The sequence below is a fragment of the Mesonia ostreae genome (genome assembly GCF_031845265.1).
In the GTDB taxonomy this organism is placed as follows: domain Bacteria; phylum Bacteroidota; class Bacteroidia; order Flavobacteriales; family Flavobacteriaceae; genus Mesonia; species Mesonia ostreae.
Genome location: NZ_JAVRBG010000003.1, coordinates 1 through 230,686, shown reverse-complemented (window position 1 = coordinate 230,686; position 230,686 = coordinate 1). Strand labels below are relative to the sequence as shown.

202 protein-coding genes, 1 tRNA gene and 1 pseudogene (1 of these 204 cut by a window edge) are annotated in these 230,686 nt (G+C 35.0%); 99 read left to right on the top strand and 105 right to left on the bottom strand.

Translation table 11 applies throughout. From position 1 onward, the window contains the following. Positions 1–976, top strand: partial view of a fasciclin domain-containing protein gene (locus tag RLT85_RS04580; RefSeq protein ID WP_311400853.1) — the 3' portion only. 416 nt of this gene lie to the left of the window's left edge; only the last 976 of its 1,392 coding nucleotides appear in the window; its start codon lies beyond the left edge, outside the window; its stop codon occupies positions 974–976. Positions 977–1,418: 442 nt separating this feature from the next. On the opposite strand, the gene yidC is transcribed toward RLT85_RS04580, so the two are convergent. From yidC to RLT85_RS04565, 3 genes are all read right to left on the bottom strand, one after another. Further along, positions 1,419–3,263: a membrane protein insertase YidC gene (gene yidC, locus RLT85_RS04575; protein ID WP_311400852.1), complete on the bottom strand. Its 1,845-nt coding sequence runs from the start codon at positions 3,261–3,263 to the stop codon at positions 1,419–1,421. A 153-nt stretch (positions 3,264–3,416) separates the two neighbouring features. Then, the gene (gene pyrG, locus RLT85_RS04570; RefSeq protein ID WP_311400851.1) at positions 3,417–5,036 is read right to left on the bottom strand and encodes a CTP synthase; all 1,620 of its coding nucleotides are present in this window, start codon (positions 5,034–5,036) and stop codon (positions 3,417–3,419) included. Between the two features lie 106 nt (positions 5,037–5,142). Continuing rightward, positions 5,143–5,382, bottom strand: coding sequence for a DUF3820 family protein (locus RLT85_RS04565; protein WP_311400850.1), 240 nt, complete (start codon positions 5,380–5,382; stop codon positions 5,143–5,145). 215 nt (positions 5,383–5,597) lie between these two features. Here RLT85_RS04565 and RLT85_RS04560 point away from each other — a divergent pair, with 215 nt between their 5' ends. Together RLT85_RS04560 and sucC are read left to right on the top strand one after the other, a co-directional pair. Next, the gene (locus tag RLT85_RS04560; RefSeq protein WP_311400849.1) at positions 5,598–7,247 is read left to right on the top strand and encodes a phytoene desaturase family protein; all 1,650 of its coding nucleotides are present in this window, start codon (positions 5,598–5,600) and stop codon (positions 7,245–7,247) included. A 115-nt stretch (positions 7,248–7,362) separates the two neighbouring features. Next, positions 7,363–8,556: an ADP-forming succinate--CoA ligase subunit beta gene (sucC, locus tag RLT85_RS04555; protein WP_311400848.1), complete on the top strand. Its 1,194-nt coding sequence runs from the start codon at positions 7,363–7,365 to the stop codon at positions 8,554–8,556. Positions 8,557–8,661: 105 nt separating this feature from the next. On the opposite strand, the gene RLT85_RS04550 is transcribed toward sucC, so the two are convergent. The 9 genes from RLT85_RS04550 to RLT85_RS04510 all read right to left on the bottom strand — a co-directional run bounded on the left by RLT85_RS04550 (position 8,662) and on the right by RLT85_RS04510 (position 22,715). Then, positions 8,662–8,934: a DUF1456 family protein gene (locus RLT85_RS04550; protein WP_311400847.1), complete on the bottom strand. Its 273-nt coding sequence runs from the start codon at positions 8,932–8,934 to the stop codon at positions 8,662–8,664. A gap of 34 nt (positions 8,935–8,968) precedes the next feature. Then, positions 8,969–10,264: a DUF2254 domain-containing protein gene (locus tag RLT85_RS04545; RefSeq protein WP_311400846.1), complete on the bottom strand. Its 1,296-nt coding sequence runs from the start codon at positions 10,262–10,264 to the stop codon at positions 8,969–8,971. A gap of 202 nt (positions 10,265–10,466) precedes the next feature. After that, positions 10,467–10,790, bottom strand: a complete 324-nt coding sequence (locus RLT85_RS04540; protein WP_311400845.1) for a DMT family transporter — start codon at positions 10,788–10,790, stop codon at positions 10,467–10,469. A gap of 2 nt (positions 10,791–10,792) precedes the next feature. Beyond that, entirely contained in the window at positions 10,793–12,802 is a 2,010-nt protein-coding gene (gene uvrB, locus RLT85_RS04535; protein ID WP_311400844.1) for an excinuclease ABC subunit UvrB, read from the bottom strand. Between the two features lie 184 nt (positions 12,803–12,986). After that, positions 12,987–15,314 (bottom strand): choice-of-anchor L domain-containing protein, encoded by a 2,328-nt coding sequence (locus tag RLT85_RS04530; protein ID WP_311400843.1) that lies wholly within the window; start codon positions 15,312–15,314, stop codon positions 12,987–12,989. A 97-nt stretch (positions 15,315–15,411) separates the two neighbouring features. Continuing rightward, a complete protein-coding gene (locus RLT85_RS04525) occupies positions 15,412–17,793 on the bottom strand; it encodes an FIDD domain-containing protein (RefSeq protein ID WP_311400842.1) in 2,382 nt (793 codons plus the stop codon). Between the two features lie 100 nt (positions 17,794–17,893). Further along, positions 17,894–20,767: a T9SS type B sorting domain-containing protein gene (locus tag RLT85_RS04520; RefSeq protein ID WP_311400841.1), complete on the bottom strand. Its 2,874-nt coding sequence runs from the start codon at positions 20,765–20,767 to the stop codon at positions 17,894–17,896. A 202-nt stretch (positions 20,768–20,969) separates the two neighbouring features. Beyond that, positions 20,970–21,806 (bottom strand): ABC transporter permease, encoded by an 837-nt coding sequence (locus RLT85_RS04515; protein ID WP_311400840.1) that lies wholly within the window; start codon positions 21,804–21,806, stop codon positions 20,970–20,972. Beyond that, entirely contained in the window at positions 21,807–22,715 is a 909-nt protein-coding gene (locus RLT85_RS04510; protein ID WP_311400839.1) for an ABC transporter ATP-binding protein, read from the bottom strand. A 94-nt stretch (positions 22,716–22,809) separates the two neighbouring features. Between RLT85_RS04510 and RLT85_RS04505 the strand changes: the two genes are divergently transcribed. Continuing rightward, positions 22,810–23,877 (top strand): hypothetical protein, encoded by a 1,068-nt coding sequence (locus tag RLT85_RS04505; protein ID WP_311400838.1) that lies wholly within the window; start codon positions 22,810–22,812, stop codon positions 23,875–23,877. A gap of 263 nt (positions 23,878–24,140) precedes the next feature. Here the strand turns inward: RLT85_RS04505 and RLT85_RS04500 are convergent, their stop codons facing one another. From RLT85_RS04500 to RLT85_RS04480, 5 genes are all read right to left on the bottom strand, one after another. Beyond that, on the bottom strand, positions 24,141–25,199 hold the full coding sequence (locus RLT85_RS04500; RefSeq protein WP_311400837.1) for a nucleoid-associated protein: 1,059 nt from the start codon (positions 25,197–25,199) through the stop codon (positions 24,141–24,143). 158 nt (positions 25,200–25,357) lie between these two features. Further along, on the bottom strand, positions 25,358–25,879 hold the full coding sequence (locus RLT85_RS04495) for an IS1096 element passenger TnpR family protein (protein ID WP_311400932.1): 522 nt from the start codon (positions 25,877–25,879) through the stop codon (positions 25,358–25,360). A gap of 42 nt (positions 25,880–25,921) precedes the next feature. Beyond that, the gene (locus RLT85_RS04490; protein WP_311400836.1) at positions 25,922–26,944 is read right to left on the bottom strand and encodes a COX15/CtaA family protein; all 1,023 of its coding nucleotides are present in this window, start codon (positions 26,942–26,944) and stop codon (positions 25,922–25,924) included. Positions 26,945–27,047: 103 nt separating this feature from the next. Beyond that, the gene (locus RLT85_RS04485) at positions 27,048–28,475 is read right to left on the bottom strand and encodes a CCA tRNA nucleotidyltransferase (protein WP_311400835.1); all 1,428 of its coding nucleotides are present in this window, start codon (positions 28,473–28,475) and stop codon (positions 27,048–27,050) included. A gap of 1 nt (position 28,476) precedes the next feature. Beyond that, positions 28,477–29,037, bottom strand: a complete 561-nt coding sequence (locus RLT85_RS04480; RefSeq protein WP_311400834.1) for an L-threonylcarbamoyladenylate synthase — start codon at positions 29,035–29,037, stop codon at positions 28,477–28,479. Positions 29,038–29,140: 103 nt separating this feature from the next. On the opposite strand from RLT85_RS04480, the gene RLT85_RS04475 reads away from it, so the two are divergent. After that, positions 29,141–29,953: a glycosyltransferase family 2 protein gene (locus RLT85_RS04475; protein ID WP_311400833.1), complete on the top strand. Its 813-nt coding sequence runs from the start codon at positions 29,141–29,143 to the stop codon at positions 29,951–29,953. Here the strand turns inward: RLT85_RS04475 and RLT85_RS04470 are convergent. Next, entirely contained in the window at positions 29,942–31,075 is a 1,134-nt protein-coding gene (locus RLT85_RS04470) for a CDP-glycerol glycerophosphotransferase family protein (RefSeq protein WP_311400832.1), read from the bottom strand. The two genes, RLT85_RS04475 and RLT85_RS04470, sit on opposite strands and share 12 nt — an antisense overlap. A gap of 90 nt (positions 31,076–31,165) precedes the next feature. Between RLT85_RS04470 and RLT85_RS04465 the strand changes: the two genes are divergently transcribed. Continuing rightward, the gene (locus tag RLT85_RS04465; protein ID WP_311400831.1) at positions 31,166–31,924 is read left to right on the top strand and encodes a lipopolysaccharide kinase InaA family protein; all 759 of its coding nucleotides are present in this window, start codon (positions 31,166–31,168) and stop codon (positions 31,922–31,924) included. A 218-nt stretch (positions 31,925–32,142) separates the two neighbouring features. Here RLT85_RS04465 and RLT85_RS04460 read toward each other — a convergent pair whose 3' ends face one another. The 3 genes from RLT85_RS04460 to RLT85_RS04450 are packed head-to-tail and all read right to left on the bottom strand — an operon-like array spanning position 32,143 to position 35,862. Further along, positions 32,143–33,990, bottom strand: coding sequence for a glycosyltransferase (locus RLT85_RS04460; protein ID WP_311400830.1), 1,848 nt, complete (start codon positions 33,988–33,990; stop codon positions 32,143–32,145). Next, positions 33,987–35,045 (bottom strand): glycosyltransferase family 9 protein, encoded by a 1,059-nt coding sequence (locus tag RLT85_RS04455; RefSeq protein WP_311400829.1) that lies wholly within the window; start codon positions 35,043–35,045, stop codon positions 33,987–33,989. Before RLT85_RS04455 ends, RLT85_RS04460 begins: the two co-directional genes overlap by 4 nt. 1 nt (position 35,046) lies before the next feature. Beyond that, entirely contained in the window at positions 35,047–35,862 is an 816-nt protein-coding gene (locus tag RLT85_RS04450; protein ID WP_311400828.1) for a 2,3,4,5-tetrahydropyridine-2,6-dicarboxylate N-succinyltransferase, read from the bottom strand. A gap of 87 nt (positions 35,863–35,949) precedes the next feature. Here RLT85_RS04450 and ruvX point away from each other — a divergent pair, with 87 nt between their 5' ends. The 7 genes from ruvX (at position 35,950) to RLT85_RS04415 (ending at position 43,645) form a co-directional block, all read left to right on the top strand. Continuing rightward, entirely contained in the window at positions 35,950–36,360 is a 411-nt protein-coding gene (gene ruvX, locus RLT85_RS04445) for a Holliday junction resolvase RuvX (protein WP_308863536.1), read from the top strand. A gap of 421 nt (positions 36,361–36,781) precedes the next feature. Next, the gene (gene def / locus RLT85_RS04440; protein WP_311400827.1) at positions 36,782–37,372 is read left to right on the top strand and encodes a peptide deformylase; all 591 of its coding nucleotides are present in this window, start codon (positions 36,782–36,784) and stop codon (positions 37,370–37,372) included. 59 nt (positions 37,373–37,431) lie between these two features. Then, the gene (locus tag RLT85_RS04435) at positions 37,432–37,881 is read left to right on the top strand and encodes a DUF5606 family protein (protein ID WP_311400826.1); all 450 of its coding nucleotides are present in this window, start codon (positions 37,432–37,434) and stop codon (positions 37,879–37,881) included. A 238-nt stretch (positions 37,882–38,119) separates the two neighbouring features. After that, positions 38,120–38,893, top strand: coding sequence for a nucleoside triphosphate pyrophosphohydrolase (gene mazG / locus RLT85_RS04430; RefSeq protein ID WP_311400825.1), 774 nt, complete (start codon positions 38,120–38,122; stop codon positions 38,891–38,893). Positions 38,894–38,900: 7 nt separating this feature from the next. Then, a complete protein-coding gene (locus RLT85_RS04425) occupies positions 38,901–39,356 on the top strand; it encodes an SRPBCC domain-containing protein (RefSeq protein ID WP_311400824.1) in 456 nt (151 codons plus the stop codon). Positions 39,357–39,446: 90 nt separating this feature from the next. Beyond that, positions 39,447–41,384 (top strand): M1 family metallopeptidase, encoded by a 1,938-nt coding sequence (locus RLT85_RS04420; RefSeq protein WP_311400823.1) that lies wholly within the window; start codon positions 39,447–39,449, stop codon positions 41,382–41,384. A gap of 764 nt (positions 41,385–42,148) precedes the next feature. Next, on the top strand, positions 42,149–43,645 hold the full coding sequence (locus RLT85_RS04415) for an acyl-CoA dehydrogenase family protein (protein WP_311400822.1): 1,497 nt from the start codon (positions 42,149–42,151) through the stop codon (positions 43,643–43,645). A 284-nt stretch (positions 43,646–43,929) separates the two neighbouring features. Here the strand turns inward: RLT85_RS04415 and RLT85_RS04410 are convergent, their stop codons facing one another. Then, positions 43,930–45,138 carry a M24 family metallopeptidase gene (locus RLT85_RS04410; RefSeq protein ID WP_311400821.1) on the bottom strand — a complete coding sequence of 403 codons (1,209 nt, stop codon included), beginning with the start codon at positions 45,136–45,138 and terminating at the stop codon, positions 43,930–43,932. Positions 45,139–45,584: 446 nt separating this feature from the next. Between RLT85_RS04410 and RLT85_RS04405 the strand changes: the two genes are divergently transcribed. Continuing rightward, positions 45,585–47,078: an SGBP N-terminal domain-containing protein gene (locus RLT85_RS04405; RefSeq protein WP_311400820.1), complete on the top strand. Its 1,494-nt coding sequence runs from the start codon at positions 45,585–45,587 to the stop codon at positions 47,076–47,078. A gap of 203 nt (positions 47,079–47,281) precedes the next feature. On the opposite strand, the gene RLT85_RS04400 is transcribed toward RLT85_RS04405, so the two are convergent. The 14 genes from RLT85_RS04400 to RLT85_RS04335 form a co-directional block, all read right to left on the bottom strand. Continuing rightward, a complete protein-coding gene (locus RLT85_RS04400) occupies positions 47,282–48,157 on the bottom strand; it encodes a DUF808 domain-containing protein (protein WP_311400819.1) in 876 nt (291 codons plus the stop codon). Between the two features lie 45 nt (positions 48,158–48,202). Further along, entirely contained in the window at positions 48,203–50,218 is a 2,016-nt protein-coding gene (locus RLT85_RS04395; RefSeq protein ID WP_311400818.1) for a DUF349 domain-containing protein, read from the bottom strand. Positions 50,219–50,311: 93 nt separating this feature from the next. Beyond that, entirely contained in the window at positions 50,312–51,040 is a 729-nt protein-coding gene (locus RLT85_RS04390; protein WP_311400817.1) for a shikimate dehydrogenase family protein, read from the bottom strand. Then, on the bottom strand, positions 51,037–52,059 hold the full coding sequence (locus RLT85_RS04385) for a DUF368 domain-containing protein (RefSeq protein ID WP_311400816.1): 1,023 nt from the start codon (positions 52,057–52,059) through the stop codon (positions 51,037–51,039). The genes RLT85_RS04390 and RLT85_RS04385 overlap by 4 nt, the downstream gene beginning before the upstream one ends. Next, the gene (locus RLT85_RS04380; RefSeq protein ID WP_311400815.1) at positions 52,059–53,069 is read right to left on the bottom strand and encodes a DUF368 domain-containing protein; all 1,011 of its coding nucleotides are present in this window, start codon (positions 53,067–53,069) and stop codon (positions 52,059–52,061) included. The genes RLT85_RS04385 and RLT85_RS04380 overlap by 1 nt, the downstream gene beginning before the upstream one ends. A 74-nt stretch (positions 53,070–53,143) precedes the next feature. Beyond that, positions 53,144–54,535: a tetratricopeptide repeat protein gene (locus RLT85_RS04375; protein ID WP_311400814.1), complete on the bottom strand. Its 1,392-nt coding sequence runs from the start codon at positions 54,533–54,535 to the stop codon at positions 53,144–53,146. 71 nt (positions 54,536–54,606) lie between these two features. After that, positions 54,607–55,815, bottom strand: a complete 1,209-nt coding sequence (locus RLT85_RS04370; protein ID WP_311400813.1) for an aspartate aminotransferase family protein — start codon at positions 55,813–55,815, stop codon at positions 54,607–54,609. Next, positions 55,812–57,542, bottom strand: a complete 1,731-nt coding sequence (locus tag RLT85_RS04365) for an OstA-like protein (RefSeq protein WP_311400812.1) — start codon at positions 57,540–57,542, stop codon at positions 55,812–55,814. The genes RLT85_RS04370 and RLT85_RS04365 overlap by 4 nt, the downstream gene beginning before the upstream one ends. A gap of 116 nt (positions 57,543–57,658) precedes the next feature. Beyond that, positions 57,659–58,933 (bottom strand): adenylosuccinate synthase, encoded by a 1,275-nt coding sequence (locus RLT85_RS04360; RefSeq protein ID WP_311400811.1) that lies wholly within the window; start codon positions 58,931–58,933, stop codon positions 57,659–57,661. A 7-nt stretch (positions 58,934–58,940) separates the two neighbouring features. Then, the gene (locus tag RLT85_RS04355; protein WP_311400810.1) at positions 58,941–59,396 is read right to left on the bottom strand and encodes a Fur family transcriptional regulator; all 456 of its coding nucleotides are present in this window, start codon (positions 59,394–59,396) and stop codon (positions 58,941–58,943) included. Positions 59,397–59,418: 22 nt separating this feature from the next. Further along, the gene (locus tag RLT85_RS04350) at positions 59,419–61,626 is read right to left on the bottom strand and encodes a RelA/SpoT family protein (protein ID WP_311400931.1); all 2,208 of its coding nucleotides are present in this window, start codon (positions 61,624–61,626) and stop codon (positions 59,419–59,421) included. Positions 61,627–61,645: 19 nt separating this feature from the next. Beyond that, complete coding sequence (locus RLT85_RS04345; RefSeq protein ID WP_311400809.1) at positions 61,646–62,884, bottom strand: M48 family metallopeptidase; 1,239 nt, start codon at positions 62,882–62,884, stop codon at positions 61,646–61,648. A 200-nt stretch (positions 62,885–63,084) separates the two neighbouring features. After that, positions 63,085–63,879 (bottom strand): TrmH family RNA methyltransferase, encoded by a 795-nt coding sequence (locus tag RLT85_RS04340; protein ID WP_311400808.1) that lies wholly within the window; start codon positions 63,877–63,879, stop codon positions 63,085–63,087. A 135-nt stretch (positions 63,880–64,014) separates the two neighbouring features. Then, a complete protein-coding gene (locus RLT85_RS04335; protein WP_311400807.1) occupies positions 64,015–65,079 on the bottom strand; it encodes a DUF3810 domain-containing protein in 1,065 nt (354 codons plus the stop codon). 88 nt (positions 65,080–65,167) lie between these two features. Between RLT85_RS04335 and RLT85_RS04330 the strand changes: the two genes are divergently transcribed. Next, positions 65,168–66,625 carry an aminoacyl-histidine dipeptidase gene (locus RLT85_RS04330; protein WP_311400806.1) on the top strand — a complete coding sequence of 486 codons (1,458 nt, stop codon included), beginning with the start codon at positions 65,168–65,170 and terminating at the stop codon, positions 66,623–66,625. Between the two features lie 340 nt (positions 66,626–66,965). Here the strand turns inward: RLT85_RS04330 and RLT85_RS04325 are convergent. Together RLT85_RS04325 and xerD are read right to left on the bottom strand one after the other, a co-directional pair. Beyond that, positions 66,966–67,877 (bottom strand): annotated as a pseudogene (locus RLT85_RS04325) (aldo/keto reductase). A 386-nt stretch (positions 67,878–68,263) separates the two neighbouring features. Beyond that, entirely contained in the window at positions 68,264–69,166 is a 903-nt protein-coding gene (xerD, locus tag RLT85_RS04320; RefSeq protein WP_311400805.1) for a site-specific tyrosine recombinase XerD, read from the bottom strand. 114 nt (positions 69,167–69,280) lie between these two features. Between xerD and RLT85_RS04315 the strand changes: the two genes are divergently transcribed. Then, positions 69,281–69,907 (top strand): porin family protein, encoded by a 627-nt coding sequence (locus tag RLT85_RS04315; RefSeq protein ID WP_311400804.1) that lies wholly within the window; start codon positions 69,281–69,283, stop codon positions 69,905–69,907. Between the two features lie 68 nt (positions 69,908–69,975). Here RLT85_RS04315 and RLT85_RS04310 read toward each other — a convergent pair whose 3' ends face one another. After that, on the bottom strand, positions 69,976–70,569 hold the full coding sequence (locus RLT85_RS04310) for an outer membrane beta-barrel protein (RefSeq protein ID WP_311400803.1): 594 nt from the start codon (positions 70,567–70,569) through the stop codon (positions 69,976–69,978). Between the two features lie 365 nt (positions 70,570–70,934). Between RLT85_RS04310 and RLT85_RS04305 the strand changes: the two genes are divergently transcribed. From RLT85_RS04305 to RLT85_RS04275, 7 genes are all read left to right on the top strand, one after another. Continuing rightward, positions 70,935–71,549 carry a porin family protein gene (locus RLT85_RS04305; RefSeq protein WP_311400802.1) on the top strand — a complete coding sequence of 205 codons (615 nt, stop codon included), beginning with the start codon at positions 70,935–70,937 and terminating at the stop codon, positions 71,547–71,549. Positions 71,550–71,662: 113 nt separating this feature from the next. Then, positions 71,663–72,145: an outer membrane beta-barrel protein gene (locus RLT85_RS04300; RefSeq protein WP_311400801.1), complete on the top strand. Its 483-nt coding sequence runs from the start codon at positions 71,663–71,665 to the stop codon at positions 72,143–72,145. Positions 72,146–72,171: 26 nt separating this feature from the next. Then, positions 72,172–72,597 (top strand): type II 3-dehydroquinate dehydratase, encoded by a 426-nt coding sequence (aroQ, locus tag RLT85_RS04295; protein WP_311400800.1) that lies wholly within the window; start codon positions 72,172–72,174, stop codon positions 72,595–72,597. After that, the gene (locus tag RLT85_RS04290; protein WP_311400799.1) at positions 72,584–73,336 is read left to right on the top strand and encodes a Dph6-related ATP pyrophosphatase; all 753 of its coding nucleotides are present in this window, start codon (positions 72,584–72,586) and stop codon (positions 73,334–73,336) included. Before aroQ ends, RLT85_RS04290 begins: the two co-directional genes overlap by 14 nt. 113 nt (positions 73,337–73,449) lie before the next feature. After that, complete coding sequence (locus RLT85_RS04285; RefSeq protein WP_311400798.1) at positions 73,450–74,001, top strand: hypothetical protein; 552 nt, start codon at positions 73,450–73,452, stop codon at positions 73,999–74,001. A 416-nt stretch (positions 74,002–74,417) separates the two neighbouring features. Next, entirely contained in the window at positions 74,418–75,587 is a 1,170-nt protein-coding gene (locus RLT85_RS04280; RefSeq protein WP_311400797.1) for a carboxypeptidase-like regulatory domain-containing protein, read from the top strand. 230 nt (positions 75,588–75,817) lie between these two features. Further along, complete coding sequence (locus RLT85_RS04275; protein ID WP_311400796.1) at positions 75,818–75,994, top strand: hypothetical protein; 177 nt, start codon at positions 75,818–75,820, stop codon at positions 75,992–75,994. Positions 75,995–76,222: 228 nt separating this feature from the next. Here the strand turns inward: RLT85_RS04275 and lpdA (RLT85_RS04270) are convergent, their stop codons facing one another. From lpdA (RLT85_RS04270) to msrB (RLT85_RS04255), 4 genes are all read right to left on the bottom strand, one after another. Next, on the bottom strand, positions 76,223–77,614 hold the full coding sequence (lpdA, locus tag RLT85_RS04270; protein ID WP_311400795.1) for a dihydrolipoyl dehydrogenase: 1,392 nt from the start codon (positions 77,612–77,614) through the stop codon (positions 76,223–76,225). A 120-nt stretch (positions 77,615–77,734) separates the two neighbouring features. After that, positions 77,735–78,274 carry a collagen-like protein gene (locus RLT85_RS04265; RefSeq protein ID WP_311400793.1) on the bottom strand — a complete coding sequence of 180 codons (540 nt, stop codon included), beginning with the start codon at positions 78,272–78,274 and terminating at the stop codon, positions 77,735–77,737. A gap of 3 nt (positions 78,275–78,277) precedes the next feature. Beyond that, positions 78,278–78,679, bottom strand: a complete 402-nt coding sequence (msrB, locus tag RLT85_RS04260) for a peptide-methionine (R)-S-oxide reductase MsrB (protein ID WP_311400792.1) — start codon at positions 78,677–78,679, stop codon at positions 78,278–78,280. A 6-nt stretch (positions 78,680–78,685) separates the two neighbouring features. Next, positions 78,686–79,168: a peptide-methionine (R)-S-oxide reductase MsrB gene (gene msrB, locus RLT85_RS04255; protein WP_311400791.1), complete on the bottom strand. Its 483-nt coding sequence runs from the start codon at positions 79,166–79,168 to the stop codon at positions 78,686–78,688. Between the two features lie 130 nt (positions 79,169–79,298). On the opposite strand from msrB (RLT85_RS04255), the gene RLT85_RS04250 reads away from it, so the two are divergent. Then, a complete protein-coding gene (locus RLT85_RS04250) occupies positions 79,299–80,126 on the top strand; it encodes a M48 family metallopeptidase (RefSeq protein WP_311400790.1) in 828 nt (275 codons plus the stop codon). 45 nt (positions 80,127–80,171) lie between these two features. On the opposite strand, the gene RLT85_RS04245 is transcribed toward RLT85_RS04250, so the two are convergent. The 11 genes from RLT85_RS04245 to nhaC all read right to left on the bottom strand — a co-directional run bounded on the left by RLT85_RS04245 (position 80,172) and on the right by nhaC (position 92,401). Beyond that, the gene (locus tag RLT85_RS04245; RefSeq protein WP_311400789.1) at positions 80,172–80,399 is read right to left on the bottom strand and encodes a putative signal transducing protein; all 228 of its coding nucleotides are present in this window, start codon (positions 80,397–80,399) and stop codon (positions 80,172–80,174) included. Between the two features lie 215 nt (positions 80,400–80,614). Beyond that, positions 80,615–83,041: a phenylalanine--tRNA ligase subunit beta gene (gene pheT, locus RLT85_RS04240; protein WP_311400788.1), complete on the bottom strand. Its 2,427-nt coding sequence runs from the start codon at positions 83,039–83,041 to the stop codon at positions 80,615–80,617. A gap of 375 nt (positions 83,042–83,416) precedes the next feature. Continuing rightward, entirely contained in the window at positions 83,417–83,608 is a 192-nt protein-coding gene (locus RLT85_RS04235) for a hypothetical protein (RefSeq protein WP_311400787.1), read from the bottom strand. 5 nt (positions 83,609–83,613) lie between these two features. Beyond that, the gene (locus RLT85_RS04230) at positions 83,614–87,213 is read right to left on the bottom strand and encodes a T9SS type A sorting domain-containing protein (RefSeq protein ID WP_311400786.1); all 3,600 of its coding nucleotides are present in this window, start codon (positions 87,211–87,213) and stop codon (positions 83,614–83,616) included. A 379-nt stretch (positions 87,214–87,592) separates the two neighbouring features. Next, positions 87,593–88,324 carry an iron-sulfur cluster repair di-iron protein gene (gene ric, locus RLT85_RS04225; protein WP_311400785.1) on the bottom strand — a complete coding sequence of 244 codons (732 nt, stop codon included), beginning with the start codon at positions 88,322–88,324 and terminating at the stop codon, positions 87,593–87,595. An 11-nt stretch (positions 88,325–88,335) separates the two neighbouring features. Further along, a complete protein-coding gene (locus tag RLT85_RS04220; RefSeq protein ID WP_311400784.1) occupies positions 88,336–88,725 on the bottom strand; it encodes a group III truncated hemoglobin in 390 nt (129 codons plus the stop codon). Between the two features lie 75 nt (positions 88,726–88,800). After that, positions 88,801–89,088 (bottom strand): hypothetical protein, encoded by a 288-nt coding sequence (locus tag RLT85_RS04215; RefSeq protein WP_311400783.1) that lies wholly within the window; start codon positions 89,086–89,088, stop codon positions 88,801–88,803. An 82-nt stretch (positions 89,089–89,170) separates the two neighbouring features. Then, the gene (locus RLT85_RS04210; protein ID WP_311400782.1) at positions 89,171–89,767 is read right to left on the bottom strand and encodes a Crp/Fnr family transcriptional regulator; all 597 of its coding nucleotides are present in this window, start codon (positions 89,765–89,767) and stop codon (positions 89,171–89,173) included. Positions 89,768–90,063: 296 nt separating this feature from the next. Beyond that, positions 90,064–90,139: transfer RNA gene (locus RLT85_RS04205), tRNA-His, on the bottom strand. A 58-nt stretch (positions 90,140–90,197) separates the two neighbouring features. Then, entirely contained in the window at positions 90,198–90,914 is a 717-nt protein-coding gene (bshB1, locus tag RLT85_RS04200; protein WP_311400781.1) for a bacillithiol biosynthesis deacetylase BshB1, read from the bottom strand. Continuing rightward, positions 90,911–92,401, bottom strand: coding sequence for a Na+/H+ antiporter NhaC (gene nhaC, locus RLT85_RS04195; protein WP_311400780.1), 1,491 nt, complete (start codon positions 92,399–92,401; stop codon positions 90,911–90,913). The genes bshB1 and nhaC overlap by 4 nt, the downstream gene beginning before the upstream one ends. Before the next feature lie 315 nt (positions 92,402–92,716). Here nhaC and RLT85_RS04190 point away from each other — a divergent pair, with 315 nt between their 5' ends. Then, positions 92,717–94,009 carry a phage tail-like protein gene (locus tag RLT85_RS04190; RefSeq protein WP_311400779.1) on the top strand — a complete coding sequence of 431 codons (1,293 nt, stop codon included), beginning with the start codon at positions 92,717–92,719 and terminating at the stop codon, positions 94,007–94,009. Between the two features lie 59 nt (positions 94,010–94,068). On the opposite strand, the gene RLT85_RS04185 is transcribed toward RLT85_RS04190, so the two are convergent. Beyond that, positions 94,069–95,268, bottom strand: coding sequence for an aminotransferase class I/II-fold pyridoxal phosphate-dependent enzyme (locus tag RLT85_RS04185; protein ID WP_311400778.1), 1,200 nt, complete (start codon positions 95,266–95,268; stop codon positions 94,069–94,071). A 161-nt stretch (positions 95,269–95,429) separates the two neighbouring features. On the opposite strand from RLT85_RS04185, the gene RLT85_RS04180 reads away from it, so the two are divergent. Beyond that, positions 95,430–95,891, top strand: coding sequence for an Lrp/AsnC family transcriptional regulator (locus tag RLT85_RS04180; protein WP_375712332.1), 462 nt, complete (start codon positions 95,430–95,432; stop codon positions 95,889–95,891). A 99-nt stretch (positions 95,892–95,990) separates the two neighbouring features. Beyond that, positions 95,991–97,397 (top strand): dihydrolipoyl dehydrogenase, encoded by a 1,407-nt coding sequence (lpdA, locus tag RLT85_RS04175; protein ID WP_311400777.1) that lies wholly within the window; start codon positions 95,991–95,993, stop codon positions 97,395–97,397. Positions 97,398–97,767: 370 nt separating this feature from the next. On the opposite strand, the gene RLT85_RS04170 is transcribed toward lpdA (RLT85_RS04175), so the two are convergent. Together RLT85_RS04170 and RLT85_RS04165 are read right to left on the bottom strand one after the other, a co-directional pair. Then, positions 97,768–98,706, bottom strand: a complete 939-nt coding sequence (locus tag RLT85_RS04170) for a YeiH family protein (RefSeq protein WP_311400776.1) — start codon at positions 98,704–98,706, stop codon at positions 97,768–97,770. A gap of 69 nt (positions 98,707–98,775) precedes the next feature. Beyond that, positions 98,776–99,666, bottom strand: a complete 891-nt coding sequence (locus RLT85_RS04165) for a LysR substrate-binding domain-containing protein (RefSeq protein WP_311400775.1) — start codon at positions 99,664–99,666, stop codon at positions 98,776–98,778. Between the two features lie 96 nt (positions 99,667–99,762). Here RLT85_RS04165 and RLT85_RS04160 point away from each other — a divergent pair, with 96 nt between their 5' ends. From RLT85_RS04160 to RLT85_RS04090, 15 genes are all read left to right on the top strand, one after another. Beyond that, a complete protein-coding gene (locus tag RLT85_RS04160) occupies positions 99,763–100,305 on the top strand; it encodes an NADPH-dependent FMN reductase (protein ID WP_311400774.1) in 543 nt (180 codons plus the stop codon). After that, positions 100,306–101,592 (top strand): anthranilate synthase component I family protein, encoded by a 1,287-nt coding sequence (locus RLT85_RS04155; protein ID WP_311400772.1) that lies wholly within the window; start codon positions 100,306–100,308, stop codon positions 101,590–101,592. It begins immediately after the preceding gene. Between the two features lie 65 nt (positions 101,593–101,657). Beyond that, positions 101,658–102,968, top strand: coding sequence for a tRNA lysidine(34) synthetase TilS (gene tilS, locus RLT85_RS04150; protein WP_311400771.1), 1,311 nt, complete (start codon positions 101,658–101,660; stop codon positions 102,966–102,968). Continuing rightward, positions 102,965–105,010 carry a protein-disulfide reductase DsbD family protein gene (locus tag RLT85_RS04145; RefSeq protein ID WP_311400770.1) on the top strand — a complete coding sequence of 682 codons (2,046 nt, stop codon included), beginning with the start codon at positions 102,965–102,967 and terminating at the stop codon, positions 105,008–105,010. Before tilS ends, RLT85_RS04145 begins: the two co-directional genes overlap by 4 nt. Before the next feature lie 277 nt (positions 105,011–105,287). Next, a complete protein-coding gene (locus tag RLT85_RS04140) occupies positions 105,288–107,144 on the top strand; it encodes a CocE/NonD family hydrolase (protein WP_311400769.1) in 1,857 nt (618 codons plus the stop codon). Between the two features lie 3 nt (positions 107,145–107,147). After that, on the top strand, positions 107,148–108,956 hold the full coding sequence (locus RLT85_RS04135; RefSeq protein ID WP_311400768.1) for a DUF885 domain-containing protein: 1,809 nt from the start codon (positions 107,148–107,150) through the stop codon (positions 108,954–108,956). 144 nt (positions 108,957–109,100) lie between these two features. After that, positions 109,101–110,087, top strand: a complete 987-nt coding sequence (gene pfkA, locus RLT85_RS04130; protein WP_311400767.1) for a 6-phosphofructokinase — start codon at positions 109,101–109,103, stop codon at positions 110,085–110,087. A 22-nt stretch (positions 110,088–110,109) separates the two neighbouring features. Continuing rightward, positions 110,110–111,114: a type I glyceraldehyde-3-phosphate dehydrogenase gene (gene gap, locus RLT85_RS04125; protein ID WP_311400766.1), complete on the top strand. Its 1,005-nt coding sequence runs from the start codon at positions 110,110–110,112 to the stop codon at positions 111,112–111,114. A gap of 3 nt (positions 111,115–111,117) precedes the next feature. Further along, positions 111,118–111,987: an N-acetylglucosamine kinase gene (locus tag RLT85_RS04120; protein ID WP_311400765.1), complete on the top strand. Its 870-nt coding sequence runs from the start codon at positions 111,118–111,120 to the stop codon at positions 111,985–111,987. Next, entirely contained in the window at positions 111,968–113,578 is a 1,611-nt protein-coding gene (pgi, locus tag RLT85_RS04115) for a glucose-6-phosphate isomerase (protein WP_311400764.1), read from the top strand. Before RLT85_RS04120 ends, pgi begins: the two co-directional genes overlap by 20 nt. 79 nt (positions 113,579–113,657) lie before the next feature. Next, positions 113,658–115,196, top strand: coding sequence for a YifB family Mg chelatase-like AAA ATPase (locus tag RLT85_RS04110; protein ID WP_311400763.1), 1,539 nt, complete (start codon positions 113,658–113,660; stop codon positions 115,194–115,196). A gap of 4 nt (positions 115,197–115,200) precedes the next feature. Continuing rightward, entirely contained in the window at positions 115,201–116,358 is a 1,158-nt protein-coding gene (locus RLT85_RS04105) for a DUF2891 domain-containing protein (RefSeq protein WP_311400762.1), read from the top strand. Positions 116,359–116,365: 7 nt separating this feature from the next. Beyond that, the gene (pxpA, locus tag RLT85_RS04100) at positions 116,366–117,073 is read left to right on the top strand and encodes a 5-oxoprolinase subunit PxpA (protein ID WP_311400760.1); all 708 of its coding nucleotides are present in this window, start codon (positions 116,366–116,368) and stop codon (positions 117,071–117,073) included. 19 nt (positions 117,074–117,092) lie between these two features. Further along, positions 117,093–117,821: a 5-oxoprolinase subunit PxpB gene (pxpB, locus tag RLT85_RS04095; RefSeq protein WP_311400759.1), complete on the top strand. Its 729-nt coding sequence runs from the start codon at positions 117,093–117,095 to the stop codon at positions 117,819–117,821. Next, on the top strand, positions 117,818–118,669 hold the full coding sequence (locus RLT85_RS04090) for a 5-oxoprolinase subunit C family protein (protein WP_311400758.1): 852 nt from the start codon (positions 117,818–117,820) through the stop codon (positions 118,667–118,669). The genes pxpB and RLT85_RS04090 overlap by 4 nt, the downstream gene beginning before the upstream one ends. A 106-nt stretch (positions 118,670–118,775) precedes the next feature. Here the strand turns inward: RLT85_RS04090 and RLT85_RS04085 are convergent, their stop codons facing one another. The 6 genes from RLT85_RS04085 to panB all read right to left on the bottom strand — a co-directional run bounded on the left by RLT85_RS04085 (position 118,776) and on the right by panB (position 123,395). Then, a complete protein-coding gene (locus tag RLT85_RS04085; RefSeq protein ID WP_311400757.1) occupies positions 118,776–120,155 on the bottom strand; it encodes an aldehyde dehydrogenase in 1,380 nt (459 codons plus the stop codon). A 163-nt stretch (positions 120,156–120,318) separates the two neighbouring features. Then, positions 120,319–121,023: an RluA family pseudouridine synthase gene (locus RLT85_RS04080; RefSeq protein WP_311400755.1), complete on the bottom strand. Its 705-nt coding sequence runs from the start codon at positions 121,021–121,023 to the stop codon at positions 120,319–120,321. Between the two features lie 26 nt (positions 121,024–121,049). Further along, positions 121,050–121,460, bottom strand: coding sequence for a hypothetical protein (locus RLT85_RS04075; protein WP_311400754.1), 411 nt, complete (start codon positions 121,458–121,460; stop codon positions 121,050–121,052). A gap of 83 nt (positions 121,461–121,543) precedes the next feature. Beyond that, positions 121,544–122,119, bottom strand: a complete 576-nt coding sequence (locus RLT85_RS04070; protein ID WP_311400753.1) for a MauE/DoxX family redox-associated membrane protein — start codon at positions 122,117–122,119, stop codon at positions 121,544–121,546. A 107-nt stretch (positions 122,120–122,226) separates the two neighbouring features. After that, entirely contained in the window at positions 122,227–122,577 is a 351-nt protein-coding gene (locus RLT85_RS04065; RefSeq protein WP_311400752.1) for an SdpI family protein, read from the bottom strand. Further along, positions 122,577–123,395: a 3-methyl-2-oxobutanoate hydroxymethyltransferase gene (panB, locus tag RLT85_RS04060; protein ID WP_311400751.1), complete on the bottom strand. Its 819-nt coding sequence runs from the start codon at positions 123,393–123,395 to the stop codon at positions 122,577–122,579. The genes RLT85_RS04065 and panB overlap by 1 nt, the downstream gene beginning before the upstream one ends. Before the next feature lie 237 nt (positions 123,396–123,632). On the opposite strand from panB, the gene RLT85_RS04055 reads away from it, so the two are divergent. The 3 genes from RLT85_RS04055 (at position 123,633) to RLT85_RS04045 (ending at position 127,545) form a co-directional block, all read left to right on the top strand. Then, positions 123,633–124,805: a GlmU family protein gene (locus RLT85_RS04055; protein ID WP_311400750.1), complete on the top strand. Its 1,173-nt coding sequence runs from the start codon at positions 123,633–123,635 to the stop codon at positions 124,803–124,805. Between the two features lie 188 nt (positions 124,806–124,993). Further along, positions 124,994–126,667: a BCCT family transporter gene (locus tag RLT85_RS04050; RefSeq protein WP_311400749.1), complete on the top strand. Its 1,674-nt coding sequence runs from the start codon at positions 124,994–124,996 to the stop codon at positions 126,665–126,667. Continuing rightward, positions 126,664–127,545 (top strand): universal stress protein, encoded by an 882-nt coding sequence (locus RLT85_RS04045; protein WP_311400748.1) that lies wholly within the window; start codon positions 126,664–126,666, stop codon positions 127,543–127,545. The genes RLT85_RS04050 and RLT85_RS04045 overlap by 4 nt, the downstream gene beginning before the upstream one ends. A gap of 285 nt (positions 127,546–127,830) precedes the next feature. Here the strand turns inward: RLT85_RS04045 and purB are convergent, their stop codons facing one another. Further along, positions 127,831–129,168, bottom strand: coding sequence for an adenylosuccinate lyase (gene purB / locus RLT85_RS04040; protein ID WP_311400747.1), 1,338 nt, complete (start codon positions 129,166–129,168; stop codon positions 127,831–127,833). A 121-nt stretch (positions 129,169–129,289) separates the two neighbouring features. Here purB and RLT85_RS04035 point away from each other — a divergent pair, with 121 nt between their 5' ends. Further along, the gene (locus RLT85_RS04035) at positions 129,290–130,234 is read left to right on the top strand and encodes a DMT family transporter (protein ID WP_311400746.1); all 945 of its coding nucleotides are present in this window, start codon (positions 129,290–129,292) and stop codon (positions 130,232–130,234) included. Positions 130,235–130,820: 586 nt separating this feature from the next. Here RLT85_RS04035 and RLT85_RS04030 read toward each other — a convergent pair. The 5 genes from RLT85_RS04030 to RLT85_RS04010 all read right to left on the bottom strand — a co-directional run bounded on the left by RLT85_RS04030 (position 130,821) and on the right by RLT85_RS04010 (position 134,844). Further along, positions 130,821–131,339 (bottom strand): hypothetical protein, encoded by a 519-nt coding sequence (locus RLT85_RS04030; protein ID WP_311400745.1) that lies wholly within the window; start codon positions 131,337–131,339, stop codon positions 130,821–130,823. 436 nt (positions 131,340–131,775) lie between these two features. Further along, positions 131,776–132,219 (bottom strand): hypothetical protein, encoded by a 444-nt coding sequence (locus RLT85_RS04025; RefSeq protein WP_311400744.1) that lies wholly within the window; start codon positions 132,217–132,219, stop codon positions 131,776–131,778. 199 nt (positions 132,220–132,418) lie between these two features. After that, positions 132,419–132,961: a GNAT family N-acetyltransferase gene (locus tag RLT85_RS04020; RefSeq protein WP_311400743.1), complete on the bottom strand. Its 543-nt coding sequence runs from the start codon at positions 132,959–132,961 to the stop codon at positions 132,419–132,421. 156 nt (positions 132,962–133,117) lie between these two features. Next, the gene (locus tag RLT85_RS04015) at positions 133,118–133,762 is read right to left on the bottom strand and encodes a porin family protein (protein WP_311400742.1); all 645 of its coding nucleotides are present in this window, start codon (positions 133,760–133,762) and stop codon (positions 133,118–133,120) included. A 386-nt stretch (positions 133,763–134,148) separates the two neighbouring features. Then, a complete protein-coding gene (locus RLT85_RS04010) occupies positions 134,149–134,844 on the bottom strand; it encodes an SIR2 family NAD-dependent protein deacylase (RefSeq protein ID WP_311400741.1) in 696 nt (231 codons plus the stop codon). Between the two features lie 87 nt (positions 134,845–134,931). On the opposite strand from RLT85_RS04010, the gene RLT85_RS04005 reads away from it, so the two are divergent. Then, positions 134,932–135,600: a TrmH family RNA methyltransferase gene (locus RLT85_RS04005; protein WP_311400740.1), complete on the top strand. Its 669-nt coding sequence runs from the start codon at positions 134,932–134,934 to the stop codon at positions 135,598–135,600. Positions 135,601–135,859: 259 nt separating this feature from the next. On the opposite strand, the gene RLT85_RS04000 is transcribed toward RLT85_RS04005, so the two are convergent. The 5 genes from RLT85_RS04000 to RLT85_RS03980 form a co-directional block, all read right to left on the bottom strand. After that, positions 135,860–136,633, bottom strand: coding sequence for a carboxypeptidase-like regulatory domain-containing protein (locus RLT85_RS04000; RefSeq protein WP_311400739.1), 774 nt, complete (start codon positions 136,631–136,633; stop codon positions 135,860–135,862). A gap of 30 nt (positions 136,634–136,663) precedes the next feature. Beyond that, positions 136,664–138,469: a DEAD/DEAH box helicase gene (locus RLT85_RS03995; protein ID WP_311400738.1), complete on the bottom strand. Its 1,806-nt coding sequence runs from the start codon at positions 138,467–138,469 to the stop codon at positions 136,664–136,666. A gap of 75 nt (positions 138,470–138,544) precedes the next feature. Then, positions 138,545–139,117: a non-canonical purine NTP diphosphatase gene (locus tag RLT85_RS03990; RefSeq protein ID WP_311400737.1), complete on the bottom strand. Its 573-nt coding sequence runs from the start codon at positions 139,115–139,117 to the stop codon at positions 138,545–138,547. A 101-nt stretch (positions 139,118–139,218) separates the two neighbouring features. Beyond that, positions 139,219–139,692, bottom strand: a complete 474-nt coding sequence (rlmH, locus tag RLT85_RS03985; RefSeq protein ID WP_311400736.1) for a 23S rRNA (pseudouridine(1915)-N(3))-methyltransferase RlmH — start codon at positions 139,690–139,692, stop codon at positions 139,219–139,221. A 32-nt stretch (positions 139,693–139,724) separates the two neighbouring features. After that, positions 139,725–140,615: a hypothetical protein gene (locus RLT85_RS03980; protein ID WP_311400735.1), complete on the bottom strand. Its 891-nt coding sequence runs from the start codon at positions 140,613–140,615 to the stop codon at positions 139,725–139,727. A gap of 46 nt (positions 140,616–140,661) precedes the next feature. Here RLT85_RS03980 and nadC point away from each other — a divergent pair, with 46 nt between their 5' ends. The 5 genes from nadC to priA all read left to right on the top strand — a co-directional run bounded on the left by nadC (position 140,662) and on the right by priA (position 146,276). After that, positions 140,662–141,522 carry a carboxylating nicotinate-nucleotide diphosphorylase gene (gene nadC / locus RLT85_RS03975; RefSeq protein WP_311400734.1) on the top strand — a complete coding sequence of 287 codons (861 nt, stop codon included), beginning with the start codon at positions 140,662–140,664 and terminating at the stop codon, positions 141,520–141,522. Then, positions 141,523–142,452 (top strand): YihY/virulence factor BrkB family protein, encoded by a 930-nt coding sequence (locus tag RLT85_RS03970; protein WP_311400733.1) that lies wholly within the window; start codon positions 141,523–141,525, stop codon positions 142,450–142,452. 23 nt (positions 142,453–142,475) lie between these two features. Next, positions 142,476–143,039, top strand: a complete 564-nt coding sequence (locus tag RLT85_RS03965; protein ID WP_311400732.1) for a chalcone isomerase family protein — start codon at positions 142,476–142,478, stop codon at positions 143,037–143,039. Between the two features lie 38 nt (positions 143,040–143,077). Further along, positions 143,078–143,509 carry a DUF2147 domain-containing protein gene (locus tag RLT85_RS03960; protein ID WP_311400731.1) on the top strand — a complete coding sequence of 144 codons (432 nt, stop codon included), beginning with the start codon at positions 143,078–143,080 and terminating at the stop codon, positions 143,507–143,509. Positions 143,510–143,825: 316 nt separating this feature from the next. Continuing rightward, a complete protein-coding gene (priA, locus tag RLT85_RS03955; RefSeq protein ID WP_311400730.1) occupies positions 143,826–146,276 on the top strand; it encodes a replication restart helicase PriA in 2,451 nt (816 codons plus the stop codon). Here priA and RLT85_RS03950 read toward each other — a convergent pair. Further along, the gene (locus RLT85_RS03950; RefSeq protein WP_311400729.1) at positions 146,273–146,995 is read right to left on the bottom strand and encodes a LytR/AlgR family response regulator transcription factor; all 723 of its coding nucleotides are present in this window, start codon (positions 146,993–146,995) and stop codon (positions 146,273–146,275) included. The two genes, priA and RLT85_RS03950, sit on opposite strands and share 4 nt — an antisense overlap. A gap of 601 nt (positions 146,996–147,596) precedes the next feature. Between RLT85_RS03950 and rpsF the strand changes: the two genes are divergently transcribed. Genes rpsF through rplI form a run of 3 tightly spaced genes read left to right on the top strand, consistent with a single transcriptional unit; the run spans position 147,597 to position 148,697 of the window. Beyond that, entirely contained in the window at positions 147,597–147,935 is a 339-nt protein-coding gene (gene rpsF / locus RLT85_RS03945) for a 30S ribosomal protein S6 (RefSeq protein ID WP_311400728.1), read from the top strand. A gap of 3 nt (positions 147,936–147,938) precedes the next feature. Next, on the top strand, positions 147,939–148,235 hold the full coding sequence (gene rpsR, locus RLT85_RS03940) for a 30S ribosomal protein S18 (protein ID WP_308864187.1): 297 nt from the start codon (positions 147,939–147,941) through the stop codon (positions 148,233–148,235). A gap of 12 nt (positions 148,236–148,247) precedes the next feature. Continuing rightward, positions 148,248–148,697: a 50S ribosomal protein L9 gene (gene rplI / locus RLT85_RS03935; RefSeq protein WP_311400727.1), complete on the top strand. Its 450-nt coding sequence runs from the start codon at positions 148,248–148,250 to the stop codon at positions 148,695–148,697. 77 nt (positions 148,698–148,774) lie between these two features. Here rplI and RLT85_RS03930 read toward each other — a convergent pair whose 3' ends face one another. Then, positions 148,775–149,197, bottom strand: coding sequence for a PepSY-like domain-containing protein (locus tag RLT85_RS03930; RefSeq protein WP_311400726.1), 423 nt, complete (start codon positions 149,195–149,197; stop codon positions 148,775–148,777). A 324-nt stretch (positions 149,198–149,521) separates the two neighbouring features. On the opposite strand from RLT85_RS03930, the gene RLT85_RS03925 reads away from it, so the two are divergent. The 4 genes from RLT85_RS03925 to RLT85_RS03910 all read left to right on the top strand — a co-directional run bounded on the left by RLT85_RS03925 (position 149,522) and on the right by RLT85_RS03910 (position 153,731). Further along, complete coding sequence (locus RLT85_RS03925) at positions 149,522–150,007, top strand: acyl-CoA carboxylase biotin carboxyl carrier protein subunit (RefSeq protein WP_311400725.1); 486 nt, start codon at positions 149,522–149,524, stop codon at positions 150,005–150,007. 79 nt (positions 150,008–150,086) lie between these two features. Then, positions 150,087–151,529, top strand: a complete 1,443-nt coding sequence (accC, locus tag RLT85_RS03920) for an acetyl-CoA carboxylase biotin carboxylase subunit (protein WP_311400724.1) — start codon at positions 150,087–150,089, stop codon at positions 151,527–151,529. Positions 151,530–151,553: 24 nt separating this feature from the next. Continuing rightward, entirely contained in the window at positions 151,554–153,095 is a 1,542-nt protein-coding gene (locus RLT85_RS03915) for an acyl-CoA carboxylase subunit beta (RefSeq protein ID WP_311400723.1), read from the top strand. A gap of 195 nt (positions 153,096–153,290) precedes the next feature. Then, on the top strand, positions 153,291–153,731 hold the full coding sequence (locus RLT85_RS03910) for a DUF4168 domain-containing protein (protein ID WP_311400722.1): 441 nt from the start codon (positions 153,291–153,293) through the stop codon (positions 153,729–153,731). Positions 153,732–153,804: 73 nt separating this feature from the next. On the opposite strand, the gene RLT85_RS03905 is transcribed toward RLT85_RS03910, so the two are convergent. Beyond that, on the bottom strand, positions 153,805–154,314 hold the full coding sequence (locus tag RLT85_RS03905; RefSeq protein ID WP_311400929.1) for an N-acetylmuramoyl-L-alanine amidase family protein: 510 nt from the start codon (positions 154,312–154,314) through the stop codon (positions 153,805–153,807). A gap of 217 nt (positions 154,315–154,531) precedes the next feature. Next, positions 154,532–156,637: an ATP-dependent DNA helicase RecG gene (gene recG, locus RLT85_RS03900; protein ID WP_311400721.1), complete on the bottom strand. Its 2,106-nt coding sequence runs from the start codon at positions 156,635–156,637 to the stop codon at positions 154,532–154,534. A gap of 138 nt (positions 156,638–156,775) precedes the next feature. Between recG and RLT85_RS03895 the strand changes: the two genes are divergently transcribed. Both RLT85_RS03895 and RLT85_RS03890 read left to right on the top strand, forming a co-directional pair. Further along, positions 156,776–158,854 carry a M1 family metallopeptidase gene (locus RLT85_RS03895; RefSeq protein ID WP_311400720.1) on the top strand — a complete coding sequence of 693 codons (2,079 nt, stop codon included), beginning with the start codon at positions 156,776–156,778 and terminating at the stop codon, positions 158,852–158,854. Further along, on the top strand, positions 158,851–159,756 hold the full coding sequence (locus RLT85_RS03890) for a patatin-like phospholipase family protein (RefSeq protein WP_311400719.1): 906 nt from the start codon (positions 158,851–158,853) through the stop codon (positions 159,754–159,756). Before RLT85_RS03895 ends, RLT85_RS03890 begins: the two co-directional genes overlap by 4 nt. 7 nt (positions 159,757–159,763) lie before the next feature. On the opposite strand, the gene RLT85_RS03885 is transcribed toward RLT85_RS03890, so the two are convergent. Both RLT85_RS03885 and RLT85_RS03880 read right to left on the bottom strand, forming a co-directional pair. Then, positions 159,764–160,285: a DUF7935 family protein gene (locus RLT85_RS03885; protein WP_311400718.1), complete on the bottom strand. Its 522-nt coding sequence runs from the start codon at positions 160,283–160,285 to the stop codon at positions 159,764–159,766. Positions 160,286–160,300: 15 nt separating this feature from the next. Next, complete coding sequence (locus tag RLT85_RS03880) at positions 160,301–161,905, bottom strand: FMN-binding glutamate synthase family protein (RefSeq protein ID WP_311400928.1); 1,605 nt, start codon at positions 161,903–161,905, stop codon at positions 160,301–160,303. Positions 161,906–162,312: 407 nt separating this feature from the next. Between RLT85_RS03880 and RLT85_RS03875 the strand changes: the two genes are divergently transcribed. The 3 genes from RLT85_RS03875 to RLT85_RS03865 all read left to right on the top strand — a co-directional run bounded on the left by RLT85_RS03875 (position 162,313) and on the right by RLT85_RS03865 (position 165,593). Further along, positions 162,313–164,637, top strand: a complete 2,325-nt coding sequence (locus tag RLT85_RS03875) for an ATP-dependent helicase (protein WP_311400717.1) — start codon at positions 162,313–162,315, stop codon at positions 164,635–164,637. Positions 164,638–164,650: 13 nt separating this feature from the next. Continuing rightward, positions 164,651–164,860: a hypervirulence associated TUDOR domain-containing protein gene (locus RLT85_RS03870; protein WP_311400716.1), complete on the top strand. Its 210-nt coding sequence runs from the start codon at positions 164,651–164,653 to the stop codon at positions 164,858–164,860. A 115-nt stretch (positions 164,861–164,975) separates the two neighbouring features. Beyond that, positions 164,976–165,593 (top strand): L-threonylcarbamoyladenylate synthase, encoded by a 618-nt coding sequence (locus RLT85_RS03865; protein ID WP_311400715.1) that lies wholly within the window; start codon positions 164,976–164,978, stop codon positions 165,591–165,593. 202 nt (positions 165,594–165,795) lie between these two features. Here the strand turns inward: RLT85_RS03865 and uraH are convergent, their stop codons facing one another. The 3 genes from uraH to RLT85_RS03850 all read right to left on the bottom strand — a co-directional run bounded on the left by uraH (position 165,796) and on the right by RLT85_RS03850 (position 169,322). Further along, positions 165,796–166,203, bottom strand: a complete 408-nt coding sequence (gene uraH, locus RLT85_RS03860) for a hydroxyisourate hydrolase (protein ID WP_311400714.1) — start codon at positions 166,201–166,203, stop codon at positions 165,796–165,798. Positions 166,204–166,356: 153 nt separating this feature from the next. Next, a complete protein-coding gene (acs, locus tag RLT85_RS03855; protein ID WP_311400713.1) occupies positions 166,357–168,294 on the bottom strand; it encodes an acetate--CoA ligase in 1,938 nt (645 codons plus the stop codon). A 119-nt stretch (positions 168,295–168,413) separates the two neighbouring features. Next, on the bottom strand, positions 168,414–169,322 hold the full coding sequence (locus RLT85_RS03850) for a tryptophan 2,3-dioxygenase family protein (RefSeq protein ID WP_311400712.1): 909 nt from the start codon (positions 169,320–169,322) through the stop codon (positions 168,414–168,416). 162 nt (positions 169,323–169,484) lie between these two features. Between RLT85_RS03850 and trxB the strand changes: the two genes are divergently transcribed. Further along, positions 169,485–170,459 carry a thioredoxin-disulfide reductase gene (gene trxB / locus RLT85_RS03845; protein WP_311400711.1) on the top strand — a complete coding sequence of 325 codons (975 nt, stop codon included), beginning with the start codon at positions 169,485–169,487 and terminating at the stop codon, positions 170,457–170,459. A gap of 126 nt (positions 170,460–170,585) precedes the next feature. Further along, positions 170,586–172,478 (top strand): phosphoglycerate dehydrogenase, encoded by a 1,893-nt coding sequence (gene serA / locus RLT85_RS03840; protein WP_311400710.1) that lies wholly within the window; start codon positions 170,586–170,588, stop codon positions 172,476–172,478. A gap of 292 nt (positions 172,479–172,770) precedes the next feature. Here the strand turns inward: serA and RLT85_RS03835 are convergent, their stop codons facing one another. Together RLT85_RS03835 and RLT85_RS03830 are read right to left on the bottom strand one after the other, a co-directional pair. Next, positions 172,771–173,436 (bottom strand): ZIP family metal transporter, encoded by a 666-nt coding sequence (locus tag RLT85_RS03835; RefSeq protein WP_311400709.1) that lies wholly within the window; start codon positions 173,434–173,436, stop codon positions 172,771–172,773. Then, positions 173,433–174,170, bottom strand: a complete 738-nt coding sequence (locus RLT85_RS03830; RefSeq protein WP_311400708.1) for a class I SAM-dependent methyltransferase — start codon at positions 174,168–174,170, stop codon at positions 173,433–173,435. Before RLT85_RS03830 ends, RLT85_RS03835 begins: the two co-directional genes overlap by 4 nt. 43 nt (positions 174,171–174,213) lie before the next feature. Between RLT85_RS03830 and RLT85_RS03825 the strand changes: the two genes are divergently transcribed. After that, positions 174,214–175,374 (top strand): THUMP domain-containing class I SAM-dependent RNA methyltransferase, encoded by a 1,161-nt coding sequence (locus RLT85_RS03825; protein ID WP_311400927.1) that lies wholly within the window; start codon positions 174,214–174,216, stop codon positions 175,372–175,374. A 121-nt stretch (positions 175,375–175,495) separates the two neighbouring features. Here the strand turns inward: RLT85_RS03825 and RLT85_RS03820 are convergent, their stop codons facing one another. From RLT85_RS03820 to rlmD, 3 genes are read right to left on the bottom strand one after another with little or no spacing between them, the layout of a single operon-like run. Further along, entirely contained in the window at positions 175,496–176,224 is a 729-nt protein-coding gene (locus RLT85_RS03820; RefSeq protein ID WP_311400707.1) for a DUF6048 family protein, read from the bottom strand. Then, on the bottom strand, positions 176,190–176,717 hold the full coding sequence (locus RLT85_RS03815) for a DUF6452 family protein (protein ID WP_311400706.1): 528 nt from the start codon (positions 176,715–176,717) through the stop codon (positions 176,190–176,192). The genes RLT85_RS03820 and RLT85_RS03815 overlap by 35 nt, the downstream gene beginning before the upstream one ends. Continuing rightward, positions 176,714–178,129, bottom strand: a complete 1,416-nt coding sequence (gene rlmD / locus RLT85_RS03810; protein WP_311400705.1) for a 23S rRNA (uracil(1939)-C(5))-methyltransferase RlmD — start codon at positions 178,127–178,129, stop codon at positions 176,714–176,716. The genes RLT85_RS03815 and rlmD overlap by 4 nt, the downstream gene beginning before the upstream one ends. 140 nt (positions 178,130–178,269) lie before the next feature. Here rlmD and rocD point away from each other — a divergent pair, with 140 nt between their 5' ends. Next, positions 178,270–179,520, top strand: coding sequence for an ornithine--oxo-acid transaminase (gene rocD / locus RLT85_RS03805; RefSeq protein ID WP_311400704.1), 1,251 nt, complete (start codon positions 178,270–178,272; stop codon positions 179,518–179,520). Positions 179,521–179,602: 82 nt separating this feature from the next. Here the strand turns inward: rocD and RLT85_RS03800 are convergent, their stop codons facing one another. The 3 genes from RLT85_RS03800 to RLT85_RS03790 are packed head-to-tail and all read right to left on the bottom strand — an operon-like array spanning position 179,603 to position 182,166. Beyond that, complete coding sequence (locus RLT85_RS03800; RefSeq protein WP_311400703.1) at positions 179,603–179,938, bottom strand: CCC motif membrane protein; 336 nt, start codon at positions 179,936–179,938, stop codon at positions 179,603–179,605. 38 nt (positions 179,939–179,976) lie between these two features. Then, complete coding sequence (locus RLT85_RS03795) at positions 179,977–180,252, bottom strand: DUF2752 domain-containing protein (RefSeq protein WP_311400702.1); 276 nt, start codon at positions 180,250–180,252, stop codon at positions 179,977–179,979. Between the two features lie 9 nt (positions 180,253–180,261). Beyond that, the gene (locus RLT85_RS03790) at positions 180,262–182,166 is read right to left on the bottom strand and encodes a T9SS type A sorting domain-containing protein (protein ID WP_311400701.1); all 1,905 of its coding nucleotides are present in this window, start codon (positions 182,164–182,166) and stop codon (positions 180,262–180,264) included. 103 nt (positions 182,167–182,269) lie between these two features. Between RLT85_RS03790 and RLT85_RS03785 the strand changes: the two genes are divergently transcribed. Then, positions 182,270–182,464, top strand: a complete 195-nt coding sequence (locus RLT85_RS03785; RefSeq protein ID WP_311400700.1) for a hypothetical protein — start codon at positions 182,270–182,272, stop codon at positions 182,462–182,464. Beyond that, positions 182,457–182,987, top strand: coding sequence for a Smr/MutS family protein (locus RLT85_RS03780; protein ID WP_311400699.1), 531 nt, complete (start codon positions 182,457–182,459; stop codon positions 182,985–182,987). The genes RLT85_RS03785 and RLT85_RS03780 overlap by 8 nt, the downstream gene beginning before the upstream one ends. A 3-nt stretch (positions 182,988–182,990) precedes the next feature. On the opposite strand, the gene RLT85_RS03775 is transcribed toward RLT85_RS03780, so the two are convergent. Further along, on the bottom strand, positions 182,991–183,962 hold the full coding sequence (locus tag RLT85_RS03775) for a hypothetical protein (RefSeq protein WP_311400698.1): 972 nt from the start codon (positions 183,960–183,962) through the stop codon (positions 182,991–182,993). Between the two features lie 107 nt (positions 183,963–184,069). On the opposite strand from RLT85_RS03775, the gene RLT85_RS03770 reads away from it, so the two are divergent. The 5 genes from RLT85_RS03770 to cls all read left to right on the top strand — a co-directional run bounded on the left by RLT85_RS03770 (position 184,070) and on the right by cls (position 190,168). Next, positions 184,070–185,218 carry a cysteine desulfurase family protein gene (locus RLT85_RS03770; protein ID WP_311400697.1) on the top strand — a complete coding sequence of 383 codons (1,149 nt, stop codon included), beginning with the start codon at positions 184,070–184,072 and terminating at the stop codon, positions 185,216–185,218. A gap of 489 nt (positions 185,219–185,707) precedes the next feature. Beyond that, the gene (locus tag RLT85_RS03765; protein WP_311400696.1) at positions 185,708–187,093 is read left to right on the top strand and encodes a trimethylamine monooxygenase; all 1,386 of its coding nucleotides are present in this window, start codon (positions 185,708–185,710) and stop codon (positions 187,091–187,093) included. A gap of 159 nt (positions 187,094–187,252) precedes the next feature. After that, positions 187,253–187,672: a DUF2141 domain-containing protein gene (locus tag RLT85_RS03760; protein ID WP_311400695.1), complete on the top strand. Its 420-nt coding sequence runs from the start codon at positions 187,253–187,255 to the stop codon at positions 187,670–187,672. 131 nt (positions 187,673–187,803) lie between these two features. Continuing rightward, positions 187,804–188,673, top strand: coding sequence for a DMT family transporter (locus RLT85_RS03755; protein ID WP_311400694.1), 870 nt, complete (start codon positions 187,804–187,806; stop codon positions 188,671–188,673). A 40-nt stretch (positions 188,674–188,713) separates the two neighbouring features. Further along, on the top strand, positions 188,714–190,168 hold the full coding sequence (cls, locus tag RLT85_RS03750) for a cardiolipin synthase (RefSeq protein WP_311400693.1): 1,455 nt from the start codon (positions 188,714–188,716) through the stop codon (positions 190,166–190,168). A 517-nt stretch (positions 190,169–190,685) separates the two neighbouring features. On the opposite strand, the gene RLT85_RS03740 is transcribed toward cls, so the two are convergent. The 10 genes from RLT85_RS03740 to RLT85_RS03695 all read right to left on the bottom strand — a co-directional run bounded on the left by RLT85_RS03740 (position 190,686) and on the right by RLT85_RS03695 (position 200,814). Then, the gene (locus tag RLT85_RS03740) at positions 190,686–191,030 is read right to left on the bottom strand and encodes a DUF3024 domain-containing protein (protein ID WP_311400691.1); all 345 of its coding nucleotides are present in this window, start codon (positions 191,028–191,030) and stop codon (positions 190,686–190,688) included. 244 nt (positions 191,031–191,274) lie between these two features. After that, positions 191,275–194,049 (bottom strand): aconitate hydratase AcnA, encoded by a 2,775-nt coding sequence (gene acnA, locus RLT85_RS03735; RefSeq protein ID WP_311400690.1) that lies wholly within the window; start codon positions 194,047–194,049, stop codon positions 191,275–191,277. Between the two features lie 39 nt (positions 194,050–194,088). Next, positions 194,089–194,580, bottom strand: coding sequence for an amidohydrolase family protein (locus RLT85_RS03730; RefSeq protein ID WP_311400689.1), 492 nt, complete (start codon positions 194,578–194,580; stop codon positions 194,089–194,091). Positions 194,581–194,628: 48 nt separating this feature from the next. Further along, entirely contained in the window at positions 194,629–195,315 is a 687-nt protein-coding gene (locus RLT85_RS03725; protein WP_311400687.1) for an amidohydrolase family protein, read from the bottom strand. Between the two features lie 2 nt (positions 195,316–195,317). After that, on the bottom strand, positions 195,318–196,346 hold the full coding sequence (locus RLT85_RS03720; protein ID WP_311400686.1) for an AI-2E family transporter: 1,029 nt from the start codon (positions 196,344–196,346) through the stop codon (positions 195,318–195,320). 9 nt (positions 196,347–196,355) lie between these two features. Beyond that, complete coding sequence (locus RLT85_RS03715; RefSeq protein ID WP_311400685.1) at positions 196,356–196,859, bottom strand: VOC family protein; 504 nt, start codon at positions 196,857–196,859, stop codon at positions 196,356–196,358. A gap of 9 nt (positions 196,860–196,868) precedes the next feature. Further along, entirely contained in the window at positions 196,869–197,594 is a 726-nt protein-coding gene (locus RLT85_RS03710; RefSeq protein WP_311400684.1) for a DUF981 family protein, read from the bottom strand. A 266-nt stretch (positions 197,595–197,860) separates the two neighbouring features. Continuing rightward, entirely contained in the window at positions 197,861–198,616 is a 756-nt protein-coding gene (locus RLT85_RS03705; protein WP_311400683.1) for a T9SS type A sorting domain-containing protein, read from the bottom strand. 395 nt (positions 198,617–199,011) lie between these two features. Next, positions 199,012–200,187, bottom strand: coding sequence for a CynX/NimT family MFS transporter (locus tag RLT85_RS03700; RefSeq protein WP_311400682.1), 1,176 nt, complete (start codon positions 200,185–200,187; stop codon positions 199,012–199,014). A gap of 114 nt (positions 200,188–200,301) precedes the next feature. Then, positions 200,302–200,814 carry an NAD(P)H-dependent oxidoreductase gene (locus tag RLT85_RS03695; RefSeq protein WP_311400681.1) on the bottom strand — a complete coding sequence of 171 codons (513 nt, stop codon included), beginning with the start codon at positions 200,812–200,814 and terminating at the stop codon, positions 200,302–200,304. A 132-nt stretch (positions 200,815–200,946) separates the two neighbouring features. Between RLT85_RS03695 and RLT85_RS03690 the strand changes: the two genes are divergently transcribed. After that, positions 200,947–201,798, top strand: a complete 852-nt coding sequence (locus tag RLT85_RS03690) for a ChaN family lipoprotein (RefSeq protein ID WP_311400680.1) — start codon at positions 200,947–200,949, stop codon at positions 201,796–201,798. A gap of 306 nt (positions 201,799–202,104) precedes the next feature. Here RLT85_RS03690 and RLT85_RS03685 read toward each other — a convergent pair whose 3' ends face one another. Next, on the bottom strand, positions 202,105–202,608 hold the full coding sequence (locus RLT85_RS03685; protein WP_311400679.1) for a GNAT family N-acetyltransferase: 504 nt from the start codon (positions 202,606–202,608) through the stop codon (positions 202,105–202,107). Between the two features lie 29 nt (positions 202,609–202,637). After that, entirely contained in the window at positions 202,638–203,633 is a 996-nt protein-coding gene (gene lpxD / locus RLT85_RS03680; protein WP_311400677.1) for a UDP-3-O-(3-hydroxymyristoyl)glucosamine N-acyltransferase, read from the bottom strand. Between the two features lie 794 nt (positions 203,634–204,427). On the opposite strand from lpxD, the gene RLT85_RS03675 reads away from it, so the two are divergent. Then, complete coding sequence (locus tag RLT85_RS03675; RefSeq protein WP_311400676.1) at positions 204,428–204,664, top strand: hypothetical protein; 237 nt, start codon at positions 204,428–204,430, stop codon at positions 204,662–204,664. A gap of 601 nt (positions 204,665–205,265) precedes the next feature. Here the strand turns inward: RLT85_RS03675 and RLT85_RS03670 are convergent. Next, positions 205,266–206,243: an IS110 family RNA-guided transposase gene (locus RLT85_RS03670; protein ID WP_168817893.1), complete on the bottom strand. Its 978-nt coding sequence runs from the start codon at positions 206,241–206,243 to the stop codon at positions 205,266–205,268. 298 nt (positions 206,244–206,541) lie between these two features. On the opposite strand from RLT85_RS03670, the gene RLT85_RS03665 reads away from it, so the two are divergent. The 22 genes from RLT85_RS03665 to RLT85_RS03560 all read left to right on the top strand — a co-directional run bounded on the left by RLT85_RS03665 (position 206,542) and on the right by RLT85_RS03560 (position 230,348). Continuing rightward, positions 206,542–206,949: a hypothetical protein gene (locus tag RLT85_RS03665; RefSeq protein ID WP_147865768.1), complete on the top strand. Its 408-nt coding sequence runs from the start codon at positions 206,542–206,544 to the stop codon at positions 206,947–206,949. Between the two features lie 96 nt (positions 206,950–207,045). After that, entirely contained in the window at positions 207,046–207,882 is an 837-nt protein-coding gene (locus tag RLT85_RS03660; protein WP_147865767.1) for a DUF932 domain-containing protein, read from the top strand. 959 nt (positions 207,883–208,841) lie between these two features. Then, the gene (locus RLT85_RS03655) at positions 208,842–209,177 is read left to right on the top strand and encodes a single-stranded DNA-binding protein (protein WP_008992779.1); all 336 of its coding nucleotides are present in this window, start codon (positions 208,842–208,844) and stop codon (positions 209,175–209,177) included. 81 nt (positions 209,178–209,258) lie between these two features. Further along, entirely contained in the window at positions 209,259–209,639 is a 381-nt protein-coding gene (locus tag RLT85_RS03650) for a DUF6876 family protein (RefSeq protein WP_025743391.1), read from the top strand. An 11-nt stretch (positions 209,640–209,650) separates the two neighbouring features. Next, a complete protein-coding gene (locus RLT85_RS03645) occupies positions 209,651–209,848 on the top strand; it encodes a hypothetical protein (RefSeq protein WP_008992777.1) in 198 nt (65 codons plus the stop codon). Between the two features lie 531 nt (positions 209,849–210,379). Then, on the top strand, positions 210,380–210,928 hold the full coding sequence (locus RLT85_RS03640; RefSeq protein ID WP_027126753.1) for a BfmA/BtgA family mobilization protein: 549 nt from the start codon (positions 210,380–210,382) through the stop codon (positions 210,926–210,928). Further along, the gene (gene mobB, locus RLT85_RS03635) at positions 210,928–211,956 is read left to right on the top strand and encodes a MobB family relaxase (RefSeq protein ID WP_008992775.1); all 1,029 of its coding nucleotides are present in this window, start codon (positions 210,928–210,930) and stop codon (positions 211,954–211,956) included. The genes RLT85_RS03640 and mobB overlap by 1 nt, the downstream gene beginning before the upstream one ends. Beyond that, positions 211,953–213,398 carry a type IV secretory system conjugative DNA transfer family protein gene (locus tag RLT85_RS03630; RefSeq protein WP_028281656.1) on the top strand — a complete coding sequence of 482 codons (1,446 nt, stop codon included), beginning with the start codon at positions 211,953–211,955 and terminating at the stop codon, positions 213,396–213,398. The genes mobB and RLT85_RS03630 overlap by 4 nt, the downstream gene beginning before the upstream one ends. 74 nt (positions 213,399–213,472) lie before the next feature. Then, positions 213,473–213,868 carry a hypothetical protein gene (locus tag RLT85_RS03625; protein WP_244745226.1) on the top strand — a complete coding sequence of 132 codons (396 nt, stop codon included), beginning with the start codon at positions 213,473–213,475 and terminating at the stop codon, positions 213,866–213,868. A 119-nt stretch (positions 213,869–213,987) separates the two neighbouring features. Continuing rightward, positions 213,988–218,403, top strand: coding sequence for a CusA/CzcA family heavy metal efflux RND transporter (locus tag RLT85_RS03620; RefSeq protein ID WP_147865766.1), 4,416 nt, complete (start codon positions 213,988–213,990; stop codon positions 218,401–218,403). 16 nt (positions 218,404–218,419) lie between these two features. Next, positions 218,420–219,676, top strand: a complete 1,257-nt coding sequence (locus tag RLT85_RS03615) for an efflux RND transporter periplasmic adaptor subunit (RefSeq protein ID WP_026775393.1) — start codon at positions 218,420–218,422, stop codon at positions 219,674–219,676. 196 nt (positions 219,677–219,872) lie between these two features. Next, on the top strand, positions 219,873–220,211 hold the full coding sequence (locus tag RLT85_RS03610) for a P-II family nitrogen regulator (RefSeq protein WP_026775392.1): 339 nt from the start codon (positions 219,873–219,875) through the stop codon (positions 220,209–220,211). A 16-nt stretch (positions 220,212–220,227) separates the two neighbouring features. Next, positions 220,228–220,644 carry a Fur family transcriptional regulator gene (locus RLT85_RS03605; RefSeq protein WP_026775391.1) on the top strand — a complete coding sequence of 139 codons (417 nt, stop codon included), beginning with the start codon at positions 220,228–220,230 and terminating at the stop codon, positions 220,642–220,644. Between the two features lie 50 nt (positions 220,645–220,694). Beyond that, positions 220,695–221,042, top strand: a complete 348-nt coding sequence (locus RLT85_RS03600; RefSeq protein ID WP_028281653.1) for a SpoIIAA family protein — start codon at positions 220,695–220,697, stop codon at positions 221,040–221,042. A 9-nt stretch (positions 221,043–221,051) separates the two neighbouring features. Beyond that, the gene (locus RLT85_RS03595; protein ID WP_044403645.1) at positions 221,052–223,559 is read left to right on the top strand and encodes a heavy metal translocating P-type ATPase; all 2,508 of its coding nucleotides are present in this window, start codon (positions 221,052–221,054) and stop codon (positions 223,557–223,559) included. 36 nt (positions 223,560–223,595) lie between these two features. Further along, the gene (locus RLT85_RS03590; protein WP_026753622.1) at positions 223,596–224,030 is read left to right on the top strand and encodes a Fur family transcriptional regulator; all 435 of its coding nucleotides are present in this window, start codon (positions 223,596–223,598) and stop codon (positions 224,028–224,030) included. Between the two features lie 80 nt (positions 224,031–224,110). After that, positions 224,111–225,427: an APC family permease gene (locus tag RLT85_RS03585; protein ID WP_027126743.1), complete on the top strand. Its 1,317-nt coding sequence runs from the start codon at positions 224,111–224,113 to the stop codon at positions 225,425–225,427. A 9-nt stretch (positions 225,428–225,436) separates the two neighbouring features. Continuing rightward, complete coding sequence (locus tag RLT85_RS03580) at positions 225,437–225,613, top strand: hypothetical protein (RefSeq protein WP_164674149.1); 177 nt, start codon at positions 225,437–225,439, stop codon at positions 225,611–225,613. A 23-nt stretch (positions 225,614–225,636) separates the two neighbouring features. Continuing rightward, positions 225,637–225,996 carry a SpoIIAA family protein gene (locus RLT85_RS03575; RefSeq protein ID WP_027126742.1) on the top strand — a complete coding sequence of 120 codons (360 nt, stop codon included), beginning with the start codon at positions 225,637–225,639 and terminating at the stop codon, positions 225,994–225,996. Between the two features lie 450 nt (positions 225,997–226,446). Then, entirely contained in the window at positions 226,447–226,998 is a 552-nt protein-coding gene (locus RLT85_RS03570; protein ID WP_311400675.1) for a hypothetical protein, read from the top strand. Positions 226,999–227,031: 33 nt separating this feature from the next. Beyond that, on the top strand, positions 227,032–228,990 hold the full coding sequence (locus RLT85_RS03565; protein WP_076547101.1) for a heavy metal translocating P-type ATPase: 1,959 nt from the start codon (positions 227,032–227,034) through the stop codon (positions 228,988–228,990). A 506-nt stretch (positions 228,991–229,496) separates the two neighbouring features. Next, a complete protein-coding gene (locus RLT85_RS03560; protein WP_027126739.1) occupies positions 229,497–230,348 on the top strand; it encodes an RteC domain-containing protein in 852 nt (283 codons plus the stop codon). Positions 230,349–230,686 lie beyond the last annotated feature (338 nt).

Below are 230,686 nucleotides of genomic sequence, written 5' to 3'. Positions count from 1 at the left end.
TTATAACTTAGATTTGTTTGTAGACACAGAGCAAGATTTAATTTTTAATGCGCAAACTCAAATTAGTTTTCCCGATATTGAAGTAGATAATGGCGTTTTACATGGAATTGATCGCGTATTGAATCCGCCTAGCGTATCTGATTTTATGCAAATCGATAATCGATTACAAGCTTATTATGACGAACTAACAACGGAAAACTTACTTACTGAAATTGATTCCGAAGAGAATAAAACCATCTTTGCTCCTCTAGGCGTAGAATTTGAATCTTTTTTAAACAACCAAAGTTTAACTCCTTCGGAAAAAGAAAATTTTTTAAAGAATCACCTTATGGATGGTTTTTTGACAACCGATTTTCTTAAAACCGGTTATTTAAAAAACAAGGCGACCGCCTTTAATAATGAAGCGATAGATACTTATTTTAATCTTAATCTTGGTTTGTTGCTTAATGGAAGTAGTAGTATTGTACAGCAAGATGTTATCGCTACCAATGGCGTTATTCATATTTTAGACGGCGTGTTGGAAGTGCCTACTTTAGCTACCTTCATTAATGCAGATGCCGATTTAGTCAAATTTCAAATCGCTTTGACTAGAGATGATCAATTACCAGAAGATTATATAAACAGATTGATGAGTACAAATGGAGGAGAAGATCCATTTACGGTCTTTGGACCTATAAATACTGCTTTCGATTCGGCTTTATTGGAGCTTTTTCCAGAACAAAATGCAACTTTAGAAGATATTGATACTGCTACTTTAACTTCTATATTAAACAACCATATTGAAACGAATAATGCGTTTACCTTAGACAATCTACCTTCTAATGTAAACACTTTGGAAGGTCAGTTGCAAGTAACTAAAACCGATAGTACATTTACTTTAACCGATGCACAACTGCGTACTTCGAATTCTGTAAGAGTCGATATCCAAGCAAAAAACGGACTTCTGCATAAGATAGATACGTTGTTGTTGCCATAGTAAAGAAATATTTAGTTTAGATGTGTTGCTATGTTATAAAGAACCAAGAGACAAGAACCAAAACTTAGATGTAACTAATCGATAATCAGTAACAGTATAAATTAAAGCATTCCCTCGCTTAGAATAAAAATTATTTTTAACAAAATAAGGTATTCATTCCTAATTTTTCTAAATCATATCCTCAAAAGATTTATCAACTTTATATTGATTCAGGCGGATTAAAAGGATTGCACTAGAACAACTACAAGTGATGGTTGTATGTCTTGTCAACAAATGTATTTTATTCAGATGTTATATTGCATTACGAATGGAGTTATAAAGTTTTGCTAGAGAAATATAAGCCTACTAATGGGTACACAAGCATTGGATTATATTAGAAAATATAAACGTAAAAAGCTCTTGGAATCCCAAGAGCTTTTTTTATATCTATAAGTAGTGGAAATTACTTCTTAGCTTTCTTTTGCTCTTCAGCTTGTTCCATCATTTCTTGCATTTTTCTAGAAAACTTGCTTTGCTTTTTAGGCTTCTTCTTGTTCTCTTGAATTTTTGCATGAATCTTATCCTCATCAATAATGAAGTTTTTAATGACCAGCATAATTCCTATTGTAATTAAGTTAGATGTTAAATAATACAACGATAATCCACTTGCGTAGTTATTGAAGAAAACCAACATAAATAACGGAGATAAGTACATGATAAATTTCATGTTTGGCATACCTGGTTGTGTCTGTTGCATACTCTGGCCTGTTGTCATCATCATATAAATGAAAATAGCTATAGAAGCAAGAATAGGGAATAAACTTACGTGATCTCCATAAAATGGAATAGTAAAAGGTAGTTCTGCAACTACATCATAACTCGATAAATCATCTGCCCATAAGAAGCTTTTTTGCCTGATGTCAAAAGCACTAGGAAAGAAATTGAATAACGCATAAAACACGGGAATTTGCATTAAATTAGGTAGACAACCACTCATGGGGCTAGCTCCAGCTTTGCTATACAGCTTCATCGTTTCTTGCTGCTTTTTCATCGCATTGTCCTTATACTTTTCATTAATCTCATTAATTTCAGGTCTTAAAACCTTCATTTTTGCTTGAGAAACGTACTGCTTGTATTGTACAGGAGAAAGCAGTAATTTAACTGAAATAGTTAAGAAAATAATAGCAATCCCAGCTGGTAAAAATCCACTAAGGAGATTAAAAAATGGAATGATTAAAAACTGATTAATCCATCCAAAAATTCCCCATCCTAAAGGAACTACTTCCTCTATATTACGATCGTAAGCTTTAAGTATTTTATAATCGGTAGGTCCATAGTACCAATCCATAGTTTCATTAAATTCACCACCTTTTAATTGTAAAGGCACAGAAGCTGAAAACTCTTTAGTGAAAACAGTATCTACTTCTTCATCTTGAACTAAATTTTTAGAAACAAATTTAGCTCTTTCAAAAGGTGCATCAGTTAATAAAATAGAGTTGAAGAAGTGCTGTTTAAAAGCTATCCAAGAGATTTCTTCATCTTCAGCGTCATCATTATCTCCTTGTCCAGTGTAATCATCTTTATCACCTTCATATTCCCAAAGAATTTCTGTGTACCTATTCTCGTAAGAAATACTTTTTGCGTGTCTATAAGCTTTTAGCTTCCAGTCTAAATGAATATCACCTTTTTGAATTACGTTAGACAATCCGTTAGAGCGAATGGCAAAGTCAAACATATAGTCATTAGGCTTTAACTCGTAATAGTATTCTAAGTAATCATTCTCAGATACTTTTAACTTCATGGATAAAGACGAACCATCGTTAGAAAGACTAGGTTCAAAATACATGTCTTCTGTAGCGATAGAGCGGTTATCCTGTGTAGTAAAGTTTAAGTTCAACGAACCATTACCGTCTTTTATAATATAAATAGGTAATGAATCGTAGGTTTTAAACTGTTTAAGTTTTGCTTCAACAATTTGCCCCCCTTTGTTGCTAATTTTTAATTCTAACACCTCATTTTCTAGGGTAGTTATATTTTCTGTAGCAGAAGGTAGGGTAGAAGAGTAACCAAAAGCTCCTAATTTTTCTCTTGCTTGAGCAATTCCTATAGAATCGCTTGCAGAAGTTGGCGTATTAGAAGTAATTTGATTTTGTGGAGTGACAGTCTCTACACTCTCTTGTTTTTCTGGTGTTCCTACCTCTTTTACTTCTGTGGTTTCATCTTGATTGTAATAAAGCATCCAAAGTAAAACGGCTCCAATTAAGAAAAACCCAATAAGGGAATTAAGGTCAAATTTTTTATTATCCATAAAATTGTTTCAATGATCAAGTTAACCTATAACCTGAATATCTTTTTAAATCAGCGTGCAAAAATCTTAAATTTCCTTGAGAACACCCATTTATTTTCTTTATTTTTTTATTTCAAAAAAAGAACCATTTGATTTTTCTAAGTCAATATGGCATTATTTTCTTTTTTGAGAAAATACTTTGGCAGCTCTAATAAAGTCAATAAATAAAGGATGGGGTGTGGCAACCGTACTTTTATATTCGGGATGATATTGTACGCCAATAAACCAAGGGTGGTCTTTTAACTCTACCACTTCTACCAATTTGGTTTGTGGATTAACACCAGAACTAATTAAACCAGCAGCTTCCAATTGTTCTTGATAGGCATAATTGTATTCGTAACGGTGACGGTGACGTTCGCTAATTTGAGTTTTTCCGTAGACTTTCTCAATTAATGAGCCTTCTTTTAACTCACAATCCCAAGCTCCTAAACGCATAGTACCACCCATTTGCGTAATGTTTTTCTGGTTTTCCATAATATCGATGACGGGATCTATGGTGCTTTCATCCATTTCTGTACTGTTAGCATCTTTTAGATTCAAGACATTCCTGGCATATTCAATCACGGCCATTTGCATTCCTAAACAAATTCCGAAGAAAGGAAGCTTGTTTTCTCTAGCATAACGTACCGCTTCAATTTTTCCTTCAATACCTCTTTCTCCAAAACCTGGGGCTACCAAAATTCCGTCAAGGCTATTAATTACTGAATTTTGATGATCTACATCTAAAAATTCAGAGTGTATACTTTTAATAGTTACTTTGACTTCATTTTCGGCTCCTGCGTGAATAAAAGATTCTAGAATAGATTTGTAGGAATCTTGTAACTCTACATATTTGCCAATAAGACCAATAGTAACTTCTGCCGTAGGATTTTTATGACGCTGCAGAAACTGATTCCACTGCGTTAAATCTGGCGGAGTGTCGTCTGGTAAATTTAATTTCTTTAAAGTGATGGTATCTAAACCTTCTTCTAGCATTAAATTAGGCACATCGTAAATGGTAGAGGCGTCAATAGATTGAATCACTGCTTCTTGCTTCACGTTGCAAAATTGTGCTAATTTTCTTCTTATCTCATCACTCAGCTCGTGCTCTGTTCTACACACTAAAATATCCGCATTTATACCGCTTTCCATCAAGGTTTTAACGCTGTGCTGAGTAGGTTTTGTCTTTAATTCCTTGGCCGCAGATAAATACGGAATTAAGGTAAGGTGAATCACTAAGGAGTTGTGTTCTCCCAAATCCCATTTTAATTGACGTACCGCTTCTATATAAGGAAGAGATTCTATATCTCCCACGGTACCACCAATTTCTGTAAGTACAATATCGTAATCTCCACTTTTTCCTAAAATCTGGATGCGTTCTTTAATCTCATTGGTAATATGCGGAACTACTTGTACGGTTTTACCTAAAAACTCGCCACGACGTTCTTTTTCGATTACGCTTTGGTAAATTTTACCCGTAGTCACATTATTGGCTTGGGAGGTATTTACATTAAGAAAACGTTCGTAATGCCCCAAATCTAAATCGGTTTCGGCTCCATCTTCAGTTACAAAACACTCTCCATGTTCATAAGGATTTAGCGTTCCTGGATCTACATTAATATAGGGATCTAGTTTTTGAATGGTAGTCCTATAACCACGGGCTTGTAAAAGTTTTGCAAGTGAAGCTGCGATAATTCCTTTCCCGAGAGACGAAGAAACACCACCAGTAACAAAAATGTACTTAGTTTGTGCCATTTTTAGAATCTTTAAATATTGTCTATACGGGGCGCAAAAGTACAAATTTTATCTCACATTTAAAGGCGAAATAAAGAAATTGCCAAACAATTTAAAAGTTGAATTTTTAGAGTGGTTTAGGATATTTTCTACGGATATCTTTTAGCATTCCTTCCAGACCATTTATTTTAAATTCATGTACGGCTTTTAGCTGTTTGCCTAAAGCATTTTCTGGGAATCCCTTTTGTGAAAACCACGTGTAGTAGGGTTCGGGGATATCAGATAAATACCAATTTTTGTATTTGCCAAAATACATTTTGGCGTAGGCTAATTTTACTAAGTCTTTAGGTTCTAATCCTGGAATCATGGCTACAAATGTAATGAAATATTGGAATATCTATTTAAAAGAAATTATTAGCAATTATCTTTTAGCGTCTAACTTTTAGCTTTTAGCAATTAGCTTCTAATATCTATTGTCTAGCATCTAGTATCCATTGTCTAATATCTAGTATCTAACCTCTAACCTCTCAGTCAGACACAACAAAAAGAAAATAATCTTGTATCTTTCAAAAAAAATAACGCGTGTACGATGTAATTGTTATTGGTTCTGGAGCTGGAGGTTTAACCAGTGCAATTTGCTTGGCAGAACGAGGAAAAAAAGTATTGGTTCTAGAAAAACATGAGGTTCCTGGAGGTTGGTGTCACAGTTTTTATTTAAACGGGCAACGCCACAGTCCGGGTGTTCATTATATAGGTCTTTTGGGAGAAGGCGAATCTACAAGCGATTTGTATAAGAGCTTAGGCATTGCCAATGATCTCACCTTTTTTAGAATGCATAAGGATGCTTACGAACGCTGCCATTTAGGCGAGCATAAATTCGATTATCCCAATAGTTACGATAAATTAATAGCAAAACTTATTCTTCGTTTTCCGGAAGAGGAGAAAGGAATCCATAAAGTGATGGAGCTTATAGAAAAGGTAAACGCTCAAATTATGCTTATTCCTCAATTAAAAGGTTTTTGGAACCACGTTCTAATTCCGTTTAGAACTAAAGAAATGGGAAAGTATGGTTTGTTTAGTCTAGAAAAAGTGCTTAAAAAATTTATTAAAGCCCCCGTTTTACGAAATATTCTTTCTGTACAATGTGGCGATCACGCGCTTGCTCCAAGTAAAATTCCTTTTCCGTTTCATTGTGCTTTAATGGGACATTATAAAAATGGCGGTTATTATCCTATGGGTGGAGGCGGAGCTTTAGTGAAAGCAAAAACCAACCGATTAAAAGCTTTGGGCGGAGAAATTAGAACTAAAAGCGGCGTAGAAAAAATCCTTTTTGAAGAGAAAAAAGCCATTGGAGTAAAGTTAGAAAATGGAGAGCAACTTTTCGCCAATACAATTATAAGTAATGCAGATCCGGATACCACCTATCACAAACTGGTTGGAGAAGAAAAATTAAGTCAAAAATTACAAAAAAAACTTTCTAAAACCACGTATTCCCTCACTTCTCTTATTTTATTCTTAACCGTAGACCTAGACATTACTCAATACGATATGCATAGTGGTAATATTTGGCGCTTTACTGAAGTAGATATTAATGACGCTTTACGCGGAATAACAGAAACGCCCTTATTAGAACACGAAGAACTTCCTGGAATGTTTATTAGTAGCAGTAGTCTAAAAGATCCTACCAGTTTTGATGGGAAAAATTACAATTTTGAAGTAATTACTTTAATAAATTATGAACAGTTTAAGCCTTATGAGCAGTTAGATGTAGAAAGAAATGAAGCTTACCAAGACTTTAAAAAAAGCTTATGTGAATTGTTTATGGTTTCTTTAGAAAAAGAATTTCCATCAATTAAAAATCATGTGGTTCAGATGGATTTGGGAACTCCGTTAACCAATGAATATTATGTAAATACCACTCGCGGGAATATTTATGGAACAGAGAAAAATTTAAAGCAAATAGGTCCGTTTTCGTTTAAAACAAAAACTCCATTTGAAAATCTATATCTTACTGGGGCGAGTGTTTTGTCTCACGGAGTGGCGGGAGCAGCACATTCTGGAGTGCAAACGGCTGCTAAAATATTAGGAGAACGTCCAGAAGAATTGCTTCAGGTGAAACCAGAACAGAAATTAAGAATTTTAGAAGCCGAAGATGATACGGATTGGCCAGAAGATATTCAGAAAAAAATAGCTTTAAAACAGAAGAAATTCCGCGAAAGCGAAACGATTTAAGATCATTTATTTAAATTTATACACATTTAATACTTCTTTACGGAAATATTATTGGTACTCATTATTACATTTGTTACTTTTGCGAATCAAATTGAACTTCTAGAAAAACCTGATTATGAATTTACACGAATATCAAGGAAAAGAAATATTAAATAGTTTTGGCGTAAGAATTCAGCGAGGAATCGTTGCAAGCACGCCAGAAGAAGCAGTTGAAGCTGCAAAAAAATTAACCGAAGAAACGGGAACGGGATGGCATGTGGTTAAAGCACAGGTGCACGCAGGTGGCCGTGGTAAAGGTGGTGGTGTAAAACTTGCCAAAAACCTACAAGAAGTAGAGAAAATTGCAGGAGAAATTCTTGGAATGCACTTGGTAACTCCACAAACTTCGGCTGAAGGAAAATTAGTAAATCAAGTTTTAATTACAGAAGATGTATATTATCCTGGAGACAGTGAGCCAGAAGAATATTATATGTCTGTCTTATTAAATAGAGCCAACGGTAGAAATATGATTATGTATTCTACGGAAGGTGGAATGGATATTGAAACCGTTGCAGATGAAACTCCACATTTAATCTTTACAGAAGAAATTGATCCTGCTACGGGTATTTTACCTTTTCAGGCTAGAAAAATCGCTTTTAACTTAGGATTGTCTGGAGCGGCTTTTAAGGAAATGACCAAATTTGTTACAGCACTTTACACAGCTTACGATAAATCTGACTCTTCTTTATTTGAAATTAACCCTGTGTTAAAAACAAGTGATGATAAGATTATGGCGGTTGATGCTAAAGTATCTTTAGATGACAATGCTTTATTCCGTCACAAAGATTACGAAGCGATGCGCGATGACCGTGAAGAAAACCCAACGGAAGTGGAAGCAAGAAAAGCAGGCTTAAGCTATGTAGATCTTGACGGAAACGTGGGTTGTATGGTAAACGGTGCAGGACTAGCTATGGCTACAATGGATCTTATTAAGTTTGCAGGAGGTGAGCCAGCCAACTTCTTAGATGTTGGAGGAACAGCAGATGCTAAACGTGTAGAAGAAGCTTTTCGTTTGATCTTAAAAGACGATAAAGTAGAAGCGATTTTAATCAATATTTTTGGAGGTATTGTTCGTTGTGACCGTGTGGCACAAGGAGTTGTAGATGCTTACAAAAATATGGGAGACGCTATTAATGTGCCTATCATCGTGCGCTTACAAGGAACAAATGCAGACATCGCAAAAGAATTAATCGATAACAGTGGCCTTAATGTAGAGAGTGCTGTAGAGTTTAAAGAAGCTGCAGATAAAGTACAAAAAGTATTGGCATAATTGCTACTGACTTATAGATAACAAAAAACCCGCTTTGATAGCGGGTTTTTTTATGGGTTAATCTAAACTATATTTTCTAAAGTAATGAAGTTGGCAGAATAGAATTTATTTATTTGTTGAGTTTTTATCTTTGGAAGTCTTGTCTTGTTTTGGCGGCATGGGACCGCGCATATGAATAATAAGACCGTTAAGGAAATTTCTTAAGAACTGATCTCCGCATTCTACATATTTAGGATGATCTTCTTTTCTAAAGATAGCATTGAGTTCACTTTTAGTAACTTTAAAGTCTACCAGATCAAAGATTTTAATAATATCATCATCCCGAAATTTATGTGCTACGCGTAATTTTTTAAAAGTATCATTGTTGGTTAATCCCATAATTTCATTTTTATATAATTACAAAAGTAAGTGTTTAATCGCGTTTATTAGGTAAACTTTTATAAAGTTGTTCTATACGACGTCTATCTTCCTCATTGCCAATATTTGCCTTTGCATCATCGTACAAGTGTTTTGCTTCATCGATTAAGCTATTATGATAGTTGTCATTACTTGTTCGTTGTAATAATAAGTATTTTATCATTAGAAATAATTTCTGCACACAGGTCATGTCATGTTTACAGTAGGTGCGATAACTTACCATAACTTGATATAAAAGTTCACTAAAATTTACGGTATTTACAAAAATTAAAGATTTATCGTCATTAGTAATTATGGTATCGTCATGCTTTTGAAGTCTAATTGCAAACAATTCTGTCAAATAGTCAATGGTATTAATTGCCGTACCTGGGTCATTAATTCCTGGTGACATTGCTTTTATACCTATTTCTGAGATTTGTTTAAAAGCTAGCGCATAATTATCATCTACAATCTCCCCCTCTGCAAAATTGAAATTGGAAAGAATTTCTTCCACCAAATCATCCTCGATTTCTTTACTGATTTTTACTATCGGAATCTCTTTTAGAACAAAACCTCCGGGAATAGGTAAGATTTTTATCTGTATGTCATGTTCCTCGCAAATATTAATCAAATTTGCAGCAGCAAAAGTTTGAAGATATCCTGTTTCTTTACTTCCGTATTCTTTCCAATCGCTAGTGTCGGGAAAACTTGGAGCTTTTTCTCTTTCTTTATCAACTAACATAACCAATCTATTTCTTGCTTTGGTGTAAATACTTTTTAAAATACTATTGACTTGGATAGATTGTGATATGGAGTGAATAAAGTATAGGAAAGCAAAGAAGCAGAGAACAGTTAGAATAATTCCTATGAGTACAGAAAAACCCGGAAGCTGATATTTGTCGTTTTCTAAGGGATCAATTCCTACTAATGTAAACGTATTATATAGAATTGTGGCCAAATACATTCCCAGTACATATTGATGATTTCTCTTCGAGATTAATCCAGGGAGTACTCTAGGAGAAAAGTTACTGGAAGCTTGATTCAACAGTACCATTACCATCGAAAAGCTAAACACCATGATAGAAATAATTCCTCCTGTCAAAAAACTAAGTAGAGTTTTAGCGGTATCTGCATTATTGATTACCAACTCTGGCACATGTTCTATCACAAAGGCAGAAATCCCTTCATCCTCTAGAAAAAGCATAAGCATGGCAAAATTAAAGCCAATAAAACTTAGCAAAGCGGGATAAAATGCGATATTATCTTCTATGGTATGAAAGAAGCTTTTAATCTTAATAAAGAATGATTTCATAAATGGTATTTAATTTTTAAAGTAACAGGCTTTTTCAGTATAATTCCCTAGTAAAGCTAAACATATATATTGGTTTTAATCAGAAATTATGGTAATAGCGCAAGTTTCAAAAATAAATACCAAAGAAAAGAAATATATTTTTTATAGATTACGAAGTTATTAACTCTATCCCTCAATTTTTAAAAGCAGGAGAAAAATTTAACTAAGAAACTACTTTTAAACCTATTATACTTATGATTAAGGTCGTGATGAAAAATACTCTCCAAAATGTAGCCGGTTCCTGAAAGTAAAAAATTCCCAGCAATACGGTGCCTACAGCGCCTATACCTGTCCAAACTGCGTACGCAGTTCCTATGGGAAGATGTTGTGTGCTTTTTACCAATAAGACCATGCTTAGCGTAAGACAAATTATAAAGGAGCCGTACCACATCAAGGAAGTGTTTCCCGTGAGCTCTTTTGCTTTTCCCAAAGAGAAGGCGAAACCTACTTCAAATAATCCTGCAATAATCAATAAAATCCAGTTCACGACTAATCTTGTTTTTCTTTCTTTAACTTTTCTTGTAACATCTTAATCTCATCTCTAAGTTGCGCTGCAGTCATAAAATCTAATTCTTTTGCTGCTTTTTCCATTTCTTTACGCACTTTACGAATACGATCCTCTAATTGATTTTCTGTAAAATAAGTTACTTCCTCTTCGGCGGCTTTTAAACTAGATGCTTTTTCAAACTTATAGGGTTCTACCTTTTTACCACTCAGCGCGCTATCTAAAGATTTGTTAAGTGCAGTTGGGGTAATGTTGTTTTTCGTATTGTAATCAATCTGTTTTGTTCTTCTATATTCGGTTTCATCTATGGTTTTTTGCATACTGTTGGTAATTTTATCAGCATACATTATTGCTCTTCCTTCCAAATGCCTTGCAGCTCTACCAATAGTTTGCGTTAAAGAACGTCCGCTTCTTAAAAAGCCTTCTTTATCGGCATCTAGAATAGCAACCAAGGATACTTCTGGCAAATCTAAGCCTTCCCGCAATAAGTTAACACCAACCAATACATCAAAAATACCTTTTCGTAAATCGTGCATAATCTCTACTCTTTCTAAAGTGTCGATATCGCTATGTATGTAGCGGCAACGAATGTCAATTCTACTTAAATATTTTGTAAGTTCTTCTGCCATTCTCTTGGTTAAAGTAGTGACAAGGATACGTTGATCTTTTTCTACACGTATTTGAATTTCTTCAATTAAATCATCAATTTGATTAAGGCTAGGGCGCACTTCAATAATAGGATCTAACAATCCAGTGGGTCTAATTATCTGTTCTACATAAACGCCATCGGTTTTTTGAAGTTCATAATCTGCAGGCGTGGCACTTACATAGATCACTTGGTTTTGTAGCGCTTCAAACTCTTCAGATTTTAATGGGCGGTTGTCCATCGCAGCGGGTAATCTAAAGCCATACTCCACTAAATTCTCTTTCCGACTACGATCTCCACCGTACATAGCTCCTACCTGCGGAATAGTCACGTGACTTTCATCGACAACCATTAAAAAATCGTCTGGAAAATAATCTAATAAACAGAATGGGCGTGTTCCTGGTAATCTTCCATCCAAATATCTCGAATAGTTTTCAATCCCCGAGCAATATCCCAACTCCCGAATCATTTCTAAGTCAAAGTTAGTGCGTTCTTCCAAACGTTTTGCTTCCAAAGGTTTTCCCACTTCCTGAAAAAAGTTGACCTGCTTTCCTAAATCCAAACTAATTTGGTCAATGGCACCATTCAAGACATCTGGTGAAGTCACAAACATATTCGCAGGATAAATGTTTAAACGATCGTATTTTTCAAGAATTTCATTGGTTTTTACATCAAAGGCTTCAATTTCTTCGATTTCATCACCAAAAAAATGAATTCTAAAAGCATCATCAGCGTAACTAGGAAAAATATCTATGGTATCACCTTTAATTCTAAAATTACCGTGTTGAAACTCCGCTTCGGTTCTCGCATATAAGCTTTGTACCAAACGATGCAATAACTTGGTTCTTGAAATTTCTTGGTCTTTTTGAATAGAAATCACATTCTTTTTAAATTCAACTGGATTTCCAATACCATATAAACAACTTACCGAAGCCACAACAATAACATCTCGTCTTCCAGAGAGTAGAGAAGAAGTGGTGCTTAAACGCAGCTTTTCAATCTCCTCGTTGATGGATAAATCTTTTTCTATATAGGTTCCAGAAGAAGGTATAAAAGCTTCCGGTTGATAATAATCATAATAGGAAACAAAATATTCCACTGCATTATCAGGAAAGAAAGCTTTAAACTCAGAATATAATTGAGCTGCTAAGGTCTTGTTATGTGCCAAAACTAGGGTGGGACGTTCTACTTTCTCGATAACATTGGCCACGGTAAAAGTTTTTCCAGAACCGGTAACGCCAAGTAAAGTTTGGTAGCGTTCGTTGCTATTGATTCCCTCTGCCAATTTTTTTATTGCTTGAGGTTGATCTCCCGTAGGTTTATAATCAGATTTTAAATTGAATTTCATGTCGCAAATTTAATCCCTCATAGAGGGTTTACTTTTCCAAGATTCGTCAGTGCCTTTCGGCCAGATTTACCTCGAATTTTTTTTTATATTTTCGATTTATATCCTACAGATTTATTCTGAAGATATCGATTTCCGCTTGACGGAACTATTTAGTTAACTTATAAAAGATAAATTTACTTAAAACCTATCGCTTTAAAGTGAAATGTGATTTAAAATTAGAGCCATCTAAAAGTTCTATTCTAAACCAATATTCGTTTGAGGGCAGGTTTTTCCCATTATTGGAACCATCCCAAGAATCGTAAGGAGAAAGAACCTGAAGCATTTTGCCAAAACGATCAAAAATCACGATTCTTTTGATGTGTCGGTTATTTCTATCGGTTCCTAACAATCTCCACCTATCGTTTGCTCCATCTTGATTGGGCGTAAAAAATTTCATATAACCAATTACATATATCTCCTTAAAACTAATTCCGCAGCCATTTTCATCTTTTACATAAATGGTATGTTTTCCAGAATTTACTTCAAAAATGGGATTGCTAGTATACGGCCCAACACTACTATTCACGGCATAGGTGTAATCTCCAATTCCCGCAGCAATAATTTCTAATTGATACTCTCCAAAATCTCCAAGGAGATTATGAGAGATAATCGCCTTTTCTGATGCGGTTACGCTAATACTATTTGTTACAGAACATGAATACGTAAATCCGTTTATTTGAGTTTCTTGAGTGATGCTCACCTCGTAAGTTCCGTCTTCCGAAACTGTAATTTCTGGCGTGGTTGCTCCGTTGTCCCATAAAAAGCTATAATTACTAAGATTTCCAATAACTCCAGAATTTATTTCTACGGAATTGTTTTCACCACAAAATGAAAAAGAAATATTTTCTTCCAATGGCGGAGCGGGAACCTGATCTAAAATAACCTCCACAATTCCTTCGCAGCCTAACGGAGTTTCTGCTCTGGCATAAATAGATTTTGGAAGTTCGGTTTTTAAAATTTCTATACTCGTATCTATAGGATTTTCTTGGGTAATGGCATCATCCGCAGTAGCGAAAAAATCAGCATAAATCGTATTTATTTCAACTTCATTTTCTAATAAAGGAATGGCATTGTTTAAATTGAAAATAATCGATTCTCCCACCGCACATTCCACAAAACGAACCGCATTGTAATTTTCAGAAGGCGTAGACAAAGTGATTTCTATAATTTTAAAACAGCCACGTTGCGTTTCTATCCTAGCATAAATAATTTGATTAGGGCTCGTATTTTCAAAAGCGGAAGGATTGGGAATAGGATCGGTTTCATTTTCGGCGGCATCTTGTGAGAAATAATAACCTGCAAGAGCATACAACGGATTGTTGTTGGTAAAGGTGTTATTATTGCTACTCAAATTAAAAATAGTGAGTCCATCACTATCGTCATCACACTCACTAATGGTTCTATTTCCCATATTAGAGAAATCGGCAAAAGCGACTATAATTTCATCTTCTGCAGTACAGCCATTTCCATAATCCAAAATTACTTTATAAGTCCCAGCCGCATCTACCGTATAACTGGTCACATTTTGACCTTGGGTAAGAATGGTTTCGTTTCCATTAGTGTCTACTTCTAGCCAAGTATAATCTTGAGGTGTATTTCCGTTATCGGAAAGCTGTAGCGTGTAGGTTTCGCCTTCACAAAGTGCATTTTCTCCTGTAATGTCATTGCCCAAGTCTGCGCCAATATTAAAACTTCCGCCTTCTAAAAATACGGCAGAATCGTAGCGGTAATTTTGCTCGTCAGCAATAATAAGTTTGATATGATAGGTAGTATTTTGCACTACGGAAGCTGTGGCAGTTAGAGCTTTGGTTTGGCCGTTAAAATTAATAGGAACAGTAGTGTCGTTAAAAGATTCAAAATATTCTTCATTTTCAGCATCACAAGAACCCGGAATTTCAGGGTGAACCGTAGTAACTTGTACGGGAATATTTGTGCCAGGAACCACGGCAATATTCGTATAAGTACCACCTTGAGGCTTAATTAAAAATGCAAAAACATCTGAATAAATACATGTGTTAGCATCTCCTTCTTGATATTCTTCGGAAGCAAAAATGTATCTGAATTGCACCAAATTCGCATTGGGAGTAAAATCAAATTCTAAAACCGTTGCATTGGTGGTATTGGATACGCCCAAAATATCTTCTAAATCTTGATCACCTCCCCATCCCGGCGCATCATCATCACTTAAACTAGTATTTGGGCCTGGGACGTTAGAAATTTTACCCGTACTCATGACAATTCCGTTATCGAAAGGGAAATTGCTATTGTTGTTTTCAAAATAGCCAAAACTACTATCGTTACTACCAAAATTACCAGAAACGGTATTGGTTACAGTGACATTCTCAATACAACCGCTATTAATAAGAATGTCTTCTACAAGTTCTTGCGGTGAAAAATCGTAATTTACCGTAATATACTGCCCATGAGCACTAATGCAAATGAGACCTATAACAAAGAAAAAGAAATGCTTCAATATTCCATATTTGGGAATGCAAAAATACGCACTAAAGTTGATTTACTGTAGGTTATAAAAGTTTTTTAATATATAACTAATGTTTTTTAACAGCTGTTTATCGGTTTAAATACACCCAGCCTTTATAAGGTCCAAACTCAGGATCTTTCAAGTCTAAAATATAAAAGTAAGTGCCTGTTGGAAGGTCTTTTCCTACATTATTTAAACCTTTATTGCTGGTGCCGTCCCAAGCTTCAACCATATTATTTCCTTTATAAATTAAGTTCCCATACCGATTGAAGATTTGAAGTTGAAACTTTTCAAAAATATCGTACAGTCCGGTTATAAAAAACGTATCATTAATACCGTCACCGTTGGGAGAGAAGCCTTCAGGGATAAAAGGTTCGCAATGCTGAGTAGAAATATCGAAAAAGTAAATATGAGAGCAAATATCTGGTAGATTACTATCTACTCTAACAAATATTCTTTGCGGATTTTCAGTATTTTGATATGAAAACGGAGCGTTAATAGGATTTTCAAAGCTGTTAGCATCGGCTAAGGAGAGAAAATAGCCTGTAATTTCTTGATCTGAGCTTAAACTGATTTGTTGTGTGACTTCGCTCAAATCAAAATCATTCGCATCAAAACCCGTATCACATTTTAAGTCTCCTTTTATTTCTGTAACGGGTATTTCCTTAACGGAAAGTTGAAAGGAAACAATATCCTTACAAGATTCGTAATTAGAATTATAGATCACCGCATATATCGTTTGCGGATTGTTGGTGTTCTGGTAATTATTAGAGTTAGAAATAGGATTGCTGTCAGTTTCCGCATCGGCTTGCGTTAAGTAATAATCAATACTTACATTTTGTTGATTGTTACCAATTAAGCTTGTATTTTCGGTTAAGTCAAAAAAGGAAATACCATCCATTTCTCCTTCATCGCAACTAAAAAGATCATCTGGAAATCCTGCAATTGGAGTTTGGTAAATCCTCAAAAAGAAAGAAGCTATGGCAAAACAATCAGGATCGGTGGAAGATTGAATTTTAATAAAAATTTCCTGTGGATTATCTGTGTTTTCAAAGTTGTCTGGATTGGTTATAGGATCGATATCATCTTCGGCGTTGGCAAAACTAGTGTAATAGGTTGCTGTAGCATTCTGTTGATTCCCAATAGCTAAATTGGTATTTTCTGAAAAATCAAAAATTTCTACGCCGTCGTTACTCGCATCATCGCAAACCTCTAGATCTAGTGGCGGAGAAGCGATAAAAACATTTCCTAAATTGATAGCTAGAGAAGTGGTATTATTACTTGGATCTATTTCTGAAATAATTGTATTTTCTTGAGTATCTAAGTTTACTTTGACTTCAAGAGTAAAACTATTAGAAATAGAGCTGGGAATGTTTAAATTAAGTTGAAAACTTTCCGAAGCACCTACGGCCAAATCATTGGGTGTAAAAACTTCTTCGAGAAGTTGATCATCAGCAAAAAAAGTAACCAAGGTTCCACTGGGCAAAATATCGGTACCACTAAAATTGTCTATGGTGTACTCTACACTAATTTCTCTTGAATTACACGCGGTAACTATAGCATCAATAGTAACCGCAGGATCTGGCAACGTGCTATTAAAAACGGTCACTACGCTGTTCACCATCACATAATCTGCAAAGGAAGTGAGTTCTATTGTAGCCGATGTATCGCCAATATTTATAAAATTTTCTACTTCATACACATCCAGATCCATATTATACAAATCTGTTGCTCCTGTAAAACTATTGGTGCCGTTAAATGCATTATGAGGAGGATTAAGAGCATTGCTTAGCACATTTCCATTAAGTTTTAGTTGTTCTCCTTCGGCAAGTGAAGCGTCGCCTTCCCAAGCTAGAAATCCTATTTTTGCACCTTGGGTATCGATGACATTTAAATTATCCAATTGAAATTCTAAAATATTGTTTTGAAAAGTTCCTACCAGCTCAAAACCGTCATAGAGATTTACTTGATTGGAAGGAAGCGTTAGATCTTCATAAACAATGAGGATGCTCCAGCCGCCATAATTAACACCACCATTGCAATGAAGCGGATTGATAAAGCTGAGCAAATCTAAATCGGATATAGTGTATGCTCCATTTCCTTCACTTTGCACAAGTGAAGTAATATCTGCAAAAGCAGCAAAAAAATCTAAATTATTCACCAATAAGCTAAACTCTCTTTGCGAGCTCACAGGTTGGTTGTTGACTAAAATTTCGAAATCTCCTGTCCCAGAACCCGCCCAATATAAATATGCAGCCTCTACCTGTTGACCTGGATCTAGAGAGAGAATGGCAGATGAGGAGGTCAATATATCACAATTTTCTGCATTCTCATTTTCTTCTAGATTGAGGGTATTTCCTATAGCGGTATAATCGAAATTACCATTAAATTGAGTGTAGAGTTCCATCTCTTGACTCCAAATAGAACTTGTAAAAGTGAGTAAAAATAGCAGAGGTAATAGTTTTCTCATAAGGAAGAAATTTCATCTTTCTAAAGGTAAGCATATTTTTTTATACCAATTTTAATGCATAATTTCCTAGTACAATACTATATGTTTAGCTTTGTAGTAACTACCTAATAAGGGACAACGAGCCTGTTAAAACTCTGCCATCTTCTAGAACCACCTTATACCAATAATCGTTAGAGGGCATTTCTTTGCCATTATAGCGCCCATCCCAACCTCTGGAAGCTCCATTGAGACTAACGAGTAGCTTTCCAAAACGATCAAAAACATAGATTTTCGCAGTGGTTAAATTGCGTTCGTATTTCCCTAAAACTTTCCAGCGATCATTAAAACCATCTTCGTTTGGAGTAAAAAATTTCATCACACCTTGCACACCAATCGTTTTTTTACTAATTCCGCAGCCGTTAAGATCTTTGACAAACACATCATACACACCCGGACTTAAATTTTCAAAATAGGGCTCCGATTGATATAGCCCAACACTGCTATTTAAAGCATATTGATACTCTCCAACAGCGTCTTCATTTATACTAATTTGAATACTATTGTTTTCTGAAAAGTCATTTACTTCCAACTCAAAGCTTGCTTTATTGGAGGGAACAATGGTCATACTTATGGTTTGGCTGCATCCAAATTGATTGGTGACCGTAAGCGTATGCGTCGTTATTTCATTGGTTTCGATACTTTCGGTAGTTTCTCCGGAAGGATTCCAGAGATAGGTGTAATTTTGAGTTACTTCGGAAGGAATACCACTGTCCAAGGTGATTTTTCTAGGTAAATCTTCTAAACAATAGATGATTTCGGGAAGATCTTCGCCTAAAGGAATATAATCGAAGATTTCTAAGTGAATTTCTACAATATCATGGCAACCCATAGAAGTTTCTAGTCGTAAATAAATCGTTTGATAGAAAGGAATCGTATTTTCAAAAGTGTCCTGATTTCCTATAGGATTCTGTTTTAAAATGGCATCTTCTTGAGAGCTGTAAAAAATTCCGTTAAGGTTGGAATTACTATCTATCACATTCTCTTTAATTTCTAAAAGATCAAATGTTTCTATCCCTGTATCACTGGTTGCACATACACTTTTGGTAATTTCTATATCTTGGATTACAACGACATCTAAGCTTATTAGTGCTTTATTAGAACAACCGGTTTCGTTATCTAAGACTTTTACATACAAAGTCTGCGGTAGGCTTGCACTTTGGTAATTGGTAAGATCATTGATATTGTTGACCCCATTTTCGACATCCTCTAAAGTCTCATAAAAACTAGCTTCTAAGGTAGCGGAGGTTTCAAGGTTTGGGTTGATATCCGTATAAAGATCTTCTAAGTTAAATGATGACGAGGTGGTAGAATTTGTGGAGCAATTAAAATAGTTTACCTCATTAGCAACAGGCTTGTCATTATACGTCACATTTGCAATTCCTTTAAAAGGACATTCACCATTATTTGGCTCTATTTCTAATTTATATGTATGAGAATAAGGCAATGTTGTATTAGTATCAAAATTAACATCCAAACTATTGCTGGTTTCGCCTACAAGAATTTCTCCGTTTTTATACCAAGTATAGGTAGAGCCAGGTAAATCATCATAAAATAAGGTATAATCTTCTTGCGGACAAAGTTTTAACTCGGTCACAATTTCATCGTCATCGCCATTAATGATATTGATGGTGTTTAAGAAAAAAGATTGAATAAAAGGTGGAAGACCAAAGGTAGCCGAGTTTCCGTTGAGGTTAATAGCTCCGTTTGATGTAGATTCAGAATAATTTACATTAGCAGCATCAGCTTCAGGATTATTGATAACCGCCAAAATACTACTTCCTAAATTGGTTTTGTAAATTTTTCCGTTGGGAGCCAATTGTAAAGCGGTTGCGGCAATTCCGCTAGCTCCTAAAATAGGTTGAATGCTGTTAGGAATATTTGCACTCTCCAAATCCCATTGGTATAAAGTTAAGTTCTCCAACTTTGTAGTGGTAGCATAAGCTTTTTGAGTATTTATAGAAAACTCAACGCCGTAAGCATTTACATTTTCTATTAAAGGAATGTTATTAGAAATATCTCCTGTATTTGGATTAAAATCTGTTAAATAAACTCCGCCATCCTCTACATCTCCATTACCTACTTGATTGTAGGTTCTTGTATTGTGAGCAATGAGTATTTTTTCGCCATTAGGAGAAGCTTTCATATATCCCAAAGCACTTCTTCTATAGGAAGAAAGAGGTAGGGTAGGACCTACTTGAGAAATAACAGGATTTGTATTTACGCCTGTCGCATCAATTTTAAACGCGTAAAATGAATCGATAAAATGAGTAATTACCCAAATCGAGTTGCAATCACTTCCTTTTACGGCTGTAATCTTTTCTGAACATTTATATTTAATTTCTTCGGAATTGTTAGGATTATAGGTTATTAGAGGCATATTTTTTTCCGTGGAAACAATATCTCCTAAACCTCCATTAAGTGTCATATCGACGAGTGAATAGTTGAGACCATTATTGTAACCATCATCGTCTTGCGGAATGGAACCATTGATATCTGTATATAAGGAAATAGGATTTCCATTGGCATCTGCTGGACCTTGATCTGGGTAAGCATTGGCATTTTCGTGATGAGGTTCGTCTACCGTAAAGACATAATATAAATCATCATTTGTAGGGTGGGGAACGATAAGTCCGCTAGAGGTACTCGAAGGATCTCCTAATAAACCAGTGCCTCCAAAATAGTCGGCATTGTCCATAATTTGATGGTTCCTATTCCAAACCGTTCGGCCATCGGTATAAAGAAGAAGTTGTGCGTTTTCATCAGAAATAGAGGAACAACCTTCATTGGTACTTAATTCCCCATCATTTACCGTAGAAGGCGGACTCGTATTGAAATTTACTCCTGATTTGTTTCCAAAATACCAATTGTTTGCTTCTCCTTGAGCATAAATCCCAGTAGATAAAAGTGTAAAAAAGAAGCATAACAGTTTATTCATGGGATGAATTTCTTCAAAAATAGCGATTTTATGAGTAGACTTTAGTTAAATAATAAAAAAACACCTTGAATACTAAATTTCTAAAGAGCTTATTATTCAAGTTGTTTTTGTTCATATTTCTGATTTTAATTCCTTGTTATCCGTTAGGAACCGAGACATTTTTTAATCTCAAATCTCAAATCTCAAATCTCACCTCTAATAACTATAAATCTCTCTTTTTAAGAATCGCAAGTGATCCCCAAACAAATATTGCCGTCCATGCCAAAACGATTAGAATTTGATACCAATGAACTGCGTGATCAAACCCGATATCGGTTTGAAGTTGCGTCGCTGCGGATTTGATGACGTTTAATCTAGTAAGCGGTTGCTTTACTAAGTTAGACATTGATTCTAATGGGAGAAATTGTGTGATGTATTCCGTTTTTGCGGCGTCGTTAATGATAAGAAACCTTAAAACTCCAACAACTACACTTTCTACAATCCACCAAACGAATAAGAATCCGAGGGCGAAAGCAGAACGTTTTACCAACACACCTAAAAACATACAAAACGTGAAGAAGCCTAATAGCTTGACGAAATAAGCCAGCAAGTATTCTAAATCTGAAAATATAATTCCTATTTCGGTATAATCCGAAAAGATTAAACCTAAAATTAATGAAACAATAAAGATAAATACGGTAGAGATAAAAGCAAAACTCACTACGGTATAGAACTTAGAGAGAATAAATTCTTTTTTGCTCAGGCCGTCAATCAAGTTTTGTTTCAGCGTTCTATTGCTGTATTCGTTAGAAATAAGAGAGACAATTACAATTGCCAAAAATATCTTGAGTAAGGCTGCACAATAGGTGTTAAAGTGCCAAATGTATGGGAAATTAAAAATCCCTTGGTCGGCGATATGAATTTCTGCTCCAAATAAATTAAACCGAATAGAGGCTATTAATGCTATGAATGTAAACAAACCAAAGTATATAATAGATAATACTTTAGCCGATTTGCTGTATCTTAATTTTTCAAATTCTATAGTAAGTAATCGTAACATTTAGGCGCTTTTTTGGTTGGTTAATTTTAAAAATTGTTGCTCTAAGCTTTCTTTCCTCTTTACCAAATGAGTAAGGATGATGTCTTTTTGAATGAGCATTCTGTTCAATTCTTCTGTTGCAGCAGGTTTAGATAAAATTGCGGTGAGGTATTCTTCTTCGGGATTTTTCTTTACGGAATCAAATAAGCCACTTTCTATTAAAGCGTTTTGCAATTTATCCATATCACTGCTTTTAAGCTCAAAATAACCGTGATTTGCATTTAATTGATCTACAGGACCCGAATATAATTTCACTCCTTTTCTAATGATGATCACATAATTACATACTTTCTCTACTTCGTCTAATAAGTGAGAAGCCAAGAGAATAGTCGTTCCTGTGGAAGCAATCTTTTTAATGATTTGTCTTATTTGATGAATCCCTTGAGGATCTAATCCATTGGTAGGTTCATCCAAAATAAGTATTTCTGGGTCGTTGAGTAGGGCAGAGGCAATAGCTAAACGCTGCTTCATTCCCAAAGAAAAACTTTGAAACTTGCTATCTCTACGATCTAATAAGCCAACCACTTCAAGTTTTTCGTCAATCTTAACTTTAGGTACATTTTTAATTTTACATACCAAATTTAAGTTTTGGGCAGCTGTCATATACGGGTAAAAGTTTGGACTTTCTATAATTGCACCTACTTTTTTTAGGGCCTCGTGAGTGGAATCACTTCCGTCAAACCAATGAAAATCTCCGCTGGTTTTGTTAACTACGTTTAGGACCATTCCTAAGGTTGTCGATTTTCCACTTCCGTTAGGGCCTAAGATTCCGTAGACGTTTCCTTTCTCAATGGTAAAGGATAAGTCCTTAACCGCAGTGATAGGACCAAATTTTTTCGTAATGTTGTTAAGCGTAAGAATTGTTTTCAAAATAAGTTCAATTTACAAGTAGGACGGCTAAGTTAACGTTTTGTTACAGTGAAATTACGCTAGAGAATATTATTTTTGAAAAAACCGAAAGTTAATGGATGAGAAGTTGATGTCAAAAAAAAAGCCGAGTTTCCCTATCAACGAGAAGCTTAGCAAGTATTTGATTAAACATAATCGCAATACGAAGATTCCTGTTTTCTATGAAGATTTGTTAAGGTTTTCGGGCTCTATTGTGGTGTATGATCAACACGATGAGGACACACTTTGGGTGCGTTGTTATTATCCAGATCACGAACGTACGGAAATAGACAACAGTCTAAAACGCGTTTATACCATTTTACATTCAGATGGTAGCGATGATTCTTTTGAGTTTTTAAATGTAGATGCGATTGATTATTGTACGTTCGGAAACTCGAAACCCTTTCGAATTAAAGTTCGAAACATCCTCAATGATAGTTTTACCTACTTCTACGTAAAAAAAGCAGATGCTTCTAGAATTTATGGTTTGGAGTTTGAGCATATTCTTTCTCCGCATCGTATCAACTTCCTTATTTACAAAGACACCCTTATTGAAGAACACATTGCTGGGATTCCTGGAGATGTCTTTATTGAAGAAAAATTGCAAGAATGCGATGAACGCGAAAAAACTCAGATTGCCAAACAGTTTGTAAAATTTAATGAGCGTTGTACGTTGCGTCTATTGGGAGATATGCGTTCGTACAATTATGTGGTCATTCCAACACACGATTTTGACCATGTAGCCTATCAAATACGTGCTATAGATTTTGATCAGCAGTGTTATGAAGGGAAATTAAAAGTGTACCGACCTCAATTCTTTAAAGAGAATTACGATATGGTGATGTTGGTAGCCAATAAACTGGAGCAGAGTTCTATCGAACAATACCGAAGAGAAGAACGCTCTCAAGTTGCAAAGAGACTCATTACCTCTCAAAAAAGATATAAGGAGTTGATTCGTTGTATGATACAAGATTCTATTTCTACCGAAAAAAATGTGAAAAGACTTAAAAATGATCTGGTAGAATTTTCTAAAGACGTTAAATTTAGACGCGCAAAAACTATGGGACATATCTTAAAAACCGCCCTAGATTTTGTAAAACGAAATTACGTAGATACCAATACCAAAGAGGGAATGGAATATTAAGTACCTAACCTGAGTTCGATCTAATTCTAGAAAAGTTCAAAATACTGTTAGTTCGAGTGATTTTTCGTAGAAAAATTATATCGAGAACAAGTATTTGAACGAAAATCGTTATTCTCGATACAAAATTTTTTCAAAATTTCACTCGAACTGACACGATTTTCTTAGGTCAAATTCAGTTACCTAGCTTTTCTTTGAAGAAATAAAACACAAAAAAAGGCAGAAATTATAATCAATTTCTGCCTTTTTATTTGTGTTAAATTCGATTAACTTTTCTCTTCTTTATTAAAATAAATCAAGTAGTAATACATTTGTTTTTCTTCGTCCCAACCTTTTTCTAGAAACTTCTCGGCACTTTCAGGATTAATAAAATCCATCTTAATTTGTACATTGGTATCCAGATTAATCACACTTTTAATCTTTTTTCTAGCCGATGTTACCGCAGTATTAGAAACAGGAAATTCTGTTAAGTCTTCAATTTTATATTTAGGCGCTTTTTCGGTTTTATAATTTTGAAATTCAGGAATCAACTCAGGATTTTCCATCACTTCATTTAAGAAATTCGATTCTTGAAAATTATCATTTTTCGCAAAATGATTCACTGCCCGATTCATAAACATGACCTCTTGCTGCTTGTCTTCAGCAGGTAAAACTACATCTTTAGCAAAATCCTGACAGAATTTTAAATATTTTTTGGTATAAAAATTCTCATCAGCAAAAACATCTACGCCCAAAAACTGCTCTAACCAATATTTGGTATCGTAGCGATTAGAATCTACAGAAAGTACTCTAAAGCCTTCCTCTTTACCTTTGTTAAAAATGAGTGCACCTTTATCCAACTTGTTCAGATTAACTCCTTGTTGAAGAATAGCTTCCAGATTTTCTGATTTTTCTTCAAACTGAAGAAAGTCATGCTTCACCTCCGACTTAAAGATTCCAATCGCATCCACCTTTTCGTTATCCAATAGCATATTTTCAAAATACACCACGTATAATTCCCCATTTTTAATATGCGGATGTTTTCCTTCATTAAAAAGAAGTTGCGCTATTTTTTTCGAGTTTTCGTGAATCGTTCTAGGATCATCAAATACTTCCGCAGTAGCGTTGTATAAATCGTGAAACTCCAAATCTGTTTCGTGTACAAACTGGTAGTAATTCTCCTCTTTTTCCCTAAAAGACTTTAAAAAATACTCCTTTAGCAAAGCATTAAGCTCGTCATTTAAAACGATGGGCGATTGCGAAAGAAAAATGCCTTCATTTCTCGCTTTGTTGCCTACACGGTGAATAGAAAGTGACTCAATTTGGGCGTTATATACGTTAATCATAGTATTTTTTAGATTGAAATATTAATAATTAGGGCATTTCCCTGCGGGTCGGGCTATACGCTATATCTTTTTTATTTGCCAATACTTCTCGACTCCGCTCGAAGTGACAAATAAAAAAGGATGCCGCTGCTATCCCTAATGCAAAAAGAAGGCGAAGCTTAATTCCAGTTTTCGTCAAAATCGAAATCATCCAAACTCTCAAATTCTCCTCCTTGGCTGTAAAGATCTTCATCTTCCTCGGCATAAGGATCATCTTCAGCTTCAAAATTTTTGTCTGGCGGACTATCTGGTAACTGTCCTTGTACAAACATCAAATTAGGATAATCTCTACCATCTTCAGGCGCAGTGATATCAGCTAACTCAACGTAGAAAGTCCACATACTAAAAAAGTCATACACGTAGATAAGTTGCGTTTGTTTTTTAGAGACAATGGTATCTAGAGCGGTTTCGTTCATCATACGAACAGAGTTGTTGCCTTCGCTCATATCAAATAAAACGATCTCTTCTCCTTGATTCCAATCCTCATCACTTACGTAAAACGAAGCCATCTCTGTACCATCAAAGCCAAAAGCTTGGGTAATAGAATTGTGTAAATCTTCTAAAGTATCGTTTTCTTCAATCTCAATATCTCTAAAAACATCATCTAGGGTGTCTAATACGATTCGAAATTTATATATCATCATCTTTCAAAAATTAGGATTGCAAAGTTAGTCTTTTTAAACTTATTTACTAAATCTGTGAAGCGCAAATGTCATTCCTGAAATAAGAAAAAATGCACCTATTTGATGTGCTACGCCTAACCATAAAGGAACCTGATTGATGATGGTAAATACTCCCAAAGCAAATTGTATAAACACCAAAATTAGCAATAAATTAATGCTATATTTTTGAGGTCTAGTTAAACTGTATTTTTTAGCAACAAACCAGATAATCCCTATAGCGATTACTACCAAATACGCAAGTGTACGGTGAATAAATTGTATTCCGCTAGGATTTTCAATTAGGTTTTTATAGAAGGGTTCAAGCAAATACACCGTATGATGCATAAACTTCCCTTCATTCATCATAGGCCAATGGTTATGAAGCATTCCCGCTTTGAGACCGGCTACAAAACCGCCATAAATAATCTGAACCAATAAAATAAGTATTCCTGTTATGATCCAATTTTTCACTGGTTTCACCGCAGGTTTCCTTTGTGAATATATTAAATCTAAGGCAACCCAAAGCGTAGCTGCAAACGTAATAAAGGCGGTCGTTAAATGCGCAGCCAATCTAAAATGACTTACATCTGGCATTTTTACCAAGCCACTTTTTACCATATACCAACCTAAAAAACCTTGGAAAGCACCTAAGGACAATAAAACTATAGATTTTTGTATGGTGGGTTTACTCAGTTGTTTGGTGAATAAAAAGAACAGAAAAGGAATTATAAATACGATTCCTATAAACCTACCGATAACGCGGTGAAACCATTCCCAGAAATAAATAGATTTAAAATCGGAAAGCTCAAAATGAGTATTGTAGGAGTTGTATTCGGGAAACTGCTTGTATAAATCAAAAGCCTCTTGCCATTCGGCGTCATTTAAGGGAGGGATAGTTCCCATAATGAGTTTGTAATTGGACATGGACAAACCAGAATCTGTTAATCGTGTAATCCCACCCACGAGTACCATAATAAACAACAAAACGCAACCGGTGAGTAACCAATAAATCACATTTTTATTATCTTTTGTTCTCTTTTTCATAACCTAGAATTAAAACCAATTATATATTATTAGGAAGTTACTCGTATACCAATTTTAATAGGTTATGCCGCATTAAGATATCATTAATGCAGACATAATCGGTCTAACTTGGTATTAAGCCCAAGGCTTCTCCTTTTTTAACCATAAACGCTTTGGCCGCTTCATATTCATTAGGAATTTCTCCTTCTAAAATCGCTTCTTTAATCGCATTTTTAATCACTCCAATTTCTCTAGAAGGCTTGATAGCAAAGGTTTTCATAATCTCTTCCCCAGAAACGGGAGGTTGAAAATTGCGAATGTGATCTCTTTCTTCTACTTCTTTCAGCTTTTGCCGAACTACCTGAAAATTACGGTGATACTTTTTATACCGCTTGGGATTCTTGGTGGTAATATCTGCTTCACAAAGTGTCATGAGATCTTCAATAGCATCTCCTGCGTCAAAAATTAACCTTCGTACGGCCGAGTCGGTGACGTGATCTTCTGCAATTACAATCGGGCGGGAGCTCATTAGTACCATTTTTTGAACAAATTTCATTTTTTCATTCAAAGGCATTTTGAGTCGTTTAAAAAGCGTAAATACCATTTTGGCACCTACAAATTCGTGCCCGTGAAACGTCCAACCAATTTTTTTATGAAATTTTTTCGTGGGTGCTTTTCCTACATCGTGTAAAAGTGCTGCCCATTGCAACCAGAGATTATCGGTATTTTCGGCAATATTATCAACTACTTCTAAGGTATGCCAAAAGTTATCTTTGTGCCGCTGACCTTCTTTTTCGTCGATACCTTGTAAGGCGGAAAGTTCGGGTAAAATAAGTGGCAAAAGCTGGGTTTTTCTTAATAACGCAAACCCTATAGATGGCTTTGGAGCGCTTAAAATTTTATTTAATTCGTCTACAATACGCTCTTTAGAAATAATCTTGATGCGTTGGTGATTTTCTGTAATGGCTTCTAACGAAGCGTCTTCGATTCTAAAACCTAATTGTGTTGCAAATCTAATGGCCCGCATCATGCGCAAAGGATCGTCAGAATAGGTGATTCCTGGCTCCAAAGGTGTTTGAATCAGTTGATTTTCTAAATCTCCCAAACCATTAAAAGGATCTAGCAACTTTCCGAAGTTATTTTTGTTGAGTTGAAGCGCTAGTGCATTGATGGTGAAATCTCTTCGGTTTTGATCATCTTCCAATGAACCCGATTCTACTTCAGGATTTCTACTGTTTTCAGAGTAAGATTCTTTACGAGCGCCTACAAATTCTATTTCCAAATCAAATGCACGAAGCATCGCCGTACCATAGGTTTTGAAAACTTGCACTTTAGGTTGATGTGGCAAAAGTCGCGCAACTTCTTCCGCTAAGGAAATTCCGCTCCCAACGGCTACAATATCAATATCTTTTGCATCGCCTCTTTGTAAAAAGAAATCGCGAACAAATCCGCCAATAGCGTATGTTTCTAAGGAAAGATTATCTGCAGCCTGACTGATGTATTCAAAAATTTTATGAGATAAGGCTTCTGTATACGTTTTGTCTTGGGGCATTTTATTTTCTAATAATTTGCACTTTTCCGTCTAAAGTTAACTTAATAATAGTGGAGGGTTTAGCGCTTTTTTTTGCTGGCTGCAAATTTACAACATAGTCTACTCCTTTTAAAATTTCGGGAGAGATTTTGTCGAAAGATTTTGGAGTACCTTGCCCGCTAATATTGGCTGATGTTGAAACGATAGGACGTTTAAATTTTCTAATTAATTTATTGCAAAACGGATCTCCACAAACCCTAATCGCCAATGAATTATCTTCTGCAATTAAATTTTCAGCTACTCTAATAGGGTCATCAAATATGATGGTTGTAGGTTTTGCCGCAAATTTTAAGATATCATAAGCGACTTCTGGTATTTCTTCTACATATTGATTAAGCATCTTATAATCTGAAACTAAACAGATAAGAGATTTACTTTCTGCTCTTTTCTTTAGTGCAAAAATTTTCTCTACTGCCTCTGCATTGGTGGCATCACAGCCAATTCCCCAAACCGTATCGGTTGGGTAAAGTATAAGTCCGCCTCGTTTTAAAACTGTTAGGCATTCGTGAATTTCGTCTATCATTTTATTTCATTATAAGTATATACACGTGGAAGTGCTAATCAATTTTATTATAGACTACAAATGTAAGTTTTTAAAGAGAGCTTTCGAAAAAAGAATAATATATTTGAAACTTATTCAATCCATTTATATTTTGAAGACCACTTTAATTATTACAACTTACAATTGGCCAAAAGCATTAGAGTTAGTGCTTAAAAGTGCAGAACATCAAACCCATATGCCAGATGAAATTATTGTTGCAGATGATGGTTCTGGTCTAGAAACAAGAAAAGTTGTAGAGAACTTCATAGATAAGCTGCCACTTACGCATTTGTGGCATGAAGATGAGGGTTTTAGGCGAACAGTAATTTTGAATAAGGCTTTGGCAAAAGCTGATGGAGATTATATTATTCAGTTAGATGGCGACTGTATTATGCATCCTCAATTTATTGAAGATCATTATAAAAATATGCAAAGAAATACATTTTTGTATGGTAGTAGAGTAAATATAAAAAAAGAATTTGTAGAGAACCTTTATAAAACCAAAAATATCGTTTTTCCATATGGTGATGCGAGAGTAAAAAATAAAACTCGAAATTTTCATCATTCTGGGCTTCAAAAATTATACTCTCCATCCTCAAAACTTTCAGAAAAATTAAGAGGCTGTAATTTATCTTATTTTAAAAAAGATATTATAGCCATAAATGGATATAATGAAAATATGACGGGTTGGGGCAGAGAAGATTCTGAAATGGCCATACGTTTATTAAATAAAGGTATTAAAGGTAAGCGGTTAAGATATGGAGGGATAATATATCATATTTGGCACTTAGTTGTAGAAAAATCACGACTGAATATTAATGATAGCATTCAACAAAAAGCACTTGACGAAAAGCTTACTTGGTGTGATGAAGGACTAAAAAAATATTTAACTGTTTAAGAAAACGTCTATTTCTTCCGCAGCTAATTGCGAAGCTGTTTTACTTTTTTCTTTGTGAAAATTTTCTTGGTTAATTTTTACTTGAAGATCTTTATAATTTTCAAAATCTTGTAGACTATTTTTTAAACGATTATCTAGCTCTTCTATTTCATTGATTACTGCCCCCATTTGCCAAAACCTAAACTCTAATTTATTATGATACGATTCTTGATTGGAATTAAGGAAAATACAAGGTCTAGGATTAATAATAAATTCATAAACTTGGCTAGAGACATCACCTAGGTAAATATCTGCTTGTAGGGTATATGTCATATCAACACTATTATCGCTGCCTAAATCTATGTGGATATTTTCCGCATTTGTATAAATCTCGGGAAAATTACTTTTATCTTCGAATCCAGTTTTGTTGAAAAGATTAATATGCGGAGCAAAAATGAGATTGTATGAGTTTTGTGCTAAAAAATAATCTAAAATATGTATTCCCCAAGAATACCAAGATGATAATGGTTTAGAAAAATGCGGATTGTAAACTACTGTTATTTTGTCATTATTAAAAAGATGCTTTTTTTTGGGTAATTGAGTAACAGCATCTATTTTAGGGTAACCTGGTGTAATTGGATGTGGCCCTAGAAGGTTCTTTTTCTTATATTCCTCATATTGAAATTTGCCAAAAATTAATTGGAGATCAAAATCTAATAACTCTTTATTGTAGCTATAACTTCTACCAGGAGCTCCGTGAGGAAATTTTAAGAATTTTGTAGTGCTCTCATATAAAGCTCTATATTTTAAAAATTTATGATGAGTATAATCTGTAAATATTAATGCATCGTAATTTGTGAGTATTTTTTTTGCGTTTTTTTTTACCCAAAATCCTTTTCTAGGAATGTCTCTATTTTTGAGCGTGTCTGTAAAAGCTCTAAAAAAATGAGTTTTTAGTTCTAAAACCCTAACCTTATCTGCTTGAATATTTAATAATGATTGCTTTAAAAAAGTATGCTCGCCAGGGTATGTAAGAATATCAACAAAATTGGTTTTTGAAAGTTCTTTAGCCACAGTTATAAAATGAAAAACGTGATGAATTTCATCTAAAAACATAATCCCAATGCGATTTTTTTTCCTCATTTAAAATATAGGTTTTGTATTAGAATACAAGGTTAATAATTTTAAATTTTAAATACTATTACCTTTTCATTATTATTGTAATTTTACAAAATGAATTATACTTTTTCAAACACCTGGAATGCTTATACCAAAGAAGTTATTGGGTTTATTAAAAACTTTAAAGATGAAGGAAAACTTTTTGGTGATGGTGACAGAAATGTCATTAAGTTATTTGAAATAAATAATGCTGTAGTAAACATAAAATCGTTTAAAATACCCAACCTGATAAATCAAATTGCGTACCGATTCTTTCGAAAAAGTAAAGCACAACGCTCTTTTGAATATGCCCAAAAATTGAAATCACTAGGAATAGGAACTCCGTTACCCGTGGCTTATTTTGAAAATAAGAGTAGTTTTCTTTTTAAAGATAGTTTTTATGTAAGTGAACATTTACAAGCAGATTTAACCTATAGAGAACTGACAAAAAATTTGGAGTATCCCAATCATACTCAAATTCTAAAAGCTTTTACGCGCTTTACTTTCAACTTACATGAAAATCATATTGAGTTTTTAGATCATTCTCCAGGGAATACGCTTATTCAATTGAATGATGGAGATTATAAATTCTTTTTGGTAGACTTGAATAGAATGAATTTTAAAGCCTTGAGTTTAGACGAACGTATCAAGAATTTTGCTCGGCTTACCACAAACAAAAGTATGGTGAAGGTAATGAGTGATGAATACGCAAAACTCTACGGAGCAAATCCAGAAGAGGTGTTTAAAAAAATGTGGAATTATACGGAAGCTTTTCAGGAGAAATTTTACCGAAAAAAAAGAAATAAGAAGCGTTTAAAGTTTTGGAAAAAGTAAAGTTTTGAGGAAAAGTATTTTTCATCTCAATATTTTTTTCTGATTTTTTACAATCAATTAACTCTAAATCAATTTTAGTTCCATCAATATTTGTATCGTTTAGTACTGTAAATCCTAGATTAATTAGTAAAAATTGAGGATATTTCAGGTCTTTAAGTTTTAATTGACATAGAAAAAGTCTAAACTCTTACAGCTTAGCGGTCTATGTTCTAGATAGATTATTTCCTCCCTCTTCTCAAAAGCCAAACCTTAGAATAACGCATTACTACCGTATAACTTTTAATATAGGCAATCGTAAAACCAACCACACCGTCTCTAAAGCCAGCTTGTAAGATATAATGTTTAAAAAAGCTCCAACAGGGTTTAATCACAAAATGGTAGGCAGTTAATTCTCCTGTTTTCTTATGGTAATCTCTAGCCTGCCACCACGCATAGCGATTCATTTTTTCTAGATACTTATCTAAGGTAATATAGGTATTGTGGTAAAATTTATTTTTTAGATAGCGTATTTTCCCATCTGCAATAATCTCTGCGTGCACTTTTTTATTTTCATAAACGCAATAATCCCTTTTAAACAAACGAATCACTTTATCATTCTTCCAGCCACTATGTTTTACGTGCTGTCCCATAAAATGATTTTTACGACCAATCCAGTATCCCACGGTATTGTCTTTTGGTGGGTTCGCAAGAATTGCCCTAATTTCTTCTCTTAACGGAACGGTTACGCGTTCATCTGCATCTACCAATAAAACCCATTCGTGTTTTGCTTGCGGAATCGCCCAATTTTTTTGAGAAGCAGAATACTCATATTGTCTTCTAACTACTTTATCTGCTAATTGGAGCGCTTTTTCATACGTACCATCTGTACTATAGCTATCTACCACCAAAATTTCATCAGCAAAATCTACAGATTTGATCACATTCTCAATATTGTGAACCTCATTCCCTGTAGGAATAATAGCCGTTATTTTCTCCAAATCTAAAATCTCTTTTTTGTAAACAGGAGGTCTGTTAAACGTTTGAAACGTAAAATAATGTAACTGTTGTCTTATTTTTAATTTACGTATCAGGTTAATAGGTTTTGGTTTTAACTCTGTCTTATCTTTATTTAAAAAGCAAATTGATGCATCAATAACTCGAGCGCTAGATAGACCATCATGATAGGGATGCAATCTTTGGGTAAAGGTTGCGAGCTTTTTCAATACTTTTTCAGGATATTCTAAAGCATATTGAAAAGAGGCTTCTATTTTGTTAGCATTATGCACATGAATAAGGTAGTCGTGCTCAAAAGTATGATCAAAACAAACGATAGGTTTGTGTTGCAAAGAAAACTCTTGAATCGCAGAGGTCGTGTCTGCAAAAAGAATAGCCGATTTTTTAAATAGCGGAATTAGATTTGTAGTGTCATAGTAAGTAAAAAACTCGCCTTCTAATTGTTTCCACTTCTTAATAATTTCCGCAGGCAATTTAGGATGTAAAACCATCAAAAAATTATAGTTTCCTGTAGTAGATAATCGTTTAATTTCTTGGAAGACTTCTTCGTTATAAGCTAAACTTAATCGCTCTGTAAAGGTAGAGGCAATCAGAATATTAGGAATAGCCGCAATCTCTTTAGTTTCTATGGGAAATAGTGGGTCAACTTTACTCCAACCCGTTTCAACCACTTCAAAATAGCCATATTTTTTCGCTAATTTTTTAAAATTCTCTGTAGTGCTTGGTCCTTGCGTACAATACAAATCAAAAAATCCTCTAATTCTAAATTCACTAAATAAATGCCGTTTAGAAGGTCTTTTCTGAGCTAAAAAGCCATGGAAAATTTGAACTTTTACACCGGTGATAAAATCTGGAACCATATTCGTTGCCGCCAATACAATATGGGGTTCATAAGCAATAACATCTTCAATATCGGTATAAACATTGTCTTTACCTTTTAAAGCTTTTTTACCATCCTTTTCATCGGCGAACCACCAAACCTCTTCTCCTCTTTTTAAAATCTCTTGCTCCAAGGGATTTCCCGTCGGCAAAGCATAGCTGTAAGAGATGTAAATTAAAAATTTATACTTCATAAAGACAGGTTGGCAATAAAATCTTGCAGCGGTTGAACAATATAAGAAGGAGTAAATTTAAGATAATATTTGGAAGGTTCCTTTTTTGCGGCTACAAAATCTTCTTCTTGGTAGAGGATAAATTCTTGAAGATGTACCGCCTTATGATTTTTGTTCTCCTTTTCTCCAAACCAGTTCTGCATCTTCAAACTAGGCGAAAAAATGGTAAATGTAGGAATTTGTAAAGCTTTTGCCATATTTATTGCGCCCCCTTCATTTCCTAACATCGCATCACAATGGGAGGTAATGGCCAAGAATTCGCGTAAACTTTTTCCAAAAACCGAAAAGAAAATGCATTCTTGAGTTATAGGCAAACAATGTTCGTAAACTTCTCGTGCTTCTTTCTCTTGTTTAGGAATGTAATTAAATAGGAGCTGAGCCTCCTTGTTTTCTGTCACCAAACTATCTAAAAAGCTTGCCATATAATCTAGAGGATATGTTTTTGCTTCACTACTTCCCAAAACGCTTATCATAAACAAGGGTTTCTTAAGACTTATATGAGAACGGGTTAAATACGCTTCCGCGGAAGAAATTTCAGATTGAGTTAAATATATTTTCGGATTGATTTCTTGAAACGGAATCTCTAAAAACTCCACTAATTTTAATCTATTTTCAATGGCGAGACTGCAATTGTGAACTGGTTTTTTTAGTCGTTCTAAAGTATGTGTGTATAAAAAAGCCGTGTGTTTTTTATGGTAAGAAATCCGTTTAGGTGCTTTAGAAAAATAGCTGATTAAATTACTGCTAATTTTTCCGTAGACATCAATCACTATATCATATTTTGCTTTACGGATTTTTTTTAGGAAACGATAAAAAACGCGTTTACGCTGTTCCATTTCCGAAGTAAATAACACCAATTCATCTATAAAAGGATTGTTTTCTACCACTGGAACCGTGTGGCTGTTTACCAAATAATGCAATTCAGCAGAAGGGTGTTTTTGTTTTATGGCTTCGCATAAAATAGAAGACGTAAGTACGTCGCCTATCATTTTCTGCTGAATTACAAGTACTTTCATATTAAACCGCTACATCGTAAGTTCTTAAAGCATCGTTTAAAGAAGTCTTTTTATTGGTACTTTCTTTACGTTTTCCAATAATCAAAGCACAAGGTACATTAAACTCTCCTGCAGGAAATTTTTTGGTATAACTACCAGGAATCACCACAGAGCGTGCAGGTATAACACCTTTCATTTCTTTAGGCTCATCCCCCGTCACATCAATAATTTTTGTAGAACCTGTTAAGACTACATTAGCTCCTAAAACCGCTTCTTTTTCTACGCGAATCCCTTCAACCACAATGCATCTTGATCCTAAAAAAGCATTGTCTTCTATAATTACGGGCGCGGCTTGTAAAGGCTCTAAAACACCACCAATACCAACGCCACCAGAAATATGTACGTTTTTACCAATTTGCGCACAGCTTCCTACCGTGGCCCAAGTATCTACCATCGTACCTTCATCTACATAAGCGCCAATATTTACATAACTAGGCATCAAAATAACTCCGCTAGAAATATAAGCTCCGTGTCTCGCCACAGCACTTGGCACTACGCGAATTCCTTTTTCTTTATATCCAGTTTTTAAAGGCATTTTATCGTGGTATTCAAAAATTCCTGCCTCTAAGGTTTCCATTTTTTGAATAGGGAAGTACAAGACCACCGCTTTTTTCACCCATTCGTTCACTTGCCATCCGTCTGAAGTAGGCTGAGCGCAACGCAATTCTCCTGCATCAATCTTATGAATAACTTCTCTAATGCTTTTTTGTGTGGTTTCTTCTTTTAAAAGGTCTCGGTTTTCCCAAGCTTCTAATATATGTTGTTGTAATTTTTCCATAGGTTCAAATTTGGCGCTAAGATAAGGCTTACTTATAAATATCACAGCAATACGCTTAGAAGTCTTACCTTTGCAAGAAAACAATTCATGGCAAGGATTTTAGCATTAGATTTTGGAACAAAACGTACAGGCATAGCGGTAACCGATGAGTTACAAATCATTGCCTCTGGCTTAACTACGGTGGCGACCAAAGATTTAATGGCTTTTTTAAAAACCTATTTTGAAAAAGAAAAAGTAGAATTAATGGTGGTGGGTGAACCCACGCAAAAAGACGGATCGGCTTCCCAGAGTGAAGTGTATATTCAATCTTTTTTGGAAGAGTTTGCGAAACAATTTCCGCAGATGCCAGTTAAGAGAGAAGATGAGCGTTTTACTTCAAAAATGGCTTTTCAAACGATGATAGACAGCGGACTCAAAAAAAAGCAGCGAAGAAATAAAGCTTTGGTAGATGAAATAAGCGCTACGATTATTCTTCAAAATTACCTTTACAATGCTTAATATTGTTCATTTCAAATTTGTTTAACTTAGTAACACACTTTAATGAACACTCCCTTTTTACTTTTAGTTTTTCACTAAACAACTCACCAACACATCAAATCATTGAGCTTGTTTCTTCAGTCCTAACACCTAACACCTAACACCTAACACCTAACATCTCATATCTAAAACCTAATCTAGGCTTCGATATAATTTTTTTCAAAAATCACTCAGCCACCAAGAAGCATTTTCAAATTAGTACATTAATATTTTTCCCTTTTCACTTTTAGTTTTTCACTAAACAACTCATCAACTCATCAACTCATCAACTCATCAACTCACCAACTCATCAACTCACCAACTCATCAACCTAAAAAGAGTTTCCTTTTATTTTAAAGTATCAAATCCTTACCTTTGCAAAAGAATTTAAGAATAGAGTCATATGATTTTACCAATAGTAGCTTACGGGGATCCCGTTTTAAAGAAAAAAGCGAAAGATATACCTAAAGATTACCCCAAATTAAAAGAGCTGATTGCAAATATGTGGGAGACGATGTACGGAGCTTACGGAGTAGGTTTGGCAGCACCACAAGTGGGACTTCCTATACGCTTGTTTCTTATAGATCCTTCTCCTTTTGCAGAAGATGAAGAATTATCTGATGATGATAAAAAGCAATTGAAAGGTTTAAAGAAAGTATTTATAAATCCGCAGATTATAGATGAAATGGGGGATGAGTGGGCGTTTAATGAAGGTTGCTTAAGTATTCCTGAAGTAAGAGAAGATGTATTTAGGCAACCCAATATTACGATTGAGTACTACGATGAGAACTTTAAAAAGCACACGCAGGAGTATACAGGATTGGCGGCAAGAGTGATTCAGCATGAATACGACCATATTGAAGGAATCTTGTTTACAGACAAGCTTTCTAGCTTAAAAAAACGACTGATAAAAGGAAAATTAGAGAATATTTCTAAGGGGAAAATCAATATAGAGTATAGAATGCGTTTTCCTAAATTAAAAAAAGGACGCTAAAACTTTTGTGATTACCCAGAGAGATTAGATATTTGCCACCCAAAAATAAATAGAAGAAGATGAGTTTAGATAAAGTATTAGCAATTTCAGGAAAACCAGGATTATATGAATTGAAGGCACAAACCAGAGGAGGTTTTATTGCAGAGTCTCTAGCAGATCGTAAAAAATTGTCAGTATCTGTAAGACACAATGTGAGTATGTTGAGTGAAATTGCGATGTATACCTATACAGAAGAAGTTCCTTTAAAAGAGGTTTTTCGAAAGATAGCAGAGAAGGAAGACGGGAAAGAGGCGATTAGCCACAAAGAGTCTAAAGCAAAACTAGAAGAATATTTTAAAGAAATTTTACCAGAATATGATGAAGATCGCGTTTATGTGAGCGATATTAAAAAAGTATTTCAGTGGTATAATATTCTAGTTGGAGCAGAAATGAATGACTTCTCTGTTTCAGAAGAAGAAGAAAGCAAACAAGAAGAAGTTAAAGAAGAAGCTTCTACAGAGGAAGAATAAACTTGTTTTTAGGACAAAATCACAAAGCCTTGTTGAGAAACAAGGCTTTTTTTGTGTGAATAAATTCATAACAAGTCTTATACACGATTTTATTTCCGCGAAAGCGTAATTATTATAAGCGATACTACATTGCATTTTCCAATTGGTATTTGCGGGTAAAACTGGGTCTATTCTCTCTATTGGTAAAACTTAGGATTTATATAAAAATCACTACATTTAACGTTTAAAAAACCAATTTATGAGTACGAGAGAAGAACAACTTAAAGCTTTTGATAGATTGCTCACCATAATGGATGAGTTGCGAGAACAATGTCCTTGGGATCGCAAGCAAACCTTAGAAAGTCTTCGTCACCTTACCATAGAAGAAACTTATGAGTTGGGTGATGCTATCTTAGATCAAGATTTGGAAGAGGTGAAAAAAGAATTGGGTGATGTGTTGTTACATATTATATTTTATGCTAAAATAGGAAGTGAAAAAAAGGCTTTCGATATTGGAGATGTTACCAATGGTATTTGTGATAAACTTATTAATAGGCATCCTCACATTTATGGCGATGTAGAGGTAGCCGATGAAGAGGAAGTAAAACGAAATTGGGAAAAAATAAAATTAAAAGAAGGTAAAAAAAGTGTTTTGGAAGGTGTGCCTCGTTCTTTGCCGGCTTTGGTAAAAGCAAGTAGAATACAAGATAAAGTTGCGGGAGCAGGTTTTGATTGGGAAGAACCGCAACAGGTTTTTGAGAAAGTAAAGGAAGAGTTGGATGAGCTGCAACAAGAAGTAGACAGCGAGAATCGCGACCTTATGGAAGCCGAATTTGGTGATGTGTTGTTTTCTATGATTAATTATGCTCGGTTCTTAAAGGTTGATCCAGAAAACGCTTTAGAGCGAACAAATAAAAAGTTTATAAAAAGATTTCAATACCTAGAAAGCAAAGCTAAGGAAAGCGGAAAAGAGCTCAACGATATGAGTTTAACTGAAATGGATGTCTTTTGGGAGGAAGCTAAAACTTTATAAAAAAATTATGGAACAAAAAGTAATTCAGAATACGGTACAAATTAAAGCCAGTCCATCTCAAATTTGGGACGTATTAACTTTGCCAGAGCATTCTCAAAAATATATGTATGGTTGTAAAGCAACTTCTACATGGGAGGAAGGCGCACTTTTAAAGTGGGAAATGATGCACGAAGGAAAACTCATAACGCCGGTAGAAGGGTTTATTCTTAGCATAGAAAAACCTTGGATGCTCACTTACACGGTAATCGATCCTCAAGCAGATTATGAGCATGTGATAGAAAATCATTTGAATGTCACCTATTATATTCAGGCTCTCAACGAGGAAGAATGTGAGTTGCGTATAAGTCAGTATGGATTTGAAACCGTTGCTAATGGAGAGCAACGCTATCAAGAGATTTATCAGTATGGTAAAGGTTGGGAATCTATCATTCAACAGATAAAACAAATCGCTGAAACCCACTAAATAAAACTTTTTTACGTATTTTATCGTAAGTTATAGCGAGCTTAAAGACTTATACCTTAACTCATTCGCTTTATAATAAAACATGAATTTATGAAATATATCTATCTATTAATACTATGCTTTATTTCTCAAATAGGTTTTTCCCAACAATGGAAAGCCGATGATCTCGCCATTTGTAAGGCAGAACGCCTTTCTGCAGAGAAAGCAATGCAATTTGTGCCCAATAGTAACACAGGAAATTATGATGTGAATTCCCAAAGTTTAGATTTAACCTTAGATCCTTCTATAGCGTATATTGAAGGTGTGGTAACCACTACTTTTGCAGCCACAGAAAACTTAACTACTATTGTCTTTGATTTAGCTTCAAATATGCAAGTAAATGGTGTAACCAATGATACTAGCCAATCTTTGACTCATACGCGTAGCGGAGATGAGTTAATAATCAATTTAAACACTTCTTTAACCGCAGGACAGAGTTTTACAGTTCACGTGGATTATGAGGGGAATCCTATAAGTTCTGGTTTTGGTTCTTTTGAGCAAACCACGCATAATGGACGCGGAATTATTTGGACACTTTCAGAACCCTATGGCGCAAAAGCGTGGTGGCCTTGCAAGCAAGATTTGAATGATAAAGTGGAAGAACTGGATGTGTATTTAACCGTTCCGCAGTATAATTCTTTTAATGAAGAAAATATAGCCGTAGCAAACGGACTTCAACTTAGTAGTAATTCTATTGGGAGTTCAAAAAGAGTTCATTTTAAACATAATTACCCGATTCCAGCTTATTTAGTTGCGATTGCAGTAAGCAATTATGAAGTGATTAATAGCAATTATTCGTATAATGGAATGAATTTTCCATTGGTAAATTATATATATCCAGAAGATGCAGCGAGCGTAACTCCGTCTTTACAAGTAACAGAGCCTATAATGGACTTATTTAGTACGCTTTTTGGCAATTATCCCTATGAAAATGAAAAATATGGACACGCCCAGTTTGGTTGGGGCGGGGGAATGGAGCATTCTACCGTTTCTTTTATGGGAAATTTTAATAGAGGACTTATCGCTCATGAGCTTGGACACCAGTGGTTTGGCAATAAAGTAACCTGCGGAAGCTGGAGAGATGTTTGGTTAAACGAAGGTTTTGCCACCTATTTAAGTGGTTTGGTGGTAGAAGATTTTGATGGCGAAGAGGCTTTTAATTATTGGAAAGGATATAAAGTGATGCAAATCACTTCAGAACCAGATGGCGCGGTATATATGTCTGCCAATGATACCTTAAATGTAAATCGTATTTTTAGCAGTAGATTAAGTTATGGTAAAGGTGCGATGGTGCTTCATATGTTGCGTAATAAAATGGGTGATAATGATTTCTACCAAGGATTACAAAATTATTTGGATGATCCCGATTTGACGTATGGCTATGCTTACACCAACGATTTAAAAGGTATTTTAGAACAACAAAGCGGCTTATCGCTTACTGAGTTTTTTGACGATTGGATTTATAATGAAGGTTACCCAAGTTTTACGGCCAACGTAGTTCAACCTACTTCCAATTCGGTTACGCTAACTTTAAGTCAGTCGCAAAGTCATCCTTCTGTAGATTTCTTTGAAACCTTTCTGCCGGTGCGACTTTTGGGAGCAAATGGGGAGGTTTTAGACACTTCGGTGGAGCATACTAGTAACAATCAAAATTTTAATATTCCTGTGAATTTTACGGTGGTAGAGGTGAAGCTTAATCCAGATTTTGATGTGATTGCTAAAAATAACTCGGTAAACTTATCTACTTCTAGCGCAAACGCAGAATTATTTACGGTGTACCCGAATCCTGCGAATCAAATAATTTACTTTTCTGAAATGCAAAATCCCATTAAAAGTGTAGCAATTTTTGACCTTAACGGAAGAAAAATTCTTACCGAAGAAGGCAATGCAACAGAAGTTAATGTAAGCACGTTATCAAAAGGCATTTATGTATTAAAAGTCAACTTTATAGGAAAAAAAAGTCTGATTAGAAAACTGATTAAGGAGTAAATTTGAACTTCATTTAGAACAAAAAATGAGGTTGTCTAGAAAGTCGATTACTGTCAACCTGAACCTGTCCGAATTGAATTCATTCAAGCGGGCTTGATTTAGGTTCTTATACTGGTTTGGCAATCAATATGATGAGATTCTGAAATAAATTCAGAATGACAGTTTTCAAAACATTTTAGACAGCCTCATTTTTTAAATTTTATAGGACTTGACATAATTTTTAAGTGATTTTATTCCGTAGAAATAAAGATGAAGAAAAATAGGACTAAATAATAAATGTGGGTTTCCATAAATTCTTGTACACAAAAATTTATGCAATGCTAAATGCATACGAATCCAGAAATCAATCTAACCTAAACCGAATATTGGTTTTGCAATTGAGTTAATTAAAAAGTTTAATCTGATTTTTTCTATTTAAAATAAATTGACTTCTAAAAGAAAAAGGAGTTATAATGAAAAAGAAATTATTATTTCGAAGCAAAAAGTAAAACCCATATTTTTGTAAGTAATCTCGCAACTATTTATACAAAAACTAAGTTAATGTTCTCTACAGTACAGTCAAACACATAATAGTTAAAATTAAAATGTTGCTTTTACTCATTCTAAATAATATTTTTAATATTTTTGTTAAATAGAGATCAAGCTTTATATTTTAACAAGGAAACCTTTAGAAAAGGGTGTCCATTGGTTAATAAATTTTTACAATTTTTTCATTTTGGTCTAAAGATATAATCTATACTAAAAAACTTATAATTATAATTTTCATGAATACAAAAACTAAATTTTCTGAATTCATCAAAGATTTTGAATCTAGTCTCCACCATCTATTTCATGAGAAGAGAGACATAGATCAATTAAGTCTAGAACGTGGCTTACCTTCAGAGGTTTTGAGTGAAATTATGTCAAAACAACCCTTATCAGTAGCTATTCCTTCAGAATATGGTGGTCGCGGAGGGCACGTAACAGAATGTTTGCAGGTGCTTTCAGCAGCTTCTTACGAGTCGCTTTCTCTTTCGCTTACCTTCGGAATTAATATCGCCTTGTTTTTAGAACCTATAGCAAAATATGCTAAAGATTCTATAAAGCCAGAAATTTTCAATCGTTTTCTTAAAGAACAAAATATGGGCGGTCTTATGATTACCGAGCCTAATTTTGGTAGTGACGCTTTGAATATGAAAACCTTCAGTAAAGAATTTGATGAGACTTACCATATTAAGGGAAACAAGCATTGGCAGGGACTTACTGGGATGGCAGATTATTGGCTAATTGCGACCAGAAAAAAGATGGAAAATGGAGACCTTTCTAGAGATATCGACTTTTTCATTTCAGACAATTCAAAGTCAAAACAGCATATTCACGTAGAAGAAATATATGACAATGCGGGACTTTATATGATTCCTTATGGTTTAAATAATTTGGATATTAAAGTTCCAAAAACCCAAAAATTGGTTCCCGAATCTACAGGAATCAAAATGATGTTAGATATTTTACATAGAAGTAGATTGCAGTTTCCAGGAATGGGAGCTGGTTTTATTAAGAGAATGCTAGATGAAGCTACCCAGCATTGTAAAAAACGAATGGTTGGGGCGAGCAATTTATTGGCAATGGATCAAATTCAATTTCAATTGGCAAAAATTCAATCGGCTTTTACTATAAGTTCTGCAATGTGCTTAAGAAGTACTGCTATAAGTGGTATAGAACATAATTTGGCTACCAATGGATTGGAAGCAAATAGTATGAAAACTGTAGTTACAGATTTAATGCACGAATCGGCGCAAATCTTAACGCAGCTTTCTGGAGCCAATGGATATAGAATAAGCCATATTGGTGGAAGAGGAATTATGGACAGTAGGCCTTTTCAAATTTTTGAAGGATCTAATGAAATGCTATATTCTCAAATTTCTGAAATGATTACTCGGGCTATGAGAAAGAAAAAGAACTCAAATTTATGGGAATATCTTAAAACTTTAGATCTTACGGCGCAAGCCTGTGAATATTTTAAGAAAGACCTCAATTTTGATATTAGTGGAAACCTCTCACAAAGAAAATTGGTGGAGTTGGGTAGAATTATCGCTAGAGTAGTAAGCATCGCATACGTATTAGAGCTTCAAGAGAAAGGATTTAGGAAAGATTTAATTGAGAATTGTATCAAAATGGTACAGCAGGAAATATCTGGTCTATTAAGCTACTTTCAGTTTGATAATTCTGTAAATGTGATTGAAGACTATTCTTTAGATAGCGCTTGGTCTAAATTTGCGTAAAGTCTATTTTTAGTAGGTATGGACAGCGTATTTAGCGGTTAAGCGAAATCAAATATTTCCGTTTAAAAACGAAGTAATTTTCTAACAATTTATCCATAAATAAGAAGCCTTCTCCGTTGGAGAGGGCTTTTTTAATTTTTTTTTGGCGTGGTTTATCGAGAACTCATGATCGAGACACGAAAATCGTTTTTTAACCATGTCTTCTCGATGCAACTTGCTAAGAAAAGCTACGCCAACTAAGATGGTTTGTTTTCTAAAGCAGCCCACTCGAAGTGACAATAATGTTAAACCGCAAAAGGATTTTCAATGCTATGCGAAGGTTTTGTAAACCACTCTGGGCCTTCTTCTGTCATATAAACATGGTCTTCTAAACGAATCCCGAATTCGTTGGGAACCACAATCATAGGTTCAATACTAAACGTCATTCCTGCTTGTATTTTAATATCATTTCCTCTAAGAATGAAGGGATGCTCATGAATTTCTAAACCTATTCCGTGTCCCGTTCTATGTGGTAATCCCGGTAGGTCGTAGTTGGGACCAAGTCCGTCTTTTTCTAATTGTGCACGAACTTGATCGTCTATATATCCACAAGACTTGCCGATTTGTGCTGCATCAAAAGCAGCTAGTTGAGCGGCTTTTTCATTTTTCCAAATTTCTTTTTCTTTTTCGGTAGCATCGCCGTAACTATAGGTTCTTGTAATGTCTGAGATATATCCATTATACTGCGTACCCGTATCTACTAAAACAATGTCGTTTTCTTCTAAGGCTTTTGGTGATTTTACGCCGTGCGGAAAGCTAGAATCTTTTCCAAATAAAACGATGCAAAAATAGTTTCCGCTGGCAATACCTAGATTTTGATGTGCTTTGTGAATAAAATCCTCCACTTCTGAAGTAGTAATGCCTGGTTTTAAAATTCTGGCAGTGGCTTGGTGTACTTGCAAAGTTAGATCCATGGGGTATTGAAGGTGTGCAATTTCAGCTTTGCTTTTCACCATTCTTAGGTCTCTAATCAACTCTTCTGCGCTACTAATCTTCAGTTTTTCATGTTCTTGAAAATGAGAAACCATGGTAAACGGAGTAGCATCATCAATCGCTAAGCGTGTACCTTCTTCAACCGCTTCAGCAATTTTTTGTATTGGAGACTCGTGTTCTAACCACGAAATGATTTCTCCCTCAATTCCGATGAAATCGTTAAACGTGCCTATTTCAAAATCTGGAACTATATAATGAAGACTTCCATCGGCAAAAAGAAGTGCGCCTACCAAACGCTCTGAAGCATTCCATTGCGTATTGGTAAAATAATAAAGGTTAGTTCCTGCATTGATGTAAAGCGCATCCAAGCCTTTTGATTTCATAGCCTTGCAAGCCTTATCAATTCTATCTTGAAATTCCTCATTTTTTATAGGCGTGGGCTTTTTGGTTGGTGCGTTTAATTTAGAGAGTTCTTCTTCTGGCGTACTACCGCCAATACCATATTTTCTGTTGCTATTCATTCTTTATATATTTTAAAATTGATGTTGATATTTCAGCAGTGATGAAAACTTATTTTTGACTTACTTCTAGGCAATCTGATTACCTATAAAAAAGGGCTAATGCAGATATTTTGAAATTAATGAATTCTAACTGGTAATTTCCTAAAATTTATATAAAACATCGTGGGTGAAAAGCCAATATCCAGCAAGAGATCATAAGAAAATCAGTTCATAAAGAGCGAGCTTTATACGGCGGATACACGTGTAAGAACTGCGGCGTCGAAATGGATAAGTTCGGAGCCGAATTAGAAAAGTGATGCAAAAAAAAAGTAGGGTAAAGCTTCCAAAACAACAGATAAAACTACTTTTGATCTTTTCATAAAAATATTTGACTAATTTTATGTTCTACAATCAAAGTGATTGTAAGAAATGAAGCTTACCATCATCTAATTTTAAGAATCCACTTGATGAAAATAAAAATCAAATTATCTGTATTATTACTTTTTAGTCTAATTTTAACTAATTGTGCAAAAGATGATGAGCAAAAATTAAGTTCGGAAAATCAAATACTTTCTTTTAAAATTATAGAAAATGAGAATGAATACAGTGGAGTAATTAATCAATCAAATAAAACCATTAATATTATGGTAAGTGATTTAGATTTATCCAATCCAATTACCCCTAAAATCGAAATATCAGAAAACGCAAGTATATCTCCTTCAGACAGAATATCTCAGAATTTTAGTGATAGTGTAGAATATACTGTAACAGCAGAAAATGGAAACGAAGTCATTTACTCTGTAAGGGTAGGTAGTTCAGATAATGAAATAACCTCATTTAGTATTACTCCAATCGATACAACTTATTCTGGAGTAATAAATCATGTAGATAAAACTATTCTTATTGAAGCCCAAGGTTTAGAATTAAACAATACTTTAATTCCAAACATTGAATACTCTCCTAATGCAAGTATCTCTCCCAGTTCTTCACAAGAACAAGACTTCAGTGAAAATATTGAATACACAGTTACGGCTCATAATGGAGAACAAGCAACCTATAATGTTATAACCAATAATACACCTTTATCAAATGAAAAAAAAATATTAAGCTTTCAACTTATTATTGACGACGAAATTTTTGAAGGCGTCATCAATCATGCTACTCGCACCATTGAAGTGGAAACCAACAAAAATCCTAACAATATATCGCCAATTATTACGATATCAAACGGGGCGCTCATCAGTCCTGATATTACCGAACCTCAAAATTTTGAAGATATTGTAGAATATACAATAACGGCAGAAAATCAAACCTCTAATGTATATAGAATTAAAACCAAAGTGTTTTCATTTTTTACTATGAATGTAGCTAATAGTACTAATGATATTGCTACAAAATATTACAGTAATGCGATTCCAATTGTAAAGGCCTCTTTTGTTGATTTAACTATTCCAGATTCAAAACTTATTTTAGAAAATGACCAAAATAGTTACGAGCTTACTTTTTCAGATTATTATTCCAGTACCTATAATGATATTCTATTGACCAGTTTTAAAATTGAATTCCCACAAAACATCGTCACAGCAAGTAACTATAAGTTAAAATATAAAGTAGGGGATATAGTTAAATGTGTTTCAAATTTTGAAATTGATGTCTTAGCGGAAAATGTTCCAGAAATAACTTCAATTAATCAAACTAGCTTTTCTTTTATGGACACCCTTATTTTAGTTGGTAATGATTTAGTACCGGGACTTAGGGTTTTAGCTCATAATGGCACAATCTATCAATATAATCAATCTTACGTTAGTGTAAATCCAGATGCTACACAATTAACATTTCCAATTCATATAAATAGTTATATGTTTCCTTCAGTAGTAGGACAGTCTTCTCCACATCCGACACCAATAATTATCTATTACAATCAAAGGTATGGGGAAGGAGTCGTAGTAGACTTCAATTAGAGTTATTGTAATTAATTAATATATCTAAACGATACTGGCAAAAACGCAGAAGTATTAAGACAGATTTCTCAGTCCGATATTGATTAAGATATCTCGAAATTTTTTTTTCTAATTCTTAGCTCTTAGGGCTTGACGCTAGATTTTTGATTAAATAATAAGATTGATGAACAATGGTCGGATAGAATTAATAATGCTAGAAACACTTAAAAAGCTTTCTTAATCTTCAAGAATAACTCCACCAACAGCAAACAGGCAAAACCCGCTACAAGTCCAATAAAGAATTCAAATAAGATAGAAGGTATAGCTTCTGGTAAGAGGTGATGTATAAACTCTATATTGTGAACAAAAATTCCGCCTGCCACTAAAAGTAGAGCAATGGTTCCTATAACGCTTAAACTTTTAATCACTTTGGGTAGTGCCGCTACTAAAAATTCTCCCAATTTATTGGTAAAACTCTTTTCTGAGGTGCTTTTTTCTATTAAATGATGACCTGCTTCATCCATTCTTACAATTAGAGCTACAATGCCATAAACTCCTACAGTTGCAATAAGCGCAATGATGCTTACCACAATTATTTGGGTAGCAATGGGTTCTTTTACTACGGTACCCAATGCGATAATAACAATCTCTACGGAAAGAATAAAATCAGTAACAATAGCAGATTTTACGCGTTCTTTTTCTAAAGCCAGAATTTCTTCTTTTGTACTTACTTCTTTAAGCTCTTCTTTTTTTGATTCTTGTTGATGAGGATTAAAATAGTGATAAATCTTTTCGGCACCCTCATAACCGAGATAAAGTCCTCCTAAAATTAAAATGATGGTGATGGCCCAAGGTAAAAAGGCGCTTAATAAAAAAGCGATAGGAAGAATGATGATTTTGTTTAATAACGAACCTTTTGTGATGGCCCAAAGCACAGGAATTTCTCTAGAAGAAACAAAACCTGAGGCCTTTTCGGCATTAACTGCCAAATCATCCCCTAAAATTCCTGCTGTTTTTTTTGCAGCGACTTTACTCATCATCGCCACATCATCCATAAGGGCTGCGATGTCATCTAAAATTGCAAATATTCCTGAAGCCATACTTTATATTTGGAGATAATAAAAGATAATAAAGAGAGTTAAAGATTATAAAGCTCTCAACTTTTTTAGTTTAGCTTTCCAAGTTTCTAACTCTTGCTTATGGCGTTCAATATTTTTTAAAACTTCTTTAAATAGAGGATTAGACTCATCTGCATTAGAGAAAAACTGCATATTGTTTTCCAATTGTCTAATTTCTGCTTTTGTCTCATCAATTCTCTTGCGAATAAAGAACTGCTCTTTGCGTATTTTTTCCGTATCATCTGCGTCGTCTAATGCCTGCAAACGATTTTCGTATTTAAGCATTTCAGAGTCTTTTTTACTTAAGTCCAATTCATTAAATAAATGATCTAATACTTTATTAAACTTGCCTTCAATATATTTCATTTTATAAGGCACTCTTCCCAATTCTTTCCATTCAGAAATCTTGGTTTTTATTAGAGCTAGAGCTTCTTTATGTTCTTTTGGTAATTTGAGCTCTTTTACTTCTTCTAGCATTTTTTTCTTCTTTTCAAATGCTTCTATGCCTTCTTTATTCTCTTCATCTTGCTTAGAGTGCAAACGATCAAAGTAATGGTTACAAGCTTTTTTAAAGCGTTTCCAAATCTTATCACTATCTTTTCTAGGCACGTGTCCTACCTTTCTCCATTCGCTTTGCACCTTCTTCATGATAGGCGTAGTGGCCTCCATGTCTTTATTGTCTTTATTATCTTCTGCAATTTCTACCAATTCTAATTTTTTCTCTAGATTTTGGTATTGTTCTTTTTTAAGATTTTTATAGTAAGCGTTCTTTTTACGATTAAACTCTCTAACGGTTTCCTTAAATTTGGACCAAGTTTCTTCATTTACATTTCTAGGAACTTTCCCCGCTTTAAAAAACTGCTCTCGTAAAGCCTCTATTTTTTTAATACGCTGTTGAGCTTGATTATGAGAAGTGATATCTAAACTTGCAAATTCTTGTATTTGACTAATTAAATCATTTTTAGATTCTAGATTTTTCTCTTTGTCTTTATCTAGTTCAGCAAAATGAGCTTGACGGTTTTCGTGAATCTTTTTTGTAGCCTCACTAAATTTTCCCCAAATATCTTCGCGATATTGTTTCTCTACAGGACCTACATCTTCTTTCCACATTTTATGAAGCATTTGTAACTCTCTAAATGCTCTATTGATATTGGTTTCTTGAGCCAATTCTTCTGCACGAGTAATCATTTTAAGTTTCTGCTCTAGATTATGTTTAAAGTCCATATCTCTAAACTCTCTATCTAAATGCAAGAAATCATAAAAATGCTCTACGTGATGGTGGTAATTATTCCAAACCGTATTGTATTGATCTCTTGGGATAGCTCCAGCTTTTTTCCAACGTTCTTGCAGCTCTTTAAATTCTTTAAAGTTGGCATTCATATCGGCTCCAGCTCCAATCATCCCTTTTAACTCTTCAATAATCGCTAACCTGCGATTTAAGTTTTCATTTAAGTTCTGCTTCAGCTTTTGATAATGTAGATTGCGTTTTTCTTTATACTCGAAATAAGCAGAGTTGAATTCTTTTTTTACAGGAGTCGAATATTGAAAATCAATAATGTTTCCTCCTTCTTCTAAGAAATCTTCCTTTTTCTGCTCCATTTCTTCTTCAAACTTCGCATTAAATTCGGTTTTGATTTCTTCTACGTGATCTTTTATCGCCTGAATTTTCTCTTTTTTAACCAAAGACTGTAACTCATTCACTAAATCTTTCATGCTCATCGCATGATAGTCTTTCATCTCAATGTCATGTTTTTTCCCAGAATCCTCATCTTCACTTTCCTCTGCAATAGCGTCATCCATTTCTTTATGCATGTCGGTACCCTCTTCCTTTTCCTTAGAATTTTCCTTCTCCTCTCCTTCAGCTTCTTTCTTATCCTCTTCTGCGCTTACAGGAGTTTCCTCGTTTCTTTCAAAATCTGCTTCCTCAACCATTGCCTCCTCTAAATTAGCATCTTTATCGCTATTCTCTTTAGGTTCTGTAGATGGGGTTGGGTTGATTTTTTTTTCTTCGTTTTCGTTTTCGTGAGTTTCCTTGTCAGACATTTTTTTCAATGTTTAAGTTCATATGGTTATAGGCTTGAAAGATAGTAACTACGAGTTGTTTCTGCAAGAAAAATATGCCGAAGGAATATTTGCTTATTCATTCCAAATTTGCCAAGCTCTTTCTGCCTGATATTCTAACATTTTATTGCCATTATAAATACTGCAACCTCGTATTTTCCCTTTCGCTAGAAACTCAGTAATAGCAGGGTTATACACCAAATCGTAGAGTAGATGAGAAGGCTCTAAAAAGTCATAGGGAATTGCTGCAGATTCTTTTACTTTAGGATGCGTTCCTAAGGGTGTACAATTGACAATTAAAGGATGCTCTTTAATTATTTTCTCATCCAATTCCGCGTAAGCGAAGTCATTCTCCTGCGGATTTCTAGAAACAAAACAATACTCAATTCCCATAGATTTTAAAGCATTGGCCACCGCTTTTGAGGCGCCTCCTTTTCCCAAAATAAGCGCATGGCTATGCTGTTTTTCTAAAATCGGAAATAAAGATTTCATAAATCCAAAAGCATCTGTATTGTATCCAATGAGTTTGTTGTCTACAAATTTGATGGTATTTACGGCTTGTATTTGTTGCGCTTCCGCGGAAAGTTCATCTAGAAAAGGAAGAATACTTTCTTTGTAAGGAATGGTAACATTTAAACCTTTTAGCTGTTTGTTTTTTTGAAGGACGCTTTTAAATTCTTTGATGTTTTCGATATCAAAATTATCATATACCGCATCTATCTGAAGCTGATTAAATTTTTCTTGAAAGAAATTTTTAGAAAAAGAATACGAAATGTTTTTACCTATAAGTCCAAATTTTTTCATGCTTGTTTCTCTTTTGAAGGTCTTCCATAACGTTCTAAACCTAGAACGATTGAGATACCCATAATAATAAAAATAAGTGCAAGGTATGTACTAGAATCTGAAAGACTTGGCCAATAGCGGTCGTAGTTGTCTAAAACTTGATTGCCGTTGGCATCTTTTAAAATTTCTCCAGCCATATCGGTTTTAAAAATCTTTTCTTTCCAGGGCCAAACCACGCCCAGCGAACCGGTAATAAAACCAATAATAATGGCGTATGTGATGTTCTTATAATGATTTAGTACAAATCCCAAAATATGTGATAAAGTGACTAATCCCACCACAGATCCTGCCGTAAAGCTGGTAAGTACTTGCAATAATCTAACTCTTGCGGGATCGTTCGTGAATGAAAAGTCTAACCGCATAAGATCTGTAAGCGTATCGAAAAGCGCATTAACTGAATCTACAAGTAACAATACATAATTACCGATAAGAATAAGAATAAAGGAGCCCGAAAGCCCGGGTAAAGTCATCCCCGAAACGCCTATAATTCCGCATATAAATACAAACCAAAGGTTGTCATTTTCGGTAGCGGGCTCTAATAAACTAATCCCAATTCCGGCAATCATTCCTAAAACAATAAAAAGAATATTTTTGGAAGATTTAAGATTAAAATCTTTGGCGATAAAATAAATGGATCCAATAATCATCCCAAAGAACGTAGACCATACATAGAGTTCGTAATGAACGATGAGGTAATCGAGAATTTTGGAAACGCTAAAATAGCTAATCACCATTCCCAAGATGAGGAGACCTAAAAACTTTCCGTTTACGTAGTGATAAAAAGACCTAAATTTTCCTTTCAGAAGCAATAAAAACGAGTTATAATTGATTCTTTGCAGGGAATGAATAAACTCTTCGTAAAAACCAGCTACAAAAGCAACCACACCTCCAGAAACTCCAGGAACTTTATTGGCAGCTCCCATCGCTAGACCTTTAAGTACTAAGAATAATTTATCTCTAAAAGTTCGGGTTTGTTGCATTATCCTTCTTTTTGACCAAATTTCTCTAATAAAAAGATGGTTAAGAACCCAATGATCATTAAAGCAAGAGCCCAGAAAATCTGCGCGTCTGTGCCTTGGTTAAGGGTTTCATATGTTGTAGGAAGTACACTTACATCTGAAATTGTTTTGAGCGTTTCAAAATCTTGTGTTTCTTTTTGAAAAAGAGCTAGCGTACCAAAATTGGAGATTTCTGATAGACTGATTTCTCTTCCTAGGTCTTTACTCCAAACAATTTCAGTGATCTTCCAAGGCCAGACTTTGTTTAGAGATCCAAAAATGAATCCGGTAAGTACAGCCAGCGTACAATTATGATAGTTGTTAAAAAGCCATTTTAAAACTCGGCTAAAACTTAATAGACCTATTACAGCTCCCACCACAAAAAGAGCAATTTTTTTAAAATCTAAGTCGTGAATGGCATCGCTTAGGGTTTTATAGGCTCCTAAAATCAATAAAATAAAGGAACCCGAAATTCCTGGTAAAATCATAGCACATATTGCGATTGCTCCTGCGAATAATAAAAAATAGGAATTAGAATTACTGGATAATGGTGGGAGAGAAGAAATATAAAAAGCTGCTACAGCTCCCAAGATGAGGGAAATAATTACTGCAATACTCCAAGTTTTTATCTGTTTTCCAATAAAATAAATACTAGCGACAATAAGACCAAAAAAGAAAGACCAAATTAAAACAGGTTCATTTTCAATTAAGTACTTTGCCAATTGCATAAAAGAAACAAAACTGATAATGATTCCTAATAGTAAGGCAAGTATAAAATTGCCGTTTAATTTTTCCCAAAATGCCTTAAAACCTTCTTTGGGAATTGTTTTAAAAAGTGCAATATCTATGTTGCTAATCGTGTTGATTAATTCTTCATAAATACCAGAGATAAAAGCGATGGTTCCTCCAGAAACTCCTGGTACAGCATCTGCTGCTCCCATAGCCATTCCTTTTAATCCTATGGAGAAATAGTCTTTAAATGTTCTTCTCATCAAGTTGATTCAATTCTATAAAAGTAAAAATACTAAAATAGAAAAGAAGGCGCTAATTTTAATACGAGAATTGGTTAAGCTTTATATTTCGCAATAAGCTTCTGGATACTAGGACGGTTAAAAATATTAGGAAAAACATAATCCATTAGAAGAACATATTCCTGATCTATTTGTAATCCTTTTTCTAAATGAGCATATCCTTTTACACCTTGATTAATGCTAAAGTGTAGACCAGATAAACGGTATTCTATTTCGGCAGTATCTGGATAAAACTCCATCGCTTGATGCATAGACTGTATAGCAGTTTCAAACTCTCCTAAATTAATAAGTAAATCGCAGCGAGTGATCCAAGTTTCTAACTCATAATTTCCTAATTCTAAGCTTTTTTGTAAACCCTTTTCGGCTTCCTCCAAAAAGTTAAGCTTCTTATTTATTTTAGAAAACCGCTTCCAATATAATATGTTTTCTTCATCAATTTGTATCGCTTTGTTGATGTAATATAAAGCTTTTTGAAAATTGAATTTGCGGCAGTGAAAATCGGTTATGGCAATCCAAGCTTTATCTAGTAAAGGATCTTCGTGAGTTGCTTTTTTATAGTAATGAATGGCAAGATCTTCTACTCCTAACTTCTCGTAGCACTTTCCAATATGTAAAAATGCAAAGGCAGTAGGATCATCTAATTCTAAAGTAATTTGATAGTTTTGAATTGCCTCCTTATATCTTTTTAATTTCTCTAGTACTTTTCCTTTTTCCAAATAGGCGCCAATAAAAAATTCATCAGAAATAATGGCATAGTCAAAAGCATCTAAGGCTTCTTCATATTTTTTTAAGTGGCGGTATTGCATTCCTATTTGATGCCAAGCGACTTCACAATAAGGATTTAATTCTATAAAAGAAAGAAGATATTTTATAGACTCTCCTTTCTCTTCTAGCACATCAAAACAATAGATAATATTATATAAAGCGCTATAATCCTCTTGGTCTATCTCTAAACATTTCATATAATTGTTTTTGGCATTTTCAAAATCTTCCAAAAACATATATTCCATAGCTAGTAAGGAGTAAACATCTGGCGCATCTGTAGTATTTTCTAATGCGATCTCTAGCATTTTTATAGCCTCTTGGTGCTTGTCTTTCTTAGAAAGAATGTTGGCTTTTTGAATATAGATTTCTTCATTAGAAGGTTCAATTTTGTGTAAATTATTCAAAATGTTATCTGCTTCTTCTAACTTATTTTCAAATATGAAAATCTCGACTTTAAAAAGCAGTAAATGAATTGAATTAGGATGCTGTTCCAAACCTAGACGCACCGCTTTTTTTGCCAAAGCAATTTTGCCAACTTCTAGGTAATGAAATATAATAGCTTCAAATTCGTCCGAGTCAAAAAACAAAATATCATTTGTTTTAAGCATCGATTCAAATTTAGAGAGTGAGAAATGATGTCCTTCGTTTTGACTCAAATGCATATACGAATGTTTAATATTCCTACATTACTAAAGTTAGTCTGTAATTTCAACAAAACTAACATTAGACTGTGTTATTTGTTAACAAAATAATTAACAGGCTGCTTATTTATCTCGTCTAAGAGAGCTATAATTTTTTTACAACCTTCTTCAATTTCTTGATGAGAAATAGTTAGGGGAGGAGTTATACGTACGGCTCTTTTTTCAAATAAAAGCCAAAATAAGATAAGTCCTTCTTCTTGTGATTTCAAAATCAATTGATTAGCAACCTCTTCAGAAGTAACAATTAAAGCTAGCATTAATCCTACTCCACGTATTTCTTTAATGAGCGAATGTTGTAATATTTCTTTGAATAAGGCTTCCTTTTCTAGAGTTTCTTGCATAAGATTAGAAGAAGTAATTTCTTGTAATGTTGCTAAGGCTGCCGCGGAAATGATTGCGTTTCCACCAAAAGTGGTAATATGTCCCATTTTTGGAGCGTCACTTAACGTATTAATCACCTCATTTTTTGCCACAAATGCTCCTGCGGGTAAACCTCCAGCCATTCCCTTCCCAATAACTAAAATATCTGGAACCACCCCATACTTCTGAAAAGCAAATAAGTGTCCCGTTCTTCCAAAGCCGGGTTGTATTTCATCCAAAATTAAAAGCGCGCCTACTTCTTCACAACGTTGCTTTACTTTTTTTAAGTAATCGTCTTGAGGTGTTATAAAACCCGCGCCCCCTTGAATGGTTTCCAATACCACCGCAGCGGTTTTAGAAGTAATTTTTTCAATATCTGCAATACTATTGAATTGAATATGACCAATTTCTGGAATTAGAGGATAAAACGGTTTTTTGCGTTCTTCAAAATCTGACAAACTCAAAGAGCCCATGGTATTGCCGTGGTATGCTTGATGTGCCGAAATAATTTCTTGCCGTCCTGTATACCTTCGCGCCAATTTAAGCGCTCCTTCAATTGCCTCGGTGCCGCTATTCACCATATAAGTGGTGGCATTTTCAATCTCTATGTTTTCGGCGAGTAATTTTGAAAACTCAATCGCGGGACCTTGGGCATATTCGCCATACACCATCACGTGCATATACAACTCGAGTTGCTCTTTGATCGCAGCGACTACTTTAGGATGCAAATGGCCTAGACTACAAGCAGAAACTCCCGCAACAAAATCTAAATAGGTTTTGCCCGAAGTATCATAAATATAACTTCCTTTCGCGTGCTGCACTTCGATTCCTAAAGGATGCGGAGTGGTTTGTGCTTGGTAGGTTAAAAAGTCTTTTCTCATAACTTCGACTTTAACTCGGGTTTCTCTTTCTTTAATTCGGGGACTTTGGGTTCTTTTAATTTCACACTGTCTTTGTCCCTATTTTGAAGTAGTTGCGGTGTAAGTCTAGAGTTTTTATTCAGGATGACTTCTTCTCCTTCCTCTTTTTCTTCAAAAAATTCTTCTTCCTCTGCTGGCAATGGTATTCCTTTAATTTTGGGTAAATTTAAAGGTGCATCATTGATAAATAAATCTGACTTTTGAAGTAATTGTTCGTCACCACGCCAGTTAAAACCTTTTAGTTGCCGTGCATTTTCAGGAAAATCTTCTTCTTTGTATAAAATACTTTCTACATCGGTATAATAATAGATATCTGTAATGGCTTTTTGCTTAAATAGAATCTTGATGGAGGAGGAGATGGCTTTATCTATTCCGATAAGGGAAGTATCATCATCTCTACTGTAATAAATGGTCTCGGTGTTTTTAATAAAATTGGTTTCGGTGATTTCATTGTCTTCAAACAACCCAAACATTTCTTTTCCTTTTACTTGATTAAATCCGTTAATGGAATCTTTTTGAATCATAAACGCATTTTCAAAGACTTTTAAAGAATCTAGCTGATTGGTTTTTACGTTGTTCAATAAATGAATGGTATCTCCTGTCATTTGATTACTACTTGTCCATACCACAGGTTTTCCTAGCATTTCAGTTAGGCCTGTATATTCGTTGACGATAACCGAATCGCATTTTCCGCTCATATCAGATTTGTATAAGCGCGTGTCATAATAACCTCTAATCAATCGGCGTTCTGGTTTACCTGTAATCATTAAAGTATCGCTATGAATATGAATGGAATCCTGCTCCTGTTTCATAGAAGCTAAGGCTCTTTTGGTAATAAAAACAGAATCTTTTGCTCGAAAAACCTCTGCATAATGACCTGTAATTAAAGATTGATTAGCGGTATCTGTCACTCTAATATTATTGGTGGCAGACGCAAAACTATTCTCTCGATTAAAATAAATACTATCGCCTTGCAATTTTCTATTATCGTAGTGAATCGTAGAATTTTTTACAAAGTAGCCTTTATCATTTCTAGTGTCATAAAAACCACGTTCGCAATACACTTCACTCGATTCTCCTTTAATTGTAGATGGTCCATAAAGATAAGCGTGTCCTGTTTCTGAATAAAAATCGATTTGCTCGGAATTGATCACGTATTCTGGATTGGTGACTACCACATTCTGAATAAAAGAAATTTTATCTTCTTCCATAAAAAATCTTCCCACCCTACTCTTAATAGTGCTGGCAGTATCTCTTACTGTGCCGCCGCTTCTATAAAAAGCTTGTTGTTTCATACGATCAAAAAAGAGCGTATCTGTAGTAAGTGTATTTTTTGGAGTAGTGAGAAATACGTTGGTGCTGGCAAAAGCAAATTTGGTATTTCCGTTATATTCGGCGTATTCACTTGTCATATTAATGGTGTCGCCTTGTATCATTTTTACATTCCCAAAGGCTTTAAAGAAATCATCTTCTTTGTAAAAAATAGCTTGATCGCACCAAACCTCAATTCCTTCGTGATTAAAATAAACCTGCTCCGTAACTTTACTTAATAAGAAAGCTCCTGGATATTTTTCTTCGTTTTTAATAGATCTTTCACTGGTATAATCAATTTTTTTAGAATTCTCTTGCGCCTGAAGCGAGAATCCCAAAGTAAGAAAGCCAAAAAGAAAGAGAAGATAATTTTTCAATACTTTAATTTTTATCAAAAGTAATCATTAAATCGGAATGCCATATAAAGCTATTCTTCGTTTTCAATCAAAAAACGCTCCAAAATGGAGCGTTTTAAAATTATTTTCACGAATTATTAATTCCTTAAGATGGTTTGTTTTCTGTCTGGTCCTACAGAAACAATGCTAATAGGCAAGCCTATGAAATCTTCAATATACTTAATGTAATCACTAAAGTTTTTTGGGAATTGATCTTCAGAAGACATTTGGGTAAGATCTTCTTTCCAACCTTTTATTTCTTCATAGATAGGAGAAATATTTTCTTCTTCAATATTAAAAGGCAGGTGATTAATTTTTTCTCCTTTATAGTTGTAGTGCGTACATACTTTTAAGGTATCAAAACCGCTTAGTACATCGCCTTTCATCATCATCAATTGCGTTACTCCATTTACCTGAACCGCATATTTTAAAGCGACTAGATCTAGCCAACCGCAACGTCTTGCTCTTCCTGTGGTTGCTCCAAACTCATTACCAACTTTTGCCATTCTGGCACCATCTTCATCAAATAGCTCGGTAGGGAAGGGGCCGCTACCCACACGTGTGGTGTACGCCTTAAAAATCCCGTAGACTTCTTTAATCTTATTTGGGGCTACGCCCAAACCTGTACAGGCTCCAGCAGCAGTAGTATTACTTGAAGTTACAAAAGGATAGGTTCCAAAATCAATGTCTAATAAAGAACCCTGAGCTCCTTCTGCCAAAATTGTTTTATTATTCTTTTGTGCTTGGTCTAAATATTCTTCAGAATCAATAAATTTAAGTGCCTTTAAAGCCTTAACAGCGGCAAAAAACTCTCTCTCCAATTCTTCTAAATTATACTGAATATCTACGTTGTAAAAAGAAATCATAGATTCGTGCTTGTTTGCCAAAGCACGGTATTTCTCTTTCCAATTGTCCATTTCTAAATCACCAATACGCAAACCATTTCTTCCAGTTTTATCCATATATGTAGGGCCAATTCCTTTTAAAGTAGAGCCAATTTTAGCTTTCCCTTTAGAGGTTTCTGAAGCGGCATCTAACAATCTATGGGTTGGAAGAATTATATGTGCTTTTCTAGAAATAAAGAGTTTGGAAACGATATCGATATTAAACTGCTTTAGATTGTCCAATTCTTTATTAAAAATCACAGGGTCAATCACCACACCATTTCCTACCAAGTTAATGGTATCCTCGTGAAAAATTCCGGAAGGGATGGTATGCAAAACGTGTTTTATGCCGTCAAATTCTAGGGTGTGGCCCGCATTTGGTCCTCCTTGAAATCTTGCAATAATATCATAATTTTTAGTGAGTACATCGACGATTTTTCCTTTTCCTTCGTCTCCCCACTGTAGTCCTAATAGCAAATCTACTGCCATAAAATTTTTATTTGGATGGTTTTTTATTTCCGTAAAAGTATAACGAGTGCTTGCTAATTTCTATATCAAACACTTCTTCTATTGTTTTTTTAATGGATTCTATACGTGGATCACAAAATTCAATTACTTCTCCAGTATCGGTTAAGATGACATGATCGTGCTGCTTATCAAAATAAGATTTTTCATATTGTGCCTGGTTTTTACCAAACTGATGTTTTCTTACTAAGCCGCTATCTAAAAGAAGTTCTATAGTATTGTATAAAGTAGCTCTACTTACGCGATAGTTTTTATTTTTCATTGTGATGTATAAGGTCTCAATGTCAAAATGCTCCTCATTATCATAGATCTCTTGAAGAATCGCAAAACGCTCTGGCGTTTTACGGTGTTTCTTATCTTCTAAAAACTTGGTAAATACGTTTTTAACTACTTCTTGATCGTTATTTTCTTTTTTTGTGCCTTCCATAAGTTGGGTGCAAATTTAAGCTTTATTCACGGGTTACTTTATCAATTCCGTTTATTTTTTTAAGTCGGGTCATTAATTTTTTAAGAATCGTCTTATTTTTTACAATAACGGTAATTTTTCCTTGAAAAACACTGTCATGGCTATCAAAAGATATGTTACGCATATCTACATTCAAATTATTGGAAATTTCTTTGGTAATTTGACTTACCAAGCCTAAATCGTCTAACCCAGTAAGTTTAATGACCGCTCTAAATTCTTGTTGACTAGAGTCTACCCATTTGGCTGTCATAATGCGATAGGCATAATTGCTTTGCAACTGAATGGCGTTTGGACATTCTTTTTTATGAACGTTAATGCCATCATTAACGGTGACAAACCCAAATACAGAATCTCCAGGAATAGGATTACAGCAATTCGCTAATTTATATTCTAATTTATCTTCCTCTTTTCCGAAGACAAGCAAATCAAAATTTGTGGTGATTTCCTCTTTATGTACCTCTTCTGGAACAGCAGGTTTTCGCATTTTATTTTTAAAGAAAGAAACCAAAGCATTACTTCTAGAAGCATTATATTCTTTGAGAGCTATATTATCTATAGTTCCAATACCTACGCGATAAAATAGATCTAAACTGGTTTTTAGTTTAAAAAACTTAACCAACTCGTTAATTGTCTGCGGACTGTAAGGTACTTTCAGGGAGCGTAATTTTCTTTGTAAAATTGCTTTCCCTTCATCTGCTAAATCCTTGTGCTCATCTTTTAAAGCATTCTTAATTTTAGATTTTGCTCGTGCTGTAGTAGCATAATCTAGCCAATTGTTATTAGGTTTGGTATTTTCTGAAGTAATAATATCTACTTGATCTCCACTTTTTAAAGTATGACTTAACGGAACTAATTTTCCGTTCACTTTAGCACCTCTAGTTTTTAAGCCAACTTCAGTATGTATGCTAAAGGCAAAATCTAAAGGAGAAGAACCTTTGGGTAAAGACTTTAAATCTCCCTTTGGAGTAAAAACGAAAATTTCTTTAGAATAGAGGTTCAGTTTAAATTCCTTAACAAAATCTACTGCATTACCCTCGCTATTCTCTAGTGCTTCTTGAAGTTTGTTGAGCCATTGCTCTAAATTTTCATCTTCTTGTTTTGCACCGTGTTTATATTTGTAGTGTGCTGCATAGCCTTTTTCTGCAATATCGTTCATGCGTTCACTGCGTATTTGCACTTCTACCCAACGCCCTTTGGGACCCATAACCGTAATGTGCAAAGCTTCATAACCCGTGGTTTTGGGAGAAGAAATCCAATCTCTTAAACGGATGGGGTTAGGGCGAAAATGGTCTGTGACAATAGAGTATATTTTCCAAGCTAAAAACTTTTCTTCTTGAGGTTTGCTCTTGTAGATAATTCTAATCGCAAACTTATCGTAGATTTCGTCAAAGCTTATATTTTGCATGACTATTTTCTTCCGAATGGAATAAATAGATTTGGGCCTTCCCTTAATTTCATACTCCAAGTTTTCTTTATCTAGGCTATCAGAAATCACCTTAGAAAAGTCTTTTATATAGAGATCTTGCTCTTCCTTACTGTCTTTAATTTTGGTTAAAATATCCTTATACATTTCTGGTTCGGTATATTTTAAACTTAAATCCTCCAGTTCAGTTTTAATATTATACAAACCAATACGATGAGCTAGAGGCGCATAAATATAAAGCGTTTCCGAAGCAATCTTTACTTGCTTATCCTCCCGCATAGATTCCATGGTTTGCATATTGTGCAATCGGTCGGCGATTTTAATAATGATTACTCTGATGTCATCATTTAGCGTAAGCAGCATTTTTCTAAAGTTTTCCGCCTGAAGCGAAACATCTTTATCGTGCTCTAAATCGCTAATTTTAGTTAGACCTTCTACAATTTTAGCGACCACCTTTCCAAACATGTTTTCCATGTCTTGAAGGGTAAACACCGTATCTTCTACCACATCGTGCAAAAGAGCTGCAGCAATAGAGGTAGCATCTAGACCAATCTCTGAAGCTACAATTTTTGCCACTGCGATAGGATGAAAAATATAGGCTTCGCCAGATTTTCTTCGCTGATCTTTATGAGCGTCCACGGCAGTTTCAAACGCTTTTCTAATAAGAACTTTATCCCCATCTGTTAATTCGCGGTAACTAATGCGTAAGAGTTCTTTATATTCTCGAGCAATCTTCTTGTTCTCTTTTCTTAATTTTTCTTCTGTCATCATAGCTCTAAGATACTAATTATCTCTTGTTTTTTAAATTTAAAATGCGTTGTCCTAAACTAGGATGTGAATAATGGAAAAACACATAAGCAGGATGCGGAGTTAAGTTGCTCAGGCTGTTACTAGAAAGCTTTTTTAAGCTACTAATTAATGGCGAGGCCGCATAGGTTTCTTTGGCAAAATTATCGGCTTGGTATTCAAATTTTCTGCTCAATAAATTCATTAATAAACCTGTAATTTCTGAAATAGGCGTGTATAACACTCCAAAAGCGATTAAACCTATATGAAAACTGGTTTTTTCTACTCCCAAAGCTTGAGAAAGCAGCGGATTGTTAACCAAAAGCGATAAAACCCATAGGGTGATTCCTGTGGTGAGAATGCTTAAACTTAGGTTGTAGATGATGTGTTTTCTTTTATAATGTCCTACTTCGTGCGCTAAAACAGCTACAATTTCTTCTTCATCTAAATCGTTGACTAAGGTATCATAGAGTGTAATTCGTTTCTCTTTTCCAAAGCCAGAAAAGTAAGCATTGGCTTTTGTACTGCGTTTAGAACCATCAATAATAAAAATTTTATCGATTTGGAAACCTACATTTTTGGCATAAGCTTCAATTTTATGCCGAAGAGAACCTTCTTCTAACGGCGTTTGTTTGTTGAATAACGGCACAATTAATCTACTATAAAACATATTCATCACTATAGAAAATACCGTAACCATCGCCCAAGCATAGATCCAGAAATCTTTTCCCGTAAGTTGATAAAACCAAATGATTAAAGCAAGAATTCCCCCGCCAAGTACGGCTCCCATTAGCCAACCTTTTAACTTGTCTAGAAAGAAGGTGGCTTTGGTAGTTTTATTAAAACCAAATTTTTCTTCAATCACAAACGTACTGTAATATGAAAATGGTGTGGTTAGAATATCACTGGCAAATAAAATAATTCCGAAGAAAACCAACGCAATAATAATGGGATTGTCGCTGATATTTCTCGCTATCTCATCCACATAAGCAAAACCACCTAAAAAGAAAAAAGCCAGTGTGAGTATTAAAGAAAAAGTAGAGGTGATGATCCCAAATTGGAAGTTGGTCTTTTTATAAGCTTGCGAGCGTTGGTACTCTGCATCCTCATAAACATCAGCAAGTTCTTTTGGCAATTCGTCATTAAAATGCTTCGCATTAAGCGCATCCAAAACCTGATCAAAAATAAAGTTGAAGATAATAATTGCGATAAGAATAAAAAAAAGGATTTGTGGAGTCATAAAAGTAATTAGTAATGATCAATTAATAATGTGTAATTAGCGACACTAATTTTTAATGAATAATTAATAAGGTGTAATCTAAAATATTCTTTTGAAGTATCAATAATTTACACCAAAAATTTATTCTTGCTAACTGCTAACTGCTAACTGCTAACTGCTAACTGCTAATTATTCATTACTAATTGTCAATTGTTAATTAATTAGAAGCCTCTTTGTCTTTTCGCCTCATAGATTAAAATCCCCGCTGCAACCGATACATTCATAGAATCAATTTCTCCTTGCATGGGAATGTAGATATTTTGTGTGGACTCTTTTCGCCATTGCTCACTTAATCCGTCGGCTTCTGTGCCTACTACGATTGCTGTAGGTTGTGTAAAATCTTCATTTGTATATATATTTGAATTCTGAAGTGTTGCAGCGTAAAAATTAATCTTTTTTTCTTTTAAAAAATCAATAATTTCTTGCGTACTTCCCGTAGCGATTTGATTGGTAAACACACAACCTACGCTAGAGCGGATGATATTGGGATTGTACAAATCGGTTTTGGGATTGGCGATGAATACGGCGTCAACTTTCGCAGCGTCTGCAGTACGGAGAATAGCGCCAATGTTTCCAGGTTTTTCGGGAGCTTCCGCAATAAGCAGTAATAGATTTTTCTGCTGAAATGTTAACTCTGCTAAATCATGATTTTTTGTATGTGCAATAGCGATCACGCCTTCTGTACTTCCGCGGTAAGCGATTTTTTGATACACCTCTAAACTCAGCTGAAAAATTTCCTTAACGGAAATGTTTAACGCTTCCAATTTTTCAAATGAAATCAACTGTTCGCAGTAGTACAAACTCTGGATTTGGTAATTTCCTTTGATGGCAAGTTGCAATTCGCGCAGACCTTCAATAATAAAAACACCATCCTTTTTTCTATTTCTAGATTTTTCTTGAAGCTGAATTAAACGTTTTACCGTTTTGTTTTGAGTACTGCTAATCTGAAGGTGCATAAAATTGATTTTGATTTTGCAAATTTACATGAAATTTTAAACGCAAACACGAAAACTAAATCGGTCATGTTGAACCTGCCCGAATTATATTTTTTAAGGCGGGCTAGTTTCAGCATCTCATTTCATCCGTAGTAATCAATTCTGCTTTTGATGCATATTCACCAATAGCGCCACCACATAATTGTAACTTTCTATGCCTTGAGGTTGATTGTTGGCCTTTAAATAACCTCCATAAAAAAGTTTAAAGAAAGGCTCAAGCGGATTTTTGTGACTTTCCCAAAACAACCTCACTTCTCTATAATCTTTTAAAATTCCGGGATGAATGCTAGCAAGGAGATTTTCGGCTTCGCACGGCTGCGTTTTTAAAAGCTCGCCATAGCAATACTGTAAGGCGAAAGTATAACCCGCGTAACGCATATATTCATCGGGATGATTCATCGTGGTAAGGCACGCCATATAATTGGCTTCATTTTCTTTGGCATAACCCAATTGATGGCCAATTTCATGACTCGTAGTACTGGGAAGCTTAAAAAGTGGAATTTGTCTATTGTACTGCGCCTCGTTGGTAAGCGGATTCAAATAGCCGTTAAACCCCATATACGTAAGCGGAATGCTAAACAATGAGGGTTTTAAACTGCGCTGAGGATAGGCCAATTCTGGAAATGTTTGGGCAATATGATGATAACCCTCTATTGCTTTTTCATCCACTTCAAACTTGGTAAAAGGGAAGCTAATTTGGAGTGTGTCATTTTTTGTGAGCTCGTGGTGTAAAGTATTGCTTTGCTCAATGAGATGCGAAGTATAAGTGAGTAACTCTTCAGGTGTATAATTGGTTGCAATTTCTAAGGAAGTATGTAAAGGTAAGCGGTAGTAATTGTAACCCCAAAATAAATTAAAGCATCCATAAATAACGGAAAGTGTCGCTAAAGCGGAAAAAATCCAGCGCTTGAAGTTTCTAAACCTTGTTTTAATCCGAAGATAAAACCAACGCATCAAACCTATAATAAGAAAAGCATATAAAAAATCCCCCACAGAAAAGGGAATCCAACCCAAGAGAAATCTTAATGTATAAGAAATATACGGATAAATACCTAGACTGTAGAATTGCTCTACCCAAACCGGATTTGCTTTTAGCACCGTAATCAGCAATAATTGCAAGGGCAGTAGAAGACTTAAGAAAATATTCAGTTTATTTTTCACGGGTTAAAAATACAAACTAAATCTAGGCAGCCAAATTTTATAGTTGCAAGAGAAACCAATACCTTTGTAAGACTTTAAAAATCAAGATATGAATTCAGAAATAAGAAACTTAGAACCTAAAGCGGTTTGGAATAAATTTGCCGACTTAAATGCAGTGCCAAGACCTTCTAAAAAAGAAGAGCGCGTGATTGCTTTTATGAAGGACTTTGGTAAAAGCTTAGATCTAGAAACACTAGAGGATAAAGCAGGGAATGTGATTATTAAAAAACCAGCCACCAAAGGATTAGAAGACCGTAAAACGGTAGTCTTGCAGTCGCATTTAGATATGGTTCATCAAAAAAATAACGATACCGATTTCGATTTTGATACGCAAGGAATTGAAATGTATGTAGATGGAGATTGGGTGAGAGCTAAAGGAACTACGTTGGGTGCAGATAACGGACTAGGAGTAGCGACCATTATGGCGATTTTAGAAAGTAAAGATATAGAACATCCTTCACTAGAAGCATTGTTTACTATTGATGAAGAAACAGGAATGACGGGTGCTAAAAACTTGGATGACAGTATTCTTGATGGTGAAATTTTACTCAACCTAGATACCGAAGAAGATGATGAAATAGGGATTGGTTGCGCCGGTGGAATTGATGTTACCGCTAAAAAAACCTATAAAACCATTAAGGCTGTTACTAATAGTAAAGCTTTTAAAATTACGGTAAAAGGGCTTAATGGAGGACATTCTGGAATGGATATCATTAAAGGTTTAGGAAACGCCAACAAAATTATGAATCGCGTTTTATTTGAAGGAGCTAATGCAGGAATGCAAGTGGCCAAAATTAATGGAGGCGGATTAAGAAATGCGATTCCGCGTGAGAGTAATGCAGTAGTTGTAGTTACCGAAAAAGACTTGAAAAGATTTAAATCTGCGGTTGAAAGCATCACCAAAGCCATTAAAGAAGAGTATGTGACTTTAGAACCTAACTTAAAGGTTGAGTTAAAAGATACAGAAATGCCTGCGGAAGTAATGTCGGAAAAAGATCAAACGGAATTATTAAAAACGATTACAGCCATTCATAACGGAGTGTTTAGAATGAGTCCTGCGATTGAAGGTTTGGTAGAAACGTCTAATAACGTTGCCAAAGTAAGTGTAGAAAATGGAAATGCAGAAGTAATGTGTTTAACGCGATCTTCGCTAGAATCTGGAAAATGGAATTTAGCCAACACATTAAAATCAGCTTTTGAATTGGGTGGATTTGAAGTGGATTTAAGCGGAGATTACCCAGGATGGTCGCCTAATCCTAATTCATCTATTTTAAAAGTAGTAGAAAAATTATATGTAAAGCAAAACGGCGAAGAAGCAGATGTGGCAGCTTGTCACGCCGGTTTGGAGTGTGGAATATTAGGAAGTCACTATCCAGAAATGGATATGGTTTCTTTCGGCCCCACCATTCGCGGAGCTCACTCTCCAGATGAACGTGCAAGTATTTCTTCTATGCAAAAATTTTGGAAATTCACCTTAGCTGCTTTAAAGGAAATTCCTAAGAAGTAGATTTTAAAATAGAATATAGATAATAAAGCCTAGATTTTATACGATTAGCGTTTAAAATCTAGGCTTTTTTAATGGAATAGAATTTAGAATATAGATTTTAGAGTTTACGAATTTTCAATATGACAAGGTAGGAAGCTCTATAATTTGGAATTATTAGCAAGAGATCCTGAAACAAGTTCAGGATGACAGTTCTTTTGGTGATTTGAGAAGCTAGAATGAGATTCTTGAACAAGCCCGCCCTAAGGGTACGGGCAGGTTTAGGATGACAGTTTTTTTTCTTTTTTATTTTGTCTAAATTCTATTTTCTAACATTTAACAACTAACATCTAGATTCTAGAATCTACTTCTCATCATAAATATCTTCATAAGAGTTTCCTTCAGTAACGAAAAACTCGCCTGTAACATATCTAAAATGACGATCTAAGTCGGCTATTTGTTTAAAATCGTCTTTGTCGAGGTTTACTCCTGTACTTTGGATGTTTTGTATAATTCTTCCTTCGTTGGTTGACTTTGGGATTACCGCTGTTCCGCGAGATTCTGCCCATTTAATTAAGATTTGCGCAGGAGAGGCACCATGTTTCTTAGCGATTTTCTCAATGGTTTTATTTTCTAATAAAGAAGGTTCGTCCTCGGCTTTCATGGCAGGAATACGATCCCCACTTCCTAAGGGAGAATATCCTGTCATCAAAATTTTATGTTTTGAACAATATTCAAATAAATCATCTTGCTGCAAATAGGGGTGAAGCTCTACTTGATTCATTTCTGGAGCTTCTCCTATTTCCTTAGTAAGCTCTTCTAGTTTTTTTACACTAAAATTGGACACGCCAACGTGTTTCACCAAACCTTGTTTTTTGGCTTCTAACATCGCTTTATAAGTTTCGGCAAGAGGTACTTCATCTAAGGAAAGATAATCATCATCATTTTTTGGAGCTCCTTCTAAACCAGATTTAAAAGCTACAGGCCAGTGCATAAGGTATAAATCTAAATAGTCTAGTTGTAAATCTTTTAAGGTTTTCTTTAAAGCAGGTATTACATCTTCCTTTCTATGTGCATTGTTTCAAAGTTTAGAAGTAATAAAGACATCTTCTCTTTTCATTTTTTCATCATCAAATACTTCGGCGAAAGCCTTACCTACAGCGTCTTCATTCCCATAAGTGGCGGCGCAATCTATATGTTTGTAACCGTTATTTAAAGCATGCTTTACTGCGTGTGTAACTTCTTCTGGCGCAGATTTCCAAGTTCCTAATCCTATGGCTGGTAAATGATCTCCGTTTCTAAATGTAAGTGTTTTCTAAGTGTTTTCATCGTTTTTTCTTTAAAGATAAGGAGTAGAGGAGAACTTGAAAAAGATTGCTAAGGTTTTAGCAAAACTTTAATCTCTATATATACTTTAGTCTTTCCATAGTATCTGGTTAAAAATAATGTAAAGTTGATGAGAACTTTAAATATTTGGAAACTAACAAGTTTTAAAATGTATATTTTGCTTTTTGAAAGTGATTTTATCGAGGGCGAGAGGGTATTTATTTTAAAATGCTGCAGCTTATCAGATACTTATAATTAAGTCTTGGTTCTTGTTTCTAACAGCGTAGCGGTCTTGGTTCTTTATCAGGCTAAAATGGTTTCTTATAAGGAAACTAATTACATCTTACTTCTAGGGTGAAAATTTTCTAAGACCGTTTTTAAGTGGCTGCGGTCTACATGCATATAAATTTCGGTGGTAATAATGCTCTCGTGACCTAACATTTGCTGAATGCTACGCAAATCGGCCCCATTTTCTAATAAATGAGTAGCAAAAGAATGTCTAAAGGTATGCGGACTTATTTTCTTTTGAATCCCCGCTTTTTTGGCTAGCGTTTTGACGATCGTAAAAATCATCGCTCGGGTGAGTTTTTTTCCTCTTCTATTCAAAAATAAAATATCTACATCTTCTTTTTGAGGTTCTTGGTGCACCCTTATCAAGTCTTTATAGGTAGTAATGTAATTTTTGGTAAGCTCACTTACGGGCACAAAACGCTGTTTGTTCCCCTTTCCAGTAACTTTAATAAATTCTTCCGTAAAGAAAAGATCAGATATTTTTAATTCAGTAAGCTCAGAAACCCGCAGGCCGCAACTATATAAAGTTTCCAAGATGGCTCTGTTTCTTTCTCCTTGCGGATGACTTAGATCTATAGCATCTATGAGTTGATCAATTTCTTGAGTAGTAAGGGTATCAGGTAATTTTCTTCCAATTTTTGGCGATTCTATAAGCTCTAGCGGATTTGTTTTTCGGTAATCTTCAAAAATCAAGTAATTGAAAAAACTCTTCAAACCCGAGATGATTCTGGCTTGGGAGCGCGCATTTACCACTTTCGCTAAATGGTAGATAAAAGGCTGAATTTGCTCTTCGGTTAACCGAATTGGGGAAACTTGAAGCTTTTGTTCTTCTAAGTACGAGATTAATTTAACAATGTCATAAGCGTAATTTTGAATAGAATTGGGCGATAAACCGCGTTCTATTTTGAGATAATGTTGGTAATCCTTAAGGGCTTGGCTCCATTTCATAGGCTAAAAGTAAGCATATTTCTTAAAATTTCCTTTGGCATAACTTTAAACATTACTTAGTAAATCTTTAAGGAAGCAAGGCCTAAGTTTGTATCAAACAAAAAAACAAATACAATGAAAAAGTTAATTTTAACCGTAGCCGTAGCTGCTACATCAATTTTCGCCGCAAACGCTCAAGCTGATTCAGATTTAATTCAATTTGGTGTAAAAGGAGGGGTAAACTTCGCGAACTTAACGGGAGATGACATTGGTGATACCAAGTCTAGAACAAGTTTCCACGCTGGTCTAGTTGCCGAAGTTCCTTATTCTGAACGTTTCTCTTTACAAGGAGAAGTGATGTATTCTGGTCAAGGTTTTGACGTTGAAAGTTCTGGACAAGATAACTTCCTAGATAACGATGATAATATTGAGTATCAACTAGATTATATTCAAGTCCCAATTATGGCTAAATATTATGTAGTGGAAGGATTAAGTGTATTAGCTGGACCACAAATAGCTTTTAAAATCAATGAAGAAGTTGATTACCAACCTAATGCTGACGCTGGAGATGTAGATCTTAACGAAGCTGAAGATTTTGAGTTTGGTATAGTTGGTGGATTAGAATACAAATTAGATAGTGGATTCTTTGTACAAGGAAGATATGTATATGGAATATCTAAATTACTAAATGAATCTGAAGTATTAGGAGATCCTAGTGTACATAACTCTGTATTCCAATTAGGTGTAGGGTATATGTTCTAAGTAAAACAGAATAGAAAGTAAAAAGGGAAGGCATTTGCCTTCCCTTTTTTATTGATTAAATTCAAAATTTAGAATTTGTAAATCAAACCTAAGTTGATATCATCCATATCCAATCCAAATTGGAAAGAATTAGTTGCTTTGGCTCCATCAGCATCAGGTTTTACGCTGTTGTAACCTAAAATTCCAAAGCTAGCTTCTAAGGCGAAATGTTTAGATACAAAATAGCTTAATCCAGGAGTAACGCCTACATTAATCCCATTTACTTTATTGTCATTTATGTCTTTTGTGGTTCCGTAACCTAAACCAAGTTCTCCAAAGAAAGAGAATTTTTGAGCGGGCATAAGGTAATACCTACCAAAAACCCCAATGGTAAATGTAGAATTGTCTACAACGTCATTTCCTAAAGTATTTTCTTCTTTTTGTTTGCTATACCCTGCTTGAGCTCCAAGAGCGATGAAATCATTTAAGAAATAACCAAAACGTGGGGTAATATTAAATGAATTTTCTTTAGAGTCATCTGGGTATTTTGTAGTTCCTACTCCAAAAGAGCCAGAGATAAACATATCTCCTTCTCCAAACCCATAAGTTTCTACTTCTTGTTCTTGTGCACTTGCAAATGTAAAACTTGCAATAGCAGCAAGAGATAAAATTAATTTTTTCATTATTTTTTCATTTAAAAATTTGCTACAAATTTACTTCTTTTTTTTGTTCTAAATATGAATAAGATCTTTATAGAGTAAGGCTTGGCTAGTTTTCTTTCATTAAAAACGTCTAGAAGTTTTTAAAGTCCAAACAAAAAACCTCCTCCATTGAGGTAAATAAGCACAACCAATTAAAAAAATGCTTAAATAATAAAAATGATAAAGTTCTCTTTGCTTAAAATTATTTTTCTAAATTGCTTAGTATAAGTTAATAAGGATCCTTAATGATTCTTAAAAAATTACTTTTTATGATTATTTTTTACAAAATTCTTGATTTTTTGTAAAAAATGATATATTTGTTAATGTATAACAAAAACTAATTAATAATGAAAAAATTATTACTTACCGCTGCAATCGCAGTTTTTGGAATTATTGGAACACAAGCTCAAGATGTGAGATACGGAGTAAAAGCCGGTGTAAATTTTGCAAATTCACATGGAGACACTGATGATGCAGATTCTAGAACTGGTTTACATATTGGAGCTTTCGCCGAGTTTATGCTTTCAGAAAAGTTTGCTTTTCAACCAGAACTTCTTTATTCTATGCAAGGAAATAAATATGAGGAATCTGAAACAATCTTAGGAGAAACATTTAAGGCAGAAAGTAAATTAAAACTTGATTATATTAATATACCCTTAATTTTTAAATACTATGCAACTGAAGGTTTAGCGATAGAAGCAGGTCCTCAAGTAGGTTTTTTGGTATCAGCTAATGAAGAGTATGAAGCTAGTGGAGCTGATGTAAGTGAAAGTGGAGATGAGGATGTTAAAGATTTCTACAAATCTATCGATTATGGATTAAATATTGGTTTAAGCTATACTTTAGATATGGGAGTTATGTTTGGAGCTAGATATTACTATGGTTTAGCAGATATAGCTGACACTGATAATTATGATGAAAAAAATAATATGATTCAAATTTCAGTTGGATATAAATTCTAATCCAAATTTTAAAAATACCTAAAAAGCGAAAACGAAAGTTTTCGCTTTTTTTATGTCCAGTCTCTCGCTTTAGCCTTTAAAATCTTATTTTAGCAGCACTAATTAATATAAATATGAAAAAACTAATTCTTATAGCAGCTGTTGCTATTTGTACACAATTTGCTACCGCCCAAGTAGGGATTACGGGAGGTTATTTAAATGTAAAAACTGAAAATGCTGGAGAAGGAAATTCTGGCTTTTATGCTGGTTTTTATACCGATATAGATATAACCGAGAGTTTTCACTTGCAGCCGAGTTTGCTTTATGGGAATTCTTGTGACACGAACTTTATATACGTGCCATTAATGTTTAAATATTATGTAGCTAATACTGATTTAAATATTCAGGCAGGTCCACAAGGAACCGTTATTTTAGAAGATTTAGGAGATTTTAAAAATCAATTGGGCTTAGATTTAGCCGTGGGTGTAGGCTTCGACATTTTTTATAATATCTTCGTAGAAGCAAGATATGCCTTTAAATTAGTGAATGAAGATATTGCACGTATAGGCAGTACCAACTTTAATACCTTACATATAGGATTAGGAATTGCTTTGTAAGAGCGTATTCTCCAAATATAATTTGTATGAAAATTTTAATTCTTAACGGCCCCAATTTGAACCTTCTTGGAGAAAGAGAGCCAAATATTTACGGAAATATTTCTTTTGAAACCTACCTAGATCAGCTTAGAAAGCGATTTCAGCAGCTCGAAATCAATTTCAAGCAATCCAATCATGAAGGAGAACTTATAGATTGCTTGCATAAGGCAGACAAAGAGGTAAATGCTGTGATCCTTAATGCAGCGGCATATACCCATACTTCTATTGCTTTGGCAGATGCTGTAAATGCAATAAAAACTCCCGTTATAGAAGTTCATATCTCCAATGTGTTTGCGCGCGAAGAGTTTAGAAAACAATCTTATATTGCTCCGGTAGCTAAAGGAGTCATTACAGGCTTCGGACTTCAATCGTATGCCTTGGCCATTCAAAGTATTTTAGATGACAACAACTAAAAAAACGTATCTTAATTGGAGTTCTGGTAAAGATGCGCTCATAGCATTGCACATTGTGCATAAGGCGGGCGGCTATGACATTCAAAAGTTAGTCACTACTATAAATGACGATCTTCAACGTGTGAGTATGCATGGAGTTTCCGTAAACCTTTTACAAGCTCAAGCAAATGCTCTTCAACTTCCTTTACATATGATCGCTTTACGCGGAAGTGTTTCGTTGTCTGTATATAATGAAACGATGAACGAGCATATGCAAAAACTCATTAAAGAAGGTTTTGGTTATGCTATATTTGGTGATATTCTTCTTGAAGACCTTAAAACATATCGCGAGAAAGAATTGAGTAAAGTGGGTTTACAAGCAGTTTTTCCTTTATGGAAAAAAGATACTCTAAGTCTGGCCCGAGAATTTATAGATTTGGGTTATAAAGCTATTGTCGTTTGTACCAGTGCAAAAAATCTAGATGCTTCTTTCTGCGGAAGAGAATTTAACCATAAATTTTTAAAAGATCTTCCCCATGATGTAGATCCTTGTGGAGAGAATGGCGAGTTTCATACCTTTGTCTATGATGGTCCCTTGTTTAAACATCCAATCAGCTTTAAAAAAGGAGAAAAAGTCATGCGTTCTTATGAGCCTTCTAATAAAAATGCAGATGATGACTGTTTTAAAGGGCAGACTTTCTGGGACAATCAGTTTTGGTTTCAGGAGTTGGAAGAACCTAATTCTCCAGAAAAAGCTTAATTTTTTTAACTTTTTTAGGTAAAATTTAGGTTTTTAAACCTAATTATTAACGTCTTGTTGAGAATTTTTTTGTTTCGATTTTTAGTTCTTTGTTGAAACAAAAAAAAACATTAATGATGAACAAGAAATTTTTATTTTTACCCGTAGTTTTAATGACCATTTTATTTAGCTCTTGTAGCGATGATGATGATGTGGTAGATCGTTTAAGAACTATAGATGACATTCCTGTAAGTGTTGAAGAAACGGTAAGTTACTTACCTATTAATGTATTTGATTTTCCTATTGAAACTGATGTAGACTTACGTGGTGCTATAGAAGATGAATTAGGAACTGATGAAGCTTTAGACCAAGTTGACGAAATTGAATTGGATAATATGGCACTTGAATTAGTAAGTGCCGATGATCAAGAAAATTTTGATTTTATTGATTCGGTTACAATTAGTGTTCGTACCAATGGTTTAGACATTAAACAAGTGGCAAGCTTAGATAATGTTCCTGAAGGAGCAACACGTATTGAATTAAATACAACCGATGATTTTGTTGATGAGTATGCAAAATCTGATGATTTAAAACTCATCATACAATTCACCAGTACCGAGGATGCTAATAATATCACCGTAAAAATGGATATGGAGTTTGATGCTAAATTAGACCCATCTCTATAAGTTAGTATAGAGTAAACTATAAAAGCTCTGCATTTATGCAGGGCTTTTTTTATGCTTATTTTTTTACTGTCATTCCCACTTTGGAGGAATCTTTCTCATAGAAGTAGGAGTAAAGAATGATATCCAAAGCCTACTTAAATAAAAAGAATTTTTTCTTTCAACTTATCATTCCAACGCAGGAGGAATCTCAAACTTAGAATTTGTAGTTTTTTATGATTTTTAAGTAGTCTCATAAGATTCTTATTACCGTTGTTGAAAGTTGTTTTGAACGAATCCGAAAGATTCTGAATAACATTTTTTTTCTAGCTTATATATTCTAACAGTTATATTCTATTTTTTACATGCTAGGGTTTTTTGTAATAAAATTGTTTAATTAATAGTAAAGGTTAATTTTACTACTCACAAAACTAATAATTATGAAAAAAATGTACTTACTTGTCATTTGCGTAATCCTTATGGCTTGCTCTCAAGATGATACTGTCAGAGAAGAAGTAGAAGCTATAGGTGATTATAGCCTTAGCGGAAAATTTCTAGCTCCAAATCAAATAGATCCTATTTCCAATGCGAACGTAACACTTTTTAAAGCCGAACAAAAGCAGGCAGAAACGCTTACAAATAGTTTGGGAGAATTTAATTTTGAAGAACTTTTTGAAGGCTCTTATTCCATTCTTTTAGAAAAAGGACATTTTTCGAGTAGACTAAATGTAGATATTGAAGATGGGCAAATAAATAATTCTGTTGATGTAGGAAATATAGATATACAAGAATTTCCTAGAATAGGTGTTGTTACTGGATCTTATGATAATATAGAAAATATTCTTTACGATATGGGATTGGTGAATCCAATCACAAATGCTCCATTATTTGATATTATTGAAGGAAATTCTGCCGGAAGATCTTCTATAAAGAATAAGAATCCTAGAGGACAGCAGCACAATCACTTCGGAAAGACGGCTAGTACTAATCCTTATTTAACTACGAATGTGGACTTCACTTTGGAAGAGCTTTTATCTAATTCAGGACAATTAGCAGAATATGATATCTTATTTTTCAATTGCGGTTTAGACACAGCTAATGCAGATTTGAATACTAATGTATACGACTTTGTAAATAATGGTGGAATTTTATATGCTACAGATTGGGCTTTTCCTTTTATAGAGCAGATTAATAGTATAAGCGGTAACGCTTATCTAACTTTTACAGAACCTCACCGAAGCGGCGTTTCAGTAAGTACAGAGGCGACAATTCTTGATGCAACTTTAAGCAATTGGCTCGTAGACAATTTTGGTGTAGGTGCTAATGGAACCTTAACCATAGATGAGTTTTTAGGAAGCTGGCAAGTAGTGGATTCGCACGATGAAACGCAGGTATTGCCTTGGTTAAATGGAAGTGTTGAATATATGGATGCAAATAATAATCTGGTGAATACTACTAAAAATTTAGCGTTTACGTATCAAATAGGAGAGGGAGGTATATTCTATTCTTCTTTTCATACCGAAAATAATGAAGAAGGTTTTAGCGATGTAGATCGAATTATGGAATATATGGTTTTTGAACTTTCAACTTTAGGTCAGGCTCAAGAGTAAATATAGAATTGTTGTTTTGGCCTACTGTTTTTTACTCTCGATAATTCTTAATGGATAGTCTGAGATTCTTCATTACCAGAAGCTTCAGTTTGAATGATAGTTCATTTCTTTTGTTTTGTTTTGTTATTCCGACGAAGGAGAAATCTTTCTAATCCAACTGGAGTACTTCTTTATTGAACATTCATAATTCAATCCAAAAAAATAAAAACTAACTTTATATACTAACTAAAATGAAAAAAATTGGAATACTTAGAATGCTAGCCATTCTCTTAATCACCTTTGGAATTGTCTATCTAGATTTTGACAACTTAGATCTTGATGTGAATTATAAAGCCTATGCTGCTTTAATAACTGGTTTGATAGTTTCTATGTTTTCCTTTTTAACACCTCAAAATTCTAGCGTTTAGGCATTAGTTTTTTGTCAATGGTCAATAGTATTTAGTAAATGGTTAATAGTATTTAGTCCATAGTCTTTAGTCTATTTTCTAGATTCTATTTCGAGTCTATGCTCTATCATCTAACTTCTAGTCTCTAGTCTTTGGTCTATGTTCTATTTTCTAATCTCTCACCTCTATTCAAAACCCAAAAAAGCCTCGCAGAGAACTGCGAGGCTTTTTTGGGTAAAAAAATAATTTTTATAAATGAATTACTTCATCATAAGCAGCAGCTGTAGCTTCCATCACCGCTTCACTCATCGTTGGGTGAGGGTGAACTGCTTTTAATACTTCGTGTCCTGTAGTTTCTAATTTTCTACCAAGTACTGCTTCAGCAATCATATCGGTTACACCGGCGCCAATCATATGGCATCCTAGCCATTCCCCGTATTTTGCATCATAAATTACTTTTACAAAACCTGCTTTTTGACCAGAAGCACTTGCTTTACCAGAAGCTGAAAATGGGAATTTCCCTATTTTCAATTCGTAACCTGCTTCTTTAGCTTCTTTTTCTGTCATTCCTACACTAGCAATTTCAGGAGAAGCATACGTACATCCTGGGATGTTTCCGTAGTCTAAAGCTTCTACTTTCATTCCTTTAATTTTCTCTACGCATAAAATTCCTTCCGCGGAAGCGACGTGAGCTAAAGCAGCACCCGGAGTTACATCTCCAATCGCATAATAACCCGGTACGTTGGTTTGGTACCACTCGTTTACGGTAATTTTATCTTTATCGGTTTTAATACCTAAATCTTCTAGACCAATATTTTCAATATTCGTTTTAATCCCTACTGCGGAAAGAACCACATCTGCTTCAATCGTTTCTTCGCCTTTTTTAGTTTTAACTTTTGCTTTTACGGTTTTCCCAGACGTGTCTACACTTTCTACCGAAGCATTAGTCATCACTTTAATACCCGCTTTCTTAAATGATTTTTGAAATTCTTTAGACACATCTGCGTCTTCTAGAGGAACTAAATTTGGTAAATATTCTACAATCGTCACCTCAGTTCCCATCGCATTGTAAAAGTGAGCAAATTCAACTCCAATAGCTCCAGAACCAACAACAATCATACTTTTAGGTTGCTTTTTAAGACTCATGGCTTTACGGTAACCAATCACTTTTTCTCCGTCTTGCGGAAGATTTGGCAACTCTTTAGAACGAGCTCCAGTAGCCACAATAATATGATCTGCTTGGTACTCTTTCATTTTATCGTCTTTGTCTTTTACTTCTACTTTTTTGCCAGATTTTAACTTTCCAAAACCGTTGATGATATCAATTTTGTTCTTTTTCATTAAGAATTGAACTCCTTTGCTCATTCCTTCAGCCACATTGCGGCTTCTATCTACAACGGCATCAAAATCTTTATCGGCTTCTTTAACGCTAAGTCCATAATCTTCAGCGTGTTTTAGGTAATTAAATACTTCAGCACTTTTTAAAAGCGCTTTGGTAGGAATACATCCCCAATTAAGACAAACCCCACCTAGACTTTCTTTTTCAATCACGGCGGTTTTAAAACCTAATTGTGAAGCTCTAATAGCAGCTACATAACCTCCTGGACCACTTCCTAAAACAATAATATCGTATTTACTCATATCTTTATTTTTAATGCTGAATTTTGAATTGCGAATTTAAACAAATATCCTCATAACCAAAAGTGAACGCTTAAATTTAAGCGTTCACTTTTTTATAATCTTTTAAATTATAATACCGTTTTACTGAATCGTAAATTCATTTAATGCAAAGTCTTGTTGTTGTATTGCTTTTTCAAGTTCATCGAAAGTTTGAATATTGATTTTTGGATCTTTAGCAAAATCTGAAGGAATCACTACAAATCTAAAAATTTGATTGTTTGTAAAACCTGTGTCTAAGCCAGATAAATTAAAATTACCATTAATGAGTAATTCCACATCTGCATCAGTATGATTGTATAGGTATTGAATTGTTCCTTGTGGTACGAAGAAATTTTTAGGAATTAAACTCCAAGTTTCTATTATATTTCCATTCACAATTTGCTCTTCAAGTCTGTAAACTAAAATGGCGTCCGATGGGAGTATCTCGATTTCGGGCGGTACATTTAATAGTGTCGCGTATAAATTGTTTGCAGATTCATAGACAAAATTTACATTTTCATACTCATATGTTTGACCTATGAATGCTGTTCCATTTTGACCAGGAGGTCCTTGTGGTCCTCTATCCCCTTCGCAAGCCAATAAACCAGCCGCTAAAAAAATTCCTAAGATTAACTTTTTCATATTTTATTCCTTTTCGTTAATAAAATCGATGCTGGCAGAGTTCACACAAAAGCGTTCTCCTGTTTCTGTTGGTCCGTCATCAAATACATGTCCTACATGTCCGCCACAATTGGCGCATAAAATTTCGGTTCTAATCATTCCAAATGTAGCATCTTTTTTATACTCAATGCTGCCTTCTATGGCTTGATCAAAACTTGGCCAACCGCAGTTACTTTTAAATTTAGCCTCACTTTCAAATAACTTTGCATCACAGGCTGCGCAACGGTAGGCGCCATCATCAAAATGCAAATTATATTTACCTGTATGCGGAGCTTCGGTTCCTTTTTGTCTTAAAACTCTATATTGTTCTTCAGAAAGTTGGTTTTTCCACTCTTCATCAGATTTTTCTATACTGTATTTTTTCATTTTCTTTTATTGTTTATTAGGTACAAATACCATTGCATCTCCATTCATGCAATATCTTTTTCCAGTTGTTTCTTTAGGCCCATCGTCAAAAACGTGTCCTATATGACCACCACAATTGGCGCAAAGTACTTCGTTTCTCGTATATCCCAGTTTGTTGTCTGTAGAAAAGAATACTCCTCCTTTTATAGGTTGATCAAAACTTGGCCATCCTGTCCCGCTTTTAAATTTATTCTTTGTAAGGTAAAGAGGATTTTCGCAAGCAGCACACAAAAAAGTACCCGCTTCTTTAATGTCATTTAAGGGACTTGAAAATGGTCTTTCCGTTCCAGCTTTTCGTAAAACATTAAACTGTTCTGCAGAGAGCTCCTTTTTCCATTGCGCTTCTGTTTTTTGAATGGGAAATTGTTCTTCTTTTGATTTCTTCTGTGCATTAGAATCACAACTAAAAAGAAGACTCGTACACGCGATAAGTAAGAATATATTTTTCATTGCTTTTTTTGTTTAAAATTACAAAGACCTTGCCATTAATTTAAGTATCAAGTGTTAAAGCGATGATAAACTTTTAAAAAGTAAGACTTCCTTTTTGTAGTTTTAACCATCAAAAAAATTAGGAAACCTTATGAAAACAAAAAATATAGTATTGATTATGTCAACGGTTTTATTGCTGTTTTCTTGTAGTCAAAATCCATTTACAGGAAAGAAGACTTTAGCTTTAGTGCCCAATTCACAAATCTTGCCAATGGCATTTGCTCAATATGATGAATTCCTTACAGAGAATAATGTAGAGACAGGAACTTCTGAAGCTAATATGGTGCGCAGCGTAGGACAAAAAATTGCCACAGCATCAGAGCGCTGGTTGAATGCCAATGGATACCAAGGATATTTAGATGATTATCGTTGGGAATATAATTTGGTAAGAGACGACCAAGTGAACGCTTGGTGTATGCCAGGAGGTAAAATTGTTGTTTATACGGGAATATTACCAATTACTCAAGATGAAACAGGCTTGGCAGTTGTGATGGGACATGAGGTGGCACACGCATTGGCAAATCATGGACAACAACGTATGAGTGCAGGGCAATTGCAACAAGTTGGTGCTGTAGCAACGGCTGTAGGAACACAAGCTGCAGGAGTAGACGAAGAAACAGGAGCTTTATTTAATACGTTATATGGGGTAGGTTCGCAAGTAGGAGTGATGTTACCTTTTAGTAGAAGCCATGAAACCGAAGCCGATAAAATTGGGCTGACTATTATGGCGATTGCTGGATATAACCCAGATGAAGCTGCAAAACTTTGGCAACGAATGAAAGCAAATAGTGGGGGGCAAGGACCGCCAGAAATTTTAAGTACGCACCCTTCTAATGATACACGTATCAATAACCTATCACAATGGGCGGCTAGTGCTAAAGCAGAAGCTCGTAAATTTGGAGTAACCTCTTTTAAATAAAAGTTAGAAAATCCTATAAAAAAAGCCCGATTTATCGGGCTTTTTTTAGTTAGGAAAAGTAGCTTTTACAATTTTTTCGGCTTCCGGTTGATGGGTAACGTGAACTAAAAGTTGCACTTGCATCGCATCCCCACCATAAAACCCACTTCGAACTCCAGATTCGTGATTGTTTTTTATAATGGATGAAATTCCTGCTTTTTCCATTACACTTTGTAAATATTGTATATTTACTTCGGTACCGGTGTAGATGTTTACATATTCTGTATCGCTCATATTCTTTCTTTTTCTTAAAGATAACCGAAAAACACGAGTAAGAAAACTTACAACTCTTATTTTTGAGAAAATTATAACAGAAATGATTTAGGCTCTCTAGTTGGTAGTTTTTAGTCGATAGTCTTTAGTCAATAATTGTTAGTCTCTCGACTCGTGCCTCTTGAATCTCGTCTCTTGAATCTTTACTCTCAACTCTTGTCTACTTTCTTTATTTATTAACGCAATTCTGCGCCGAGTTGCTTCTCAAATTGTTGTTGTAGTTTAGACATAATCTTATCTACTTGCTTATCGGTAAGGGTTTTATGCTCATCTAAAAAGATAAAACTTACCGCATAACTTTTCTTTCCTTCTGGTAGATTCTTTCCTTGATAAACATCAAAAAGATCAACATCCTTTAAGAGCTTTCTTTCGGTTTTATGCGCAATATCATAAATATTATCAAAGCTAATATTTTGATCCAATAACAATGCAAAATCTCTTCTTACAGATGGGTATTTTTGGATAGGCTGAAATTTAATTTCTTTGTTCTTAGACATTTCAATTACTGTAGTCCAATCAAAATCTGCAAAAATTACTTCTTGATCAATACTGAAATTCTTTAAAATTGATTTTTTCACCACGCCAAATTCTGCCAATTTCTTTTTTTGGTAATTAAGTTGTAACCCTTCAGAGAAAATTGAATTTTTTACTGGTTGGTAGCTTATTCCTTCAGCAAGATTTAAACGTTCCAAAATGCTTTGAATACTTCCTTTAGCATAAAAGAAATCGTTCTTTTGTGCAGAACTGTTCCAGCGTTCCTTGTTTTTATTTCCGCTAAGGCATAAAGCTAAATGCTTGTGTTCTTCTCTTCCGTTAGGGAAATTATGATATGTTTTTCCGAATTCAAAAAGCTTTAAATTTTCATTCTTTCGGTTGAGGTTGTACGCGGTAGATTCTAAAACACTAAAAAGTAACGACTGGCGCATTACACTCAAATCTTGACTTAACGGATTTAAAATATCTACATTATATGCTTTATTAACGGTATCGCTTAACGCGGAATAGTCTTTCGTTAGCGAGTTGGCCATCATTTCATAAAAACCTTGTCCCACCAGCTGATTGGCGATTATATTTTGCAATCTATAATCTTCAAATCGGGTAGAGTTGGAGATGGAGGCATTAAATTTTTCACTAAATTCAATATTATTATAACCGTAAACTCTTAAAATCTCTTCAATCACATCTACTTCTCGCTGCACATCTACGCGATACGCAGGAATGGTAAGTCCTAAGCCACTTTCGGTCACATTGTTAACACGAATGTCTAAGGAAGCTAAAATTGATTTAATAGTTCCAGGATCAATTTCTTGGCCAATGAGTTGATTAATTTTATTGAAGGTTAAAAACACTTGAAAATCTTCTATTTTCTTAGGATAAAAATCATCTACATCACTAGTGACATAACCTCCTGCAGTTTTTTGAATCAATAAGGCTGCTCTCTTTAGCGCATATTCTGTAATATTAGGATCAACTCCTCTTTCAAAACGAAAAGAAGCATCGGTATTTATACCGTGTCTTTTGGCCGTTTTTCTAACGCTTACAGGATTAAAATATGCACTCTCTAAAAAGACAGAAGTGGTTTGCTCATTTACGCCAGAATGTAATCCACCAAGGATTCCCGCAATACAAAGAGGTTTTTCTTGGTCACAAATCATCAAGTCGTCTTCGTGCAATTCTCTTTCAACACCATCTAAGGTGATGAATTTTGTAGCTTTAGGAAGCGTTTTAACTTTAATTTTATTTCCGATGATATTATCGGCATCAAAAGCGTGTAATGGCTGTCCCAATTCGTGCAATACATAATTGGTAGTGTCTACTACATTATTTTTAGGGGTAATTCCTATTGCTTTTAATCTATTTTGAAGCCATTGTGGGGAAGGAGCTACTTTAATTCCAGAAATACTAACTCCGCAATAGCGTGGAGCTAAATCTGAATTTTCTACTTCAATCTGTATTTTTTTACTTCTATTTTCTACATGAAAACTACTTACTGAAGGGGTGTCTAAACCTTTGTTGATTTCGCTTTGTAAAAAACCTGCTTTTAAATCTCTCGCTACACCAAAGTGACTCATCGCATCTGCACGATTAGGCGTTAAGCCTATCTCGTAAACTTGATCCTTTTCTACTTCAAAGATGGTACGGAGTGGTGTACCAGGAGTTAAAGATTCTTCTAGAATCATAATCCCGTCGTGACTTTTTCCTAAGCCTAACTCATCTTCGGCACAAATCATCCCGAAGCTATATTCTCCTCTTATCTTTCCTTTTTTGATCACCCAAGCTTCTCCTTTTTCATCGTAAAGTGTTGTTCCTATAGTAGCTACAGGAACTTTTTGTCCTTCAGCAACATTAGGCGCACCACATACAATTTGTACAGGCTCTGGTTCTCCAATATCAACTTTTGTAAGTTTTAGTTTATCGGCATTTTCATGAGGAACACAGCTAAGCACATGGCCTACCACAATACCTTCTAAGGAGCCCTTAATAGATTCGAAATCATCAATACCTTCAACTTCTAATCCTAGATCGGTAAGTAGTTCTCCAGTTTTTTCGGCGTCCCAATCGGTTTTTATGAATTGCTTAATCCAGTTGTATGAAATTTTCATGAAATACAGTCTTTTTTACGGGTGGCAAATATAGAATTTATTTTGTTAAATTAAGATGTGAATTGAGGTAGAGGTGAATAAAAAATTGAGAAGAGATTTAAGTGAAAAGTGAAAAGTGAAAAAATAAAATAAAGAACTTTCAACCTAACCTTACAGCATCCTTAGCGCGGACTTGCTTTAGAAATTTATTGAAGGCTTATTAGAAGGCTTAAGATTTCTTCTACATCTAAATTATAACTTTATCATTCTATATTGTCAAACCTAATTCAGTTTCATCATTTTAAACCAAATACTATTTTTAAAAGTATTGCATATATGAAATGCAAAAAGCTCATCTTTTTAAAGATGAGCTTTGATTATAAAGAAATAAATAGCTTATTTCTTTTTTCCAATTCCATACGCTGCTCCAATGATTAATCCTGTTAAGATAAAACCATCTATTGGAGCTGCAGGTATTTCATCCTCTACATTTGTGTCAAAATTGGGTAGATTGTCTTGTGCAAAACTTGTAATACCAATTCCTAAAAACGCTAGAGTTATATATGCTGTTAAAAATTTCTTTTTCATAAATTTTATTTTTTAATAATTTTCTTAGTAAAAGTTTGTCCTTCTGTAGTTAGAGAAAGAATATAAACTCCACTATTTAATTTATTTAATTCTTGAAGTTGAATAGTGTTACTTGTCATCTCCAATTCAGTCTGGTAAACTTCTTGACCAAGAATAGAGCTAACTTGTATTTTAACATTCTTTCCTTCTAACTGTGATGAGTTAATGGTAATTCCACCTTCCTTGAAAGGATTAGGATAAACAGCAAACGCAACTTCTTTATCAACTACTTGTAGAGAACTCTCTTCAAAAATAATTGAAAAACGACTATCAGAAATACTTTCAGAAACCTCTTCATCTATCATAAATGTTATAACATTCTCACCGCTGTTTAATAAAGTTTGTTCTTGTAAGTAGTTATCTACCAAATACGCTTCAACTTCATTAAAAACTGGAGCTTCTATTTTTAAAGTGTAATTGCTGTTTCTATAGTTATTGTTGAAAAACGGCAGCGTCTCTCCTGTAAAAGGTAAACTTCTTTTTTCAATACTCAAATAGCTATTATCATTTACAAGAGCAATATTCTCATCTAGGTTTCCTAATTTACCCGCATCCTCATCTGTAACGTCGTTAGAGTATTGGTCGTTAAATAGAACCATAAAACTATCTGTTAAGATTTCCTCATTGGTAGCATTTAATTGTGCAAAAAGCTGAACGGTTAATTGTAAATCTTCAACAGTATTAGATTTGAAAACTTGCGTTAAACCTTCATTTACTTTATGTGATTGAGCAAAAACAGCTTTTGGATTGGCTCCATTGGTTTGTACAAAAAACGCTTGATTAGGCTGAGCAAATTGATTCGCTTCTGAAGCATCGGAATTGATTCCCGCAGGAAGACTTACAGTTACATAAGCACCTCTAACATTCTTATTAGGATCCCACACATAGTATTGATTAGTATTTAAATCTGTAGAAGCATTTAATACGCTATTCATATCAATAACAGCTTGATAAGGATTTCCTACAAAATTATACGCATTAGTGTTGGTATTTAAAGAAGATGTAGGAATAATAACATCTACACTAGGATTTGTCAAGCTTCCTTTCATTCTTAATCTTGTAGTATCTGGAATCGTTTCATTATTAGTTACATCTACTCCACGACTACCACGTATCATAATTCTATACGCTTCGCCAGAAGTTAACGTATTTGTATCTGTATTGGTTACTGCATTCCAATCTAAAGTCGCATTATCATAAGTGAACAATGAAGGATTTCCAGAATCTGTAGCATCTAATCCATTAGCACCAGATGTAGAACCGGTAATATGCGTTCCAAAACCGGGATTTGGATTTTGATTAAAGTTACCTGTCGTAGATGTGTTATGAACTCCCTCTTGCCAATTCGCATTAATTGATGTAGAAGTAGTTACTGAACTACTTAAAAATCTAAAAGCTCTAGTTGGCGGAATAATACGTTCTACGCTTGCCTCTCCTGTAATTATAGCCGAAGAAGATAAAGGTCCTAAGGTACCAATTTGTGTAGGGGACTCACTTGCAAATAGTAAATCTCCATTAATCACGACTTCATTTCCTTCTACCAATAAGTAATCTTGAACTTTTAAAGTTTTACCTGCATCAATATATAAATTGTTCGTAGTTATAGGTGAGTTTGCGGTAAAGTTATCATAGAATAGAACATCTTGATCGTTTATATCATCTACAGCGTCATTATTGATCCAAGCTCCATTTGCATACAATAAGTAATCTAATTCTCCTGGATTTGCATTGCTTTGAAGATTATCTACAAATACACCTGTAAAAATATTTTGATAAATTCTTTGTCCGTTTGCTGTACTTGTTCCAGTTTCGTCAATTAAAGTACCATCAGCAACATCGGCAGTTCCTCCTTCAAATAATTGAAAACTTCTGTCTGTTCCAAAGAACATTCCACCGCTTCCTTCAATAAAATTGGTGTTAGCGTTTAAAGATCCAAATTCATTCTCAAATTGTGACTTATTATTTCCCCTAGATATAATAGCGAAACCTTTTGCTGGTATCGTAGTTGGATTAAAATCACTTAAGTCCCATACGGTACCTTGAGGTAACATTACAAGTTTCGTAGTGCTTAAATCTATAGCCTGATTTGTGATATTAAAAATCTCTATAAATTCATTTTCAAAGTCATTTGCATCTGAGATTTCCGTAATATAAATACTGCCTGGTGTAGGTACAGAGGGTATAGCTAAAATATCAAAAGAATCACTTGTTAGGTCAGGTAGTAAATCATCTGATACCGTTAGAGTAAACCCTGTTCCTAAGGCAGAGTGCACCAAATTATTAAAATTAGCAATCCCGTTTACAGCAGTTTCTACCACGGGAGAACCAACTAGAGAACCAGTAGAAGTTACAGATAAATCTAAGTTATATTCCGTATCCACATTTCCATTTACATCTACAGCGGCAACCATAACTCCTGGATCCATCACAGTATTGATAACCGTATTTGTTGGCTGCTGAAAAAATCTAGACTCAGTAAAATCTACGTCTATAGTTATATTATTTCCTGTAATTGCACCAAATAATAATGGGTCTGCAAATGAAGAACCGTTAATGTCAGATTGAAATCCGTGTCCTGTTCCAGGAATTTCGAATTGAATAATACTTTGATCTACAATATTGGTTGTATTTAAATAGATTCCTGTTAAGAATTCCAAAGAATCACCATCTGCAATACTAATAGGAGTGCTAAACTCTAAACTAATTAAGTTGTCTGTAATAGTTACCGTAGGAGTAAAGGTAGTTAAATTTTCGTCAAATATTACAATTCCTTGAATATGATCTGTCCAATCTGCCGTATTATTAGCTCCTGGCACAAAATTAATTTTAGTTATATTGGTGGGAAGGCCATCGCCAGATGCTTGATCTTCAACAATAAAACCGAAAATTTCTTCAGAATTTGAACTTGTGGTAACATCTGCAGCGATAATCTCATTAGACACAACCTGATTTGTTGGCTCATACACCTCTGTAGTTAGGTCATTGGCGTTGGCAGAGATTCCATTTAATTGAAAATTATCTACCCCAGCATAATCACTTCCTCCGTTTTGTTTTGCGGAAATAATTATTCCAACTTCATTAGCTGAAGGATAATCTGTAGATATATTGATGCTGATAGTTCCTGAATCGTCTTTAGGAAGCAAAACTTCTCCTTGGCTAACGTTGTCAATTACTAATTCATAACTTAAACTGTCAGTGCTGTCATATCCAATTGTATGATAAAAAAAACTAAGTTCTACATCTGAATAAGCGCTAATATTTTCATTTGAAAAGGTAAGGGTATGAGCAAATGAACCTCCGCCGTTATTATTATCTAAATCTTGCATTCCCCAAAACTTGGAGCCTTCATTTGGTGAAATACTGCTTAAAGATGCAACGATATCCCATACATCGCCAGAGATATTATAACTATCCGGATTGACGCTATAGTTCCAATTGTTTCCAGAATTTTCGAAACTTTGATTTTTAATATTAATAATTTGCCCCCAACTTAAGGAGACAGAAAAAAGAAATGCGAATAAAAATGTAATAGGTTTTAAAAAACCCGTGGGTAATGTTTTTTTCATAGTGATATAATTTTTAAGAATTAGTGCAATAGTAACATTTAAAAATGAAACTTACTCTTAAACTGATTTTTAAGCAGTTTATTTAACAAATTTATATCTTTATCGGCAATAAATGCTTTAAAACGATAAAAATTATTTCTATGCAGGGGAAATAAAGCAGCTTTTCTATTTCTGTATGCTATGATCTAGAAAATTTAATTTTTAAATAGATATGCTTATTCTATTTTAATGTGAAATTATTCTATTTTCTATATTCATTTATTAGATTATCCTTCTGATATAAAATCACATAGATATAAAGTAAGCCGTTTATAAAAAATAATTATTCTTTATAAACGGCTTACTTCAAACGAATCGTTTTCGGTGCTTTTAGTGCACTTTAAACTGCCGTAAGACTTTCCTTTTCTAAAGCTATTGCTTTTGGAAATAACATGTTATTTTCTAAATGAATATGTTTGTGTAAATCATTTTCAAATTCTTCTAAAAGGCTAAATGTTACTCGGTAAGTTTGACAAGCATCTTCTGGCGGAGTATAGTCATTACTTAGTTCTGCAATTTTTCTAAAGCGCTCTCCTTCCGCATCGTGGTCGTGCATCATCATCTCTATAGGATTTTCTACCGTTTCAAAAGAAGCTTTTGGCATTTCTTGTTGCGTTTCTTTTGCGGTATTCATTTTTTTAATAAAAGGAAATAAAATTAGTTCCTCTTTTTTCATGTGGGCTGCCAGCTCTCCCGTAGAATCATTAAAAAGAGTTTTAATTTCATGAAGCTCTGGATGCTGATTGCCGTGAACCTTGCAAAGTTTATCTAAATAGGCTTTTAATACAACACTTTGCTTCTCTACATAACGATGATGTGTTTTCTCAATATAATCTGCTAATAAATCTAATGGCCAAGCATCAAAATTGATATTCTCTTGACCTTTTTGAGCTGCAGCATTTTCTAGCTTCTTAATAAGTGAATCTGTAGAGATGTTTTTCTTTTCGCAAACATCGCTCAAAGAACGATCGCCATTACAGCAAAAATCTATTTTGTGGTCTTTAAAAATTTGCGCTAATTTATAATCTTGCGCAACGAGTTCTCCTACGTGTTGGTCTTTTGAAATAGTCATAAGTTAAAATTTTAAAATAAAGGTTTTGTGTTATTTTCTCGGTGAAAATTAATTTTAGTTTCAAACATTTCTGCCATTTTAGATGCTCTCCATCGTGCTTCTTCTGCGGTTTCTCCTTCAAAATTTTCATCGATGGTTTCGTTAAAAAGTTTTAACCATAACTTAAAATGCTTTCCTACTAAATCCATTTTTTGATGAGGCAAAAATGGCGCTCCTTTATACGTAAGCTCTTTTAACAATACGGTTTGCCAAAAACGATACATCTTAGCCAAATGTTCTGGCCATTGATCTTGAATGATCTCATTAAATATGGGAGATAATACTTGGTCTTGTCTTACTTTTTCATAAAAAACATCCACCAGTTTTTTTACCTCTGTGATCGATTCAATTTTGGTTTTCATAAATAAATGTACTTCAAATTTTAAAATAATTTACTCGCTCTTCCGCTTGACGGTAAGAACAGTTTGAAAGCTTATTTAGAGGATGATAATATGATAGGTAATGAAAAATACGCATACTAAGAGACTTGCAATAAGACTGTTAAATACTATTTTTGATTTTAAGCAAGCTAAAACGGTTGTATTAAAGCCCATACAAACGGTCGTGACAATAAATAGCTGAATCATTTGTGAAACTCCGTGGCCACTCATTAATATGAGCATCGCTGCCGCTCCTCCCAAGCAACTAGAAAGAATAATTCCTAATGTTGCGTGCGCATAGTATAATTTTCCAAAATCTTCTAATGCTTTATGATATGTGCTCATTTCCTTGTGTTTAAATTTTATAGCACAAAGTTAGCGAAGAGATGGTATTGTAATTTATGACCTAAATCATAATTATTAAATATTATCTATAGAGTTTTCGGTTTTTAATTTTAAGTTCTTCTTTTTTCTCTAGAGATTTTGTGGCACGAATTACCGTTTCTACGCGTAAACCAGATAAGTCTGCAATTTGCTGGCGTGTAATATTCACTTTAAAAGAAAAAGGTTCGTTAAGATGATGTACATCTTTTTTAAGGTAATCAAGTAGGGTAAGAATGCGGTGTTCGGGATCTTCTGAAGAGATTTCTGATGCCATTATAGCTTTATAATATAGTCTTTTTGCCATTCCACGAGTGACGCTAAGATGCACTTTGGGATATTTTAATAAAAGATCTAAAAAGACTTCTTTTTTTAACCGAAAAACTTCTGCTTTAGAAACTGCTACAGCATTGGCTGGGTAAGGAATATCTGAAAATAGAGGAGGTTCACCAAAGCTACGTGGACAAGAAAATATGCTTTGTATAAACTCTTTTCCTTGGGCATTAAAATTGTTCATTTTAACTTCTCCACTTTTTACCTGAAAATAGTAATGTGCTTTTTTGCCTTCTTCAAAAAGATATTCTTCTTTAGTGTACGTAATTATTTCGGCTCCAAATTCTAATAACAATTCTTCAGCAATCATATTAAAAATCTAATTTAGGTCTATGCTTAGCATTTTAGTAGATTTCTCTGTAAAGCATAGGGTTAAATAGAAGGGAAAGGTAGTAGAATTAAGCTAGAAAAAGCACCATCTTAAGATAAATTAACCAATGAAATTGTTCTTAGTTTAATTTATAAATCTAAGGAATACGAAAGGCTTTTCTAGTTGGTTTTCAATTAGGGTTTTAGCAGATTTTTTTGAAATAAAATTTTAATTTGTGAAAATAAATTGGAAAAAGCATATAAAAAAAGCCTCGCAAAAGCAAGGCTTATCAAAAAGGGTGGAAGACCGGGTTCGAACCGGCGACTTCTGGTACCACAAACCAGCGCTCTAACCAGCTGAGCTACAACCACCATTTGTTTGAGCTGGCAAATTTAATACTTTATCTCAATATGACAAAATAAAAAATGAACTAAATTAGATCAAAAATTGAATTCACTGCGGGACAGCGTTCTACCGTGTAAGCTTCTGCGTGTTCTGTATGGATAATTCTACCCAAGTTTCTTGCTCTATACGTAACGCTATCTAAAAAATTATTACTTGTGATAGGTGTAGAGGGTTCCTTACTATTTTCGTCAAAAAACTGAGATTTATAAGCCTTAACGGAAGCTACTTTTTGATCTATATATCCAGAAATATCAACGATTATGTCTGGTTCTATTTCCATCCATTGAATGTAATGAAGAATAAGTTTGGGACGCCAAGGGTGTTGATGATTATCTTGATGAATGGTTTCAATTTTACGCAAACCGCTTAAAAAACAAGCGTCACTCACCAACTGACTTCCTTTCCCATGATCTATATGCCTGTCTTTAATAGCATTGCATAAAACGACTTCTGGTCTGTATTTTCGAATCATTTTAATGATTTCTAACTGATGCGCGGTATTATTAATAAAAAAACCATCGCTAAAACCTAAATTTTCTCGTACAGAAACTCCTAATATTTTTGCGGCATTTTGGGCCTCTTGATCTCTAATTTCGGCAGAGCCTCGTGTGCCTAATTCGCCACGGGTTAAATCTAAAATTCCGGCCTTTTTGCCTTTTGCAATTTCTTTGGCTAAAGTTCCGCTACAGCTTAATTCTACATCATCTGGATGTGCTCCTATAGCTAAAATATCTAATTTCATGCAGTTGCTTTTTGAGTTTGTTTTTCTGTAAGTTGTCTAATTTTAATATTTAAACCAGCAAATAGTAAGGTCATAAACGGACTTATATAATTGAAAATGGCATAAACAAAATAACTCGCTACGGGAACGCCTAAAACTCCACTATGGTAAGCTCCACAAGTATTCCAAGGAATTAATACCGAAGTTACCGTCCCTGAATCTTCTAGAGTTCTACTTAAATTTTCTGGCGCAAGACCTTTATCTTTATAAGCCTTGGCAAACATTTTTCCTGGCACTACAATCGCTAAATATTGGTCTGAAGCCGTCGCATTCAAGGCTAAGCAACTAATTACCGTACTGCTAAATAACCCGAATGTGGTATGAAACATTTGAAGTAGTGCTTTACTAATTCTCGATAATGCACCAATGGCATCCATTACTCCGCCAAAAGTCATCGCACAAATAATTAACCAAATAGTCCCTAGCATTCCTTTCATTCCGCCAGAAGAAAATAAATCATTCAAGGCTTTGTTAGAAGTTTCAATTTGGGTATCTACCGTGATAGCATTCATAATTCCTTCATAAGCGCTTTTAAACGTAAGTTGAGAACTTCCAGCGATTTCGGCAACTAGAAGAGGCTGAAAGATAAGGCTTGCAACAGCAGCTAGCAAGATTCCTAATAATAAGGCGATTAAGGGAGGTGTTTTTTTGATAATTAAAAAAATAACTAATCCTGGTACCACAAAAAGCCAAGGAGAAATATAGAAGGCAGCATCTATTGAATTTAAAATTGAAGCAGTATTGGCTACTCCTTCTGGCTCTAGATTAAGACCTATAATAATAAATACAATTAATGTAATCACAATACTAGGTACGGTGGTATAAAGCATATAACGAATATGGGTAAACAAATCTGTACCAGCCATAGCGGGCGCAAGATTGGTGGTATCACTAAGCGGAGAAAGTTTATCTCCAAAATAAGCCCCAGAAAGAATGGCTCCAGCCGTCATTCCTAGAGGAATTCCTAAGGCTTCGGCAATTCCTATTAGAGCAATTCCTACGGTGGCAGAGGTAGTCCAACTACTTCCGGTGGCGATTGAAATTATAGAGCAGATGACAATACAGGCAGCTAAGAAAATTGTCGGATTCAAAATTTGAAGTCCGTAATAGATCATGGTGGGAATAATTCCGCTTACCAGCCACGTTCCTGCTAAAGCACCTACCATAAGTAAAATTAAGATAGCGCCAGAAGTAGATTTAATATTCTGAGAAACCTCTTCAATCATGGTTTTGTAAGAAGTTTTATTGAAGTGTCCTACTACCGCAGCAACCGCAGCTCCCATAAGTAAGATAAATTGATTGGAGCCACCTAAGGCGTCATCTCCAAAGACAAAAACATTATAAGCCAGCATGGCGACTAGAGCGATGACTGGAAGAAGTGCGGCGCCAATACTTATATTGTTTGTTATAATATTTTGATTGTTAGGGTCAGAAGATTGACTATCCATAGAGTATCGATACTAGATTAATTTTAGGAGGAGTAATGTAGTAATTTTTCACTATCTGAGCCAAGAAAGCGTGTTAGTTTTTTTGACTTTTCAAATTATTTAAAATTACAAAAGCAGAAGATTTCTTTCTTCCACAAAATTTATCAAGACTATCACAAGTACTCCCATTAGTTAATGAATTTAACTAATACAGGCTTTACAAGAACTTTATTTTTGTCTGTGAACTTAAAAACTATCTTTTAATCGGATATATTTTCAATCTTATTTTTATCTAAAAAGAGGCTATTAGTTTTGCACGAAAATTTAAATAAAATTATGATATTAAAAAGTATTGGCTTTAGCATTATTGGCCTATTTATTTCTGTTGCATCTACTGCCCAAGTGGGAATAGGTACCACTAATCCAGATCCTTCTTCTATTTTAGATGTAAGATCAACAAATCAAGGAGTATTATTCCCTAGATTAGATTTAAAAAACTTAGATCTTGCTTCACCCGTTGAAAACCCCGCAACGGGATTGATGGTTTGGAATACGGATGCATCCAACAATTTTTTAAATCAAGGTTTCTATTTCTGGAATAACAATCGTTGGGAGGTAGTAAAAGATAAAAAAGGTTCTCCAAAACATTGGTCTAGTGAAGGAAATGCTTTTGAATCTGGTGCATTTTTGGGAACAATTAATGATCAACCTTTACTATTTAAAGTCAATAATGAACGTGTAGGTTTTATCCAACCAGTGGGAGGAATTGCTTTTGGAAAAGGGGCTTTAGCAAACAAAAATAAGAGTATTGCTATAGGAGTTGATGCAAAAAGTAACACTAATAAAGAAGCAGTTGCCATAGGAAATCTAGCAGAAGCCGCTAGTTTTAGGTCTATTGCTTTGGGTTCTCAGAGTTCGGCTATGGGATATGCATCTACTGCTATTGGTAAAAACGCTAAAACCACTGCAGATAATGCAGTAGCTATAGGCCTAAATTCTTTAGCAGATAACATCAATACCATTATCTTGGGTGATACAGGTTATGCTACTAAAGTAGGTATTGGTACCACTAATCCTACAGAAAAATTACAAGTGAATGGTAAGATAAAAATGGTAGACGGTAATCAAGGATTAGGCAAAGTGCTTACCTCTAACGCTGATGGTGTAGCCAAGTGGGAAACTTTTATTCCCAAAGCAGCATATGCTCAATCATATCGAGATACTCCAATCAATTATTTGTATAAAACTACGCCTATATATTTGAATTTGGGAAATATCTTTTCTAGCCAAGGAATCTACATTCATCCTAAGTATTTTGAAATTGAGGATTTCGCTGGTGTGTATAGAGTATCCTATAATATTATTGTAAAAAGAGATACTCTTGGCGCTGAAGAAAAAATAGATTTAAAATTCTTTTTGAGTAAAACAGAAGCTTCTCCCGAGCCTCTGCAGAGAAGTGTGGTGTATGCATCTATACCTAAAAATACCATTACGACGATAACAGGAAATGTCTTGGTAAGACTAAACGTAGGTGAAAAAATTTATTTATTTCCAGATGTCAATACTCAAAATTTACAAATTTTACCAGATGGAACTGTGATGAATATAGAGTTGGTTAAGGCCAACTAATAAAAAAAGTCAATAAATTTAGAACCTCTCCTTTCAGAATCATGAAAAGAGAGGTTTTTTTACAATATTCCCACTTCTTTCATACAAGTTTTCATCATTTTCAATGTACGATCTATATGATTATCCAAACCTATAGAGAAGCGAATCAATCCGTCGCTAAGTCCCATCTCTTGTTGTTCTTCTTCAGGGATTTCAGAAGAGGTAGAACTTCCGGGAGCGCTAAATAAGGTTTTATAAAAGCCTAAACTCACGGCTAGATAGCCTAAATTTCGTTTTTGCATCAATTCCATTAACGTATTGGCTTTATCTAAAGAACCTACATCTAAGGTCAGCATTCCTCCAAAACCATATTCTTCGTTCATCATTTCTTGGTATAAAGCGTTTCCTTTATGTGATTTTAATCCAGGATAAACGGTTTTTAAGCCCAAAGCCTCAAATTGTTCTGCTAAATACATCGCATTTTCGCTGTGTTTATGCATCCTAATGTGTAGCGTGCGCAGGTTTTTTAATACCGAAGCCGATCGCATGCTGTCCATAGTAGCTCCTAATAACATACAAGCGCCATCATTTACATTTCTAAGTTGATTAATAAATTCCGCGGAAGCGCAAACCACGCCACCTACCGTATCACTACTTCCGTTGATAAATTTGGTAAGGGAATGAATCACGATATCTGCACCCAACTGAGTAGGAGTAATGGAAAGCGGAGAAAAGGTATTGTCTACCACCAATTGCAAGTGGTGTTTTTTAGCAAGCCGAGCCAAAGCCGGCAAATTTGCAATTTCCAGTAAGGGATTACTCACCGTTTCACAAAAGATAACTTTGGTTTCTGGTGTAATCGCAGCTTCTACGGTTTCAATTTTGGTGATGTCTACAAAAGAGGTTTGTATGCCAAGTCTAGGAAGAAAATTCTTCATAAAAGCGTAGGTTCCGCCGTAGATAGTTCTGCTTGAAATGAGATGATTTCCGCTATCGCATAATTGCAATAAAACCGGAGTTATGGCGCCCATTCCGCTGGCGGTCACCGTGGCAGCTTCGGTCGCTTCCATTGCGGCAAGTGCTTCGCCCAAATATAAGTTGCTGGGGCTCGAGTGGCGGGAGTAGAGGTAGCAACCTTCGGCATTTCCTTCAAAGGTGTCAAACATTGTCTTCGCAGAAAGAAAGGTGTAGGTAGAGGAATCTGAAATGGAAGGGTTTACTCCTCCAAATTCTCCAAAATATTGTAAATCCTGAATTTTATCGGCTGGTTTATATTTCATGATAATAAGACTTAAATGAATAATAACTAAATTCGGTAATTGTTAGATAATTGTCAATCAAATTTTTATAATTCAGAATAAAATTCTATTTTAATTAAATTATATAGAATTTTAATCCATAATTGCTTCTCAATTTTGATAAATTCTGAAAATTTACCACAATGATAAAATTAGATACCATAGACCGTCAATTGCTTACCTATTTGCAAAAAGACGCTAAAAAGACGACCAAAGAATTAGCACTTGTTTTAGACTTGTCTAATACCGCCGTTTATGAACGCATCAAGAAACTAGAGCGACAAAAAATAATCACCAATTACGTTGCGCTTATCGATAAAGAAAAAGTAGAAAAAAGTTTTATGGTACTTTGTCAAGTAAAGTTATCGCAGCACGTTAAAAATAACATCGTACAATTTGAACGCGAAGTATTAAAACTCGAAGAGGTGTTAGAATGCTATCACATAAGTGGCGATTATGATTATATTTTAAAAATTCTGATAAAAAACATGGATGCCTACCGCAAATTTTTAATCGAAAAACTAACGGTCATATCGGGAATAGGGAGTACGCAGAGTATGTTTGTGATTAAGGAAGTGAAAAACACCACGCTTATCGTTTCGTAAATTCTAAGGATTTTAACAATCCTTTGTGTCATCTACCTTGTTGATTGAATTAGATATCGTATTTTTGTCAACGTTTTTCAACTCAACAAAAACTAAATTATGAGCACTTACGATGTAGCAGTGATTGGTTCGGGACCTGGAGGTTACGTAGCCGCAATACGATGCGCACAACTAGGTTTAAAGACCGCAATAATAGAAAAATATTCCACCATGGGAGGTACTTGTCTAAATGTAGGCTGTATTCCCTCTAAAGCATTATTAGATTCTTCACACCACTATGAAGATGCCTTGAAGCATTTTGAAGATCACGGGATCGAAATTCCTGGCGAAGTAAAGCTTAATCTAGAAAAGATGATGAGCCGCAAAGCCACGGTGGTAGAACAAACCACTAAGGGGATTGCCTTTTTGATGGATAAAAATAAAGTGGATACCTATGAAGGTATTGGTTCTTTTAAAGATAAAACGCACATCAATATCGCTTCCGCGGAAGGGGAAGATGTAACGATTGAAGCGAAACATACTATTATTGCAACGGGAAGTAAACCTTCTTCTTTGCCATTTATAGATCTTGATAAAGAGAGAATTATCACTTCTACCGAAGCTTTAAAACTAAAAGAAGTTCCTAAACACATGTTGGTGATTGGGGGCGGAGTTATAGGATTAGAGTTAGGACAGGTATATAAGAGATTAGGCGCAGAGGTGACCGTAATTGAATATATGGACCGCATTATCCCTACTATGGATGCTGCTCAAAGTAAAGAGCTTGCCAAAGTGATGAAAAAGCAAAAAGTAAAATTTGCACTTTCTCACAAAGTGACTGCTGTAGAAAATACGGGAGACGAAGTGGTGATTAAAGCAACCGATAAAAAAGGAAAAGAAGTAGAGTTTAAGGGAGATTATTGCTTGGTTTCTGTAGGGAGAAGACCTTTTACCGATGGCTTAGAAGCAGATAATGCTGGAATTAAATTAAATGACCGCAAGCAAGTAGAAGTAAACGAACACTTACAAACCAATGTAGAGAATATCTACGCGATTGGAGATGTAATCAAAGGAGCGATGTTAGCGCATAAAGCCGAAGAAGAAGGTATTTTTGTTGCTGAAACCATTGCAGGTCAAAAACCACATATTGATTATAACTTAATACCAGGAGTTGTATATACCTGGCCAGAAGTTGCTTCCGTAGGAAAAACTGAAGAGCAATTAAAAGAAGATAAAGTAGAATACGCCTCGGGTCAATTTCCTATGCGTGCTTTAGGACGTTCTAGAGCGAGTGGAGATATTGAGGGATTTGTAAAAATCTTAACCAGTAAAGAAACCGATGAAGTTCTAGGAGTACATATGGTAGGAGCTCGTGCAGCTGATTTAATCGCAGAAGCGGTGGTGGCGATGGAATTTAGAGCAAGCGCTGAAGATATTGCTAGAATGAGCCACGCACACCCTACTTATGCCGAAGCCGTAAAAGAAGCCGCTTTAGCAGCAACAGGAAACCGTGCTTTACACGTGTAAGTAGGTATAATAGGAGAGAATCAGAAATGAATTCTTGCTCTTAAATAAAAAAATCCGAATCGTATTGATTCGGATTTTTTTATGGTTTTAAATATCAAACTAGCTTCAAGTAGTCAAATTGAGCAGAAATGAGAAGAATTCATTCTGGCAGATTTATTTCTTAATCTCATGATATGACGTTAAAATCATATGGATAAACTGAATCAAGCCCGCCTGAATAAATTCACTTCGGGCAGGTTAGGTTGATAAATCAAAATTTTTATATAGTCTTTATTTTATCTTTTTGATTTGATAATACATCTGAATACTAATATTTAAGAAATCAAATCTAGCATCTATCATCTAAAAGCGAAGCGTTCTATCTTCTTCATTAAACTACATACAAAATATAACCCAAAGAAATAACAGAGATAATTACCCAAAGTGAAACTCCTAATACTATGGGTTTAGCTCCACTTTCTCTAATGGATGCGAATGTAAGTCCGGCGCCTACAAGAAATAAGGTTAAAATCAACAACTGTTTAGAAATTTCAGGAATGTTGAAGCTCATCCATTCGGGTAAATTAAGGTAAGAATTAGCAATTACTGCCAATACAAATAGTAAAATAAACCAAGGAATTTTAATCGAATTGGATTTTCCTTTAAACAAAAACATAGAAAATATAGATAGTGGAATAATCCATAAAGCTCTACTTAATTTTACAGTAACGGCAATATCTAGAGCTTCTTCTCCATAAGCTAATGCAGCACCAACAACAGAACTTGTGTCGTGAATGGCGATGGCACTCCATAAACCAAAATCTTTTTGGGATAACCCCAATTGATGTCCTAAAACGGGAAAAATAAAAATGGCCAACGCATTTAAAAAGAAGACTACCCCAAGCGCGATAGAAATATCTTTTTCTTTAGCTTTAATCACTGCTGATACTGCTGCAATGGCGCTACCACCGCAAATTGCCGTTCCAGAAGAAATTAAGTAAGAGATTACTTTATCCAATTTTAAAAGTTTACCTATAAAATATCCTAAAATTAACGTAGTACTAATGGTGATAATGGTAAGTAGCAAACCTTCTTTTCCTACTTCTAAACTTTTATTCAAGTCCATACCAAAACCTAATCCTACCACCGAAATTTTTAGGAGCCACTTTACGGTTTTGCCCGTTAATGCAGGAAAAGGATTAAAGAGCAAATTGGTAAGTATGATTCCCATTAAAAGGGCGATGGGAGAAGAGATAAAAGGCGTTAAACACAAAAGCGCAGCAAGTGCAAAAATTACTTTTACATAAATTGGGTTTATATTTTTAAGCATGTATGTTTATTTTATCCCTACAAAGGACGGGGAAATAAACAGAGGCTACTCAACAAACATTGTGATGGGTTATAACCTGTTGTTATGGGTTGAATAGAAAAATTTTTTAATTTTATCAAAAAATAAGGAACGCTCTCCTTGAAGACGAACAAAATATAATGGCCGTTTGATTTCAAAATTTTCGATATCAATTATTTGCAATTGCTGATGTCTTAAATCATCAAAAACAGAAGAGATAGAAACAAAAGCATAACTAGGCGTAGCATACAAATAAGACTTGATACTTTCGGTGCTACCCAAAATCATATCGATGTTAAGGTCTTTTTTTCGAATTCCGGCTTTAGCCAAACGATTTTCTAAAATAGATCGTGTGCCAGAGCCTTCTTCTCTAATAACTAAAGGAAGTTGAATCAGCTCTTCTAATGAGATTGAAGCAGCTAAGTTGTTGCGAGAGGAAGTAACCAACACCAACTCATCATCCAAAAACTTCTCGTAAGTCAATAAGGGGTTGTGATTGTTTCCTTCAATAAGCGCAAATGAAAGTTCGTGTTTTTCAATTTTTTTTTCAATCTGAGTAGAATTATCATTGATAAGAGAAAACTCGGTGTCCAGAAAATTCTTTTTTAATTCTGCCAAAGAAGGAGGTACAATATACTGAGCGATGGTCGTACTTGCGCCAATCTTCACTTTTTTAGGTAATTTTTCTTGAAGTGCTAAAAAATGATTTTCGGCTTCATGATAAAGGTTGAGAATTTTTTCAGCATAAAAAAAGAGATCCTGTCCTGCAGAAGTAATTTTAATGCTATTCTTTTGCCGCTCAAAAAGCTTTACCTCATATTTCATTTCCAATTCTTTAATGTGTTTGGAAACCGCTGGTTGAGAGAGGTATAAATTTTTGGAAGCCTGAGAAAAACTTAAGGTTTTTACTACTTCATTAAAAACACGTAATCTAAAATCCATTGCTTAGAATTAGAAAGCTAAAATTAAGGATTTTTTAAAAGAAATAGTTTTCGTAATCCATTAAAATGCAGTTATTTTAAGCTTTTTTACAATCTTATGGGTAAAATTTTAGTTTTTGCAGGATCGGCTAGTACCGTTTCAATAAATCATCAATTGGTTGCCACGGTGGCGAATCAAATTGTAGATCACGAGGTAGAGATCATTCGGTTAATAGATTTTGAGCTTCCTATCTATAGTTACGATATAGAAAAGAATGACGGTATTCCTTTAAATGTTACCCGCCTCAAAAATAAGATAGATCTTGCACAGGCGCTCATCATTTCTGTAAATGAACACAATGCTACGGTGTCTAGTTTTTTTAAAAATGTGATCGACTGGCTTTCTCGATTAGATCGTCAATTTTTAAGCAACAAAAAAGTATTGCTTATGAGTACTTCTACAGGGAGCAAAGGCGCGGCTTCAGCTTTAGAATACACAGAATTTATTTTACCAAAATTTGGTGCTGAAGTGGTTGCAAGTTTTAGCTTTCCTTACTTCAATGAAAATTTTGACTTAGAAAAGCTTAAAGTAACCGATGAAACTTTGCAATTAGGAATCATTGATACCTTATCTAATTTTTTACAAGAAATAGAGAGTTAATTGCGGACCTATAAAACATTCAGCCTAAAAGATACGAGCGTTTTTAAAGCGCAAGTATTGCAATGGAGCCAAGCGTTTGAAGAAATTATTTGGTTAGATTCTAATGCCTACAATGATCAAATAAACTACGAAGCAATTCTGGCAGTAGATGCTTTTACCGCTTTAAAAACCGATACGCAACAGGCTTTTGAAAAACTTGAAGAATACCAGTCTACCACCAAAGATTACCTTTTTGGTTACCTTACTTACGACCTTAAAGAAGATACAGAAAATTTAAAGTCCAATAATTTTGACGGGCTTGATTTTCCTGATTTGTATTTTTTTCAACCTAAAAAAATTATACGTATCATGGGAAATTCAGCTGAATTTCTTTACCTAAATATGGTTGATGACGAGATGGAAACCGATTTTGTGCATATTTGTTCTTTAGAGATTAACCCACCAACGCATAAAAAAACCACTGCGCTCAAGGCACGTTTTTCTTCGGAAGAATATATAGAAAAAGTGCAGCAGATGAAAGCACATATTCAGCGGGGCGATATTTATGAAGCCAATTTCTGTCAAGAATTTTATCTAGAAAATCAAGAAATAAATCCGCTGCAAAGCTATTTAAAACTCAATACGATCTCTAAAGCCCCTTTTGCTGCATTTTTGCGCTTAGAAGATCATTATGCGTTGAGTGCGAGCCCCGAGCGTTACATAAAAAAACAAGGAAATAAAGTGATTTCCCAGCCTATTAAAGGAACCGCCAAGCGTTTGGAAGAACCTAAAGAAGATGAGAAATTAAAGGAAAATCTTAAAAATGACCCTAAAGAGGTTGCCGAAAATGTGATGATTGTAGATTTGGTGCGCAATGACCTTTCCAAAACTGCTTTCCGCGGAAGCGTAAACGTAGAGGAACTTTGCGGTTTGTATAGTTTTAAACAAGTGCATCAGCTTATTTCTACCGTTTCCTCTCAATTAAGAGAAGATGTGACTCCGGTGGAAGTGCTTCAAACCACTTTCCCAATGGGAAGTATGACAGGCGCGCCAAAAATTTCAGCAATGAAAATTATTGAAGAATTAGAAACCACTAAACGCGGACTTTATAGCGGAAGTATTGGTTATTTTACGCCAGAAGGGGATTTCGATTTTAGCGTTATTATTCGCACCATTTTATATAATGCAACTAAAAAATACACCTCTTGCTCGGTGGGCAGTGCGATTACCATACAGTCGATTCCTGAGAACGAATACGAAGAATGTTTGGTAAAAGTTAAAGCTTTAAAGAAAGCCATAAGTGTGTAACCTAGGTTGCTTAAGTTTTGTGGGGAAATGCTATCTTTGAAAAGCGAAAAAAGTACCTAGGTTGAATGCAACACCGTTTTTCTAAACATATCGAAGAAAATTTTCCTTCCCTAACTTCTCAAAAAGTTGTTTTGGCCATTAGTGGTGGGGTAGATAGTGTAGTTTTGGCTCATTTGCTTCGGCATTCTCAAATAGATTTTGCATTCGCACATTGTAATTTTCGTTTACGCGGAAAAGAAAGTGATGCCGATGAAGCTTTTGTAGAAAAACTAGCACAGCAATTGGATTGTCCTTTTCATCTACAACATTTTGATACTGATAAATTTGCAGAAGATCACAAGATTTCCATCCAAATGGCAGCGCGTGATTTGCGTTATGCTTGGTTTGAAGAATTGTGTGCTCAAGAGAACTATCAAAGTTTATTAACGGCGCATCACGCCAATGATAGTTTGGAGACTTTTTTTATCAACTTAATGAGAGGAACGGGACTTATTGGACTTTCAGGAATTCCTGAAAACAATCAGCTTGTAGTTAGACCATTGTTGGTTTTTTCGAGAGAAGAAATTGAAGTTTTTGCTAAAGAAAACGACATTAAATGGCGAGAAGATGCTAGTAACCAGTCCAGTGTTTATTTACGGAACAAAATCAGAAATGTGGTTTATCCTATTTTAAAAGAGGAAAACCCACAAGTGATTTCATCCTTTTTGAAAACTCAGACGCATTTACAAGAATCTGAGGCTTTATTAGAAGATTATACAGCGCTTTTATATTCCAAAATCGTAAGAGAAACCTTTAGAGGATATGAATTAGATATTCACGAGTTAAAAAAGATTCCAAATTCTAAAGCAGTGTTATATCAATTGCTAAAAGATTTTGACTTTACGGAATGGGAAGATGTGCATTTACTTTTGGAAGCACAATCTGGAAAACGCGTTTTTTCTAACACGCATCAGTTAGTAAAAGATAGGGAAGTGCTTATTTTAGAAGCAATAAAAGAGAAACCGAAAGAGGAAAATTCTTTTTTAGTGAATTGTCAGCAAGATTTAAATTTTTCCTTAGGTATTTTAAAACAGAAGAAAGTAGAAAGAATAGAAGAGAAAACTAAGAATACTGCTTATTTTCCAAAAGAACTTCTTAAATTCCCGCTCCAATTGAGAAAGTGGAAACCAGGGGATTATTTTTATCCTTTTGGGATGAAAGGGAAAAAGAAAATTAGCGATTTTCTCATCGATGAAAAAATTCCGGTAACGGAAAAAGAAAAGATCTGGGTTTTATGTAATGAATCAGATATTATCTGGATAGTAAACCATAGAACCGACGAACGTTACAAAATACAACCAACTCAAACTATACTTAAATTTAACCTTATTTCATGAGACTATTTTTAACCCTATGCATTGCTTTATTAAGCATTGGTCAAACTTTTGCTCAAATTCCGGGCTCTGGACTTCAAGATATTAAAAGTCCGGCTAAATGGGAGGGAAGCGTAAAACAAATTTCAGACCAAGAATATGAATTGATTTTTGAGGCAGAAATTGAGGATGAATGGCATATTTATTCTCAGTATACGCCAGATGGAGGTCCCATCCCTATGATGTTTGAGTATGTAGATGCCGAAGAGAATTATGTATTAGAAGGAGATGCAAAAGAAAGCGAAACGGCTAGAGCCTACAATGATATCTTTGGGGTAGATGAAGTGTATTTTGCAGAAGAAGCTACTTTTACGCAAAGAATAAAGTTGGTTGATGAAGACTTAGGTTTGATTAAAGCTCAAATTTTTTATCAAATTTGTAAAGAGGTTTGTATCAATGAGGAGTACTACTTTGTATTTAATATCAAAGACAAAACTGCAAAGGTCTTCACCAATTTTGATGATTTTGAAGCCTATCAAATTAGAGGGGGTGCAAAAGCGGTATCAAAAGATGCAGATGCAAATGATAAGCCTGTAGTTTCAGAAAAATTACAAAAAGAAGAAGCAAAAGTAGACCGTGGTATTTTTACCGTATTCTGGGTTGCTTTTCTCTTTGGTTTTGTAGCCTTATTAACACCTTGCGTTTTCCCAATGATTCCTATGACGGTTGGTTTCTTTACCAAACAAAGTAAAACCAAAGCTAGAGGAATAAGAAATGCTTTGCTTTACGGATTTTTTATCGTTGTAATTTATGTGGTATTAGGAACGCTTGTAACCGCTATTTTTGGCGCAGATGCCTTAAATGCACTTTCCACAAGTGTCACCTTTAATATTATATTCTTTGTCATATTAATCATATTTGCCGCTTCTTTTTTAGGAGCTTTTGAAATTATGCTGCCCAATTCTTGGGCCAATAAAGTAGACAAACAAGCCGATAAAGGAGGAATTGCAGGAATTTTCTTCATGGCTTTGGCCTTAGCGATTGTATCGTTTAGTTGTACAGGACCAATTGTGGGTTCTCTATTGGTAGAAGCGGCTTCTAAAGGAGGAATTGCACCTATCGTAGGAATGTTAGGTTTCTCCTTAGCAATTGCTATTCCGTTTGTGCTATTTGCTATGTTACCAGGATGGATGAATTCTTTACCAAAATCTGGAGGATGGTTAAATACCGTAAAAGTAGTTTTAGGATTTTTAGAACTAGCCTTAGCCTTTAAATTCTTATCGCAAGCCGATTTAGTTTTGGATGCGCATTGGTTAGAGCGAGAAGTATTTTTAGCGATTTGGATTGCTGTTTTCTCTACCTTGGTGTTATACCTCTTCGGAAAAATAAGTATGCCGCACGACTCCCCTGTAAAACACATTTCTGTAGGTAGATTAGGATTTGGATTGGTGGTATTAACCTTTGTCATTTACTTAATTCCAGGACTTTGGGGAGCGCCATTAAAGATAATTAGCGGTTTCCCACCTCCAATGAATTATAGTGAATCTCCTTACGGAGTTGGATTTACCAAAACAGGTGGCGGAGGTGCAAGCTATAGTCAAGGAGATTTTCCCGAGCACGCAGAATTAGGTCCGCATGATATTCTAGCTTTTACAGATTATGAAGCAGGAATGGCTTATGCAAAAAAGGTTGGCAAGCCAGCAATGATCGACTTTACGGGAAAAGCTTGTATCAACTGTCGTAAGATGGAAGAACGTGTATGGAGTGAGCCGCAAATTTTAGGAAAACTAAAAAATGATGTCGTATTGATTTCGTTATATGTAGATATTCAAAAGAAATTACCTAAAGAAGAGCAGTACACTAGCGAAACTACTGGAAAACGAATACGCACGATTGGAAATAAGTGGAGTGATTTCCAAATTGAAAAATACGGAGTAAATGCACAACCTTATTATGTTTTATTGAATAGTAAAGAGGAAATGCTAAACACGCCCGCTTCCTATATGCCAGATGTAGATGAATATGAAGCTTGGCTAAAAGAAGGTTTAGGTAATTATAAAGAGTAAATCCTGAATTATATTCCTAACGGAAGAAAAAAAGAGGTTGTTTAAAAAGTCTTTAAAACTGTCATTCTGAATTTATTTCAGAATCTTCTCATATTGATTCAAAAATTAATATAGGAATTTGAATCAAACCCGTCTGAATGGTACCGGCAGGTTCAGGTTGACAAAAATGGACTTTTTAAACAGCCTCTTTTTCATTTTAACCCATAAACAATTCGGTAAAAAAGCCCATTTTTCAAGATTATTAATATCTTTAAGAAATAAAAATTATACTATAAAAATGAAGTCAATTTATTATTTATCTCTACTCGTTTTCTTTTCAGTTTTCAATCTATCGGCACAAGACGAGGAATACCAAATTAAAGAGCATTACAGCAAACAAGAAGTAAATATTGAGATGCGTGATGGCGTTAAATTGCACACCACGATTTACTCGCCTAAAGACAAATCACATAAGTATCCCATAATAATGCAGAGAACGCCTTACAGTTCTCGTCCTTATGGGAAAGATCAATTTCGATCTAAAGTGGGGCCTAATGAATTTTTAATGAAAGAGGGAAATATTATTGTCTATCAAGATGTACGCGGACGCTGGATGAGTGAAGGAATTTATGACAATATGCGGGCTTACATTCCAAATAAAAAAGGGAAACAAGTAGATGAAGCCAGTGATACTTACGATACTATTGAATGGCTAATAAATAAGGTAGATAACAACAATCAAAAAGTGGGAACTTGGGGAATTTCGTATCCTGGTTTTTATGCCACGTATTCGTTACTTTCTGAACATCCAGCCTTAAAGGCAGCTTCTCCACAAGCTTCAATTGGAGATTTCTTTTTCGATGATTTTCACCACAACGGCGCTTATATGCTAAGTTATTGGAGAGCGACTGCCCTTTTTGGATATCAGCAAGAAGGACCAACAGACAAAGCTTGGTTTAAGTTTCCAGATCTAAAAAGTAAAGATCAGTACCAATTTTTCTTAGATCACACACCTATTAGTCAATTAGACGAATATTATAAAGAAGATAATATTTTTTGGCAGCAACTAAAAAATCATCCTAATTACGATGATTTTTGGCAGAAAAGGGGGATAATTCAGCATTTAAGCAAGGTGAAAATTAAGCCTGCAGTGATGACGGTAGGTGGACTTTTTGATGCGGAAGATCTTTATGGGCCTTTTGAAACCTATAAAAGTATTGAAGCTAACAACAAAAACTACAACACGCTTGTTTTTGGGCCTTGGAGTCACGGAGATTGGGCAAGAAATAAGAAAAGACAGGCCATAGGAAATGTTTATTTTGGAGATGATATTTCGCTTAAGTATCAGAAAAATATAGAAACTCCTTTCTTTAATCATTTTTTAAAAGGAAATGGAAAAGGGACAGAACCTGCTTTAGCCGAAGCAACCATGTACGATACTGGTTTAAGGGAGTGGAAAACTTACGAGAACTGGCCTCCAAAAAAAGCTTTGACTAAAAAATACTATTTAGGGGAAAATGAAAGTTTACATACCTTACCAAAACCTAGTGAAAAAATAGAGTTTGTAAGTGATCCTAAAAAACCAGTTCCTTATTCTGAAGATATTAAGATGGGATTTACACCTAGAAAATACATGACAGACGATCAGCGGTTTTCGGCGAGAAGACCCGATGTTTTGGTTTTTGAAACGGAAGTTCTGGAAGAGGATATGACTTTAGCAGGAGAAATTATGGCCAAATTAAAAGTAGCCACCACAGGATCTGCTGCAGATTGGATTGTGAAAGTAATCGATGTTTATCCCGATGACGCAGAGGATTATGAAGAGACTCAGGACTATTTAAAAATGAGCAATTACCATATGATGGTGCGCAGCGAAGTGCTTCGTGGTAGGTTTAGAGATAGCTTTGAGAATCCGAAAGCGTTTACACCAAACAAAAAGACGGCGGTGAATATTAAACTACAAGACATTCACCATACGTTTAAGAAAGGACATAAATTGCAAATACAAGTGCAGAGTACGTGGTTCCCATTAATCGATTTGAATCCGCAAACCTACATACCTAACATTTTTAAAGCTAAAAAAGAAGACTTTCAAAAGCAAACGCATACCGTTTTTGGAGACTCTTCGGTGGAATTTTTATGGCTAAAAAACTAAAGAATGAAAAAATATATTTTAGTTTTAACTAGCATCGTTCTGTTTTCTTGTCAGGAGAAAAAAACATCTAATCTAGAGCAAAAAGTGGTATCTGAAGATAAAAAAGTAGAAGATTTTTTTGAAAGAGCTTTCCAAGAAGATGTTTCAGATTCACCCATGATGCAAACGCGTTTAGGAAAGAAAACGGATTATGGTTTATGGGATGATTTTTCTAATGAGAAATACCCAAAAGACTTAGAAAAAAGCAAGATAAGACTAGCATTTTTAAAGGATAATATTCAGAAATCAAAGCTTTCCGAAGAAAATCAGCTGAGTTATGAGTTGATGAAAAATCAGTTGGAAAATGAGATAGCAGATTATACCTATCGTTTTTACGATTACCCTGTCAATCAGATGCACGGGTATCAAGCAGAGTTGCCAGCATTCTTAATCAATATGCATCAAATTGATTCTCAAGAAGATGCGAAGGCTTATATTTCTCGTTTAAACGGAATAAAACAAGCCTTGGAAGATGTTTCCAAAGGATTGAAGATTAGAGAGAAAAACGGAATAGTGCCTCCAACATTTGTTTTTACCAAAGTATTGGAGGATGCCCAAAATGTGATAAAAGGTTTTCCTTTTGAAGAGGTAAAAACCAACAGTACTTTATGGCAAGATTTTACCTCAAAACTTGAAAAACTGAAAATTGCGAAAGAAGAGAAAGAATCTCTTAAACTAGAAGCAAAGAAAGCTATGCTAACCCATACAGCTTCAGGATTTAAAACTTTGATTGCGACATTACAAGATCAAATGCAACGTTCTGTTTCAGATGCCGGGGTTTGGAAACTTCCGAAGGGAGAGGAGTATTATAACAATCGCTTAAAACGCGTTACGACTACAAATTTAAGTGCAGAGGAGATTCATAAAATAGGCCTTAAAGAAGTAGAAAGAATTCAGAAAGAAATGGAAGTCATCAAAAATAAGCTTGATTTTAAAGGTTCTTTGCAAGAATTCTTTGAGTTTATGCGTAACGATTCTCAATTTTATTATGAAGATTCCGCGGAAGGCAAAGAAGCTTATATTTCTGAAGCCAAGCAGCTTATCAATACCATGAAAGGAAGGTTGGGAGAATTGTTTAATACGCTTCCACAAGCAGACATCAAGGTGAAAGCTGTAGAAGCTTTTAGAGAAAAAAGCGCGGGAAAAGCTTTTTATCAAGCTCCAGCTTTAGATGGTTCTAGACCAGGAATTTATTATGCGAATTTATACCATATGAAAGCTATGCCTAAATACCAAATGGAGGCTTTGGCGTATCACGAAGGTATTCCAGGACATCATATGCAAATCGCTATTGCTCAAGAATTGGATAGTATTCCTATGTTTAGAAAATTCAATTTTTACACGGCTTATGTTGAAGGTTGGGGATTGTATACCGAGTTTTTACCTAAAGAAATAGGTTTTTATGAAGATCCATATTCAGACTTTGGAAGGTTGGCGATGGAGCTATGGCGTGCTTGCCGTTTGGTCGTAGATACAGGTATTCATACCAAAAAATGGACACGTGAAGATGGTATCGCTTATTATAAAACAAATACGCCAAATGAAGAAGGCGATTGTATAAAAATGGTAGAAAGGCATATTGTAATGCCAGGACAAGCGACTGCTTATAAAATAGGAATGCTTAAAATTTTGGAGTTGAGAAGTAAGGCAAAGAAAGAGCTTAAAGATAAATTTGACATCAAAGATTTTCATGATGCGGTGCTTTCTCAAGGACCTTTACCGTTGCACTACCTAGAAAAGCAAATCGATGCTTATATTCAAACAAAATCATAGGTTTTCTCAAAGTTTTCTTCGGAATTTTTCGGAGTTAACCTGAAATTTTAGTTTAAAAATTGAAAGTGGCCTAGACTTTTATTTTAGTTAAATTTTAGTAGTTTAACGTGGGTATTTTAGTTAAATTCAAATAATATTTAGTTAATGCAAACAAACATACAAAAGATAGCGGTGCTCACTTCTGGAGGAGATGCTCCAGGAATGAATGCTGCAATTAGAGCGGTAGTGAGAGCTTGTGTTTTTCACGGAAAAGAATGTACTGGCATTTATCGTGGATTTCAGGGATTAGTGGAAGGTGATTTTATTCCTTTAGGCGCAAGATCTGTCAAGAATATGATTAACAGAGGAGGCACTTTTTTAAAATCGGCAAGATCTGAAGATTTTAGAACGCCAGCAGGCAGAAAGAAAGCTTTTGATCACCTTAAAGAAAACGAAATAGAAGCTCTTATTGTAATTGGAGGAGACGGTACGTTTAAAGGCGCATCGCTTTTTTATGAAGAGTATGATTTTCCTATAGTCGGCATTCCAGGAACCATAGATAATGACATTCGGGGCACAGATTTTACCATCGGTTATGACACTGCCTTAAATACGGTGGTAGAAGCCATTGATAAAATTCGAGATACGGCCAATTCGCACAACCGACTTTTTTTAGTAGAAGTGATGGGAAGAGATGCGGGTGACATTGCTTTAAATGCAGGCATTGGCGCTGGAGCGGAAGAGATCTTAATTCCTGAAGAAGATCTAGGTAAGGACAGGTTGGTAGAATCTTTAGCAAAAAGTAGAAAGTCTGGAAAAACTTCGAGTATTGTCGTGGTTTCTGAAGGAGACCAAATTGGAAAAAATATTTTTGAATTAGCAGAATATATTGAAGAGCATTTAAAACAGTACGAAGTAAGAGTTACCGTTTTAGGTCATATTCAACGCGGTGGTGCGCCAAGCTGCTACGATAGAGTTTTAGCAAGTAGACTTGGAGTGGGAGCGGTAGAAGCGCTTTTAGAAAATAAACATAATGTTATGGTGGGGATAAAACACAAAAAAATTGTGGTTACTCCGTTTAATGAAGCTATTGAGGGATCCAACGAAATCGATTGGGATTTATTAAAAGTAGCCGATATTATATCCATATAAATAAAAAAAATACGTTCAAAAAATGAAAAAAATAAATATAGCCATTAACGGTTTCGGTAGAATAGGAAGATTAGCCTTTAGAATTGCTAGTCAAAGAGAAGACATCAACATTGTAGCCATTAATGATTTGGTAGAGGTAGAGCATCTAGCATATTTACTAAAATACGATTCAGTACACGGTAGATTTCCTGGAGATATTAAGGTAAACAACGGAAATCTTGTCGTGAACGGTAAAGAAATCCGCGTAAGCGCAGAAAAAGATCCTACGCAATTAAAATGGAATGAGGTGGATGCAGAAATAGTTATGGATTGTACAGGAATCTTTAAAACGAAAGAAAGTGCAGGTCAGCATTTAAAAGCTGGAGCTAAGAAAGTGGTCATATCTGCGCCTTCTAAAGATATTCCTATGTATGTACTGGGAGTGAATCATAACGAAGTAACCGCAGAAGAAACTATAGTTTCTAACGCTTCTTGCACCACCAATTGTTTGGCGGTCTTAGCCAAAGTAATTGAAGATCATTATGGGATAGAAGAAGCTTTAATGACCACAGTTCATGCGGTAACCACTTCTCAATCTACCGTAGATGCTCCTTCCAAAAAGAATTATAGAATAGGCAGAAATGCTTTGAATAATATAATTCCTACAACTACAGGAGCAGCGCTTGCTGTAGGAAAAGTGATTCCTTCTCTTGACGGAAAACTTACAGGAATGGCTTTTAGAGTGCCCACGGCAGATGTATCTGTAGTAGATCTTACGGTGAGAACAAAAAAATCTGTTACTTTTGAAGATTTAAAAGCTACCTTAAAGAAAGCTTCAGAAAATGAATTGAAAGGAATTTTGGGCTACACGGAAGAAGGCGTGGTTTCTCAAGATTTTGTTTCAGAAGAAAGAACAAGTGTATTTGATGCCGAAGCGAGTATAGGTCTTAATGACAACTTTTTTAAATTAATAGCTTGGTACGATAATGAGTTTGGATACTCTTCAAAACTAGTAGATTTGGCTACTTATATGACAACAGTTAAGTAAAAGATGTATTTAATTGCAGACGGCGGTTCCACAAAATGCGATTGGGTGGTTTTAGACCATTTAGGGAATCTTATTTTAGAAACTAAAACACAAGGCTTAAATCCGTCTGTGTTTCAGGAAGAAACCCTATGGAACCGACTTCATGCCAATCCTGAGTTGCAACAAATTAGAGAAAAGATTTCTTCCGTAGAATTTTATGGTGCAGGTTGCGGAACCACAACTCCTACAAAAAAATTAAAACGAATTTTACAAAACTATTTTCCAAAAGCCAAGGTCTTGGTAGACGAAGACACTATGGCCGCGGTTAAAGCGATAAAGCAGCATCCTAGTCTAGTTTGTATTTTGGGTACAGGAAGCAATGTATGTTTTTATGATGGAGAAAAAATCACTAATCCAGTGGCTTCCTTAGGCTATAGTGTAATGGATGAAGCTAGCGGAAATTTCTTCGGAAAAAAACTGCTTCAAGATTTTTTTTACCAGAAAATGCCAAAAAGAATAGCGGAAGCTTTTGAACAGAAGTTTGATTTGAATCCAGATGAAATTAAAAAACATCTCTACCAACGAGAAAATCCGAATGCTTATTTGGCAAATTTTGCCTCCTTTATATTTACTCAAAACGAAATAAACTCTTATTTTTACGGCGTTTTAAAGCAAGGAATTGTAGAATTTATAGAAAATAGAATTTTGCTTTTTGAAGAATCCAAGAAGTACCCCATTCATTTTGTGGGATCTATTGCCCATTTTTCTAAAGCTATTATAAAAGAAAGTTTGCGAGAAAGAGGACTAGAATCGGGAGAAATTATAAAAAACCCCATTACACATTTAATAACATACCATCAAAACAAGATAACCCATGGCGTTAAAAAAAATTAACCCCATAGAAACAAAGGCTTGGAGAAAACTTCAAGAACATTATCAAGACATCAAAGAGAAAAAAATGGTAGATATGTTTTGTGAAGATGACGCTCGCGTAGATAAATTTCATATTAAATGGGATAAATTTTACCTCGATTACTCTAAAAATAGACTAGATGATACCACCAAAAAATTACTTGTAGAACTTTGTGAAGAAGTAGACCTTAAAGATGCTATTCAAAAACAGTTTAAGGGAGAAATTATCAATGTTACCGAAAATAGAGCGGTAGCGCATACACGTTTACGTGCTCAAGAGAAACCTAATGAAGTAGAAGCTGCTTTAGAGAAAATGAAAGTTTTTTCTGAAAAATTGATTGATGGAGATTGGAAAGGAGCGACTGGTAAAAGTATAAACCACGTAGTTAATATTGGAGTGGGCGGTAGTGATTTAGGCTCTCAAATGGTACTGGATGCCTTAGAAGCTTATCAAAATCAGTTAAAAGTACATTTTGTATCCAATATAGATGGCGATCATGTTCTTGAAGTGCTAAAAAAGATAGAAGTAGAACAAACCATTTTTATTGTAGTTTCCAAGAGTTTCTCCACGCAGGAAACCTTAAGTAATGCGACTACTATAAAAAAATGGTTCTTAGAAAAAGGCTTTACGGAAAAAGATATTCATAAGCATTTTGTTGCTGTGAGTGCTTGTAATGAAAAAGCCGTGAATTTCGGAATCTTAGAAGAGAACATTTTCCCCATGTGGGATTGGGTAGGCGGCAGGTTTTCATTATGGAGCGCTGTGGGTTTATCAATTTGTTGCGGAATTGGCTATAAAAACTTTACAGAAATGCTTCAAGGAGCCCAAAAAATGGACGAGCATTTCGAAAATACCTCGTTTGATGAAAATATACCTGTGCTTTTAGCGCTGATTAGTATTTGGTACAACAACTTTTTCCTTACAGAAACAGAAGCTGTAATTCCTTACTCCCAATATTTACAAAAATTTATTCCTTATTTACAGCAAGGAGTTATGGAGAGTAATGGAAAAAATATTGACCGTAATGGGAAGAAAGTTACTTACCAAACTGGGAATGTCATTTGGGGTGAACCGGGAACCAATGCGCAGCACGCATTTTTTCAGTTGATTCATCAAGGTACAAAGTTAGTTCCTTGTGATTTTATTGGCTTTAATAATTCCGTGCACGGAAATAAAGAACATCACCATAAATTGATGGCTAACTTTTTCGCGCAAACAGAAGCTTTTCTTTGCGGAAAATCTCAAGCCAAGATTGAAGAAGAAATAAAAGATCTTTCTCCAGAAGAGCAAGAAAGAATAAGAGCTTATAAATGTTTTGAGGGCAATAAACCTACCAACACGCTTTTAATAGAGCGTTTAAATCCTGAAACTTTAGGTAGTCTCATTGCGTTATATGAGCATAAATTATTCGTACAAGGCGTTATTTGGAATATTTATAGCTACGACCAATGGGGAGTGGAATTGGGTAAACAATTGGCTTCCAAAATATACCAACAGTTGGAAACTGGAAAGGTTGATGCAAATTTAGATGCTTCTACTCAACAACTTTTAAAAGAGTTTTTGTCAAAATAATTTAAGATTTTGCAAAGAATAATTCCTCGATCACCGCTTTATTTTTAAAATATGATTACTTTTAAGACAAAGTAAGACTATGCTGGTTAAGGTTTATGGAAGTGCTGTTTTTGGTGTAGAGGCTTCTACGATAATCGTTGAGGTGAATATCGTTAAAGGAATTGGCTATCACTTGGTAGGATTACCCGATAATGCGATTCGTGAAAGCAGTTTTAGAATTGCTGCTGCGTTACAAAATAACAGCTACAAACTGCCAGGAAAAAAGATTACGGTAAATATGGCTCCGGCCGATTTACGTAAAGAAGGCTCGGCTTACGATTTAACGCTAGCCTTAGGGATTTTGGCCGCATCTTCCCAAATTAAAGCACCAAAAATAGAAGAGTACATCATTATGGGAGAACTTTCATTAGACGGAAGTTTACAGCCCATAAGAGGTGCTTTGCCCATTGCGATAAAAGCAAAAGAAGAAGGCTTTAAAGGTTTTATTTTGCCTAAACAAAATGCTAAAGAAGCAGCAATCGTGAGTGGTATTGATGTGTATGGGGTTGAAAATATCACCGAGGTGATTGAGTTTTTTGACAAGCAAAAAGAATTAAAACCCACTATAGTAGATACCAGAAAAGAATTTAATCTAAGTTTAGAACATCCCGAGTTCGATTTTGCCGATGTAAAAGGACAAGAATCGATTAAGCGGTGTATGGAAATTGCAGCGGCGGGAGGTCATAATATTATTCTTATTGGTCCGCCAGGATCGGGAAAAACGATGTTGGCCAAACGTTTGCCTAGTATTTTACCACCTATGACTTTACACGAGGCTTTAGAAACTACGAAGATTCATAGCGTGGTAGGTAAAATACGAGAAAATGTTGGACTTATGGCTCAGCGTCCCTTTAGGAGTCCGCACCACACAATTTCAGATGTTGCCCTTGTAGGAGGCGGTGCGTATCCTCAACCGGGAGAGATTTCGTTGTCTCATAACGGAATTTTATTTCTTGATGAATTACCCGAATTTAAGCGGAGCGTTTTAGAAGTAATGCGTCAGCCTTTAGAAGATCGGGAAGTTACTATTTCTCGGGCTAAATTTACGGTGACTTATCCTTCCAGTTTTATGTTGGTAGCAAGTATGAATCCTAGTCCGGGGGGTTACTTTAATGATCCCGATGCGCCAGTGAGATCTTCCCCAGCAGAAATGCAACGTTATTTGAGTAAAGTGAGCGGACCTTTACTGGATCGTATTGATATTCATATAGAAGTAACGCCAGTGCCTTTTGAAAAATTAAGCGATGACAGGCGAGGAGAAAGTAGTGTTAAAATTAGAGAGCGAGTCACCAAGGCCAGAGAGAATCAAACGCTTCGGTTTAAAGGATTAGAAAATATTCATTACAATGCCCAAATGGGAGTAGGGCAAATAAGAGAATTTTGCAAGTTAGAAGAAGCTTCCAAACAACTCCTAAAAACAGCTATGGAACGATTAAATCTTTCCGCAAGAGCGTATGACCGCATCTTAAAAGTGTCGAGAACTATAGCCGATTTAGAAAATGCAGAAAATATTAACGGAGAACATATAAGCGAAGCCATACAGTATAGAAGTTTAGATAGAGATGGCTGGTTAGGATAATGATATGAAAAAAATAGTAATTACATTAAGTTTATTGGCTTTGGTAGCTTGTAAAGACAACAAGCAAGAGGAAGTTTCCATTAAAGAAAAGCAAAAAACGGAACAGGATACCAGTATTGTAGAAGAGATTTCTTCTAAAATTACGCAAACAGAGCCAGTGGTGCTCAGTTTAGAGCAAGCCGAAAAATTGGTGAAAATGCCTTTGGCATGCTTAGAGCAAGAGTTTCCCAATAAGTTGGGTCAAACTTTGGCTTCAGAAAAAGACCTTAAGAATCCAAAAGAGTTACATCCGGCCTTTTACGGTTGTTTTGACTGGCATTCTTCGGTGCATGCGCATTGGAGTTTGGTGAGTTTATTAAAACAGTTTCCTAATCTCGCTAAAGCGGAAGAAATAAAAGAATTGCTGAAAAGTAATCTTTCTAAAGAAAATATTCAGCAAGAAGTGCGCTATTTTAAAACGGCACAAAATAAAACCTACGAACGCACTTACGGTTGGGCGTGGTTATTAAAATTAGCACAAGAAATACATACTTGGGAAGATCCTATAGCAAAGGAGTTAAAAGTTAACTTGCAACCCCTAAGCGATCTTATGGTAAACAATTTTCAGGAATTTTTACCTAAGTTGAATTATCCTATTCGCACTGGAGAACACGATAATACTGCTTTTGCTATGGGATTTGCTTATGATTATGCTTTGGTTACCGAAAATAAAAAACTACAAGATTTAATCTCAGTACGAGCAAAAGATTACTATCTGTCAGATGATAATTGTCCAATTTCTTGGGAGCCTAGCGGATTTGATTTTCTTTCTCCTTGTTTGCAGGAGCTTCATTTAATGCAAAATGTATTGGCCGAGCAAACCTTTAAGTTGTGGTTAAAAGATTTTATGCCGCAATTAAATAATAAGGATTATGCATTGAAGGTAGGCGAAGTATCTGATCGTAAAGATGGAAAACTCGTGCATTTGGATGGACTAAACTTTAGTCGAGCTGCCGTATTGTTTAATTTGGTTGCAAAATATGAGGGATTTGCGCACTTAAAACCTATTGCAGAAGAGCATTTGGCTCATTCGTTCCCTAATGTAGCAAACGATTCTTATGAAGGCGGACATTGGCTAACTACTTTTGCACTCTATGCCCATAATCAGCGTGTGAATAAATAGTATAGAAATGATAGACATTAACTGTGATTTAGCAGAGGGAGAAATATACGATGAGAGGCTAATGCCTCTCATTTCGTCTTGTAACATCGCCTGTGGCGGGCATTTTGGCGATGCAAATACGGTAGAAGTAGCGATTCAGCTTGCTATAAAAAAGCAGGTGAAGATTGGCGCACATCCTTCTTATCCAGATCAAGAAAGCTTTGGAAGAAAAATTATCGAGTTAGATCTCATCGATTTACGAAAGTCGCTTAAAAGTCAGATTTTGTTAGTAAAAGAGATTACCGAAAGGCTAGGAGGGAGGCTTCATCACGTTAAACCGCACGGTGCACTTTATAATGAGTTAAAATACCATACGGAGAAATCTAAGATGTTGGTTGAGTTAGTAAAAGAGATAGATGAAAACCTCATACTTTTTGTGTCTCCAAAATCAGTAGTAAAAAACTTGGCAGAAACACAATTAAAAATAGCGATTGAAGGTTTTGCAGACCGTGCTTATGAATCTGATTTTAGTTTAGTCCCTAGAGGTGAAAATGAAGCTGTTTTACAGGATAAACATAGTATTTTAGAGCGAGTGAAAATGATGGTAAATAAGGGAGAAATTATTAGTAAAGAAGGAGATATTTTACATCAAAAATTTGATACGATTTGCGTACATAGTGATACTCAAAATTCGTTAGAGATTTTGGAGTATTTGAAGCAAAATTTGAATTATTAAATCCAATAAAAATAAAGCTATGGAAGTGGATCAACTTACTTTTAAAACTTTGGGAGAAAGAGCAATTCTTATCTCTTGGGAAGAAATAATAGAGAAAGATATACTGAAAGAAATCCTGCAATGCAAAAAAATAATACAAGAAAATTATATTAAATCAAATGTTGAGGTAAATAACACATATAATTCATTATTAATTAATTATGGTTTAGGTATAGAAAATACTTATGATGAAATATCGGTATTGAAAAAATTGCTTTTGAATATCAATTTTGATCAAAAAATGAAGGTGAACACTTATATTCTTCCCGTTTGTTATGAAGAAGAATTTGCATTGGATTTGGAAGAAATTTGCCAAGACAAAGATCTGTCTTCAGAAGAATTTATAAAGCTTCACACTTCTTCTATTTATACGTTATATTTTATCGGCTTTTTGCCTGGATTTTTATATTTAGGAGGCTTGCCTAAAACACTTCAAATTCCGCGTAAAAAAACACCGCGTTTACATGTGAAAAAAGGAGCGGTAGGAATTGGTGAAAAACAAACCGGAATTTACCCTCAAAATTCAGCAGGAGGATGGCAACTTATTGGTAATTGTCCGTTGACATTATTTGATAGCTCTCAAACTTCTCCTTCTCCTTTTTTACCAGGAGATGAAGTTCGATTTAAATCTATTTCTAAAAACGAGCATCAAGAAACTTTGAGACAAGTGGAGATGGGAGCATACAAAATTGAAAATATAAAAGGATGAGTGTAAAAGTGATCAAAGAAGGATTATTATCGAGCGTCCAAGATTTGGGAAGATTCGGTTTTGCGGGATGGGGAGTTCCGCAAAGCGGAGTGATGGATCGATATTCAGCTAAAATGGCTAATCTTTTAGTAGGAAATGAAGAGTTTGAAGCTGTAATGGAGCTAACTTTATTAGGTCCAATTTTAGAATTTCAAGAAGAAGTTTTAATCGTAGTTGTTGGAATAGAAGCCCAAGCAACGCTAAACGGTCAAAAAATAGAGCTTTTGAAGCCTTTTTTGGTTGATAAAGGAGATCAACTGCACATTCAGCAGATCACGCAAGGGGTTCGAGCTTATATAGCAATTTCTGGTGGCTTTAAAACCAAAGAGTTTCTTAAAAGCCGAAGTCAGTATTACCCAATAACGAGCTATGCAGGCTTACAAAAAGGAGAAACTTTGCCCTTCGATTTACAATCAGAAGATTTACCACAGAATTTTGCAGGAATAAAATATGACATTAAACGCTATGTTTCCAAAGTCTTAGAAGTGTATAAGGGTCCAGAATGGGACAGGCTCTCGAACGAACTACAAATTCAGTTGCAAATACAAATGTTGACCATCTCTAAAAACAATAGCCGAATGGCGTATCAAATAGACGAGCAATTCCCTAATTCTTTAGAAGGCATGCTTTCACAGCCCGTTTTGCCAGGAACGGTACAGTTAACGCCCGATGGAAGTTTGATTATCTTGATGCGAGATGCGCAAACTACGGGAGGCTATCCTAGAATTTTTCAATTAACCGAAGAAAGTATACAAATCTTGTCGCAAAAGAAACAAGGGGATAAGGTTGAGTTTAAATGTATTTATTAGTTGGGATTATTTATATAAGGGTAGAGGCTATCACAACCAACCACTTTTTCACAAGTGAAAAAGACCCCTCCTTGCTTAAGGAGGGGAGTTTTTAAACAACAATTGGCTAAAGCCAATTTTTAAACCTTTTAATCCAAGAGAGTTTATTTCCGTAAGGCGCGTAGCGAAAAGGGATATCTATCCAAGTTTTATGGTTTACTACAGATTGCTGGTGCGTAAAGCAGTTAAAACTGTGTTTGCCATGGTAAGCGCCAATTCCGCTATTTCCAACGCCTCCAAAAGGTAATTTTTCATTAGCAAAATGAATTACTACATCGTTGATAACGCCACCGCCAAAAGGAAACTGTGCCATAATATTTTCAGCGAAATCTTTATTTTCCGTGAAAACGAAAAAAGCTAATGAAGCAGCATAGGAACTAATAATTTTTTTCAATTCCCGCTCTTCATCATAAGAAATAATTGGAAGAATGGGGCCAAAAATTTCACCTCCCATCACTTTGTCGTTAAGCGCTGGTTCCTCGATTAACGTAGGAGCTATAAAATTTGATTCTGCATCTGTTTGTCCGCCAAAAGCAACTTTTTCTTCATCAATTAAGGATTCTAAACGCTCAAAATGTGATGAGTTAATGATTCGGGCATAATCTGGAGAATCGATGGTGTTTTTCCCGTAAGAAGCTATAATTTCTTCTTTTAAAGCTTTTATAAGTGCTGGTTTAACGCTTTTGTGAACTAAAACATAATCTGGTGCGATACAGGTTTGTCCCGCATTTAAAAATTTACCCCAAACGATACGCTTGGCGGTAAGTTGTATTTTTGCTGTGGATTCTACAATACAAGGATTTTTCCCTCCCAATTCTAAAACGACTGGCGTTAGATTTTTTGCCGCTGCTTGATTTACTATTTTTCCTACAGCAACGCTTCCAGTAAAAAAGATGAAATTCCATTTTAAATTGAGTAGTTGTTGGGCAACCTCTTCGTCGCCTTGAATAACCACAGCGTGCTCTTCCGTAAAGACTTTGTTAATCACCTTTTTTAAAAGTGATGCGGTATGTGGTGTAAGTTCAGAAGGTTTTAAAGTAACCGTATTTCCAGTAGCGATTGCCGCGATAAGTGGATTTATAGCCAATTGAAAAGGATAATTCCAAGGTGCGATAATCAACACATTCCCATACGGGCGATGATATATTTTGTCTGAAGAGGGGAAATTGAGTAGACTAGAACTCACTTTTTCGGGTTTAGACCAAAATTCAAGGTTTTTTATAAAGAGGTCTAATTCTTTATAAACGACAACCACTTCTGTCACCATCGACTCAAAAGCGGGTTTACTGAAATCTTCTTTTAGAGCTTCTATAATTGCGTCTTCCTGTGCGTTGATTTCTTTTTTGAGCTTTTTGAGCAATTGAATGCGTTGTTTTAGAGAAAACGGATTATTTTCAAGAAAAAAATCGACTTGTTGGGCGTGTAATTCTTGTATATGTTGTTTCATGAGATGCTGAGATTGACTTGTTGGATTCCATTTTGACTGACTAATTTCAGGTTTTTTAGAAAATTAGAAATAAATATTAAAGAATCAAAATGTAACTATCCTGAATCTAAGTAAGTGAAACGAGAACAAATCCGTAAAGAAGAGCGAGTTTTTAACGCTTATTTTAATACTTATCTTTTACTGCATCCCAAAGTGGATCTTTAGGAAGCGGCGCGATAAAAGTCATTTCCTCTTTTTGCACAGGATGTACGAGGGTCAATTTTCTGGCGTGTAAATGAATACTGGCATCGGGATTACTTCGGTTAAAACCATATTTTAAATCGCCCTTAATAGGAGAGCCTATACTTGAAAGCTGACTTCTAATTTGGTGATGCCTACCGGTTTCTAAATCTATTTCCAGTAAGGTGTAGCGATCTAATTCTTGTAAGGTTTTGTAATGAAGAATTCCCTTTTTGCTTTCGGGAACTTCGTTAACGTGCGCATAAGACTTATTTTGTTTGGGATTTCGCTTTAGGTAATGTATCAAAGTGCCGTTTTTAGGGCTTGGCGTTTTTTGTACCATCGCCCAATAGGTTTTTTGGTTTTTTCTTTCGGCAAAAATTTTATTCAATCGGGGTAAAGCTTTGGAAGTTTTGGCGAATAAAACGATTCCCGTGGTGGGACGATCCAAGCGATGAACCACTCCTAGATATACATTACCAGGCTTTTTGTATTTTTTTTTAAGGTAGATTTTCACAACATCACTTAACGGAAGATCTCCTGTTTTATCGCCTTGTACTAAATCTCCTGCACGTTTATTGATCATAATAAGATGATTGTCTTCATAAATTACGTGTAAGTTTTGCGGCGTAGAAACGATTTTACTCAAAAGAAATGATTTAGCTTCAAAAGTAACTATAAATCAAATTCATCACAAGTATACACTTCATATTCTCCCTGATAATTTAAAGTTTTATAGAGCAAAAATGTAGGTTTGTTTTTTTCTGAAAAAGTACAAAAATACGCAGCCAGTTGTTGAAAAATATGCAGATTGGAGGGTACAGGAACTCCTAATTCTTGGTAAGACCATTTGTTTAAGTTAATGACCTTAGAGCTCTCAAAACGAGTATATTTAGGTGAATGGAAATAATATTTTTTGGGCACCTCAAGAGGAGCTTCTTTATATGCTATAGATAAAGTTTGGCCTTTGCCAGAATATAAATGAAATGAGAAATAGTAAGGCCACATTTCAATATAAGATAAAAGCGGTAATAAGAAAAATACAAGTAGTAGCGCTTTCTTAGCTTTACGGAAAGGTACTTTCATAAATTGTTGCGAGAAACTTAATGTTGCTTTAGAATAAAAACAGCAAAAGCTTAATCCCATCATTACCAAATTCCAAGGAATAATTATCTGATTAGGGTTTTACCCCAGGGACTCACCCACGAAAGAATGATCATGTGAAGCGCACAAAGTGCAAAAAAAGCGTAGCGTTGTGTAAGTTTAAAGGCTAATCCAATGCCTATACTTATTTCTAACAATGAAACGCCGTAGCCAATAATTCTATATTTAGGAAGGTGTAACATAAACACATCTCTAGCCATGGGAATAAAGATATGATCTACAAAATTCGAATTTATTTTATGGATGCCACTCCAAAAATAAATACTGATGAGTAATAACCGAAAATAAAACAGCCGATTGGAAGGCGGAATGCGAAAAATAAAACCTAAAAAAAATAGCAAATAGATATAAACCCAAGGTTGCCAACGCATTTGGTCTTCTAAACCTAAAGCAAGTAGTAAGAGTAAAGCAAGAGAAACAGTAATTTTTTTTGGAAAAAAAAGAAGGCTAGTCAATACACCTAATAGAACATAAATTAAATAATTGCCAATAAAGCTTGGCAAGTTTAAGAATTTGAAAACGGGTAGTAAGGGAAATAATCTATCTTGGGTCCATAGCGGAAAAGAGATAAAAATACCCATAATTAGACCTATAGAACAAAGTCTTAAGATTTTTAGGTCAAATTTTGTAAAGGTATTCAATGGGTAGTAAAGTTAAATAAGAGTTTAATTTACATCGTAATTAGGGTTTAAGTGATTTGATCCAATTCACTTTCGGTAAAATAAAATAAGGCTAGAATCGCAATTGAAAATGCAAAAATAGCAACAAATATTTCCCATATAAAAGAAATAGGAATTAGGTAAGCTCCCAATACACCTACCACCAACAAAAAAGCACCTGTTTTCACCATTAACTTGCCAGAATACTGTTGCGCAAAGTCCCAAGCTTCTTGAGACTTCATAGATTTTGAGGTCCTATAGCCATAAAGCGAATTGATTTCTTTGGGCGGATATTTATACAATACCCAACCCAAAAGAATAAAAACTACGCCTGTAAATGCATCTAAAAGCAAAAACGGACCTACAACAGTGCTCTCCATTAATACTGCTCTTTCTTATTAGGAAAATCAGACGATTTTACATCTTTATTATATTCCTGAAAAGCAGTAGTCATCTCAGTATATAAATCTAGATAACGGCGTAAAAAACGAGGGTGAAACTCTTGCGTCATTCCAATCATATCGTGCACCACCAAAACTTGACCATCTACGCCACCACCAGCGCCAATTCCTATTACGGGAATAGAAACACTTTCGGCCACTTCTTGCGCTAATTTGGCAGGTACTTTTTCTAAAACAATAGAAAAACAACCTATTTTCTCTAAGAGTTTAGCATCTTCTTTTAACTTTTTAGCCTCTTCTTCTTCTTTAGCTCTTACAGTATACGTTCCAAATTTATAAATTGATTGTGGCGTAAGGCCTAAATGCCCCATAACAGGAATTCCTGCATTTAAAATCCGCTTAATAGATTCTTTTACTTCTTTTCCGCCCTCTAATTTTACTGCGTGGCCGCCGCTCTCTTTCATAATTCTAATCGCAGAACGCAAAGCTTCTTTAGGATCACTTTGGTAACTTCCAAAAGGCAAATCTACCACAACAAGCGACCTGTCAATAGCCCTAACTACAGAAGAAGCGTGATAAATCATTTGGTCTAAGGTAATGGGTAAGGTAGTTTCGTGCCCCGCCATCACATTAGAGGCAGAATCTCCTACCAAAATAACATCAATCCCGGCACCATCTACAATTTTTGCCATAGTATAATCATAAGCCGTAAGCATAGAGATTTTCTCTCCGTTAGCCTTCATATCTACTAATGATTTTACCGTTACTCTTTTATATTCTTTTTTTGCGACAGACATGCATTTTCTATTTTAAGTTATCGTAAAAGTAGTAAATAAGTCAGTCAACATCAAAAACAAAAAGGCTAGAATTATATAGCTGATATTTTCAGTTTTTTCGTTTTCGTGGAAGTATTTCTATGTGAAATTAATTCCGTAAAGTTATTTCCAAGTCCATTTTCCATAATAAAAATAAAATCCTAAAAAAAGCAGCTACAAAAAACTTCCTTACCTTTGTTTTCTAAAATTACAATGAGGATGAATTATATATTATTTGATGGAGCGGCAAGAAAGCAATTGCTTCCTTTTACCTATACCAAACCCGTAGCCGATTTGCGTTTTGGGATTTTAACCCTACGGGAAAAATGGGAAAAATTCTTAGAAACCACCACAACCACCGTTACCGAAGATTATTTGGCAGAACGTTGGCCTATGGTAGAGATGGAGCAAAATACCATGATCAATGCGGCTGTTTGCCCATCAGAAAGTTTAGTAGAGCAAATAAAAAACTTAAAAGAACATCAAGTTTTAACTTTTAAAGATACATACATCGCCTTTAGAACAAAGGAAGATGAAGAAGTAGATTTAGATCAATGTGAAACTATTGAAGTGGTAAAAGAACCTTTAATACTTGTTCATTCTTGGGATCTTTTTGCTAAAAACGATTTAGCGATTCAAGCTGATTTTATTTTACTCACCAAAGACCGAACTTCTGTTGAAATTCCTGAAGGAGTTTTTTGCGTTAATAAAGAGCAAATCTTTATAGAAGAAGGAGCGAAGTTAACTATGGCTTCATTAAACGCTTCTAGCGGACCTATTTACATAGGAAAAGATGCTGAAGTAATGGAAGGCTGTACCGTGAGAGGACCTTTTGCACTTTGTGATCACGCCACGCTAAAAATGGGTGCTAAAATTTACGGAGCCACAACTGTGGGCCCACATTGTAAAGTGGGGGGAGAAGTGAATAATTCTGTTCTTATGGGATATTCTAATAAAGGACACGATGGGTTTTTAGGAAATTCGGTGTTGGGAGAATGGTGTAATTTAGGCGCAGATACCAACAACTCCAATTTAAAAAATAATTATGCTGAGGTGCGTTTGTGGGATTATGAAACCGAGCGTTTTGCTCCCACAGGACTTCAGTTTTGCGGATTGATGATGGGAGATCATTCCAAATGTGGAATCAACACCATGTTTAATACGGGAACCGTTGTGGGCGTAAGTGCTAATATTTTTGGAGCAGGATTTCCGCGTAACTTTATCCCGAGTTTCAGTTGGGGCGGAAGTAATGGAACTACAACCTACAAAACCAACAAAGCTTTTGAAGTTGCCGAAAAAGTGATGCAACGTCGCAGTATTGACTTTACGGAAGAAGACAAAGCAATTCTAGAACATGTTTTTGAAGAAACTAAAAAATTCCGAAGAGAGTAGAATTCAGTAAAAAATTTAGTACGTCTAAAAATTAAAGGTTTTGATCTTTCGGCCAGAGCCTTTAATTTTTCTTAGCAATTGTACTTAAGTTTAAAATTGTGTTCACAGACGAATTTTTATACGTACTATAACCTTCATTACAACCTCTGAATTTTTCAGGGGTTTTTATCAAAAAAACTTTATACTATATGGCAGCAAAAGTTACCAGAAAAGATCCCACGTCCAAATTTCTTGGTTTGGTTGTGAATAAAACTGTATTTTTTGCGGCAATTGCCATTATTATATGCAGCGTTGTTTTTACATTGGTGTTTGAAGCAGATGCAGAACGCTATTTTGGTATTGCACAAGATTATGTGGCAGATAAAGGCGGATGGATTTATACCTTATCTGTAAACATTTTTATAGTTTTTTGTATTTACATAGCACTAAGTAAATTTGGCAAAATTAAAATAGGTGGTGCAAATGCCAAACCCGAATTTAATCGATGGTCTTGGTTTGCCATGTTATTTAGTGCTGGAGTAGGTAACGGCTTGGTTTTATTTAGTATTGCAGATCCTGTGCGAGATTTTATAAGACCACCAAGATTGGCAGGAGAAGAACCTGCATTGATTGCACAAGAAGCCATTAACTTTTCATTTTTACACCACGGTATTCACGGCTGGGCAATTTATTCTGTAGTAGGATTATCATTGGCATATTTTACGTTTAATAGAAAAATGCCACTCACCTTTAGATCTGTATTTTATCCTATTTTAGGGAACAAAATTTATGGTTGGATGGGAGATGTTATTGACGTAATGGCTGTTATTACTACCATGTTTGGTTTGGCGACTACCATTGGTTTTGGGGTGGGACAAATTAATGCTGGTTTCACCCATGTTTTTGGGATGACTACCTCATTGTTTTACCAAATTCTTATCATTATAGCGGTTACGGCTGCGGCTACGGTTTCAGCGTTTAGTGGAGTAAATAAAGGCGTTAAAATACTGAGTCAGTTAAACGTACGCATAGCGCTTGCTATATTTTTATTGGTATTGGTTTTAGGACCTACTACTTTTATTTTTAAATCTTATATTCAAAACATAGGGAGTTATCTTACTCATTTTGTGGATATGTCTACTTGGACGGAATCCTTACAAGGCACCAGTTGGCAAAAAATAAGAACCATTATGTATTGGGGATGGTGGATTTCTTGGAGCCCTTTTGTTGGTATTTTTATCGCAAGAATTTCTAAAGGTAGAACCATAAAAGAATTTATTTTATGTGTGCTTATCTTACCTGCCTTGGTAACATTTTTATGGTTTAGCGCCTTTGGCGGAATCACCATGCGAGATATTTTAGGAGGCGATACTTTGATGATTGCTGCGGTAAATGATAATATTTCTACAGCTTTATACGTGTTTTTTGATAAATTTCCGTTAGCAATACTTTTAAAAATTTTGGGAGTAGTACTTATTTGTAGTTTTATAATCACCTCGGCAGACTCCGGAGCTTTGGTTATTAACAGCATTACCTCTGGCGGAAAATTAAAAACTCCAGCTTTTCAACGGGTTATTTGGGCAGCTGCTACAGGAACGGTTGCTGCTGTTTTAATGTACGGTGGTGGTTTAAACGCATTGCAAACTGCCGTCACCATCTCTGGTCTTCCTTTTGCTATTTTACTGGTGATGATGTGTTTTTCATTACTTTCTGGTCTAAAAGAGGATTATGAAAAAGCAGAGCGCGAAGAGAAATTGGAAGAGAAAGAAGTGTATCGTAAAAATATTTTAGAACTGGTAGAAAAAGCACGTGCTCAAAAAGAAAAGAAGAATAAGTCTAGTCTTAAAGAGCAATCGGCTAGTAATACAGAAGAGAAAAAATGAAAAAGAAAGAGCCTTTAAAAAAACAACAAAATGTAATGTTGGCATTAGATCTTACAAAAATGGATTCTACCTTGCTAAGCTACGCTAGTTATTTAAGTGAGGTGTTAAACATTGAACATTTTTATTTTACGCATAACATCAAACGTTCCAAATTGTATAATCTTTATGAAGATTTGCTAGAAGAGGGTATTACGCTAGAGGAAATTGTAGAGGAAGCCTTAGAGAAATCTATAGCCAAAAATTATACTGGAAAGACAGATTACACTTTAGCCATCACTTCTGATGATTATACCGAAAGTATTTTAGAGCATCTAAGCAAAAAATACAGTATAGATTTACTGTTGGTAGGTTATAAAAGCGAGTTGCAAGGTACGGGTGCATTAACTCAAAAATTGGTACGTATGATAGATGCCGGGATTTTAATGATTCCCGAAGAAACCAAATATCAATTGCATAAGATTTTGGTAGCTACAGATTTTAGTAATGCTTCTGTAAAAGCATTTCAGGCGGCAAAACACTTAACGAAAAAATCTAAGGGAAAAATAGAAGCTATTCATGTGTACAACATTCCTTCTTTTTTCTATCCTTATATCAATACACAAAAGGCGGTAGATAAAACACAAAAAAACTTGCAAGAGAAAACGAGACAATTCCGTAAGAAAAATCAAATGACTTTAGAGAATGTAAATTTTCATGAGTTAGATAGAGAAGAAAATTCGGTAGCAGGAGTGATCGAAGATTTCGCCTTAAATCAAAATTTTGACTTGCTTATTGTTTCCGCTAGAGGTGCAAATAACCTTACTTCTCTTTTTATTGGTAGTGTTACTAACGATTTAATTATTCGTGCAGTGAAGACTCCTTTGCTTGTAGTGAAGTAAACCGGAGATTACTAAAATTAATCTATGGGTTAGGTTTAGCGGCTTAAAAGAAAGCATTGTAGAGAGCACTCAAAATCTACTTTTAGAAAACGAAAAGTTCTCTCCTGTGCTTCAATTAAGGGTAGAAAATATTTTAAATAAAAGAGAATTAGCAGTTTAGGTAACCGTTCAATATAAATGCTTATATATTAAACTTTCTAAATATAAAAAAGCCTTTTTGATGTTTGTTTCATCAAAAAGGCTTTTTTAGTAATAAGGTTGAGATCTAGAGGTGAAAACTAACCTCTAAATCCCCGTGTAATTCTGCGGCGTAATGGCTTTGAGTTCGGTTTTAATTTCATCTGAAACTTCTAAGGTTTCAATAAAATCGGCTATACTTTTAGCGTTTATTTTGTCGTTGGTACGCGTAAGTCCTTTTAAAGCTTCATAAGGATTAGGATAAGCTTCTCTTCTTAAAATCGTCTGAATCGCTTCCGCTACGACGGCCCAATTATTTTCTAAATCCTCGTTGAGTTTGCTTTCATTCAGCAATAATTTATTTAAACCTTTTAAAGTAGAAGCCAAAGCAATCATGGTGTGGCCTATAGGTACGCCAATGTTTCTTAATACGGTACTGTCGGTTAAATCTCTTTGCAGGCGACTAATAGGAAGTTTTGCTGATAAATGCTCAAATAATGCATTGGCAATTCCTAAATTTCCTTCACTGTTTTCAAAATCAATCGGGTTTACTTTATGTGGCATCGCCGAAGAGCCCACTTCTCCTTTTTTGATTTTTTGTTTAAAATAATCCATAGAAACATACGTCCAAACGTCACGATCTAAATCGATTAAAATAGTGTTAATACGTTTTAAGGCATCAAAAGTTGCCGCCATAAAGTCATAATGCTCAATTTGGGTGGTAGGAAAAGAATGCTTCATTCCCAAAATTTGCTCAACAAAATGATTTCCAAAAGCTTTCCAATCTTGATTTGGATAAGCCACTTGATGTGCGTTAAAATTTCCCGTAGCACCGCCAAATTTAGCAGCGGCAGGGATTTCTTTTAAGCTCTTGATTTGCTCTTCCAACCGCACGATAAACACTTCAATTTCTTTTCCTAAACGGGTAGGAGAGGCCGGTTGCCCGTGAGTTCTTGCCAAAAGTGGGATATGTGCCCAATCTTTTGCCATCGCTTTAAGCTTTTCTAAAACCTCTTCCAATAATGGGTGGTAGACTTTTACTAAAGCATCTTTCAACGTAAGCGGAACCGAGGTGTTGTTGATGTCTTGTGAAGTTAATCCGAAGTGAATAAACTCTTTATAAGCTTGTAAATTTAAAGCATCAAATTTTTCTTTTATAAAATACTCCACAGCTTTTACATCGTGGTTGGTTACTTTCTCAATCTCTTTGACCGCCTGCGCATCTATACTAGAAAAATTCTCATAAATTTTTCTCAACTGCGGAAACAAATCAGCATCTACATTTTTTAATTGCGGCAAAGGCAGGTTACAAAGCGCAATAAAATACTCAATTTCAACTTTAATGCGGTATTTGATTAAAGCTTCTTCGCTAAAGAAAGCGGATAATTTTTCGGTTTTAGAATGATATCTACCATCAATAGGAGAAATAGCTTGTAACGTGTGCATAGTTGTGTGTGTTTTAAGCCTGCAAATATAGCTTGTTTTTAGGGGAGTGTAAAATCTTCATTTAATAAATTAAAATTCATTTTTTAACACGTTAAAGTTGAGGTAAAACAGAGTGCAATTGATGGAATATCAACTAATTTTGCCGATTATTTTTAGAGCGATGAATAAAGCCAGAATTGCATTGGTAGCGGGGATTGTGAGTATTTCTATATTCCCTATTTTGGTAAAATTAGGTTTAACCTCTGGACTTATATCGGCATTTTATAGAATGGCGATTGCCTTTGTACTTTTATTGCCTGTGGTGTTTTTAACCAAACAATGGCAAAAACCAACGCTAAGAATAGCATTACTTTCTGCTTTATGTGGGGTTTTATTTGGTGCCGATGTAGCGGTTTGGAATATTGCCATCCAAGAATCTAGCGCCACACAAGCGACACTGCTCACCAACTTATCGCCCATTTGGGTTGGCGTAGGAGCCTTTTTTGTACTCGCCGATAAACCTAAACTCAACTTTTGGATAGGAACGCTGGTGGCTTTATTGGGAATGGTAACCATTGTCGGATTTCAGTTTTTTGTGGAAATGAAATTTGATCGCGCTTTTCTCTTCGGGATTTTATCTGGAATTTTTTACTCGTGGTATTTTTTAACTTCCAAAGGTGTGTTGGATAAAACCAACGTTCCCACTTTTATGCTGATTAACTTATTTGCTTCTTCCGTTTTTTTAGGAATATTAAATTGGGTCGCAGGCGAAGCTTTTTACGGTTTTAGTAATACGGCTTGGTTGGTGTTATTTGTTCAAGCATTGGTTTGTCAGTTATTCGCTTGGTTTGCGCTTAACTTTGCCATTAGTAAAATGCGTGCAACCCGCGTGAGTTTGTCACTTTTAGGACAGGCGTTGCTTACTGCTATTTTGGCTTGGTATTTCTTATCGGAACCTGTTACCTTACAAATGTTGATAGGCGGACTTATTTTACTCACAGGAATAGGATTTACCTTTATTTCAACGCCTATCCCTCAACTGCTGAAATTTAAGAAAAAGAAGAGAAAGCTAGTGGCTGAGTTTTAATCTTGCTTAAAATTTTTCTACTTCTAGCTTGATATCCGTAAGAACCTTGAGCATAATTTTGTTCTAGGATAAGTTTTAATTTTGAATGAATCCAAGTGTTTTGCTTTCCTAATAAATAAAGACTTTGCGTGCGGTAAGCTTGTGAAGCTGTTTATTGTGAACTAATTAGCCAGTCAAAACCTATAGAAGTTATTTTTTCTTTCTGTTTTTTTCGAAGTTCTATGATTGGTTTTCTACTGAAGTGATTCAGTACCCAAACTTCTAAAATTTTAGCCATTGGACGGATGACGTCATCTCGTTTATTGCTTTCAATAATCTCAAAAATAGATTATATGATTCAAAATGAGCTTGTTATTCTGAATGTAAGCCAGTTCTATAGCTCTCGAAGCTTTTCCTGAAACTTCTTGACGTTCATCTTTTGCAATAGCGATGACTTGTAGAATTAATTCGGGGCTTTTTAAAAGGCGGTTGATGAAAATCACTCTATTTTCGCGATGTGTATTGATTTTTTGTACACAAGTTACTATAGAAGTTCCTTTAGTGCTTTTTAAGAGTTATCTACTTTGTTCATTCAAAAAACTTAGGTCTATTTCATACTTCCTGTGTAATATACCAATAAGAAAACAATCAAAAATAAAAGAATAAAATTAAGCGTTATATAAAGAACTCGTTTGAATATAACCATTTGAAAAACTTTAGAATTCCATATAAAAATGAGGAGAAGGTACAAAATAAAAAATGCCATTTTATATTCATTTCTAATCTCAATAAAATTTAAGCCTATAGAAATGGGGACAAAAATAATGGACCACAGACTAACGTTATAAATATTTAAGACTAAATGTTCATTATAGTTTTTCTTGTATTTTTTATACACCACAAAACTTATTAAAGAGAACAAAGCAATATTCATAAAAAGGAAAGCAAAATGTGTTGAAACGTTACTTGTAAACGTGATTCCTAAAAAATCTTTTGCTAATAAAAAATGTAATAACACAAATACAGAAGCGATGGTTAAAAATTTACTGGGACTGTAATAATAGCCTCTAAACCCTTTCCAATAGTTAGAAATAAGCTCTTTGGGTTTCATTAAGGCTACTTTCATATTTTTAGTAAAAGACTTCTCTAATGAAAAGAGATTTCCAAATAAATCTTGAAGAATTGAAATGCCTGTAATTCTTTTATCTTTATAGGTTTGACCACAGTTGGGACAATAGTTTAGCTCAATTTCATGTGCACATATAGAACATCTCATTTTTCTGGTTGTAAATGTTATTTATTAGATCTCAGTAGTTTTCGTTTCTTTTAAAAATAGAAATAGTAAAGCAAGAATTCCAGAAAATATGATAACTTGAATGAGCGTATTCCATATCATAGAAAATTTCTTATTATTATTGCTAAAAACCCTACTATTCCATATAAAAATAAGTAAAATAAAAACAAATTGCCAAATAGAATTTTTAAATTTAAAACAAGTATAAAAAAATCACTCAAAATGGTGATTACAATAAATATTGAAGGAGCTATATAACTGAAAGAAATTAGATGTTTAGAAAAACTTCTAATTTGCCTAAGAAATGTGAAGTAGGAAATAAAAAGAAAATTGGTATAAGTACCATCCAAAACAAATATTGCTGTTGAATATTACCGGTTTTTGAAACTCCCAGTTCTTCTTCATATACAAAGTAAACGTGTATAACAATCACCCCAATCCCATAGAGTAAAACTTTTCCAGGACTGGCATGATACCTTCTATAGCCTGAATAGTAATTTTCTACAATGGGTTTTGGGTTTTTTAAAATTTTAAAGATGGTAGCGAAACCAGATTTTTCTAAAGAAAAGAAATTGGAGATAAAACATACAATTAAGGATAAGGTAGAAGTGGGTTTGTTGGTAAACCGCTGTCCGCATCTGCTGCAATAATTTTCGGTGATAGGAATCACGCCTACCGAACAATTTTTCTTTTGAGTTATTACTTCTTTCAATGTGCAGACTTAAGCTTAGATTATTTTCTACGGAGAATTTTTAATTTTTTACTTAGAAAAGACTAGAATTCATGTTCTAATATAATCAAAATCTTAAATCTATTCTTATTCTCACATATTTCTCATAAAAATCATGCTGGTTCAAGATAAAATTTCCACCAGTACTTAACAAATTCATTTTTATTAGAAGGTTATCTGTTTAGGAAAACTTAGCATTTTCAAGTTCAAAGATGATGTTGGAAGTATATCCGGAATCCTTTCTTTTTTTATTCAGCTGAAACTCATTTTTTTGTAATAATTGTATGGAAGCTGCATTATCAAAATGCGTAAAAGCCTCAATTTTTTCTAACTTCAGCTCGTTAAAAGCAAATGGAATAAGCACTTGTAATGCTTCGTTCATGATTCCTTTTCGATGAAATTTAGTATCTAAATCATAGCCTACTTCGGCAGTTTTTGGGTTTTTAGAGAAATTTCGTATTCCAATAGTTCCAATAAGTTGAGGCTCATCTTTTAAACTTATTCCCCAGGCAATAGATTGATGCTTATCAAAAGACTGCTCTAAATTTTCAATCATTTTTTTAGCATCAGCAATTGTCTTTATCTTTTTGCTTTCGGGTCTTTTAATAAACTTGTTAATAGCTTCATAAGACCTTAAAAATAAAATAGTTTCGGCATCTGATGCCTTTATTTTCCGAAGTAAAAGCCGTTCTGATGTTATTTCGGGAAAGGATTTAAAATTCATTATATTGATTTTGGTCTTATAGGTAAAAGTAAGAAAAGGAATAGCTGTAGCCAGAAGAAAAGGGTTCAAATTTAACTTATACATCAATACTTAAATTAATAGAATTTATAATTCAGAAAAACTTTTAGTTATGCTGAGTTCTTTATTAAGCAAATACTACAATCCTAAATTCCAACCTACAATCAGTTTGAAAGCGTTAGTTTTTACTTCTCCTTCAACGTGATCTGGAACACCTCCTGTATCTATGATTCCAAAATCATTTCTAACTTCAATTGTGATATCATTCTTTTCATTTATGGAAATAGAAGTTCCAATACCTAAAGAGGCTCCAAAGTCAAACTTTTTCTGTTCTGTTTGGTTGTTACTGCCTTCATTAGGAAAGTTGGGTTCTATTTTATTATGAAGCAAATAATTGAAAAATGGTCCGCCATTTATAAAAAGCTTAGCGTTTAGAAATTCGTATTTTAAGAGAATAGGTATGTTGATATACTCAAATATATCCTTAAAGGTTTTTGTTCCAATTTCATCACCTCCAGGTTGAAAATACAAGAGTTGCAATTCTCTGATTTTTCTTTCATAGTTAACATTTGTTTTTACTGATATACTTTTGGTGAGGTAATAATCCAAACTGATACCCAATAAATATCCTACCTTAAAATTATTGTATTTTGCATATTCGTGTCCTCTAACGTCTGGATAATTTATTCCAGCATTAACTCCTATTTTTAAGTCATTTTGAGCACTTATTTGAAAAGAAAAAATTAATCCTAGAACAAGCAGTAATAATTTATTTTTATGCATAATAGTACTAATGGTTGAAATTGTTTTTATACCGATTTAATTACGATAGGAACTATTTAATTTGATATTATTTAAGATAACGAGCTGATGTATAAAAGTAGTGCAGAAGCTTATATTTTTCTTTACTATTAGCTAATTTTTTGCAAATATATTAAAACTGATGGTATAGTCAAGACTTGTTCTTATACCTTCTAATTCCAAGGGAGCATGCTCCCTTGAGACAATCACAATATCAATCTTTTTATACTTTTTAAAAATTTATCTTATCACAGGTGATAGGATTTTTAAATTACATGACTGCTGTTTATCGATTAGTTATAATTGAGTCCCTATTTTTGCCGGCCCGCCCGAACGTAACTCTTCTACGGGCAGGTCTAATATCTAATTCAAACACCATCACTTGACACATCAAGCAATTGCTCCACCAATTTCTTCACTCCAGTAGAAGCATTTTCAGCAATAATACTTAGGTTTTTAGTTTCTGTAATTGCTGGTTGGGGATCTATAAAATACATTTGGCAATGCGGCGGCGCAAAGTCTTTTAATCCTGCAGCAGGATAAACCTGCATAGACGTACCAATAATGATAAGAATATCTGCTTTTTCTACTTCTAAAGCTGCGGTTTCTAATAGTGGCACTTGTTCGCCAAACCAAACAATATGCGGTCTTAATTGCGAATTGAACTCACAAAAATCGCCTACATTTAAATCTTCTTTCCAATCAAAAATCAATTCTTTATCAAAGGTGCTGCGTACTTTAAACAGTTCGCCGTGCAAATGAACTACATTTTCGCTCCCAGCGCGTTCGTGCAAATCATCTACATTTTGAGTGATAATGCTAACATTATATTGCTCTTCTAACTCTTTTAAAGCCAAATGTGCCGCATTAGGTTCTACTTGCTTCAATTGCCTTCTCCTTTGGTTATAAAAGTCTAGAACCAGCTCTGGATTATTTTTAAAACCTAGCGGAGACGCCACTTGCATTACATCGTGACCTTCCCAAAGTCCGTCATCATCCCTAAAAGTTTTGATGCCACTTTCGGCGCTTATGCCAGCTCCTGTTAAGACTACAATATTTTTCATGACTTTTTTTAGTATGGTTTTCAGCAAAATAATCAAAATATTGACGTAAACGATAGCAAAGTTCACTGGGGTTTATATTTTTGTAAGATGAATCAAGAACTTTTAGATTATTTACAAGACTATCTAACTCCGCGTAGACGGAATTTATTTGAAAAAGTTTTAGCCCAAAGAACTAATCATTTTACGGTTGCTACAGAAGATGTGTACCAACTTCATAATACCAGCGCTGTAATACGCAGCTGCGATGTATTTGGAATTCAAAATGTTCATATTACTGAAGAACGCAATAGAAAACGCATTGATAGAGAAATTGCGATGGGCGCTCAAAAATGGGTAGACATTAATCGATACCATACCGCCAAAGATAGTTTAGATACTTTGCGCGCTAAAGGCTATAAAATCATTGCGACTACACCACATAACGACGCTTGCTTACTAGAGGATTTTGATATTTCTAAACCTTCCGCTTTATTTTTTGGAACCGAAAAAGACGGACTTTCTACCGAAATTATGGAACAGGCAGATGGTTTTTTAAAAATACCTATGGTAGGTTTTACAGAGAGTTTAAACATATCGGTTTCCGCAGCAATTATTCTACAAAGTATTACCTCAAAATTAAAACGCAGTGAAGTAGAGTGGAGGCTTAGTGAAGAAGAAATTTATAATGCAAAACTCAACTGGGCAAAAAATACCATCAAAAGTAGCGATCAAATTATAGAGCGTTTTTTAGCTGAACAAAATGCTAAACCAATTTAAATCATTAGTTATGGATTAAATATAGTGTATAGTTGATGGATACCTTATATGTATGAAATCTAACAAGATTTTAAAATTCATACCTTGTTCTTCTAAAAATGATTCTATAAAAAGTGAAGGAATATTTTAAATTAAAACACTGCTGTTTTTCAATTAGTTATAATTAAGTCTTTCCCAAAATTTCGGGATTGTTTCTAAAAGCGCAGCAGTCTTAATTCTTTACCAAAAAAACAACCAATTTGAATATGTAATAATCGTATTAATCCCTATTGAGAACCTTGTATTCTTCGTAGCAATTGCTAATGGCGTTTAATATTTGGAGATCGTTGGCCGTTTTAATAAACTGACCCGAGTAGTTGCATTTATTTAATATCTCATCAATATCTACTCTGCTTATTTGCAATAAAGCGACTAGAGTTTCTCTATTGAATTTCTCTTGCAATAAATTTCTAATCTCGTCATCTTCCTTCATTTTACGCAATTTACGCATTTGCCTGCCTTTTTTACTAAACGTATTGTAGAGCAAATCTGCCGGGTTGAATATAGCAGACATAGTCCTAGAAAATGCGCCAGGCTGACTGTCACCAACTTCATAGCCATAACTTAGACCAGAAATACTGTAACGAGAATTGTCATAAATAGGAATATTTTTGGCATCAATTTCTAGATAACCAGTAAGTTTTAAAGGCGAAACAGTTACTTCTTCTAGAGCAATACCAATCTCGGTCATTTTTACTTTTACATCGCCATACTTAGTCCAGTCGTTGGTAACGCGAACTTGTATAGATTTATAGCCAAGGTAAGAAAAGTATAAAGTATCATTCACTTTTGCTTTCAACTCAAAACTTCCTTCTTTGCCAGAAACCGTTCCTTTTACTTGATTAAGGTTAACAATGTTTACGTCTTCTAGAGGTAAGTCATTTGCCGCATTTAACACTTTTCCTTTAACCACCTCAATTTCTACTTCTTGCGCTTTCGCGGAAAAAGATAAAACCATCAACATGATTGAAATAAGAATAGGATACTTAGGCATAAAATCTACTTCTAAAAGACGTAAATATACTTATTTTTTGTTTCTTCTTCGGCTTACCGAACTTTTGATATTTGACTTACGTTTTCCAGAAGATTCGCCGCTTCGTCTAGAAAAACCTCCTCTAGAGCCAGAATCGTTGCTCTTATTGAAACCGCCACCGCCGCTTCTTTTGCTGCCGCCTCCTTTACGGAAACCGCCGCCACCGCCGCGTTTTTTGCGATCTTTATTGCCACCTTTATCTTTGGTCACCTCAACATTAATTTGTCTGCCGTCGTGCTCAAAATTCTCAAAGTAAGCCAAAACTTTATCTTTCTCTGTCGTATCTGTATTAAAGAAAGAGAAGCTATCTTTTACATCTACACGAGAAACACCTTCTCTGTCTAATTCTAAATTTTCTTTTAAGAAGTCTTTTAAAGACATCCAATCAAAATCATCTTTAGCACCAACATTTATAAAGTAACGCGTGCTTTCTCCACTATCTTCACCTTCTCTATAATCATTATGATTGGCAGCAGGACTGTTAAGTTTAGAAGCATTTTTATAGTAATTAAAGAAACGTGTAAACTCTACAGAAAATACTTTCTTAATCACCTCTTCTTTACTGAAATCTTTAAAAAGCTCTTCAATTTGAGGCAAGTAACTATCAATCTCGTGATTAATCTCTGTATTTTTTATGCTTTTAGCTAAGTGAAATAGTTGCACCTGGCAAATTTCCTCTCCGCTAGGAATATCTTTTCTTTCAAAAGACTGTTTAATGATGCGCTCAATACTTTTAATTTTACGCATTTCACTCTTGGTCACAATCACCATAGAAACTCCGCTTTTTCCAGCACGACCAGTTCTTCCGCTTCGGTGGGTGTAGGTTTCTATTTCATCTGGGAGTTGGTAATTGATTACGTGGGTAATATCATCTACATCAATTCCGCGGGCAGCAACATCTGTAGCGACCAACATTTGGATTTGACGAGAACGGAAGCTTTTCATCACTAAATCTCGTTGATTCTGACTTAGATCTCCGTGAATAGCAGCTGCATTGTATCCATCTTCAATTAAACGTTCGGCTACCTTTTGCGTATCTCTTTTGGTTCTACAAAAAATCACAGAAAAGATATCTGGATTAGAATCGGCTAAACGTTTTAAACCATTGTAACGATCTCTACCTGCTACTACATAGTATTCATGAGAAACATTTTTGGTTCCTTCGTTTTTGGTGCCTACCGTTATTTCAACGGGATTCTTCATAAACTTCTTTGCGATGGTAGATACCTCTTTGGGCATCGTTGCGCTAAAAAGCCAAGTTTTTTTATCTTTTGGAGTATGGGATAAAATATCTGTAATGTCTTCATAGAATCCCATGTTCAACATTTCATCTGCTTCATCAAGAATACAGTAGTCAATTTTAGAGATGTCTATCATCCCACGACTAACCATATCTTTCATTCTTCCGGGCGTTGCCACAATCACTTGAGCTCCTTTTTTTATCGCTCTCGCTTGATCTGAAATACTAGAACCCCCATAAATAGCTACCGTTTTAAGTCCCTTAATATATTTGGCGTAATTTTGTATTTCGTTGGTAATTTGTAAACATAATTCTCTTGTAGGGGAAAGAATTAATCCCTGTGTGTGTTTGCTATCGGCGTTAATTTTTTGGAGTAGCGGAAAACCAAAAGCTGCTGTTTTCCCTGTTCCGGTCTGTGCAAGGGCAACCAAATCGGTTTCCTCTTGTAATAAAATTGGAATCGCTTTTTCTTGTACTTCGCTTGGAGCTTCAAACCCCATATCACTTACTGCATTTACGATTTCGGCGTTAAGCCCTAATTGTTCAAATTTGTTCATATAAAATAAATAAGCTGCAAAGGTAAACATTCCTAAGTAGCTTATGTTATAAAACGTATTTTTTTATCGGCTTCCTTATTCTGATAAATAACTGACTAGCTGACTAAAAGCTCTCGCACGATGACTTATTTCGTTTTTTTCTTGCGGGTTCATTTCGGCAAAAGTTTTGCTTTTATTTTTTGGTAAAAACACGGGATCGTAGCCAAAACCTTTATTTCCTCTTTTCTCTTTGGTGATTGCTCCTTCGCAAATGCCAGTAAAGAGCGTTTCATGTTCATTTAAAGAAAGGGCGATAACGGTTTTAAATCTAGCGCTTCTGTCTAATTTGTTCTCTAAATTTTTAAGAAGTTTCGCGATATTGGCATCGTTATTTTTATCTTCCCCAGCATAACGAGCAGAAAATACTCCGGGTTCTCCGTTTAAGGCATTTACTTCGAGCCCAGTGTCGTCTGCAAAGCAATTATACCCATATTTTTCGGTTACATATTTTGCTTTAATAATGGCATTGCCATCAATGCTATCTGCGGTTTCTTCTATATCCTCATCACAACCAATATCATTTAAAGAAAGTAAGTATATGTGGTCTGGAAGCAGTTGTTTAATCTCCCTAATTTTGTTAGGGTTATGCGTGGCAAAAACAAGTCTCATAGGTTGTTAAATTAAAAGTAAAAAATTGAAAGTGAAAAGTTAAAAACTAAAAATTAAAGTAAAAATTATAATTTCAAAGACTAAAGACCCAAGACTAAAAACTACCTATGATGATAAGGTTCGTTTTTTAAGATTGTAAAAGCGCGGTACAATTGTTCGGTAAAAAATAAACGTATGATTTGATGAGAGAATGTCATTTTAGAAAGTGCTATTTTTTGATTGGCACGTTGGTAGACTTCGGGAGAAAAGCCATAAGGTCCGCCAATTACAAAGAGGAGTTGCTTCATTCCGGTATTTAATTTTTTCTGAATTTCTTCTGAAAACTCTTCCGAAGTAAAACTTTTTCCTTTTTCATCTAAAAGTATCAACAAATCTGAAGGATTTACGTGTTTTAGAATCAATGCTCCTTCTTTAGACTTTTGAAGACTCTCGTCCATATTCTTCGTTTTTTTTAAATCTGGGATGATTTCTAGACTAAAATTACAGTAATGAGAAAGCCTTTTTACATAAGTATTGATGAGTTCTTGTAAGGAAGAATCATCGGTTTTGCCAACAGCGATTAGTTTTATTTGCATTAGAAATAGGGTTTTGAATGATGAAAAAGGAATTAAAAACAATGTCGCTCATGAGAACGTTTAGGTTTCCGCTTAAATAAACCTTCGCCCATTATATTTCCGTAAAGAGATTTTTTATAATCTTCTTTGTAGTCACTCCAATCTTTATTCTTAAGTAATTTTTTTAAAATTTTGGTATTTTCGTTAAAATGGTTGTTAGATATAAAATACTCTCCGTCCGGTTTAATAACTAAAAACCGAACTTTTTTTGAAATAAAAGGATTTTGCAAGTCGTTTTTAATAAATACAGTATTGATGACGCCGCGGTCTTGGATCCAATCAAAGTTGGAGTATTGCTTTTCTTTAACCACATTATCGGCATGCATAAAAAGCACATTTACATTAAATCTTTTTTCAAATTTCTTTTTACATCTATTTTTATCTTTAACGAAGTCTTTTATTTTATCATCAAATATTTCTCTACTAAAATCTATAAAATACTCTACTTTCTCACTTTTGTAATCCTTTTTGTATTGATCCGCATTGTTTTTATATTGGTCGATAAACTTTTTCTCTAAAGAGTCGTGCATCTTTTTGGAAGCTTTAAAATCGGCTAAAGAATCATAGTAACTAATAAGTAAAGTTTTCTCCTTTTCCAATTCTCTGCCGCTGTCTTTTCGAAGTAATTTCCTTACTTGATCCATTTCTTGGGTACTTATCTTGCCAAATTTTTGCTTAAAACGTATTTGCGCAACTACAAGTTTTTTAGTTTGCTTAATAACTGTACAATTAAATAGCAGATTAGAATCACACTTTTCACCAAATGCTTCTGCAGAAACCTCTTTTCCGTCTTCATCTAAAAACACATAGCTTTGAGCACTTGCGAAACCTGAAAAAAACAAAATTGCGATAATTGCAGCGATTTTGAGTGCCTGTGTATACATAAGTCTATTATTTACTATATTTTAGTACTGCTAAAATAGATAAAAAATGATTAGTCAAGAACAGTTAGAAAAAGAAGTGCAAATTATAATTGAAAATGCCATTAGAGAAGATGTGGGAGATGGAGATCACAGCTCATTGGCATGCATACCTGCTTCGGCGACAGGAAAAGCGAAACTTTTAGTAAAAGATGAAGGTATTATCGCAGGAATAGAGTTTGCTAAAAAAGTTTTTCAGTACATCGATAAAGACTTAAAAATAGAAACTTTAAAGAACGAAGGAGATTCTATAAAATACGGAGATATTGTTTTTTACGTTTCAGGAAAAAGCCGATCTATCTTAAAAGCCGAACGTTTGGTTTTAAATGCGATGCAGCGCATGAGTGCTATTGCCACTAAAACAAAAGAATTTGCAGATAAGATTAGTCATACGAAAGCTAAAGTCTTAGATACCCGTAAAACTACACCAGGAATTCGGGCCATAGAAAAAATGGCAGTAAAAATTGGGGGAGGAGAAAACCATCGTTTTGCGCTGTACGATATGGTAATGCTTAAAGATAATCACATCGATTTTTGTGGTGGAATTACGCAGGCTATTGAGAAAACGCAGCAGTATTTAAAAGAGAAAAACTTAGATTTGAAGATTATTGTAGAAGCAAGAAATTTAACTGAAATACAAGAAATTCTAAAAACAAAGGGAGTACACCGTATCTTAATTGATAATTTTAATTATGAAGATACCAAGAAAGCCGTAAATATGATAGGAGATCAATGCCAAACAGAATCTAGTGGCGGAATCACTTTAGATACTATTAGAAATTATGCTGAATGTGGAGTAGATTATATTTCTAGTGGGGCATTAACGCATTCGGTTTCCAATTTAGATTTAAGTTTAAAAGCAGTTGAGTAAATGCCAAAAGAGGTAGCAAAAGAAGGAAAAATAAAATCTATTTTAAATTGGCTAGAAGATAAAAGCAAAGCTATTATTCTTCCTGGCTTAGAAGGATTGAGCCTTTATGATTTAGGTGAGATTTACACGGTAGGAATTGTAAAGGGGACTTTTTCTACGCGAGCAAGCTCGATAGCATTTAGTTTTTTTATGGCTATTTTTCCTTTTTTGCTGTTTATTTTAAACTTAATTCCTTTTGTGTGGTTTATAGATGATTTTCATTTAAAATTGTTGGCATTTATAGATGATTTTTTGCCCCCGCAAACCTCTGGTTTTTTTAATGAAATCTTTGCAGATATCTTTAATACGCCAAGAGCAGGACTACTTTCTTTTGTATTTGTATTGTCTATTTTTTTAATGACCAATGGCATTAATGCTATTTTTACAGGCTTCGAATTTTCTTACCATACCCACATTAATCGTTCTATAATAAAACAGTATTTTGTAGCCTTAGGAGTTTCTCTAATTATAGCAATTATGCTATTAGCGGCTGTAATTCTAGTATTTTATCTCACGTATATTATTGATAATTTAGAAGCGATGGGCGTATTTCCAGAGAATTTAATGTGGGCTCAACTAGGTAGATATCTGGTGTTGGTGCTTATTATTTATAATGCTGTAGCTATTTTGTACTACTTCGGAACCAAAGAAGGAAGACAGTCTAAATATTTTTCTATAGGTGCTTTCTTCACGATGGTACTAATTTTGATAACTACTTTTTTGTTTAAAATCTACATCGTAAACTTTAGTAGCTATAATGAGCTTTATGGTTCTATTGGCGCATTGCTGATTTTAATGCTTTATATATGGATCAATTCCAATATTTTACTACTAGGATTTGAATTAAATGCTTCCATTTATAGATTAAAAACAAAAAAAACAATATCTTAAAGCACAATTTAAAAATTTTAGAGATGAATAAGATAGTCTTAATTTTTACAGTAGTTTTCGCCGTCAACTTATCAACAGCGCAAACTAAGGAAGTTGGAGGAGTGAAAATTCCTACTTCTGAAACTTTCGGCGAACACACATTAAGCTTAAATGGAGCAGGAACAAGATCTAAACTTTGGATAGATTTGTATGTTGCTGGCTTGTATCTTAAAGCGGAATCTTCTAACGCTAAAGAAATTATAGAGAAAGATGAAGCGATGGCTGTCAAGTTGCAAATTGTCTCTAGATTGGTGAGTAGCAGCAAAATGGTTAGCGCTGTAGAAGAGGGTTTCGAAAACTCTACGCACGGAGATTTAGCTGCGATTCAAACTAGAATAGATCAATTTATTAGTTTTTTTAAGGAAGAAATTAAAAAGGGGGATGTTTTTGATATTACCTACCAGCCGGGTAAAGGAGTAATTTCTTATAAAAACGGAATCGAGAAAGGTGTTATCGAAGGAATGGACTTTAAAAAAGCATTGTTTGGCATTTGGCTTTCCAAAAATCCTGCAGATGATGATTTAAAAGAAAATATGTTAGGTAAATAGTAATTCGAACAACACAAACTCTAAAAAGAAAATCTATTATGAAATACTTATTTCTCACACTTACTTTTTTAGTGTTTTCTCAGGTTACGGTTAGTCAATCGGTTTTGGGAAAATGGAAAGTAATGAAAGACGAAGAAACAGGAGAAGTACGATCTATTATAAATATTTACGAAGATGAAGGGAAAGTAAATGGAAAATTAATAGAGATAATGGATAAAAGTAAAGTTGATAATCTTTGTTTGAATTGTGAAGGAGAAAATAAAGATAAAAGAATTTTAGGATTAGTTTTATTAAAGGATTTTGAAAAAGAACAAAACGAATATGTAAATGGTACCGTTTTAAATCCCGATGATGGAAAAGTGTATAAATCTAAAATCTGGATAGAGGAAGACAATCCCAATGTCTTAAATGTACGGGGTTATATTGGCATATTCTATAAAACTATGAAATGGCGCAGATTATTAGAATAAAATATTAAACATCGATAAATTACTTCGGATTAAAATGTTAGAAAACGCTTCTAATTTCTACCAGAAATAAGAAGCGAAGTATTTGTATATTTGAAGCTACTTTTCCTATTAGAATAGAGGAATGTTATTAATACTGGAAACTCGTTTTTTTAGATAGTTAATTTTTTTCGATCTTCTTATAGTTATTAGCGCTCAAGTATCTTAATCAGAAACGATTAAAAACAAGTACAAAACTAGTAACTCCTGCGATATACTAAATGTATTATCGTAGGTTTTTTTATTTCAGGTCTCATAAACTATTAAACTTTTGAATTAAATGAATCATTTTGCAGATATAATTTTACCCTTACCTATTCCTACTAGGTTTACGTATCAAGTCTTAGAAGAGGATGCGGCAGTTTTACAAGTTGGAATGCGGGTGGCGGTGCCCTTTGGTAAAAGAAAAGTATATACGGGGATTGTAGCACATATGCATCATGAAGCTCCAAAGGTTTACAAAGCAAAGTTAATAGAGCAGATGCTGGATGAACAGCCTATTGTAACTGCAATTCAATTAAAGTTCTGGAAGTGGATTTCTTCTTATTATATGTGTACCGAAGGCGATGTTTTAAAAGCAGCTTTGCCTAGTGCTTTTTTATTAGAAAGCGAAACTGTAGTAGAGTTAAATAATAAGACAAGTGTCGATGAGGATACTTTAACCGATGAAGAATACTTGGTATATGAAGCCTTACAGCGACAATCGGTGATTAAGATAAAAGAGCTAAGTCAGCTTTTAGGAAAGAAAAATGTGCTTAACTTGTTACAACAGTTAGTCGTAAAAGAAGTGATCATTGTGAGTCAGGAATTGTATAAGCAGTATAAACCCAAGTTAATACGCTACATAAAATTAGCCGAAAATTATGAGAACGAAAAAGAGTTACAAGCTCTTTTAGAAAACTTAAGCAGAGCACCCAAGCAGAGTAGTGTGGTGCTCATGTGGTTTTCGCTTCGGGCAAAATCTAAAAAACCTATCAGCGTAAAACAACTCAGTAAAGAAAGTAACGCTTCAGCTTCTGTAATAAAGAGTCTCGTAGATAAAGAAATTTTAGAAGAATATTATCTACAAGAAGATAGAACAGATCAGCAGAAAGAAATTGAAAAATTTCAGATTAACTTTAATGCATATCAAAAACAAGCTTACGCAGAAATAAACGAACATTTTGAAGAGAATAAAGTTACTTTATTACACGGAATCACTTCTTCCGGTAAAACCGAAATATATATTCAGCTTATAAAAGATAGCATTGCTAAAGGAAAACAAGTTTTGTATTTGTTACCTGAAATAGCTTTAACCACACAGCTTATTTCTAGATTACAAAAATATTTTGGGGATGATGTCTTGGTATTTCATAGTAAATATTCTTTAAACGAAAGAGTAGAGGTGTACAAGCACATTTTGGAAGAAACCAGGGGAAAAATAGTGATAGGTGCCAGATCTGCTATTTTTTTACCTTTTCAAAAACTGGGACTTATAATTGTCGATGAATCGCACGAAACCACATTTAAGCAATATGATCCTGCACCTAGATACCAGGCAAGAGATGCATCAGTGGTTTTAGCAAATTTAACCAAAGCCAATTTATTGTTGGGATCTGCCACACCTAGTTTAGAGAGTTATTTTAATGCGCAACATCATAAATATGGTTTAGTGACTTTAGACAGAAGATATGGAAATGTGCTTCCACCAGAAATTCAATTGGTAGATATTAAAGATAAATACAAGCGAAAATTGATGAAAGGTCATTTTTCTGATACGCTTTTAGCGGAAATGAAAACTACCTTATCGGAAGGAAAACAAGTAATTCTTTTTCAAAATCGAAGAGGTTTTTCGCCCATATTAGAATGTAATACTTGTGGTTACTCTCCGCAATGTCCTAATTGTGACGTGAGTCTTACCTACCACAAACAAAATAACACTTTGCGTTGTCATTATTGCGGTTATCATATGGCGATGCAGTTGCAATGTATAGCGTGTAAAAGTACCGAAATAAGCACTAAAGGTTTTGGAACAGAACAAATTGAAACCGAATTAAAATCTCTATTTCCAGATCAAAAAATAGGAAGAATGGATTTAGATACTACGCGAGGAAAACACGGTTATGAAAAAATTATCACTGCTTTTGATCAGCAAGAAATAGATGTTCTAATAGGAACACAAATGTTGAGTAAGGGATTAGATTTTAGAAATGTAGATTTGGTGGGGATTATGAATGCAGATAGTCTTCTCAATTTTCCAGATTTTAGAGCCCATGAGCGAAGTTTTCATATGTTAGTACAAGTGGCAGGAAGAGCAGGAAGAACTCAGCAGCGAGGAAAAGTGCTTATTCAAAGCTACAATCCCAATCATCAAATTTTGCAGCAAGTCACCACCAATAGCTATGAAGAAATGTATAATGAACAATTGCAGGAGCGTCATAACTACAAATACCCTCCCTTGTATAGATTGATTAAATTAACCTTTAAAGGAAAAGATTTTAATGGAGTGAATGAAGCCTCCTCGTGGTTTTCAAAAGGTTTGGTTCAAGGACTTAAAGAAAATGTTCTAGGACCAGAATTTCCTCCTATTGCAAGAATTAGGAACGAGTATTATAAGAATATTATAATTAAAATTCCTCCAGAACATTCCATCTCAAAAACAAAAGAGTTTATAGAGAAAGTACAAAAAACCTATGACTCCATAGGAAGCTTTAAAAAAACGCGAATGATAATAAATGTAGATCCCTATTAATTAGAGGCACTAATTCCAGACAATACACTTTCTAGTTTTTTCTTTCGGTTGCGACTAATTGGCATTTGGAAATCGTCTACCCAAATGGTTTTTGCATCATAATGCTTCACTCTAAATAAGTTAATAGTGTAAGACTTATGAACCCGCATGAATTGGTCCTCTGGTAATTTTTTTTCAAAACCTTTCATGGTAGAAAGAACAGTATATACTTGATCATCTGTAAAAACTTTAACGTAGTCGCCAAAGGCTTGTATATACTTCACCTCTTTCAAAAATAATTTATATTTCTTAAGATTACTTTTTATAAAGATATAATTTTGATCTTCCGAATAGGCTTTTTCATTCTTTAGTAAATGTATGTCTAGAGCCTTTTTAATTGCTACATTAAATCTTTTCTTATCTACAGGTTTCTGAAGATAATCCACGGCTTCATAGTCAAATGCTTGAAATGCATATTGCGTTTTACCCGTTACAAAAATAATCTCAGGTTTAACCTGTAGTTTATCTAATAGATCAAAACCAGACAAAATAGGCATTTCAATGTCTAAAAGAATTAAATCTACAGCTTCTTTTTGAAGGACTTCCTTAGTTTTTAGACCATTATTAAAATCTCCTACAAGTTCTAAATTAGGATGGTCATTGACTAGTTTAATAATAGATAACCTTTGTATGCTAGAGTCATCTACCACTATACATTTTAACTTAATTTCTTTCATCATTCGTTCTGTTTCTATGCATGATAACTTTGGGGGTCTAAAAATAGTAACTTATTTCTTGTTAAGGTATATAATTTGGATAAAAGGTAAGACATATTTAGCTAATTTAAACTATAATGTTAATTTATTTATTTTTTAATCGCCTTTATGAGAAGAATATCTAGATTTTTGTCTTTCTGTAGAGAATTTTTTAGAAGTACCTGGAATAGGATAATTATGTAACTTTAAAGATGAGTGTCTTTTTTAATTAAAATTATAGAAACCATTAGTACATTAAATTTAAAAATCTTAAAAAAAGCATGTATAATATATTCCTATCGCTTTGGTATAAACTTTAGTAAAAGTTATCTGAAATCATTTGAAGGTACTAAAGGATAACGGATAGGTTTATGGAAAAGGCTTCCGTTGAAATTAATTGTATAGAACTGTTCACGATTATTCTCACTAACTTAAAGACAAGTATTGCATAGATTAATAAGTAATTCATTTTTACAAAACACATCTAATGCAATGAAGTATGCAAAATACCAAACAAAAAGCTGCTTTGTATTGTTAGAATTGAAAAAAAGAATTACTTTTGCACTCAAATTTAAATAAACTATTTATGAATCATTATGAAACTGTTTTCATCTTGAATCCCGTTTTATCTGATGAGCAGGTAAAGGAGACAGTTAAGAAATACGAAGATTTTCTTATTTCTAAAGGAGCCAAGATGGTCAACAAAGAAAATTGGGGGCTAAAAAAATTAGCGTACCCAATTCAGCACAAAAAAAGTGGATTTTACAATCTATTTGAATTTCAGGTTGACGGAGAGGTGATTGAGCCTCTAGAATTATTGTTTAGAAGAGAAGAGCGTATGATGCGTTACCTTACTGTAAAACTAGACAAACATGCAGTCGCTTGGGCAGAGAAAAGAGTGAAGAGAAACAAAGAAAAAGCGTAAGTTATGTCATCTATAGAGCAACAAGCAAAAGGAAAGAAAGACGGAGAAATTAGATATTTAACTCCGCTTAATATTGAAACGTCTAAGGCGAAAAAATACTGTCGTTTTAAAAGATCAGGAATTAAGTATATCGATTACAAAGATCCAGATTTTTTAATGGCATTTGTAAATGAGCAAGGTAAACTTTTACCTCGTAGATTAACAGGAACTTCTTTAAAGTACCAAAGAAAAACTGCTGTAGCGGTAAAAAGAGCTCGTCATTTAGCATTAATGCCATACGTTGGTGATTTATTAAAATAAAAAAACGACATCATGGAATTGATTTTAAAAAGAGACGTAGAGAAATTAGGATTTGCTAATGATTTGGTAAACGTTAAAAACGGTTACGGAAGAAATTATTTAATCCCACAAGGACACGCTGAGCTGGCGACACCTTCTGCAAAGAAAGTATTGGCAGAGACTATAAAGCAACGTGCTTACAAAGAACAAAAGCATATTGATGAAGCTAAGAAGCAAGAAGAAAAACTTAACGGTTTAGAGCTTAAACTTACTGCAAAAGCTGGTGCTGGAGACAAAATGTTTGGTAGTATTACCACAGCAGATCTTAGCGAAGCTTTAAGTAAAGAAGGTATAGACATCGATAAAAAATACATCTCAGTTCTTGGTGGGAACATCAAGAGATTGGGACAGTATGAGGCAAAACTTCGCTTCCATAGAGAAGTGATTTCTACCTTAACTTTTGATGTGATAGGAGAAGCATAATTCGCTTTTCTTCTTATAATTTAAAAACCGCTTTTAATTTAAAAGCGGTTTTTTTTTGATTTATGTTTTAATGAAAATTACTCTTTACGTTCTAAAATTTCACCTTTGTCGGTAAACTCTAATTCTGTTCCGTTAGATAATTCTACTTCGTGAACGTTATTTTCATATTCCCACTCTGTAGCATATTCTCCTTTATATTTTGTCGCTAGGTAATTTTTTATTTTTTGTGGAATTAAAGCATCTGGAATACGTTCTTCCCCATCAATCTCATTTATTTCTCCCATAGAATTGAAGTCCAATTGTGTTCCATTTTCAAACTTCACTTTATATCGTTCATCCATATCGCCCTCATCTACCTTTATTTTTTTAATTTGTAGGTTGGCATAATTGGTTTTAATAAGCTCTTGCACGTTAGCAGGAAGTTTATCCATCCCTTCTTGAGCAAAAGAACTTGTAATTCCTAAAAAGGCTACTGCTGCTATAAATAATATCTTTTTCATGGTTTTGTTTTTTTCGTTCAATCAAATATAAAGAGTACTTATTTTTAAAGTATAAACTTTTTGTGAATTGTATTAGGCTTAACATCAAGTGTTAAGACTTTGTAAATTACACGTGCTCTTAAAAAACTAACTAGTTCGCTTCCGCGGAAGCTTTAAAATTTTCAATTCAATGAGGGGTAAAATTTTAAAAGACTAGCTTATCTATGCTTTTATCTTAAAAGAGCTAAGAAAATACTGGAGTTGCTGTAGATTTTTTAAATGAACTGATTTTCTTTTAGAGTAAAAGATTTTTTATCTTTACTTTCCACAAAAAGAAAATATAAGATGATGCAAAAATATCATGTGAAGGTAAACGACACCTTCGATTACGATGTAACACAATCAGAGATTGAATCCTTAGATGTCAAAACCTTATCTTCCACTACATATCACGTACTTCACAATCATACTTCTTTCAACGCTGAAGTGACCAATCAAGACTTTTTTAATAGAAACTACCAAGTGAAAATTAACGGCAATACCTACGATATAGCGATTGCTAATGAGTTAGATGTACTTATTGAAGAAATGGGGCTTTCTTTAGGTTCGCTACAAATGGTAAACGACATTAAAGCGCCTATGCCGGGACTTATTTTAGAAGTCAACGTAAAGGTAGGCGATGAGTTTAAAGAAGGGGATTACTTATTGGTGCTGGAAGCTATGAAAATGGAAAACACCTTAACCGCGCCGCGAGACGGGGTGGTGAAGTCTGTTTCTGTAACCAAAGGAGAAACCGTAGAGAAAAATCAATTGCTTATTGAAATGGAATAGTTGTTTGCGGTTATTCTGAATTTAATTTAGAATTATAAGCACGAGACAAACAGCCTATTTCTACACATAAAAAATTATTATGAAAAAAATATTAGTAGCCAATAGAGGAGAAATCGCCATTCGCGTTATGCAAACGGCACAGCAAATGGGAATTAAGACCGTAGCGGTTTTCTCTGAAGCCGATAGAAATTCTCCTCACGTTAAATTCGCCGATGAAGCCGTTTGTATAGGTCCGGCGCCTTCCAATGAATCTTACCTAAAAACCGAAACCATTATCAAAGTCGCTAAAGACTTAAATGTGGATGCCATTCATCCAGGCTACGGATTTTTAAGTGAGAATGCCGCTTTCGCGGAAGAGGTTGAAAAAAACAACATCATCTTTATAGGCCCTAAATCTAAAGCGATTAAAGTCATGGGAAGTAAGTTAGCTGCAAAAGAAGCGGTTAAAGCCTATGATATTCCAATGGTTCCTGGAATTGATGAAGCCATCACCGACCCTGAAAAAGCAAAGAAAATTGCAATGGAGATTGGATTTCCTATTCTTATTAAAGCTTCTGCTGGAGGTGGAGGAAAAGGAATGCGCGTGGTAGAAGAAGAATCTGAGTTAGAAGACCAGATGAAAAGAGCGATTAGTGAAGCGGTTTCTGCTTTTGGCGATGGTTCTGTATTTATAGAGAAATATGTGGGCTCTCCACGTCATATCGAAATTCAGATTTTAGCCGATACCCATGGAAATGTGATTCATCTAATGGAGCGAGAATGTAGCGTACAGCGACGTCATCAAAAGGTAATTGAAGAAGCTCCGTCTGTGGTATTAACGTCAGAGATTCGTGAAAAAATGGGAGAAGCCGCTGTAAAAGTGGCCAAAGCCTGTGATTATGTGGGTGCCGGAACGGTAGAGTTTTTATTAGACGAACAAAAGAATTTTTACTTTTTAGAGATGAATACACGTTTGCAGGTAGAACATCCTGTAACTGAATTTATCACAGGAATCGATTTGGTAGAACAGCAAATTCGTGTGGCTAGAGGAGAAACTCTAGCTTTTGAACAGAAAGATATTCATATCAACGGCCATGCGATTGAGCTTCGGGTATATGCAGAAAATCCTCTAGACAATTTCTTACCTAGTGTAGGAACTTTAGAGCGATACAGACTTCCTAAGGGAGAAAATATACGAGTAGACAATGGTTTTGAAGAAGGTATGGATGTGCCTATTTATTACGATCCTATGTTGGCTAAACTTATTACCTATGGAAAAACTAGAGAAGAAGCGATACAGCTGATGATTGAAGCGATTGGTGATTATGAAGTAGAGGGCGTGATGACAACCTTGCCTTTTGGAAAATTTGTAATGGAACACGAAGCTTTTAGATCGGGAGATTTTGATACGCACTTTGTGAAAAATTATTATTCTCCAGAAAAATTGGAAGAGCAAACCGAAAAAGAAGCAAAATTGGCTGCGCTTATCGCTTTAAAGCAATATATAAAAGATCAGCAGCAAGTAAGATTACCCAACGCATAATTTAGTTGAAAAGAGAAGAATACTATGAGTAAAAATATAGAAAAACTAAACGAAAAAATTGCTTTAGCGCATTTAGGAGGAGGAGAGAAACGCATCGCTAAACAACACGATAAGAAAAAACTTACCGCAAGAGAGCGTGTAGATTATTTGTTGGATGATGGTTCTTTTGAAGAAATCGGGATTTTGGTAACGCACCGAACTACCGATTTTGGCATGGAGAAACAACAATTTTATGGAGACGGAGTAATTACTGGCTACGGAACCATCCACGGAAAACTGGTGTACATTTTTGCACAAGATTTTACTGTTTTTGGCGGAGCTTTATCAGAAACTCACGCCGAAAAGATTTGTAAAGTAATGGATCTTGCCGTAAAAGTAGGCGCTCCTATGATTGGATTAAACGATTCTGGCGGAGCACGTATTCAAGAAGGAGTACGTTCTTTAGGTGGTTATGCAGATATTTTTCATCGCAATGTAAAAGCATCTGGAGTAATTCCGCAGATTTCAGCCATTATGGGACCTTGTGCTGGGGGAGCAGTATATTCTCCGGCAATGACAGATTTTACTTTAATGGTTCAGGATACCAGCTATATGTTTGTCACAGGACCCAATGTGGTAAAAACAGTGACCAATGAAGAAGTAACTTCAGAAGAATTGGGAGGTGCAAGTACGCACTCCACCAAATCTGGAGTTACGCATATTACCTCTTTCAATGACATTGCTTGCTTGGAAGACATCAAGAAATTGATTAGTTATATGCCGCAAAGTAATAAGGAAAAGCCGGCTAAATTGCCTTATGAATTGGGAGATGAACTTAGAGAAAAGCTGGATGATTTAATTCCAGACAGCTCTAATAAGCCTTATGATATGCATGAGGTGATTGAAGGGATTATTGACAAAGACACTTTTTATGAAATCCATAAAGACTATGCTGAGAATATAATTGTTGGTTTTGCGCGCTTAGGCGGAAGAAGTATTGGGATTGTAGCCAATCAACCTATGAGTTTGGCAGGAGTGTTAGACGTAGACTCTTCTAAAAAAGCCGCTCGATTTACCCGCTATTGCGATTGTTTTAATATTCCGCTTTTAGTATTGGTAGACGTACCGGGGTTCTTACCAGGAACAGACCAAGAGTGGAATGGAATTATTTTACACGGGGCAAAATTACTTTATGCTTTAAGTGAAGCAACGGTGCCAAAAGTAACCGTGATTACACGTAAAGCTTACGGAGGTGCTTATGATGTGATGAATTCTAAACACATTGGAGCCGACTTAAATTTTGCTTGGCCTACGGCCGAAATTGCGGTAATGGGGGCAAAAGGAGCTAGTGAGATTATTTTTAGAAAAGAAATTAAAGAAGCTGATGATTCTGAAAAGAAATTAGCAGAAAAAGAAGCGGAATATGCCGAATTGTTTGCTAATCCTTTTGAAGCAGCGAAACGCGGATTCATTGATGAAGTAATTATGCCAAGAGATACTAGAAGAAAGCTTCTAAAAGCTTTTAGTATGCTAGAACATAAAGAGGTATTAAGACCTAAACGTAAACACGGAAATATACCTTTATAGAAGAGTAGGGGTTTTGGTATTATAGTTGTTTTATAAGTAATATAAAGGTGTAAGTATTAAAATTTGCTATTGTTTTGTTAAGACTATGTAAAAAAAAGGGCTTTGAGTACCTATTTTTGGGTCAGAATGATATTTATGCTTAGTATTGAGCCTTTAAATAAAACCTAAAAAATATTAACGTTAAATTTAAATCACATGAAAAATTTCATCCTTGCATTGACTTTAATTTTTAGTGCAGCAACCTTTGCACAAACAGAAGTAAGTGATGCCGAATTAAATAAATTTGCAGATGCCTATAAAGCAGTGCAAATGGAAAACCAAGAAGTGCAACAAGACATGATGGAGATGATCCAAAAAGAGGGTCTTGAATTAAATCGCTTTCAAACTATTCAACAAGCATCTGTTAATCCAGAGGCGAAAGTAGAGGCAACCAAAGAAGAAATGTCTAGTTACAAGAAAGTTATGGCAGAAATTGAAAAAATGCAGCCAAAACTGCAAGAAGATATGGCTAAATTAATTTCAGATAACGGATTAACTTTAGATCGTTATCAAGAGATTGGAGCAGCTCTTCAGTCAGATCAAGCATTACAACAAAAACTTCAAGCTATGATGATGAAGCAAGAAACTAAAGGGTAGTATATGCTTTAAGTGTATAAAAAAGCATCAGATTTTTTCTGATGCTTTTTTTTATGGATTAAATTCTAGAAAATTATAAACTTGCGGCTAAGGCTTTTGCAATTTCTTGTTGTCCTTTCTTACTTTTTATATAGGCTAGATCTTCAGGATTGGACATAAATCCAAATTCTACCATAATTGCAGGATGATTGCTTTCTCTTAAAATTTTAAAATTAGCCGTTTTTATGTTTACTTCTTTAAATATTGTTTTGCTGGTGAAATTATAAGTCAGTTTAGAAATGAAGTTTGAATTGGTTTCATTTAAGTCTTCACCTTCAGCAAAATAAATCTCAATTCCTTTTTTACTAGTATTATGTGCAGCGTTAGCGTGCAAACTTAATACTAGATGAGGCTGAATTTCATTTATCTTTTCTATTCGGTCGTTTAAGCCTATAAACTCATTGCTCTCACGTAGCAAAATTACTTGATAGCCTTTTTCCTCAGCTGCTTTTCGTAGGCTTTTTGAAAGTTGAAAGGTTAAGTCTTTTTCAAGTAAGCCTTCTTGTGTATTTCCAGGATCTTTTCCTCCGTGACCGGCATCGATTACAATGGTTTTCTGATTTTGCTGAGCGCTGCCTACTCAAATAAAGCTAAGCAGAAATACGCTGAAACATAAGGAAGTGAATTTTTTCAAAGTTTGTGTTTTATGTTAGTTAGCACTAATAACCCCATAAAAATAGAGTTTATTGTTTAAAAAAGTGATTTTTTAGGAAAAAGAGAGTGAAATTAGAAGCTAAAAACGAGACACGAATAACCAAAACCTAACTAATATAATTCCATATATTTTTATGTTTCCCCATTAAGCGGTAAGTCTCTTTTACCACTTCGTGATCTGCTTGTTCAAGTTTGGGGTCTTCATTGAGCATTTTCTTGGCGTAATAGCGAGCTGTTTTAAGAATATCATTATCTAAAACAATATCAGCAATACGTAAATTTAAAACTCCACTTTGTTGTGTGCCCATAATGTCCCCAGGTCCTCTCAGTTTTAAGTCAACTTCGGCAATTTCAAAACCATCATTGGTTCTTGTCATGGTTTCTAATCTGGTTTTGCTATCCTTAGAAAGTTTGTGTCCCGTCATAAGAATGCAATAACTCTGCTCGGCGCCACGGCCCACTCTTCCACGTAGTTGGTGCAATTGAGAAAGACCAAAGCGCTCGGCACTTTCAATAATCATCACACTCGCATTGGGAACATTTACGCCCACTTCAATTACGGTAGTCGCCACCATAATTTGGGTTTCGCCTTTTACAAAGCGATTCATTTCAAACTCTTTGTCGGCGGGTTTCATTTGTCCGTGAACAATAGAAATTTGATATTTTGGCGTAGGAAAATCTCTAACAATACTTTCATACCCATCCATTAAATCTTTATAATCCATAGTTTCACTTTCCTGAATTAGGGGATAAACGATATAAATTTGTCTTCCTTTTTCAATTTCATCTCGCATAAATCGAAATACTTTTAACCGATTAGAATCAAATCTATGAACCGTTCTAATCGCTTTTCTTCCTGGCGGAAGCTCATCAATCACCGAGATGTCTAAATCTCCGTATAAACTCATCGCCAGGGTTCTAGGAATAGGAGTGGCAGTCATCACTAAAACGTGCGGTGGTAAGGTATTTTTATGCCATAATTTAGAACGTTGCGCCACACCAAAACGGTGTTGCTCATCTATAATGGCCAAACCTAAGTTTTTAAATTTTACTTTATCCTCTAATAAAGCGTGTGTGCCTATAAGTATATGTAAAGAACCGTCTTCTAAACTTTCGTGAATTTCACGTCGCTGCTTGGTTTTTGAAGATCCCGTAAGCAAAGCGATTTTAATAGGAAGTTTTTCGCAGAGTTCGCTAAGTCCTTGGTAGTGCTGAATGGCTAAAATTTCTGTAGGTGCCATTAAGCAGGTCTGAAAACGATTGTCTAATGCCAATAAACACGCCATTAAGGCTACAATGGTTTTTCCTGAACCTACATCACCTTGCAGCAAACGATTCATTTGAGCATTGCTTCCCAAGTCACTTCTTATTTCTTTAATCACCCTTTTTTGCGCGTTAGTAAGCTCAAAGGGCAAATGATTTTGATAAAATTCATTAAAATACGAGCCTACTTCCGTAAAGGGAAAACCCTTAATTTTTTGCTTGTGCAGCATATTCTTTAGAAGTAATTGCAACTGAATGTAAAACAACTCTTCAAATTTTAAGCGGTATTGCGCTAAAGCAAGTTTGTTAGGGGACTGCGGAAAGTGAACGTTTAAAATAGCTTCACTTTTAGAAATTAATTTGAGTTCTTGTAAAATAGATTGCGGTAAAGTTTCCGTAAAGCCTTGTTTACTTTCAGAAAACAATTGCTGCAACATTTTAGAAAGTACTTTATTGCTAATCCCTCTTTTGCTCAACATTTCTGTAGAGGGATAAATAGGCTGCATCGCCATTTTTATACTCGCCTCGTGTTCTTGAAGCAGCTCCATATCTGGATGCGGCATAGAAACCGAATTATTGAACCAATTTACTTTCCCAAAAACGACATAAGAGACATTAATTTTTAAAGAATCTTTCAACCATTTATGTCCGCGAAACCATACCAGTTCTATTTTTCCAGTTTCATCTACAAAATCGGCGACCAAACGCTTGCCTCTTTTTTCTCCTACAGTTTTAAGATGCGTAATTTTTCCTACCAGTTGAATTTCGGCAGAGTTGCGTTCAATTTCTGTTACTTTGTAATACTTGGTTTTATCTATATACCTGTTGGGAAAAAGATTTAAAAGATCTTGATAGGTGTGTATTCCCAGTTCTTTACGAAGTACTTCTGCCCGACTGGGGCCTACGCCTTTTAAGTAATCTATAGGGGTTTGCAGCGAACTCGTATTCATAAAAACGAAGATAGGAAATATTAAAAAAACCTATCTTCTAAAAACTAACAATCTTTACACTGGTTAAAAATGCGCTAGGTTTTGTATTTTCGAAGAACGAAATAATCTTAGAGACACATAGATTCGTATTTATAAATTATGAAGCATTTTATTTGGTTGTTTTTAATTGTAAGTCCGCTGTATTTAAAAGCGCAACAAACTTCTACGGTAAATATTCAGAAGATTTCTGGAACTATTCATTTACTTCCAGATACCAAAAGCCTTGACGGAAATCTTCAGGTAGAATTAAAAGTTTTAAAAGCTACAGATTCTATTTATTTAGATGCAAAAAAAGCCACGGTAGAAGGCTTGGAAAATACTAAATTTCAGATAAGTGCTGCGCAAGGTAAAATATGGTTTATTGGCGATTTTAAGGCAGGGAAAGCCTATACATTTACATTTAATTATCAAATGACACCTTCTCAAACCATGTATTTTGTGGGTTGGGATAATGCGGGAAGCAATCAAATTTGGACGCAAGGGCAGGGCAAATATACGTCGCATTGGTTACCAAGCATAGACGATGTAAACGATAAAATCGAATTTGATCTAAGCTACCAAGTTCCCAAAGCTTACCAAGTGATTGCAAATGGAAAGCTTATTTCTAAAAAAACCAAAGGAGAAGATCGCATATGGAAGTATGACATGCAAAACCCTATGAGTAGCTATTTGGTAGCGGTGGCGGTTGGTAATTACGCTTTCGCGGAAGAAAAAACAGAATCTGGGATTACTCTACAATATTATTATGAACCCGAAAACAAAGATAAAGTTGAATCAACCTACCGTTATTCCAAACAAATTTTTGATTTTTTTGAAACCGAAATAGGAATTCCGTTTCCTTGGCAAGATTATAAACAAGTTCCCGTAAGAGATTTTTTATATGCGGGAATGGAAAACACGACGGCGACTTTATTTTCTCAGCAATTTATTACCGATGATATTGGTTTTGTAGATCGTAATTATGTGAATGTAAATGCCCATGAATTAGCACACCAATGGTTTGGAAATTTTGTTACGGCATCCTCTAGCGAACATCACTGGTTGCAAGAAGGCTTTGCTACTTTTTATGCACTATTAGCCGAAAGAGAAGTATTTGGAGAAGAGTATTACTATTACAAATTATACGAAACGGCAGAGCATCTTAAAGAATTAAGTGATTCGGGAGAAGGGGAGGCTTTGTTAAATGCCAAAGCAAGTTCGCTTACTTTTTACCAAAAAGGAGCTTGGGCGCTTCATATTTTAAAAGAGAAAGTAGGAGAGGAGGCTTTTAGAAAAGGAGTAAGAACGTATTTAATAAAATATGCCTATCAAAGTGTAGACACCGATGCTTTTCTAAAAGAAATGGAATTAGCCAGTACTTTAGATTTATCCATCTTTAGGAAAGATTGGCTATTTCAGTCGGCATTTAAAGCTGACGAAGCTTTAACTTCTTTGAAAAAGTCGGATTTTATAAAAGAACTTTTAGAACTTAAAGCTTTACGGAAGTTAGCTATTGATGACAAACAAAGTCGGTTAGAGTTAGCCTTACAAAAGCCCGTTAACGATTATTTTGGGCAGGAAGTAGTATATCAACTAGCCCAAGAAAAGCCGGAAGAAGTATTTTCTTTGTATAAAAAGGCTTTTGAGAGTGACAATTTACTTACTCGGCAAGCCATTGCGATTACGTTGAGGGAAATTCCGCGACAGCTAAAAGGAGAGATGGAAAGCTTATTGGATGATGATTCTTATCTTACCAAAGAAAAAGCTTTTATGAATTTATGGCAAAATTTTTCAGAAGATAGAACTGTTTATTTTGAGAAATTAGAAGGAGTTGAAGGTTTTCAAGATAAAAATATAGAAATCTTATGGTCAACCTTACATTTGGTTTCGCCAGCCTATAAAAATGATCAAAAACCGTCAGTCTTTAAAAAGCTATCTAGTTACACTTCCGCAGTTTATGATTATGCGGTAAGGGAAAATGCTTTTGGTTACCTTTACCAAATCGATACGTTCTCCAAGCAGAGCTATGAAGATTTATTTGAGGGAACTACCCATTCGGTTTGGCGTTTTAAGAAATTTTGTAGAGAATTATTAGACACTTTGTGGGAAAATCCAAAACATAGAGCTCAACTTATTGCTTTGGTAGACAAAATACCTAGTGATCACGCAGCTTATGCAAAAAAGAAATACAATTTATGAGAGCATTAGTAATTTCTGGAGGAGGAAGCAAAGGAGCTTATGCTGGTGGAGTAGCAGAGCATTTGATAAGAGAACAGAAGAAAAAATATGACATTTATATAGGCTCCTCAACAGGAAGTTTATTGATTTCTCATCTCGCTTTAGGGAAACTTACCAAGCTCCACGACATTTACACCAATGTGAACCAAGCTAGTATTTTTAGTTTAAATCCATTTGTAATTAAGAAAGAAGGAAATAGAGAATATGTAACTATTAATTATTTAACTACCTTTCTTCAGTTTTTAAAGAAAAAACGAACTTTTGGAGAGAGTAAAAATCTTAAAAAACTAATTAGGCAAAAAATTACGAAAACAGAATTTCTCGAAATCAAATCTACGGTTACAGATTTAATAGTTACGGTTTCTAATCTTAGTAAAAACCAAATTGAATATAAATCTATTAAAGATTTTAGTTACGATGAGTTTTGTGAATGGATTTGGATATCGTGTAATTATGTTCCTTTTATGAGTTTAGCGAAGAAAGATGGGTTTGAGTATGCCGATGGTGGTTTTGGTTGTATGGTTCCTATTCGGGAAGCCATAAGACGTGGTGCCACAGAAATTGACGCTGTAATCTTAGAATCTGAAAATATGGAGTACAATAAAGTTTTGGGAAAAAACCCTTTCTCCTTAATGGTGAACCTTTTTGGATATATGCTCGATCAGGTAGAGAAAAGCAATATTATTGAAGGCAAATTGGCGGCAATAAATAGAGACGTAGTATTAAATCTCTATTATACCCCAAGTAAACTCACCGAAAACTCCTTAATTTTTGATAAGAAGTTGATGACTAGCTGGTGGCAGCAAGGCTACAATTACGCAAACAAAAAGGCTAAAAATTTAGAAGAAAACGAGTTGAAATAAGCTTGGCTTACCAAATATCTCTTGCTTCTTTCTTTAAATAAGCAATTCCCGTTTGGCTGGGGGAAGTTTTTTCTACCATCTGACTAAGAATAACTTCCCTCAATTTCTCAGGGCTTTGTACCTCTTCTTTCTTATTGGCTTGTCTAATAAGGGCAATAGTAGCGTTTTTAGTAGCTTTAATAGCATTCCAGCATTCTATACTTATATAAACTTGTTGTGCAAGATTGTGCTCAAACTCTTGCTCAATATTTTTAACCAGTAAGTTTTCATAATCTACTTGATTCTCATTATAAGGTTTAACCCTTATAATAAGACTGCCTGGATCTATACGTTCTAAAAACAACGTCATTCTTTCTATTGCTTGAAACCTTAACGGAAGCGCTTGCTTGCTGTTTTCTGCTCTTAATTGATACATCCTACGTTTTTGCTCTTCTTTAAAATAAGAATTAAAGAAATAATAGGCTACTAAAGCCACAATTACAGCGGGTAATAGATAAAATAATAATTGAATGATATTAACTTGTTCCATAGATTTTTTAAAACTTTAATAGCGAACCTCGTCCTTTTCAAAAGATTTTTCGGAATCCTTTCTTTTATAATTTCCGCCAAGATACTGACATTTTTGTAAAGCACGAACTCCCTCAAAAGGAACTTTCACTTTATGATACCCGTAAGAATCGGCAAGTGTTTTTGTAAAATCTTGATCACTTAAATTCACATTTACATCATCCATCGTGAATTCACAAGGATGTTCATAACCGCAAGCATGGGTGATTTCGATAAGCTCTTTACGAAAATTTTTGAAATACATATTGGTACGCACGGCTTTGTTGTCTACATTAATACCTCGTTGCAACCATTTATTTTGAGTTGCTATTCCGGTAGGACACGTATTGGTATGACAGGATTGAGCTTGTATACAACCAATACTCATCATTGCTTCTCTTGCCACATTAATCACATCTGCTCCCATAGAAAAAGCCATGGCGGCTTGCGAAGGGAAACCTAGTTTTCCACTCCCTATAAAAACGATTTGATTGCTCAGATCGTGATTTTTAAAGATTTTATAAATTTTCTGAAAACCATACGTCCAAGGTACAGCCACATGATCTGCAAAACTTGGGGGAGCAGCACCTGTACCGCCTTCACCGCCATCAATGCTAATGTAATCTGGACCGCGATTGGTCTTTTTCATCTTACCCGCCAATTCTTCCCATTGTTCGGTTTTACCTATAGCAGCTTTAATTCCGACAGGAAGACCAGTTTTTTCAGCAATATCTTCTATGAAATCAATCATTTCGTCAATTCCTTCAAAAGCATTATGGTATGGTGGTGAAATCACATCTTTACCCATAGGTACATTACGTATTTTTGCAATTTCTTGAGTAATTTTAGAAGCGGGAAGCACTCCGCCTTTTCCTGGTTTAGCCCCTTGAGATAATTTTATTTCTATAGCTTTCAACATTGGAGTATCTTCTACAAGTTGAATCAATTTTTCCATAGAAAAATTACCCTCATCATCTCGTACGCCAAAATAACCTGTACCAATTTGCAGCACCAAATCCCCTCCGTTTTTATGGTAAAAAGAAATTCCTCCTTCTCCTGTATTATGATACGCATTAGCCAATTTTACTCCTTTATTTAAAGAAGCGATAGCTCTTGCCGAAAGACTTCCAAAACTCATCGCAGAAACATTAATAACAGAAGCAGGACGATAAGGTCTTCTTCTTTTATGGTGTAAGCCCATCACTTTAGCACAAGGTAAAAAATAAGGGTCCTTAACATTGGGATGATTAGGCGCCATCTTATAGGGGGTCATCGCATTATTTATAAAAATATAGTTATTTTTATAAAAATCTCTATCCGTTCCAAAACCTTCATAATTATTTTGATTTTTTGCTGAAGCATAAATCCAACCTCGCTGTATTCTATCAAAAGGAAGTTCTTCCCGGTTGTTAGCAACGATATATTGTCTTAATTCTGGACCAATGCTCTCTAACATATATCGAAAGTGTCCTACCACCGGAAAGTTTTTGGTGATTATGTGTTTTTTATTAAAAAAGATATCCCTAATGGCTATTATGACAATTCCAATAATTATCCACTGCCACCAGGTAATCTTCCCTAAAAAATCCAATATGGTATTCATCATAAGTATGTGTTGTAAGTAAGACACTAATATATTTAAAATACAATTAGACAGCGGTTAAAAATATTGTAAAGTTGATAGATTTCTACGAATTCTAAGTCCTAAGAAAGTTTGAAGTAATGCTATAAAGAGCGATAATATATTCCTGTTTTATTTTGTACAATAAATGAATTAAACCTAATTAAATTCTTATTCTTGGTCTGGTTATTTCAGGTAAATGAAACCTTTAAATTCGGTGAGAAAGATAGTATCTGGGCTTTAAGCAAACTTTCAACTTAATTTATATGTAATGAATTCGCATTTTCAATTTTCTATACATTTCTTTATAATGTTTATAAGTAAAGCGTGAAAGCGGGATGGTTTTTTTCTATTTTTGGTAAATTCACGATTTTTAAAAAGATATTATTTTGGAGAATTATCTAGCCGAACTTAATGAAGCACAACGTGCACCTGTATTGCAAAAAGATGGCCCTATGATTGTCATTGCTGGTGCAGGATCTGGCAAAACAAGAGTACTTACCTATAGAATTGCTTATTTAATGAGTAAAGGCGTAGACCCTTTTAATATTCTATCCTTAACCTTTACCAATAAGGCGGCGAAGGAAATGAAAAGCCGTATCTCAAAAATTGTGGGGAGTAGTGAAGCTAAAAATTTATGGATGGGAACATTCCATTCCATTTTTGCTAAAATTCTACGTTTTGAAGCAGATAAATTAGGCTATCCGTCCAATTTTACCATTTACGATACGCAAGATTCTCAACGCCTTATTTCGGCTATTATTAAAGAATTGAGTTTAGATAAAGACGTTTATAAGTACAAACAAATCTATTCTAAAATCTCTTCCTATAAGAACAGTCTGGTTACTGTAAAGGCTTATTTTCAAAATGCCGAATTGCAAGAAGCCGATGCGATGGCAAAGCGACCCCGTTTAGGAGAAATTTATCAGCATTATGTAGATAGGTGTTTTAAAGCTGGCGCTATGGATTTTGATGACCTGCTTTTAAGAACCAACGAACTTCTGACTCGTTTTCCTGAAGTATTGGCAAAATATCAAAATAGATTTAGATACATTTTAGTAGATGAGTACCAAGATACCAACCACTCGCAGTATTTAATTGTACGTGCATTAAGCGATAAATTTCAAAATATATGTGTGGTAGGGGATGATGCGCAAAGTATTTACGCTTTCCGCGGAGCTAATATCAACAACATATTAAATTTTCAACGGGACTATGATAATGTAGAAATGTATCGCCTAGAGCAAAATTACCGTTCTACCAAAAATATTGTACACGCGGCCAATTCTATTATAGATAAAAACAAAACCAAGCTTGAGAAGATAGTTTGGACGGCTAATGATGACGGACCCAAAATTATTGTCAATCGCTTATTGACCGATGGGGAAGAGGGACGTTACGTAGCCAGTTCTATCTTTGATAATAGAATGGAGCACCAAATGAGAAATGGAGATTTCGCCATTCTCTATAGAACCAATGCGCAAAGTAGAGCGATGGAAGATGCTTTACGGAAGAGAGATATTCCATATCGTATTTATGGCGGACTTTCATTTTACCAACGTAAAGAGATCAAAGATGTATTGGCTTATTTACGTTTGTTAGTAAATTCTAAAGATGAAGAAGCTTTAAAGCGGGTAATTAATTATCCTGCAAGAGGAATTGGCGCAACTACGATGGATAAGCTCGTGCTGGCAGCCAATCATTACAAGCGTTCTATTTTTGAAGTGATTGATAATATTGATAAAATAGACCTTAAAATTAATAAGGGTACTAAAAATAAGCTGACGAATTTTGCCAATATGATCAAAAGCTTTCAGATCATGGCGCAAAGGGAAGATGCGTTTACGGTTTCAGAATCTATTGCAAAGAAAACAGGTTTATTACAAGAGCTTAAAAAAGACGGTACTCCAGAAGGAATTGCACGAATAGAAAATATTGAAGAACTCCTTAACGGAATAAAAGACTTTGTAGAAGAACAAAAAGAAATTGCCGATACAGATGGTTCTCTAGCCGAATTTTTAGAAGATGTAGCGCTTGCTACAGATATGGACAAAGCTACAGAAGAAGAAGATAGAGTTGCGTTAATGACCATACATTTAGCCAAAGGATTAGAGTTTCCTTATGTATATATTGTAGGTTTGGAAGAAGAACTTTTTCCTTCAGGAATGAGTATGAATACCCGCTCTGAACTGGAGGAAGAAAGACGACTTTTTTATGTGGCTTTAACTAGAGCAGAGAAGCAGGCTTATTTAACGTATACACAATCTCGCTACCGCTGGGGGAAATTGATTGATGCGGAGCCTAGTAGATTTATAGAAGAAATTGACGATGAATTTAAAGAGTATATGATTCCGCAGGATGATTATAAATATAAGCCTTTAATAGATTCTGATGTTTTTGGAGAAGTAGATAAAAGTAGATTAAGACAAACCAAACCCACGAAAGGGACTCCGCCGCCAGCGCACAAACCTAGTGAAGAACAATTAAGAAAGCTTAGAAAACTTAGACCTCAAAGCAATGGCAATTCCGCGAAAGCGTCTTCAGAAATATTACAATTAGAATCAGGACAAAAAGTGGAACACTTACGTTTTGGGAAAGGAACTATCATTGGCGTAGAAGGAGTGGGACAAGATAAAAAGGCAGAAATAGATTTTGAAAATGGAGGGTTAAAAAAGTTATTACTAAGATTTGCAAAACTTAAATTAATCTCATAAAAGTAATTTTTAAATGATTAGAAAAGGATCAACAGTTAGCTGGCAGTGGGGAAAAGGTACTGCTAGGGGTAAAGTAATTGAAACTTACGCAAAAGAGATAACCAAAACGCTTAAAGGTTCACAAGTTACGAGAAAAGGAGAACCAGGAGACAAAGCGCTATTTATTGAACAAGAAGATGGAAGTAAAGTTTTAAAATTAGAAAGCGAAGTAAAAAAAGCTTAATATAAAATTTGTTCTGTAATAAAATTTTAATCTGTACATCATTAAAATTTAAGTGTATTAATAAATTATAATGAACTTTTTTGCTACCTTATGCTTTCTAAAAAACTTATAATTTATGGCGGAATTAATTAAAATTTACGAAGAAAATCCCTCTCCAAAAGAAATTGAAAAAGTGGTGAAAGTCCTAAAAAATGGAGGACTTGTGATTTATCCTACAGATACAGTGTATGGATTAGGTTGTGATATAACCAATACGGCTGCTTTAGAAAAAATTGCGCAGATTAAAGGTGTCAAATTAGAAAAGTCTAACTTTTCTTTTATCGTAGCAGATTTAAGTAACTTGTCTGAATATGTTAGCATCGATAACCAAAATTTTAAAATACTAAAACGAAATCTTCCTGGGCCTTATACATTTATTTTGCCAGGAAGTAATAATTTGCCTTCCGTTTTTAAGAAGAGAAAAACCGTGGGAATTAGAGTGCCCGATAATAATATTTGCAGAGCACTGGTAACGGCTTTAGGAAATCCTATTGTTTCTACTTCTATAAAGGATGAGGATGAAGTGTTGGAATATACTACAGATCCCGAGTTGATTGCTGAAAAGTGGGATAAACTTGTAGATGTAGTTATTGATGGAGGATATGGAGATAATGTAGCTTCTTCTGTAATTGATTTAAGTGAAGGTGATCCTGAGGTATTGAGAGAAGGAAAGGGAGATGTAGATAATTTTTAATAGAAATAGATAAACATTTATGGTGATTTAATTTGATCTACTTCTCTAATTATATCATCTTCTAAAAATGTTTTTATCTATCGACTTTATTTTTTTTACTTTTTAGGTATCAGTTTTAATAATTTAATCTTTTACAAATTAAAAGAGGCTGTCTAAAAATGACAGCCTCTTTTGTTTCTAATAATATTTTGCTATGGTTTTATTAACTTCCGCGATACGTAGAATAGCCAAATGCAGAAAGAGTAATAGGAACGTGATAATGGTTTTCATCGCTAATTTCAAAAACCACTTCAATATAAGGGTAAAACGATTCTTCATCTAAATTGTCAAAATAAGATTTGGTATAAAAAGTAAATCTATAAATACCGTGATTATTCTTAGTTGCAGGTAAAAAATCATTTACACGACCATTTTCTGTAGTAACTTTTTCAGAAATGAAATACCACGCATTGGTTTTGGGGTTCATTTTTTCTAATTTAATCGTTACGTCTTCCGCAGGAATACCTTTCGAAATATCCAATATATGCGTAGATAGTTGAAATTCTTTTTGCTGTGCAAAACTTGCTATACTTATACATAATAAGCATACACTTAATATTATATTTTTCATGAAATAAATTTTATTGCAAACTTATAAGCCTTTATTGATGATTCTGCTTTAAACTTAGTTAAGATTATTTATAAATTAAAATCTGTCTTTGTTTTCATGAGTATCAAAATAAGTGAAAATAGCTTTTCTGATTTTTACCACTAAATTTTGCTCTTAAATCTTATTCTTCTTAATTTTTTCCACTATATCTGGATTAAGAAGCGTAGAGGTATCTCCCAAATTATCGCTATCTCCCGATGCAATTTTTCTAAGTATCCTTCGCATAATTTTTCCACTTCTGGTTTTAGGTAAATTTTCTACAAACTGAATTTTGTCTGGTTTGGCAATGGCGCCTACTTGTTTAGTAACCATAGCTAAGATTTCTTTTTCTAATTCTTCTGAAGGTTTTGCTCTATCCAGTAAAATTACATAAGCATATAAAGCGTTTCCTTTTACCTCATGAGGGTAACCAACAATAGCACTTTCAGAAACCAACTCATGCTCATTAATGGCATTTTCTATGGGTGCTGTACCTAGATTATGTCCAGAGACGATAACCACGTCGTCTACTCTTCCTGTAATTCTGTAATTTTCTGTGGCATCGCGATAAGCTCCGTCGCCCGTAAAATATTTATTTTTATACGTAGAAAAATATGTTTCTTTATAGCGTTGGTGATTATTCCAAATGGTTCTAGCCATAGCTGGCCAAGGTGCTTTTATAGCTAAGCGGCCTTCCGCTTTTTGTCCGTCAAATTCAATCTCATTTCCTTCTTCATCCATCAGCGCTGGTTGTACACCAGGTAAAGGTAAGGTCGCAAATGTGGGTCTAGTGGCCGTTACTCCAGCTAATGGAGAAATCATAATAGCACCAGTTTCTGTTTGCCACCAAGTATCTACAATGGGACATTTAGATTTTCCAATATTATCGTTATACCAATGCCAAGCTTCTTCATTAATAGGCTCTCCCACACTTCCTAAAACTTTTAAAGAAGTGAGATCGTGTTTTTCTACAAAAGAAATATCTTGTTTTGCGAGCGCTCTAATCGCCGTTGGTGCTGTATAAAAATGAGTAATTTTGAACTTTTCTATAATTTCCCAAAACCTCCCAAAATTAGGATAGCTTGGAACACCTTCAAACATGACTGTGGTCGCACCAGAAGTTAACGGACCGTATATAATATAAGAATGACCCGTAATCCAACCAATATCCGCAGTACACCAATAGATAGAGTCTTTATTAGGTTGAAATACATTTTCAAAAGTATAACTTGTACCAATCATATACCCTGCTGTGGTATGCACCATGCCTTTAGGTTTTCCTGTAGAGCCAGAAGTATATAAGATAAACAAAGGATCTTCTGCATCCATCTCTTCAGGATCACATTCCGCGTAAGCGTCTTGCAGTTCATCAAACCAAAATGTATCTCTGCCTTTTTTCATAGGAGTAGAGTTAATGGTTCTGCGATAAACAATCACATTCTCAATACTTGGCGTATTTTCTAAAGCTTCATCACATATTTCTTTTAACGGAATTGATTTTCTTCCTCTATAATAATCGTTGGCAGTGATTAATAATTTACATTCGGAATCATTAATTCTACTGCTAATTGCTTTACTAGAAAAACCTGCAAAAACGATGGAATGTATTGCTCCAATTCTAGCACAAGCCAACATTGCAATAGCTAACTCGGGGATCATAGGCATATAAATACAAACCCGATCACCTTTCTTAATTCCTTTGCGTTTTAAGACATTGGCAAAATGGCAAACCTTTACTAAGAGTTGCTTATATGTGATGGTTCTAGATTCTTCATTAGGATCGTTGGGTTCCCAAATAATTGCGTTTTTATTTGGAGTTGCCTTTGCGTGTCTATCCAAGCAATTTTCTGTAATATTTAATTTACCTCCTTTAAACCATTTGACTTCTGGTTGAGAGAAATCCCACTCTAAGGTAGTGTCCCATTTTTTTCTCCAAGAAAAATTTTGAGCCACATCACTCCAAAATTCATCAGGTTTTTCAACGCTTCGTTTATACGTTTTTTTATAGGCGGCGAAAGACTTTATTTGCATAGTATTCTCCATAGTTTCTTTAATTTTTGATGGATTAGACATCAATTCTCTAAAATAAGAATAAGTATTTAAGATTTCATAAAATCAATAAAAAAATCATCCTGAACATTTTCCGTAAAGGAAGATACTCAGGATGATTTTAGAGAGAAAAACAAATAAAATTATGCGTTTTCTGCCCAATGCAAAATTTCATCTTCGGTCCATAGGGCTGGGAAGAATTTACGTTGTTGGTATTTGGGGTGAAGGTATTTTTGCCATTCAGAGCCGCCTGTGGCCGCTTTTGATTCTCCTTTTTTGTTGAGATAATGTTGCGCAGTATTCAAGTGAATAATTGGCCATTCTACATTAAATAAGTAATCTAAACCTCGTAATGCCTTAGTAAGCTCTTCTGAAGGATTTTCTATTTGAAGGTATTTTTCTGCCAAGGTATTTCCCTTCATTTTTTTGGCTAAAGCGATAAAATCATCTAGGTATTTTTCTTCAAAAGCTTGTAGGGTAAGACTTTTCTTTCCAGTTTTGCGGTTATGACCGGCATCTTTCCAGTAGACTTGATCAAATAAATCTTCGGTAGTTGGGTTTTGGGGAAGTCGTTCTTTTCCTTTTATATTGATAAGATTTTCTATGGGAGTGCAATAGATTTCTAAAAATCTAAATTGAGCACTTTGAAATCCGCTTGCGGGAGCCAAAGTAGCTCTAAAGGTATTGTAGTCGGCATAATCCATTCCATCACGCATCACATCAAAAGAGGTCATTAGCATGTTGGTGTAGCGTGTTATTCGTTTTATTTTGTCTATTAAAACAGGTTCCTCAAGATTTTTTAACGTAATCTGTTTTAATTCGTGAATCATAAGTTTAAGCACCAGCTCAGTCACTTGATGATACATGATAAAGATTTCTTCATCTTCAAAATCTGTTCTTGGTTTTTGTAAAGAAAGTAAGGTGTCTACTTGTATGTAATCCCAGTAGTTAATAGGTTTAGCTTGCAGAAGTCCAGCTAAATAGGTTTCTGGATTTTCTCCAAGATTCTCGTACTTTTCATCAATTTTTGCGAGTATGTCCTCTTTTTTCATGGTAGTTAGTTTATAACAAAAATATCAAATTATAAAGAGTATTAAATGCTTAATTTGGTTTAATTGTTATTCTTTATAAGTATATAACAAGTCTTCCTGCTTTTTATGGTATAATATGGAGAAACTTATTATTTTTACCATCTCAAAGAAAAGTGAACGATCATGTCAGAAGAAAATAAAACCGAAAGAATAAAGTGTCTAATTATAGGATCTGGTCCAGCAGGCTATACCGCAGCTATTTATGCAGCTAGAGCAGATTTAAAGCCTATCTTGTATACTGGAATGGAGCCTGGCGGACAGTTAACTACCACAACAGAAGTAGATAATTTTCCTGGTTACCCAGAAGGAATCGATGGTCCTACGATGATGGTACAATTGCAACAGCAGGCAGAACGTTTTGGAACCGAGGTGCGTATTGGAATGGTGACCGAAGTGCAACTAAGTAAAGAAGTTGGAGGAATCCACAAAGCTTGCGTAGATAATAAAACCTGGGTAGAAGCCGAAACAGTGATTATTTCTACTGGCGCAACGGCCAAATATTTAGGACTTCCTAGCGAACAGAGATTGCGTGGAGGCGGAGTTTCCGCTTGTGCTGTTTGTGATGGTTTCTTTTACAAAGGACAAGATGTAGCTATAGTTGGTGGAGGAGATACCGCTGCTGAAGAAGCTACTTACTTAGCTAATATTTGTAATAAAGTGACGATGTTGGTAAGAAAAGACGAGATGAGAGCTTCTAAGGCAATGCAACATCGTGTAACTTCTACCAAAAATATAGATTTACGTTACAACACCGAAATTGATGAGGTTTTGGGAGAACAAGTTGTTGAAGGGTTACGTATGGTGAATAACCAAACGCAAGAAAAAGAAGAGATTGCCATAACGGGTCTTTTTATTGCTATTGGTCATAAACCCAATACCGATATTTTTAAAGATCAGCTAGAGATGGATGATACAGGTTACCTAATTACAGAACCTAAAACTACCAAGACCAATCTTCCTGGAGTTTTTGCCAGTGGGGATGTGCAAGATAAAGATTATAGACAAGCTGTAACCGCAGCAGGAACTGGATGTATGGCAGCATTAGATGCCGAGCGTTACTTAGCAACGATTGAAAGCGAAGAAGAAGTTACCGCTTAGCCCAAAAAAAACGATTTTAAAAGCCTTAGCGTAACACGTTAAGGCTTTTTTTTATACTTTTAGTTTAATCTTGCCACTAGAACTTATAATTAGATTTAAGTATAAAGCAGATTTTTATTGAGAACGATGAAAAACAAGCAGCTCTACCTTATTGATTTTGATAGTACTTTCACACAAGTGGAAGCCTTAGATGAATTAGCTAACATAAGTTTAAAAGACCACGCACGTCAAAAGGAGATTTCACAACAAATAGAGGAGATTACAAATTTAGCGATGCGGGGAGATATGAATTTCAATGAATCTTTAAGACAACGTTTGCAATTGGTTGAAGCAAGTGAAAAGGATATTGAGAAGCTGATACAGGTGCTACGAGAAAAAATAAGTATTTCTTTTGCAAGAAACGCCTCATTTTTGAAAACCTATGCTTCGCAAATCTATATTATCTCTAATGGTTTTAAAGAGTTTATCGTTCCCATAGTGACATCTTTTGGTATTTTAGAATCTCATGTTTATGCCAATACATTTGTCACGAATGATCACAAAGATATTATCGGTTTTGATGAATCCAATATACTAGCTCATAATAATGGAAAAGCAAAACTACTTCAAGAATTAAATCTCGAAGGAGATATCTTTATGATTGGCGATGGCTATAATGATTATGAAGTGAAAGCCGCAGGCTTAGCCAATAAATTTTATGCTTTTACAGAAAATGTCGTAAGAGAAAATGTGATTGCTCAAGCAGATCATATTACCCCTAGTCTAGATGAATTTTTATACCTACACCAAATGAACATTTCCTTATCGTATCCTAAAAATAGAATTAAAGTTCTTTTATTGGAGAATATTCACTCTTCTGCTCAGGCTATTTTAGAAAAAGAAGGCTATCAAGTAAGCATTCATGCTGGAGCGATGGATGAAGAAGAGCTAAAAGAAAAGATTAAAGATATCTCTATTTTAGGCATTCGTTCTAAAACACAATTAACGCAAGAGGTTTTAGAGAACGCAAAGCGTCTTATCGCAGTAGGAGCTTTTTGCATAGGAACCAACCAAATAGATCTTGAGGCTTGTGCCAAAAAAGGGATTCCAGTTTTTAATGCGCCTTATAGCAATACACGCTCTGTAGTAGAATTGGCTATAGGAGAAATGATTTTATTGCTGAGAAACCTTCCCGATAAAATGCAGCAAATGCACCAAGGGAAATGGAACAAATCCGCAGCAAAAAGTTATGAGATTAGAGGGAAAAAACTGGGAATTATAGGCTACGGAAATATAGGAGCTCAACTCTCTATATTGGCCGAAAGTCTTGGTTTTGACGTTTATTACTATGATTTAATAGAAAAACTACCTCTAGGAAATGTGACCAAATGCAATAGCTTGGAAGAATTACTGCAAACTTGCGAAGTCATCTCTCTGCACGTAGATGGCAGACCAGAAAATAAAAACTTTATGGATGAGGAGCAATTTCAGCAGATGCAGAAAGGAAGTGTTTTTATCAATTTGAGTAGGGGACACGTGGTTAATTTAAATGCTTTAAAAAAATATCTTAGCAATGGGCATCTCAATGGTGCTGCGATTGATGTGTATCCCGTGGAACCAAAAACCAACGATGAAGCATTTGAGAGCGTGCTTAAAGGATTGCCCAACCTTATATTAACTCCGCATATTGGAGGAAGCACGCTAGAAGCTCAAGAAAACATAGCTCATTTTGTTCCGCAGCGATTTATAGAATATATCAATACAGGAAGTACTACCAACAGTGTAAACTTTCCCAATTTGCAATTACCTGTTTTAAAAAATGCCCACCGACTTATACATATTCATTACAACACGCCAGGGATTTTGGCAAAAATTAATGAATTATTGGCAAAGCATCACATTAATATTGACGGACAATATTTAAAAACCAGTGAACAAATAGGCTACGTGATTACTGATATAAATAAAGCCTACGATGAAACCATTATTAAAGAACTTAAGGGCTTAGAAGGAACAATTCGGTTTAGAATACTGTATTAAAAAAATTATTCATAGTATATTTTAGTTGTAATCGCACTGCAATAAAACTCAAGCTGTATTATAATTTTCATATGAATTTTAATAAGGAGCATATAAGTCATTTTTTTTTGTAAGTTGGTTTCCCGCTTTCCATTACAATTCCTCATTTCGCTAGCGCTTCATTGCGGGATTTCCATTGCAATCGGGGCTAGGGATTAAAGTCTTTTATGATCTTCAACGTTTTAATCGCGTTTACGTCAAAATAAAAGTAAGCACCTAAAATCTCTCAAACGGTAATACCGACAGGTGAAAATCATAAAAAGTAAGCAACTACGACTCCTAGTATAATCATTAACACTTTAGAGATGTTGAATTGATGATTCTTAGAAGATTCAAACAAAATGGTAGTAGAAACGTGTAAGAAAACACCAATTACCATAGCTTCAATATAAATTTCATATTCCGTTAAGAAAGAAAAATATTTATGTATTAAACTTCCTATAGGAGTCATCATCGCAAAAACGAGTAAAAAAAGAATGACTTTGGTTTTAGAAAGTTGAGAATGGATGAGAAAAGACGCGATAATGATAGCAATTGGGACTTTATGAATTACTACGCCCCATAATAAATGATCATTTCCGTGCAAGGGATAACCTTCCAATAAGGAATGAATACATAAACTTACAAAGAGTAAAACAGGGAAACGTTGCGTGTCTTCATGATGATGTAAATGTCCGTGCTCTGCGCCTCTAGAAAGAAACTCTAAGAAAATTTGGAGCAAAATCCCCAACATGGTAAACACACCGATTAGTTTATGGTAATCGCCATATACTTTAGGGATAAATTCAAATACGGTAATCGATAATAAAAAAGCACCACTAAAAGAGAGTAGCAATTTCACCGAAGTAGAATTGGCTTTTAGAAAATAGGCAATCAATAAACCAATGACAACCGCAATAATGGGTAAAATTAAACTCATGCGTGCTCAAAAATTAGAATAAGCCTAGGAGAATTTTCTAGGTGAAATTCGTTTAAATGGTAATCTCCAAAGAGATTTTTTATTTGTAAACCTGCTTCTTCAAAGTAGGTTTTAAATTGTGATAAAGTGATGGCTTTTACTTTTTCCTGAAATTTAAACTCTTTGTCTTCATCTCTAAACTGAATGTCTTTATAAATATAACCATTCTCCACATAACGCTTTAAATAAAAGTCGATGCCTTGAATGCTTTGCGTGTTTTGTGGCACCAAATTTTTAATCACCTCGTGCACATTCATAAAGTCGATGACACCATAGCCATTAGGTTCGAGTTCCTCTTTTATAGCTTTTATGGTTCTTAAATTATCTTCTTCATCTTCAAAATATCCAAAACTGGTAAACAGGTTAAATACGCCATCAAATTTTTCCGTTAAGGGCAAACACATATCATGTACTTCAAAACGAAGGTCTTCCTTTTCAGATTTTTGGGCTTCTTGTATGCTGTTTGGAGAAAGGTCTACGCCAGTTACTTTATAACCTAGTTGATGCAAGTAAACGGAATGTCTCCCTTTCCCACAAGCTAAATCTAAAATGGAGGATCCTTTTTTTAACTGAAGAAAAGAGGTGAGATTTCGCATAAAATCTTCTGCTTCTTCATAACCTCTGTCTTTATATAAAATATGGTAGTATTTGGTGTCAAACCAAGAGGTGTACCATTTTGTAGTATCTTTTCTCATAGCCTGCAAAAATAATGTATTTTTGCAGCAAGAGAACTTTTATATGGAAAATAATTATAAAATGGTGGCGAAAACTCTTTACGGATTTGAGCCTATATTAGCAAAAGAGTTAAAAAACTTAGGTGCAATAGATGTAAAGGAAGGCGTGAGAAACGTTAGTTTCATTGGAGATAAAGGCTTTATGTACAAGGCCAACTTGGGTTTGCGCACCGCGATTAAAATCTTAAAACCTATTCAAACTTTTAGAATTGATTCTGAAGAAGATCTCTACAAAAAGATTTACGCCATGGATTGGCCAGCGTACTTAGAGAATAAAGGTACTTTAGCGATTGATGCTACCGTGCATTCTTCTCGTTTTACGCACAGTAAGTTTATCGCGTTAAAAACCAAAGATGCCATTGTAGATTTATTTAGGAATACCACTGGTTTTAGACCTAGTGTTGACTTAGATTTTCCAGATTTGCGTATTAACGTGCATATTGAAGATACCTTTTGTACCATTTCGTTAGATAGTTCTGGGCAATCTTTACACAAAAGAGGATATAAAACCGCTACTAATATTGCTCCTATCAATGAAGTTTTGGCAGCAGGAATGTTATTGATGAGTGGCTGGGATGGGTTATCAGATTTTATGGATCCCATGTGTGGAAGTGGAACCATTTTAATAGAAGCGGCAATGATTGCGTGTAACATACCACCTAATTTGAATAAAAAAGAGTTTGGTTTTGAAAAATGGAAAGATTGGGATGTAGATTTATTTGAAAAAATAGAAGCTTCTCTACTGAATAAAATTCGGGGATTTGACCATAAAATTATTGGCTATGATAAAGCACCGTCTGCCATTCATAAAGCTTTAGACAATATAGAAAATGCTAACTTAACGGAATTCATACAAGTAGAACAACAAGATTTCTTCCAAACCGAAAAAAATACCGAAGGGCATTTACATATGGTTTTTAATCCGCCTTACGGGGAGCGATTAGAATTATTGAATCTAGAAGAGTTTTATAAAGATATTGGTAATACGTTGAAGCGAAATTATCCAGGCACCCAAGCTTGGTTTATCGTATCTAATCTAGAAGCAATTAAAAATGTAGGTTTACGACCTTCTAGAAAAATTAAGATGTTTAACGGAAAGTTAGAATCTCGTTTCTTAAAATATGAGATTTATGAGGGAACAAAGAAGGTGCATAAAATGAAATAAAGAATGTATTCGTAAAATTTTATAGGGAAGTGGAAGGCTAAGGTTTTCCACTTTTTTTATGAAGTGAACTCAAACGATTTTTTCTAATTTAACAAAACTAGCTATATAGAAGAAAGTAATTTTAATCTTTTGATATTTTCTGCATTTTAGTCTTCTTAACCACAGGAATCAAATAAGATAAAGAATAACCCCAACCTACACCAATAGAGCTTTCGCCGTAGGTTCTATGAAAGCCAGGGATGTAGAGATTGTCATAATTATCTGGTTTTTTATCGCTAATCATTACTTTTAATTGTACGTGTACACTTAAAAATATATTATTTAAAACTTCGGTTTTTAATCCAGCTTGTACTTCTCCCCAGCTTGCGTTTAAAGATTTAAATTCTTGGTTGGTTTCTCTAATGTCTACAGGAAAGTAAGTGTCGTTAGAGTAGATGGCAAATTTATTTAAGGTTTGAGAAAAACTGGCAAAACCGTAACGTACGCCTACAAAGATCTCATTTTGCATATCGAGCCAATTTTTATACGCATTATAATTAGCACCAATTTTTATGTAAGAACCATTGGCAGTTCCATCAAGGTAAGGTTCGGTGTAATGCTTTTCTTCGATGCCTATTTCCGCGGCAGCGTAAAAATCTTCATATACACGGTAATCGCCTATGATTTCAAAGCCTTTATAGCTCTCATCAATAATACTGGTGATGGCCTTACTAAGGTCGGCGCCCACGCGTATTCCAAACTTTTCTTTTATCGCAATAGAATCTTGGGTAGCTAAATTTTGAGCTTGTAAAGAGCCCAAAGCAAAACCTAGAAAACTAATGATAAATATAGAGGTGCGTGTCAAATTCATTGGTGATATCATTAGGTTGTAGTACTTCTATATTTTTTACCCAATTGGTGTTGCCAACCTCATTTACTCTGCTCGCTTCAAAAGCTAAGAATTGAGTTTTATACCCACAAGCGCGTCCTACGTATTCTGCCACCTTGGCATAATTAAACTGAAGTTGATCTTCGTTAGGAAGTGGATCATTTGCTTCAATTTCAGCATCGGGATCTAAGGGGGTATTTATGGTAAAAGTGTAATTGGTGAAATTTTCTGTGGTTCTTAACGGAATTTTAATCAGCGTATCTGAAACAGGAGTCTCGAAATAATCTTCCATCGTATTCTCCTCTTTCACTTGTAAATTAGTAACCGCTTTAGTGTTTAAAGGATTTTCATTATCTAGAAATTTAATTACTAAATGCGGAGTAGTGGGAGTTGTTTCTGCACAAATATCGTCTTTTTGACATCCCGATAGGAGCAGAAAACTCATAAATAATAAAAAAAGTGTATTTTTTATCATGATCTTAGTTCTAGGCAAACTACATTTTCTACGTGATGTGTTTGTGGAAACATATCTACCGCTTGGGTTTTGGTCACTTTGTAGTGCTCATCTAATAAAGACAAATCTCTCGCTTGTGTAGCCGAATTACAACTTACATATACAATGCGTTTAGGTAAAATATTAATAATTTGAGCCACTACATCTTTATGCATTCCATCTCGTGGAGGATCGGTGATAATAACATCTGGATGACCGTGAGTGTTGATAAAATCTTGGGTAAAGACCTTCTTCATATCGCCAACAAAAAACTCGGTGTTGGTGATGTTATTAGATTCGGCGTTTTTCTTAGCATCTTCAATCGCTTCGGGTACGGCTTCTACACCAATCACTTTTTTGGCTTTTTTAGCTACAAATTGAGCGATGGTTCCCGTTCCTGTATATAAATCGTAGACCAATTCATCTCCGCTTAAATCGGCAAAGTCTCTAGTGATTTTATACAATTCATAGGCTTGCGCGGAATTGGTTTGGTAGAAAGATTTAGCATTGATTTTAAACTTTAAACCTTCCATCTCTTCAAAAATATGGTCTCTTCCTTTAAAGCAAACCACTTCTTGATCGTAGATGGTATCGTTTCCTTTTTCATTAACCACATAGAGTAAGGAGGTTACCTCTGGAAATTTTCTTGCTATAAAATTAAGTAATAGTTCTCGTTTGGCTTTATCTTCATAAAAAAACTGTACCAAGACCATAATTTCTCCAGTAGAGGAAGTTCTAATCATTAGTGTACGCAAAAGGCCTTCTTGTTTTCTTGCGTTAAAAAACGGAATATTTTCTACCGTAGCAAAATCTCTAATTTCATTTCTTAAAGCATTGCTAGGATCTTCTTGTAAATGACATTTCATGATGTCTAAAATCTTATCCCACATACCAGGAATGTGAAACCCGAGTGCATTTTTATCTGCAATATTGATATCGCTTTTAATCTCGTCTAGCGTCAACCAACGGCTATCACTAAAGGAGAATTCCATTTTATTTCGGTAAAAATAAATTTCTTTGCTTCCTAAAATGGGAGTGATTTCTGGAAGTTCTATTTTTCCTAAACGTATTAAGTTATTCTCTACTTCTTTCTGTTTAAAATAAAGCTGAGAATCATATTCCATATTTTGCCATTTGCAGCCTCCGCAAGTGCCAAAGTGTTGACAAACAGGTTCTGTTCTTCTGTCTGAAAAGGTATGAAAATGAGTAGCGCTACCTTTGTAATAGGACTTTCTTTTTTGTGTGGTTTGTATATCTGCGACATCGCCTGGTACTGCATTGTCTATAAATACGACTCTCCCATCTGGAGCTTTCGCTATTGCTTTTCCTTTAGCCCCAGCATCAATAACATCTAATGCTTCAAAGGATATTTTGTTCTTTTTTCTTCTTGCCATAGCGCAAAAATAAGAAGAATTTATGAAGTTGAAGTTGACAAAAGTGCTAAACATTTAGTATTTTGCCAACTTGCATAAAATGGGTGATTTCTCCCCATTAAGAAGGAATCGAAGAAGTTAAAATTGAAAAAAAAATTAGCATGTCAGTTGTAGAAATTAAATCATCCAAAGAAGCAATCGCTCTAGAAGATAAACATGGAGCTCATAATTACCATCCTTTACCAGTTGTATTAAAAAAAGGTGATGGTGTTTATGTTTGGGATGTAGAAGATAAAAAATATTATGATTTTCTTTCGGCTTACTCAGCTGTAAATCAAGGTCATTGTCACCCAAGAATTGTTGGAGCGATGACTAAACAGGCAGAAACTTTAACCTTAACCTCTCGAGCTTTTTACAATGACGTTTTAGGAAAGTATGAAAAATTTGCGACAGAGTATTTTGGTTTTGATAAGTTACTTCCAATGAATACTGGAGCAGAGGCAGTAGAAACGGCCATTAAGATTTGTAGAAAATGGGCGTATGAAAGAAAAGGAATTCCTGAAAATGAAGCACAAATCATTGTTGCTGAAAATAACTTTCACGGTCGTACAACAACCGTAATCTCTTTTAGTAATGACGAAGGAGCACGTAAAAACTTTGGTCCTTATACACCAGGATTTTTAAAAGTAGCTTATGATGATCTTGATGCATTGGAGAAAACATTAAATAGTAATAAAAATATCGCAGGTTTTTTAGTTGAACCTATTCAAGGAGAAGCAGGAGTTTTTGTTCCTTCTGAAGGTTACTTGAAGAAAGCGAAAGCATTGTGTGAAAAGCATAATGTACTTTTTATAGCTGATGAAATCCAAACTGGTATTGCTAGGACAGGAAAACTATTGGCTGTAGATCACGAAAACGTAAAACCAGATATTGTAACGCTTGGAAAAGCTATTTCTGGCGGAGTTTATCCTGTGTCTGCTGTATTGGCAAATAATGAAGTAATGGATGTGATTCAACCAGGACAGCACGGTTCTACTTTTGGAGGAAACCCTGTTGCTTGTGAAGTTGCTATTGCAGCTTTAGAAGTAATTAAGGACGAAAACCTAGCAGACAACGCCGAGAAAATGGGGCAGTTATTTAGAGATGAAATGAATGCATTCATTGACTCCTCTAACGTAGTTAACCTTGTAAGAGGAAAAGGACTCTTAAATGCTATCGTAATTAACGATACAGAAGATAGCTCCACTGCTTGGGATATTTGTATGGCATTAAAAGAAAATGGATTGTTGGCAAAACCAACCCATGGAAACATTATTCGTTTCGCACCGCCATTAGTAATTACAAAAGATCAATTGATGGATTGTGTTTCTATTATCACCAAAACACTTAAAACGTTTGAAGATAAAATCTAAGTGATTTATCTTTAGGTATAAATACAAAAAAACTCCGAAACTTTCGTTTCGGAGTTTTTTATTTGGTGTCAAAAGAAACTGCTTATTGAGCAGCTTCCATTTGTTGCCTTTGAATTTCTTCTGCCCAGTTCTCAATTCCTTCTATACTTCCGAAGAAAAGAAGAGCTCCAAGAGAGGTAAGAAGTATTAATCCAGATAAGACTAAACTTATAATAGCTAGAATTCTTGCTGTTTTTACCTGACTGTAGTTGTCATAGTTTTCTGGTTGCAGTGAATACGTTTTACGGTCTTTATTAGCCAATATCAAAGCGATAATAGCAAGTATTACGCCGCCTAGGCCAGAACTTATGCAACATGCAATGTACGAGATAATTGCTAAAATGAGCGCTAATGTTGCATTTGGTAATTTTTGATTCATAATAAGTTGGTTTAAATTAGTTTTTAAATATAGAAAAATTAATGAAAGATTTTAATTCCGTAACTAATTAAAACGAAAAAAACAGAAATAAAAGCTACATAAGAAACTGTTTTACTATACCATTTGATAGGTTTTAGGTAATTGATGAAGATTAATAACCCAAATATAAGTAATGGATAAATGGCGGGATACATCAAGAAAGCACCTGTAAAATCTGCTTGCAATACCATGAGAAAAGCTCTTTGACCTCCGCAGCCAGGGCAGGGGAAGTGAAAGAGCTGTTTGGTAATACAAGGAAGCATATATTCTTCCATAGTGATGATTTATCTACCTTTAAAAATACTTATTTTCTTAGTGGTTGAAATATTATCTTTAGTTGTAATTCTTACTACATAAACTCCTTGAGCAAATTTGGAAGTAGGATATGTATACTGAGATTGTGTATTTAAATTCATACTTGATAAAATTCTCTTACCAGTCATATCAAAAACTTCAATAGAATTTAAGTCTATTTGCAAAGGATTTGAGATAGATAATTGTGCATTGGTATTGTTTTGAAAAACATCAAAGCTAGAAGCAATCTCTTCAGAAACTTCTAAATCTTCATTTGTGTTTTTAAACGTAAGCTCAAATCTATCAGAATAATCACCAGCAGGTAATGAAATATAAAAATAAGTATCTTTTACAGAATGGTATTCTTCCGTTTGCTTATCGTAGATATAAACATTTTCTGTATCAAAATTCTCAAAATTGTTAATTCTAAAAGACAAATCTCTTTGAGAAGAAAGGTTTAAATAAAGTGGTAGTCTGTCTTCGATATCAAAAGGTCTAGTATCAATAATGTAACTATCGCCTTGGTGTAAAAAACCAGCATCAGATGAAATGCCATCAAGATTAATAGCATCCATAGCGGGTTCTATAGCGGGAGAAGCATTATCGTTAAAAGCTAAAGCAAGTTGTCTTGTATATAAATCATCAAAAGCGATATTTAATCTTAATTTAGGTAATACATTATTACTAATCACTAAATTTTCATTTATAGCTAAATAACTTTCGCTAGTAGGTCTGTCAAAGTAAGATTGGTTTGCAACTCCTTCTTTTACAAACACCCTATGTCTATTACTAAAACTAACTGATAATATTTCTGCCCCAGTCATAGCAGGTGCCTTTACAAAGAAACCTTGTGCAATAGGTAAAAATCGTCTGTATTGAGTGTCTCCTTCAGCTTGTTGGTTTCCACTATTTACGATCTCCCCATTATCATTATATCTAAAAAAGGTAGGAGGGACATATGTTCCCATACCACTACAATCGTTATTAGGTGAATAAGCTCCATAACCACCGTTATACTCGTTGAGGTTGTGTGAATCTACTGTTTTATCCATGTCCCAAAAATAGGCAATTCCTGAAGTGGAATTCTTTTTAATAATAGGAATTCCTGAGACATTACAAGCAGTGGTTAAAGTACCAGAACCAGAGTTTTCTAAAAGAAAATAATTAAGATCTAGGGCAGATGGATAAGGATTCCCTACTAATGCAATGTCGTTTGGAGCCAATAGGGTTGGCGTTACGGATCCATTATGAGGGCGACCTCTAAAATCATAGCGCTGTGCACTACCGGGGTTATTTTGAACTCCATGTACGGTTGTTGGATCTGTTCCGCTAGTTCCTTTCATGGTAAAGCCTTCTCCTGCATTAATAGTTCGCTCAAATTGCACTTGTGTCCAATTGGCATAGTCATTTATATCAATGACATATGTATTAATCCATTTTTTAGCAATTTTAAAAGGAGATGCAGTCCCGTCGTCTCCATTGTAATTCATATCCGTAATAGAAGTACTTATTAATCTATCCTGAGGAACTTTTAAAGAACCTGCACCAAAAGCAGCATTACCAGGTTGTGCTACGGGTATTCCTACAGGGGATGACCAATAGTTATATTCAAAATTATCTGAGGTGCCTTCTTGAAAGACAGACATAACCCCATTACCTGTATTATTAGAAGTAGCATCTGTTGCTTGTATAAGTTGAGCTTCATTTCTTAAGTACAGACTAGCTTTTAGAGTATCATTATTTTTAATTAGATTAGTCTGCTGCTTTACAAAGAGCACCGTTCCATCTACATATACATAATTATCACTGTCTTGTGTATTTGTGGGTTTAACCGTTAATTGAGCAAAGGTGGTTGCTGCTATAAAGAAGCAAAAGAAAGTAGAAATATATTTCATAGTCATGTATTTGGACAAAAATAGTGTTTTAATGTTAATTATTGAAAAAAAAATGAGATAAAAATTATATCTTTAGCTCTTTTTTTATTAGTATTTATCGTTTATGTCAAAGTCTAATTTTCAACGTTTTAGTTATTTCTGTATCCTAATAGGGGGAGTGATGTTAATCTATACGATGAGCCAAGAAGAAGAAATATTGGCTTTAAAAATCTTAGGCATTGTATTTTTGATGTTGGGACTGTATGGTTTAAATACGGGAATAAAATCTAAAGGGACTAAAGAGGAAGAGCATGATTAAAATAGGAGATTACGTAGAAGTATTAGACGAAGCTATTGCTGGATATGTGCAAAATATAGAAGATAATCAAATCTACATGGAAACGGAAGATGGCTTTGTGATGCGTTTCGATGTCTCGGAAGTGGTAAAAACGAATACCGATGAGATTTCCGTTAAGGAAGAAGACATCAAAAATGCTTTAAAAGAAAAATACGTAAAGAAAAAACCCAAAGGCGTTAGAAAAAAACGAGAAAAAGGTATTCCTGCTATAGAAATAGATTTACATATTGAAAAATTGACCGACAGAAGACATCTAGATAATTTTGATATGCTAAATATTCAAATGGATACCGCTCGGCATAGATTGGAACACGCTATAAAAAATCGGATTCAAAAACTCGTATTTATTCATGGCATAGGGGAAGGCGTCTTAAAAGCCGAATTAAACACACTCTTTGGGAGATACGATCAAATCAATTATTACGAAGCCGATCCAAAAAAATATGGATACGGCGCTACAGAAGTTTTTATAACTCAAGGTTAAACTTTATTCTATCTCTGGCTCTACAACGACTGTTTTAGTAGTTTGTAACCTTCCTAAAATTAAGGTTTCTAGCGTAATTACTTCAGCGCTACTCGTGTTCTTTAAAGAAATATTTTCTGCAATAACCAAGGTAGTAAAGCTTCGTGATAACTCATTTGCTTTAAATTGATTCACTTCTAAAGAGCCTATATCCAAAAGATCCAAATAATTAGCAATTCCATTTTGATTGGTGTCATCATCAGAAGGGTTTAAATCAAAATCAGGATTTTCTGGCGTCACATTATCGGCGGCATTAAGGTCTTCATTTCTAGTTAAAATTTCGTCACCGTCATCATCGTCATCCAAATAATTAGGAATCCCATCTTCATCTGTATCAGGATAGGTGTTTTCAAACATAGGTTGGTTAGAAAGATTGTTTTCTACCTGCGTTAACACATTATCGTTATCGTCATCTTTATCTAAATAATCTGGAATTCCATCGCCGTCGGTATCTCTTGGCGGAGTTTCATATCGTCCTTCCAAAGTATCACTTACGCCATCTGAATCGCTATCGGCATTTTCATCGCCAGATAAATTTACGGTGGTAATAATTTTTACGTTACCGCCATTGGTAGAAATATATTCTTCTTGCACATTACTTTGGGTAGGCGGGATGGTGTTACAAAAATAGTTTGCGCTTATAGGTCCACTTAAGCTTCGGTAAATAATTTGATTCGTTTCATTTATAGGATACGTAAGTGTGTTTTCTAAAGCGATACCTTCAAAACTTCCCGTAAAAGTGCCATCGTTAAATTTGAAGAAAATAGTTTCGTTGGGGTCTGTTTCAATAGCAAAAATGACTGTTTCTGTTTCCGTAGAGCAAAACTGCAGATTCGTTTCTTCGTCAAAATCAAAATTAGTAACTATAAGGTCGCCATCATCACAAGAAGAAAATAAGCCAACCAACACGATACCCAACCAAAATACTTTTTTCATAACTCTCAATTTCGCACAAAAATAATCTAATCATCAAATTAGCCCTAAGATTATAAAGAATAATTTAAAATGACTAGTTTTGCAAAACAATTTGAAGACCCATTTTTATGAAAAAAGTATATTTAGATAGTGCCGCTACCACCCAGATGAGACCAGAGGTGATTGAAAAGATGACCGAAGTGATGAAAGAGAGTTTTGGTAATCCTTCCTCTACACACGCTTTTGGACGATCGGCAAAATCATATATTGAAAATGCACGTAAAACGGTGGCAAAACATTTAAATGTTACTGCGGCCGAAATTATTTTTACTTCTGGCGGGACAGAGGCAGATAATCTAGCCTTAAACAGTGCCGTAAGAGATTTGGGAGTAAAGAGAATTATCACTTCAAAAATAGAACACCACGCGGTATTATACACCGTAAATCAGCTACAAAGATGTTATGACATTGTCGTAGAATATGTAGATTTAAAAGAATGCGGAAGTATAGATTTGGAGCATCTAACCTCTCTTTTAAAACAAAGTAAAGATAAGACTTTGGTGAGTTTAATGCACGTGAATAATGAAGTAGGGAATATTCTAGACTTGCAAAAAGTAGGAGATTTATGTCACGAGCACGATGCGTTATTTCATAGCGATACCGTACAGTCTATTGGACATTTTGAGATGGACTTACAAAATTTGCCTGTAGATTTTACCGCAGTAAGCGCTCATAAATTTCATGGTCCAAAAGGAGTCGGCTTTGCTTATGTGAAGAAAAACAGCGGACTTAAGCCTTTAATCTTTGGAGGAGAGCAGGAGCGTGGTTACCGTGCAGGAACTGAAAGTGTACATAATATTGTAGGTCTTGCCGAAGCTTTAGATATCTCATATAAAAATTTAAGTGCAGAAAAGCCTTATACTGAAGACCTGAAAACATATTTTATGGAGCAACTGGAAAAGGAAATTCCGGGTGTAAAATTTAATGGCGGTTGCTCTAATATGGTAGATAGCACCTATACACTGGTGAATGTTTGCTTGCCTGTTTCTAATGACAAAGCGGCAATGTTATTGTTTCAATTAGATCTAAACGGGATTGCTTGCTCTAAAGGAAGTGCTTGCCAAAGTGGTAGCGATAAAGGATCTCACGTTTTAAACGCTATTTTATCTAAAGAAGATTTAGACAAACCTTCCGTTAGGTTCTCTTTTTCTAGCTTCAATACGAAAGAAGAATTAGATTATGTGGTGGGTGTATTAAAACAATTTGTAACCAAGTAAATCTCATTTTTTTAGATATATATTTTTTCCTTTGCGGATATGATTCCATGTATACTTAAAATTTTTCTGTTCTATTAGAAATAGAGGAGTAGATGTGTTTTTTATGTTGCTTACTAGCTGGTTTACTTATACTCAAATTTTTACCTTAACTATTACGGGCTTGAAACGTGACTTTCATTTTGAGACTTTGCTATCACAGCAATACCGTTTATAATAAATCTCGAACTCCAAAATACTATCGAAAACGTAAGTAAAGGATAAACCTTACTTAAAATTCTCATAAACGAAGGCTTTTCTTTGGTTCTACTTATGTTTATACTTATATTCCGAGCATTCGGTCAAAAATTTATTAATAGTGCAATTTTGCTATACAAACGTTTGTTGTTAATAGCAAGGCTTCTATTTTTCTACCGAATTCCTTAATATTTTAAAAGAATTATCAATTAATGCCCTTTTTAGAGGCAATTAAATTTTTACGGATATATGACTATGAACACAAAGAATAAGCGCGTAGCTATTATTGGCGCTGGCCCTAGTGGGTTGGCACAACTTAGAGCATTTGAAGCGTTGGAAAAGCAAGGTATAGAATCTCCAGAAATTGTTTGTTTTGAGAAACAAAGCGATTGGGGCGGTATGTGGAATTACTCTTGGAGAACGGGAGTAGGAAAGTACGGGGAACCTGTTCATGGAAGTATGTATAAATATCTATGGTCTAACGGACCAAAAGAATGCTTAGAGTTTTCTGATTATTCATTTGACGAGCATTTTAAAAAGCCAATTTCCTCCTATCCGCCAAGACCCGTGTTATTTGATTATATACAAGGACGAATTAATAAAAGTAATGCGCGTGATTTTATTCGTTTTGATACCACTGCGCGCTGGGTAAGTTTTGACGAAGAATCCAAAAAATTTACTCTTATTCTTGATAACTTAAAAGAAGATAGAACTTATGAAGAAGAGTTTGATTATCTAATTGTAGCTTCAGGTCACTTCTCTACTCCCAATATGCCGTTTTTTGAAGGAATTGAAGATTTTCCAGGTGGAGTAATGCACGCCCACGACTTTAGAGGTGCAGATCAGTTTAAGAATCAAAAATTATTATTGATAGGAAGTAGTTATTCCGCAGAAGATATTGGAGTACAATGTTACAAACACGGTGCTAAATCAGTTACCTTAAGTTACCGAAGCAATCCGATTGGTGTAGAGTGGCCAGACGGTATCAAAGAAGTGCCTTTGTTAACCCATTTTGATGGAGCTACCGCACATTTTACCGATGGAACTTCAGAAGATTTTGATGCAGTGGTAATGTGCACAGGGTATCAACATAAATTTCCGTTTTTACCAGACGAGTTACGTCTAAAAACGAAGAATAACCTCTATCCAGATCATATGTACAAAGGGATATTCTTTAATGATCTTCCACAGCTAATGTATTTAGGTATGCAAGATCAATATTATACCTTTAATATGTTTGATACTCAGGCTTGGTTAGCAAGAGATTATGTGATGGGACGTTTTAAACTTCCGTCTAAGAAGAAACGTAGAGAAGATATTCGCAAATGGTTAGATCGCCATGACGCCATTAAAGATTCTTTAGATAGTGTAGACTTTCAAACTGATTATATTAAAGATTTAATTGCACTTTCAGACTATCCTGAGTTTAATCTTGATAAAGTGAGCGAAATGTTTAAGGAATGGTTGCGAGATAAGGAAGAAAATATCCTTACCTATAGAGATAAAACCTATACCAGTGTAGTTACTGGAACACAAGCAGAAGAACACCACACAGATTGGATGTTTGAGTTAGATGACAGTAAAGAACGTTATTTAGCTTTTGAAGAAGAAGTGGAAGAAACAGTACCTGGCGAGAAATAAGAAGTAACAAAATCAACCTCGACCGATTTTTAAATGGAAAGTATAAATACTTGAAATTTAGGAATCGGTTTTTTTTTATCATTCAGTGAATTTTGCATCTATTTTCTCTAGGTTCATATCTTTGGCATAAAAGATGCCTTCTACTAATTAAAACATCTTATGATTTACTATATCTCTTTATTATTCGTATTGCTATTTAATACACCCCTGCACTCCAATCCAGAATTGGATCTTGAAATTACTGGTATTAAGAAAGATGCTGGGTTTATAGAAGTTGGAATTTACAACAGCGAAGAATATTTCTTAGAAGAAGGTAAATCATTTAAGACCTATAAAATTCCTGTAAAGAATAAAAAAGCAAGTATTCGCATTTCTGATCTGCCTCAAGGTAATTATGCCATTACCCTTTATCACGATGAAAATGAAGACGGAAAATGCAATATGAATTTTTTGGGTATTCCAAAAGAGCCTTATGCTTTCTCCAATAATTTTAAACCAAAATTTTCTGCACCCTCGTTTGAAGATTGTGTATTTAATTTAAAAGAAAATTTAAGTTTGGATATTAAGCTTATCCATTAATAGGAATATAAAAGCCTGTTAATTCTTTAGTCTTTATTTTAAAATCTTTTTTTACGCAGTAGCTTTGTATCTTTAAATTTTACGAGAAATTACAGAAGCTTGCTATGCATAATCTATTCAAAAATAAATGGTTGTTACTCTTTATCATGGCCATTACTTGGGGGAGTTCTTTTATTTTAATAAAAAAATCGCTTACCGTATTTTCTCCTTATGAAATTGGTGCTTTTCGAGTAGGATTATCAGGAATTATTCTTTCTTTTATAGGAGTTCCTGCTTTGCTTAAAATGAAGGCAAGAGATGCGTTATGGATTACCGCAGCTGGTTTTTTTGGTAATTTTTTGCCCATGTTTTTATTTCCTATAGCGCAGACTAAAGTCAGCAGTTCTTTGGCGGGAATTATTAATAGTTTAGAGCCTATTTTTGTTTTGGTATTTGGTTTTATGTTATTTGGTATCAAAAGCAAGTTCACACAGGTTATTGGAGCCATTATTGGTTTTTTTGGAGCGGTAACCTTATTATATTTTTCTGAAATGAATACTGCAGAAACGCAGCTTGGATATACATTGCTTATGGTTTTGGCTTCCGCATCTTATGCGGTTTCTGCACTTATCATTAAGCTGAAATTGCAAGACGTAAAATCGATTCATGTTTCCAGTAGCGTATTTAGTATTTGGATGATTCCTTCTTTTTTTATTTTAATTTTCTCCGGATTTTTTAGCACACCTCTAACCGACCAATCTATTGAAGCTTTAGGCTATATGAGTATTTTAAGTATTTTTGGTACAGCTATAGGAATTGCATTATTCTATAAATTGATTCAAGATACCTCTGCGGTTTTTGCAAGTACGGTTTCATATTTATTGCCCATAGTAGCCGTAATTTGGGGTGTTTTAGACGGAGAAAAATTTAATTTTTGGTATGTAATTGGTGCCGTGCTTATATTAATTGGTATTTATTTAATTCGCGAAAAGAAAAAGAAACCACAAGTAACTCTCAGGTAATTTAAATCTTGTACATTTATTTGATACCAGTTGGTTACTCATGAGCTATATTCTCATCTTACAAATCATTTATGTGCTAATAACCATCTTGGTGGTTTTGCGTGTCATTTATGATACTAGAAACTTCTCTAAGACCTTAGCATATATTTTACTGGTAGTATTTGTACCCATTTTTGGAATTTTCTTTTATTTCTCCTTCGGAGTTAATTATAGAAAACGAAAAATATACAGTAAGAAAATTATTCAGGATGTAGCTTTGCTAAGACAAGTGGAGCAAAAATTATCACAATACCACAAAGGAGTTTTGCAAAGTGATTTAGTGGCTCCACAACACACTAATTTGATTAACTTTTTAGCAAAAGCTGGTCAGAGTACGCTAACCGCAAATAATCAAGTAGAGTTATTGGCCAATGGCGAACATAAGTTTCCCGTACTTTTAGAAGCTTTAGAAAAAGCCGAGCATCATATTCATATTCAATATTATATTTATGAAGATGATTTTACCGGACAGCAGGTGGCAGCCGTATTAAAAAGAAAAGCGCAAGAAGGAGTAGAAGTGCGCTTTATGTATGATGATTTTGGAAGTCACAGTTTAGGTAAAGCATTTAAACATGGTTTGGAAGAAGCAGGAGTTCAAATTGCTCCGTTTTACGAAATCATCTGGTATGCTTTTACCAATAGAATCAATTATAGAAATCATCGTAAAATAGTCATAATAGACGGCGAGACTTGCTTTGTAGGTGGAATCAATGTAAGTGATCGTTACCGGAATGATGAACACGCTAAAGATGGTTTGTTTTGGCGAGATACGCATTTAAAAATACAGGGTAGTGCTAGTTTTTTCTATCAATACTCATTTATAAGCGATTGGAATTTTTGCAGCGGAAAACCTATAAACAATCATCAATCTTATTTTCCTAGTCCGCAGTTAGATGTTACGTATCAAGAAGATATAGTGCAAATGGCTTCCTCTGGACCAGATTCTGATATACCCATCATTTATTTTGCACTCATTGAAGCGATTAGTGCAGCACAAAAATGTATTTACATTACTTCACCCTATTTTATTCCTGGAGATAGCATGATGGATGCTTTAATAATTGCAGCACAAAAAGGGATAGAAGTAAAAATTTTGGTACCAGGAAAATCTGACTCTAAAATGGTGAATCTTGCAGCCCGTTCTTATTATACAGACCTTTTAAAATTTGGTGTGGAGATTTATTTATACCAAAAAGGATTTGTACACGCAAAAACCTTATGTATCGATAATGATTTAGCCATAGTAGGTTCGGCCAATATGGATTACCGTAGCTTCGATTTAAATTTTGAGACCAACGCGATGGTTTATAGTAGGCGTTTAAACATAGAACTTAAAGCTCTATTTTATGAAGATATTGAAAATGCGAATCTTATCCACGCTAAAGAATGGTTAGAACGCTCAAAATTTACACATCTTATTGAAAAATGTTTTAGGTTGTTATCCCCGTTTTTATAATAGTAGTTGTAGCTTAGAGATTAGCTCTTTTCTGAAAAAATCACAAAGTCAAAAACTCCGTTTAGTTTAATGTCCAATGGAAAATTTTTCCATTAGCCTTTAAAAGCTTCACTTTCCAACTGATTTATTATGATTTTTTCCAATTCGCTCTGTTTAAAATCAAACCTTACTTGTCGGTATCTAGAAGTTTCCACCGCATATTTAAAGTTCTGGAATGGTTTCTTTCTTTGTAAAGTACGTTCTAAGTCTATTTTAAATTGATCTTCGCTTATGCTTTCCGCAAAGGACTGCATGATTATAAACGATTCAAAACTTTTCAACACCTCAAATTTGATAAAATTTTTGGATGTTGAGTTACTTTCTCTTTTTCCTCTTCAAAAACGGCCTGAAAATCTTTATCATAACCAAAATCAGAAAAATTTGGAATACAAATCAGTTCTTCTGTTTTTCGATTTAAATAACTATCCTCCCCGCAGTTTAAACTACCTGCAATTTCTTTAATTATTTTTGAGTTATCTTATCCATAAAAGCATCCGTATTCATCTTCTTCAATACACTTAATCATTTTTTCTATATGTGAAGCTTTTGGAAAGGGTTGATAAAGTTCCCATTTTAGACTGGCCCTCATCCAATACAAATTCCATTCTTGCCGTGACTTATAATACCTGATTTTTGCATATTCTATATGCTGTATTTCTTCGGGATTATTCCAAACAGGTCTAATTTCATAAAGAATACAAGTTTTCCCGTCATAAGCATACCCAAAATCGAGTTGTTTATGAATTTCCAGATCATCTGGACGTAAGGAGTTTATATATTTTTTTATGCTAGATTCGTTGATGTCTATAGGTTGGTCTTTCATTTAATCCTCTTTAATGTTGCAGTACTTCAAATATAAAAAAACAACTCTTTATTTCTTTTTTAAATCAGAGGACAAAGGTTATTTTAAAGTTTAAAACCGAATTTTTTGCTTGTTGCTTAGTGGATTTTAATTCTAATTTCTAGTATATAAAAGCGCTTGCCTGTATTTTCTGAACGAATCTGTCCAAAAAATACAGGCAAGCCTGAGTTTATAATCTTATTTATTTACAACAAGTTTAATATTACTATTCGTCTAAAAATTGTCTTAGTACATACTGTAAAATACCACCGTGTTTTACATATTCTATTTCAATTTTAGAGTCTAGGCGAGTGATTACCTTAAACTCGGTTATTTTACCATCGGGAGCAGTTGCTACTACATCAAGTTCTTTTCCAGGAGTTAGTCCGGCTTCAATCCCTTTAATGCTGTAAGTTTCTCTCCCCGTCAAGTTTAAACTATAGGCATCTTCACCACCTTTAAACTTTAAAGGTAAAACTCCCATTCCCACTAAATTAGAGCGGTGAATACGTTCGTAAGAAGTGGCAATAACGGCTTTTACTCCTAAAAGAATGGTTCCTTTAGCGGCCCAATCTCGGGAAGAACCAGAACCATACTGCGTTCCCGCAATTACCACAAGTGGAGTCTTACTTTCCTTATATTTCATCGCGGCATCATACACTGTCATTTCCTTATTGTCTGGAAAATAATTAGTGTAACCTCCTTTACGCTTAGCAATCTCATTATTGATACGTACATTGGCAAAAGTACCACGCATCATTACTTCATGATTTCCTCTGCGCGAACCATAGGAGTTAAACATATTTTTTTCTACGCCTTTGTCTGTTAAATATTTTCCAGCTTCACTGCGGTCAGAAAATAATCCTGCAGGTGAAATATGATCTGTGGTAACTGAATTCCCCAGTTTCATCAAAACATTGGCATTTTCTATATTTTTTAGCGTTTCTGGATTATCACTGATATCTTTAAAAAACGGAATTTCTTTAATATAAGTAGAATCATCTTTCCACTCATAATCCAATCCGCTTGGCGCTTTTAAATTTTGCCATTGTTCTTCACCATCAAAGATGACATCATATTCTCTAGCGTAATCTTCTTTGGAAGTAGCAATTTTCATCGCTTGATTAATTTCTTCTTGAGAAGGCCATATATCTTTTAAGTAAACTTCTTGGCCATTGGCATCTTTGGTTAAAGGATCTTCCATTAAGTTGATATCTACACGTCCTGCAATGGCATAGGCAACCACTAGCATAGGAGAAGCCAAGAAATTCATTTCAATTTTATTATGAATTCTTGCTTCAAAGTTTCGGTTTCCACTCAATACGGAAGCTACTAATAGCTCGCCATCATCAATTGCTTTATCAATATGAGGTGGGAGAGGACCCGAATTTCCAATACAGGTAGTACATCCATATCCTACCACGTGAAAGCGTAAAGCTTCTAAATCTTCTAACAATCCAGCGCGTTTTAAGTAACTGGTTACTACTTTAGATCCTGGCGCTAAAGACGTTTTTACCCAAGGTTTAACATCAATTCCTTTTTCTATGGCTTTTCTCGCCACTAAGCCAGCTCCCAGCATTACAGATGGGTTAGAAGTATTGGTACACGAAGTAATCGCCGCCACTACAATAGAACCGTCGCTTAGAGAATACTGCTCGTTACCTTGAGCAATATGTACAGAATGTAAAGCTTCATCTTTTTCTACAGAAATTTCTTTATCTACTTTTTGTTCTCTAAACTGTTTATTGAATTTTGTACCTGAACCTCCCTCAGCATACCAAGTTTCTCTTTTATTAGGAGAAAGATAATCTCTACCGTGAGCTTCTTTTAATATATCACTAAATTTATTTTTAAGTTCTTTTACCAAGATTTTCTGCTGCGGTAATTTAGGTCCCGAAACGGTAGGCTCTAAATTAGATAAATCAACCGCTACAATATCGCTATACGTAATTTCTTCTTTTCCTGTACGCCAAAGTAGATTGTTTTTACAATAGTTTTCTACCAAATCCAATTGATCTTGGTCTCGATTGGTGTCTTTCATGTATTTGATGGTTTGGTCATCTATAGGAAAGTAAGTAACGGTACAACCAAACTCTGGAGACATATTAGAAATCGTGGCTCTATCGGGAACGGTGAGATGGTCTAAACCTTCACCAAAAACCTCGACAAAGTCGCCCACTACACCATATGAACGTAAAACCTGAGTAATTTCTAAAACCATATCTGTAGAGGTAATCCCTTCAGGTCGTTTTCCTTCTAATTTTAAGCCGATTACTTTAGGCGCCGAAAAATAAATGGGTTGTCCCAACAAGGCAGCTTCTGCATCAATACCACCAACACCCCAACCAATAACACCAACGCCATTTACCATGGGCGTATGCGAATCTGTTCCTACTAAGGTATCTGGAAAAGCCCAACCATCGCGATTTACAACTCCTTTGGCTAAATATTCTAAATTTACTTGGTGGCAAATTCCCATTCCTGGAGGAACTACGGTAAAGTTTTCAAAAGCATTTTGAGCCCATTTTAACACTTCATAGCGTTCTTCGTTTCTCTTATATTCAAACTCTACATTTTTCTTATATGCGTAATCTGTTCCGAAGAAATCTACTTGCACCGAGTGGTCAATTACTAAATCTACAGGAACTTTCGGATTAATTTTGGCACCGTCTTTTCCTTTTCTAATAGCTTCAGATCTAATGGCGGCAATATCTACAACGGCAGGAACACCTGTAAAATCTTGCATCAGCACTCGCGCTGGCTTATAGGGAACTGAAGTACTACTTCCTTTAGGATCCCAGTTCACTAAATTAGTGATATGCTCTTCTTCAATTAAGAATCCGTCATAATTCCGTAAAGCATTTTCTAATAAAATTTTAATAGAGAAAGGCAGTTGATTTACTTTAGGATGTTTGTCTGCAAAGTCTTTTAAACTGATATATTTTAAATCGCCTTGCTTAGTTTTTAAGGTTTTTGTAATATTCTTTATGGTTTCTTTCATAGTCTTTAGTTTTTTATATAGTGCTTGCTTTAAAGATACTTAGATTTGAGGGATAAACAAAATGGCGGCTTCATTTTTGAAAGTAACTCTTCCACTTTTGAGGCCTAGTAGAGGCTGCGAAACTCTTCGGATAGCATCTGTAGCATTTTTAGCTTCCACAATTACTAAATTTGCTGGCATTTTTTCTTCCAATATAAATTTTTGCTGAATCATTTCCGCAGCGTTTTTACCAATCATTTCATAAACGGCTTTTAATTCTTCTTCGGTGGCAGATTGGGATAAATTAGCATACATATTTGCCATACGCAATAGAGATGCGTCTCCATAAGGTGTAAAAGCATTGAGAATGTTATTGCTCGCAATGCAGGTATTTATGCGCTTTGCAAAATCTTTGGCATTTATGAGTCCGCGTGGTATAGGTCGTTCCGTATTTCTTCCGTTAAGAAAAATATCTGTAGCGGGAAGAATACTCAAATTTATGTTGGCGCTTTCTAACAACGAAATCATTTTTTCGCGTTGTTCAGGTTTCATGACCGCCAATTTAGTAACATGGCCAATGCTCACCTTGCCTTGATACTTTCATTTAATGGTTTCTTCTACGAGTTTGGGAATGCTAGAATCTTCAGGATTTAAATCGAAATCTAAGTGAAAATCTGCATCTATATCATATTTTTCGGCTAGATCTAAAATCATCTCTATGTGCTTGTTGGGATTTTTGTCTTTATAAGGACAACCACCAACTACCTCGGCACCATATTGCAAAGCTTTTTCTAAAAGCGTTTGCGTTTCTTCATTATCTGTTAAGCCTTCTTGCGCAAAAGCACAAATTTGAATGTCTATGGCAAAAGCATATTTTTCTTTTACTTTTTTTATGGCGTTAAAAGCTCTTAATTTTGTTTTAGGATCTGTTTCTACAAAAGTTCTCATTCCCATGGTGCCTTTTTTAATGGCCATTTCTACCACTTGACTCGCTCTTTTAAAAACATCTACTTCCGTAAAGTCTTTTTTTGCTTTAGAGGTTTCCTTTACAGCCTCTTCTAAAGTGCCTTCTTCTATATTGCATCGGTCTAAAATACAGGCTTTGTCTAAGTCTATGTGGCTTTCAAAGAAACCAGGACTTACCCAATTGTTGTTGGCGTCATATATCGCTTCCGCGGAAGCGTTAACCTGCTCGCTAATTTCGTGGATATATCCATCTTTAATCCCAATCTGAACCGGGTTTTTATGCTTGCCAAGACGGGCGTTGATAATTTTATACTGAAGCATTTTTAATCGTTTTGTTTTTTTAATAAATGGGCGTAGGCTTCTAAGTTTTTCGTATTTTCAAAAATTACTTTTAAAACTCCGACTAATGGCAGAGCAAAAATAGCGCCTACGATTCCCCATAACGTGGAAAATAAAATAACACCAAAAACGGTAATAAAGGGATTTAAATCTATTTCGTCTCCAATAATCCAAGGCGTGAGAATATAATTTTCTATGAGTTGAGCTGCCATAATTACTCCAATTACAATAAGTGCGGGAGTACCACCCGCATATAGGTAAGATAAGATGACGGCTATACCGCCGCCAATTATATTACCTACATAAGGAATAATAGAAAATAAGGCTGCAAATAGCGCTAAAAATAGTGCAAACGGTACCTGACCTACTTTGAACCCTATATAATATATGATAGCTAAGAAAAACATGATTTTACCTTTCCCAAACAAATATCCACTAATGATGCTGGCAGAATCTTGCAAAATTTTATTCGCGCCGTCTTCGTGCTTTACTAATTTTTTAAAGAAACCGATGAACAATTTTCTTTGCATCAAAAATAGAATGACATAAATTAAAATGATGAAAAAATTAGACAGAACATTGGAGGCTGAAGCAAATAAAGCTTCTGTTATATTTTGTACCTGATCGAAAAAATCTACATTTTGATTAAAAGTTTCCTTCGGATTTATTTGAAACTTATTTTGCATCCACTCACTAAAAACTTGATATTTAGCCAGTGCTTTTTCTTTGATAGTTGGCCAATCATCTGCCATTGCATTTACCTGAGTACTAATGAGCCAAAAGAGTAAGGTAAAAAAAACAATAGATAGAAGCATAGAAATACTAATGGCGAGCCATTTAGGAAAGCCCCAAGATCTCATTTTCTGGGTAGGTTTATCGAGTAAAGTAGCTATGATGACAGCGACTACCAAGGGTGAAATTAAGCTAGAAGCAGAGGTGAGTATAATCCAAATTAGACAAATAAGGAGTAAGCTTTTAACGAATTGCTTGCCAGAGATTTCTATTTTTGCCATGGATATAAGTTAGGTGATGCTTCCATTATTGCCAACATTTTGCAATTCGTAAGCGTGTGTGTAAATTTCTATGCTATTCCCAAAAGGATCTTCAGTAAAAGCCATTTTATATAGTTTTTTTCCAGGATACATTTCTTGGGGAGGCATGGTTTCTTTACCGCCGTGTGACACGATTCTTTCAATCATTTCCTCAATATTGGGATGTTGAACGCAAAAATGAAATACGCTGGTTTTAAAAGAACTGTTATCTGACTTTTTTTCAGAATTATTGGCGAATTCAAAAATTTCTAATCCAATTCCGTCAGCAGAAGATAAATGTGCAAATTTAAATTTCTTCCAACCCTGTCCATATATTTTCTTGCTGATAAATGATAAGTGATTGTCTTCATTCTCATTCACCTCTATTGGGCCAGCAATATGATAAAAACCTAAAGCCTTTATATAAAATTGCATGGCTTTTTCTATATCTGGAACACTAATTCCTACGTGAGAAAAGTTTACTGGATAGCTCATAAATTGTATTTATTTGGCCATTGTATTGACAATTAGCCCTATATGTGTAAAATAATTAAAGGCACCAAAAAGTAGAAAAATAACTCCAAGACCATAAAGAAGTGCAAATGTTAGTTTTAATTTATTGGTGATAGCGGTTTTTCCTAGAGCAAAATAGTGAAGTACAGAGGGAACTAAAATAGAAGCCACACCCGTTAATGCCCATAATAAAGAAATAAATGTTGCCTCTACCATAGGATAATCTGCAAATTGTCCTGTAATAGGTTCTTCTGGTGGTGCGGCAAAGAGTTGATAAGTAACTCCTGCAATACCTATAGCGATGAGTGATAAACCTAACCCATAAAGCAAATATTTAAGATGCCAAACTACACGAGCCACTTCTTTAAATGGAGTGGTGGAGCTTAGTATAGATGTTTTAGCTTTATAGAAATAAAAAGAAAGTCCCAACGCGAGTACGCCAATGGCTAAAGTAGGTTCGCCAAAAACAATATTATCAAAAGGAAAATATTTGGCTAATGGCCAAGTAAGCGTCATATGCAAACCGGTAGTAAAAAGTAAAACGCTTAAAACCCCAAGATTTAAACTCCACCCTAACGGATTTATTTGTTCTTTTTTATATAGTTGCTGACCTATTTTTGCTAATGACATAAGTGTAGCTCCTGTAGCTAAAGCCATAATGGTATTATAAGTAGGCATATTTACCCAATCTATAATAAGACCTGAATCTTGAGACATAAAAATTTTTTAAGTAAACCCTAATTTAATAAAGCCTGTTGTAAAAGGCCACTTTATTAAAACAATATTAACGTAAATCCTATTTTATAGTGTGAGTAAATAGCTAATTAAACAAGGATCTAAAATTTACATCAATATTTGTTTGAGCCTGTCTGCCTATGTCGCAGACAGGCTTAACCAAAGAGCAGAAAAAAATTAAATAGTTCAAAATCTATGAGTTAAATGCGATTATGAATAAGCATTCAATTGCTAATTTCTAAATATTATTATTTTACAACTCTAAAATTGTGCTGCCCTTCTTCCGTAGAAATTTTTACTACATAAGAACCTGCCGAAAGTGTAGATAAACTTAACTTTACACGAGAAGCGGACATATTTGACCTCAAAACTTCTTGCCCTAAAAGATTATAAACCTTTACAGAATTAATTTCTGACTTATACTCAATGTGTAAAATATCTTGTGTAGGCACGGGATATACAATTAACGCCTTAGCGTCAAAATGATTAACATTTAAAACTCCCACATTTAAAGTAAAATCTAAGGCTTGTCCAAACCCTGGATTAGCTCCCATTCCAAAAGGATCAAATTCTATGGCACACGGGTTGATAATAGCAACAGAATCTGCATCTTCATAGGTTTTGGTAATTCTAATTCGGGTGGGTCCTTCTAAAGCATCTGCGGGAACCGTAATATCCATACTTACAGAAATATCATCATCTCCCGTAGAGTTTATCAAAGAACCTACTTCGTAGATTTCATTCGCATCATCTAAGATTTCATTTTGATTCCAATCAATAAAGGCAACAATTTTATTTTGAAAGTCTCCGTACGTATTTCCTTTTACCGCAAGAGTATAAGTCTCTCCTATAGTTACTTCTGAAACTACAGCAGTTTCATCAACCAAAATAGAAGTTAAATCTGTATTTGTCATGTTGCTTCCAGCAAATGCCACAGAAGTAATTTCCTCTACACTTGTATCATCTAAATCACAATATGGATTAGGGAAATCTTGAGCCTGCATTCCAAAAGTTAATACTGAGGCTAATGCTAAAGTAATTTTTTCATAGTTTTAAAAATAAGTTAATTTCTAAGTTACGAAATAAAAGCTAATTACACTTCTTGTAGATTTAAAAAATAGCTTTTCTAATGCTAGCTTCCTAGTTTTTTTATTGGTTTATTACAGCAATTAGAGATAGAAAACTTTCTAATATTTATAAAATTAGGGATTAATTCTCTATAAACCTGTAAGGTGTCATCAATGCCATTTCAGCAGTCACTTAATTATTTGTCATTATATAGAAGACATTGATGATGTCATCTAATTTTTTCTAAAATAGAAGTAATTAAATAGTGCTTATTGTTTTCTCTCGTGTTGTAGCAAGATTAAAAACTTATCTTATAAATTTTAAAGTACTTTTAAACCGTTCCTTTTTTTCCAGCTCCCATGCCTACATAAAGTTTAATAAGAGCGATGGCTATTAAGGTTAATAAGGCGTAATTCCATTCGCCACTGAAATCATGAATAATTCCGATACAAAAAGGGCCCGTAGCAGCGATCAGGTAACCAATAGACTGTACAATTCCTGAAAGCTCTGCGGCAGTATCGGCGTCTGAAGATCTTAAAATAATAAGTAATAATGCGAGTCCAAAAGTACCTCCTAGAACAAAGCCAATTAAAGAAACCCAAACCGGAACTAAGCCTAAGCCAGGAAACATGAGCCCAATTAGAGAAATGATTTCTAAAAACACCAAAACTCCAATAATGAAGCGTTGGTCTTTACGCTTTCCTGCCCATAGTGGAATGACGATAGAACCTAAAATCCCTGTGGCTTGTGAGAGAGAAAGCATCCATCCCGCATAAGTGTTAGAATAGCCATCTTCTATTAAAATGGTAGGCAACCAAGCTAAAATTACATAAAAAACCATAGATTGTAAGCCCATATAAATGGCCATTTTCCAAACTAATCCAATGCTACTTAGCTTTTTTAAAGCTTCCATAAAATTACGTCTGGGTTTAGTTTTTTTGAGGTGCTTTACTTGAAAAGACCAAATGATAAAAGCAATCAGTGAAGTTGCTGCCCAAATAATTAAAGCTCCACGCCATCCCCAACCATAATCTTCGGCTAGAGGAACACTAATTCCCGCGGCTAAAGCGGCTCCTATGGCCATTAAACTTCCGTATAAACTGGTGATCGCTCCGGCTTTATCAGGAAAGTTTTGTTTGGTTAAGGCTGGAAGTAAAACATTTCCGAAGGCAATTCCTATTCCCACAAATAGAGTTCCTGCATATAAACCCACAATTCCAAAAACCGATCTGACTATGATTCCCAAACTCAATATTGCCAAAGCTCCCAATAGTGTTTTTCCTACTCCAAAATTCTTCGTGAATAAGGGAGTTAGCATAGAGATCACCGCAAATGCCAGTAGGGGTAAGGTGGTCAATAATCCCAAAGACGCGCCAGATAGATCTAAATCGATGCCAATAGATTCTGCTAAAGGTCCAATACCTGAAAGCGCAGGCCTTAAGTTGAAGGCGATGGCTAAAATAGCAACGATGAGCAATAATTTGGAAGGACTACTAGAATTATTCATGAAATGCGCTGCTTAAAAAAATGCAAAACTAAGCTTAAATCCCTAAGTCAGTCTTTATTTAACCTAGAATTAATGATTATAGACACTAAAGTAATTTAGCGATATAGATTGATGTTAGCGATATAGATTGATGGCAGTGCGTATTATTTCTTCAATATCTTCGGGGATTTCAATTTGATGGTCTAAGGTGGTTACATCGGTTTTATAGAGCGGGAGTTGAGTCTCTATTTTAGTTTTCATCGTTTGCAAAGAACCCAATAGAGAAGCCATCGCATATTTTCCGCGAGGTTCGGTGGGGGTGAACGTAATAGGCAAAACCGCTTTTTGTGCAAATTCTCCCGATGCCGTACACCATTCCAACATATTTTTGAGTACCGCTGGGATATTATGCGTGTATTCTGGGGTAGCGATAAGGATTAAACCGGCTTCTAAAATCTTATTTTTTAAAGTTTCAATATTTTTGGGAATGCTTTTTTCTAATTGCGACGTACTAAACAACTCAAATTCTTCTAAACCTTCAATTATTTGCATTTCGTCTGGTGAAGAAAGCAATTCCTTTATAGCATTTAAGAGATAGTAGTTGCTGCTAGATTTACTCGCAGAGCCAGATATTCCAAGAATTTTCATCTTTTTATTTTTAAATATACTGTTTTATGAAGACTTTTTTGAATGATTTTTTACGCTTCCGCGGAATTGTTTCCGTAGAAAAGTAAAAGAGAAACTATAAATTGATTATTTTCGGATAACAAATCAACATTTATGAAATTTATTTTAACTGGCTTAATTTTGCTTGCGAGCTTAAGTGTATCTGCACAAAAATTGGAAGCCTATCAAATTTACAACAAAAAAGGAAGAAAAGTAAGCTTTAAAAAATTGGTTAAATCCGTAAAGGATAAAGACATCATCTTATTTGGAGAGTTGCACGATAATGCTATTGCGCACTGGATGCAACTCAAATTAACGCAGCAACTACATAAAGAAAATGATTTGGTATTGGGTGCAGAGATGCTAGAAACCGATAATCAAAACGTCCTCAATCAATATTTGAATGATGAAATAAATCAGAAGGGCTTAGATAGCTTAGCGCGTTTATGGGTGAATCATAAAACAGATTATAAGCCACTAGTAGATTTTGCAAAAACAAATCAGCTTCAATTTGTTGCCACCAATATACCCAGGCGCTACGCGAGTTTAGTGTATAAAAAAGGCTTTGAAGCTTTGGATAGTCTGCCTGAAAAAGAAAAAAGTTGGTTACCACCGTTGCCTATTGCTTACGATGCAAACTTACCAAGCTATAAAAAGATGTTAGATATGATGCCAGATCATGCAAACCCCAATTTTCCTAAAGCTCAAGCCGTTAAAGATGCTACGATGGCCCATTTTATTTTAGAAAATAGAGAAAAGGAGCAGCAATTTATTCACTACAACGGCGCTTATCACAGTGATCATTTTGAAGGCATTTATTGGTACCTACAACAAGCTTCAGAAGATTTAAAGATGGTGACGATTTCTACCGTGACGCAAAATGATGTAGGAAAATTAGAAAAAGAATATAAAGGAAAAGCCGATTTTATCTTGGTGGTAGACGTAGAAATGACTAATACGTATTAGAGTTTAAAGGAAGAGATGGCTTGATTCTATGATGTGCTTTAAAGAAACAAGAGATAAGAAACAAGAATTAGAAACCAAGAAACAAGACTGCTTGTAACTAATGATAAATTTAGCTATTAAAAATTTGCTCCCGCTCTCGATAAAATCGCTTTGGAAAAAGTAACTCATCTATTTTAATTTGTCACTAAAGACTAAAAATAAATAACAACGTAATACTGAAGAAAATCAGACAATTTAGCCGTAGAATAACCGCGGAAAAGTATATCCGTTGCTTAATACAGAAACTCTATATTTTTAAGATGACTTTTAAACCAGTTCTTTTTGATATAAGTTATAGGTAGAAATGGGAAGTGTTTTTGTTCCAACTTTTCTAAAACCTTGTTGCTCGTAATAATTACAGAGTCTTGGGTTTTTAGCATCAGAATCTAACCTTAAGAATTTGTAACCCTCTTTCTTAGCCTCAATTTCAACTTTTTGAAGTATTGCTTTTCCAATTCCTCTTCCTTCCAGTCTTTCTATCACTACTAAGGAATGAATATATTTCGCTTTTTCGTTTTGCTTCCCCCAATACATCATATCTTCTTCTAGGATTCGTAACATTCCTATATTTTGCTTGTGGGAATCTTCCACAAAAAAGAACTCATCATTTTGAATGCCTTCTTCTACCCATTGTATTTTTTCTTGCGGCGGATTCTTCCAATACTGCCAATGATCTACATTTTTTTTCGCAATCTTTTCCGCAGCTTCTTTGAATAAGAGGAGCACCTTATTCTTATCTTCGATGTGTATCTGCTTAAAAATAATATCCATTTGAGTTTTGCTAAGTATAAGTTGGTATATTATTGAGTTTTCATAAATTTTCTAATCGCAACCCATTGTTTTAGCATATCTCTAGCATCTTGCGCGGGATAACCTAGAACTGTTTTTCCAGCCTCTACATCGTTCATAACTCCAGAACCCGCACCAACAGTAGCACCAGAATTAATGGTGGTATGGTCTTTAATAGAAGCGCTGCCGCCAATAACCACGCCATCGCCTAAAGTCACAGAACCCGCAAGACCACTGTGTCCTGCCATAATACAAGAACGTCCCATAATGCTGTTGTGCGCTACTTGTACAAGATTGTCTATTTTACACCCATCTCCAATAATCGTAGAACTAAATTTTGCTCTATCTACACAAGAATTGGCACCAATTTCTACATAATGACCAATAATCACGTTTCCTATTTGCGGTATTTTTACCAAAGCTTTGCCATCGTCACTTGGTCGGTAACCAAAACCGTCTGCTCCAATACTCACATTGGTATGAAAAATACAATGACTCCCAATAATACAGCGTTCGCGTATGATCGTTCCAGACCATACGATGGTATTACTGCCAATTGTGGTTTCGTCGAAGACGCAAACATTGGGATATAAGGTGACTTCCTTTCCCAATTCAACATCTTTTCCTACATAACAATTTGCACCAATTTGACAGCCTTCGCCAATTTTTGCCGTTTCGTGAACTACGGCTGTGGGATGAATATCGGTATCAAAAACAGGTGCTGGCGGATTAAAAAGCTCCAGTATTTTTGCCATGGCTAAATCTACATTCTTTACTTTTATAAAAGCACGCTTGTCGCCAGGAAGCAAATCAGAATTAGCGCTAACAAGAGCAGCAGAGGCTTTTGAGTCGGCCCAAAATTTTTCATATTTTTTGCTTCCAATGAAAGTGATTTGATTGCTGTTTGCTTTCCGAATTTCCTCTGGTGCTTCAATTTTTTGGGTGGTATCACCAATTAATTCACCTTTTAGAATAGTATTGATTTCACTTATAGAATAGGATGTCATACGTAGTTTTTGTTTTAGTGGTAGATAGGATCATGAATAGAATACGATTTTCTCTGCTTCTTTAATACTCTCTAAATCAAAAAAGTATAAATACTCTAAGAAAAATCTTCTTCATAAAATGAAAAATTTTGACTAAAATAAGTGTTTTTTTATGAGAATAGGGATAAAACGATCAGATTTGTTGGATAATAGAAGGATGTTTTAAAATTTAGATTTTTCCTTTTATTGAATGGCAACAAGTTTTTTTGAAAAAGTAGAAGAGCGAAATCGTCTGATTTGAAAATTTAGAGATCCACAATGCAATGAAATTTTTCTTTACGGAAGTAAAAGATACTTATAGAAATGTTCTTAGGTACCTCTAATTTTGAAATAGTTTTTTTTACTTCTAGAAACACCTTATTTGATCACGATTAGTCTTATTAAAAATTTCAAATGTGTATTTTTTTCCATCCAATTGATTCTCATTATTTCCTTATAGATGAGTCCGTCATACATGTTTTTAAATCTTTTACGGGTAGCTACTTATTCGCATCAGTCATTTGTGACAAAACGGTATAATCAGTATTCCTCTCTTCAGGTTTAAAGAAACTTGGTTTGTACTCGATTTCAAAAGGGATTTTTATCAATTTCTAGTTTTTCTATATACTAAGATCTAAGAACATTAAACCCGGCTCTGCTATCTAATCTAAAATTTAAGATCAGATTATTTTCTAACTGAATTTCAGTAAAGATACCTATACGAAATTCTCTATCGTTTTCAAGATGGAGCTTTCTACTTAATAGGATATACAAGCTTGAGCGGAAAACTTTGTGAATATTGGAGAGATGTAGATTTTAATATTTCAACCGGAAAAATAATAGTTAAAAAAGAATTTGAAGATTGTAAAACGGAAGAATCAAAAATTTACAAAACCGAAAATGAAACTTTTTATCGTAAAGGGCTAAAGGTAACCTTAGCTAAAAGATTAGAAAGCGAGATTCTAATTACCACCCCAAAATATGGACATAAAATTTATATAGCTTTTCAATAAAAGTGTAAGCGCTTGTAAAAACAACTTGTAGGAATGATCCGATTTTCCTTTACTAGTCTACGACTGTGACGTGTGGAAATAAAAAAAGCCTAACAAATAAAAATTTGTTAAGCTTTAATAGTCGGGGTGGCAGGATTATACCCTTTCCCCATAATATTATATATATCAACCAGTTACAGATTCCGAAACTTTACTGTTAGCCGATTTGTTGACGATATTATAAATGAACTTAAAGTAAAATGCTTTACTTTCTGATGGTGCAAATATATAATTTGTATTATTTCAAACCAACATAAAAAGTCATTTATTTTATGACTCTTAATACTGCTTCAAATTTGGTTCATTATGCCTAATCATTTCTACTAAATATCTTTAAGTTAATCATTCTGGAAACACATTAAATCGAGTAATCAACTATTTCATTATAGGTCTTTTAAGTGATGAACTTCTATAGAAAAATTTGAGGTAGAGAGTATTCATACAATATTACCGAAATATAAACGTCGCAAAATATTTTTCGGAAAAGGGACGGCATAAAGCCATCGCTTCTTCCCTCGCTTATTTATATACTCTATTAAAAACAAATAAAATCGTTATTTTTTCAACTCATTTTTCTTGGGTCAATACAAATATGGTTCATATCATATGGTTTACGACTTTGGATGACACCATAGACTGTTCTTAGCATTTTATTGGACACATTGTTCATAATTAAGAAATAAGGCTTTCCTTCAAGTTTTTTTCGTTCGGCATATAAGCTGTATTCCTTATTATGAGCTACCGCCGTTTTGGCAGCAAGGAATAACAGGGATTTCAGTTTTTTATCGGCCATATGGCTTGTTTTCGATTTCATTGACATTTTCCCTGATGAGTTGGGGTATGGGCACACACCAGCAAATGCAGCCGCTTTTTTTGCCGTCGAAATACGTTTGAAGTTTTCCGTTTTGATGATTAGGTTGTTTGCGATTACCGGGCCAATTCCTTTGATACTTGTGACAAGTTTATAATTATCTCTTAATTCTGAATCTGATTGGACGACTTTTTCAATTTCTTTTTCAACAGAACTAATTTCATTTTCCAAATTCATAATTGCCCTTTTGCAGCTTCTATAGGCCACTATACTCTGGGAAGGTCCAATCATTCTTGCCTTTTGCCCCAGTAGAAGTGATGTCCTGTTTTTGGAAAGTTGTTCGCGCAAGGTATAGAGTTCTTTGAGTTCTTTGATGGACTCGGATTTAGGTTCTTCAAGGCGCAATTCTTCAGCAAACCTCTCACCATACTTTCTGATACGATAAGCATCCTTTGAATCACTTTTACCTCTCTGCAACCCAAGACTGTGCTTAACACTGTAACCAGAGACCAATGCTATTTTAATACCGTATCGGTAACAGAGGTGTACTAATAGGTCGCCGTAACTTCCCGTGTGCTCAGCTACCAAGATACAGTCATCTTTCACTTGTTTTAAAAAGTTGCATATACCATTAAAGTTATTGCGTATGATCTTTTTTTTCTCTTTACCTACATCAAGAAAGCTGACATCAAACTTTTCTTTGGACAGGTCAATTCCATATACTTCCATTATAAAATGTTTTAATGTTCCCATTGAGCGGCTTAAATCGTTAGTGGGTTATGCCCTTAATACTCTCTGGCTTTGACTCAAATAACTTACTGTACTTAATATAAATAGTAGATTTCCTCTATTCCGTTTCTAAAGCTAATGCAGTAAGTGGAACTGTTGTTTAATGGTAAAAATACATTTGTTTTTATCTATAATTCTTACTGTCGGTAAAGTAACGATTCCGTTTCCTTTCCACTCTAAAATTTTGTCTTCCGTTTGGGTTTTGCTCAAATATTGTTTAATCTAAAATCATTTAATTATGGAAACAAAAGTAAAATCAAACGGAACAGCAAAAAAAGTAAATGCAACCGTTAAAAAGGAAGTTCAAAAGAAGTTGACCGAGGAAGCTATCGGAAAAGCTGTTACACCGGAAAAGCTCGTGGTAGCCAAAAAACCAGAGATTAATTTGGATGACAGAATTCAAAAGTTTGAAAAATTGAGAGGTTTGGCCACGCAACGTGAACGACTTACGGAAACCTTGAGTGAACTTACCAAGTTCAATTACAATCAGGACGGTTCAAGTTCCTTTCATATTAGGGACTCACGCAATCTGGAATTCAAGACGACCAACACGAATTTAATCAAGTTGGTAACTACACATTTACAGTCCACTTTGGAACAACGTAAATCAGAGATTGAAGAACAGATTCTAAAATTTGAACTTTAATGAAGCTAATGTCTTCAAATGTGAAAGCCTGCTCGCAAGAGTAGGCTTTCTTTTTTTAATCATATCTGTCTTCAGACAGGTCTAAAATCAAATATTATGTATTTAAATCGTTTACAACAAGATGAAATTTTCGTTTCAAATGAAATGAAATCGTTAAAAATTATTACTGGTATGGAGTCTCGAAGAGGGCTTGAAAATGCCGTTATTTCCAATGACAAAATTGTGAATGTGGTCTCGAACAGTTATGGCCATATTCCAAATGAACTGTTTTTCAAAAAAGCCGAAGGGTTATTAATAGATGCCAATTTGAAATATCATAAACGCACTATCAACAGAAATGACAGGTCTTTCATTACCGATTTTATAATCGAGGACGATAATCAGTTTTCTTTAAAAGAAGGACAGGACAAGATTCTGCCAATGTTACGTTTCAAAAATTCTTATGATGGAAGCGAGAAAACTTCCGGACATTTCGGTTTTTATAGGGAAATATGCACCAATGGATTACACGTTGCACAAGCAGAAATCGCATTTTCGATAAAGCACAGCAAGAACAATACAGATTTAATAATGCCAAAATTGAACTTGCTATTTGATAAGTTTCTAAATAATGAATACTACGAAATCACAAGGAAATTCAGGGAAATGGAAGAAATCGAACTTATCGATACCGAGGCATTTGTAAAGGACATATTGGAAAAAACGAAATTGTTCCGATATGAATGTAGCGACAAAAACGATGACCCATCAAAAAAATCCCGTGAGGTTATAGAGCTTATCAACGATGAACCGTTTCCAGCTTATTCAAAACCTAATTTATGGGTAGGTTACAACGCCTTTAATTGGATGCTTCACAATACCTTGAAAAAGACCTTTTCACAACAAGAAAAGTTGGATAAGGTTTTGTTCGATGAAATATATGCAATGGTTTAAAGAAACATTGTAAAAGGTTTATCCAGTACCTAACTAAACTGGATTTTTAATTTTACTTCTGCCTTATCATTCCGTTTAGCACATTTCCCTACATTCCGTTGCTCTACATTTCGGAAAATGAGCTGCTCTCAAAAAAGGTCTTGGACACAACTTCAAAGATTCCGATTTCCATTCCACTTGCCTACTCATTCCCGAGAAAATTCGGGAAGTGGTCAAACTCTATTCCAATCTACATCTTTAAAGTCAAGTCCGCTTTAAATCCTACTTCAAAAGAATAATTTGGTTCTATAATCCGTTCAGCACTTTCCCGCTACATTTCGCAAAAAGCTACATTTCGGGCAAAGAGCTTCTCTATAAAAAATCTTGGACCCAATTCCCGTTTTTGGTTTTCCATTCCGCTTCCCCTTCCCGCTTCGCTGGGAAGGAACGCTACATTCCCAAACCAAAACCGTGAATCCAGTCCGCTTGTAATCGGAAAGTCAAAGCCTCGATTTTCTTAACAGAATTAACGGCAAAGCCTACTTTGGTCTTTACTCGATAATTCTTAAAAACCGAACCTTTGCCTCACACATTTTAAGGGGTTTATAATAGATGAAGCCTTTATTGTTTTTCGGGACAGCGAAAAACAGGTATGGCATAACCAATTCTAAAATAAAGCCATTTGCTCTGTTCGCTTAACTGTCGGTACGCTCTCGTCACAAATGGCTTTATAAGAATTGCTAATACCATTATGGAACTTGTCAAGACTGTACAAGTTTTAGGCAAAAATAAGGTTTCTACTTCCTTGAAAATCCAAGGATTTTACTACGTCGCAAACACACCTGATTTATTCCCTAAAAGTCTTGACAAAACCCACTTCATCCATTGTGCGGAGCACGAAAGAAATCATACAAACACCCCTTAAAATTTAATTCAGTTTAAATCAAAAAGGGAAATATTAATCTTTTAAATCTTTTATTATGAGTACTATTAAAAATCACGTACAGTTAATTGGAAATGTTGGGCAAGAACCAACTATTACGAACCTTGAAAGCGGTAAGAAAGTAGCCCGTTTATCATTGGCAACCAATGAATACTACAAAAACGGCAAGGGCGAAAAGCAAACGGATACCAATTGGCACACCGTTGTCGCTTGGGGCAAAACTGCTGAAATTATCGAAAAGTATGCCGAAAAGGGCAAAGAAATCGGAGTTGTTGGAAAACTAAAGACCCGAACCTATACCACGGACGATGGCAATCAACGCTATGTTACCGAAGTGATAGCCGATGAAATCCTATTATTAGGTAGTAAGTAAAAAGTAAAGAGGGCACTAATACCAGTTTTCAATTAGTTTGTGCCCTCTTCTTTTCATCATTAATTCTAAAAAGATATAACAATGAAAGCACAAGTTAACGAAATAAAAGAAGGATTGCAACATTTTCACGGTTCTGAAATGTTCTATCAAATCCCATTAATACGCACCCGATTTACAAACGGACTGAAATATTTAGCCAACGTAGCAGAGTGTTTTTGGCTCATTACCGATGTTTCAGTAATCGCCAAAAGTTTGCTAAACCGAAGCCATTTTATAACAATAGATTTTAAAAGGCTATCGGAAGAGGAACAGGATTATACAGGCTATGAAGCTGAAATAATTTACAGCGATGGAAATGGGAATATATTTGAAATACACCGATACAATTTTACCGATTTTCCTTTGGATGAACTACGGTTGTATTTTGTGGATAATACGTTGATGCTTACAAGCGAATATTAAAAAGTAAGGCTATGATTTATCTAAATTATAACAACCTCGATGACGAAACCCAACAACATCTACTTTCCGTTTCAAAAGAAGATATAGAAAGCAAATTTGGGAACGACCTTAAAGCCTACGCCAATGAACATCATATGGATTATGATAAGATATTGGACGAAGAAGCGATAAAAAATCTATATTCATATCAGTACGTTTTTAACATCTAAAATAAAAACAAGAATTAAGACCTTTGAACTTTCAGAGGTCTTTTTTTGTGCTTTACTTTTTTCAAATTTACAAGAGCCAATATTCAAAAACTCGACGTCTTAAATTTACTTTTTTATAAAAATCCTATTTTTTGGTATCAAAACTAACCATTTGGAAACAATCTGTATTTCAATATTATATCTAAATAGAATATCTTTAAAAGACTGTTAGCAGTATCAATTTAAAGTATCGTTATCCCATTTTGATTTGACTTTCGCCGATAATGATACCCATCAAAAATTAAACATATCGGAATTTTTTATTCCGAAAAAAAGCAACTGACTTTTCAGTCAGGTTGTTTGAAAAATTTTGTCCCTGCGGGACGAATTTGAGAAGCAAGAGGGTAACACGCCAAGGCGATGTTAACGATTGGTTTTTAGTTGTAATTATTTGATATTCAAATAATTACTGGTTATATAAAATAGAGAAATAACAAAGTTTTACAGTAAATCCTTTTGAAACCCCTATAAAACGGCAATTTTTTACAGTAAATGAGTTCAAATCATCAAAAGAAATACAGTTTTTCTGCCATTAGTATTAAACCTAAAGTGGCAACTCGCTTTCGGAAATTTTCCAAGGAAATTACCCATTCACATACTGATACGTTGGAAGCAATGATGAACTTTTTCGATTTGAACGAGCTATCCCCAAATGAATCTTTGGGTGCAAATATGAAGACTTTAGAGAATAGCTTAAAAAAACGAATCAATGCACTTGTAGCCATTATTAGGGATATTGAAAAAAACCAGACCAAACCCACCAATGCAATGTTGGAACTGCTCTTTCAGGAGAATCCAAAAGAGGAAGAAGCACAAGAAGAATTATTTGAATTTGAACAACAGGAATTGATTACAGAAAATGAGGAACTGAATCATTATCGAAATCGGTACGAAGAAGTTCAACAACAATTCCATTCCGTAAAATATGATTTAGAAAAAATCATTGATAAGACCACTTATGTTAAAAGCAGTTTTGGAGGTGGCTATTTAAAACTGGATTTAAGCAAAGATGAATTTGAAAACATTAAACAAAAATTATAATGTATATCACAGTAACCAAACAGACATTAGATGGCAATTATGCACAGAGCGTTTCCGATTTTGTCGCTTATCTCGAAAAAGAAAACGATGACAAATCCATTGATGAAATGGAACATTTTTTCAATCAGTATGGCGAAGAAATATCAGGTAAGGAAGTCATTAAAGAAATTGACGGAAATACGGCTAAACTCAAAAAGACCGAACCAAAGTTTTATTCCATTACAGTCAATCCGAGTGCTTATGAATTGAAGCGATTGCAAAATCATTCCGAGGAACTGAAAAAGTACACCCGAGAATTGATGAAAGAGTACGCTAAATCTTTTAATCGGGAAATAAACGGACGAGCTGTTACTGTAGATGACATTATATACTATGCCAAAATTGAGCATCAGCGTACGTATAAGGGAACGGATAGGAAAATTCAGGAGAACCAACCTTATGCCACCAAGATACTTCAAATTAAGAACGATATCCGGAAAATTAAAAGTGGCGAATTAGAAGGCAACATCAAAAAATTACAGCAAACGATGTCCCGATTGGAAAAAGAAGCACCACATCAACAAGATGGAAAACGCATTGTTAGAGGGATGCCTAAAGAAGGCTCTCAAAGCCATATCCATATTATTGTGAGCAGAAAGGATATGTCCAATAAATACAGTTTGTCCCCTGGTAGCAAGTACAAAGCTTCGGAAACCGTTTTTAATGGCAAACCTGTAAAACGTGGTTTTGATAGGGACAAATTCTTTAAGGCTTCTGAAAAAACGTTTGACACTCTATTTCAATACAAACGAAACTATGTTGAAACTTATAAGGCACGTAAAACATTCCTGAAAAATCCAAAGTTGTATTTCTCAATTCTTTCGGGATTGCCAACCAATGAAAAGGCAACTGCCTATAAAATACTTGCCAAATCTGGTGTACCCATAATGAATATTCCAACAAACAAAGTACAGTTGGCATTAAAGATAATCAACAAGTTTAAAAAAGGGATTGACCGAGCAATACAGTCGGGTTCTATTGGGATATGAGTATGTCAATACCACATATCATCCTTTTTATTGTTGTTCCGGTATTGTTTGTCAGTACAGTTTTATATGTGTTTCTTCATCAAGAAGAGCCCAAAAACGGAGATAAGAAATATCAGGTACGCTTTAAACTTCGTCGTGGAAAATTTCAAATCGAAAATATCAAGCGAGGTGCATCGATTATTGGCTCTGCGGGAAGCGGTAAAACAGAAAGTGTTATCTATAATTTTTTACAGCATTTTAGTACCCATCAATTTTGTGGTATCATACACGATTACAAGGATTTTGAACTTACCGAAATTGCCTACCCATTATTTAAAGAAAAGGATATTAAATTCTATACCATAGCTTTTGACCAAATCCATTATTGTGTAAACCCAATTACCCCAAGATATTTGCCCAATGAGGAAAGTGTGAATGAATTATCCAAGGTACTCATTGAAAATCTTTTGGAGTTCAACGAATCCAGTACAAACAGTACCACAAAATTCTTCAGTGATGCTGTTGAAGGTTTGATGGGTGGAATGATTTGGAAACTAAAAACGTCCTATCCTCAATATTGCACCCTGCCCCATTTGATTGCTATTTTTCAATCGATGACTACCAAACAGTTGGTTACTTTTGTGAGCTCAAATATCACTTCCCGAAGTATGGCAAGTGCTTTTATCAACGGAATGGATTCTGACAAACAAACGGCAGGTGTGAAAAGCACATTGGCCAATGCCTTTAAAAAGATAGGTTCACAACAGTTGTTTATGGCTTTGTCAAAAGATGAAGTACCATTGAATATCAACAGCAAGGACAATCCTGCTGTTATCTGCATCGTGAACCATCCCAAATATGAATCAGCTTACTCGCCTATCATCGCTGCAATTATGCACACAGTCATCAAGCAAATGAGCGTGAGAGGTCAACAGTCGTCATTTTTAATGATGGAAGAAGCCCCAACCATAAAGCTGCTTAATATGCACCGCATTCCCGCAACTTTAAGAAGCTATGATATTGCCACAATTTACGTGATGCAGGATAAAATTCAGAATGATATGCTATATGGAGACAAAGCGAGTAAGGCTATTTTGAGCAATCTTTCCTATCAGTTTTTCGGCAAAGTTAATGACCCAGATACTGCAAAATATTATGAGCGTTTCTTTGAGATTGTTCGTAAGGAAACCACAAGTATAAATCGTGGACACAATCTAAATTTTGATACGAGAATTACCACAGGCGAAAAAGAAGTTTCTAAACGTAGAGCAGATGTTTTTTTCCGTTTGAAACAAGGCGAGTTTATAACTTTTGCTGATGGCAAAGATAAAAGAGTTCAATTTAAACTACAAACGATTAAAAGAGAAATACCAAATCCTCATCAACATTTTACAACCGATGAATTAAAGCTCAATTTTGAACGGATTTATAGAGAGGCAAAATCTATATTTAAGGTTAACTAAAATTAGTAAATAAAGAACAACCATAGTTTTTGCACAACCTGTGCATCGATTAATTTGTATCTTTGTCAAACTTTATGAAAATATTCTTTTCCATATCAATGTCTATTTTATTCTTTTTTCAGGGAATCAGCATTGATATGGACTTTTGTGGGCCAATTAAAGAAATTTCAAGCATTATTACCCATTATCAAGACCATAAAGTTTATGGAGACTCTTTCCTTGAATACGTAGTCGAAGATTACATTGACAATGGTGCAAAAAATGAAGGGCATCATCATAACCCTGATAAGGAGAATACACCAATCCATTCCCATCAGCAATGTTGTCACCCTTTAGTGTTAATGATTGAGAACAACAATTTGGCTTTAATTAATCAATTAAAGTTTGAAGGAAAAAAACAGGTTAACTTACATAAAGTAAACTTCTCTTCCAGATATTTGGAATCGCTTTTCCAACCCCCTAAAGTATAATTCAGTTTTTTTTAAGGATAGCTATATCCTAACGTGATGCTTCTCAAGATAGGCATTGCTATATAAATGCGTTGCACCTATTCGCATCGTAAGTTTTAAACTGAATTAATACATTTTCTATGATTAACAAAATCATTTCATTTTCCATCAATAATAAATTTATTATTGGCTTATTTATAGTGGCATTGGTTGGTACGGGCATTTGGTCTATGGCTACTATAAACTTGGGTTCTGTACCCGACATAACAAACAACCAAGTACAGGTAATAACCGTGGCCCCTAACTTGGGGACAGAAGATATAGAACAATTTGTTACCTACCCTGTGGAATTGGCAATGGCAAATCTGCCAGACGTTATCGAACTGCGTTCGGTGTCCCGTTTTGGTCTTTCGGTGGTTACCATTGTCTTTAAGGATGAGGCTGGAACCTATCTGCCAAGGCAATTGGTACAGGAAAAATTGACCGAAGTTGCTGGAGAAATCCCTGAAGGTTTCGGCACACCTTTTATGGCACCCATAACAACAGGTCTGGGCGAAATTTTTCAATATACCTTAAAAGTAAAAGAAGGCTATGAAGACAAATATGACGCAATGGAGCTTCGTACCATCCAAGATTGGATTGTTAAACGCCAAATGGCACTAGTCCCCGGAGTCGTTGAGGTCAATGCCTTTGGAGGCTATGTAAAACAATACGAAGTTGCCATAAATCCTGATAAACTAAAAAGTTTTGGCATTACAATGAATCAGGTTTTTGAGGCCCTTAAAGTGAACAATGCCAATACTGGTGGAGCTTATATCGAAAAAAACCACCAAGCCAATTTTATCCGTGGCGAAGGGCTGGCACGAAGTATTGCCGATTTGGAAAACACGGTTGTAACCACACAAAATGGAAGCCCGGTTTTAATACGTGATGTCGCGGAAAAAGTAGGCTATGGTAATCAAGTGCGTTATGGTGCGTTTACCCAAGATGGACACGAAACTGTTGGTGGACAAATTTTAATGCTGAAAGGCGAAAGCCCAGGCGACGTGATTGAAAATGTGGAAAAGCGTATTGTAGAAATTCAAAAATCCCTGCCGGAAGGTGTTTATATTGATGCTTTTTTAAGCCGAAGTGAACTTATTGAGGCAACCACAAGTACCGTTAAAAACAATCTAATAGAAGGAGCCCTAATCGTCATATTTGTTTTGGTCTTACTTTTGGGAAGCTTCCGTGGTGGCTTGATAGCAGCTTCGATAATCCCTTTATGTCTATTATTTGCATTTATTTTGATGAAACAATTTGGCATTTGGGCAAATTTAATGTCCTTGGGTGCGATCGATTTTGGAATTATTGTAGATGGAGCGGTGATTATCGTGGAAGGAGCGGTTTTCCACATTCATCAACGGATGAAAAAATCCACAACCGCCATCAACCAAGCTGAAATGGATGAAATCGCCTATGATTCTTCAAGTAAAATGATGAATTCTGCCTTCTTCGGTCAACTAATTGTTCTTATAGTTTTTACACCGATTCTTTTTTTGACCGGTGTGGAAGGGAAAATGTTCCGGCCAATGGCATTTACATTTGGTTTTGCCGTTTTAGGAGCGATTATCCTTTGTCTTACCTACGTGCCAATGATGTCATCATTATTTTTAAAACCTGCTAAAAATCAAAATAGTTGGTTCGCCAAGTTTGAAAACAAGATTGATAGGTTCAGTGATAAAATTATGGATGTTCTGAATCGTATCTATCTGCCTATATTAAATTTTGCACTTCGCTTTCGGGCAGGTGTGGTTATAGGCGCGGTTTCCTTGCTTTTGATTTCAGGATTTATTTTCAGCAATATGGGAGCAGAATTTGTCCCTAAATTTGATGAAGGCGATATTGCATTTCAAGCATTGATAAAACCGGGGAGCAGTCTTACAGAATCTATTGAGGCTTCAGAGAAACTTCAGAAGTTAATCAATGAGTTTCCGGAAGTAAAAACAGTAGTTTCTAGGATTGGTGTGGCCGAAATACCGACAGACCCGATGCCTATGGATATTGCCGATAGTTATATTATTCTTGAAAAAGATAAGAGTAAATGGACTTCCGCAGATAGTAAAGAAGAACTGATAGAAAAAATACAGGAAAAAATTTCAGTAGTTCCCGGCGTAAATTTCGTGTTTACCCAACCTGTAGAACTTCGTTTTAATGAATTGCTTACAGGGGTTCGTGAGGACGTGGCAATCAAACTGTACGGAGAAGATTTAGGCGTTTTGGCAGACAAGGTACAGGAAATCGCAGCGGTCATCAGAACCGTTCCCGGAGCGGCTGACCTCAATGTAGAAGCTACAAGCGGTTTGCCACAAATGACAGTGGTGTATAACCGGGCAAAAATGGCACAATACGGTGTAACCGTTGACAAGCTGAATGATTATGTAAGTGCTTCATTTTCTGGAGAACAGGCAGGAGTCATTTTTGAAGGGGAAAAACGATTCGATGTGGTCATTCGTTTGGCAGAGGAATATCGACAAGACATCAATAGCTTAAAAAACCTTTTCATAGACCTGCCAAACGGTGCACAAGTACCTTTAAAGGAGGTTGCAGATATCAGCTATAAGCCAGGTCCGATGCAGATTTCAAGGGACAATACCTCCCGTCGTATTTCGGTAGGGGTCAATGTTCGTGGGCGCGATGTAAAATCGATGGTCGAGGAAATTCAACAAAAATTGGAAACGGACGTGAAACTGCCACCAGGTTATTTTGTAACCTACGGAGGTTCTTTCGAAAACCTTCAACGTGCTTCAGACCGATTGATGATTGTAGTTCCAATCGTTCTATTAACAATATTTGTTCTGCTTTACTTTGCTTTAAATTCAGTTACACAGGCCTTGATGATCTATATGGCAGTGCCTTTGGCGACCATTGGTGGTGTTTTCGTTTTGTTGATTCGTGGAATGCCTTTCAGTATTTCTGCCGGAGTCGGGTTTATCGTGCTCTTCGGAGTTGCCGTATTAAACGGACTCATACTCATAAACAAATTCAATGAATTAAAAGACAGTGGAATGACAGATTTAAAAAAACGTATATACGAAGCAACGCACGAACGTTTACGTCCAATTTTATTAACAGCCATTACAACAATTATGGGTTTTATCCCAATGGCGATTTCTACCTCTGGTGGTGCAGAAGTACAGCGACCTTTGGCGACAGTAGTCATTGGAGGAATGCTTACGGCAACATTTCTGACCTTGGTGGTTATTCCTATTCTTTATTATTGGCTGGAATCCCGAAAAGAAAAGAAGGACAATGGTGGAGATGTAAGTTATATTAAAAAATCAACCAATATTGTAACCGTATTATTGATGGTTGGAGGTTTGATGGCTTCTGGTACTTCATTTGCCCAAGACACCAATCAAGATGGTACAATCCCAAAGACCTTGACCATTGATGAGGCTATTGCTATGGCTAAACAGAATTATCCATCACTTAAAGAGAGCCAAGCATTTATTGAACGGGAAAAGGCACTAAAGGGAACGAGTTTTGACCTTGGTAGCACTCAAGTTTTCACGGGCAAAGAAGAATATGGAAATAATCTTCCTGGAGTGCAGACAACCGTTGGTGTGCAACAGGGCAACATTGATTTGCTTTCCGGTTTTTCAAAATCGAAGTTTTACAAAGAGCGTATTGCCTTGGGAGAAAAGTTTTATGTGGCCAGTGAACAACAATTGGTGCGTAATGTGATGCAGGCGTATGACCAAATTAATTATTACAAGGCACAATTGCGTTTTGCAGACCAATTGGACAGTATTTATACCAATTTTAAGACCGCTGCCCAACTTCGGTATGATACGGGAGAAACAGGTAAGTTGGAATTTATTTCAGCCTCTTCAGAATTTCAACAGATTCAAGTATTAAGGCAACAAGCCTTTGATGATATTGAAATAGCCAAACGTGCCTTAAAACAATATTTGGGAACGGATGAATCCATTGAAACGATTAGTGAACCATACAAAACATTGGATTTTATGGCAATGTTAGATTCCACTTCGGTGGCCAATAACCCAATGTTGCAATATGCGTTGCAAAATGCCGAAGTAAGCAAGGCAAACGTTGGTGTTGAGAAATCACAATTCCTGCCGAAATTCAGTTTATCGTATGGCAGACAGGTTGTGGATGATGTTTCAGGCTTCAACACCTATCAGGCAGGTATTAGTATTCCGTTGTGGTTTTTTCCCCAGAAGTCGAGGGTCAAGGCGGCCAAGGCAGACGCAATGGTAGCAGAGAATCAATATTTGGAACAAAAGGCGGTCACGGAAAGTCGTGTGTCGCAATTGACCAAATCCCTTGAAAAAACAAAGAAGATTTTGCAATATTACGAAGAAGGCGCACTACTCTTGGCAGAAGAACAAATTACCACCGCACAATTGGCATCTAAAGAAGGCGAAATAGATTACGTCAATTACATCACGATTCTCAATAGTGCCATCCGCATTAAACAAAACCATTTACAATACATCAATCAGTTTAACCAGCAGACCATTGATATGCAATATCAATTGGGCAATTTATAACCTTAAAAAAAGAGAAATGAAGAATATACTATTAGTAAGTACCGTATTATTTACACTTATGTTTATGAGTTGTAATGATGCCCCAAAATCTGAACTTGGGCATAACGAAGCCGAAGGCGTATCAAAAACCAATGAAGCTGGAGAAGATGCACACGGCGAGGAAGGCCACAGTGAAGGAGAAGAAGAAGGTCACAGCGAGGAAGAAGGCGTTGTGGAACTCACAAAGCAACAGGCCGAAACCATAGGTTTGGAAATGAAACTTTTGGAGGAACGCAATTTAGGGAACAACATTAAGGTAACAGGAACGCTGGAACTTTTCCCACAGGACAAGGCGAACATAAGTCCTTTTGTTGGTGGAAATGTGAGTTCCATAAAAGTAATACCCGGAGATAACGTAAGCAAAGGACAGGTGTTGGCATATATAGAACACCCTGATATCATTGCAATGCAACAAGATTATCAGGAAAAAAATGATGAATTGGTCTTTTTGAAACAGGATTTTGAGCGCAAGCAGACTCTTTATGATAAAGGTGTTTCTTCTGGCAAGGAATTTCAAATGGCACAGTCAAAATTTCGTTCTACAACATCCAGCGTCAATGGTTTGCGGTCCCAATTGAGACTGTTGAGCATTAACCCGGACAAAGTGGCGGAAGGACAGATATATTCCGCTGTTCCCATTACCTCGCCTATAAGTGGGTATGTGGATGAAGTAATGATTAGCCTTGGCGATTACGTGGCACAACAATCCAAAATGTTCTCGATAAGCGACAACTCAAAAATTTATGTCAACTTCAAAGTATATGAGAAGGACATAAAGCAAATCAAGCAAGGGCAACAGATATATTTTTCCACGGCCTCTCGTCCAGATGAACTGCTTAAAGCAACCGTTCGGTCTGTTGGTAAAACCTTCAATACAGACCCAAAAGCTTTGGAAGTTCTGGCAGATATTGAAAACAAGGATAAAAACCTATTGCCGGGTATGTATGTGGAAGGGCGAATAGTGCAAGGCGAGAAAAAGGGTTTTGCCGTACCGGAAGCTGCCATTATAAAAGAAGGCGAGCAATCCTTTATTTTTATTTTGGATGAAGATGAAGAAATGGAAGCGGACAAAATGAAATTTAAAATGATACCCGTAACGGTTGGTATTACTGATTTAGGCTTTGTTGAAGTCAACCTGCCTGCCGAAGTTTCAAAGGATGCCAAAGTCGTGATAAACGGAGCTTATAACCTGTCTTCGGAAATGGTCAAGGGCGAACTGGAACACGGACATTAATTCAATAACAATCAAAGATTTTGATTCCGAGTTTGTTTATCGTCTTAATTAGTTAGTTAAAAATTAAAAAACAGGCTCGGTTCAAAATCGATTAAAAATTTAAAAATATGAAATGAGCTATAACAATGTGGATACCAACCACAATGTTGATTGGGGAATTACATATGACCATTAAAAAACAAATAAATATCAACAGATGAAAGAAATAAAAGCATTTATAAAACCAAACCGAATCCAAAGAGTCATTGAAGCACTTTCTGACAATGGATTTGAAAGTATGACCCTTTCACAAGCAGAAGGCACGGGCGCATTCAAGGCAAAAGGTGCAAGACCGTCGCTAGATTTTCACGTAACAGATAGTCCTGTGGTAAAATTGGAATTGGTCTGTCAAAATGAGGAAGCCCAAGCGGCCATTGAAACAATTATAGCCAACGCCAAAACCGACGGGCCTGGAGATGGTATTATTTATATAGCAAATATTGAAGATGCCTTTCAGATTAAAACAGGAGATTCCTTAAAACGGCACGACCTGTAAATCTCTTTTTAAACAAATGGAAAAAATAGTTCAATTTTTAGAAAGCAAAGGAATACGACCTACAGCTATGCGCCTTATGACATATAAGCGGTTGGCAGAGTTGAATGTGGCCATCAGCCTTGGCGACTTGGAAAAGGATTTTAAGGTCAGTGAAAGAAGTACCCTATTTAGGACTATGAAAGCGTTTGAAGAAAAAGGTATTGTGCATCAAATCGAGGATGGTACGGGAGTTATAAAATACGCCCTTTGCGAAGAAAATTGTGAATGCGAGGTCGGCAACGACCTTCATTTGCACTTTCATTGCAACAATTGTAATGAAACGGTCTGTTTAACAGAGCATAAAATCCCTCACATCAACTTACCTGATGGTTATATTACCGAGGATATCAACTTGGTGGTAAAGGGCATTTGCGAAAAATGCAGTGGCAATTAGGATTAAACGTTTGGTTTTTAAATTTAATTATCATTTATAAATAGTGAGTAATGATGTCAATCTATAAAAAAGAAGCTACTGTATATATGGTGGCAGAGAAAAAGCTGGATGCCAAGGATTATGAAAACTTGATACCAGTCTTAACAGAACATATAACTGCCCATCCGGAAGTTTTCTGGTACATCGAGATGGAAAATTTTGAAGGTTGGACAGCAGAGGCACATTGGAAGGGAATTGAATTAGACCTTCCGAATGAAAAGCATTTAAAGCGTGTTGCTTTGGTGGGTAGCGTTAAATGGCAGGAGCAATTTACCGAGGTATTGCTTCCTTTTTCAGAAGCTCATATAAAATTTTATAAGACCGAAGAAAAAGACGATGCCAAAGAGTGGATAAAATAAAAATAAAAAATGGAAAAACTACAACTAAAAATACCGGTCATCCTTCCGCAAGTTCCTAACGAAAAAGATTCTTGTGTTGAAAGGCTTATTCAAAAACTACAAGCTAAAGAGGGCATCGAAAAAGTGCACATTGCCGATGCAAACGGAGATGATGTGCCGCAGCTCTGTTTTCATTATGACCCAGATATCATTTCCATTGACCGCATTCAATCCCTCGCCGAAAGTACTGGTGCCGAGATTACCGAAAAATACGGGCATTTGCTCATTGAAGTTAAAGGAATCAGACACACAAGGCAGGCTCGTTCCATAGAGAAAAGCCTTTTGACAATCAATGGAGTTTTGGAAGTTTCCGTTTCAGGCTCTGGAATGGTACGACTTGAATTTGATAAAAAGCAAACGAATTTTGATGAAATAAGTAAACAAATTGAAAAAGAAGAGCTTCAGATTCAGCGGAGTTCTTCAAACGAAAATGATTACACCAAAGCATCCAAAAAACAGGAGCGTTCAAAGAAGGAAGATACTAAAGAACAAACTTCCACAGAGGGCGAGACCCACGATGAAGGAGAAGATCACGCCCACGGTGGTATTTTCGGTAAAAATACGGAGCTCATTTTTTCCATTATCTGTGGGGCACTTCTCGGAATAGGTTTCGGACTTTCCTATGTAGAATCCATCCCAGATTGGGTCAGTCTTACTTTATATATTGGTGCTTACTTTTTCGGTGGTTTCTTTACGGCCAAGGAAGCAGTACAGACCGTCGCCAAAGGCGGTTTTGAAATTGACTTCTTAATGCTTGTTGCAGCCATTGGGGCAGCCATTTTGGGAGAATGGGCAGAAGGTGCCTTGTTGCTGTTCCTGTTTAGTTTGGGTCACGCCCTTGAACATTATGCAATGGAAAAGGCCCGAAAGTCCATTGCGGCACTGGCAGATTTAGCACCAAAAACGGCATTGCTCAAAAAAGATGGCAAGACCGAAGAAGTTGGAATTGAGGAATTGAGTATTGGCGATATTATAGTGGTCAAGCCCAATAGTAAAATATCCGCAGATGGCGTCGTGGTCAATGGAAAAAGCAGCGTCAACCAGGCACCTATTACCGGGGAAAGTGTACCCGTGGACAAAATTCCCGTGGAAGATACGAGCAGGGACTATTCCGCAGATGATGATATAAATGATGAAAACCGCGTGTTCGCCGGAACTATCAACGGTAATAACACGCTGGAAATAAAGGTAATCAAAGAAGCCAAAGACTCTACGCTGTCCCGACTGGTCAAATTGGTCAACGAGGCACAGACCCAGAAATCCCCAACCCAACTGTTGACCGACAAGTTTGAAAAATACTTTGTACCATCCGTACTGATATTGGTGGGTATCCTACTCTTTGCCTTTTTGGTCATCGACGAGCCATTTAGTGCCAGCTTTTATAGGGCGATGGCGGTATTGGTCGCAGCAAGTCCCTGTGCATTGGCCATTTCAACACCAAGCGCCGTATTGAGCGGTGTGGCACGGGCAGCACGGGGCGGTGTACTTATTAAAGGTGGGCGACCTCTGGAAGACTTGGGCGAATTGACCGCCCTTGCTTTTGACAAAACAGGCACGCTTACCGAAGGAAAGCCTAAACTTACCCAAGTTGTTCCACTTGGGGATATAGAAGAAAATGAACTTATAAAAATAGCCGTAGCTGTTGAAAATTTGAGCGACCACCCTTTGGCAAAAGCCGTTGTAAGGGATGGAAAAGAACGTCTGGAAGGCACTTCAATACCCGATGCGACCGATTTGGAAGCTGTTCTTGGAAAAGGTATCAAAGCTTCTTTGGGCAAGGATAAAATCTATATTGGAAACCTTGACTTGTACGAAGACCTCGATGAAGCAAAACCACCCGAAGAAATATCGAATAAAGTAAAAGAACTTGAAGGTGGTGGAAATACCACAATGCTCATAAGAAGGAACAAAGAATATATCGGTATCATCGCCCTGATGGATACCCCACGGGAAGCGGCCAAGGAAACACTGAAAAAATTAAAGGAAATCGGCATCAAACGGATGATAATGCTAACCGGGGATAATCAAAAGGTTGCCGATGCCGTTGCTAAAGAAATTGGGTTGACCGATGCCTGGGGAAGCCTGTTGCCAGAGGAAAAGGTTGATGCCATTAAAAAATTAAAAGAACAGGAATCCAAAGTCGCAATGGTAGGCGACGGTGTGAACGATGCCCCTGCAATGGCAAACAGCACCGTAGGAATCGCAATGGGTGCTGCGGGCAGTGATGTAGCATTGGAAACAGCTGACATTGCCCTAATGGCCGATAAACTGGAAACCCTGCCCTTTGCCATAGGTTTGAGCAGGAAGGCAAAAACCATTATTAAGCAAAACCTTTGGGTAAGCCTCGGTATTGTGGCATTGCTCATACCATCGACCATTATGGGTTGGGCCAATATCGGTATTGCAGTGGTCATCCACGAAGGCTCAACGTTACTTGTGGTTTTTAATGCGTTAAGGCTTTTGGCTTATAAAAAATAAATTTAATAAAAAAGGGTTGCTTTTGAAAAGGTTAAAATGACCAAAACGGAAAAGATACTATCATATCACGGGATTCGACCTACTAAAATGAGGTCGAAGATATACAAGTTCCTAAAAAGGAAACAAAGTGCCGTGTCCTTTTCCGATTTGAAAAAGGCCTTTGTTCAAAAGAGCGAAACCAATAAAACAGCAAACAGAACGACCTTTTATCGCAATCTCAAGATTTTTGAGGATAAAGGGTTGATTCATCAGATTAATGATGGGGTCGGAGTGGCAAAATATGCGATTTCTGATGAAAACGCCAAAGGTAAATACGGTACAGATTTACATATGCACTTTCATTGTACCGATTGTAGGAAAACAATCTGTTTACCAAATAAAATATCGGAAGAGAGCTTGCCAGACGATTATGAAGTGAACGATGTGAACCTTGTATTGAAAGGAATATGTGAAAAATGCAGGAAAAAATAACAGGTGGGAGTACTTGAACCTTGAACCTTTGCGCCCAATGGTCCAGTTCAGGTTTTTTCCACCCTCTTTAACTAAAAAATATGGCAGAACTAAAAAAATCTTTGGGTACGCTTCGACTTACCTTTTATGGCGTTGGCACGATTGTGGGTGCAGGAATCTATACCGTGATTGGTGCAGCTGCTGGACAAGCGGGCACAGACCTTTGGTTGAGTTTTATTTTTGCAGCAATTGCGGCTAGTGTCTCTGCAATGTCCTATGCAGAGTTGTCCTCTACCTATCCCAATGCTGGTGCGGAATTTATTTTTGTACGCAAGGCATTTCCAAAAATTGATATTCCGTCTTTTCTCACGGGTTGGACGATTGCGTTTCATAGTTCGGCCACCATTGCAGCCGTGTTACTTGCCTTTTCGGGGTATTTCAATACGTTTTTTAATATGCCCTCTCTTCTAATAAGTTATGGCATTTTATTGGTGTTGTCATTAATTAGTATTACAGGCATCACAAAATCGTCGACAGCAAATATTATTATGGTCAGCATTCAACTTTTGGGATTGTTATTATTGATAGTATTTGGACTTTTGGAAACTGGTCCACCCAAAGCAGAATTTTTTAAAATTGAATCGATTTCTGGAACTTTGGCGGCCACAGCTACACTGTTCTTTATCTATACTGGTTTTGAACATATGGCAGCTTTGGGTTCGGAAGTTAAGAACCCAGGGAAAACAATTCCCCGTGCATTTTTAATGACTATGGTAATAACTACAATAATTTATTTATTTATTGCTTTTACGGTTTTGAATATTGCAGACCCTTCCGCTTTGGCAAACGTGGATTCGCCACTTTCTCTTGCAGCTTCCAATCTCAACAATTGGTTGCCTGTGGTATTGGCTATCGCTGCACTTTTTGCTACGGCTAATGCTGCTTTTAGTGGTATCATATCCATAAGTAGGCTGCTTTTTGGAATGGCCAGTGTCGGAGAACTTCCAAAGTTTATGACCAAAACCAATGCACAGAAAGTACCGTGGGTTACTACTATTGTAGTTATGGCAGCAGTTGCGGGATTTTTATTGTTGGGCGATATTAAGATTGTAGCAGGTATGTCTTCTTTAGGCGCTTTACTTGTTTTTGTTGCCGTAAATGTCGCACTTATCGTGCTTCGGTTTAAAGCACCAGAGCAAGAACGACCATTTAAAGTTCCTTTGGCTATAGGACGAGTGCCGATTTTACCCATTTTGGCGATACTTATAAGTCTATCATTGATAATCCAATTTAATTGGCAGGTTTATTCAGCGTTCGTAGGTGCTGTTATCGTGGGTATTGTGCTTGATTATTTTTTGGACAAAAAGTCAAAAGATGAAATAGACCCTGAAAAAGAAAAGGAACTTTTTAACCATTAAAATGAAGCTATGGACTGGATGTTTGAAGATTTTAAAACTGACCTAGATACCTTAAATCCTATTGTACGAGAAAAAGCCCTGTCCATAGCAAAAGAACTAATTGAAAAAAAAGATATTTCAGCAAAAGAAGCTTTATCAGAAGGCATCATAAGGGCGGAAGAATGGTTTTACGATTTAGAAGGATAATTATTAATTAAAAACTATATAAAATGTTACAGATAATCGAATTAAAAGAAAAAAATATTGTTGCAACAAAAGCTTCGGGCAAATTGAGAAAAGAAGATATAGAAAAAATCCATCCACTTATCCACGCCATACTGGACAAAGGAATGAAAGTCCGGTGGTATTTTGAGATGGTCAACTTTACAGGTTGGGATTTACCTGGTTTATGGGAAGACCTAAAAATGGACACAGCCCACGCCACGGACTATGAAAAAATAGCAATGGTAGGAGATAAAAAATGGCAGAATTGGATAACCCAATTTATGAAGCCTTTTACCAATGCCGATATTAAGTATTTCAATATAGACCAAAAGGAAGATGCCAAAAATTGGATTGAGAGCCAGTAAGCTTACTTCCGTAAAAGACAGACGATGAATAAAAAAAGCATTCTTATTACCATTTTAATTGGGTTTGCCATAGGTGTTTTTATCCTTCAACCTTTTGGGATAACAATTTTCACGTTTAGCAGCCAGAATTACGAAATCAATTGATGGCAATATTTAATAAATAATTTCATTGAAATTTTAAATATCAATGGGAATCAAATTTTTGAGAACACTCTGTTTGGCTTATTAGGTGCAAGTGTTGCGCTAATTTATTATTTCGGTAAACGAGAAAAGGATATAGATAACAAGTAGCGGTAAATCGTTATAGGAATGAGCGAAATTTTTTATTTAAATAAGTTAAGTGAAAACTTAATTAATAGCAGGCAGCTTTTATGATGCTTTTTAAAGCAAAATGATTAATAGTATTAAAAGCAAAAGTAGAAGCTGCTTTTTTAAATTATACAAGTAAAGATGCGCATTATGAATATTAAACATTGTTTTTTAATAATCTTGTTGGTTAGTTATTATAAGGTAAATGCCCAAAAAGTTTATACAACTGAAGAAGGTCATATTATGATGATGACTTTGGTTGATGATAAACCCATCAAGGCAGAAAGCCATAAATTGGCACTATATCTTGATTATGATTCCAAAGTGGTCAATGGTGTACTCGACCTTAAGACTTTATCAACATATAGTCCTAAAATCAATGCCCTTTTAGAACAGCGGGAAGACCCTTTAATACTTCGGTTTACTGGCACTATTCCATCACAGGATTTTTTATCAAAACGGCACGACCCTATCAACTTTAATTGGCTGATAGATGTTACTTATCAAGGGAAATCCTTTAAATCACAATTTAAAGCAACCATTACCCATATAGAACAAGGAGTAAGTATGTCCTGCCTGATAAGTGCAACCGGACAATTATTGGTTTCAAATACTGGTTTGGATTCCTTAATAGAGGGTATCGATGATACCATAGAGGTGCAGTTTGCCCAATTGGTGTTGAGATTGGAATGACTGTGAATTTAAATAAAATTATAATTGATATAAATGAAAAAAAAGAAACTGAATTTAAGAGATTTAAATAAAACTTCATCCGATAATCACAAGCGCAATGATGGCCACAACCATAGCAGTCCGGAAAGTATAGGGAAATTTAAAATTTATGTACCAGCAATTTTCAGCTTTGTAATGCTGATTATTGGTATTGCGATGGATTATTTTGACGTAGCTTTTTTTAAAGATTGGATACGTATTGTCTGGTATGCAGTCGCATATCTTCCAGTAGGTTTTCCTGTGATAAAGGAAGGTTGGAACAGCATCAAAAATGGCGATTTCTTTACCGAGTTTTTATTGATGTCCATCGCAACCATAGGTGCATTCGCCATTGGCGAATATCCCGAAGGTGTGGCAGTAATGTTGTTTTATGCGGTAGGCGAATTGTTCCAAAGTGCCGCCGTTAAAAGAGCCAAGAGAAGCATCAAGGCATTACTAGATGTAAGACCTAATGAAGCCTTGGTCTATAGGAACAACAATTATGTTTCTGTAAATCCCGAAATCGTTGCTATTGGCGAAAAAGTGCAAGTCCGTGTGGGCGAAAAAATTCCTTTGGATGGTATTTTATTGTCCGAAAAAGGCTCGTTCAATACCGCAGCATTAACGGGCGAAAGCAAACCTGACACCATTGCAAAAGGAGAAAAAGTATTTGCAGGAAGCATCAACCTTGATGGCGTTATTGAAATCGAAACCACCAAGGAATTTAAAGACAGTTCCATTGCCCGAATCCTTGATATGGTCCAGAATGCCACGGCTCGTAAATCAAAAACCGAATTGTTCATTAGAAAATTTGCAAGAATCTATACACCTATTGTGGTATTCTTGGCGATTGGATTAACATTTTTGCCCTACTTTTTTGTGGATGATTATGTGTTTAACGATTGGTTATATAGAGCATTGATATTCTTGGTAATTTCCTGTCCGTGTGCCTTGGTTATCTCTATTCCGTTGGGTTATTTTGGTGGATTGGGAGCAGCTTCAAAAAATGGAATTCTCTTTAAGGGAGCATCTTTTTTAGATGAAATGACAAGGATAACCACAGTGGTAATGGACAAAACCGGAACCGTGACCAAAGGTGTTTTCAAAATCAAGGAAATAAAAACCATTGATTGGGATGAACCCGAATTTATGAAATACCTAATGGCAATGGAAGAACAATCCACCCATCCCATTGCCAAGGCCATAATGGAATATAAAGCCGATGGCGAAGATTTTCAGGCAAAAGAAGTAACCGAAGTCGCGGGTAAAGGATTAAAAGGCAAAGTAAATGGCAAAACGGTCTTGGTAGGCAACAAAGCATTGATGACTTCAAATAATATCGAAGTTCCATCTGAAACCGACAACATTGTAGAATCCATCGTAATGGTTTCCATTGATGGTAAATTCGCTGGCTATGTCATCATTGCAGACGAATTGAAAGAAGATGCCCACGAAGCCATCAAACAAATTAGAGAATCTGGAATTTCCAAAATCATAATGCTTTCCGGCGATAAGGATTCCATAACCCAACAAGTGGCAAAAGAAATGGGTATTGATACTGCAAAAGGCGGTTTGTTACCAGAAGATAAGCTCAACGAAGTTGAGCATTTGAAAAAACAATTTAATACTAAAGTAGCCTTTATAGGCGATGGCATCAACGATGCACCGGTTTTGGCAGCGAGCGATGTTGGCATTGCAATGGGTGGTTTGGGCAGCGATGTGGCGATAGAGACCGCAGATGTAATCATCCAAACAGACCAACCAAGTAAAATAGCTAGAGCCATAAAAATAGGACGTTCTACAAGACGCATCGTTTGGCAGAATATTGGGTTGGCCTTTGGTGTAAAAGCAGTGGTTTTGGTTTTGGGCGCAGGTGGTCTGGCAACGATGTGGGAAGCAGTTTTTGCCGATGTAGGCGTGGCCTTGTTAGCCATTCTGAATGCGGTTCGATTACAGAAGATGAATTGGAAATAGTATAAAAGAATGTCTCAAAAAAGAAGAAATAGAAGAAACAAAAAAAATCGGAAATCATCGAATACCGACATCACAAAAAGAGATAAGGTCAAAGGTATTCTTATGATAATCCTTATGGTAATAGCCGCATTTCTGCTTTATTTTTTTGTGCTAAAAGGAAATATTCATAAGCATTAATGAATTAAGATAATAAAATATTCCAAGTGGTTTGTGTGGCTACAAAAATTGAAGTGGAAATGATTGATATATAGTAAAAATGATATTCTATGTCGGAAAATAGACGGAATAGACGAAATAAAAAAAGCAATAAAGTACCCTCTGTAAAAAATAGTATTACCAAAAAAGATAAAATAATTTGGATTAGTATTCTAATCGTTGTTATTGTGTTAATCTTCTTTGTACTGTTCTTGCAATTCCTAAAGTACTTTATATCTATTTAATTAATTACAATTTTAAATGCAACGTTATTGCAGAAGATTAAGTGAAAATAATGATACCCAGAATGAATGACGACAAATTACGACGATATATTAAAAAAATTAGACAATAAATTAGATATTCTTGAAATAGAAGAACAAGATATTTTACTCAAAGCTGAAAAAGGGATTAAACTTGCAAAACAGACCCTTAAATCAGTTAGAAGTATCGTAGTTGATTATGAATTTGAAACCAAATTAGAGGAAATTCATTTCTTTAAATGTACTAAACCAAAAATTTATAGCAAACTTATTTATTACGTAAAATTATTTAACATTGAAAGTAAAAGACCCAGGGGAAGCAATAAATCGCAAGTAAAGTATTTGAACAATTATATTGAGAAACTTCAAACCTACTTTAACGACAATCTTGATTTTTACCATTATTACCGCAGGGAAGCTACTGTATTTGATGAGCAATATTTTTTAAGAGGCAAGGCAGATATTCGGTTGTTCCCAGACTCATTTCACTTTTTTGTTGATGAAGAATTTGCAACAAGCCACGATAGTACCGTGGCCTCAATTTTAGCCTACGACCTTTTGATTGTACACTTAAAACGGGAAATTGATAAATTGGAGAATAATGGAAATTATGCAAGTTTAAGATTGTTACAAAGTAAAACCAAAATTACCTGGACAGCCCACAAAATATATTTAATTGAACTGATATACGCTTTGCACAGTACAGATGTCATTAATAATGGTACTGTTGACATTAAAGATATTGCCTATTTTGTTGAAAAAACATTTAAAGTGGACTTGGGCGATTATTACAGAGCTTTTTTGGAAATACGGATGCGTAAAAATGGCAGAACCAAATTTTTGGATATTCTGAAAAAGCAGTTGACCAAACGGATGGATGATACTGATAACGTAAAATAAAACACCCAAGATGCTTCAACTTGGGTGTTTCTTGTTTTATGGAAAATCTCATTTTATTTGGTGGTTTTTAGATAGGGTATTTTTTCTGAAGAAGTACCAAAACCCTCTATTGTATTACATTGAAAATGAGAGAAGAAAAACACCCAAGTAGGCCTAACTTGTGAATAAAATCCAGCAAACTACCCCAATTTTGTAGAACGAAAGTCAAATCAGGTCAGGGGCTATCATTTTAGATGAAAGCAAAACGGTAGTCCCTTTCTTTTAATCTAAAGAATTCCCCGAGGCTTGCCTCGGGTTGTAGTACAGGAAAAGTTTGAAAAACGGATGGTTTTTCAATA

Excerpts from the sequence above, each read along its gene's own strand:
- yidC (WP_311400852.1), bottom strand. The coding sequence starts at position 3,263 with ATGGATAATAAAAAATTTGACCTTAATTCCCTTATTGGGTTTTTCTTA.
- pyrG (WP_311400851.1), bottom strand. The coding sequence starts at position 5,036 with ATGGCACAAACTAAGTACATTTTTGTTACTGGTGGTGTTTCTTCGTCT.
- RLT85_RS04565 (WP_311400850.1), bottom strand. The coding sequence starts at position 5,382 with ATGATTCCAGGATTAGAACCTAAAGACTTAGTAAAATTAGCCTACGCC.
- sucC (WP_311400848.1), top strand. The coding sequence starts at position 7,363 with ATGAATTTACACGAATATCAAGGAAAAGAAATATTAAATAGTTTTGGC.
- RLT85_RS04550 (WP_311400847.1), bottom strand. The coding sequence starts at position 8,934 with ATGGGATTAACCAACAATGATACTTTTAAAAAATTACGCGTAGCACAT.
- RLT85_RS04545 (WP_311400846.1), bottom strand. The coding sequence starts at position 10,264 with ATGAAATCATTCTTTATTAAGATTAAAAGCTTCTTTCATACCATAGAA.
- uvrB (WP_311400844.1), bottom strand. The coding sequence starts at position 12,802 with ATGAAATTCAATTTAAAATCTGATTATAAACCTACGGGAGATCAACCT.
- RLT85_RS04525 (WP_311400842.1), bottom strand. The coding sequence starts at position 17,793 with ATGAGAAAACTATTACCTCTGCTATTTTTACTCACTTTTACAAGTTCT.
- RLT85_RS04520 (WP_311400841.1), bottom strand. The coding sequence starts at position 20,767 with ATGAATAAACTGTTATGCTTCTTTTTTACACTTTTATCTACTGGGATT.
- RLT85_RS04515 (WP_311400840.1), bottom strand. The coding sequence starts at position 21,806 with ATGTTACGATTACTTACTATAGAATTTGAAAAATTAAGATACAGCAAA.
- RLT85_RS04505 (WP_311400838.1), top strand. The coding sequence starts at position 22,810 with ATGGATGAGAAGTTGATGTCAAAAAAAAAGCCGAGTTTCCCTATCAAC.
- RLT85_RS04500 (WP_311400837.1), bottom strand. The coding sequence starts at position 25,199 with ATGATTAACGTATATAACGCCCAAATTGAGTCACTTTCTATTCACCGT.
- RLT85_RS04495 (WP_311400932.1), bottom strand. The coding sequence starts at position 25,879 with ATGATATATAAATTTCGAATCGTATTAGACACCCTAGATGATGTTTTT.
- RLT85_RS04490 (WP_311400836.1), bottom strand. The coding sequence starts at position 26,944 with ATGAAAAAGAGAACAAAAGATAATAAAAATGTGATTTATTGGTTACTC.
- RLT85_RS04485 (WP_311400835.1), bottom strand. The coding sequence starts at position 28,475 with ATGCCCCAAGACAAAACGTATACAGAAGCCTTATCTCATAAAATTTTT.
- RLT85_RS04480 (WP_311400834.1), bottom strand. The coding sequence starts at position 29,037 with ATGATAGACGAAATTCACGAATGCCTAACAGTTTTAAAACGAGGCGGA.
- RLT85_RS04470 (WP_311400832.1), bottom strand. The coding sequence starts at position 31,075 with ATGAGGAAAAAAAATCGCATTGGGATTATGTTTTTAGATGAAATTCAT.
- RLT85_RS04465 (WP_311400831.1), top strand. The coding sequence starts at position 31,166 with ATGAATTATACTTTTTCAAACACCTGGAATGCTTATACCAAAGAAGTT.
- RLT85_RS04460 (WP_311400830.1), bottom strand. The coding sequence starts at position 33,990 with ATGAAGTATAAATTTTTAATTTACATCTCTTACAGCTATGCTTTGCCG.
- RLT85_RS04455 (WP_311400829.1), bottom strand. The coding sequence starts at position 35,045 with ATGAAAGTACTTGTAATTCAGCAGAAAATGATAGGCGACGTACTTACG.
- RLT85_RS04450 (WP_311400828.1), bottom strand. The coding sequence starts at position 35,862 with ATGGAAAAATTACAACAACATATATTAGAAGCTTGGGAAAACCGAGAC.
- ruvX (WP_308863536.1), top strand. The coding sequence starts at position 35,950 with ATGGCAAGGATTTTAGCATTAGATTTTGGAACAAAACGTACAGGCATA.
- def (WP_311400827.1), top strand. The coding sequence starts at position 36,782 with ATGATTTTACCAATAGTAGCTTACGGGGATCCCGTTTTAAAGAAAAAA.
- RLT85_RS04435 (WP_311400826.1), top strand. The coding sequence starts at position 37,432 with ATGAGTTTAGATAAAGTATTAGCAATTTCAGGAAAACCAGGATTATAT.
- mazG (WP_311400825.1), top strand. The coding sequence starts at position 38,120 with ATGAGTACGAGAGAAGAACAACTTAAAGCTTTTGATAGATTGCTCACC.
- RLT85_RS04425 (WP_311400824.1), top strand. The coding sequence starts at position 38,901 with ATGGAACAAAAAGTAATTCAGAATACGGTACAAATTAAAGCCAGTCCA.
- RLT85_RS04420 (WP_311400823.1), top strand. The coding sequence starts at position 39,447 with ATGAAATATATCTATCTATTAATACTATGCTTTATTTCTCAAATAGGT.
- RLT85_RS04415 (WP_311400822.1), top strand. The coding sequence starts at position 42,149 with ATGAATACAAAAACTAAATTTTCTGAATTCATCAAAGATTTTGAATCT.
- RLT85_RS04410 (WP_311400821.1), bottom strand. The coding sequence starts at position 45,138 with ATGAATAGCAACAGAAAATATGGTATTGGCGGTAGTACGCCAGAAGAA.
- RLT85_RS04405 (WP_311400820.1), top strand. The coding sequence starts at position 45,585 with ATGAAAATAAAAATCAAATTATCTGTATTATTACTTTTTAGTCTAATT.
- RLT85_RS04400 (WP_311400819.1), bottom strand. The coding sequence starts at position 48,157 with ATGGCTTCAGGAATATTTGCAATTTTAGATGACATCGCAGCCCTTATG.
- RLT85_RS04395 (WP_311400818.1), bottom strand. The coding sequence starts at position 50,218 with ATGTCTGACAAGGAAACTCACGAAAACGAAAACGAAGAAAAAAAAATC.
- RLT85_RS04390 (WP_311400817.1), bottom strand. The coding sequence starts at position 51,040 with ATGAAAAAATTTGGACTTATAGGTAAAAACATTTCGTATTCTTTTTCT.
- RLT85_RS04385 (WP_311400816.1), bottom strand. The coding sequence starts at position 52,059 with ATGCAACAAACCCGAACTTTTAGAGATAAATTATTCTTAGTACTTAAA.
- RLT85_RS04380 (WP_311400815.1), bottom strand. The coding sequence starts at position 53,069 with ATGAGAAGAACATTTAAAGACTATTTCTCCATAGGATTAAAAGGAATG.
- RLT85_RS04375 (WP_311400814.1), bottom strand. The coding sequence starts at position 54,535 with ATGCATTTGAGTCAAAACGAAGGACATCATTTCTCACTCTCTAAATTT.
- RLT85_RS04370 (WP_311400813.1), bottom strand. The coding sequence starts at position 55,815 with ATGAGAAAAGACTTTTTAACCTACCAAGCACAAACCACTCCGCATCCT.
- RLT85_RS04360 (WP_311400811.1), bottom strand. The coding sequence starts at position 58,933 with ATGGCAGTAGATTTGCTATTAGGACTACAGTGGGGAGACGAAGGAAAA.
- RLT85_RS04355 (WP_311400810.1), bottom strand. The coding sequence starts at position 59,396 with ATGGAAGGCACAAAAAAAGAAAATAACGATCAAGAAGTAGTTAAAAAC.
- RLT85_RS04350 (WP_311400931.1), bottom strand. The coding sequence starts at position 61,626 with ATGACAGAAGAAAAATTAAGAAAAGAGAACAAGAAGATTGCTCGAGAA.
- RLT85_RS04345 (WP_311400809.1), bottom strand. The coding sequence starts at position 62,884 with ATGACTCCACAAATCCTTTTTTTTATTCTTATCGCAATTATTATCTTC.
- RLT85_RS04340 (WP_311400808.1), bottom strand. The coding sequence starts at position 63,879 with ATGCACCTTCAGATTAGCAGTACTCAAAACAAAACGGTAAAACGTTTA.
- RLT85_RS04330 (WP_311400806.1), top strand. The coding sequence starts at position 65,168 with ATGAATTCAGAAATAAGAAACTTAGAACCTAAAGCGGTTTGGAATAAA.
- xerD (WP_311400805.1), bottom strand. The coding sequence starts at position 69,166 with ATGAAATGGAGCCAAGCCCTTAAGGATTACCAACATTATCTCAAAATA.
- RLT85_RS04315 (WP_311400804.1), top strand. The coding sequence starts at position 69,281 with ATGAAAAAGTTAATTTTAACCGTAGCCGTAGCTGCTACATCAATTTTC.
- RLT85_RS04310 (WP_311400803.1), bottom strand. The coding sequence starts at position 70,569 with ATGAAAAAATTAATTTTATCTCTTGCTGCTATTGCAAGTTTTACATTT.
- RLT85_RS04305 (WP_311400802.1), top strand. The coding sequence starts at position 70,935 with ATGAAAAAATTATTACTTACCGCTGCAATCGCAGTTTTTGGAATTATT.
- RLT85_RS04300 (WP_311400801.1), top strand. The coding sequence starts at position 71,663 with ATGAAAAAACTAATTCTTATAGCAGCTGTTGCTATTTGTACACAATTT.
- aroQ (WP_311400800.1), top strand. The coding sequence starts at position 72,172 with ATGAAAATTTTAATTCTTAACGGCCCCAATTTGAACCTTCTTGGAGAA.
- RLT85_RS04290 (WP_311400799.1), top strand. The coding sequence starts at position 72,584 with ATGACAACAACTAAAAAAACGTATCTTAATTGGAGTTCTGGTAAAGAT.
- RLT85_RS04285 (WP_311400798.1), top strand. The coding sequence starts at position 73,450 with ATGATGAACAAGAAATTTTTATTTTTACCCGTAGTTTTAATGACCATT.
- RLT85_RS04280 (WP_311400797.1), top strand. The coding sequence starts at position 74,418 with ATGAAAAAAATGTACTTACTTGTCATTTGCGTAATCCTTATGGCTTGC.
- RLT85_RS04275 (WP_311400796.1), top strand. The coding sequence starts at position 75,818 with ATGAAAAAAATTGGAATACTTAGAATGCTAGCCATTCTCTTAATCACC.
- lpdA (WP_311400795.1), bottom strand. The coding sequence starts at position 77,614 with ATGAGTAAATACGATATTATTGTTTTAGGAAGTGGTCCAGGAGGTTAT.
- RLT85_RS04265 (WP_311400793.1), bottom strand. The coding sequence starts at position 78,274 with ATGAAAAAGTTAATCTTAGGAATTTTTTTAGCGGCTGGTTTATTGGCT.
- msrB (WP_311400792.1), bottom strand. The coding sequence starts at position 78,679 with ATGAAAAAATACAGTATAGAAAAATCTGATGAAGAGTGGAAAAACCAA.
- msrB (WP_311400791.1), bottom strand. The coding sequence starts at position 79,168 with ATGAAAAATATATTCTTACTTATCGCGTGTACGAGTCTTCTTTTTAGT.
- RLT85_RS04250 (WP_311400790.1), top strand. The coding sequence starts at position 79,299 with ATGAAAACAAAAAATATAGTATTGATTATGTCAACGGTTTTATTGCTG.
- RLT85_RS04245 (WP_311400789.1), bottom strand. The coding sequence starts at position 80,399 with ATGAGCGATACAGAATATGTAAACATCTACACCGGTACCGAAGTAAAT.
- pheT (WP_311400788.1), bottom strand. The coding sequence starts at position 83,041 with ATGAAAATTTCATACAACTGGATTAAGCAATTCATAAAAACCGATTGG.
- RLT85_RS04235 (WP_311400787.1), bottom strand. The coding sequence starts at position 83,608 with ATGAAAAAGAAATTTTTAACAGCATATATAACTCTAGCGTTTTTAGGA.
- RLT85_RS04230 (WP_311400786.1), bottom strand. The coding sequence starts at position 87,213 with ATGAAAAAAACATTACCCACGGGTTTTTTAAAACCTATTACATTTTTA.
- ric (WP_311400785.1), bottom strand. The coding sequence starts at position 88,324 with ATGACTATTTCAAAAGACCAACACGTAGGAGAACTCGTTGCGCAAGAT.
- RLT85_RS04220 (WP_311400784.1), bottom strand. The coding sequence starts at position 88,725 with ATGAAAACCAAAATTGAATCGATCACAGAGGTAAAAAAACTGGTGGAT.
- RLT85_RS04215 (WP_311400783.1), bottom strand. The coding sequence starts at position 89,088 with ATGAGCACATATCATAAAGCATTAGAAGATTTTGGAAAATTATACTAT.
- RLT85_RS04210 (WP_311400782.1), bottom strand. The coding sequence starts at position 89,767 with ATGATTGCTGAAGAATTGTTATTAGAATTTGGAGCCGAAATAATTACG.
- bshB1 (WP_311400781.1), bottom strand. The coding sequence starts at position 90,914 with ATGAAATTAGATATTTTAGCTATAGGAGCACATCCAGATGATGTAGAA.
- nhaC (WP_311400780.1), bottom strand. The coding sequence starts at position 92,401 with ATGGATAGTCAATCTTCTGACCCTAACAATCAAAATATTATAACAAAC.
- RLT85_RS04190 (WP_311400779.1), top strand. The coding sequence starts at position 92,717 with ATGATATTAAAAAGTATTGGCTTTAGCATTATTGGCCTATTTATTTCT.
- RLT85_RS04185 (WP_311400778.1), bottom strand. The coding sequence starts at position 95,268 with ATGAAATATAAACCAGCCGATAAAATTCAGGATTTACAATATTTTGGA.
- RLT85_RS04180 (WP_375712332.1), top strand. The coding sequence starts at position 95,430 with ATGATAAAATTAGATACCATAGACCGTCAATTGCTTACCTATTTGCAA.
- lpdA (WP_311400777.1), top strand. The coding sequence starts at position 95,991 with ATGAGCACTTACGATGTAGCAGTGATTGGTTCGGGACCTGGAGGTTAC.
- RLT85_RS04170 (WP_311400776.1), bottom strand. The coding sequence starts at position 98,706 with ATGCTTAAAAATATAAACCCAATTTATGTAAAAGTAATTTTTGCACTT.
- RLT85_RS04165 (WP_311400775.1), bottom strand. The coding sequence starts at position 99,666 with ATGGATTTTAGATTACGTGTTTTTAATGAAGTAGTAAAAACCTTAAGT.
- RLT85_RS04160 (WP_311400774.1), top strand. The coding sequence starts at position 99,763 with ATGGGTAAAATTTTAGTTTTTGCAGGATCGGCTAGTACCGTTTCAATA.
- tilS (WP_311400771.1), top strand. The coding sequence starts at position 101,658 with ATGCAACACCGTTTTTCTAAACATATCGAAGAAAATTTTCCTTCCCTA.
- RLT85_RS04145 (WP_311400770.1), top strand. The coding sequence starts at position 102,965 with ATGAGACTATTTTTAACCCTATGCATTGCTTTATTAAGCATTGGTCAA.
- RLT85_RS04140 (WP_311400769.1), top strand. The coding sequence starts at position 105,288 with ATGAAGTCAATTTATTATTTATCTCTACTCGTTTTCTTTTCAGTTTTC.
- RLT85_RS04135 (WP_311400768.1), top strand. The coding sequence starts at position 107,148 with ATGAAAAAATATATTTTAGTTTTAACTAGCATCGTTCTGTTTTCTTGT.
- pfkA (WP_311400767.1), top strand. The coding sequence starts at position 109,101 with ATGCAAACAAACATACAAAAGATAGCGGTGCTCACTTCTGGAGGAGAT.
- gap (WP_311400766.1), top strand. The coding sequence starts at position 110,110 with ATGAAAAAAATAAATATAGCCATTAACGGTTTCGGTAGAATAGGAAGA.
- RLT85_RS04120 (WP_311400765.1), top strand. The coding sequence starts at position 111,118 with ATGTATTTAATTGCAGACGGCGGTTCCACAAAATGCGATTGGGTGGTT.
- pgi (WP_311400764.1), top strand. The coding sequence starts at position 111,968 with ATGGCGTTAAAAAAAATTAACCCCATAGAAACAAAGGCTTGGAGAAAA.
- RLT85_RS04110 (WP_311400763.1), top strand. The coding sequence starts at position 113,658 with ATGCTGGTTAAGGTTTATGGAAGTGCTGTTTTTGGTGTAGAGGCTTCT.
- RLT85_RS04105 (WP_311400762.1), top strand. The coding sequence starts at position 115,201 with ATGAAAAAAATAGTAATTACATTAAGTTTATTGGCTTTGGTAGCTTGT.
- pxpA (WP_311400760.1), top strand. The coding sequence starts at position 116,366 with ATGATAGACATTAACTGTGATTTAGCAGAGGGAGAAATATACGATGAG.
- pxpB (WP_311400759.1), top strand. The coding sequence starts at position 117,093 with ATGGAAGTGGATCAACTTACTTTTAAAACTTTGGGAGAAAGAGCAATT.
- RLT85_RS04090 (WP_311400758.1), top strand. The coding sequence starts at position 117,818 with ATGAGTGTAAAAGTGATCAAAGAAGGATTATTATCGAGCGTCCAAGAT.
- RLT85_RS04085 (WP_311400757.1), bottom strand. The coding sequence starts at position 120,155 with ATGAAACAACATATACAAGAATTACACGCCCAACAAGTCGATTTTTTT.
- RLT85_RS04075 (WP_311400754.1), bottom strand. The coding sequence starts at position 121,460 with ATGAAAGTACCTTTCCGTAAAGCTAAGAAAGCGCTACTACTTGTATTT.
- RLT85_RS04070 (WP_311400753.1), bottom strand. The coding sequence starts at position 122,119 with ATGGGTATTTTTATCTCTTTTCCGCTATGGACCCAAGATAGATTATTT.
- RLT85_RS04065 (WP_311400752.1), bottom strand. The coding sequence starts at position 122,577 with ATGGAGAGCACTGTTGTAGGTCCGTTTTTGCTTTTAGATGCATTTACA.
- panB (WP_311400751.1), bottom strand. The coding sequence starts at position 123,395 with ATGTCTGTCGCAAAAAAAGAATATAAAAGAGTAACGGTAAAATCATTA.
- RLT85_RS04055 (WP_311400750.1), top strand. The coding sequence starts at position 123,633 with ATGAATTATATATTATTTGATGGAGCGGCAAGAAAGCAATTGCTTCCT.
- RLT85_RS04050 (WP_311400749.1), top strand. The coding sequence starts at position 124,994 with ATGGCAGCAAAAGTTACCAGAAAAGATCCCACGTCCAAATTTCTTGGT.
- RLT85_RS04045 (WP_311400748.1), top strand. The coding sequence starts at position 126,664 with ATGAAAAAGAAAGAGCCTTTAAAAAAACAACAAAATGTAATGTTGGCA.
- purB (WP_311400747.1), bottom strand. The coding sequence starts at position 129,168 with ATGCACACGTTACAAGCTATTTCTCCTATTGATGGTAGATATCATTCT.
- RLT85_RS04035 (WP_311400746.1), top strand. The coding sequence starts at position 129,290 with ATGGAATATCAACTAATTTTGCCGATTATTTTTAGAGCGATGAATAAA.
- RLT85_RS04030 (WP_311400745.1), bottom strand. The coding sequence starts at position 131,339 with ATGAAAGTAGCCTTAATGAAACCCAAAGAGCTTATTTCTAACTATTGG.
- RLT85_RS04020 (WP_311400743.1), bottom strand. The coding sequence starts at position 132,961 with ATGAATTTTAAATCCTTTCCCGAAATAACATCAGAACGGCTTTTACTT.
- RLT85_RS04015 (WP_311400742.1), bottom strand. The coding sequence starts at position 133,762 with ATGCATAAAAATAAATTATTACTGCTTGTTCTAGGATTAATTTTTTCT.
- RLT85_RS04010 (WP_311400741.1), bottom strand. The coding sequence starts at position 134,844 with ATGAAAAATATTGTAGTCTTAACAGGAGCTGGCATAAGCGCCGAAAGT.
- RLT85_RS04005 (WP_311400740.1), top strand. The coding sequence starts at position 134,932 with ATGAATCAAGAACTTTTAGATTATTTACAAGACTATCTAACTCCGCGT.
- RLT85_RS04000 (WP_311400739.1), bottom strand. The coding sequence starts at position 136,633 with ATGCCTAAGTATCCTATTCTTATTTCAATCATGTTGATGGTTTTATCT.
- RLT85_RS03995 (WP_311400738.1), bottom strand. The coding sequence starts at position 138,469 with ATGAACAAATTTGAACAATTAGGGCTTAACGCCGAAATCGTAAATGCA.
- RLT85_RS03990 (WP_311400737.1), bottom strand. The coding sequence starts at position 139,117 with ATGAGACTTGTTTTTGCCACGCATAACCCTAACAAAATTAGGGAGATT.
- rlmH (WP_311400736.1), bottom strand. The coding sequence starts at position 139,692 with ATGCAAATAAAACTAATCGCTGTTGGCAAAACCGATGATTCTTCCTTA.
- RLT85_RS03980 (WP_311400735.1), bottom strand. The coding sequence starts at position 140,615 with ATGTATACACAGGCACTCAAAATCGCTGCAATTATCGCAATTTTGTTT.
- nadC (WP_311400734.1), top strand. The coding sequence starts at position 140,662 with ATGATTAGTCAAGAACAGTTAGAAAAAGAAGTGCAAATTATAATTGAA.
- RLT85_RS03970 (WP_311400733.1), top strand. The coding sequence starts at position 141,523 with ATGCCAAAAGAGGTAGCAAAAGAAGGAAAAATAAAATCTATTTTAAAT.
- RLT85_RS03965 (WP_311400732.1), top strand. The coding sequence starts at position 142,476 with ATGAATAAGATAGTCTTAATTTTTACAGTAGTTTTCGCCGTCAACTTA.
- RLT85_RS03960 (WP_311400731.1), top strand. The coding sequence starts at position 143,078 with ATGAAATACTTATTTCTCACACTTACTTTTTTAGTGTTTTCTCAGGTT.
- priA (WP_311400730.1), top strand. The coding sequence starts at position 143,826 with ATGAATCATTTTGCAGATATAATTTTACCCTTACCTATTCCTACTAGG.
- RLT85_RS03950 (WP_311400729.1), bottom strand. The coding sequence starts at position 146,995 with ATGATGAAAGAAATTAAGTTAAAATGTATAGTGGTAGATGACTCTAGC.
- rpsF (WP_311400728.1), top strand. The coding sequence starts at position 147,597 with ATGAATCATTATGAAACTGTTTTCATCTTGAATCCCGTTTTATCTGAT.
- rpsR (WP_308864187.1), top strand. The coding sequence starts at position 147,939 with ATGTCATCTATAGAGCAACAAGCAAAAGGAAAGAAAGACGGAGAAATT.
- rplI (WP_311400727.1), top strand. The coding sequence starts at position 148,248 with ATGGAATTGATTTTAAAAAGAGACGTAGAGAAATTAGGATTTGCTAAT.
- RLT85_RS03930 (WP_311400726.1), bottom strand. The coding sequence starts at position 149,197 with ATGAAAAAGATATTATTTATAGCAGCAGTAGCCTTTTTAGGAATTACA.
- RLT85_RS03925 (WP_311400725.1), top strand. The coding sequence starts at position 149,522 with ATGATGCAAAAATATCATGTGAAGGTAAACGACACCTTCGATTACGAT.
- accC (WP_311400724.1), top strand. The coding sequence starts at position 150,087 with ATGAAAAAAATATTAGTAGCCAATAGAGGAGAAATCGCCATTCGCGTT.
- RLT85_RS03915 (WP_311400723.1), top strand. The coding sequence starts at position 151,554 with ATGAGTAAAAATATAGAAAAACTAAACGAAAAAATTGCTTTAGCGCAT.
- RLT85_RS03910 (WP_311400722.1), top strand. The coding sequence starts at position 153,291 with ATGAAAAATTTCATCCTTGCATTGACTTTAATTTTTAGTGCAGCAACC.
- recG (WP_311400721.1), bottom strand. The coding sequence starts at position 156,637 with ATGAATACGAGTTCGCTGCAAACCCCTATAGATTACTTAAAAGGCGTA.
- RLT85_RS03895 (WP_311400720.1), top strand. The coding sequence starts at position 156,776 with ATGAAGCATTTTATTTGGTTGTTTTTAATTGTAAGTCCGCTGTATTTA.
- RLT85_RS03890 (WP_311400719.1), top strand. The coding sequence starts at position 158,851 with ATGAGAGCATTAGTAATTTCTGGAGGAGGAAGCAAAGGAGCTTATGCT.
- RLT85_RS03885 (WP_311400718.1), bottom strand. The coding sequence starts at position 160,285 with ATGGAACAAGTTAATATCATTCAATTATTATTTTATCTATTACCCGCT.
- RLT85_RS03880 (WP_311400928.1), bottom strand. The coding sequence starts at position 161,905 with ATGAATACCATATTGGATTTTTTAGGGAAGATTACCTGGTGGCAGTGG.
- RLT85_RS03870 (WP_311400716.1), top strand. The coding sequence starts at position 164,651 with ATGATTAGAAAAGGATCAACAGTTAGCTGGCAGTGGGGAAAAGGTACT.
- RLT85_RS03865 (WP_311400715.1), top strand. The coding sequence starts at position 164,976 with ATGGCGGAATTAATTAAAATTTACGAAGAAAATCCCTCTCCAAAAGAA.
- uraH (WP_311400714.1), bottom strand. The coding sequence starts at position 166,203 with ATGAAAAATATAATATTAAGTGTATGCTTATTATGTATAAGTATAGCA.
- acs (WP_311400713.1), bottom strand. The coding sequence starts at position 168,294 with ATGTCTAATCCATCAAAAATTAAAGAAACTATGGAGAATACTATGCAA.
- RLT85_RS03850 (WP_311400712.1), bottom strand. The coding sequence starts at position 169,322 with ATGAAAAAAGAGGACATACTCGCAAAAATTGATGAAAAGTACGAGAAT.
- trxB (WP_311400711.1), top strand. The coding sequence starts at position 169,485 with ATGTCAGAAGAAAATAAAACCGAAAGAATAAAGTGTCTAATTATAGGA.
- serA (WP_311400710.1), top strand. The coding sequence starts at position 170,586 with ATGAAAAACAAGCAGCTCTACCTTATTGATTTTGATAGTACTTTCACA.
- RLT85_RS03835 (WP_311400709.1), bottom strand. The coding sequence starts at position 173,436 with ATGAGTTTAATTTTACCCATTATTGCGGTTGTCATTGGTTTATTGATT.
- RLT85_RS03830 (WP_311400708.1), bottom strand. The coding sequence starts at position 174,170 with ATGAGAAAAGATACTACAAAATGGTACACCTCTTGGTTTGACACCAAA.
- RLT85_RS03825 (WP_311400927.1), top strand. The coding sequence starts at position 174,214 with ATGGAAAATAATTATAAAATGGTGGCGAAAACTCTTTACGGATTTGAG.
- RLT85_RS03820 (WP_311400707.1), bottom strand. The coding sequence starts at position 176,224 with ATGAATTTGACACGCACCTCTATATTTATCATTAGTTTTCTAGGTTTT.
- RLT85_RS03815 (WP_311400706.1), bottom strand. The coding sequence starts at position 176,717 with ATGATAAAAAATACACTTTTTTTATTATTTATGAGTTTTCTGCTCCTA.
- rlmD (WP_311400705.1), bottom strand. The coding sequence starts at position 178,129 with ATGGCAAGAAGAAAAAAGAACAAAATATCCTTTGAAGCATTAGATGTT.
- rocD (WP_311400704.1), top strand. The coding sequence starts at position 178,270 with ATGTCAGTTGTAGAAATTAAATCATCCAAAGAAGCAATCGCTCTAGAA.
- RLT85_RS03800 (WP_311400703.1), bottom strand. The coding sequence starts at position 179,938 with ATGAATCAAAAATTACCAAATGCAACATTAGCGCTCATTTTAGCAATT.
- RLT85_RS03795 (WP_311400702.1), bottom strand. The coding sequence starts at position 180,252 with ATGGAAGAATATATGCTTCCTTGTATTACCAAACAGCTCTTTCACTTC.
- RLT85_RS03790 (WP_311400701.1), bottom strand. The coding sequence starts at position 182,166 with ATGAAATATATTTCTACTTTCTTTTGCTTCTTTATAGCAGCAACCACC.
- RLT85_RS03785 (WP_311400700.1), top strand. The coding sequence starts at position 182,270 with ATGTCAAAGTCTAATTTTCAACGTTTTAGTTATTTCTGTATCCTAATA.
- RLT85_RS03780 (WP_311400699.1), top strand. The coding sequence starts at position 182,457 with ATGATTAAAATAGGAGATTACGTAGAAGTATTAGACGAAGCTATTGCT.
- RLT85_RS03775 (WP_311400698.1), bottom strand. The coding sequence starts at position 183,962 with ATGAAAAAAGTATTTTGGTTGGGTATCGTGTTGGTTGGCTTATTTTCT.
- RLT85_RS03770 (WP_311400697.1), top strand. The coding sequence starts at position 184,070 with ATGAAAAAAGTATATTTAGATAGTGCCGCTACCACCCAGATGAGACCA.
- RLT85_RS03765 (WP_311400696.1), top strand. The coding sequence starts at position 185,708 with ATGAACACAAAGAATAAGCGCGTAGCTATTATTGGCGCTGGCCCTAGT.
- RLT85_RS03760 (WP_311400695.1), top strand. The coding sequence starts at position 187,253 with ATGATTTACTATATCTCTTTATTATTCGTATTGCTATTTAATACACCC.
- cls (WP_311400693.1), top strand. The coding sequence starts at position 188,714 with ATGAGCTATATTCTCATCTTACAAATCATTTATGTGCTAATAACCATC.
- RLT85_RS03740 (WP_311400691.1), bottom strand. The coding sequence starts at position 191,030 with ATGAAAGACCAACCTATAGACATCAACGAATCTAGCATAAAAAAATAT.
- acnA (WP_311400690.1), bottom strand. The coding sequence starts at position 194,049 with ATGAAAGAAACCATAAAGAATATTACAAAAACCTTAAAAACTAAGCAA.
- RLT85_RS03730 (WP_311400689.1), bottom strand. The coding sequence starts at position 194,580 with ATGAAACCTGAACAACGCGAAAAAATGATTTCGTTGTTAGAAAGCGCC.
- RLT85_RS03725 (WP_311400687.1), bottom strand. The coding sequence starts at position 195,315 with ATGCTTCAGTATAAAATTATCAACGCCCGTCTTGGCAAGCATAAAAAC.
- RLT85_RS03720 (WP_311400686.1), bottom strand. The coding sequence starts at position 196,346 with ATGGCAAAAATAGAAATCTCTGGCAAGCAATTCGTTAAAAGCTTACTC.
- RLT85_RS03715 (WP_311400685.1), bottom strand. The coding sequence starts at position 196,859 with ATGAGCTATCCAGTAAACTTTTCTCACGTAGGAATTAGTGTTCCAGAT.
- RLT85_RS03710 (WP_311400684.1), bottom strand. The coding sequence starts at position 197,594 with ATGTCTCAAGATTCAGGTCTTATTATAGATTGGGTAAATATGCCTACT.
- RLT85_RS03705 (WP_311400683.1), bottom strand. The coding sequence starts at position 198,616 with ATGCAGGCTCAAGATTTCCCTAATCCATATTGTGATTTAGATGATACA.
- RLT85_RS03700 (WP_311400682.1), bottom strand. The coding sequence starts at position 200,187 with ATGAATAATTCTAGTAGTCCTTCCAAATTATTGCTCATCGTTGCTATT.
- RLT85_RS03695 (WP_311400681.1), bottom strand. The coding sequence starts at position 200,814 with ATGAAAATTCTTGGAATATCTGGCTCTGCGAGTAAATCTAGCAGCAAC.
- RLT85_RS03690 (WP_311400680.1), top strand. The coding sequence starts at position 200,947 with ATGAAATTTATTTTAACTGGCTTAATTTTGCTTGCGAGCTTAAGTGTA.
- RLT85_RS03685 (WP_311400679.1), bottom strand. The coding sequence starts at position 202,608 with ATGGATATTATTTTTAAGCAGATACACATCGAAGATAAGAATAAGGTG.
- lpxD (WP_311400677.1), bottom strand. The coding sequence starts at position 203,633 with ATGACATCCTATTCTATAAGTGAAATCAATACTATTCTAAAAGGTGAA.
- RLT85_RS03670 (WP_168817893.1), bottom strand. The coding sequence starts at position 206,243 with ATGGAAGTATATGGAATTGACCTGTCCAAAGAAAAGTTTGATGTCAGC.
- RLT85_RS03665 (WP_147865768.1), top strand. The coding sequence starts at position 206,542 with ATGGAAACAAAAGTAAAATCAAACGGAACAGCAAAAAAAGTAAATGCA.
- RLT85_RS03660 (WP_147865767.1), top strand. The coding sequence starts at position 207,046 with ATGTATTTAAATCGTTTACAACAAGATGAAATTTTCGTTTCAAATGAA.
- RLT85_RS03655 (WP_008992779.1), top strand. The coding sequence starts at position 208,842 with ATGAGTACTATTAAAAATCACGTACAGTTAATTGGAAATGTTGGGCAA.
- RLT85_RS03650 (WP_025743391.1), top strand. The coding sequence starts at position 209,259 with ATGAAAGCACAAGTTAACGAAATAAAAGAAGGATTGCAACATTTTCAC.
- RLT85_RS03645 (WP_008992777.1), top strand. The coding sequence starts at position 209,651 with ATGATTTATCTAAATTATAACAACCTCGATGACGAAACCCAACAACAT.
- RLT85_RS03640 (WP_027126753.1), top strand. The coding sequence starts at position 210,380 with ATGAGTTCAAATCATCAAAAGAAATACAGTTTTTCTGCCATTAGTATT.
- mobB (WP_008992775.1), top strand. The coding sequence starts at position 210,928 with ATGTATATCACAGTAACCAAACAGACATTAGATGGCAATTATGCACAG.
- RLT85_RS03630 (WP_028281656.1), top strand. The coding sequence starts at position 211,953 with ATGAGTATGTCAATACCACATATCATCCTTTTTATTGTTGTTCCGGTA.
- RLT85_RS03625 (WP_244745226.1), top strand. The coding sequence starts at position 213,473 with ATGAAAATATTCTTTTCCATATCAATGTCTATTTTATTCTTTTTTCAG.
- RLT85_RS03620 (WP_147865766.1), top strand. The coding sequence starts at position 213,988 with ATGATTAACAAAATCATTTCATTTTCCATCAATAATAAATTTATTATT.
- RLT85_RS03615 (WP_026775393.1), top strand. The coding sequence starts at position 218,420 with ATGAAGAATATACTATTAGTAAGTACCGTATTATTTACACTTATGTTT.
- RLT85_RS03610 (WP_026775392.1), top strand. The coding sequence starts at position 219,873 with ATGAAAGAAATAAAAGCATTTATAAAACCAAACCGAATCCAAAGAGTC.
- RLT85_RS03605 (WP_026775391.1), top strand. The coding sequence starts at position 220,228 with ATGGAAAAAATAGTTCAATTTTTAGAAAGCAAAGGAATACGACCTACA.
- RLT85_RS03600 (WP_028281653.1), top strand. The coding sequence starts at position 220,695 with ATGATGTCAATCTATAAAAAAGAAGCTACTGTATATATGGTGGCAGAG.
- RLT85_RS03595 (WP_044403645.1), top strand. The coding sequence starts at position 221,052 with ATGGAAAAACTACAACTAAAAATACCGGTCATCCTTCCGCAAGTTCCT.
- RLT85_RS03590 (WP_026753622.1), top strand. The coding sequence starts at position 223,596 with ATGACCAAAACGGAAAAGATACTATCATATCACGGGATTCGACCTACT.
- RLT85_RS03585 (WP_027126743.1), top strand. The coding sequence starts at position 224,111 with ATGGCAGAACTAAAAAAATCTTTGGGTACGCTTCGACTTACCTTTTAT.
- RLT85_RS03580 (WP_164674149.1), top strand. The coding sequence starts at position 225,437 with ATGGACTGGATGTTTGAAGATTTTAAAACTGACCTAGATACCTTAAAT.
- RLT85_RS03575 (WP_027126742.1), top strand. The coding sequence starts at position 225,637 with ATGTTACAGATAATCGAATTAAAAGAAAAAAATATTGTTGCAACAAAA.
- RLT85_RS03570 (WP_311400675.1), top strand. The coding sequence starts at position 226,447 with ATGCGCATTATGAATATTAAACATTGTTTTTTAATAATCTTGTTGGTT.
- RLT85_RS03565 (WP_076547101.1), top strand. The coding sequence starts at position 227,032 with ATGAAAAAAAAGAAACTGAATTTAAGAGATTTAAATAAAACTTCATCC.
- RLT85_RS03560 (WP_027126739.1), top strand. The coding sequence starts at position 229,497 with ATGACGACAAATTACGACGATATATTAAAAAAATTAGACAATAAATTA.